General features: G+C 64.6%; 211 protein-coding genes and 1 pseudogene (2 of these 212 running past the window's edge). 76 read left to right on the forward strand and 136 right to left on the reverse strand.

All coding sequences use genetic code 11. From position 1 onward, the window contains the following. From CAG31_RS02720 to CAG31_RS02730, 3 genes are all read left to right on the forward strand, one after another. A protein-coding gene (locus CAG31_RS02720; RefSeq protein WP_085577940.1) for a hypothetical protein crosses the window boundary here: on the forward strand, positions 1-234 show its final stretch. It extends 249 nt beyond the left edge of the window; 234 of the gene's 483 nt are visible here — the last part of the coding sequence; its start codon lies beyond the left edge, outside the window; its stop codon occupies positions 232-234. Positions 235-711: 477 nt separating this feature from the next. Continuing rightward, the gene (locus CAG31_RS02725) at positions 712-1,605 is read left to right on the forward strand and encodes a sensor histidine kinase (RefSeq protein WP_085577941.1); all 894 of its coding nucleotides are present in this window, start codon (positions 712-714) and stop codon (positions 1,603-1,605) included. Continuing rightward, positions 1,602-2,261: a response regulator transcription factor gene (locus CAG31_RS02730; RefSeq protein ID WP_085577942.1), complete on the forward strand. Its 660-nt coding sequence runs from the start codon at positions 1,602-1,604 to the stop codon at positions 2,259-2,261. The genes CAG31_RS02725 and CAG31_RS02730 overlap by 4 nt, the downstream gene beginning before the upstream one ends. Here the strand turns inward: CAG31_RS02730 and yegS are convergent. Then, positions 2,245-3,159, reverse strand: coding sequence for a lipid kinase YegS (gene yegS / locus CAG31_RS02735; RefSeq protein WP_085577943.1), 915 nt, complete (start codon positions 3,157-3,159; stop codon positions 2,245-2,247). The genes CAG31_RS02730 and yegS overlap by 17 nt on opposite strands. A gap of 317 nt (positions 3,160-3,476) precedes the next feature. Here yegS and CAG31_RS28385 point away from each other — a divergent pair, with 317 nt between their 5' ends. Beyond that, positions 3,477-3,797, forward strand: coding sequence for a hypothetical protein (locus CAG31_RS28385; protein ID WP_170930300.1), 321 nt, complete (start codon positions 3,477-3,479; stop codon positions 3,795-3,797). 41 nt (positions 3,798-3,838) lie between these two features. Here the strand turns inward: CAG31_RS28385 and glp are convergent, their stop codons facing one another. Further along, positions 3,839-5,065: a gephyrin-like molybdotransferase Glp gene (gene glp, locus CAG31_RS02745; RefSeq protein ID WP_085577944.1), complete on the reverse strand. Its 1,227-nt coding sequence runs from the start codon at positions 5,063-5,065 to the stop codon at positions 3,839-3,841. Next, positions 5,049-5,588 carry a molybdenum cofactor biosynthesis protein B gene (gene moaB / locus CAG31_RS02750; protein ID WP_085577945.1) on the reverse strand — a complete coding sequence of 180 codons (540 nt, stop codon included), beginning with the start codon at positions 5,586-5,588 and terminating at the stop codon, positions 5,049-5,051. The genes glp and moaB overlap by 17 nt, the downstream gene beginning before the upstream one ends. A gap of 78 nt (positions 5,589-5,666) precedes the next feature. Between moaB and mobA the strand changes: the two genes are divergently transcribed. Further along, positions 5,667-6,269, forward strand: coding sequence for a molybdenum cofactor guanylyltransferase MobA (gene mobA / locus CAG31_RS02755; RefSeq protein ID WP_085577946.1), 603 nt, complete (start codon positions 5,667-5,669; stop codon positions 6,267-6,269). A gap of 78 nt (positions 6,270-6,347) precedes the next feature. Further along, positions 6,348-6,569: a YgdI/YgdR family lipoprotein gene (locus CAG31_RS02760; RefSeq protein ID WP_085577947.1), complete on the forward strand. Its 222-nt coding sequence runs from the start codon at positions 6,348-6,350 to the stop codon at positions 6,567-6,569. An 80-nt stretch (positions 6,570-6,649) separates the two neighbouring features. On the opposite strand, the gene CAG31_RS02765 is transcribed toward CAG31_RS02760, so the two are convergent. From CAG31_RS02765 to CAG31_RS02775, 3 genes are all read right to left on the reverse strand, one after another. Further along, positions 6,650-7,546, reverse strand: coding sequence for a pseudouridine synthase (locus CAG31_RS02765; protein WP_085577948.1), 897 nt, complete (start codon positions 7,544-7,546; stop codon positions 6,650-6,652). Between the two features lie 80 nt (positions 7,547-7,626). Next, on the reverse strand, positions 7,627-7,944 hold the full coding sequence (locus CAG31_RS02770) for a transcriptional regulator (protein ID WP_085577949.1): 318 nt from the start codon (positions 7,942-7,944) through the stop codon (positions 7,627-7,629). 169 nt (positions 7,945-8,113) lie between these two features. After that, positions 8,114-8,350 (reverse strand): glutaredoxin family protein, encoded by a 237-nt coding sequence (locus tag CAG31_RS02775; protein WP_085577950.1) that lies wholly within the window; start codon positions 8,348-8,350, stop codon positions 8,114-8,116. Between the two features lie 201 nt (positions 8,351-8,551). Here CAG31_RS02775 and CAG31_RS02780 point away from each other — a divergent pair, with 201 nt between their 5' ends. Continuing rightward, a complete protein-coding gene (locus CAG31_RS02780) occupies positions 8,552-10,264 on the forward strand; it encodes a monovalent cation:proton antiporter-2 (CPA2) family protein (protein ID WP_085577951.1) in 1,713 nt (570 codons plus the stop codon). Here the strand turns inward: CAG31_RS02780 and CAG31_RS02785 are convergent. Continuing rightward, positions 10,261-11,469 carry an ammonium transporter gene (locus CAG31_RS02785; protein ID WP_085577952.1) on the reverse strand — a complete coding sequence of 403 codons (1,209 nt, stop codon included), beginning with the start codon at positions 11,467-11,469 and terminating at the stop codon, positions 10,261-10,263. The two genes, CAG31_RS02780 and CAG31_RS02785, sit on opposite strands and share 4 nt — an antisense overlap. Before the next feature lie 304 nt (positions 11,470-11,773). On the opposite strand from CAG31_RS02785, the gene CAG31_RS02790 reads away from it, so the two are divergent. The 8 genes from CAG31_RS02790 to CAG31_RS02825 all read left to right on the forward strand — a co-directional run bounded on the left by CAG31_RS02790 (position 11,774) and on the right by CAG31_RS02825 (position 23,123). Continuing rightward, positions 11,774-12,088 (forward strand): YqjD family protein, encoded by a 315-nt coding sequence (locus tag CAG31_RS02790; protein ID WP_085577953.1) that lies wholly within the window; start codon positions 11,774-11,776, stop codon positions 12,086-12,088. Positions 12,089-12,090: 2 nt separating this feature from the next. Next, positions 12,091-12,480 carry a phage holin family protein gene (locus CAG31_RS02795; protein WP_085577954.1) on the forward strand — a complete coding sequence of 130 codons (390 nt, stop codon included), beginning with the start codon at positions 12,091-12,093 and terminating at the stop codon, positions 12,478-12,480. Continuing rightward, positions 12,477-12,815 carry a hypothetical protein gene (locus tag CAG31_RS02800; protein WP_085577955.1) on the forward strand — a complete coding sequence of 113 codons (339 nt, stop codon included), beginning with the start codon at positions 12,477-12,479 and terminating at the stop codon, positions 12,813-12,815. The genes CAG31_RS02795 and CAG31_RS02800 overlap by 4 nt, the downstream gene beginning before the upstream one ends. Before the next feature lie 121 nt (positions 12,816-12,936). Then, positions 12,937-14,100: an EAL domain-containing protein gene (locus CAG31_RS02805; RefSeq protein ID WP_085577956.1), complete on the forward strand. Its 1,164-nt coding sequence runs from the start codon at positions 12,937-12,939 to the stop codon at positions 14,098-14,100. A gap of 68 nt (positions 14,101-14,168) precedes the next feature. Further along, a complete protein-coding gene (locus tag CAG31_RS02810; protein WP_085577957.1) occupies positions 14,169-15,497 on the forward strand; it encodes a deoxyguanosinetriphosphate triphosphohydrolase in 1,329 nt (442 codons plus the stop codon). Between the two features lie 343 nt (positions 15,498-15,840). Beyond that, positions 15,841-16,467, forward strand: coding sequence for a response regulator transcription factor (locus CAG31_RS02815; RefSeq protein ID WP_085577958.1), 627 nt, complete (start codon positions 15,841-15,843; stop codon positions 16,465-16,467). Between the two features lie 8 nt (positions 16,468-16,475). Next, positions 16,476-20,129, forward strand: coding sequence for a transporter substrate-binding domain-containing protein (locus tag CAG31_RS02820; protein WP_085577959.1), 3,654 nt, complete (start codon positions 16,476-16,478; stop codon positions 20,127-20,129). A 48-nt stretch (positions 20,130-20,177) separates the two neighbouring features. After that, positions 20,178-23,123, forward strand: a complete 2,946-nt coding sequence (locus CAG31_RS02825) for an HD domain-containing phosphohydrolase (protein ID WP_085577960.1) — start codon at positions 20,178-20,180, stop codon at positions 23,121-23,123. Here CAG31_RS02825 and CAG31_RS02830 read toward each other — a convergent pair whose 3' ends face one another. Both CAG31_RS02830 and CAG31_RS02835 read right to left on the reverse strand, forming a co-directional pair. Beyond that, the gene (locus CAG31_RS02830; RefSeq protein ID WP_085577961.1) at positions 23,124-23,606 is read right to left on the reverse strand and encodes a GAF domain-containing protein; all 483 of its coding nucleotides are present in this window, start codon (positions 23,604-23,606) and stop codon (positions 23,124-23,126) included. Further along, positions 23,603-24,493: an ATP-binding protein gene (locus CAG31_RS02835; RefSeq protein ID WP_085577962.1), complete on the reverse strand. Its 891-nt coding sequence runs from the start codon at positions 24,491-24,493 to the stop codon at positions 23,603-23,605. Before CAG31_RS02835 ends, CAG31_RS02830 begins: the two co-directional genes overlap by 4 nt. Before the next feature lie 170 nt (positions 24,494-24,663). Between CAG31_RS02835 and CAG31_RS02840 the strand changes: the two genes are divergently transcribed. Beyond that, positions 24,664-26,985, forward strand: a complete 2,322-nt coding sequence (locus tag CAG31_RS02840) for a response regulator (protein ID WP_085577963.1) — start codon at positions 24,664-24,666, stop codon at positions 26,983-26,985. Here CAG31_RS02840 and CAG31_RS02845 read toward each other — a convergent pair. From CAG31_RS02845 to msrB, 3 genes are all read right to left on the reverse strand, one after another. Beyond that, positions 26,969-27,430 carry a MarR family winged helix-turn-helix transcriptional regulator gene (locus CAG31_RS02845; RefSeq protein ID WP_085577964.1) on the reverse strand — a complete coding sequence of 154 codons (462 nt, stop codon included), beginning with the start codon at positions 27,428-27,430 and terminating at the stop codon, positions 26,969-26,971. The two genes, CAG31_RS02840 and CAG31_RS02845, sit on opposite strands and share 17 nt — an antisense overlap. Then, complete coding sequence (locus CAG31_RS02850; RefSeq protein ID WP_085577965.1) at positions 27,427-27,912, reverse strand: glutathione peroxidase; 486 nt, start codon at positions 27,910-27,912, stop codon at positions 27,427-27,429. The genes CAG31_RS02845 and CAG31_RS02850 overlap by 4 nt, the downstream gene beginning before the upstream one ends. A gap of 101 nt (positions 27,913-28,013) precedes the next feature. Continuing rightward, entirely contained in the window at positions 28,014-28,409 is a 396-nt protein-coding gene (msrB, locus tag CAG31_RS02855) for a peptide-methionine (R)-S-oxide reductase MsrB (RefSeq protein WP_085578271.1), read from the reverse strand. Positions 28,410-28,633: 224 nt separating this feature from the next. Between msrB and CAG31_RS02860 the strand changes: the two genes are divergently transcribed. Further along, positions 28,634-29,845 (forward strand): pyridoxal phosphate-dependent aminotransferase, encoded by a 1,212-nt coding sequence (locus CAG31_RS02860; RefSeq protein WP_007955711.1) that lies wholly within the window; start codon positions 28,634-28,636, stop codon positions 29,843-29,845. Positions 29,846-30,150: 305 nt separating this feature from the next. Beyond that, positions 30,151-31,038, forward strand: coding sequence for a protease HtpX (htpX, locus tag CAG31_RS02865; protein ID WP_085577966.1), 888 nt, complete (start codon positions 30,151-30,153; stop codon positions 31,036-31,038). 221 nt (positions 31,039-31,259) lie between these two features. Here the strand turns inward: htpX and CAG31_RS02870 are convergent, their stop codons facing one another. Beyond that, entirely contained in the window at positions 31,260-31,925 is a 666-nt protein-coding gene (locus CAG31_RS02870; protein WP_085577967.1) for a thiopurine S-methyltransferase, read from the reverse strand. A gap of 104 nt (positions 31,926-32,029) precedes the next feature. Here CAG31_RS02870 and CAG31_RS02875 point away from each other — a divergent pair, with 104 nt between their 5' ends. Beyond that, a complete protein-coding gene (locus CAG31_RS02875) occupies positions 32,030-32,797 on the forward strand; it encodes a class III extradiol ring-cleavage dioxygenase (protein WP_085577968.1) in 768 nt (255 codons plus the stop codon). A gap of 127 nt (positions 32,798-32,924) precedes the next feature. On the opposite strand, the pseudogene CAG31_RS02880 reads toward CAG31_RS02875, so the two are convergent. Then, positions 32,925-34,629 (reverse strand): annotated as a pseudogene (locus tag CAG31_RS02880) (DEAD/DEAH box helicase). 387 nt (positions 34,630-35,016) lie between these two features. Here CAG31_RS02880 and CAG31_RS02890 point away from each other — a divergent pair. After that, entirely contained in the window at positions 35,017-35,808 is a 792-nt protein-coding gene (locus CAG31_RS02890) for a crotonase/enoyl-CoA hydratase family protein (RefSeq protein WP_085577970.1), read from the forward strand. A 110-nt stretch (positions 35,809-35,918) separates the two neighbouring features. Here the strand turns inward: CAG31_RS02890 and CAG31_RS02895 are convergent, their stop codons facing one another. Further along, on the reverse strand, positions 35,919-36,674 hold the full coding sequence (locus CAG31_RS02895; RefSeq protein WP_085577971.1) for a spermidine synthase: 756 nt from the start codon (positions 36,672-36,674) through the stop codon (positions 35,919-35,921). Positions 36,675-36,824: 150 nt separating this feature from the next. On the opposite strand from CAG31_RS02895, the gene CAG31_RS02900 reads away from it, so the two are divergent. Then, a complete protein-coding gene (locus tag CAG31_RS02900; RefSeq protein WP_085577972.1) occupies positions 36,825-38,171 on the forward strand; it encodes a class II 3-deoxy-7-phosphoheptulonate synthase in 1,347 nt (448 codons plus the stop codon). A 99-nt stretch (positions 38,172-38,270) separates the two neighbouring features. Here CAG31_RS02900 and CAG31_RS02905 read toward each other — a convergent pair whose 3' ends face one another. Together CAG31_RS02905 and CAG31_RS02910 are read right to left on the reverse strand one after the other, a co-directional pair. After that, entirely contained in the window at positions 38,271-39,497 is a 1,227-nt protein-coding gene (locus CAG31_RS02905; RefSeq protein ID WP_085577973.1) for a winged helix-turn-helix domain-containing protein, read from the reverse strand. Positions 39,498-39,570: 73 nt separating this feature from the next. After that, positions 39,571-39,786, reverse strand: coding sequence for a DUF1127 domain-containing protein (locus CAG31_RS02910; protein WP_085577974.1), 216 nt, complete (start codon positions 39,784-39,786; stop codon positions 39,571-39,573). 96 nt (positions 39,787-39,882) lie between these two features. On the opposite strand from CAG31_RS02910, the gene CAG31_RS02915 reads away from it, so the two are divergent. Beyond that, positions 39,883-40,737, forward strand: coding sequence for a LysR substrate-binding domain-containing protein (locus tag CAG31_RS02915; protein WP_085577975.1), 855 nt, complete (start codon positions 39,883-39,885; stop codon positions 40,735-40,737). On the opposite strand, the gene CAG31_RS02920 is transcribed toward CAG31_RS02915, so the two are convergent. Next, complete coding sequence (locus CAG31_RS02920; RefSeq protein WP_085577976.1) at positions 40,727-41,476, reverse strand: sulfite exporter TauE/SafE family protein; 750 nt, start codon at positions 41,474-41,476, stop codon at positions 40,727-40,729. The two genes, CAG31_RS02915 and CAG31_RS02920, sit on opposite strands and share 11 nt — an antisense overlap. Before the next feature lie 110 nt (positions 41,477-41,586). Here CAG31_RS02920 and CAG31_RS02925 point away from each other — a divergent pair, with 110 nt between their 5' ends. The 4 genes from CAG31_RS02925 (at position 41,587) to CAG31_RS02940 (ending at position 44,886) form a co-directional block, all read left to right on the forward strand. Continuing rightward, positions 41,587-42,543, forward strand: a complete 957-nt coding sequence (locus CAG31_RS02925) for a LysR family transcriptional regulator (protein WP_085577977.1) — start codon at positions 41,587-41,589, stop codon at positions 42,541-42,543. An 83-nt stretch (positions 42,544-42,626) separates the two neighbouring features. Beyond that, positions 42,627-43,088 (forward strand): MarR family winged helix-turn-helix transcriptional regulator, encoded by a 462-nt coding sequence (locus CAG31_RS02930; RefSeq protein ID WP_085577978.1) that lies wholly within the window; start codon positions 42,627-42,629, stop codon positions 43,086-43,088. A 331-nt stretch (positions 43,089-43,419) separates the two neighbouring features. After that, positions 43,420-43,839 carry an organic hydroperoxide resistance protein gene (locus CAG31_RS02935; RefSeq protein WP_085577979.1) on the forward strand — a complete coding sequence of 140 codons (420 nt, stop codon included), beginning with the start codon at positions 43,420-43,422 and terminating at the stop codon, positions 43,837-43,839. Positions 43,840-43,875: 36 nt separating this feature from the next. Beyond that, complete coding sequence (locus tag CAG31_RS02940; protein WP_085577980.1) at positions 43,876-44,886, forward strand: alpha/beta hydrolase; 1,011 nt, start codon at positions 43,876-43,878, stop codon at positions 44,884-44,886. A gap of 84 nt (positions 44,887-44,970) precedes the next feature. Here the strand turns inward: CAG31_RS02940 and efp are convergent, their stop codons facing one another. Next, the gene (efp, locus tag CAG31_RS02945) at positions 44,971-45,540 is read right to left on the reverse strand and encodes an elongation factor P (protein ID WP_085577981.1); all 570 of its coding nucleotides are present in this window, start codon (positions 45,538-45,540) and stop codon (positions 44,971-44,973) included. A 48-nt stretch (positions 45,541-45,588) separates the two neighbouring features. Further along, the gene (earP, locus tag CAG31_RS02950; RefSeq protein ID WP_085577982.1) at positions 45,589-46,731 is read right to left on the reverse strand and encodes an elongation factor P maturation arginine rhamnosyltransferase EarP; all 1,143 of its coding nucleotides are present in this window, start codon (positions 46,729-46,731) and stop codon (positions 45,589-45,591) included. A gap of 124 nt (positions 46,732-46,855) precedes the next feature. Here earP and CAG31_RS02955 point away from each other — a divergent pair, with 124 nt between their 5' ends. Together CAG31_RS02955 and CAG31_RS02960 are read left to right on the forward strand one after the other, a co-directional pair. Next, positions 46,856-47,263, forward strand: a complete 408-nt coding sequence (locus tag CAG31_RS02955; protein WP_085577983.1) for a hypothetical protein — start codon at positions 46,856-46,858, stop codon at positions 47,261-47,263. Positions 47,264-47,265: 2 nt separating this feature from the next. Further along, a complete protein-coding gene (locus CAG31_RS02960; RefSeq protein WP_085577984.1) occupies positions 47,266-47,748 on the forward strand; it encodes a GreA/GreB family elongation factor in 483 nt (160 codons plus the stop codon). A 15-nt stretch (positions 47,749-47,763) separates the two neighbouring features. Here the strand turns inward: CAG31_RS02960 and cysB are convergent, their stop codons facing one another. The 5 genes from cysB to CAG31_RS02985 all read right to left on the reverse strand — a co-directional run bounded on the left by cysB (position 47,764) and on the right by CAG31_RS02985 (position 51,731). Then, positions 47,764-48,738, reverse strand: coding sequence for an HTH-type transcriptional regulator CysB (gene cysB / locus CAG31_RS02965; RefSeq protein ID WP_085577985.1), 975 nt, complete (start codon positions 48,736-48,738; stop codon positions 47,764-47,766). Positions 48,739-48,850: 112 nt separating this feature from the next. After that, complete coding sequence (locus tag CAG31_RS02970; protein ID WP_085577986.1) at positions 48,851-49,354, reverse strand: universal stress protein; 504 nt, start codon at positions 49,352-49,354, stop codon at positions 48,851-48,853. A gap of 98 nt (positions 49,355-49,452) precedes the next feature. Further along, positions 49,453-50,358, reverse strand: coding sequence for a 5'-nucleotidase (locus tag CAG31_RS02975; RefSeq protein ID WP_085577987.1), 906 nt, complete (start codon positions 50,356-50,358; stop codon positions 49,453-49,455). 30 nt (positions 50,359-50,388) lie between these two features. Further along, entirely contained in the window at positions 50,389-51,348 is a 960-nt protein-coding gene (locus CAG31_RS02980) for a putative 2-dehydropantoate 2-reductase (protein ID WP_085577988.1), read from the reverse strand. Next, the gene (locus CAG31_RS02985) at positions 51,345-51,731 is read right to left on the reverse strand and encodes a co-chaperone YbbN (protein ID WP_085577989.1); all 387 of its coding nucleotides are present in this window, start codon (positions 51,729-51,731) and stop codon (positions 51,345-51,347) included. Before CAG31_RS02985 ends, CAG31_RS02980 begins: the two co-directional genes overlap by 4 nt. Here CAG31_RS02985 and CAG31_RS02990 point away from each other — a divergent pair. Beyond that, positions 51,730-52,173 carry a PilZ domain-containing protein gene (locus tag CAG31_RS02990; RefSeq protein WP_085577990.1) on the forward strand — a complete coding sequence of 148 codons (444 nt, stop codon included), beginning with the start codon at positions 51,730-51,732 and terminating at the stop codon, positions 52,171-52,173. The genes CAG31_RS02985 and CAG31_RS02990 overlap by 2 nt on opposite strands. Before the next feature lie 174 nt (positions 52,174-52,347). Then, positions 52,348-53,424, forward strand: coding sequence for a 3-deoxy-7-phosphoheptulonate synthase (locus CAG31_RS02995; RefSeq protein WP_085577991.1), 1,077 nt, complete (start codon positions 52,348-52,350; stop codon positions 53,422-53,424). A 63-nt stretch (positions 53,425-53,487) separates the two neighbouring features. On the opposite strand, the gene CAG31_RS03000 is transcribed toward CAG31_RS02995, so the two are convergent. Further along, on the reverse strand, positions 53,488-53,769 hold the full coding sequence (locus tag CAG31_RS03000; RefSeq protein ID WP_085577992.1) for a GNAT family N-acetyltransferase: 282 nt from the start codon (positions 53,767-53,769) through the stop codon (positions 53,488-53,490). Positions 53,770-54,408: 639 nt separating this feature from the next. On the opposite strand from CAG31_RS03000, the gene oprI reads away from it, so the two are divergent. Continuing rightward, complete coding sequence (oprI, locus tag CAG31_RS03005) at positions 54,409-54,660, forward strand: outer membrane lipoprotei OprI (protein WP_011335311.1); 252 nt, start codon at positions 54,409-54,411, stop codon at positions 54,658-54,660. A gap of 123 nt (positions 54,661-54,783) precedes the next feature. On the opposite strand, the gene CAG31_RS03010 is transcribed toward oprI, so the two are convergent. The 3 genes from CAG31_RS03010 to CAG31_RS03020 all read right to left on the reverse strand — a co-directional run bounded on the left by CAG31_RS03010 (position 54,784) and on the right by CAG31_RS03020 (position 56,887). Next, positions 54,784-55,755: a L,D-transpeptidase family protein gene (locus CAG31_RS03010; protein WP_085577993.1), complete on the reverse strand. Its 972-nt coding sequence runs from the start codon at positions 55,753-55,755 to the stop codon at positions 54,784-54,786. 175 nt (positions 55,756-55,930) lie between these two features. Beyond that, entirely contained in the window at positions 55,931-56,224 is a 294-nt protein-coding gene (locus CAG31_RS03015; protein ID WP_085577994.1) for a hypothetical protein, read from the reverse strand. A 57-nt stretch (positions 56,225-56,281) separates the two neighbouring features. Continuing rightward, positions 56,282-56,887 (reverse strand): arylesterase, encoded by a 606-nt coding sequence (locus CAG31_RS03020; RefSeq protein ID WP_085577995.1) that lies wholly within the window; start codon positions 56,885-56,887, stop codon positions 56,282-56,284. A gap of 10 nt (positions 56,888-56,897) precedes the next feature. Here CAG31_RS03020 and CAG31_RS03025 point away from each other — a divergent pair, with 10 nt between their 5' ends. The 3 genes from CAG31_RS03025 to greB are packed head-to-tail and all read left to right on the forward strand — an operon-like array spanning position 56,898 to position 60,617. Beyond that, entirely contained in the window at positions 56,898-57,581 is a 684-nt protein-coding gene (locus CAG31_RS03025; protein ID WP_085577996.1) for an ABC transporter ATP-binding protein, read from the forward strand. Beyond that, complete coding sequence (locus tag CAG31_RS03030) at positions 57,581-60,085, forward strand: ABC transporter permease (RefSeq protein ID WP_085577997.1); 2,505 nt, start codon at positions 57,581-57,583, stop codon at positions 60,083-60,085. The genes CAG31_RS03025 and CAG31_RS03030 overlap by 1 nt, the downstream gene beginning before the upstream one ends. A gap of 34 nt (positions 60,086-60,119) precedes the next feature. Beyond that, positions 60,120-60,617, forward strand: a complete 498-nt coding sequence (gene greB / locus CAG31_RS03035) for a transcription elongation factor GreB (protein ID WP_085577998.1) — start codon at positions 60,120-60,122, stop codon at positions 60,615-60,617. A 7-nt stretch (positions 60,618-60,624) separates the two neighbouring features. Here greB and CAG31_RS03040 read toward each other — a convergent pair whose 3' ends face one another. From CAG31_RS03040 to CAG31_RS03050, 3 genes are all read right to left on the reverse strand, one after another. After that, complete coding sequence (locus CAG31_RS03040) at positions 60,625-60,933, reverse strand: hypothetical protein (RefSeq protein ID WP_085577999.1); 309 nt, start codon at positions 60,931-60,933, stop codon at positions 60,625-60,627. A 246-nt stretch (positions 60,934-61,179) separates the two neighbouring features. After that, on the reverse strand, positions 61,180-61,614 hold the full coding sequence (locus CAG31_RS03045) for a DoxX family protein (protein ID WP_085578000.1): 435 nt from the start codon (positions 61,612-61,614) through the stop codon (positions 61,180-61,182). Between the two features lie 111 nt (positions 61,615-61,725). Continuing rightward, positions 61,726-63,147, reverse strand: coding sequence for a transglycosylase SLT domain-containing protein (locus CAG31_RS03050; RefSeq protein ID WP_085578001.1), 1,422 nt, complete (start codon positions 63,145-63,147; stop codon positions 61,726-61,728). Positions 63,148-63,381: 234 nt separating this feature from the next. Here CAG31_RS03050 and CAG31_RS03055 point away from each other — a divergent pair, with 234 nt between their 5' ends. The 3 genes from CAG31_RS03055 (at position 63,382) to CAG31_RS03065 (ending at position 66,370) form a co-directional block, all read left to right on the forward strand. Beyond that, the gene (locus tag CAG31_RS03055; RefSeq protein ID WP_085578002.1) at positions 63,382-64,188 is read left to right on the forward strand and encodes a TatD family hydrolase; all 807 of its coding nucleotides are present in this window, start codon (positions 63,382-63,384) and stop codon (positions 64,186-64,188) included. A 188-nt stretch (positions 64,189-64,376) separates the two neighbouring features. After that, on the forward strand, positions 64,377-65,858 hold the full coding sequence (locus CAG31_RS03060) for a methyl-accepting chemotaxis protein (protein WP_085578003.1): 1,482 nt from the start codon (positions 64,377-64,379) through the stop codon (positions 65,856-65,858). A 146-nt stretch (positions 65,859-66,004) separates the two neighbouring features. Next, positions 66,005-66,370: a terminase gene (locus tag CAG31_RS03065; protein WP_085578004.1), complete on the forward strand. Its 366-nt coding sequence runs from the start codon at positions 66,005-66,007 to the stop codon at positions 66,368-66,370. A 1-nt stretch (position 66,371) separates the two neighbouring features. On the opposite strand, the gene CAG31_RS03070 is transcribed toward CAG31_RS03065, so the two are convergent. The 3 genes from CAG31_RS03070 to CAG31_RS03080 all read right to left on the reverse strand — a co-directional run bounded on the left by CAG31_RS03070 (position 66,372) and on the right by CAG31_RS03080 (position 68,429). Beyond that, a complete protein-coding gene (locus CAG31_RS03070; RefSeq protein WP_085578005.1) occupies positions 66,372-67,166 on the reverse strand; it encodes an acyl-CoA thioesterase II in 795 nt (264 codons plus the stop codon). 134 nt (positions 67,167-67,300) lie between these two features. Then, a complete protein-coding gene (locus tag CAG31_RS03075) occupies positions 67,301-68,059 on the reverse strand; it encodes a CHAD domain-containing protein (RefSeq protein ID WP_085578006.1) in 759 nt (252 codons plus the stop codon). A gap of 91 nt (positions 68,060-68,150) precedes the next feature. Further along, entirely contained in the window at positions 68,151-68,429 is a 279-nt protein-coding gene (locus CAG31_RS03080) for a hypothetical protein (protein ID WP_007950948.1), read from the reverse strand. A gap of 216 nt (positions 68,430-68,645) precedes the next feature. Between CAG31_RS03080 and CAG31_RS03085 the strand changes: the two genes are divergently transcribed. Further along, positions 68,646-69,683, forward strand: a complete 1,038-nt coding sequence (locus CAG31_RS03085; RefSeq protein WP_085578007.1) for a patatin-like phospholipase family protein — start codon at positions 68,646-68,648, stop codon at positions 69,681-69,683. Between the two features lie 224 nt (positions 69,684-69,907). On the opposite strand, the gene CAG31_RS03090 is transcribed toward CAG31_RS03085, so the two are convergent. The 6 genes from CAG31_RS03090 to kdpF all read right to left on the reverse strand — a co-directional run bounded on the left by CAG31_RS03090 (position 69,908) and on the right by kdpF (position 77,976). Then, entirely contained in the window at positions 69,908-70,606 is a 699-nt protein-coding gene (locus CAG31_RS03090; RefSeq protein WP_085578008.1) for a response regulator, read from the reverse strand. Positions 70,607-70,654: 48 nt separating this feature from the next. Beyond that, entirely contained in the window at positions 70,655-73,306 is a 2,652-nt protein-coding gene (locus CAG31_RS03095) for a sensor histidine kinase KdpD (RefSeq protein ID WP_085578009.1), read from the reverse strand. Positions 73,307-73,432: 126 nt separating this feature from the next. Then, complete coding sequence (gene kdpC, locus CAG31_RS03100) at positions 73,433-73,978, reverse strand: potassium-transporting ATPase subunit KdpC (RefSeq protein ID WP_085578010.1); 546 nt, start codon at positions 73,976-73,978, stop codon at positions 73,433-73,435. Between the two features lie 137 nt (positions 73,979-74,115). After that, on the reverse strand, positions 74,116-76,173 hold the full coding sequence (gene kdpB / locus CAG31_RS03105; protein WP_085578011.1) for a potassium-transporting ATPase subunit KdpB: 2,058 nt from the start codon (positions 76,171-76,173) through the stop codon (positions 74,116-74,118). Between the two features lie 10 nt (positions 76,174-76,183). Further along, complete coding sequence (kdpA, locus tag CAG31_RS03110) at positions 76,184-77,878, reverse strand: potassium-transporting ATPase subunit KdpA (RefSeq protein WP_085578012.1); 1,695 nt, start codon at positions 77,876-77,878, stop codon at positions 76,184-76,186. Between the two features lie 8 nt (positions 77,879-77,886). Continuing rightward, a complete protein-coding gene (gene kdpF / locus CAG31_RS03115) occupies positions 77,887-77,976 on the reverse strand; it encodes a K(+)-transporting ATPase subunit F (protein WP_007963673.1) in 90 nt (29 codons plus the stop codon). A 266-nt stretch (positions 77,977-78,242) separates the two neighbouring features. Here kdpF and CAG31_RS03120 point away from each other — a divergent pair, with 266 nt between their 5' ends. Together CAG31_RS03120 and CAG31_RS03125 are read left to right on the forward strand one after the other, a co-directional pair. Beyond that, a complete protein-coding gene (locus tag CAG31_RS03120) occupies positions 78,243-78,410 on the forward strand; it encodes a DUF2897 family protein (protein ID WP_085578013.1) in 168 nt (55 codons plus the stop codon). 171 nt (positions 78,411-78,581) lie between these two features. Next, positions 78,582-79,139 (forward strand): TetR/AcrR family transcriptional regulator, encoded by a 558-nt coding sequence (locus CAG31_RS03125; protein WP_085578014.1) that lies wholly within the window; start codon positions 78,582-78,584, stop codon positions 79,137-79,139. On the opposite strand, the gene fabF (CAG31_RS03130) is transcribed toward CAG31_RS03125, so the two are convergent. The 6 genes from fabF (CAG31_RS03130) to CAG31_RS03155 all read right to left on the reverse strand — a co-directional run bounded on the left by fabF (CAG31_RS03130) (position 79,136) and on the right by CAG31_RS03155 (position 85,984). Further along, complete coding sequence (gene fabF / locus CAG31_RS03130; RefSeq protein WP_085578015.1) at positions 79,136-80,410, reverse strand: beta-ketoacyl-ACP synthase II; 1,275 nt, start codon at positions 80,408-80,410, stop codon at positions 79,136-79,138. The two genes, CAG31_RS03125 and fabF (CAG31_RS03130), sit on opposite strands and share 4 nt — an antisense overlap. A gap of 32 nt (positions 80,411-80,442) precedes the next feature. Beyond that, positions 80,443-81,237 carry an SDR family oxidoreductase gene (locus CAG31_RS03135; protein WP_085578016.1) on the reverse strand — a complete coding sequence of 265 codons (795 nt, stop codon included), beginning with the start codon at positions 81,235-81,237 and terminating at the stop codon, positions 80,443-80,445. A gap of 207 nt (positions 81,238-81,444) precedes the next feature. After that, complete coding sequence (locus CAG31_RS03140) at positions 81,445-81,783, reverse strand: helix-hairpin-helix domain-containing protein (RefSeq protein WP_085578017.1); 339 nt, start codon at positions 81,781-81,783, stop codon at positions 81,445-81,447. 111 nt (positions 81,784-81,894) lie between these two features. Then, a complete protein-coding gene (locus CAG31_RS03145) occupies positions 81,895-83,889 on the reverse strand; it encodes a nucleoside-diphosphate sugar epimerase/dehydratase (RefSeq protein ID WP_085578273.1) in 1,995 nt (664 codons plus the stop codon). A 101-nt stretch (positions 83,890-83,990) separates the two neighbouring features. Further along, complete coding sequence (locus tag CAG31_RS03150; protein WP_085578018.1) at positions 83,991-85,019, reverse strand: glycosyltransferase family 4 protein; 1,029 nt, start codon at positions 85,017-85,019, stop codon at positions 83,991-83,993. Further along, positions 85,016-85,984, reverse strand: coding sequence for an SDR family oxidoreductase (locus tag CAG31_RS03155; RefSeq protein ID WP_085578019.1), 969 nt, complete (start codon positions 85,982-85,984; stop codon positions 85,016-85,018). Before CAG31_RS03155 ends, CAG31_RS03150 begins: the two co-directional genes overlap by 4 nt. Before the next feature lie 424 nt (positions 85,985-86,408). Between CAG31_RS03155 and CAG31_RS03160 the strand changes: the two genes are divergently transcribed. The 6 genes from CAG31_RS03160 (at position 86,409) to CAG31_RS03185 (ending at position 94,337) form a co-directional block, all read left to right on the forward strand. Further along, positions 86,409-87,506 (forward strand): DegT/DnrJ/EryC1/StrS aminotransferase family protein, encoded by a 1,098-nt coding sequence (locus tag CAG31_RS03160; protein ID WP_085578020.1) that lies wholly within the window; start codon positions 86,409-86,411, stop codon positions 87,504-87,506. Then, positions 87,503-88,444 carry a glycosyltransferase family 2 protein gene (locus CAG31_RS03165; RefSeq protein WP_085578021.1) on the forward strand — a complete coding sequence of 314 codons (942 nt, stop codon included), beginning with the start codon at positions 87,503-87,505 and terminating at the stop codon, positions 88,442-88,444. Before CAG31_RS03160 ends, CAG31_RS03165 begins: the two co-directional genes overlap by 4 nt. Then, positions 88,441-89,397, forward strand: a complete 957-nt coding sequence (locus tag CAG31_RS28840; protein WP_085578022.1) for a WxcM-like domain-containing protein — start codon at positions 88,441-88,443, stop codon at positions 89,395-89,397. Before CAG31_RS03165 ends, CAG31_RS28840 begins: the two co-directional genes overlap by 4 nt. Beyond that, positions 89,394-89,804 carry a GtrA family protein gene (locus tag CAG31_RS03175; RefSeq protein WP_256575487.1) on the forward strand — a complete coding sequence of 137 codons (411 nt, stop codon included), beginning with the start codon at positions 89,394-89,396 and terminating at the stop codon, positions 89,802-89,804. The genes CAG31_RS28840 and CAG31_RS03175 overlap by 4 nt, the downstream gene beginning before the upstream one ends. Before the next feature lie 5 nt (positions 89,805-89,809). Next, positions 89,810-92,005: a hypothetical protein gene (locus CAG31_RS03180; RefSeq protein WP_085578023.1), complete on the forward strand. Its 2,196-nt coding sequence runs from the start codon at positions 89,810-89,812 to the stop codon at positions 92,003-92,005. Between the two features lie 136 nt (positions 92,006-92,141). Beyond that, the gene (locus tag CAG31_RS03185; protein WP_139831347.1) at positions 92,142-94,337 is read left to right on the forward strand and encodes a hypothetical protein; all 2,196 of its coding nucleotides are present in this window, start codon (positions 92,142-92,144) and stop codon (positions 94,335-94,337) included. Positions 94,338-94,714: 377 nt separating this feature from the next. Here CAG31_RS03185 and CAG31_RS03190 read toward each other — a convergent pair whose 3' ends face one another. Genes CAG31_RS03190 through gmd form a run of 4 tightly spaced genes read right to left on the reverse strand, consistent with a single transcriptional unit; the run spans position 94,715 to position 98,900 of the window. Then, entirely contained in the window at positions 94,715-95,830 is a 1,116-nt protein-coding gene (locus CAG31_RS03190) for a glycosyltransferase family 4 protein (protein WP_085578025.1), read from the reverse strand. Next, positions 95,827-96,972 (reverse strand): glycosyltransferase family 1 protein, encoded by a 1,146-nt coding sequence (locus tag CAG31_RS03195; RefSeq protein WP_085578026.1) that lies wholly within the window; start codon positions 96,970-96,972, stop codon positions 95,827-95,829. The genes CAG31_RS03190 and CAG31_RS03195 overlap by 4 nt, the downstream gene beginning before the upstream one ends. Further along, positions 96,973-97,869: a GDP-mannose 4,6-dehydratase gene (locus CAG31_RS03200; RefSeq protein WP_085578027.1), complete on the reverse strand. Its 897-nt coding sequence runs from the start codon at positions 97,867-97,869 to the stop codon at positions 96,973-96,975. Beyond that, the gene (gmd, locus tag CAG31_RS03205; RefSeq protein ID WP_085578028.1) at positions 97,869-98,900 is read right to left on the reverse strand and encodes a GDP-mannose 4,6-dehydratase; all 1,032 of its coding nucleotides are present in this window, start codon (positions 98,898-98,900) and stop codon (positions 97,869-97,871) included. The genes CAG31_RS03200 and gmd overlap by 1 nt, the downstream gene beginning before the upstream one ends. Before the next feature lie 384 nt (positions 98,901-99,284). Between gmd and CAG31_RS03210 the strand changes: the two genes are divergently transcribed. Genes CAG31_RS03210 through CAG31_RS03245 form a run of 8 tightly spaced genes read left to right on the forward strand, consistent with a single transcriptional unit; the run spans position 99,285 to position 107,257 of the window. Next, positions 99,285-100,085 (forward strand): ABC transporter permease, encoded by an 801-nt coding sequence (locus CAG31_RS03210; RefSeq protein WP_085578029.1) that lies wholly within the window; start codon positions 99,285-99,287, stop codon positions 100,083-100,085. Between the two features lie 12 nt (positions 100,086-100,097). After that, positions 100,098-100,841, forward strand: a complete 744-nt coding sequence (locus tag CAG31_RS03215) for an ABC transporter ATP-binding protein (protein WP_085578030.1) — start codon at positions 100,098-100,100, stop codon at positions 100,839-100,841. Positions 100,842-100,846: 5 nt separating this feature from the next. Continuing rightward, positions 100,847-102,151, forward strand: coding sequence for an FkbM family methyltransferase (locus CAG31_RS03220; protein WP_085578031.1), 1,305 nt, complete (start codon positions 100,847-100,849; stop codon positions 102,149-102,151). Beyond that, positions 102,148-102,777 carry an acetyltransferase gene (locus CAG31_RS03225; protein ID WP_085578032.1) on the forward strand — a complete coding sequence of 210 codons (630 nt, stop codon included), beginning with the start codon at positions 102,148-102,150 and terminating at the stop codon, positions 102,775-102,777. Before CAG31_RS03220 ends, CAG31_RS03225 begins: the two co-directional genes overlap by 4 nt. Before the next feature lie 10 nt (positions 102,778-102,787). Further along, on the forward strand, positions 102,788-103,891 hold the full coding sequence (locus tag CAG31_RS03230) for a DegT/DnrJ/EryC1/StrS aminotransferase family protein (protein ID WP_085578033.1): 1,104 nt from the start codon (positions 102,788-102,790) through the stop codon (positions 103,889-103,891). Beyond that, on the forward strand, positions 103,891-104,928 hold the full coding sequence (locus tag CAG31_RS03235) for a glycosyltransferase family 4 protein (RefSeq protein ID WP_085578034.1): 1,038 nt from the start codon (positions 103,891-103,893) through the stop codon (positions 104,926-104,928). Before CAG31_RS03230 ends, CAG31_RS03235 begins: the two co-directional genes overlap by 1 nt. Beyond that, the gene (locus tag CAG31_RS03240) at positions 104,925-105,962 is read left to right on the forward strand and encodes a glycosyltransferase family 4 protein (protein ID WP_085578035.1); all 1,038 of its coding nucleotides are present in this window, start codon (positions 104,925-104,927) and stop codon (positions 105,960-105,962) included. The genes CAG31_RS03235 and CAG31_RS03240 overlap by 4 nt, the downstream gene beginning before the upstream one ends. An 8-nt stretch (positions 105,963-105,970) precedes the next feature. Beyond that, the gene (locus CAG31_RS03245; protein ID WP_176243856.1) at positions 105,971-107,257 is read left to right on the forward strand and encodes a glycosyltransferase; all 1,287 of its coding nucleotides are present in this window, start codon (positions 105,971-105,973) and stop codon (positions 107,255-107,257) included. Positions 107,258-107,306: 49 nt separating this feature from the next. On the opposite strand, the gene CAG31_RS03250 is transcribed toward CAG31_RS03245, so the two are convergent. The 18 genes from CAG31_RS03250 to mtnA form a co-directional block, all read right to left on the reverse strand. After that, positions 107,307-108,692 carry a glycosyltransferase family 1 protein gene (locus CAG31_RS03250; protein WP_085578037.1) on the reverse strand — a complete coding sequence of 462 codons (1,386 nt, stop codon included), beginning with the start codon at positions 108,690-108,692 and terminating at the stop codon, positions 107,307-107,309. Beyond that, positions 108,689-109,915, reverse strand: a complete 1,227-nt coding sequence (locus CAG31_RS03255) for a glycosyltransferase family 4 protein (protein ID WP_139831346.1) — start codon at positions 109,913-109,915, stop codon at positions 108,689-108,691. Before CAG31_RS03255 ends, CAG31_RS03250 begins: the two co-directional genes overlap by 4 nt. A gap of 101 nt (positions 109,916-110,016) precedes the next feature. Further along, entirely contained in the window at positions 110,017-111,381 is a 1,365-nt protein-coding gene (locus tag CAG31_RS03260) for a phosphomannomutase (protein WP_085578277.1), read from the reverse strand. A gap of 149 nt (positions 111,382-111,530) precedes the next feature. Next, on the reverse strand, positions 111,531-112,973 hold the full coding sequence (locus CAG31_RS03265) for a mannose-1-phosphate guanylyltransferase/mannose-6-phosphate isomerase (protein WP_085578039.1): 1,443 nt from the start codon (positions 112,971-112,973) through the stop codon (positions 111,531-111,533). A gap of 187 nt (positions 112,974-113,160) precedes the next feature. Next, the gene (rfbA, locus tag CAG31_RS03270) at positions 113,161-114,051 is read right to left on the reverse strand and encodes a glucose-1-phosphate thymidylyltransferase RfbA (RefSeq protein WP_085578040.1); all 891 of its coding nucleotides are present in this window, start codon (positions 114,049-114,051) and stop codon (positions 113,161-113,163) included. Then, on the reverse strand, positions 114,048-114,941 hold the full coding sequence (rfbD, locus tag CAG31_RS03275) for a dTDP-4-dehydrorhamnose reductase (protein ID WP_085578041.1): 894 nt from the start codon (positions 114,939-114,941) through the stop codon (positions 114,048-114,050). Before rfbD ends, rfbA begins: the two co-directional genes overlap by 4 nt. Next, entirely contained in the window at positions 114,938-116,014 is a 1,077-nt protein-coding gene (gene rfbB / locus CAG31_RS03280) for a dTDP-glucose 4,6-dehydratase (protein ID WP_085578042.1), read from the reverse strand. Before rfbB ends, rfbD begins: the two co-directional genes overlap by 4 nt. A gap of 236 nt (positions 116,015-116,250) precedes the next feature. Further along, entirely contained in the window at positions 116,251-116,490 is a 240-nt protein-coding gene (locus CAG31_RS03285) for a LapA family protein (RefSeq protein WP_085578043.1), read from the reverse strand. Between the two features lie 28 nt (positions 116,491-116,518). After that, entirely contained in the window at positions 116,519-116,812 is a 294-nt protein-coding gene (ihfB, locus tag CAG31_RS03290) for an integration host factor subunit beta (protein ID WP_077047287.1), read from the reverse strand. Between the two features lie 139 nt (positions 116,813-116,951). Further along, entirely contained in the window at positions 116,952-117,230 is a 279-nt protein-coding gene (locus CAG31_RS03295; protein WP_085578044.1) for a hypothetical protein, read from the reverse strand. A 215-nt stretch (positions 117,231-117,445) separates the two neighbouring features. After that, positions 117,446-119,131: a 30S ribosomal protein S1 gene (gene rpsA / locus CAG31_RS03300; protein ID WP_085578045.1), complete on the reverse strand. Its 1,686-nt coding sequence runs from the start codon at positions 119,129-119,131 to the stop codon at positions 117,446-117,448. A gap of 118 nt (positions 119,132-119,249) precedes the next feature. Next, positions 119,250-119,939, reverse strand: coding sequence for a (d)CMP kinase (gene cmk / locus CAG31_RS03305; protein ID WP_085578046.1), 690 nt, complete (start codon positions 119,937-119,939; stop codon positions 119,250-119,252). Then, on the reverse strand, positions 119,936-122,143 hold the full coding sequence (locus tag CAG31_RS03310) for a bifunctional prephenate dehydrogenase/3-phosphoshikimate 1-carboxyvinyltransferase (protein ID WP_256575495.1): 2,208 nt from the start codon (positions 122,141-122,143) through the stop codon (positions 119,936-119,938). The genes cmk and CAG31_RS03310 overlap by 4 nt, the downstream gene beginning before the upstream one ends. Positions 122,144-122,171: 28 nt before the next feature. Continuing rightward, positions 122,172-123,284 carry a histidinol-phosphate transaminase gene (gene hisC, locus CAG31_RS03315; RefSeq protein WP_085578048.1) on the reverse strand — a complete coding sequence of 371 codons (1,113 nt, stop codon included), beginning with the start codon at positions 123,282-123,284 and terminating at the stop codon, positions 122,172-122,174. Positions 123,285-123,298: 14 nt separating this feature from the next. Beyond that, positions 123,299-124,393 (reverse strand): prephenate dehydratase, encoded by a 1,095-nt coding sequence (gene pheA / locus CAG31_RS03320; RefSeq protein WP_085578049.1) that lies wholly within the window; start codon positions 124,391-124,393, stop codon positions 123,299-123,301. Beyond that, on the reverse strand, positions 124,393-125,478 hold the full coding sequence (gene serC / locus CAG31_RS03325; protein ID WP_085578279.1) for a 3-phosphoserine/phosphohydroxythreonine transaminase: 1,086 nt from the start codon (positions 125,476-125,478) through the stop codon (positions 124,393-124,395). Before serC ends, pheA begins: the two co-directional genes overlap by 1 nt. Before the next feature lie 64 nt (positions 125,479-125,542). Continuing rightward, positions 125,543-128,206 carry a DNA gyrase subunit A gene (gyrA, locus tag CAG31_RS03330; RefSeq protein WP_085578050.1) on the reverse strand — a complete coding sequence of 888 codons (2,664 nt, stop codon included), beginning with the start codon at positions 128,204-128,206 and terminating at the stop codon, positions 125,543-125,545. 426 nt (positions 128,207-128,632) lie between these two features. Continuing rightward, positions 128,633-129,709: an S-methyl-5-thioribose-1-phosphate isomerase gene (mtnA, locus tag CAG31_RS03335; RefSeq protein ID WP_085578051.1), complete on the reverse strand. Its 1,077-nt coding sequence runs from the start codon at positions 129,707-129,709 to the stop codon at positions 128,633-128,635. 108 nt (positions 129,710-129,817) lie between these two features. Here mtnA and CAG31_RS03340 point away from each other — a divergent pair, with 108 nt between their 5' ends. The 5 genes from CAG31_RS03340 (at position 129,818) to CAG31_RS03360 (ending at position 134,749) form a co-directional block, all read left to right on the forward strand. Next, on the forward strand, positions 129,818-131,152 hold the full coding sequence (locus CAG31_RS03340; protein ID WP_085578052.1) for a TRZ/ATZ family hydrolase: 1,335 nt from the start codon (positions 129,818-129,820) through the stop codon (positions 131,150-131,152). A gap of 57 nt (positions 131,153-131,209) precedes the next feature. Beyond that, positions 131,210-131,908, forward strand: coding sequence for a bifunctional 2-polyprenyl-6-hydroxyphenol methylase/3-demethylubiquinol 3-O-methyltransferase UbiG (gene ubiG, locus CAG31_RS03345; RefSeq protein ID WP_085578053.1), 699 nt, complete (start codon positions 131,210-131,212; stop codon positions 131,906-131,908). Between the two features lie 4 nt (positions 131,909-131,912). Continuing rightward, positions 131,913-132,584, forward strand: coding sequence for an N-acetylmuramic acid 6-phosphate phosphatase MupP (gene mupP, locus CAG31_RS03350; protein WP_085578054.1), 672 nt, complete (start codon positions 131,913-131,915; stop codon positions 132,582-132,584). A gap of 138 nt (positions 132,585-132,722) precedes the next feature. Further along, positions 132,723-133,463, forward strand: coding sequence for a YciK family oxidoreductase (locus CAG31_RS03355; protein ID WP_085578055.1), 741 nt, complete (start codon positions 132,723-132,725; stop codon positions 133,461-133,463). 359 nt (positions 133,464-133,822) lie between these two features. Further along, complete coding sequence (locus tag CAG31_RS03360) at positions 133,823-134,749, forward strand: GGDEF domain-containing protein (protein ID WP_085578056.1); 927 nt, start codon at positions 133,823-133,825, stop codon at positions 134,747-134,749. A gap of 107 nt (positions 134,750-134,856) precedes the next feature. Here CAG31_RS03360 and CAG31_RS03365 read toward each other — a convergent pair whose 3' ends face one another. After that, entirely contained in the window at positions 134,857-135,618 is a 762-nt protein-coding gene (locus tag CAG31_RS03365) for a TenA family transcriptional regulator (RefSeq protein WP_371856086.1), read from the reverse strand. A 79-nt stretch (positions 135,619-135,697) separates the two neighbouring features. After that, entirely contained in the window at positions 135,698-138,157 is a 2,460-nt protein-coding gene (locus tag CAG31_RS03370) for an EAL domain-containing protein (protein WP_085578058.1), read from the reverse strand. A 217-nt stretch (positions 138,158-138,374) separates the two neighbouring features. On the opposite strand from CAG31_RS03370, the gene CAG31_RS03375 reads away from it, so the two are divergent. After that, complete coding sequence (locus tag CAG31_RS03375) at positions 138,375-142,532, forward strand: deaminase domain-containing protein (protein ID WP_085578281.1); 4,158 nt, start codon at positions 138,375-138,377, stop codon at positions 142,530-142,532. Position 142,533: 1 nt separating this feature from the next. Here CAG31_RS03375 and CAG31_RS03380 read toward each other — a convergent pair whose 3' ends face one another. The 5 genes from CAG31_RS03380 to CAG31_RS03400 all read right to left on the reverse strand — a co-directional run bounded on the left by CAG31_RS03380 (position 142,534) and on the right by CAG31_RS03400 (position 146,860). Next, the gene (locus tag CAG31_RS03380) at positions 142,534-144,351 is read right to left on the reverse strand and encodes an ABC transporter ATP-binding protein (protein WP_085578059.1); all 1,818 of its coding nucleotides are present in this window, start codon (positions 144,349-144,351) and stop codon (positions 142,534-142,536) included. Beyond that, positions 144,344-144,946, reverse strand: a complete 603-nt coding sequence (locus tag CAG31_RS03385; protein ID WP_170930268.1) for a DsbA family protein — start codon at positions 144,944-144,946, stop codon at positions 144,344-144,346. The genes CAG31_RS03380 and CAG31_RS03385 overlap by 8 nt, the downstream gene beginning before the upstream one ends. Positions 144,947-144,982: 36 nt before the next feature. Continuing rightward, positions 144,983-145,924 (reverse strand): rhodanese-related sulfurtransferase, encoded by a 942-nt coding sequence (locus CAG31_RS03390; RefSeq protein ID WP_085578061.1) that lies wholly within the window; start codon positions 145,922-145,924, stop codon positions 144,983-144,985. A gap of 102 nt (positions 145,925-146,026) precedes the next feature. Next, positions 146,027-146,326, reverse strand: coding sequence for a BolA family transcriptional regulator (locus CAG31_RS03395; RefSeq protein WP_085578062.1), 300 nt, complete (start codon positions 146,324-146,326; stop codon positions 146,027-146,029). A 12-nt stretch (positions 146,327-146,338) separates the two neighbouring features. Beyond that, on the reverse strand, positions 146,339-146,860 hold the full coding sequence (locus CAG31_RS03400) for a DUF2059 domain-containing protein (RefSeq protein ID WP_085578063.1): 522 nt from the start codon (positions 146,858-146,860) through the stop codon (positions 146,339-146,341). A gap of 193 nt (positions 146,861-147,053) precedes the next feature. Here CAG31_RS03400 and CAG31_RS03405 point away from each other — a divergent pair, with 193 nt between their 5' ends. Then, a complete protein-coding gene (locus CAG31_RS03405) occupies positions 147,054-148,448 on the forward strand; it encodes a class II fumarate hydratase (protein WP_085578064.1) in 1,395 nt (464 codons plus the stop codon). A gap of 186 nt (positions 148,449-148,634) precedes the next feature. On the opposite strand, the gene CAG31_RS03410 is transcribed toward CAG31_RS03405, so the two are convergent. Beyond that, positions 148,635-149,594 (reverse strand): DMT family transporter, encoded by a 960-nt coding sequence (locus CAG31_RS03410; protein ID WP_085578065.1) that lies wholly within the window; start codon positions 149,592-149,594, stop codon positions 148,635-148,637. Between the two features lie 208 nt (positions 149,595-149,802). Here CAG31_RS03410 and CAG31_RS03415 point away from each other — a divergent pair, with 208 nt between their 5' ends. After that, positions 149,803-149,997: a DUF6316 family protein gene (locus CAG31_RS03415; protein WP_085578066.1), complete on the forward strand. Its 195-nt coding sequence runs from the start codon at positions 149,803-149,805 to the stop codon at positions 149,995-149,997. A gap of 61 nt (positions 149,998-150,058) precedes the next feature. On the opposite strand, the gene CAG31_RS03420 is transcribed toward CAG31_RS03415, so the two are convergent. After that, on the reverse strand, positions 150,059-151,243 hold the full coding sequence (locus CAG31_RS03420; protein ID WP_085578067.1) for a thiolase family protein: 1,185 nt from the start codon (positions 151,241-151,243) through the stop codon (positions 150,059-150,061). A 103-nt stretch (positions 151,244-151,346) separates the two neighbouring features. Next, entirely contained in the window at positions 151,347-152,861 is a 1,515-nt protein-coding gene (gene pap, locus CAG31_RS03425) for a polyphosphate:AMP phosphotransferase (RefSeq protein ID WP_085578068.1), read from the reverse strand. Positions 152,862-153,033: 172 nt separating this feature from the next. On the opposite strand from pap, the gene mnmC reads away from it, so the two are divergent. Then, the gene (mnmC, locus tag CAG31_RS03430) at positions 153,034-155,013 is read left to right on the forward strand and encodes a bifunctional tRNA (5-methylaminomethyl-2-thiouridine)(34)-methyltransferase MnmD/FAD-dependent 5-carboxymethylaminomethyl-2-thiouridine(34) oxidoreductase MnmC (protein WP_085578069.1); all 1,980 of its coding nucleotides are present in this window, start codon (positions 153,034-153,036) and stop codon (positions 155,011-155,013) included. 18 nt (positions 155,014-155,031) lie between these two features. Here the strand turns inward: mnmC and CAG31_RS03435 are convergent, their stop codons facing one another. Continuing rightward, positions 155,032-159,804, reverse strand: coding sequence for an NEL-type E3 ubiquitin ligase domain-containing protein (locus CAG31_RS03435; protein WP_085578070.1), 4,773 nt, complete (start codon positions 159,802-159,804; stop codon positions 155,032-155,034). Positions 159,805-160,099: 295 nt separating this feature from the next. Here CAG31_RS03435 and CAG31_RS03440 point away from each other — a divergent pair, with 295 nt between their 5' ends. The 4 genes from CAG31_RS03440 (at position 160,100) to CAG31_RS03455 (ending at position 165,318) form a co-directional block, all read left to right on the forward strand. Further along, positions 160,100-161,872, forward strand: a complete 1,773-nt coding sequence (locus CAG31_RS03440) for an N-acetylglutaminylglutamine amidotransferase (protein ID WP_085578071.1) — start codon at positions 160,100-160,102, stop codon at positions 161,870-161,872. A gap of 3 nt (positions 161,873-161,875) precedes the next feature. Next, positions 161,876-163,621, forward strand: coding sequence for an N-acetylglutaminylglutamine synthetase (gene ngg / locus CAG31_RS03445; RefSeq protein WP_085578072.1), 1,746 nt, complete (start codon positions 161,876-161,878; stop codon positions 163,619-163,621). 121 nt (positions 163,622-163,742) lie between these two features. Further along, positions 163,743-164,933 carry an osmoprotectant NAGGN system M42 family peptidase gene (locus tag CAG31_RS03450; RefSeq protein ID WP_085578073.1) on the forward strand — a complete coding sequence of 397 codons (1,191 nt, stop codon included), beginning with the start codon at positions 163,743-163,745 and terminating at the stop codon, positions 164,931-164,933. 157 nt (positions 164,934-165,090) lie between these two features. Beyond that, on the forward strand, positions 165,091-165,318 hold the full coding sequence (locus CAG31_RS03455; RefSeq protein ID WP_085578074.1) for a YheU family protein: 228 nt from the start codon (positions 165,091-165,093) through the stop codon (positions 165,316-165,318). A gap of 3 nt (positions 165,319-165,321) precedes the next feature. Here the strand turns inward: CAG31_RS03455 and csrA are convergent, their stop codons facing one another. The 3 genes from csrA to CAG31_RS03470 form a co-directional block, all read right to left on the reverse strand. Next, positions 165,322-165,507, reverse strand: a complete 186-nt coding sequence (csrA, locus tag CAG31_RS03460; RefSeq protein ID WP_085578075.1) for a carbon storage regulator CsrA — start codon at positions 165,505-165,507, stop codon at positions 165,322-165,324. A 150-nt stretch (positions 165,508-165,657) separates the two neighbouring features. Continuing rightward, positions 165,658-165,990, reverse strand: a complete 333-nt coding sequence (locus CAG31_RS03465) for a YnfA family protein (RefSeq protein WP_085578076.1) — start codon at positions 165,988-165,990, stop codon at positions 165,658-165,660. Positions 165,991-166,054: 64 nt separating this feature from the next. Continuing rightward, positions 166,055-166,870: an SDR family oxidoreductase gene (locus CAG31_RS03470; protein WP_085578077.1), complete on the reverse strand. Its 816-nt coding sequence runs from the start codon at positions 166,868-166,870 to the stop codon at positions 166,055-166,057. 273 nt (positions 166,871-167,143) lie between these two features. On the opposite strand from CAG31_RS03470, the gene CAG31_RS03475 reads away from it, so the two are divergent. Beyond that, entirely contained in the window at positions 167,144-167,296 is a 153-nt protein-coding gene (locus tag CAG31_RS03475) for a DUF3309 family protein (RefSeq protein ID WP_003226960.1), read from the forward strand. Between the two features lie 73 nt (positions 167,297-167,369). Here CAG31_RS03475 and CAG31_RS03480 read toward each other — a convergent pair whose 3' ends face one another. The 10 genes from CAG31_RS03480 to CAG31_RS03525 all read right to left on the reverse strand — a co-directional run bounded on the left by CAG31_RS03480 (position 167,370) and on the right by CAG31_RS03525 (position 176,817). Beyond that, positions 167,370-169,469, reverse strand: coding sequence for an LTA synthase family protein (locus CAG31_RS03480; RefSeq protein WP_085578078.1), 2,100 nt, complete (start codon positions 169,467-169,469; stop codon positions 167,370-167,372). Between the two features lie 314 nt (positions 169,470-169,783). Next, positions 169,784-170,389 carry an START domain-containing protein gene (locus CAG31_RS03485; RefSeq protein ID WP_085578079.1) on the reverse strand — a complete coding sequence of 202 codons (606 nt, stop codon included), beginning with the start codon at positions 170,387-170,389 and terminating at the stop codon, positions 169,784-169,786. Between the two features lie 41 nt (positions 170,390-170,430). Beyond that, positions 170,431-170,685 (reverse strand): YkgJ family cysteine cluster protein, encoded by a 255-nt coding sequence (locus CAG31_RS03490; RefSeq protein WP_085578080.1) that lies wholly within the window; start codon positions 170,683-170,685, stop codon positions 170,431-170,433. Between the two features lie 166 nt (positions 170,686-170,851). Then, positions 170,852-171,331, reverse strand: a complete 480-nt coding sequence (locus CAG31_RS03495) for a translation initiation factor 2 (RefSeq protein ID WP_085578081.1) — start codon at positions 171,329-171,331, stop codon at positions 170,852-170,854. 74 nt (positions 171,332-171,405) lie between these two features. Further along, positions 171,406-172,845 carry a PLP-dependent aminotransferase family protein gene (locus tag CAG31_RS03500; RefSeq protein ID WP_085578082.1) on the reverse strand — a complete coding sequence of 480 codons (1,440 nt, stop codon included), beginning with the start codon at positions 172,843-172,845 and terminating at the stop codon, positions 171,406-171,408. Positions 172,846-173,047: 202 nt separating this feature from the next. Beyond that, positions 173,048-173,860, reverse strand: coding sequence for an OmpA family protein (locus CAG31_RS03505; RefSeq protein ID WP_085578083.1), 813 nt, complete (start codon positions 173,858-173,860; stop codon positions 173,048-173,050). Then, positions 173,857-174,213: a DUF4398 domain-containing protein gene (locus tag CAG31_RS03510; protein WP_085578084.1), complete on the reverse strand. Its 357-nt coding sequence runs from the start codon at positions 174,211-174,213 to the stop codon at positions 173,857-173,859. Before CAG31_RS03510 ends, CAG31_RS03505 begins: the two co-directional genes overlap by 4 nt. A gap of 9 nt (positions 174,214-174,222) precedes the next feature. After that, complete coding sequence (locus tag CAG31_RS03515; RefSeq protein ID WP_085578085.1) at positions 174,223-175,056, reverse strand: ABC transporter substrate-binding protein; 834 nt, start codon at positions 175,054-175,056, stop codon at positions 174,223-174,225. 81 nt (positions 175,057-175,137) lie between these two features. Beyond that, entirely contained in the window at positions 175,138-176,067 is a 930-nt protein-coding gene (locus CAG31_RS03520) for an electron transfer flavoprotein subunit alpha/FixB family protein (protein ID WP_085578086.1), read from the reverse strand. After that, positions 176,068-176,817 (reverse strand): electron transfer flavoprotein subunit beta/FixA family protein, encoded by a 750-nt coding sequence (locus CAG31_RS03525; protein ID WP_085578087.1) that lies wholly within the window; start codon positions 176,815-176,817, stop codon positions 176,068-176,070. A gap of 537 nt (positions 176,818-177,354) precedes the next feature. On the opposite strand from CAG31_RS03525, the gene CAG31_RS03530 reads away from it, so the two are divergent. Then, the gene (locus CAG31_RS03530; RefSeq protein ID WP_085578088.1) at positions 177,355-179,019 is read left to right on the forward strand and encodes an electron transfer flavoprotein-ubiquinone oxidoreductase; all 1,665 of its coding nucleotides are present in this window, start codon (positions 177,355-177,357) and stop codon (positions 179,017-179,019) included. Between the two features lie 232 nt (positions 179,020-179,251). Here CAG31_RS03530 and CAG31_RS03535 read toward each other — a convergent pair whose 3' ends face one another. Continuing rightward, complete coding sequence (locus CAG31_RS03535; protein WP_085578283.1) at positions 179,252-180,142, reverse strand: AraC family transcriptional regulator; 891 nt, start codon at positions 180,140-180,142, stop codon at positions 179,252-179,254. Between the two features lie 191 nt (positions 180,143-180,333). Here CAG31_RS03535 and CAG31_RS03540 point away from each other — a divergent pair, with 191 nt between their 5' ends. After that, entirely contained in the window at positions 180,334-181,386 is a 1,053-nt protein-coding gene (locus CAG31_RS03540; protein WP_085578089.1) for an NAD(P)-dependent alcohol dehydrogenase, read from the forward strand. 3 nt (positions 181,387-181,389) lie between these two features. Here CAG31_RS03540 and CAG31_RS03545 read toward each other — a convergent pair whose 3' ends face one another. The 11 genes from CAG31_RS03545 to CAG31_RS03595 all read right to left on the reverse strand — a co-directional run bounded on the left by CAG31_RS03545 (position 181,390) and on the right by CAG31_RS03595 (position 190,622). After that, positions 181,390-182,193, reverse strand: coding sequence for an IclR family transcriptional regulator (locus CAG31_RS03545; protein ID WP_085578090.1), 804 nt, complete (start codon positions 182,191-182,193; stop codon positions 181,390-181,392). 60 nt (positions 182,194-182,253) lie between these two features. Then, a complete protein-coding gene (locus CAG31_RS03550; protein ID WP_085578091.1) occupies positions 182,254-183,564 on the reverse strand; it encodes an MFS transporter in 1,311 nt (436 codons plus the stop codon). 125 nt (positions 183,565-183,689) lie between these two features. After that, positions 183,690-184,838, reverse strand: a complete 1,149-nt coding sequence (gene dgoD, locus CAG31_RS03555) for a galactonate dehydratase (RefSeq protein WP_085578092.1) — start codon at positions 184,836-184,838, stop codon at positions 183,690-183,692. A gap of 32 nt (positions 184,839-184,870) precedes the next feature. Next, entirely contained in the window at positions 184,871-185,491 is a 621-nt protein-coding gene (locus CAG31_RS03560; protein WP_085578093.1) for a 2-dehydro-3-deoxy-6-phosphogalactonate aldolase, read from the reverse strand. Positions 185,492-185,511: 20 nt separating this feature from the next. After that, positions 185,512-186,501 carry a 2-dehydro-3-deoxygalactonokinase gene (locus CAG31_RS03565; RefSeq protein ID WP_085578094.1) on the reverse strand — a complete coding sequence of 330 codons (990 nt, stop codon included), beginning with the start codon at positions 186,499-186,501 and terminating at the stop codon, positions 185,512-185,514. Positions 186,502-186,873: 372 nt separating this feature from the next. Beyond that, complete coding sequence (locus CAG31_RS03570) at positions 186,874-187,302, reverse strand: hypothetical protein (RefSeq protein ID WP_176243857.1); 429 nt, start codon at positions 187,300-187,302, stop codon at positions 186,874-186,876. 283 nt (positions 187,303-187,585) lie between these two features. Next, complete coding sequence (locus tag CAG31_RS03575; RefSeq protein ID WP_085578095.1) at positions 187,586-188,086, reverse strand: hypothetical protein; 501 nt, start codon at positions 188,084-188,086, stop codon at positions 187,586-187,588. Beyond that, on the reverse strand, positions 188,087-188,824 hold the full coding sequence (locus tag CAG31_RS03580) for an alpha/beta hydrolase (RefSeq protein ID WP_085578096.1): 738 nt from the start codon (positions 188,822-188,824) through the stop codon (positions 188,087-188,089). A gap of 5 nt (positions 188,825-188,829) precedes the next feature. Then, positions 188,830-189,324, reverse strand: coding sequence for a PAAR domain-containing protein (locus CAG31_RS03585; RefSeq protein WP_085578097.1), 495 nt, complete (start codon positions 189,322-189,324; stop codon positions 188,830-188,832). After that, entirely contained in the window at positions 189,321-189,983 is a 663-nt protein-coding gene (locus CAG31_RS03590) for a hypothetical protein (RefSeq protein ID WP_085578098.1), read from the reverse strand. Before CAG31_RS03590 ends, CAG31_RS03585 begins: the two co-directional genes overlap by 4 nt. A 159-nt stretch (positions 189,984-190,142) precedes the next feature. Then, positions 190,143-190,622 carry a GNAT family N-acetyltransferase gene (locus CAG31_RS03595; protein ID WP_041475599.1) on the reverse strand — a complete coding sequence of 160 codons (480 nt, stop codon included), beginning with the start codon at positions 190,620-190,622 and terminating at the stop codon, positions 190,143-190,145. Between the two features lie 168 nt (positions 190,623-190,790). Here CAG31_RS03595 and CAG31_RS03600 point away from each other — a divergent pair, with 168 nt between their 5' ends. The 4 genes from CAG31_RS03600 (at position 190,791) to CAG31_RS03615 (ending at position 193,586) form a co-directional block, all read left to right on the forward strand. Continuing rightward, positions 190,791-191,444: an HD domain-containing protein gene (locus CAG31_RS03600; RefSeq protein ID WP_085578099.1), complete on the forward strand. Its 654-nt coding sequence runs from the start codon at positions 190,791-190,793 to the stop codon at positions 191,442-191,444. A gap of 110 nt (positions 191,445-191,554) precedes the next feature. Beyond that, positions 191,555-192,751 (forward strand): MFS transporter, encoded by a 1,197-nt coding sequence (locus CAG31_RS03605; protein WP_085578100.1) that lies wholly within the window; start codon positions 191,555-191,557, stop codon positions 192,749-192,751. 82 nt (positions 192,752-192,833) lie between these two features. After that, positions 192,834-193,166, forward strand: coding sequence for a hypothetical protein (locus tag CAG31_RS03610; RefSeq protein ID WP_085578101.1), 333 nt, complete (start codon positions 192,834-192,836; stop codon positions 193,164-193,166). A gap of 12 nt (positions 193,167-193,178) precedes the next feature. Next, positions 193,179-193,586, forward strand: a complete 408-nt coding sequence (locus CAG31_RS03615; RefSeq protein WP_085578102.1) for a Rho termination factor N-terminal domain-containing protein — start codon at positions 193,179-193,181, stop codon at positions 193,584-193,586. 208 nt (positions 193,587-193,794) lie between these two features. Here the strand turns inward: CAG31_RS03615 and araH are convergent, their stop codons facing one another. The 23 genes from araH to CAG31_RS03730 form a co-directional block, all read right to left on the reverse strand. Then, entirely contained in the window at positions 193,795-194,763 is a 969-nt protein-coding gene (araH, locus tag CAG31_RS03620) for an L-arabinose ABC transporter permease AraH (RefSeq protein ID WP_085578286.1), read from the reverse strand. Between the two features lie 12 nt (positions 194,764-194,775). Beyond that, the gene (gene araG / locus CAG31_RS03625; protein ID WP_085578103.1) at positions 194,776-196,326 is read right to left on the reverse strand and encodes an L-arabinose ABC transporter ATP-binding protein AraG; all 1,551 of its coding nucleotides are present in this window, start codon (positions 196,324-196,326) and stop codon (positions 194,776-194,778) included. A gap of 32 nt (positions 196,327-196,358) precedes the next feature. Then, positions 196,359-197,363 carry a substrate-binding domain-containing protein gene (locus CAG31_RS03630; RefSeq protein WP_085578104.1) on the reverse strand — a complete coding sequence of 335 codons (1,005 nt, stop codon included), beginning with the start codon at positions 197,361-197,363 and terminating at the stop codon, positions 196,359-196,361. Positions 197,364-197,534: 171 nt separating this feature from the next. Next, positions 197,535-198,353: an SDR family oxidoreductase gene (locus tag CAG31_RS03635; protein WP_085578105.1), complete on the reverse strand. Its 819-nt coding sequence runs from the start codon at positions 198,351-198,353 to the stop codon at positions 197,535-197,537. 270 nt (positions 198,354-198,623) lie between these two features. Beyond that, positions 198,624-199,511 (reverse strand): SMP-30/gluconolactonase/LRE family protein, encoded by an 888-nt coding sequence (locus tag CAG31_RS03640; RefSeq protein ID WP_085578106.1) that lies wholly within the window; start codon positions 199,509-199,511, stop codon positions 198,624-198,626. Between the two features lie 115 nt (positions 199,512-199,626). Next, on the reverse strand, positions 199,627-200,343 hold the full coding sequence (locus CAG31_RS03645; protein ID WP_085578107.1) for a FadR/GntR family transcriptional regulator: 717 nt from the start codon (positions 200,341-200,343) through the stop codon (positions 199,627-199,629). 134 nt (positions 200,344-200,477) lie between these two features. Beyond that, positions 200,478-201,038 carry a DUF1285 domain-containing protein gene (locus CAG31_RS03650; protein ID WP_085578108.1) on the reverse strand — a complete coding sequence of 187 codons (561 nt, stop codon included), beginning with the start codon at positions 201,036-201,038 and terminating at the stop codon, positions 200,478-200,480. Between the two features lie 15 nt (positions 201,039-201,053). Further along, a complete protein-coding gene (locus tag CAG31_RS03655) occupies positions 201,054-201,659 on the reverse strand; it encodes a DUF4823 domain-containing protein (protein WP_085578109.1) in 606 nt (201 codons plus the stop codon). A 108-nt stretch (positions 201,660-201,767) separates the two neighbouring features. Then, on the reverse strand, positions 201,768-202,736 hold the full coding sequence (locus tag CAG31_RS03660; RefSeq protein WP_085578110.1) for a GTP 3',8-cyclase MoaA: 969 nt from the start codon (positions 202,734-202,736) through the stop codon (positions 201,768-201,770). Between the two features lie 138 nt (positions 202,737-202,874). Beyond that, positions 202,875-203,513, reverse strand: coding sequence for a TetR/AcrR family transcriptional regulator (locus tag CAG31_RS03665; RefSeq protein ID WP_085578111.1), 639 nt, complete (start codon positions 203,511-203,513; stop codon positions 202,875-202,877). 341 nt (positions 203,514-203,854) lie between these two features. Next, positions 203,855-204,640, reverse strand: coding sequence for a TatD family hydrolase (locus CAG31_RS03670; RefSeq protein ID WP_085578112.1), 786 nt, complete (start codon positions 204,638-204,640; stop codon positions 203,855-203,857). 14 nt (positions 204,641-204,654) lie between these two features. Beyond that, positions 204,655-205,011, reverse strand: coding sequence for a PilZ domain-containing protein (locus CAG31_RS03675; protein ID WP_085578113.1), 357 nt, complete (start codon positions 205,009-205,011; stop codon positions 204,655-204,657). Positions 205,012-205,079: 68 nt separating this feature from the next. After that, complete coding sequence (locus tag CAG31_RS03680) at positions 205,080-206,063, reverse strand: DNA polymerase III subunit delta' (protein ID WP_085578114.1); 984 nt, start codon at positions 206,061-206,063, stop codon at positions 205,080-205,082. Then, positions 206,056-206,688, reverse strand: a complete 633-nt coding sequence (gene tmk, locus CAG31_RS03685) for a dTMP kinase (protein ID WP_085578115.1) — start codon at positions 206,686-206,688, stop codon at positions 206,056-206,058. Before tmk ends, CAG31_RS03680 begins: the two co-directional genes overlap by 8 nt. Before the next feature lie 19 nt (positions 206,689-206,707). After that, entirely contained in the window at positions 206,708-207,892 is a 1,185-nt protein-coding gene (mltG, locus tag CAG31_RS03690; protein WP_085578116.1) for an endolytic transglycosylase MltG, read from the reverse strand. Between the two features lie 3 nt (positions 207,893-207,895). After that, complete coding sequence (gene pabC, locus CAG31_RS03695; protein ID WP_085578117.1) at positions 207,896-208,711, reverse strand: aminodeoxychorismate lyase; 816 nt, start codon at positions 208,709-208,711, stop codon at positions 207,896-207,898. After that, positions 208,711-209,955 (reverse strand): beta-ketoacyl-ACP synthase II, encoded by a 1,245-nt coding sequence (gene fabF, locus CAG31_RS03700; protein WP_085578118.1) that lies wholly within the window; start codon positions 209,953-209,955, stop codon positions 208,711-208,713. The genes pabC and fabF (CAG31_RS03700) overlap by 1 nt, the downstream gene beginning before the upstream one ends. Before the next feature lie 107 nt (positions 209,956-210,062). Further along, on the reverse strand, positions 210,063-210,299 hold the full coding sequence (acpP, locus tag CAG31_RS03705; protein ID WP_085578119.1) for an acyl carrier protein: 237 nt from the start codon (positions 210,297-210,299) through the stop codon (positions 210,063-210,065). A 197-nt stretch (positions 210,300-210,496) separates the two neighbouring features. After that, positions 210,497-211,237, reverse strand: coding sequence for a 3-oxoacyl-ACP reductase FabG (gene fabG, locus CAG31_RS03710; RefSeq protein ID WP_085578120.1), 741 nt, complete (start codon positions 211,235-211,237; stop codon positions 210,497-210,499). A 16-nt stretch (positions 211,238-211,253) separates the two neighbouring features. Then, positions 211,254-212,192 carry an ACP S-malonyltransferase gene (fabD, locus tag CAG31_RS03715; RefSeq protein WP_085578121.1) on the reverse strand — a complete coding sequence of 313 codons (939 nt, stop codon included), beginning with the start codon at positions 212,190-212,192 and terminating at the stop codon, positions 211,254-211,256. A gap of 124 nt (positions 212,193-212,316) precedes the next feature. Continuing rightward, positions 212,317-213,327: a phosphate acyltransferase PlsX gene (gene plsX / locus CAG31_RS03720; RefSeq protein ID WP_085578122.1), complete on the reverse strand. Its 1,011-nt coding sequence runs from the start codon at positions 213,325-213,327 to the stop codon at positions 212,317-212,319. Positions 213,328-213,331: 4 nt separating this feature from the next. After that, positions 213,332-213,514 (reverse strand): 50S ribosomal protein L32, encoded by a 183-nt coding sequence (gene rpmF / locus CAG31_RS03725; RefSeq protein ID WP_009406838.1) that lies wholly within the window; start codon positions 213,512-213,514, stop codon positions 213,332-213,334. Between the two features lie 13 nt (positions 213,515-213,527). Then, positions 213,528-214,055: a YceD family protein gene (locus CAG31_RS03730; protein WP_085578123.1), complete on the reverse strand. Its 528-nt coding sequence runs from the start codon at positions 214,053-214,055 to the stop codon at positions 213,528-213,530. Between the two features lie 106 nt (positions 214,056-214,161). Between CAG31_RS03730 and CAG31_RS03735 the strand changes: the two genes are divergently transcribed. Beyond that, positions 214,162-214,740, forward strand: coding sequence for a nucleoside triphosphate pyrophosphatase (locus tag CAG31_RS03735; protein WP_085578124.1), 579 nt, complete (start codon positions 214,162-214,164; stop codon positions 214,738-214,740). A 47-nt stretch (positions 214,741-214,787) separates the two neighbouring features. Here the strand turns inward: CAG31_RS03735 and CAG31_RS03740 are convergent, their stop codons facing one another. The 3 genes from CAG31_RS03740 to rluC are packed head-to-tail and all read right to left on the reverse strand — an operon-like array spanning position 214,788 to position 217,410. After that, entirely contained in the window at positions 214,788-215,777 is a 990-nt protein-coding gene (locus CAG31_RS03740) for a S49 family peptidase (RefSeq protein ID WP_085578125.1), read from the reverse strand. A 24-nt stretch (positions 215,778-215,801) separates the two neighbouring features. Next, entirely contained in the window at positions 215,802-216,464 is a 663-nt protein-coding gene (locus tag CAG31_RS03745; protein ID WP_085578126.1) for an HAD-IA family hydrolase, read from the reverse strand. Next, positions 216,451-217,410 (reverse strand): 23S rRNA pseudouridine(955/2504/2580) synthase RluC, encoded by a 960-nt coding sequence (gene rluC, locus CAG31_RS03750; protein ID WP_085578127.1) that lies wholly within the window; start codon positions 217,408-217,410, stop codon positions 216,451-216,453. Before rluC ends, CAG31_RS03745 begins: the two co-directional genes overlap by 14 nt. Before the next feature lie 698 nt (positions 217,411-218,108). Here rluC and rne point away from each other — a divergent pair. Then, a complete protein-coding gene (gene rne / locus CAG31_RS03760) occupies positions 218,109-221,345 on the forward strand; it encodes a ribonuclease E (RefSeq protein ID WP_085578128.1) in 3,237 nt (1,078 codons plus the stop codon). 97 nt (positions 221,346-221,442) lie between these two features. Here the strand turns inward: rne and CAG31_RS03765 are convergent, their stop codons facing one another. The 5 genes from CAG31_RS03765 to murB all read right to left on the reverse strand — a co-directional run. Next, a complete protein-coding gene (locus tag CAG31_RS03765; protein ID WP_085578129.1) occupies positions 221,443-222,042 on the reverse strand; it encodes a nucleotidyltransferase family protein in 600 nt (199 codons plus the stop codon). Beyond that, positions 222,039-223,019: an XdhC family protein gene (locus CAG31_RS03770; protein ID WP_085578130.1), complete on the reverse strand. Its 981-nt coding sequence runs from the start codon at positions 223,017-223,019 to the stop codon at positions 222,039-222,041. Before CAG31_RS03770 ends, CAG31_RS03765 begins: the two co-directional genes overlap by 4 nt. Continuing rightward, a complete protein-coding gene (locus CAG31_RS03775; RefSeq protein ID WP_085578131.1) occupies positions 223,019-225,340 on the reverse strand; it encodes a xanthine dehydrogenase family protein molybdopterin-binding subunit in 2,322 nt (773 codons plus the stop codon). The genes CAG31_RS03770 and CAG31_RS03775 overlap by 1 nt, the downstream gene beginning before the upstream one ends. Further along, a complete protein-coding gene (locus CAG31_RS03780) occupies positions 225,337-225,807 on the reverse strand; it encodes a (2Fe-2S)-binding protein (protein ID WP_085578132.1) in 471 nt (156 codons plus the stop codon). Before CAG31_RS03780 ends, CAG31_RS03775 begins: the two co-directional genes overlap by 4 nt. A 246-nt stretch (positions 225,808-226,053) precedes the next feature. Further along, positions 226,054-226,337, reverse strand: the end of a protein-coding gene (gene murB / locus CAG31_RS03785) for a UDP-N-acetylmuramate dehydrogenase (RefSeq protein WP_085578133.1). The gene runs 736 nt beyond the window's last position; 284 of the gene's 1,020 nt are visible here — the last part of the coding sequence; its start codon lies off the right edge, out of view; its stop codon occupies positions 226,054-226,056.

Here is a 226,337-nt window from a genome sequence, read left to right on the forward strand (position 1 = left end):
AACCTGCACGCCGAGGCGCTGGGCGCCCTGCAGGACTGCTTCACCCTGATGGCCTGGCAACTGGAGTTGGTCGATCAGCACACCGGCCAACTGGGCCTCGATGAAAGCGAGCAGACGTCGCTGATCGAAGCCTTTGCGTTTCAAGTCGGTCAGCCGTGCTTTCCGTCGTCCCTCGGCGCCAAGCCGATGACCCGGGTCGGTTACCCGGAGCGACAGGCCCAAATCGGCCGCTGACCCTGACGCGCAGGCGCATGCCACCCGCCTGATGTGCCCATGCGCAGGTCGCATTCAGACCGTTCGCATATCTACCAGCGACAAATCCACAAAAACAATAATCGCCGTCCGACAAAACTTTCCTTGTCGACATCGGGGATTGCCTGTACATGAAACTTCGGAAAAAGCCGATATCTATCGAGTCTTGAATATCAACTTTTCCATTATGGAACAGGCGTCCAACAAAGCATGTTTCCTGACTTGCTGGACATATATCGCAAACGCGACCAACGGTATCCGAAGTGGTATTATGCCGCCCGCTAGTTGCTTTCAATTAATGGCACGGTGACGCCCACCGCAACATAGACCGAAGTTAACGATCACTTTCGCCCGGTCGCCACGTTGAAGCATTGAACCGAACGACAATATTTAAGACAGAGATCCGCCAGCCCCCATGGCCGGTCTGCCCGCAGCGATCATCCATTGGCTCCATCCGCTATGCACGCCAGCCTCAAGTCAATCACCACATGGCCGCCCTCCCGGGAAAACGCACGCCGGTTCACCCTGACGCTGTGCATTTGCTCTGCGGCAGGCTGCGCGCTGACCTATGGCCTGTCGGCGCCGATGTCGCTCGGCCTGCTGCTGGTCAATGTCGTGGCCGCCGGTTGCGTCGCGGTGCAGTACCGGCTTTCGCGCAAGTCGATCAAGTTTCAGCCCCAGGAACTGGCCGACCGCTTGCTGGAAGTCCAGGAAAACGAGCGCCATCGCCTCAGTCGCGAACTGCACGACGACATCGGCCAATTGCTGACCGCCGCCAAACTGCAGAGCGAATGGCTCAAGCGGCGCCTGCCGGACGACCTGCAGACCTCCTGCTCGGCGCTGTGCGACACCCTCGAAGAGACCCTGAACAAAGTGCGGGACGTGTCGGCCATCCTCAACCCGCGGCAATTGACCAGCCTGGGCCTGGAAGCCAGTTTGCGCGCCCACCTGCTCAAGACCCTGGGCAGCACGGCCATTCACTGGAGCCTGGACTGCCAGCAGCGCCTGAACGGCATTCCCGAGGAAATGGCGGTGGCCGCGTTCCGCATCACCCAGGAAGCCGTGACCAACATCCTGCGCCATGCGAACGCCCGCAACCTGCTGATCCGCATCCAGCGCTTGCCCCAGGGCCTCACCCTGATGATCAGCGATGACGGCCAAGGGTTTTCGCCGGCGCAGAACCCCGGCCGCGAAGGGCAGCGTGGCATGGCAGGCATGTCCGAACGGATCGAACAGCTGGGCGGCAAACTGACCGTCACCAGCGAGCCAGGCAAAGGCACTCAAATCGAAGCACTTTTCCCCTGGGCGCCCCGCGCGCTTGAGCGGGCCAGCACCCATAAGGTTTTGCGTTGACTTGTAACTTACTCCTGGTGGATGACCACTCGCTGATCAGGGCCGGCGTGCGCGCTCTGGTGCTCGACATTCCCGGCTACGCCGTCATCGGCGAGGCCAGCGACGGCTCGCAGTTGCTCGAACTCGTCGAACGGCTGATTCCGGATATCGTGCTGCTGGACATCTCGATGAAGGAGACCGGCGGCCTGGAAGCCTTGCAGCAGCTCAAGCGGGTGCGCCCGCAAAGCAAGGTGCTGATCCTGTCGATGCACACCGATCCTGCGCTGATCATGCAGGCGCTGGAGTCCGGCGCCCACGGCTACCTGCTCAAGGACACCACGGCCACCGAACTGGAACACGCCCTGGAGGCCCTGCGCAACAACGAGCGCTACCTGAGCCCGGCCATCGCCCACACGGTGATCAACCAGGCGCTTATCCGCACCCAGAAGAGCCAGCCCGAGACGACCGACACCCACAACCTGACGGCCCGTCAGCTGGAGATCCTGCGGCTGATCGTCCGGGGCAAGTCCACCCGGGAAATCGCCAACGGCCTGGGGCTGAGCATCAAGACCGTGGAGACCCACCGCTCACAGATCATGAAACGCCTGCAGATCTACGACGTGGCCGGCCTCGTGCTGTTCGCGGTGCGCGAGCAGATCATCAGCCTGGACGATTGACCGCCGCACCGCCCAGCAAGGGCGAGTCCGGCGGCAGGTGCACCCGCAACGCACCGGGGCGTGCCTCGAACCGCAGGTTGTCGCCCTCCAGCGGCTCGCCGTCGAGGTTGATGCACAGCCCCTCGGCGACCTTGATCTCGACCCAGGGCAGGCGGGTCCTGACGAACAGGTTGTCCAGGCCGAAACCATCGCTGAGCAATGTCTTCAGCGTGCCCACCACCTCCTGCGGCGCCGGCAGGATGCCGATGTCCAGCATCCCGTCGTCGACCACCGCCTGCGGGCACAGCACATGCCCGCCGCCGGCCTGCCGGCCGTTGCCGATGCCCAGCGCCAGCAGCTCGCCGCTCCAGTAGAAATCCGGCCCCTGCAGTTCGCCGTAGGCGGCGTGCAGCTCACTGAACCGCGACAATCCGGTGAACAGGTAAGCGGCGCCGCCGAGCACCTTCTTCAGGTCTTCGGACGTATTGGCGGTCACCTGGCTGCCGAAGCCGCCGGTGGCCATGTTGAGGAACACCTGCCCCCCCACTTCGCCCAGGTCGATGTCGCACGCCGGCACATCCAGCAAAGCCAATGCATCCGCCACCTCCAGCGGAATGCCGGCGGCACGGGAAAAGTCATTGGCGGTGCCCAACGGAAGCAGGACCAGACTTGCCTTGCGCCCATGGCCCGCCAACGCCTGGGCCACATCGCGCAACGTGCCGTCCCCTCCGCCGGCGATGATCTGCGTGTAGCCGGCCTCCAGCGCCTCCTCCACGATCCGCTGCGCATCTCCGGCTTCCCAGGTCAGGCGCACCGCCAGCGTCCAGCCGTCCTTGCGCCTGTTTTCTACAGCGGCACGCACCTGCTCGTTGAGTGCCTGTTTGCCATGCAATATCAAAAGCGCCTTGCGTTCACTCATGCCAGTCTCCCTCCGGACAAAGACGGTACAGGCCATGTTGACCATCGTTGAAGGCAAAAATCCCGAACGCGTTCGGCAGGCCGGGAAGCTCAACGGCCCCGTCCTACAGAACAAAGATCTTTCTTACAAAACCTGAGGAATCGGCTCAATTGACCTGATTCCGGCAATGGGAGACCGTGTGCGGGCTGTATCAATCACAATCTGACCACAACACAAGGATGTGCATGAAATGAGCGTAGACACCTCATGGGCGCTTGAAGGGTTGGGCGACCTCAACGGTTGCCCAGGCGACAACCAGGCAGAAGGCGGGCGCTGTCATGTTGAGCCATGAAGCCAGAATGCCGTTGAGCCCTGTGCCCTCCCTCACCGAGAACCGCCCCGGTCAAAAGAGCGAACACAAGAACAACGACAGGAAAACCGGAGAGGCCGAAATGGAACCACGTGTCGTCGAACTGGAAACCCACCTCAAGTACATCCGCCGGGATATGGACGAGATCCGTGAGGACGTCAAATCCATCAAGTACCGATTGGCCTATTCGGCGGGAGCGACAGCGGTTGTGCTGGGGATGCTGGGATGGGTGGCCAACAGCCGGTTCGACCAGCTCGTATCGCTGCTGAGCCCTTTAATGTCCGGGTGAGTGCCAAGCCTTGCCGACGGCTTCGCACCCACCCGGAAAGATCAGGCCAACAGCTCGCTCAGGGGGATGAAGGACACTTCGTCTCCCGCAGACAGGGTGCGTCCCTCCATGACTTCCACCAGCCCATCGGCCCACGCCGCACTGCGCAGGACGCCTGAGCTTTGGTTGCGGTAAATGATTGCGCCGCCCTGATCGAGGCGGCCACGCAGATACTCGCGGCGGTTACCGGCCTGAGGCCAGTCAAACCGTGCAGGCACCCGGAACTTCAAGGGCGTGACATCCTGAACGCCTTGTCGCCGCAAGATGTAGGGTCGCGCCAGCAAGGCAAACGTCACCAGCGTCGAGGCCGGGTTTCCGGGCAGGCCAATCACCGGCACGCCCCGGAAATGGCCGAACGTCAGCGGTTTTCCAGGTTTGATCGCCAGTTTCCATAGCGCCAGCTCACCCTCTTCCCTCAAGGCGACCCCAAGGAAATCGGCCTCCCCCACCGAGACTCCGCCCGTGGACAGAATCAGGTCGACGTCCTGCAACTGCCCCAGACGTACACGGGTGGCATCGAGGTCGTCCGGAAGAATGCCGGCATCGATCACCTCGCAGCCCATGCGCTGCAGCCAACCGCACAGCAGCACCCGATTGCTGTTGTAAATCTGCCCCGCCCCCAGAGGCTGGCCAGGTTCGATCAACTCGTCCCCCGTCGACAGCACGGCGACACGCACCTTGCGCACCACATCCAGCCCGGCGCATCCCAAGGACGCCGCGAGGCCCTGCTCAATCGGCCCGAGGCGGGTTCCCGCCGTGAGGATCAACTCGCCGGCAGTGGTTTCCTGACCTTGGGGCCGGATGTTCTGCCCGGCCACCAGGGGTTCGAGGAAACGCACGCGCCCGTCGGCCTGAACCTCGCTGTTTTCCTGCATCTCCACGCAATCGGCACCGGCCGGCACGGGAGCCCCGGTGAAGATCCGCGCACAGGTGCCGGGCTGCAAGGGTGCCGGCGCCTGCCCCGCGAACACCTTCTGACTGACCGGCAGGGGCTGCCCTGTCCAGTCGCTCAGGTTCAGGGCATAACCGTCCATGGCGCTGTTGGGCCAGGGCGGCAGATCCAGCGTCGACAGCAGGTCGGCGGCCAGCACCCGCCCCTCCACCTGCGCCAACGGCAAATGCTCGCGCTCAACGATCGGTGCGGCTTCGGCCATGTCCAGCAATCGCGCCAACGCCGTTTCCACGGGCATCAGGCTGCCGGTCTTGCCCGGCTTACCCGCGGGATTCACAAGGCACCGCCTGTTTCAGGTGAGGCACGAAGTTGCACGGGCGGTGCCGTGCATCCAGCTGCTCCGCGAGAATGCCGTCCCAACCGGTGCGCACCGCGTTGGTCGACCCCGGCAGGCAGCAGACCAGCGTGCCGTTGGCCAGGCCCGCCAGCGCCCGAGACTGCACAGTGGACGTGCCGATGTCCGCCACCGAGATCTGACGGAACAGCTCGCCGAACCCGTCGACCTGCTTGTCGAGCAGACACGCGACGGCCTCCGGGGTGCTGTCGCGACCGGTGAAGCCGGTGCCCCCGGTGATCAGCACCACCTGCACGACATCGTCGGCGATCCACCCGGCCACTTGCGCGCGGATTTTGTACAGGTCATCTTTGAGCAGCACCCGCTCGGCCAGACGATGGCCGGCCGCCGTCAGCCGATCGACGAAGACCTGGCCTGACGTGTCGGTTTCCAGGGTGCGGGTATCGCTGACAGTCAGCACCGCGATGTTGAGCGGTGCGAAAGGTACATCGGCCTTGGCTTTCATAGGCTCGTCCAGTTGTGGGAGAAACAGCCCGGTGTTATATCACAGCGCCCCCTTTTTCTGCCCCACCGGAGAGCCGCCATGAACACCAACCCGCCGTTGCCGCCCTGCTCCATCCTGTTGCTGGCCGGTGGTCGCGGCCAACGCATGGGCGGCCAGGACAAGGGGCTGGTGGAGTGGCAGGGCGCGCCCCTGATCGCTCACCTGCACCGCAAGGTGCGCCCGCTGACGGACGACCTGATCATCTCCTGCAACCGCAACCGGGAACGCTATGCGCCATTCGCCGACCAATTGGTGACGGACGACGAAACCGACTTTCCCGGCCCGTTGGCCGGGATCCGCGCGGGCCTGATGGCCGCGCGCCACCCGCACCTGTTGGTGCTGCCCTGCGATGTGCCGGGCATCGATGCGGCGTTGCTGCACAGCATGCGCGAAGCCGCCGCCCTGGATTCTGACAAACCTTTAATGTTGCGCCATGACGGGCACTGGGAACCCCTGCTGTGCGTGATTCCCACCCGCCTCTCGCCAGCCTTCGAGGCCGCCTGGGACGCGGGTGAGCGCAGCCCCGGCCGGGTGATGCGCGACCTGGGCGCCGTTGCCCTGCAATGCCCGGACAACGATCCCCGGCTGGCCAATCTCAACACGCCCGAACTGTTAAGCGCACATAACACTGTGTCAGACTGACACCCAGCAAGGAACTTGCACGCCGTGCATACGTCTCAAGCTCAGTAACCAAAAGAATTTCCCTTCGGAGACAAACACATGACTCAACGGACCCTCGCCACTCTCATGCTCGCTCTGGGCCTGGCCACGCTCGCCGGCTGCGCTTCGCCGACCGTGATCACCCTGAATGACGGTCGTGAGATCCAGGCCGTCGACTCGCCGAAATTCGACAAGGATTCGGGCTTCTACGAGTTCGAACAGCTGGATGGCAAGCAGACCCGCATCAACAAGGATCAAGTGCGCACCGTCAAAGAGCTGTAAACCTTCAGCACGCGCCGGATACGAAAAAGCCCGCATCATGCGGGCTTTTTCATGCCTGCCGGAAACATCCCCGGCAACGGTCACCACTGCAGCGTGATGCGGCTTTCGAACTCGCGCTCCTGCCCCGTGACCGGATCGATGAACCGCAGCCCCTGGGCCAGCAGCTTGAGCGGCTTATCGTAGTCGTCCTCGGCGTCAGCGTCGGCCGATACCTGCGGATAGAACGGATCGTTGCAGATGCTCGCGCCCAGCGCCGTCATGTGCACGCGCAACTGATGCTTCTTGCCGGTCACCGGGAAGAGGCTGTAGCGCCACAGGTCGCCGTTCTTTTCCCGCACCTGCACGAGGGTTTCCGAATTGCAGGTGCCCTCGATCTCCTGGGTGCGGAAGAAAGGCACGCCATCGACCAGACGGCTCTTGTGCACCAGCGGAAAGCTCAACTGGGGCAAGGCCGGCGCAATCGCTTCATAGCGCTTTTCGATCTGCCGGGTCGGGAACAGCGATTGGTACGCCGAACGGCTCTGCGGGTCGGCGGAAAAGATCACCAGCCCCGCCGTATGGCGGTCGATGCGGTGCAGCGGCACCAGATGCGGATTGTCCAGGCGCCGGATCAAGCGGCGCAGCAACGTCTGCTCGACATAACCGCCAGACGGGATCACCGGCAGGAAATGCGGCTTGTCGACCACCACCAGATGGTCGTCGGCGTAAAGAATCGACTCCTCCACCGGAATCGGCTTCTCATCCGGCACCTCGCGGAAGTAGTGGATCCGCAGCCCTTCCTTGTAAGGCAAGTCCACCGAAATCGGTCGGCCCTCGCCGTCGAGCACCCGACCACGGGCGATCCGATCCAGCCATTGCTCGCGGCTGATGGCGCCGAAGCGTTCGCACAGGCAGTCGAGCACCGTCAGCCAGGCGCCGGGCGGCAGGTGAAGGGTGCTGGCCTGATGCCGGGCCGCGGAAAATGTTGATGTGGACATACGGAACTCGAACCCTCAATGCAGGCGCGCATTATCCAACAGGGAACGAAACGAACCTAGCGCCGATTCCGGAATCCGCCTCAGGCCGGTGCAGGTTCGGCGGCCGCCGCTTCGGTGAACTCCTTGAGCCAGCGCAACACGTCGACAGCCTCCCAGCGACCCGGGTCGTACAGGGCGTACAGCAACCCCTGATAACCGACGACGTCCAGTTGCCTGTGGTAGCCGGCCCGCTGGAACAGGGCCTCGATCTCGGCGAAGCACGTATTGAAATGCAGTTTGCTGAACGGCGTCTTGCCTTCCGTGACCAGTCCGTCCAGGCGCAGTTCGAGGACGGCCTCGCGCACCACGTCAACCGACATCCGGTTCACGCTGTTCTTCAACTGTTCGACATTGACCACGGCTCATCCCTCTGACGTCCGGTGCGCCTGCCGTCTGCCCGAAAGGGACATGGCATGGCGAACCCGCTCATTTACTGTATGCGCATACAGTATAGAAGCAAACGGAAATTGCCAAGGGACGCGTCGGCGAGCGCGACAAGCGGAAGTGACGGCAGGCAGGAATCAAAGGCTAACGCAGGAACGCCACCACCTGATCGGCGCTGAACGGCCACCCCAGTTCGGCCCCGGTGTCCGTGCGGCGCAGGACAGGAATCCGCAGGCTGTAGGCCTCGAACCAGGACTCGTCGTCTGCGATGTCCACCAGTTCGACCAACAGCCCGTTCTCGACGAAGGGCATCAGCAGGGACTCGGCGACCTCGCACAGATGGCACCCCAGGGTGCCGAACAGCTGACATTCCGGAAGCATGTGCGCTCTTCCCAAAAATTGAACGGACATTCTAGGCCCGCCCCGAAAACCCGTCGAGCCACCCCGATGGCAGCGCCCGCACATCGCCCCCTTCCGCCGATGCCCTGACACAGATCACGGCGCCGAAACGCGTTTCAGCCGATGCTCCGATGTTTTTTGCCTCTACGCTTCCATGGCCTGCCCATCCGACCGGAGTGTTTCGTGTTCGCCAACCTGCTGATCATTCTTGCCTCATCCTTGCTGGTGATTGCCCTGTTCCGCCGCCTGCGCCTGCCACCGGTGCTGGGCTACCTGTGCGTGGGGCTGATGGTGGGCCCGACGGCGTTCGACTGGGTCAACGAAAGCGAACACCTGCCGGACTTGGCCGAGCTGGGCGTGGTGTTCCTGCTGTTTTCCCTGGGCCTTGAGTTTTCCCTGTCGAAGATGATCGCCCTGCGCAACGTGGTGTTTCGCCTGGGCAGCCAGCAAGTGCTGTTCAGCACGGCGCTGCTGGGCGGTGTCCTGATGTTGCTGGGCATGCACGCGCTGCCGGCCTTGCTGCTGGGCGCCGGACTGTCGCTGTCGTCCACGGCGATCGTCACCAAGGAGCTGGGCAGCCTGGGGGAAGTGTTCAGCAGCCACGGCCAGAATGCGGTGGGCGTGCTGCTGTTCCAGGACGTGGTGGCGGTGTTGCTGCTGACGCTGGTGCCGGCGTTCGCCGGAAGCGGCGGGCAAGCCTGGTACTGGGCCTTGCCGCTCACGCTGCTCAAGACCGTTGTGCTGTTCTTCGGGTTGCTGCTGGCCAGCCGCTGGCTGCTGCCGCGGCTGTTCCACGAGGTGGCCGCCTCACGCTCGGCCGAACTGTTCGTGTTGCTGGCGCTGGTGATCGTGCTGTTGACGGCATGGCTGACTCACTTGCTCGGCCTGTCCCCCGCCCTGGGCGCGTTCCTGGCCGGCATGCTGCTGGGCGAAAGCCACTACCGGCACCAGATCGAGGCCGACATCCGGCCGTTCCGCGACATCCTGCTGGGCCTGTTTTTCGTCAGCATCGGCATGCTCATCGATCTGCGACTGTTCGCCAGCCACAGCCTGGCGATCGTCGGCCTGACGTTGGGTTTGCTGCTGATCAAGGGGGCAGTGGTGGCGGCGCTGGTGAAATGGCGCGGCAGCGACAGCGAAACCGCCTGGCGCAGCGGCCTGGCGCTGGCCCAGGGCGGCGAGTTCTGCTTTGCGCTGATGGCCCAGATGCAACAGCACAGCCTGCTGCCCGAAGGGCTCGGCGCCCTGCTGCTCGCCGCGACCTTCTGCTCGATGCTGCTCACACCGCTGCTGCTGCGCGCCGCCCCGCGCATCGCCGCGCGCCTGCACCGCAAACCCAACCAGACCGCGCAGATCGAGGAAATCAGCGCCCTCAACGCCGGGCTCGATCGGCATGTGGTGATTTGCGGCTACGGGCGAGTCGGCCAATCCATCGGCCGTTTCATGCGCAACGCCGGGCAAGCCTACGTCGCGCTGGACAACGACCCGGTGCGCGTTCAAGAGGCCGCCGCCACCGAACGGGACGTGCATTACGGCGACTCCGCCCGCGGCGACCTGCTGACCGCCGTCGGGCTGCTGCGCGCCCGGCTGCTGGTGATCGCCGTAGACCAGAGTGATGTCGCGCTGCGGGTGCTCAAGGAAGCCCGGCGCCTCAACGCCAAGGTACCGATCCTGGTGCGCACCCGCGACGACAGCCAATGGGCGGAACTGAAGGCCGCCGGCGCCAGCGAAGTGGTGCCGGAGCTGCTGGAGTCGAGCCTGATGCTCGCCTCGCACGCGTTGATCCTGCTGGGCCTGCCTGCGCATAAGGTGCAGGAGAAGGTCGATCAGGTGCGCATCGACCGCTATCGCCTGCTGCACGGGTTCTACCCCGGCAGCGAAGACGAAGAGACCTAGTCCTGACTGACCGCACCGATCTTGTGCAGCGACAGGTCCGCGCCGTAATACTCCTGCTCTTGGGTCAGGCGCAGGCCGTGCAGCGCGCGGATCGCCCCATAGACGGCGAACCCGCCGGCCAGCGCCACGACCACGCCCAGCGCCGTGCCGATCAACTGGCTGGCGAGGCTGACGCCGCCGAGCCCGCCCAAGGCGGTCTGGCCGAAAATCCCGCAGGCCACCCCGCCCCACACGCCGCACAGTCCGTGCAGGGGCCAGACGCCGAGCACGTCATCGATCCGCCATTTGACCTGGGCGGCGGTGAAGCACCACACGAACAAGGCGCCGGCGATCGCCCCGGTCGCCAGGGCGCCGACCGGGTGCATCAGATCGGAACCGGCGCACACCGCCACCAGCCCGGCCAAGGGGCCGTTGTGCAGGAAGCCCGGGTCGTTGCGTCCGACGATCAGCGCCGCCACCGTGCCGCCGACCATCGCCATCAGCGAGTTGACCGCCACCAGCCCGCTGACGCCTTGCAGGGTCTGCGCGCTCATCACGTTGAAGCCGAACCAGCCGACGATCAGGATCCACGACCCCAACGCCAGGAACGGAATGCTCGAAGGCGCGAACGCCACCAGACGGCCGTCGCGGTAGCGGCCGTTGCGCGGGCCCAGCAACAGCACCGCCGCCAGCGCCAGCCAGCCGCCCACGGCATGCACCACCACGGAGCCGGCGAAGTCATGGAAGCCTGCGCCGAACGTCGCGGCCAGCCAGGCCTGCAGGCCATAGTTGCCGTTCCAGACCATGCCCTCGAAGAACGGGTAGATGAACGCCGTGATCAGCGCCGTCGCGCACAGTTGCGGCACGAACCGCGCCCGCTCGGCGATGCCGCCGGATATGATCGCCGGAATGGCCGCCGCGAACGTCAGCAGGAAGAAGAACTTGACCAGCCCGTAGCCGTGGTCGGCGCTGAGCACCGCCGCCGGCTGCAGAAACGTCACGCCGTAGGAAATCCAATAGCCTATAAAGAAATAGGCCAGGGTCGAGACCGCGAAGTCGCTGAGAATCTTCGACAATGCGTTGACCTGGTTCTTCTGGCGGACCGTACCGACCTCCAGAAACGCGAACCCTGCGTGCATGGCCAGCACCATGACCGCGCCGATCAGAATGAACAACGTGTTGGAGCTGTGAACCAGCGTGTCCACAGCGCTTTGCAGATTTTCCATGAGGAGGCAGACCCAAGGCTGAAAATGGCACCAAAGCGGTTCACGCGGGCATTTCTTGCACCAAGTTGCGCCCGGCGGATCCGCGAACCCAAGGTTCGTGAACCGCATTGGCGCACCCGGCCGATGTCCTGACACAAACCGTTATCATCCGGGCCGGGATTTTCCCGGCTCCGCGCCCGGCAACAGCGCACAGCGGCCGGATCGCGCACCACGACACAGCAAGAGTTGTACCAGCCGATTGCGCTGAACCTTCGCGCAAGGCCCATACTCGAACGCTTCAGAACGCCACTAACGGAGATTCCCCATGGCCGGCACCAAGGCAAAGACTGCTCAAGAGATCCTGATGGACGATTTCCAGACCCTGGTCAGCGACACCGAACGCTTGCTCGAACACACCGCGACCCTCGCCGGCGACCAGGCCGACGAGCTGCGCGCCCAGATCCACGAAAGCCTGCTGCGTGCCCGGGAGACCCTCAAACTCACCGAAGACAGCCTGCGCGAACGCGGTCAGGCAGCGGTCGCCGCCACCGAGGAATACGTGTCGGCCAACCCTTGGCAATCGGTGGGCATCGCCGCCGGCGTCGGCTTCCTGCTTGGCCTGCTGGCCACTCGGCGCTGATCATGTCGATCGGTGAATCGGGCCCGTCCTCAACGGGAACAAGCTCTTCCACGCGGCGCCTGGGCGCCGCCTTCCTTGGCCTGCTGCACAGTCACGTCGAACTGTTCGGCATCGAACTGCAAGAGCAGAAGGCGCGCACCGTCAGCCTGCTGCTGTTCGCCGGCCTGGCTCTGGTGTTCGCGCTGCTGCTGTTGGTCGGCCTGTCGGCGCTGGTGCTGATCGTGCTCTGGGACACGTATCGCCTGGCCGCGATCATCGGCCTGTGCGTGTTCTATGCCCTGGCGGCGATCTTCTGCGCGTTGCGCCTGAAGGCGGCCGTCTTCGATGAATCCTCGCCCTTCCACGGCACCCTGGAAGAGCTGGCCAACGATCGGGAGCGCCTGCTGCCATGAGCCTGCCTGAACTTCCGCGCAACAGCTCGCGCCAGGAAATGCGCAAGGCCCTGATCCGCCTGCGCATGGAAATGCATCGCCAGGAGATCCGCCACGAAGCCGGCCAGGTGCTGCAGCCGCTGCAGCGCATGCGCGGGATGACGCAAAACCTGCAGGACGGTTTCGGCATCAAGCATGCGCCGCTTTGGGGCATCGCCGCGGTCACGCTGCTCGGCTTCCTCACCGGCAAAGGCGCCAAGGGCGGCGGCGTCGGTGGATTGAGCCGCCTGATCCGCCTGGGCAGCGCGCTCGGGCCGCTGATCCGGCTGGTGATGCAGAACGCCAACAAGCGCTGAGCCGCTGTCTGGCTGCATTCTTGCAACGGCGCCGGGACCGGACTCCGCAGCCTGGAGTTCCGGCCCTGCCCGCCTGCCCGGCGGGCATCCGAACCCGAACAAGAATAACTAAGGAGGCCTCGTGATCGACGGGCAACCGCTCGCCTGCTTTCAGCCTTTCATCGATACCGCCACCGGACGCATCGCAGGCGTCGAGGCACTGGGGCGCCTGCGTCAGGCCGATGGCCGGTTGACCTCGGTCGGGCCGCTGTTCTCCGACCCGCGCACCCCCGCCATCGCCCTGCGGCGCCTCGACCGGCAGATCCGCGACAACGCCTTGAGCCGCCTGCACGAAGCGCCGGCGGACTGGTTCCTGAGCCTGAACATGTCGCCGCGCTGGATCAGTCGCCTGCGCCCTGAGCAAGCCTTGCCCAGCCTCAAGCAGCTGGCCCGGCACGGCGTCGATGCGCAGCGGATCGTCTTCGAGATCACGGAACTGGGCGGCAACAGCCAGCGCCTGGCGCAAGTCGTCGCACGCTACCGCGACGCCGGGGCTCGCATCGCCATCGACGATTTCGGCGCCGGCCACTCGCAGCTCGACCGGGTGCTGGCCCTGCAGCCGGACATCCTCAAGCTCGACATGCGCCTGTTCCAGGCCGCCGCGCTCGGCGGGCCCAGCAGCGATGTGGTCAAGGCCCTGGCCCAGATGGCCGAGAAGACCGGTTGCCGGATCATCGCCGAAGGGGTGGAGACCGAGGCCCAGCTCAACTACGCGCTGGAGTGCGGCTCGCGCTATGTGCAGGGCTACCTGTTCGCCAGGGCGCAGGAAGCGTTTTTCGAGACGGATGCCTTCGTCGAGCGCTTCGCGGCGCTGCGTCAGCGTTATGTGCGCCAGAAGCTGGACGAACGCAGCCGGCTGATGGAGCTGCGTCGGCAACTGGCCGAATGGATGGCGGCCCTGCAAGCCTGGGCCGGGGCCGGCGCACCGGTCAGCGCCCTGCCGCAGCCGCAGGCCTTTGCCTGGCTGCTGCGGTTCTACCTGTGCGATCGCCAAGGCACGCAACTGACGCCGAACCTGGAATGGCGCCACGGCGCCTGGACCGCCGACGACCGCTACATGGGCCATAACTGGTCGTGGCGACCGTACTTCCATCATTTGCTGGCCGAGGGCCGGGAGGAGCGGCGCCTGATCCTGTCCGACACCTACCGCGACGCCACCAGCAACCAGTACTGCCTCACCGCCGGACAGTTCTTCGACGACGGCGAACGCCTGCTGCTGATCGACATAGACGCTGCCGGACTCTAGCCGGGCTTGCGCAGGCCAGCCCGAACCGGGAAGCTAGGCCATCACTCATCCGATGGAGAGCCCCCGCCTTGGATTGGCACACCCTGCTCAACCGCGAACGCCTCGGCAAACCGCTGCACAGCCCGCAGGAACTGGGCCGCAGCCCGTTCCACAAGGATCACGACCGGATCATCTTCTCCGGCGCCTTCCGCCGCCTGGGGCGCAAGACGCAGGTGCACCCGGTGTCGAGCAACGACCACATCCACACGCGCCTGACCCATTCGCTGGAAGTCAGCTGCGTCGGGCGCTCGCTGGGCATGCGCGTGGGCGAAACCCTGCGCGGCGTCCTGCCCGAATGGTGCGAACCGAGCGACCTGGGCATGGTGGTGCAGTCGGCTTGCCTGGCCCATGACATCGGCAACCCGCCGTTCGGCCACTCCGGCGAAGACGCCATCCGCCACTGGTTCCAGCAGGCCGCCGGACGCGGCTGGCTGGATGCGATGAGCGAGGCCGAACGGGGTGACTTCCTCAACTTCGAAGGCAACGCCCAGGGTTTCCGCGTGTTGACGCAGTTGGAATATCACCAGTTCGACGGCGGCACCCGACTGACCTACGCCACCCTCGGCACTTACCTGAAGTACCCGTGGACCGCCCGGCACGCGGACTCCCTGGGCTACAAGAAGCACAAGTTCGGCTGCTACCAGAGCGAACTGCCCCTGCTGGAGCAGATCGCCCACAAGCTCGGCCTGCCGCAGCTCGAGGAACAGCGCTGGGCCCGCCACCCGCTGGTGTACCTGATGGAGGCGGCGGACGACATCTGCTATGCGCTGATCGATCTGGAAGACGGCCTGGAGATGGACTTGCTGGACTACGCCGAAGTCGAGTCCCTGCTGCTGGGCCTGGTGGGCGACGACCTGCCGGAAACCTATCGCCTGCTCGGCCCCCAGGATTCGCGGCGGCGCAAGCTGGCGATCCTGCGCGGCAAGGCCATCGAACACCTGACCAACGCCGCGGCCCGGGCCTTCGTCGAACAGCAGGACGCCCTGCTCGCCGGCACCCTGCACGGCGATCTGGTGGAGCACATGCACGGCCCGGCCAAACGCTGCGTGCTGAACGCCAAGGACATCGCCCGCAAGAAGATCTTTCAGGACAAGCGCAAGACCCTGCACGAGATCGGCGCCTACACGACGCTGGAGATTCTGCTCAACGCGTTCTGCGGGGCCGCGCTGGAACAGCACAACGGCCGCACCCCGTCCTTCAAGAGCCGGCGCATCCTCGACCTGCTGGGCAACAACGCGCCGGATCCGCGCGGCCCGCTGCACACCTCGTTCCTGCGCATGATCGACTTCATCGCCGGCATGACCGACAGCTACGCCAGCGACATGGCGCTGGAGATGACCGGTCGCTCCAGCCATTGACCGGACGCCTGAACGGTCGCCCCGCCGACCGTTCAGGCGCCCGGCACCCTGGCCGGTTTGCCGGGAGGTGAAGGACATTAAACAACCGCCCCCACCGCCGCCCCGGCCCGATCCGTGCCCTCTGGATCGGGGAAAACAAATGGACGCAGACCGTTAACACTTAGAGTAAACAGTGAAGGGCGATTTACTCTTCCTTACTCCACACCCAGCCCAACAGTAGTCGCATTCCCTTTTAAATGTAGGAACATTCCTATATTGCCGTTAGAGCCAAGTCAGTCCCTGCGGGCGCTTATTCATCTGAGCTAATGTGCGCGCTTTATTCGTGCTTGCATGGGACTTGAATATGAACTCCGTTTTTATTGTCGACGATCACCCGGTCATCCGTCTTGCCGTTCGCATGTTGCTGGAACATGAAGGCTACAAAGTCGTCGGTGAAACCGATAACGGGGTCGACGCCATGCAGATGGTGCGGGAGTGCATGCCCGACCTGATCATTCTCGACATCAGCATTCCCAAGCTGGACGGGCTGGAAGTCCTCGCACGCTTCAACGCCATGGGGTCGCCCCTCAAGACACTGGTGCTGACGGCCCAATGCCCGACCCTCTTCGGCATCCGTTGCATGCAGTCGGGGGCCTCGGGCTATGTCTGCAAACAGGAAGACCTGAGCGAACTGGTGAGTGCGATCAAAGCGGTGCTGTCCGGTTACAACTACTTTCCCAGCCAAGCATTGAATCCCGTGCGCAATGACGATGTCCGTTATGCCGAACTGGAACTGTTCAAGTCCGTCAACGACCGCGAACTGATGGTATTGCAGTTGTTTGCCCAAGGCCGGACAAACAAGGAAATCGCCAAGGGCATGTTTCTGAGCAACAAGACCGTCAGCACCTATAAAAAGCGCCTGATGCAAAAACTGAAGGCCCGGTCTCTGGTGGAACTTATCGAAATGGCCAAACGCAACGCATTAGTGTGAGAGCCCGCATGCCCAGCCGACTCCTGCTCACACTGACGACCTGGTGCGCAGGCCTGTGCCTGGCCGTGCTCGCGTTCGTCGCGTTTGCCTCCCCGCCGCACTACGTCCTGCTCAGCCGCGCGACGCACATGGCGCCGCCGATCACCCTGGACGCCATGCAACGGCAGTGGCTGCAGACCCGCAAGGCCCTGGTTCTGGGCACTTCCGCCCCGGACTACCCGCCGTTCGACATGACCTCCAGCGGCCGCGACTACGAAGGGCTCACCGCCGACTACGCAGGTCTGCTGGGCCAGGCGACCGGCCTGCCGGTGCGCATCCGTCATTACGCCTCGCGGGATGAGGCGGTGCAGGCCCTGGTCGACGGCGAGGTCGACCTGCTGGGCACCGCCAACGGCTTCGAAGCCGCCAACCCCGACGTGGTGCTCTCCACACCCTACGCCATCGACCAGCCGGTGCTGGTCACCCGCGAGGGCGAAACCCGATCGCTGACCGAAGGCCTCGCCGGGCTGCGGCTGAGCATGGTCTATCACTACCTGCCGCTCGACGAAGTCAAGGCGCTCTACCCCAAGGCCGTCCTCACGGTCTACCCGTCGTACCAGAACGCTCTCAACGCCGTGGCGTTCGATCAGGCCGACGTGTTCCTCGGCGACACGGTCTCCACCCATTACATGATCAACAAGGGCTACCTGAACAACATCCGCATGGCCAACTTCGGCAAGCACGAAGCCCATGGGTTCAGCTTTGCCGTCCACCGTGACAACCCACAGTTGCTGAGCATCGTCGATACGGTGCTCAAGGGCGTGCCCGGCAGCGAACGGACGAACATCGCCAAACGCTGGAGCGCCGGCAGCGACATCCTGCTGACCGACCGCAAACTGCAACTGACCCGCCGCGAAGAGGACTGGCTCAAGCGCCACCCGGTGGTGCGCGTGGTGGTCAACGAAGCCTTTGCCCCGCTGACGTTCTTCGACAGCGACGGCAACCTGCGCGGGATCTCCGCCGACCTGCTCGAACTCATCCGCCTGCGCACCGGCCTGCGCTTCGACATCCGCCGCGGCCGCAGCGACAGCGACATGATCGGGCAGCTCGAAAACGATCAGGCCGACCTGATCGCCGCGCTGCTGCCCAGCGCCAAACGCGAACGGCACCTGAGCTTCAGCCGCCCGTACCTGGAGAACTCCCACGTCCTGCTGACCCGCAAGGCCGCCGACAGCCCCACCCACCCGGGGCAACTGAAAGGCCGGTCGGTGGCGATCGCCCAGGGCAACCCGATGATCGACTACCTGCGCCGCGAGTTTCCGCGCATCGACCTGGTCGAGACGCCGGACACCTTCAGCGCCGTGGCGATGCTGGCCGGCGGGCAGGTCGACGGCGCGGTGACCTCGCTGGTGATCGCCAACTACTTCATCTCGTCGCGGATCTTCGAGCACCGGCTGCAGATCACCACGACCCTCGGTACGCGCCAGGCCGCGTTCTCCCTGGCCACCACCCACGCCAACCCGGAACTGGTGGCGATCCTCGACAAGGCGCTGCTGAGCATCTCGCCCGAGGAACTCGGCATCATCAACAGCCGCTGGCGCGGCTATTCGGAAGCCTCCCAGGGCGCATGGCGCGACTACCGGCGCCTGTTCTACCAGGTGGCGACCGGCGCCTGCCTGCTCCTGCTGCTGTCGCTGGCCTGGAATGCCTACATGCGACGCCAGATCAAACAGCGCCAGGCCGCCGAACGGGCCCTCAACGACCAATACGAGTTCATGCGCTCGCTGGTCGACGGCACTCCCCATCCGATCTATGTGCGCGACCGCAACGGGTTGCTGCAAAGCTGCAACGACAGCTACCTCAAGGCCTTCAACGCCCGGCGCGAAGACGTGATCGGCAAAAGCGTCATGCACAGCGCCCAGGGCAACGCCTTCGAGGCCCAGGCCTATCAGGCGGACTACCGCCGGGTGCTGGCGCAAGGCAAGCCGCTGATCCAGGACCGTCCGCTGCACATCGGCGGGCTGCGCCTGACCATCTACCACTGGATCCTGCCCTACCGCGACTCCAGCGGCGACGTCCAGGGCATCATCGGCGGCTGGATCGACATCAGCGAGCGCCGGCGCCTGCTGGACGAACTGCGCACGGCCAAGGAACAGGCCGACAACGCCAACCGGGCCAAAAGCACCTTTCTGGCGACCATGAGCCACGAGATCCGCACCCCGATGAACGCGGTGATCGGCATGCTCGAACTGACGCTCGAACGCCTGGACGCGCATCACCCTGACCGCTCGTCCATCGAGACGGCCTACCGCTCGGCCCGGGATCTGCTGGGCCTGATCGGCGACATCCTCGACATCGCCCGGATCGAGTCCGGGCGCTTGAGCCTGAGCCCCGAATGGGTCGGCCTGGTGGAGACGGTCAGCTCGGTGACAAGGATCTTCGACGGCCTGGCCCGCCAGAAGAAGCTCTCCCTGCAACTGACGGTCAATCCGCCTGGACTCGCGGCGGATGTGTACCTGGACCCGCTGCGCTTCAAGCAGATTCTGTCCAACCTGATCAGCAACGCCATCAAGTTCACCGACGCCGGGCAGATCCAGGTCACCCTCGACCTGCCGGATGCCGACGGGTCCGAGCGGCCGATCATGCGATTGACCGTTCAGGACAGCGGCGTCGGCATCAGCGCCGAAGACCAACAGCGGCTGTTCACGCCGTTCGCCCAGGCCGACCACGGCCTGCAGAGCCACGGCGGTGCCGGGCTGGGGCTGGTGATCAGCCGCAGCCTGTGCGAAATGATGGAAGGCCGGCTGCAGTTGAACAGCCAGCCCGGCGTCGGCACGCAGGTCAGCGTCTCCCTGCCGCTGGAAGCCCGCCCCGCCAGCCCCGTCGTCGAGCGCCGCGATGAACCGGTGCGGCGCGCCGGCGCGCCCCTGAACGTGCTGGTGGTGGATGACCATCCCGCCAACCGCCTGCTGATGTGCCAGCAACTGGAGTTCCTCGGCCATGCCTACAGCGTCGCGGAGGAAGGCCGCAGCGCCCTGGAGGTCTGGAAGGCCGGCCGCTTCGATCTGGTGATCGCCGACTGCAACATGCCGATCATGAACGGCTACGAGCTGACGCAGGCCATCCGTCGGCTTGAGCGCCAGACCCGGCGCCCGCCCTGCAAGGTGCTGGGGTTCACCGCCAACGCCCAGCCCGAAGAGCTGCAACGCTGCCGGCAGGCGGGCATGGACGATTGCCTGTTCAAGCCCTTGAGCCTGAGCGTCCTCAGCCAATGGGTGGACGGCATCGCGCCCGCCGCGCCTGCTGCGGTCGCGGCGCCGGCGCTCAGCCTTCAAGGGCTCAAGCCGTTGACGGGCGGCAATCCGTCCCAGACGCGACGCTTGCTCGCCGAACTGCTCAACAGCAACCGTCGGGATCGCGAGCAGATGCAGGCGTTGGCCGAAGCCGCCGACCGCGAAGCGCTGGCCGTGCTCGCCCACAAGATCAAGGGCGCCGCACGCATCGTCCAGGCCGGCTGCGTGATCGACTGCTGCGAGGCGTTGGAGCAAGCCTGCGCGCAAGCATTGCCGGCCACCGAGATCCGCCTTCGCTGCCGACGCAGCGATCTTGCCCTGCTCGAACTGGATCGGGCGCTGCAGCAGCAGTTGGACCGGCTCGCGTACGGCAGAACGGTCGAGCCTTAACTATGCTTGAGCGCTGAGCAGTGTGTTTCCCATCACGGAGTGACCGCAATGCCCAGCCCACTGCGCCCGGAACGACGCCGGTTCCCCCTGCACGTGCACATCAGCGTGATGTTCACCTTTTTGCTGTTGCTCACGGGCGTGGTGCTCGGTCTCTTCAACTATCGCCAGACCACCCAGATCATCTTCGCCAGCAGCGAGAAACTGTTCGACCGCATCGAGCAGGATGTGCGCCTGGACCTGCAGAACACCTATGAGCAGATCCGCCACCTCTTGAGCCTGTTGGCGGACAGCCCCGCAACCCGCACCACCAGCCTCGAAGCCCGCATGGCGCTGCTCAAGCCGTTCAGCCAGGCGCTCACGGACAACCCTGACCTGGCCTCGCTGTACCTGGGTTACGGCAACGGCGATTTCTTCATGGTGCGGCCCCTGCGCACCGACGGGCTTAAGGCCTTGCTCAAGGCGCCGGAGGCGGCCGCCTACCAGGTCTGGAGCATCGAGCGCGACAGCGGCGGCAAGGTCCGCTCGCAATCGCTGTTCGTCGACCGGGCCCTGAACCCGGTCGGCCGCCAGGACAACCCCGACGATCCCTACGACCCCCGCGAACGGGCCTGGTACGTCAGCGCCACGCAGCAGGCCGGGCAGATCACCACCGAGCCCTACGTGTTTTTCTCCACCCGCCACGTCGGCACCACCCTGGCGCGGCGCAGCGGCGGGGACGCCGTGATCGCCGCCGACCTCACGCTGGCGGCGCTCTCGGCGACCTTGAGCAAGCACGTCGTGACGCCTTCCACCCAGGTCGCCCTGTTCGACGCCGCCGGCAACGCCGTGGCCTACCCGGACAGCGCCCGCCTGATCGTCGACGACCGCAGCGCGCGCCTGGCGAAGGCCGCCGACCTGAGCCCGGGCCTGCACGCGCTGCTGAACGGCGGGCAACGGGGCAACCGTCTGGAGGCCGACGGCCGGCAATGGATCGTCGCCCGCAGCCACCTGGCCGAAGGCGGCCCCAATGGCCTGCAACTGGCGTTGCTGGTGCCGGAGGACGAACTGCTGGCCGATGCCTACCGCCTGCGCTGGCAAGGTGCACTGATCACCCTCGCCACGCTTCTGCTGTGCCTGCCGCTGGGCTGGCTGACGTCGCGGATTCTGGTCAAGCCCCTGCATGCGCTGGTCAGGGAGGCCGATGCGATCCGCAGCTTCGATTTCGGCTTCCCCCTGACCCGCCGCTCTCCGGTGCTGGAGGTCGACCAGTTGAGCCTGTCGATGGCGCGCATGAAAGACACGCTGGCCAGCTTCTTCCGCATCACCGACAGCCTGACCGCCGAAACCCGCTTCGCGCCGTTGCTGCAACGGGTGCTGTTCGAGACGGTGCAGATCGCCCAGGCCCAGGGCGGCCTGATTTATCTGCGCGAAAACGACGGCAACCGGATGGAGCCTTCCGGGCTGGTGCTTGACGGGGTCACCCAGCCGCTGGCCAGGTTCGGCATCCTCGGCCGCCAGCTGGACTCGGCCCACAACCCGGCCTGGTTCGCGCAACTGGCCCAAGCCGACAACGTGGTGAGCGACCTGGGGTTCGAGCAGGCCGAAGACCTGCAGAAAGTGCTGCTGGCCATGGCGGCACCGCGGGTGCACCTGATCGGCATCCGCCTGCGCAACCGGCACAACGAGACGGTCGGCCTGCTGGTCCTGCTGGTGAACGATAGCGGCACCGCCGCCGACCGGGAAAAACTGCGGCCCGACCGCATCGCCTTTCTGCAGGCGGTGTCTGGCGCGGCGGCCGTGAGCATCGAAAGCCAGCGTCTGCAGGCGCGCCAGAAACAACTGCTCGACGCCTTCATCCAGTTGCTCGCCAGCGCGATCGACGCCAAGAGCCCCTACACCGGCGGGCACTGCCAGCGCGTGCCGGAGCTGACCCTGATGCTCGCCCACGCCGCCGCGGCGAGCCAAGCGCCGGCGTTCAGCGGGTACCGGCCGAACGAAGACGAGTGGGAAGCGCTGCACATCGCCGCCTGGCTGCACGATTGCGGCAAGGTCACCACGCCCGAATACGTGGTGGACAAGGCCACCAAACTTGAGACCCTGAACGATCGCATCCACGAAATCCGCACCCGCTTCGAGGTGCTCAAGCGCGATGCCTGGATCGCCTATTGGCAGGCCTTGGCCCAGGGCGGCGACGAAGCGCAGCTGGCCGGCCTGCGCGATGCCGCGCTGGCCGGGCTGGATGACGAGTTTGCGTTCGTCGCCCGCTGCAACCTCGGCGCCGAGGCCATGGCCGAAGAAGACCTGGTGCGCCTGGCAAGCATCGCCCGGCGCACCTGGACGCGCACGCTGGATGACCGCCTGGGGGTGTCGTGGGAAGAGAACCGGCGCCAGGAGCGCACGCCGGCGCCGACGCTGCCGGTCAGCGAGCCGCTGCTGGCCGACAAGCCCGAGCACCTGCTCGAACGGTCCGACAGCGAGCTCATCGCCGAAGACAATCCCTGGGGGTTCAAGATGGAAGTGCCGCGCTACAAGTACAACCGCGGCGAACTCTACAACCTGAGCATCCCTCGGGGCACCCTGACCCGCGAAGAACGCTACGTGATCAATCACCACATGGTGCAGACCATCCTGATGCTCAGCCACCTGCCCTTCCCCGGGCACCTGAGCAACATCGCGGAGATCGCCGGCGGCCACCACGAGAAGATGGACGGCACCGGCTACCCGAAACGCCTCAAGCGCGAGGAAATGAGCCTGCCGGCCCGGATGATGGCGATCGCCGACATCTTCGAGGCGCTCACCGCCGCCGACCGGCCCTACAAGAAGGCCAAGAGCCTCAGCGAAGCGCTGGGCATCATGGCCACCATGTGCCGGGAGGCGCACATCGACGCCGACCTGTTCGGGCTGTTCATCGGCGAAGGCATCTACCTGCAATACGCCCGGCGCTTCCTCGATCCCCGGCAGATCGACGCGGTGGATTCCGCCGGCCTGTTGCGCAAGGCCGGCCTGGCGGCCTGATCAGCAGTCGGTCAGGCGCAGGAAAATGTCGGCCAGACGCTCGATGCCGGCCTGATCCGCGACGCCGAAACGCGACAGCTTCGGGCTGTCCAGATCCAGTACGCCGATCAGGCGCCCGTCCTTGACCAGCGGCACCACCAATTCGCTGTTCGACGCGCTGTCGCAGGCGATGTGGCCGGGGAACGCATGGACGTCCTCGACGCGCTGCGTCTGCCGGCTGGCCGCCGCCGTGCCGCACACGCCCCGGCCGAACGGGATCCGCACGCAGGCGATCTGGCCCTGGAACGGGCCGAGCACCAGCTCTTCGTTGCGGTTGAGGTAGAAGCCGGCCCAGTTCAGGTCATCGAGCTGGGTGAACAGGAACGCCGAGAACTGCGCGGCGTTGGCGATGAAATCGCGCTCGTCCGCCAGCAGCGATTCCAGTTGCGCGGCCAACAGGCCGTAGCCTTCAAGACCCTGGCCGCTCTGCTTCAAATCAATCATGCCTTGTGCTCCAACAATTTCAGTCCCACCCAGTAACGGGCGAATTGGTACGCGCAACGTCCGTTGCGGTTGCCGCGGCCGGTGGCCCAGCGCACGGCGAGGATGTCCAGCGCTTCGTCGCGCTGCCAGGCCAGCCCGGCCTTGGCGGCCAGCTGGCCGATCCAGTGCTCGACGACGTTGAGGAAATGTTCCTGGGTGAACGGGTAGAACGACAGCCACAGGCCGAAACGGTCCGACAGGGCGATCTTGTCCTCAACCGCTTCGCTGGGGTGCAGTTCGCCTTCGACGCGTTTCCAGTTTTCGTTGTCGCTTTCCTTTTCCGGCACCAGATGGCGACGGTTGGAGGTGGCGTACAGCAGCACGTTGTCCGGCGCCTGCTCCAGGGAGCCGTCCAGCACACTCTTGAGCACCCGGTAGTCGCCTTCGCCGGCCTCGAACGACAGGTCATCGCAGAACAGCACGAAGCGCTGCGGCAGTTTGGCGATCTGCTCCACCACCCGCGGCAGGTCCGCCAGGTGATCGCGCTCGATCTCGATCAGCCGCAGCCCGGCGCCGGCATGCTCGGCCAACAGCGCCCGCACCAGGGACGACTTGCCGGTGCCGCGCGAACCCCACAGCAGCGCATGGTTGGCGGGCATGCCGTCGAGGAACTGGCGGGTGTTCTGCCCCAGTTGCTCCAGTTGCCGCTCGACCCCGATCAGGTCGGACAGGCGCATGTCGAGGCTGACCTCCAGCGGCAGCAGAAAGCCGCTGCGGCCGTCGCGTTGCCAGCGTGCCGCCAGGCAGGCGCTCCAGTCGATGACGGGGCGCGGCGCCGGCAACAGCGGCTCGATCCGCGCCAGAACCGACTCGGCACGCTCAAGAAAGGCATTCAATCGGGAATCCACGTCTTTTCCTCGGGCTCGTTCACAGAGATGATGACGATGCAGCGATGCGCGTCCTACCACGTTCGACCCCCGCTCCTGACCTTGTCACAAGGCGATTCGGGAACCCCGGTATCCATACATGATCGACTATGCTTGAGCAGCGAAGGGAAACGGAAGTGATTCAACACCCCATGGATATCAAATTCACCCACCGGCTGTCATACAAGCAAGCCAGGCTCACCGTGCTGGTCGGGTTCATTCTGGGCACGCTGCTCAGCCTGCTGCAGATCGGCATCGATTATGCCAGCGAAGACGCCTCCATCAACCGGGAAATCCTGTCGCTGCTGGAAATCAGCCACAACCCGGCGTCGCGCATCGCCTACAACATCGACGCCGAACTGGCCCAGGAGCTCACCCTCGGCCTGCTGCGCTCGCCGGCCATCATCTCCGCGCAGTTGACCGACAACAACGCCAACGTGCTGGCCAGCGTCAAGCGCCCGGAGTTCCAGAGCGGCTACCGGATGGTCAGCGACTTCCTGTTCGGCGCCAAGCGCCGCTTCGAGGACCGTCTCTACCTCGACCACTTGCCCAACGAGTCCCTCGGCACCCTGAGCCTGGAAGTGGACACCTACGCGTTCGGCAGCCGCTTCCTACGCCGGGCCGAAGTCACCCTGCTCAACGGCTTCGCCCGCAGCCTGATCCTGACCGGTATCCTCTTGGCGCTGTTCTACGTGATGCTGACCAAACCGCTGGTGCGGGTGATCCGCGAGCTCAGCGGCCGCGATCCGCGCAGCGCCCAACCCAAGCCGCTCGAATGCCCGAACGGGCACGGCAACGACGAGATCGGCGTGCTGGTCGAGGTCGCCAACCAGCAGTTCGAGAACATCGCCACGGAGATCCAGCAGCGACGCAACGCGGAGAACCGCCTGACCGACTACCTCGCCCAGTTGGAAGACATCGTCTCGGCCCGCACCGCCGAGCTCAAGGCGATCAACAGCCGGCTCAGCCAGTCCAACCAGGAGCTGGAAGTGGCCCGCAGCACGGCGCTGGACATGGCCGAAGCGCGCTCGGCGTTCCTCGCCAACATGAGCCATGAGATCCGCACGCCGCTCAACGGCCTGCTGGGCATGATCGCCCTGTCCCTCGACGGCCCCCTGAGCGCCGAACAGCAACAACAGCTGTCGATCGCCCACGACTCGGGCAAGGTGCTGGTGGAACTGCTCAACGATATCCTCGACCTGTCGAAGTTCGACGCCGGCCAACTGGAGCTGGAGAACATCCCGTTCGACCTCGGCTCGCTGATCGAGGACACCGCCAACCTGCTGTCGCAGAACGCGGCGCCGAGCGTCGAGCTGACCTGCCTGATCGACCCGCACTTCCCCGCGCTGGTGCTGGGCGACCCGACCCGGGTACGGCAGATCGTCAGCAACCTGCTGTCCAACGCCCTCAAGTTCACCCGCTTCGGCCGGGTCGATGTGCGCCTGACCACCCACAAGGACGGCGTGCGTATCGAAGTCTGCGACACCGGCATCGGCATCGCCCGGGAAGCCCAGGTGAAGATCTTCCAGCCGTTCACCCAGGCCGGCGCCGGCATCACCCGGCAGTTCGGCGGCACCGGTCTGGGCCTGGCGCTCACGCACAACCTGTGCGAAGCCATGCAGGGCCGCCTGACGATCAGTTCCGAAGTCGGTTTCGGCAGCCAGTTCTGCGCCGAACTGCCGCTGCCCTGCCACACCCGCGCCGTGGCGCCGGCGCCGCTGCACGGCAAGGTGCTCGCCATCACGGCCGCCAGCAGCGGTCTGGCGGAGCTGCTGAACAACCTGCTGCCGACCTGGGGCCTGGCGTACGAGCGGCGCTCGATCGAGGATTCGCTGCTGGGCCTGTCGCCGGACGTGCTGATCACGGACTGTCCGGAATGCCTGTTCGGCCTGCGCCCTACTCTCAAAGCCCCGATCCTGCTGGTGACCGCCTACGGCAGCTTCATGCCTTCGGAAGAGGCCGCCGCCCTTGCGCCGCTGCAGCAGCAGGGCCGTCCGTTGGCCCGCAATGCGCTGTACCAGACCCTGCGGCGGATCCTGCAGCCGAACGTCGCCACCCTCGACGAGGCCCGCCTGGAGACCCTGCCGACCCAGCGACGCGGCCGCGTGCTGCTGGTGGAGGACAATCCGGTCAACCAATTGGTGGCCAAAGGCATGCTCGGCAAGCTCGGCTGCGATGTCGTGGTGGCCGCCCATGGCGCCGAGGCGCTGGATCAACTGGAGAACGACGCGTTCGACCTGGTGCTGATGGACTGCAACATGCCAGTGATGGACGGCTACGAGGCGAGCCGGCAGATCCGCCGCAGCGGTCGCTGGCCCCATCTGCCGATCGTGGCCCTGACCGCCAACGCCATGTCCGAGGAGCGCGAGCGCTGCCGGGCGGCGGGGATGAGCGACTATCTGGCCAAACCGTTCCGCCGCGAGGAGCTGGCGGCGCTGCTGGACCAGTGGATACCGACTATGACGCCGCTTTGATCAGGCCCAGCAGTCGGTCGAGGCCGTCGCGCAGTTCGCCGAGCCGGTCCAGGTCGACCCCGCTGTCGCACAGCAACCGCGCCTTGAGCGGCCCGACCTGCTCGCGCAGCGCCTGTCCGGACGGCGTCAGGCTCAGGTGCACCTCGCGCTCGTCCCGTGCCGAACGCCGGCGCTGCACCCACTCCAATTGCTCCAGACGCTTGAGCAGCGGGGTCAGCGTGCCGGAGTCCAGCGCCAGGCGCTCGCCCAGCGCCTTGACGGTCGGCTGTTCGGGCGCCTCGTCCTGCCACTCCCACAGCACCAGCATCACCAGGTACTGCGGGTAGGTCAGGCCGAGCTCATCGAGCATCGGCCGGTAGGCGCGGATCACCGCCCGGGAGGCGGCGTACAGCTTGAAGCACAACTGGGTGTCGAGCTTCAGCGCGTCGGCGGGCAAGTCGGTCATTTGAGCAGGTCTTCGATCTCGCGGCGCAGGTCCTGCGGCTTGGTGGCCGGGGCGAAGCGCTTGACCAGGCTGCCGTCCTTGCCGATCAGGAACTTGGTGAAGTTCCATTTGATGCCTTGGGAGCCCAGCACCCCCGGCGCACGCTTCTTGAGCTGCACGAACAACGGGTGCGCAGCGGCGCCGTTGACGTCGATCTTCTTGAACAGCGGGAAACTGACGCCGTAGTTCAGCTCGCAGAACTCGCTGATCGCGCCTTCGTTGCCCGGTTCCTGCTTGCCGAACTGGTTGCACGGGAACCCCAGCACCACCAGGCCGCGATCCCTGTAGCTCTGCCAGAGTTCCTCCAGCCCTTTGTACTGCGGGGTGAACCCGCACTTGCTGGCGGTGTTCACCACCAGCACCGCCTTGCCGGCGAAATCGGCGAGGGTCTTCTGCTCGCCCTTGATGGTGGTGCACGGGATGTTCAGCAGGCTGTCGCTCATGGTGCGCACTCTTGGAAGTTAAGGAGCCATAAAAATAGCGACCAATTAAATTGCGTGCAATTTAATTTACCGAACGGCGACCCGTGGATCGCCGGCGACACCTACCCGCGCGGCACCAGATCCAGGCACACCGAGTTGATGCAGTAACGCAGCCCGGTGGGCGGCGGACCGTCGGGGAACACATGGCCCAGATGCGCGTCGCAGCGGGCGCACTTCACTTCGGTGCGGATCATGCCGTGGCTCAGGTCGCGGATCTCGATCATGGCGCTTTCGCCGATCGGCGCGTAGAAACTCGGCCAGCCGCAACCGGAGTCGAACTTGGTCTGCGAATCGAACAGCGGCTCGTTGCAGCACACGCAATGGTAGACGCCATCGGTCTTGGTGGCGTTGTACTTGCCGGAGAACGGGCGCTCGGTGGCGCTCAGCCGGCACACGTTGAACTGCTCGGGATCGAGCATCGCACGCCATTCCTCCAGGTTTTTTTCGATCTTTTCCATCATCACACCTCAGCGGCTGAAAAAGCCCGATCTGTACCTTTTCCACGGATCGGGCGGCACGTATGATTGCGCCTCGTCACACGCCAGTCTGGCAGCGGGTTCCTGCGCATTCAAACGAATTCCGGAAACCGCCGCCCAGAATGCCTTCCTGTGCGAAGACGCAGGAATCCCAGCCCGGTTGTCCACCCGCCGCCTGGATCGTTCATTTTCGGGATCACATCGCCATGCAGTTCAGCAAATCGAACAAGCTCGCCAACGTCTGCTACGACATTCGCGGCCCGGTGCTCAAGCACGCCAAACGCCTGGAAGAGGAAGGCCACCGCATCCTCAAGCTGAACATCGGCAACCCGGCGCCCTTTGGTTTCGAAGCGCCGGACGAAATCCTCCAGGATGTGATCCGCAACCTGCCGACCGCCCAGGGCTACAGCGACTCCAAAGGCCTGTTCAGCGCGCGCAAGGCCGTCATGCAGTACTACCAGCAGAAGCAGGTCGAAGGCGTCGGCATCGAAGACATCTACCTGGGCAACGGCGTGTCCGAGCTCATCGTGATGTCGCTGCAGGCGCTGCTCAACAACGGCGACGAAGTGCTGGTGCCGGCGCCGGACTACCCGCTGTGGACCGCCGCCGTGAGCCTGGCCGGCGGCAACGCGGTGCATTACCTGTGCGACGAGGGCGCCGACTGGTTCCCGGACCTGGCCGACATCAAGGCCAAGATCACCCCGAACACCAAGGCGATGGTGATCATCAACCCGAACAACCCCACCGGCGCGGTGTATTCGAAGGAAGTGCTGCTGGGCATGCTCGAACTGGCCCGCCAGCACAACCTGGTGGTGTTCTCCGACGAGATCTACGACAAGATCCTCTACGACGACGCCGTGCACATCTGCACCGCTTCGCTGGCGCCGGACCTTTTGTGCCTGACCTTCAACGGTCTGTCCAAGTCGTACCGCGTGGCCGGTTTCCGCTCCGGCTGGATCGCCATTTCCGGGCCGAAACACAACGCTCACAGCTACATCGAAGGCATCGACATGCTGGCCAACATGCGCCTGTGCGCCAACGTGCCGAGCCAGCACGCCATCCAGACCGCCCTGGGCGGCTACCAGAGCATCAACGACCTGGTGCTGCCGCAAGGCCGCCTGCTGGAACAGCGCAACCGCACCTGGGAGCTGCTCAACGACATTCCGGGCGTCAGCTGCGTCAAGCCGATGGGCGCGCTCTACGCGTTCCCCAAGATCGACCCGAAGGTCTGCCCGATCCACAACGACGAGAAGTTCGTCCTCGACCTGCTGCTGTCCGAAAAGCTGCTGGTGGTGCAAGGCACGGCGTTCAACTGGCCGTGGCCTGACCACTTCCGCGTCGTCACCTTGCCGCGGGTCGATGACCTGGACATGGCCATCGGCCGGATCGGCAACTTCCTCAAATCCTACCGCCAGTGACCGGCGGTCCGCTGCGCAACGCGCCGAACGTTGCGCACTGACGGATTCAGCAACACTTCTGCGTCACCCGCCCCGAAACAGCTTCTAGACTTGCGATGCGCACCGGCCATACACGGCCGGTGCCGCGTCGGCGGGTGGCCGTCGTCCGACGCCCCGGTGCCGACGGATGACGGAAAACGCGGCGAACGTCACGGAATCCGCTGTAGGACACAGTTTGAAATAGTCACCCGGTTGAATCGCCAGGTGCCGCACCTTATATACCCCGCAGTACGCTACATCTTTAGCTTGAGGAGATTTCTACAACCATGATGCGCATCCTGCTGTTCTTGGCCACTAACCTGGCGGTCGTGCTGATAGCCAGCATCACCCTGAGCCTGTTCGGCTTCAACGGGTTCATGGCGGCCAACGGGGTTGACCTCAACCTCAATCAGCTGCTGGTCTTCTGTGCCGTCTTTGGTTTCGCCGGCTCCCTGTTCTCGCTGTTCATCTCCAAGTGGATGGCGAAGATGAGCACCGGCACCCAGATCATCAGCCAGCCGCGCACCCGGCACGAGCAATGGCTGCTGCAAACCGTCGAGCAACTGTCCCGGGAAGCCGGGATCAAGATGCCCGAAGTCGGGATCTTCCCGGCCTACGAGGCCAACGCCTTCGCCACCGGCTGGAACAAGAACGACGCACTGGTGGCCGTCAGCCAGGGCCTGCTGGAGCGCTTTTCGCCCGATGAAGTGAAGGCCGTGCTGGCCCACGAGATCGGCCACGTCGCCAACGGCGACATGGTCACCCTGGCGCTGATCCAGGGCGTGGTGAACACCTTCGTGATGTTCTTCGCCCGGATCATCGGCAACTTCGTCGACAAGGTCATCTTCAAGAACGAAGAGGGCCAGGGCATCGCCTACTACGTGGCGACCATCTTCGCCGAACTGGTGCTGGGCATCCTGGCCAGCGCGATCGTGATGTGGTTCTCGCGCAAGCGCGAATACCGTGCCGACGAAGCCGGCGCACGCCTGGCCGGCACCAGCGCGATGATCGGCGCCCTGCAACGCCTGCGCGCCGAACAGGGCCTGCCGGTGCACATGCCCGACACCCTGAACGCGTTCGGCATCAACGGCGGCATCAAGCAGGGCCTGGCCCGCATGTTCATGAGCCACCCGCCGCTGGAAGAACGCATCGACGCCCTGCGCCGTCGCGGTTGATTTCCACGCAACAACAGAAAGGCCCGCAGCGATGCGGGCCTTTTTTTGATACGGTTCATTGGCGTGACCGAACCGGTTTCCTCGTCGAGCCGCGGCCCTGGGCCTGTCCGCTTTCACATGCTTTCTGGTCGACAGATAAAGGCTCGCAGGCTGTAAGGCCGCCATCGCCAGCAGGCTGGCTCCCACAGAGGCGCAAGCACAGACCGGATCCCCCGATTCCCTCAAGAAATCGAAAGACCGGAAACCCGATACACCCGCTCCTCAAGCCGCGTCACCCCGGCCTGCACAAACTTCCAGCTGTCCCCCAGCACGTCCTGCTCCTCCAGCATCCGCACCTGCCACGCGGCACCCAAAAGGCGCTGCACTTCAGCGTCCGCCACCGCAAACGGCGGCCCGGGCATCTGCGCCTGGTCGTAATCCAGCGTGATCAGCAACCCATGCAGGTCCGTAGGCAGAATGACCTGCAGATGCGCCGCATAGCGTTCACGCATCGGCGCAGGCAAGGCAATCAGCGCCGCCCGGTCATACAGCGCGGCGCAGTCCGCCACGTCCTCCGCCGTCAAGGCAAAGAAGTCCCCGCACATCAACTCAATCGCACCGGCCCGGTAGACCTTGAAGGCGCCCTCCTCGCTGACCTGGGGCTGCAACCGCTGCTCGCCGAAAAAGTCCTCGACGGCCTTCTGCGACAACTCCACGCCCAAGACCCGGTGACCGCGCCCGGCCAGCCACAGCAAGTCGAGGCTCTTGCCGCACAAGGGCACCAGCACACGCGCCTGCTGCGGCACGGGCAAACCCGGCCAATGCCGCTGCAGATACGGGTTCACCTGCGACAGATGAAAACCGATCTGATTGGATTCCCACTTCTTGTGCCAAAACTCGGGCTGCATGGATCACTCCCAAAAAATCGATAAGAACGCGTTAAAACTTATATTAGATTTAGATCAATGATCTGAATGAAGATGAGCCCATCTTAACGCTCAGGAACCCCTTCATGTTTCCAAGCCTGTTCATTTCGCACGGCTCGCCCATGCTCGCGCTCGAGCCCGGTGCCAGCGGCCCCGCCCTCGCGCGACTGGCCGCCGATATGCCTCGGCCCAAGGCCATCGTCATCGTTTCCGCCCATTGGGAAAGCCATGAACTGCTGGTCGGCAGCCACCCGCAGCCAGAGACCTGGCATGACTTCGGCGGCTTCCCCCGTGCCCTGTTCGAGGTGCAGTACCCGGCACCGGGCCATCCGCAACTGGCCGGCGAAGTCGCCGAACGGCTGACCGCCAACGGCCTGCCCGCCCGCCTCGACCCGCAACGTCCGTTCGACCATGGCGTGTGGGTGCCGCTGTCGCTGATGTATCCGCAGGCCGACATACCGATCGTGCAGGTGTCGTTGCCCACCCGCGGCGGCCCGGCGCTGCAGACCCGGGTCGGCCAGGCGCTGGCCGGCCTGCGCGCAGAAGGCATCCTGCTGATCGGCTCCGGCAGCATTACCCACAACCTGCGCGAACTGGACTGGCATGCCGGCCCGGACAGCGTCGAACCCTGGGCCCGTGACTTCCGCGACTGGATGATCGACCGACTGGTGGCGGACGACGAGACCGCGCTGCACGACTACCGCCGGCAAGCACCGAATGCGGTGCGCAGCCACCCCAGCGACGAACACCTGCTGCCGCTGTACTTCGCCCGTGGCGCCGCAGGCAAGTTCAGCGTTGCCCATCAGGGCTTCACCATGGGCGCACTGGGCATGGACATCTACCGCTTCGACTGACCGCCCTTCGCGAGCAGGCTCGCGCCTACAGAGGTTCGGGGTGCACGCAGACCCGAACCGCAGGCAAAAAAAAATCCCCGAACCGGTCGGGGATTTTTTTCGCTCGATCAATCAGCCCGCAGGCCGATCAATCTTCGCGGTAGCGACGCAGTTTCAGCTGCTTGCCTGCAACGCGAGTGTCCTTCAGCTTGGCCAGGAGACGATCCAGGCCTTCTTCCGGCAGCTCGACGAGGCTGAAGCTGTCACGCACCTGGATGCGACCGATGGCGTCACGTGCCAGGCCACCTTCGTTGAGGATGGCACCCAGCAGGTTCTTGGCCGCGATACCGTCACGCGCGCCCAGCGCGGTACGGCAACGGGCACGGCCTTCGCCCAGCGGCATCGGCGCACGGCGCTCGCGGTCACCGCGATCCGGACGCTCGCCACGGTCAGGGCGCTCGCCGCGCGGTGCGCTGTTCGGCACCAGCGGACGCTCCTTCTCGATGGCCGCCAGGTTCAGCGCCTGACCGTTGGTGGCCTTGCGCAGCAGGGCGGCAGCGAGGGCACGCGGGCTGCAACCGATGTCGGCGGTCAGACGATCCAGCAGATCGCCGTGAGTCGCTTCGGCATCGGCCACCAGCGGCGCCAGGCTGTTGGTCAGCTTCTTGATGCGGGCATCGAGAATCGCCGGGGCGTCCGGCAGGCGCACTTCGGCCACTTTCTGGCCGGTCACACGCTCGATCACCTGCAGCATGCGGCGCTCGCGCGGCGTCACCAGCAGCAGCGCCCGGCCTTCGCGACCGGCACGGCCGGTACGGCCGATACGGTGCACGTAGGATTCCGGATCGTACGGCATGTCCACGTTGAACACGTGGGTGATGCGCGGCACGTCCAGGCCACGGGCGGCGACGTCGGTGGCGACGACGATGTCCAGGCGGCCGTCCTTGAGCGAGTCGATCACGCGCTCACGTTGGTTCTGGGCGATGTCGCCGTTCAGCGCCGCGGCCTTGTAGCCTTTGGCGTCGAGGGCGCTGGCCAGATCCAGGGTCGCTTGCTTGGTGCGCACGAACATGATCAGGGCGTCGAAGTCTTCCACTTCCAGCAGGCTGAGAACGGCGGAAGTCTTCTGGTCGGCGTGAACCAGCAGGTGGGCCTGCTCGATCGCGGTGACGGTCTGGGTCTTGCTCTGGATCTTGACGTGCTTCGGATCCTTGAGGTGACGCTCGGCGATCGCACGGATCGACTGCGGCAAGGTGGCCGAGAACAGTACGGTCTGGCGGGATTCAGGCATGGCCTTGAAGATGACTTCGAGGTCGTCCATGAAGCCCAGTTTGAGCATTTCGTCCGCTTCGTCGAGAACCAGGTGGTTCACGGTGGCGAGGACTTTTTCGTCGCGACGCAGGTGGTCGCACAGACGGCCCGGGGTGGCGACAACGATTTGTGCGCCGTTCCGGATGGCTTTCAGTTGCGGGCCCATCGGCGCACCGCCGTAGACGGCCACAACAGTCACGCCCGGCATTTGCTTGGCGTAGGTTTCGAAAGCGGTTGCTACTTGCAGCGCCAACTCGCGGGTTGGGGCCAGGATCAGAGCTTGCGGCTCGCGCTTGGACGGATCGATGCGGTGCAGGATAGGCAGGGCAAAGGCAGCGGTCTTGCCGGTGCCGGTTTGCGCCTGGCCAATCATATCGTGACCGGCGAGGATGATCGGGATCGACTGCTGCTGAATGGCCGAAGGCTCTTCATAGCCGGTGGCGACTACTGCAGCGACAATATTGGGATGAAGTTCAAGAGCGGCGAAGCCGCCGATTTCCTGGGTCATGGGTCTGCCTCAAAGTGCATCCGCAAAGACCCATGCTCCAAAGCTGCACATGCCGTGTTGAGACTCAAGAGTCGCCCTGGCAGCTTTGTCGGCGGGGATTTGCGAAAACGAATGGATGGAAAAAAGAGTCGTCAGGAAGAGCCCGCAATGCGGACGAGCAACCGAATCTGACTTCGGGAATGCGCTACCTGGACGAGGCCCTGTTAAAGGCCGGCGCGCACTATACCGGAATTTGCCCAAAAGTGGAGCTTTTTTTGTCGGCCCGACAGGTTTGTCACCGCGATGTAACGGGGTTTTGCGGATAATCCGGCGAAGGTCTATTTTTCCAAAGGCCCGGCCCTGCGGGCGATGACGCTTAAACGATTCATCTACCTGCGGCACGTGGTCGCTGCCCCTCATTTTCCCGTCCGAGGAAATCCCCATGAATCAGCCCGCCGCCGGTCGCGTCAGCCGTGAACGACTCGGACATGTGTACCTGATCGGCCTGGACCGCGCCGCCAAGCGCAATGCCTTCGACCTGAACCTGCTCAATGACCTGAGCCTGGCCTATGGCGAATTCGAGGCCGACAGCGACGCCAGGGTCGCAGTGGTGTTCGGTCACGGCGAGCATTTCACCGCCGGGCTCGACCTGGTCAACGCCAGTGCCACCCTCGCCCAAGGGTGGCAGGTGCCCAGCGGCGGTTGCGATCCGTGGGGCGTGTTCGCCGGCCCCAGGGTCAGCAAACCGGTGATCGTCGCGGCCCAAGGCTACTGCCTGACCATCGGCATCGAGTTGATGCTCGCCGCCGACATCAATCTGTGCGCGAGCAACACCCGGTTCGCCCAGATGGAAGTCCAGCGCGGGATCTTTCCGTTCGGCGGTGCGACGTTGCGCTTTCATCAGGTGGCCGGCTGGGGCAACGCGATGCGCTGGCTGCTGACCGGCGACGAGTTCGATGCCCATGAGGCGTTGCGCCTGGGGCTGGTGCAGGAAGTCATGGCCAGCGAAGACTTGTTGCCCCGGGCCGTCGAACTGGCCGAGCGGATTGCCCGCCAGGCGCCTTTAGGGGTGCAGGCGACGCTGATGTCGGCGCGCCAGGCCCGTTATGAAGGCGAGACGGCGGCGGCCCAAGGATTGCCGCCGCTGGTGAAGAAACTGCTGGCCAGCGAGGATGCACGGGAAGGCGTGCGGTCTTTGGTGGAGCGGCGGGCCGGGGTCTTCAAAGGGGTCTGATAACGCGGCGCCTGTAGATCCGTCATCGCCAGCAGGCTGGCTCCCACAGGGGATCGCGTTTCACGGCCGGGGCCAGCCTGCCCGTGAAGGAACCGCGGCATCCCGCAGGGCTAGGTCGCCGGACGAATCGCGTTGATCAACGACTGCAGCGAATAACCCAGCCTCGGCAACAGCGCTTCGGCCCGTGCGGTCAGCGCCGGCAAGTCCAGTTCCTGGTCAAGGTCCGCCGGGACGATCAGGATCACGTTGCCCTCCTTCACCGGCAGTTCCCAGTAATGCCGGTGATAGAGGCCGCGCAGCAACGCCGCGCCCAACGGCTTGCCGTCATCGGTGGCCCACTGGTTGATCACCAGCCAGCCGCCGGGATTCAGGCGCTTCTGGCAGTCGCCGAGGAAATTCCAGGCCAGGTGCCCGGCGCCGGGGCCCACGTCGGTGTACAGGTCGACGAAGATCAGATCCGCCGGCTCTGCGGTCGGCAACAGTTCAAGGGCATCGCCCACGCGGATGTACAGGCGCGGATCGTCGTCCAGCCCCAGGTATTCGATGGCCAGGCGCGGCACGTCCGGGCGCAACTCGATGGCCTCGACGTCTTCCAGCGGCAAGAACTTCAGGCAGGCCTGGGTCAGCGTCCCCGCGCCCAGCCCCAGAAACAGCGCACTCTCCGGCTGCTCGTGGCACAAGGCGCCGATCAGCATCGCCCGGGTGTAGTCGTACTCCAGCCAGCTCGGGTCGGCGGTGAACACGCAGCTCTGCTCGATGGCGTCGCCGAACTCCAGAAAGCGGTAATCGGCCACTTCCAGCACGCGGATCACGCCAAACTCGTCCTGCACTTCGGCGAGCAACCGCTCGACGCGCTCCTCAGTCATTTCATCTCCTGACGGTCACCGGGCGCGGTGACGCGATGGCACCCGTGCGGCGCCGTGGCAAAGCGGCGATTGTCGGCCAATCGGCAGGAGCAGGTCACGCACTAATTGCTGCTACCATGGGGGTCCGTGCGTAGACCCCTAGAGACCGTGATGAGCCAACACTGGAGCCCTGACAGCTGGCGCGCCCTGCCGATCCAGCAACAACCCCGCTACCCCGACGCCGCGCACCTGCGCCAGGTCGAACAGACCCTGGCCAGCTATCCGCCGCTGGTGTTCGCCGGCGAGGCCCGCGAATTGCGCCGCCAGTTCGCCGAAGTCACCCAGGGCCGGGCGTTCCTGCTCCAGGGCGGCGACTGCGCCGAAAGCTTCGCCGAGTTCTCGGCGGCGAAGATCCGCGACACCTTCAAGGTGCTGCTGCAGATGGCGGTGGTCATGACCTTCGCCGCCGGCTGCCCGGTGGTGAAGGTCGGGCGCATGGCCGGCCAGTTCGCCAAGCCCCGCTCGGCCAACGACGAGACTATCGACGGCGTGACCCTGCCGGCCTACCGCGGCGACATCGTCAATGGCATCGGCTTCGACGCCGCCAGCCGTGTGCCGGATCCCGAGCGCCTGCTGCAGTCCTATCACCAGTCCACCGCGACCCTCAACCTGCTGCGCGCGTTCGCCCAGGGCGGCTTCGCCGACCTGCACCAGGTGCACAAGTGGAACCTGGACTTCATCGCCAATTCGGCGCTGACCGAAAAGTACAGCCACCTGGCCGACCGCATCGACGAGACCCTGGCCTTCATGCGCGCCTGCGGCATGGACAGTTCGCCGCAACTGCGCGAAACCAGTTTCTTCACCGCCCACGAGGCGCTGCTGCTGAACTACGAAGAAGCCTTCGTGCGCCGCGACAGCCTGACCAACGACTATTACGACTGCTCGGCGCACATGCTGTGGATCGGCGACCGCACCCGTCAGCTCGACGGTGCCCACGTCGAGTTCCTGCGCGGGGTGAACAACCCGATCGGGGTCAAGGTCGGCCCGAGCATGGATCCCGACGACCTGATCCGCCTGATCGACGTGCTCAACCCGGACAACGATCCGGGCCGCCTGAACCTGATCGCCCGCATGGGCGCGAACAAGGTCGGCGACCACCTGCCGGCGCTGATCCGCGCCGTGCAGCGTGAGGGCAAGCAGGTGCTGTGGAGCTCCGACCCGATGCACGGCAACACGATCAAGGCCAGCAGCGGCTACAAGACCCGCGACTTCGCGCAGATCCTCGGCGAGGTGAAACAGTTCTTCCAGGTGCACCAGGCCGAAGGCAGCTACGCCGGCGGCATCCACATCGAGATGACCGGGCAGAACGTGACCGAGTGCATCGGCGGTGCACGGCCGATCACCGAGGACGGGCTGTCGGACCGCTACCACACGCATTGCGATCCGCGGATGAATGCCGACCAGTCGCTGGAGCTGGCGTTCCTGATCGCCGAGACGCTGAAGCAGGTGCGCCGGTAAGGGCGAATCGCTCCGATCGCCAACAAGCTGGCCCCTACAGGGGTTCTGTGTCGCGCGCACACCTCATGTGGGAGCCGGTCTGCTGGCGATGGCGTCGGCTCAAGCACCTTCAACCTGTGCCAATGCCTGCCGCAACCTGCCGGCACTCTCCCGCCGGCAATTGAGCTGCACCCGCTCAAGCCCCAGCCAACCCGCCAGCGCCTTCAGGTTCAGCGCCAAGGCCTGCATCCCCGCCTCATCCAGACCGCTTTCCTCTTCGTGCACCGCATGCACCGCCAACTGCCCCTGCGCCCGCTCCGCCCGCAGGTCCACACGCGCCGCGATCCGCTCATCGTGCAGGAACGGCAACACGTAGTAGCCATAGACCCGCTTGTGCGGCGGCGTGTAGATCTCCAGCCGATAGCGGAAACCGAACAGGCGCTCGGTGCGGCTGCGTTCCCAGATCAACGAATCGAACGGCGACAGCAGCGCGGCGGCGGCGACCTTGCGCGGGATCCTGGGCTCGGGTAGGCAATAGGCGGTTTGCCGCCAGCCCTCGACTGCGCAGGTGAGCAGTTGTCCGGCCTCGACCAGTTCCGCCAGGCGCGGTCGGGCGTCCCCCGGATTCAGACGGAAGTAATCGCGCAAGTCCTTCTCCGTCGCGACCCCCAGCGCCTGGGCGGCGTGCAGCAGCAAGCCCCGTTGCGCCTCGGCTTCATCGGGCAGCGGCTGCTGCAGCACCGACCCCGGAATCACCCGCTCCGGCAAGTCATACAGGCGCTCGAAGCCACGCCGGCCGGCGACGGTGACTTCACCCGCCGCGAACAGCCACTCCAGCGCGTGCTTTTCGGCGCTCCAGTCCCACCAAGGGCCGGCCTTTTCCTGGCGGGTCGACAGGCTGCCCGCCCCCAGGGCGCCCTGCTCTTGAACCGAGGCCAACACCCGTCGGATCGTGTCCTGCTGTTCACGCCCGAAGCGCGCCAACTGCTGATAGATGTCCTCGCCGCGCCGGGCCCGCTGCATGCGCCAGCCCATCAACGGGTACATCGACAGCGGCAGCAACGAGGCTTCATGCCCCCAGTATTCGAACAGCGTACGGCGACGCCCCGAACTCCAGGCGGCCTGGTCGAGCAAATCGGCGGAATAGGAACCCAGGCGGGAAAACAGCGGCAAGTAGTGCGAACGCACCACCGCGTTGACGGAATCGATCTGCAGCAGGCCCAGCCGTTCGATCAGCCGGTTGAGGTGCTGCGCCTTGACGGCCGGCGGCTGGCGCCCGTGGAATCCTTGGGCGGCCAGCGCCAGGCGCCGGGCCTGTTTGAGGGAAAAGGACAGTGTCGCGGGCATGAACGTCTCCTTGTCTGCTCGCAACCTACCTCACCTGAAAGTGGTTTGTGTAGCGTCCCCCGAGTCACCGTCATCATTTGTGCATCGGGTCGTCCCAGAACGGCCGCACCGCTTCATGCTCGACATCGGCACGGCTGACGCCGATGTCCTTCAGCGCTTCGTCGCTCAGGCCGGCGAGCAGCTCGCGCTCGCGGTGCAGCTCGTACCAGCGGCTGAACTTGTGCAGCAGATCGGAAACGAGATGGCCGGACACTTTTTCGTCAGTTACATATTCGCTTTGACCTTTCATCGTGTTGCCCTCCTTTAGGGATGGCTTCAGTCTCGCCCCGGGTCTACGATCAATCCAACGAATGTTTCTGATGGCATGCATCTCGGAGATTGATGAATGTCCGCCTACCCCAGTATCGATACCGATGTCCTGCGCACCTTCGTCGCGATTGCCGATCAGGGTGGCTTCACCCGCGCCGGCGAAATGGTCAACCGCACCCAGTCGGCGGTAAGCATGCAGATGAAGCGCCTGGAGGAAGACGTGCTGCAGCGCCAGCTGTTCGAGCGCGACGGCCGCCAAGTGCGCCTGACCGCCGAGGGCCAGGTGCTGCTGGGCTACGCCCGGCGCATCCTCAAGCTGCACAGCGAAGTGTTCAACACCCTGCGCGAGCCGCACATGGTCGGCACCGTGCGCATCGGCACTCCGGATGACTACGTGATGCGTTTCCTGCCGGGGATCCTGTCGCGCTTCGCCCAGTTCTATCCGCTGATCCAGATCGAGGTGCACTGCGAATCGACCAAGCAGTTGCTGCAGCGCACCGACCTCGACCTGTCGATCGTCACCCGCGAGCCGGGCAGCGAGATCGGCCAGTTGCTGCGCAAGGAACGCTTCGTCTGGGCCGAAGCGCAGAACTTCAGCGCCCACGAACAGACACCCCTGCCGCTGGCGATGTTCAACAGCGACTGTTTCTGCCGCCTCTGGGCCTGCAACGCGCTGGACGCCATGGGCCGCGAATACCGCATCGCCTACAACAGCACCAGCCTGTCGGCGCTGATGGCGGTGGTGAGCGCGGGGCTGGCCATCACCGCGCAGTTGGAAAGCCTGATCACCCCGGACATGCGCATCCTCGGCGCCGACGAAGACCTGCCGCTGCTGCCGGAGGCCAGCATCATGCTGATCCGCAACCTCAACAACCCGTCGCCGATCACCGAGTGCCTGGCCGAGCATATCGTCGAAGGCTTCAAACTTTAAGGGCGAGCATCACCGCGCTCAGTACCAGGAAACCGCAGAACAGCCCGCGCAGCAGCTTTTCCGGCATCGCGTGGGCGATGCGCACGCCCCAGCTGATGCTCAACAACCCGCCCGCCGCCAGCGGCAGGCCGATCATCCAGTCCACTTCCCGGTGCACCGCGTAGGTCACCAGCGTGACCCCGGTGCTGGGCAGCGCCAACGCCAGCGACAGGCCCTGGGCGACCACCTGGGTGGTGCCGAACAGGCTGGTCAGCACCGGCGTCGCCACCACCGCCCCGCCCACGCCGAACAGGCCGCCCATGGTGCCGGAGGCCGCGCCGAGCACGCCCAGCCATGGCCATGAATAACGCATCTCAGATGTCGTCGCCGCCTTGCCGCCGAACATACGCAGCACGTTGTAGGCCGACAGCGCCACCAGGAACGCCACAAAACCGATGCGCATGGTCTGCGCGTCGATCCGCACCGCCCAGACCGATCCGATCCAGGCAAAGCAGAATCCCATCACCGCCAGCGGCAGCGCGTGATGCAGTTCGATGCGGTTGCGCTGGTGATAGCGCCACAGCGCCAGCATCACGTTGGGCACCACCATCACCAGGGCCGTGCCTTGGGCCAATTGCTGATCGAGCCCGAACCAGGCGCCGAGCAAAGGAATGGCGATCAGGCCGCCACCGATCCCGAACACGCCGCCCAGTGTGCCGAGGGCGGCGCCAAACAGCAGGTACAGCAGAAACTCGATCACAGCAGTACTCCTCTTACGTCATGGGGGTCATCCTACGCAGTCGGTGCTGGCTCGGAAACGCACAGCAACGCACAATGGCTGTGCCAAATTCGCAAAGGCAACGACCTTTCATGAACCCCAATCAATTGACCGAACAGCTCGGCCTGTTCCTCGACGTGCTGGAAAGCGGCAGCTTTTCGGCAGCGTCCCGGCGTCATCCGCTGACACCTTCGGCCGTGGCGCGGCGCATCGACAGCCTGGAATCGGCGGTGGGCAGCCAACTGTTCATCCGTAGCACCCACGCCGTGCGCGCCACGCCGGCCGGGCTGGCGTTCGCCGAGCGGGCGCGGCGGATCGTCGCCGAACTGCGCCTGGCCCGGGCCGAGGCCGTGTCCCTGAGCAGCGCGCCGGAAGGCCTGATCCGGGTCGATGCCTCGGCGGCGTTCGGCCGCCGGCACCTGGCGCCGGTGATCGCCGATTTCCTGGTGCTGTACCCGGGCCTGGACGTTCAGTTGCACCTGATCGACAGTTTCGTCGACATGCACGGCTCGAACCTGGGCAAGGTCGATCTGGTGCTGCGCGCCGGGCAACTGGCCGACACCCGGCTGGTCGCCACGCCTCTGGCGAGCATGATGCGCATCGCCTGCGCCAGCCCCGACTACCTGAAACGCCGGGGCATGCCGGCCGACCCCGCGCAACTGAGCGACCATGACGGCCTGGACTGGGACGGCCTCGCCCCGCCCTTCGCCTGGCGCTTCGAACACGAGGGGAAAATGCAGCTGCACCGGCCGGGCCGGATCCGCATGAGCGCCAACAACGCCGAGGCACTGGTGTGCGGCGCCCTGGCCGGCCTCGGCATCGCCCACCTGCCGACCTGGCTGGCCAGCGAATACCTGCTGCGCGGCGAGCTGCTGCCGCTGTTCTGCGAACACGGTCTGCCCAAACCGGAACCCGCCGTCATCTATGCCTTGCGTCTGGCACAGCAGGCCAGCTCACGCAGCCGCCTGTTGCTGGAGTACCTCAAGACCCGCTTCAGCCCGGTGCCGCCCTGGGATCTGGCGCTGCAACGGGAGCTGGGCCGGCACTGACCGATGCCGCGCCCGGCCAGAATTGTGTGGCGCATTAAAGGTTCGGGCGCTAGATTCATCCGATTACCGATCAAGGCTTTGACATGAACACCGACCGCAACACCGACCTCTGCGAAGACCTGCTGCTGGACAACCAGGCCTGCTTCGCCCTGCATTCCACTTCGCTGATGATGACCAAGGTCTACAAGCCTTTGCTGCAAGCGCTCGGCCTGACCTACCCGCAATACCTGGCGATGATGGTGCTGTGGGAAAAGGACGGCTTGACCGTCGGGGAAATCAGCGCACGCCTGCTGACCGATCCGGGCTCGCTGACCCCGCTGCTCAAGCGCCTGGAAGGCGAAGGCCTGCTCAGCCGCACCCGCAGCCGGGAAGACGAACGGGTGGTGATCGTCGAACTGACCGAGCAGGGCCGCGCCCTCCACGAGCAGGCCCGCACCATTCCGCAGTGCATCCTCGGCGCCAGCGGCTTTTCGCTGGAGCGCCTGCAGCACCTGCAGGCCGAACTGCAGGCGCTGCGCAGCCACCTGCAAGACAGCCTGAGCTGAATCCCCCCTTCCCCCTGTAGGAGCGAGCCTGCTCGCGATAGCGGTCGGACATTCAGCCTTTGCGTGACTGAACCACCGCCATCGCGAGCAGGCTCGCTCCTACAAGGCTGCGTTTCGCCCGTCTGCGCAAAATTTTTCTGCCTCCTGCTTTTCTATAAAAAACCTTTCATATCAAAAGCTTCCGACCCATCAGCGGGGTCGTTCCGTTGGTTGAGCCGGCCTTTTCGAAAAATTTATATTGCGCGCTAAATATTTGAGCGATACATTCACCTCGCACTTACTTAACGCGCAAACAATTAGCGCGGAAAACACACCTCAAGAGGCTCACACCATGCAAACTCTCTACACCGCAATCGCAACCTCCACCGGCGGCCGTGACGGTCGTGCGATCTCCAGCGACAACATCCTCGACGTCAAGCTGGCCACCCCGAAAGAACTCGGCGGTGCCGGCGGCGCGGCCACCAACCCTGAGCAACTGTTCGCCGCCGGCTACTCGGCGTGCTTCATCGGCGCCCTGAAATTCGTCGCCGGCCAGACCAAACGCAAGATCCCGGACAACGCCTCGATCACAGCCCATGTCGGCATCGGCCAGATCCCAGGCGGGTTCGGTCTGGACATCGACCTGCACATCAGCCTGCCGGGCCTGGAACAGGCCGACGCGCAAAGCCTGGTCGACGCGGCCCACCAGGTCTGCCCGTACTCCAACGCCACCCGCGGCAACGTCGACGTACGCCTGCACGTCACCGTGTAACCCTCGACACCCAAGGCCCGAACACAGGAAATGAACATGAACGCTTTGAGCAAAGTCTTGACCGGCACCCTTCTCGCCCTGTCCGTCCACAGCGCGTTCGCCGGTGATGTCGAACACAACACCCAGGCGTTCCTCGATGCGCTGAACGCCGGCAACGGCAAGCCGATGGAACAGATGACGCCGAAAGAGGCCCGCGCCGTGCTGGTGGGCGCCCAGGCCGGCGTCAAGCTGACGCTGCCGGCGGCCGATGTCAGCCAGAAGACCATCCAGGTCGACGGCCAGCCGCTGAGCCTGACCATCGTCCGCCCGGCCGGGGTCAAGGGTGAGCTGCCGGTGTTCATGTTCTTCCACGGCGGCGGCTGGGTATTGGGGGACTTCCCGACCCACGAACGCCTGGTGCGCGACCTGGTGGCCGGTTCGGGTGCGGCGGCGGTGTTCGTCAACTACACCCCTTCGCCGGAAGCGCATTACCCGGTGGCGATCAACCAGGCCTACGCCGCCACGAAATGGGTGGCCGAGCACGGGAAAGAGATCAACGTCGACGGCAAGCGCCTGGCCGTGGCCGGCAACAGCGTCGGCGGCAACATGGCGGCCGTGGTCGCGCTGATGGCCAAGGACAAGGGCACTCCGGCCATCCGCTTCCAGGCGCTGCTGTGGCCGGTGACCGACGCCAACTTCGACACCGGTTCCTACAACCAGTACGCCGAGGGGCACTTCCTCACCCGCAACATGATGAAGTGGTTCTGGGACAACTACACCACCGACGCCAAGCAGCGCAACGAGATCTACGCCTCGCCGCTGCGGGCCACTACCGCGCAACTCAAAGGCCTGCCGCCTGCGTTGGTGCAGACCGCCAGCGCCGACGTGCTGCGTGACGAAGGCGAGGCCTACGCCCGCAAACTGGACGAGGCCGGTGTGCCGGTGACGGCCGTGCGCTACAACGGTCTGATCCACGACTACGGTTTGCTCAACGTGGTCAGCCAGGTGCCGGCGGTGCGTTCGGCGATGCTTCAGGCTTCGCAGGAACTCAAGCAACACTTGAAGTGAAGCTGTAGGAACAGTCCCGCTCCCGCAGGGCACAAAAAAACCCGACTCGATGGTCGGGTTTTTTTGTGCGACACGACAGCAGAATTACTTCTTGCTGCGACCCTTGAAGGAGTTGTCGCGGGTGTCGATATCGATCCACTCGTCGATTTCGATGAAGTCAGCAACCTGGATCTCGGTGCCGTTCTTCAGTTTGGCAGGCTTCATCACCTTGCCCGAGGTGTCGCCGCGAGCGGCGTTCTCGGTGTAGACGACCTGACGGCTGATGGTGGTCGGCAGTTCTACCGATACCAGACGGCCTTCGAAGAACACGGCTTCGCAGACGTCTTCCATGCCTTCTTCGATGTACGGCAGCACGCTTTCGATGTCTTCGGCGTTCAGCTCGTACATGGTGTAGTCGGTGGTGTCCATGAACGTGTAGGAGTCACCGCTGATGAAGGACAGGGTGGCTTCTTTGCGGTCCAGGATCACGTCGTCCAGTTTGTCGTCCGCACCGTAAACGGTTTCGGTCTTGTAACCGGTCAGCAGGTTCTTCAGCTTGGTCTTCATGATCGCGCTGTTACGGCCCGACTTGGTGAATTCAGTTTTCTGAACCAGCCAAGGATCGTTGTCGATACGGAGCACGGTACCGGGTTTGAGTTCTTTACCAGTTTTCATTGCGAATATCCGAATTTGGATGGGATGTACAAAAATCTAGGCCGCGTATCATAGCCAATTTCGGTAAAACTGTACCAGCGCCGTGGCAAGATCGGCCTGCAAGGCCTGTTCCAGAGACCAGGATTGGGCGTGCCGCTGCAGTTCCGTCCAGTGTTTGCGGGCCGCGAGCCAGTGCTGTCCGATGGGGAGTCCGGCGCTCCATGCCCGCCATAGACCGCTTGTCGCCTCGGCCGCAGCCGACGAAAGGCCTTGGGTGTAGAGCGCCAGGAACGCGTCGAGCTTGTCCAGGTGGATGTCTTCTTCCTGCTGGTAAATGTGCCACAGCATCGGCCGCCCCGCCCACTGCGCCCGGACGAACGAGTCCTCCCCGCGCACCGCATTGAAATCGCAGCACCAGAGCAAGCGGTCGTATTGGTCCTGACGCACGAACGGGATGACCTGCACGGTCAGCGACCCACGCACCTGCAAGGCGCCCGCCGTCAGCGCGTCCACCCCGAGCCAGCGGGCGACGTCGCCCAGGATCCGGCCCTCCGGCACCAGCAAGTGGGTCGGCCGGGCATCGGCGGCCAGCACATCGAGCCAACTGGCCAGGCCGGCGTTCTCATAGGCGAACAGTGAAATGAGCTCTGAGCCGGGCGCCGGATCAATCCCCAGTTCCTGCAGGAATGTTCGCTGGGCTGCGGGATCTTGCTGAAACGCCTCACGCCGTTCGATCAGCCCCTGCTCACGCAACAGCCCACCGGTGCCTGGCTGGAACCCCGGAAAGAAAAAGAACTTCTGCACCGACCGGTACTTCACCGACGGCAGTCCGTGGCACCCGACCACCCAGTCTTCGGCGCTGAGGTAGTCGAGGTTCATCCACAGCGGCGGTTGTTCCCGTTCGGCCATGGCATCCATGTACGGGCCAGGCAACTGACAGGCGAACGCGGCGATGACCACATCGGCCGCCTCCGCCCCGACCCACGCCTGCGGCCAGTGCAGCACCTCGACCCCCTGCTGCCGCTGCTGCGCGAGGCTTGGGTCGATTTCCGGGCAGAGACGCTCGAACGCCCGCAGGTCATCGACCCACAGGCGCACCGCCACGCCGTGCTCGGCCACCAGTTGCCGGGCCAGGCGCCAGGTCACGCCGATGTCGCCGTAGTTGTCGACCACGGTGCAAAAGATGTCCCAGCGGGTGTTCGTTGCCGCCATCAGAAGCTCCCGTTGGCAAAAGCGCCGATTGTCCGCGCAAACGCGCCCTCGGAGAAGAGCCGACGCCGACGAATCTTCGTGCGACAATCGGTGCTCGCCCGCTCTCGTCCGCCAGGAGGCTGTCATGCCCTACCGTCCCGCCCCGCGTCGCCCTTTGCCCGTTCAGCTTAGTGCGCTGCAATTGACCGGCAGCATCGCCCTCGGCCTGTGGCTGGGTTTTCTTGCCATCGCCCTGACCTGGTGGCTCGCCTCCCGGCTCTTCAGCCATCAGCTGGCCCCGGTGACCGAGGCGGTTCAGCAAATGGGCAAGCCGCCGGCCGTCGCCCAGCCGCAGCCGCAACCGGAGCCGCAGAACCGGATGTTCGAGCAGTACGAAGAGAACCTGCGCAAGAACGAACAGCAAGTGCGCCTGGATCAGGCCCGCAACAGCACCCGCAACCTGTCCAATCCCAAATGCCAGTTCTGGCTGCAGCAGGATCAGACGGCCCCGAGCGAAAAGAGCCGCGCCAACGTGCTGCAGTTCTGCGATTGACCATGAACAAACACACCGTCCACCAACTGATCCTCGACAAGCTGCGCAGCGACCTCGACATCGCCGAGCGCGCGGCGCAAACCGCTTACGAGGCCGCGACCCACGAAGAGAACATCGCCGAGAACAAGTACGACACCCTTGGGCTGGAGGCGTCGTACCTGGCCGCCGGGCAGGCCAGGCGCGTCGAGGAAATCCGCCAGTCGCTGGCGCTGTGCCAGAACCTGATCCTGCGCGCCTACGACGACAGCCGGGGCATCGAGGTGGGTGCGCTGCTCGGCCTTGAGGACGAACGCGGGCGCGAGCAATGGCTGTTCCTGGCGCCGGATGCGGCAGGCCTGAAGGTCGATGTGGTGGGTCAGCCAGTCACCGTCATCAGCCCGCGCTCGCCGCTGGGCAAAGGTCTGCTGGGCAGGTTCGAAGGCGATGAGGTGGAGGTGCTGGTGGCGGGCACCCGGCAACAGTTCGCTGTCACCGAGGTGCTCTAGAAGGGAGACGCTTACTTAATGGACGGGCAGTTCGACGCCGTCGAACAGCTCTTCCAGTTCCTGCTTGTTGTGGCACTGGATGGCCTTGGCCATCACTTCGCGGGTCAGGTGCGGCGCGAATTTTTCGATGAAGTCGCACATGAAGCCGCGCAGGAAGGTGCCGCGGCGGAAACCGATCTTGGTCACGCTGGACTCGAACAGTTCGCTGGCGTCGAGCACCACCAGGTCTTTGTCGAGCGTGGTGTCGACGGCCATTTTCGCCACGATGCCCACGCCCAAACCCAGGCGCACGTAGGTCTTGATCACGTCGGCGTCGGCGGCGGTGAACACCACTTTCGGCGTCAGGCCGCGGTGGCTGAAGGCTTCGTCGAGCTTGGAGCGGCCGGTGAAACCGAACACGTAGGTCACGATCGGGTATTCGGCCAGCGCCTCGAGGGTCAGCTTCGGCAGCTTGGTCAGCGGGTGGCCCTGGGGCACGACCACGCAACGGTTCCAGCGGTAGCACGGCATCATCACCAGATCGCCGAACAGCTCCAGCGCTTCGGTGGCGATGGCGAAGTCCACGGTGCCGTCGGCGGCCATTTCGGCGATCTGCATCGGCGAACCCTGGTGCATGTGCAGCGCCACGTCCGGGTATTGCTTGATGAAATTGCTGATCACCGGCGGCAGCGCATAACGGGCCTGGGTGTGGGTGGTGGCGATCGACAGGGTGCCTTTCTTCTCGTTGGAGAATTCCTGGGCGATCTGCTTGATGCTCTCGACCTTGCGCAGGATCTCGCCGGCGGTGGTGATGATGCGTTCGCCGGCCGGGGTGACGCGGGTCAGGTGCTTGCCGCTGCGGGCGAACACTTCGACGCCGAGTTCGTCTTCCAGCAGTCGGATCTGTTTACTGATGCCCGGTTGCGAGGTGTAGAGGCTTTGGGCGGTAGCGGAAACGTTGAGGTCGTGGTGCGCCACTTCCCAGATGTAGCGCAATTGTTGAAGCTTCATATGAATCCCTCAAAGCAGGTAGACGCCACGGGCATCAGCGACGATATATAACTATATGAATGGTTTGAAGAATAAATCTAGAACTATTTCATCAAAACGCCATTATTCCGCTTCAGCGATCCTCCCGACGCCGACGCTCCACCAGCGGCACCAGATAAACCGGCACCTTGGACAATTGCAGCACCCGGGCCGCCGTGCGCCCCAACGGCGTTTCCGCCCCCACCCCGTGGCTGTGACTTCCTACGATCAGCAAATCGACCGAGAGTTTCTGCACCTGTTCGAGAATCACCTGGGACGGATCCCCTTGCAGCACCCGCACGGCCCGGATCCGCTGCAGGTCTTGCTCCCCTTCGTCCCCAAGCTCTTCGCGGAAACTGTCGAGCACCCGCTGCTCGATGTTGGCGATGACCGTCTTCAGCCCCTGGCTGTGGAATTCGTTCAGCGCCTGCTCGTCGAGATAGCTCTGCAGCACCGATTCGGCGAACAGCCCCATGGGTTCCACCGCGTGCACCACATACAGGTCGGCGTCGAACGTCCGCGCCAGCGCCAAGGCGTGCTGCATCACTAACGGTGCGTACAGACCGAGGTCAGTGGCATACAGCATCGCACGAATCATGTGACCTCCCAGCGTGCCGACATGGCGGAGATTTGATTCAGCTTAGCAGTGCCTTGGCGACAGCGGCGGGCGGTGCAACGTCTTGTGCCACGCGGGCTTCAGAGCGAAGGTTCGTTGCTCACGCCATGGGGCACGTGACCGGTGGCGACCACTTCCCGCGCCAGTTCGCAGTGCCCGGCCTGGTCGTCGAAGAACACGTCGGCGGCAAACGCTTCGAGGAACGCCGCCTTGGTCAGACCGCCGAGGAACAGCGACTCGTCCAGGCGGATGTCCCACTCGCGCAGGGTGCGGATCACCCGCTCGTGGGCCGGCGCCGAACGGGCCGTCACCAGCGCGGTGCGGATCGGGCAATCGTCCTCCGGGAACTCACGCTGCAGCACGTTGAGCGCCGCCAGAAACCCCTTGAACGGCCCTCCGCGCAGCGGCTCGCGCGCCGACTCGCGCTCCTTGGCCTGAAACGCCTCCAGCCCGCCGGACTGATAGATGCGCTCCGACTCGTCGGAAAACAGCACCGCGTCACCGTCGAAGGCGATGCGCAGTTCGTCGCTGGCCGCACGGCCGGCGCCGCCGGACAGGATGGTCGCCGCGGCGAACCCTGCGTCCAGCGCAGCCCGCACGTCCTCGGCGTGGGTGGAGAGAAACAGGTCGCAGCCGAACGCCTTCAGGTACGGATAAGGGCTGCGCCCGCCGACGAACGCGGCCCGGGAAATCGCCAGGCCGTAATGGCCGATCGAGTTGAACACCCGAAGGCCGGTGTCGGCGCTGTTGCGCGACACCAGGATCACCTCGACCCGCGCCCGCCCGAGACGGGCGTTGAGGCTCAGCAGCTTTTCGACCAGCGGGAAGGCATCGCCCGGCGCGAGGATCTCGTCCTCATGCTCGATCTGGTATTGCCGGTAGGCTTCGACGCCGCTCGACTCATAGACCTTGTGGCTTTCGCTCAGGTCGAACAGGGCGCGGGACGAAATCGCCAGCACCAGTTTGTCATCGATGTTCTTTGCCATGCCTTCCCTCGCCGTGCATGAAAAACGCTCTCACCTGTTGCGTCGGTCGATGAACCCCAAGGTTCGGTGCAACGCCTCGATCCGCGGCAGCTCGCACCCCGCCGCCTTGGCCGCCGCCAATGGCCGGGCGTAGATCGCCTCCAGTTCCAGCGGCCGCTTGTGCAGGAAATCATGATGCATGCTCGGCCAATAGTCCGGCATTTTCTCGGTCATCATGAACAGATAGTCGGCGTAGCCCGGCGGCATGTCATGGCCGCAGGCCTTGGCGCCCTGCACCACTTCGGCCATCAGCGCCTGGATCAGCACGCGGCTGTCGGCGTCGGCCATCAATGGGGTGGTGCTCGCCCCCAGCAGCACGGACAGACCGTTGTAGGGAATGTTCCAGACCAGCTTCTGCCAGCGTGCCTGCTGCAGGTCGGGCATCGCCTGGGAGTCGATGCCGGCGGCGCGGAACAGCCCGGCGCCCTCCTCGACGATCGCCATCCGCGCCGCGCCGTCCGGCGCCGGGCCGCTGTGGTAGCCGACGTTCACCGCCCCCAGCGCCTGATGGGTGATCTGCCCCGGCCCCTCGCGGTGGACGCAGATCAGGCACAGGCCGCCGAGCAGGTGCAGCGAATCGGGCAGCAACGCCCGCAGGCTGTCCTCGACGTCCAGGCCGTTCTGCAGCAACAGCACCTTGGCGCCGGGCTTCGCCGCCCGCACGATCGCCGGCGCCAGGTCGGCGGTGCCGGTGGTCTTGGCCCCGACCAGCAGCCAGTCGCACGGCGGCATGTCGTCGGCTTTTGCGTAGGCCTGCACCGGGTCGAGCGTCAGCGCGCCGTGCACCGCACTTTCCACCCGCAAGCCGCGCTCGGCCACGGCGCTGAACTCGCTGCGCAACAGAAAGTGCACATCGAACCCGGCCCTCGCCAGCATCAATCCGTAGAACCCGCCGATCGCGCCGGTACCGATGATCCCCACCGCCGGCCTGTTGTTCACTGTCCCCGTCATGGCAACTCCTCTGCAATTCGCTCCAGCGCCCCGGCCACGGCGGCATTCAGCTCGCCGGCGCTCAGGCGCGTGTGCACAGCACCAAAGAACTCGCCGTCGCGCACCACAAACAGCGCCGGCAAATGAAAGACCTGATAACGCTCGACGAGCCCGCCGTTGTCGCCGGCGTCGATCCAGCACAAGCGATCGACCGCAAGCTTCAGCGTCGGCAGCGTCTGGCGGGCATACCGGCACGAGGCACAGCCCGCGCTGGTGAAGATCACCAGGGAAACGCCGCTCATCGCCAGCAGCCGTTGGTCGGCGTCGAAATCGGTCAGTTGCGATTCGACCACTATACTGGGGGAAACAATGTCAAATGGCCGACACAGGGAGTCTGTGCTCATGGGACGTTTCATTCCTCATCCGGACGATGTGCCCGTTGAACTGACGTTGCTCACACCTGAATGCATTTCGCGGCAACGGCTGAACACTATCAGCCTCGGCGGCATCGCTTGCAATTACCATCGTGCATGGCGCCACGGCACGGCGCTGCAGGTGCGCATGCCGACCCTCAACGCCGACATCTGCTATCCGGGCTACGTCGCCTGGTGCCTGCGGCGCAAGAAGGGCTATCTGGTGGGCATCGCCTTCACGGACGAACAGACGCTGTTCAGCGCGCGGATGGGCGAGCAAGTGTGCCAGATCGAACGCTACTGCCGCCTCAACGAGGCCCACGACGACCTGCAGGACATCCAGGCGCTGGCGCTGCAATGGGTCGCGCAGCACGCCGACGAGTTCTCCCACGACACCGTCCGCAAGGCCTTTGCCCACCCCGTTCTGGATTGAACGGCTTCCGGGGCCCCGTCGCCCCGGCGCGAAAGCCCCCCTGAACAGTTACTTTCCCATTGTCGAGCAGGCGCCTAACGCGCTAAGGTTCCGCTCCCCGACGCGCTCAATTCCGCTGTGCTCCGCCGCGCGGGGATCGCTGGCGGACGGCACCCGTGACCTGACGAGTAAACGATGGCTGATTTACCGATCAACGACCTTAACGTCGCCTCCAACGAGACCCTGATCACTCCCGATCAGCTCAAGCGCGATATCCCCCTGAGCGACGCTGCCCTGCGCACCGTCACCAAGGGTCGCGAAGTCATCCGCAACATCCTGGACGGCACCGACCACCGCCTGTTCGTCGTGATCGGCCCGTGCTCGATCCATGACGTCAAGGCCGCCCACGAATACGCCGAGCGCCTGAAGGTGCTGGCGGCGGAAGTCTCCGACACGCTGTACCTGGTCATGCGCGTGTACTTCGAGAAGCCACGCACCACCGTCGGCTGGAAAGGCCTGATCAACGACCCTTACCTGGACGACTCGTTCAAGATCCAGGACGGCCTGCACATCGGTCGCCAACTGCTGCTGGACCTGGCCGAGAAAGGCCTGCCGACCGCCACCGAAGCCCTCGACCCGATCTCCCCGCAGTACCTGCAGGACCTGATCAGCTGGTCGGCCATCGGCGCGCGCACCACCGAATCCCAGACCCACCGCGAAATGGCTTCCGGCCTGTCCTCGGCCGTCGGCTTCAAGAACGGCACCGACGGCGGCCTGACCGTGGCGATCAACGCCTTGCAGTCGGTCTCCAGCCCGCACCGTTTCCTGGGCATCAACCAGGAAGGCGGCGTGTCGATCGTCACCACCAAGGGCAACGCCTACGGTCACGTGGTGCTGCGCGGCGGCAACGGCAAGCCGAACTACGATTCGGTCAGCGTCGCCCTGTGCGAACAGGCGCTGACCAAGGCGAAGATCAAGCCGAACATCATGGTCGACTGCAGCCACGCCAACTCCAACAAGGATCCGGCGCTGCAACCGCTGGTGATGGAGAACGTCGCCAACCAGATCCTGGAAGGCAACCAGTCGATCATCGGCCTGATGGTCGAAAGCCACCTGAACTGGGGTTGCCAGGCGATCCCGAAAGACCTCGCCGACCTGCAGTACGGCGTGTCGATCACCGACGCCTGCATCGACTGGACCGCCACCGAAAACACCCTGCGCAGCATGCACGCCAAACTCAAGGACGTGCTGCCCAAGCGTCAGCGCACCTGACAGCTTTATCGCGGGCATAAAAAAACGCCGGGCTGAGCCCGGCGTTTTTTTTATGGATGACGTTCAGATCTTGGCGGTGCGCTTCTGATGGCGCTCCATGTAGCGCTCGACGTAGGAGCACGAAGGAATCACCGTGTAGCCCATTTCGTCGGCGTACTGCAGCGCCCGTTCGGTCAGTGCCGCCGCGATGCCTCGGCCACGCAAGGCGTTGGGCACGAAGGTGCGGTAGATGTCCAGGGTCTGTTTCCCCAGATCCATATAGGTCAGGTAGGCACGATGACCGTCCACATTGGTCTCGAACTGATGACCAGCCTGGTCATGGTGGATGGACAACGCCTCGCTCATCACTACTCCTCGCGGGTCTTTGAATATGACCCCTACCTTACCGATGTTTTCCCGGCGAAGGAACATCTACGCCACCCCGTGCCTGATGGACACCGAGAAGAGCCGCACCGATCTCGCGCAACCTGGCACGTGACGAATAGTAGGCACCAATGGGCCAAATGCTCAAGGCACACTCGTCAACATGCACGCCGGCGACGGCGGCTCCGGTGGACGCCGGGCGCGGTGCGGGCGACGCTTGCCCCCGCTCCGCACGCCTGAACATTGCCGGATGTTGAGACGTAAGACGAGCCCCGTCTTTTTAAGTCACCTCTACACGGCCAAAGATAGGCGAAGCACCGCACAAAATCGCAATGAAAGTGTGGACGAATCCATATAGACGGACATTGGCCAACGACGGCAAAACAGCATTGCCTAACGGGAACTTTTTCTCATTGACTCGCTCATCACGGGGCTTACAGCTGGACATTTTTTATACAGGCCAGTTAAAAGTTGCTCGAAAAAGAATCAGCGCCTACAATTTTTTTTGCTTCTTGCACTACGTCAGTTTACTTACTACAAGTAACGGGTAGTATGTACGCCGGCTATTTCCTCAATCGGAGGAGACAGCCACTTAATTGAAAGTCCTTGAAGGGGAACACGATGAACAACGTTCTGAAATTCTCTGCTCTGGCTCTGGCCGCAGTTCTGGCTACCGGTTGCAGCAGCGCATCGAAAGAAACCGAAGCACGTCTGACCGCTACTGAAGACGCAGCTGCTCGCGCCCAAGCTCGTGCAGACGAAGCTTACCGCAAAGCTGATGAAGCTCTGGCTGCTGCTCAAAAAGCACAACAGACTGCTGACGAAGCTAACGAGCGTGCTCTGCGCATGCTGGAAAAAGCTAGCCGCAAGTAATAGTCCTTCGGGATTGTTATCAAGCCGACCCATTTTTGGGTCGGCTTTTTTGTGCCCGCCGCTTTCTGCAGGCAACAAAAAACCCGCCGGCGCGTCACGCGCCGGCGGGTTTCGTCATCAGGCCTACTGCTGAAGGTCGATCGGGGCGCTGGAGACCATCGGCGCCGAGGTGTTCGGCACGGCAATCTCGACTGGCAGGCCGTCTTCGGCCGCCACCACGTCACGCACCACGTCCCAGTTCATGCGCAGGTTGTTGGTGATGTCCTCACGCTTGAGCATCGCGTTGATCACCGCCGTGTGCTTGTCGACCACCGACGGGTTGCCCTTGTCGTCCAGCGGCGTGTGCGCCTCGAGGTAGACCTTGCCGCCGCTGCGGCCGAACTTGTACGGGTCGTTGATGATCCGCACGGACGTGCCGACCGGCACCATGCCGGCCATTTCGAGCACGTTGTTGTTGAACATGCGGAAGCAGCCGTGGCTGGTGCGCATGCCGATGCCGAACTTCTTGTTCGAACCGTGGATCAGGTAGCCCGGTGTGCCGAGGGTGAACTTGAACGGGCCCAACGGGTTGTCGGGGCCTGCCGGCACCACGTTCGGCAGCGGATCGCCGTCGGCGGCGTGTTCGGCCTTGATCGAGGCCGGCGGCGTCCAGGTCGGGTTCGGCGTCTTGGCGGTGATGGTGGTATGGGCGATCGGCGATCCCCAGCCCTCGCGGCCGATGCCCAACGGGAAGGTGTACACCACGTTGCGGCCTTTCGGGTAGTAGTAGAGGCGGTACTCGGCCAGGTTGATGACGATGCCTTCGCGCGGGCCCGGCGGCAGGATGAAGCGGGTCGGCAGGATCACCTCGGTGCCGGCGCCCGGCAGCCAGGCGTCGATGCCCGGGTTGGCCGCGACCATTTCCGAGTAGCCCAGGTCGTAGGTGGTGCCCAGGTCGGCGAAGGTGTCCTCGTACTTGGCCTTGATCACCTGCACCTGGCCGATGATGTCCTCACCGGGCGGTGGCAGGGGAAATTCCAGTGCGGCAACGGGGCCAGCCGCGCACAGGGCGGCAAGAGACAGGCAGCGGGTGACGGCAGGAAGACGCGGCAACATCCGGAGAATCCTTCGCATGATCGACAAGGGTACAAGAGCGCGATTGTACACCGCGCCCGCGGAATACGGGGAGATGCTAGACCTGCGGCGGCCGGCGCGACCATGAAATCGCGTTCACGTGGACTTGCGCAGGTTTCGTCGCCGAGCGGGAGCCAGCGTCCTCGCCGCAGGCGACCTAGAGTTCGAAGCGCAGTTCGGGCCAGATCGGCGAGGTGCCGCGCTTCTGAGACTCCAGGATCGCCCGGCACAGGGAACACAGGCGCTGGTCCTGAAACACCCGGCGATCCACGCTCGACCAGCGCGGCTGCGCCGGCAACAGGCCGCCGCAGAGCGTCCGGTCCACCGAGCCGCCGAGTTCCAGCTGACGGGCCACCAGATGCACCCGCACTTCCTGGCAGGCGAACAGATCCAGCTGTTCGTCAGGCTCGATCAGTTGGTAGGCAAACAGGGACCAGGCAGGGCGCGGCATCGGGGGCTCCAATTAGGGGGGCGCCACATTAGCCGAAAGCCTGCCGCTAGAAAAGCCTCACAACAGCGGTTTCAGCGCCGGCCACACATTTTCCAGCAACCGCCCCTGGGCCCCGGCGGCCGGGTGCAGACCGTCGGCCTGCATCAGGTCAGGATGCCCGCCCACCCCGTCGAGGAAGAACGGCACCAGCGGGATGCTTTTTTCCGCGGCCAGGTTGCCGTACACCTTTGCGAAGGCATCGGTGTAGCGCTTGCCGTAATTGGGCGGCAGTTGCATGCCGAGCAACAGCACCTTCGCACCGCTCCGGCGGGCGCTGTCGATCATCGAAGCAAGATTTTGTTGCAATTGCGCCGGAGGCATTCCGCGCAGGCCGTCGTTGCCCCCGAGCTCAAGGATCACCAGATCCGGCTTGTGCTCCGAAAGCAGCGCCGGCAGGCGCGCCTGGCCACCTGCGCTGGTGTCGCCGCTGATGGAGGCGTTGATCACTTTATCGTCAAAACCCTCGTGCCTGAGGCGCTGCTCAAGCAACGACACCCACCCCGACCGGGTATCCAGCCCGAAAGCGGCGCTGATACTATCGCCGACGATCAGGACGGTGCCCGCCACGGCGTTCTGGGCCATGCACATCACGGCCAGGCCGGCACTCAAAAACCAAACACGCATCGGATTCTCCATGGGCGCAAGCATTCTCACCGCGAAGAACCTTAGCAAAGTGGTTTCCGGGGCGGAAGGCGAACTGACCATCCTGCACCCGCTCAGCCTGGAACTGGCCAAGGGCGACAGCCTGGCCATCGTCGGCGCGTCCGGCTCCGGCAAGTCCACCCTGCTCGGCCTGCTCGCCGGGCTCGACCTGCCCAGCAGCGGCGAAGTCACCCTCGCCGGCCAGGGCCTGAGCAACCTGGACGAAGACCAGCGCGCGCGCATCCGCGCCGAGCACGTGGGGTTCGTCTTTCAGTCGTTCCAACTGCTCGACAGCCTCAACGCCGTGGAGAACGTCATGCTGCCGCTGGAGCTCGACGGCCGCAAGGACGCCCGCAGCCGGGCCACCGAACTGCTGCAGCGGGTCGGCCTCGGCCAGCGCCTGACCCACTCGCCGCGCCAGCTCTCCGGCGGCGAACAACAGCGTGTGGCGATCGCCCGGGCCTTCGCCGCCGAGCCGGATGTGCTGTTCGCCGACGAACCCACCGGTAACCTCGACAGCCACACCGGCCAACGCATCAGCGACCTGCTGTTCGAACTGAACCAGGAGCGCGGCACCACCCTGGTGCTGGTGACCCACGACGAACGCCTGGCCCATCGCTGCCGGCGCCTGATCCGCCTTGAAGCCGGCGAACTGGTCGCCCCCCTGGAGCCTTGATGGCACACCTGCCGCTGCTGCGCCTGTTCAGCCTTGCCCTGCGTCAATTGCTGCGCGATGCCCGCGCAGGCGAACTGCGGGTACTGTTCTTCGCCTTGCTGGTGGCGGTGGCGGCCAGCACCGCCATCGGCTATTTCGGTGCGCGCCTCAACGGCGCGATGATGCTGCGCGCCACCGAGTTCCTCGGCGCGGATCTCGTGCTCGAAGGCAGCTCGCCGGCTCGCCCGGAACAGATCCGCAGCGGCGCCGAACTGCACCTGGACCACGCGCAAGCGGTGGAGTTCTCCAGCGTCATCGCCACCGACAACGGCATTCAACTGTCGAGCATCAAGGCCGTCGACCGCGCCTACCCCCTGCGGGGCGAACTGAAGAGCGCAGCCGCCCCTTTCGCTGCCGAAGAAGCGGGCGGCGAGCCGCAGCCCGGCGAGGCCTGGGTCGAGGCGCGCCTGCTGACGGCACTTGACCTGAAGATCGGCGACAGCATCGATGTCGGCCAAAAGACCCTGAAGCTGACCCGGGTGCTGACCTACGAGCCCGACCGCGCCGGCAATTTCTACAGCCTGACGCCGCGGGTGCTGATCAACCTCGAGGACCTGGCCGCCACCGGCGTGGTGCAGCCCGGCAGCCGGGTGAGCTACCGCGAACTGTGGCGCGGCAAGCCCCAAGCGCTGGAGACTTACCGGCAACTGATCAAACCCGGACTGGCCGCCAACCAGCGCATCCAGGACGCCCGCGACGGCAACCGGCAGATCGGCGGCGCGCTGGGCAAGGCCGAGCGCTACCTGAACATGGCCAGCCTGGTGGCGGTGCTGCTGGCGGGCGTCGCGGTGGCGCTGTCGGCGAACCGCTTCGCCAGCCGCCGCTTCGACGCCAGCGCCCTGCTGCGCTGCCTCGGCCTGTCGCGCCGGGAAACCCTGGTGCTGTTCAGCCTGCAGCTGCTGGTGCTTGGCCTGCTCGCCAGCCTCGGCGGCGCGTTGCTCGGCTGGCTGGCGCAGTTGGGCCTGTTCGCGTTGCTGCACGACCTGCTGCCGGCCGACGTGCCGGCGGGCACCTTGCTGCCGGCCCTGGCCGGGATCGGCACCGGGCTGGTGGCGCTGGCCGGTTTCGCCTTGCCGCCGCTCGCCGCGCTGGGCCGCGTGCCGCCGCTGCGGGTGCTGCGCCGGGACATGCTGCCGATCCCGTCGAGCGCCTGGATGGTCTACGGTGCGGCGCTGGGTGCGCTCGGCCTGATCATGTGGCGCCTGAGCCTGGATCTGCTCCTGACCTTCGCCCTGCTGGGCGGGGGCGTGGTCGCCTCCTTGGTGCTGGGCGGCCTGCTGCTGTCGCTGCTGCAGAGCCTGCGTCGCCTGCTGGCCCGCGCACCGCTGCCGTGGCGCCTGGGGCTGGGCCAGTTGCTGCGCCATCCGCTGGCGGCCGCCGGCCAGGCGCTGGCCTTCGGCCTGATCCTGCTGTCCATGGCGCTGATTGCCTTGCTGCGCGGCGAACTGCTCGACACCTGGCAGAACCAGTTGCCGAAAAACGCACCCAACTACTTCGCCCTGAACATCCTGCCGGCGGACAAGCAAGCCTTCGCCGATCACCTGATCAACGTATCGGCCCAAGCGGCGCCCCTGTATCCGGTGGTGCCGGGGCGGCTGATCAGCATCAACGGCGAACCGGTGCAGCAGATCGTCAGCAAGGACTCGGCCGGCGACCGCGCCGTCCAGCGCGACCTGAGCCTGACCTGGGCCGCCGACCTACCGGCGGGCAACCGGATCACCGCCGGCGCCTGGTGGAGCGGGCAGCCTGCGGACGGCGTCCCGGGTGTCTCGGTGGAAGGCAAGGTCGCCGAAAGCCTGAAGCTCAAGCTCGGCGACCTCATGGCGTTCAGCGTCGGCGGGGTCAACCGCGAGGCCAGGGTCACCAGCCTGCGGGAGATCAACTGGGACAACTTCCAGCCGAACTTCTTCATGATCTTCCAGCCCGGCACCTTGAAGGACCTGCCGGCGACCTACCTGACCAGCTTCTATCTGGCGCCCGGCCACGACCTGCAGATCGTCGAACTGTCGCGGGCCTTCCCGGCGGTGACCATCCTGCAGGTCGAAGCCCTGCTCGAACAGCTGCGCAGCATCCTCGCCCAGGTCACCCTGGCGGTGGAGTATGTGCTGTTGTTTGTGCTGGCCGCCGGGATGGCGGTGCTGTTTTCCGGGTTGCAGGCCACCCTGGACGAGCGCATCCGCCAGGGCGCGCTGCTGCGTGCGCTCGGTGCGCAGCGGCAGGTGCTGGTCAAGGCGCGGCGGATCGAGTTCGGCCTGCTCGGCGCGGTCAGCGGCCTGTTGGCGGCCATCGGTTCGGAGGTGGTGAGCCTGGTGCTGTACCGCTACGCCTTCGACCTGCCGTGGCACCCGCACCCCTGGCTGCTGGTGCTGCCGCTGATCGGCGCGGCGTTGATCGGCGCCGCCGGTGTGTTCGGCACGCGCAGGGCCCTCAACTCAAGCCCGCTGACAGTGCTGCGCGAGGGTTGATAGACTCCAGCCCTCTTCACCACAAGACATCGACATGAGCCGTTACCGCCCTCCCCGCACCGCCGGCACCGCCCTGATCACCCCCGAAGGCGAAGCGCGGATGCGCGCCGAATTCCATGAGCTGTGGCACGTGCGCCGCCCGCAGGTGACGCAGGCGGTGAGCGAAGCGGCAGCCCAGGGCGACCGCTCGGAAAACGCCGAGTACACCTACGGCAAAAAGATGCTGCGCGAAATCGACAGCCGGGTGCGGTTCCTGACAAAGCGCCTGGAGGCGCTGAAGGTCGTCAGCGAAAAGCCCAGCGACCCGAGCAAGGTCTACTTCGGCGCCTGGGTCACCATCGAGGACGAAGACGGCAAGCAGTCGCGCTACCGCATCGTCGGGCCCGATGAACTGGACCTGAAGCTGGGCCTGATCAGCATCGACTCGCCCCTGGCCCGAGCCCTCGTCGGCAAGGCGCTGGACGCGGAAGTGCGGGTGCAGACGCCGACCGGCGAGCAGTTCGTGTACATCGTCGCCATCGAGTATCCCTGAAGGGGGCTCAGCTTCGGGCGATCAGCCCTTGCCGTGCCACGCGGGTCAGGTGCCGGATCATCTCCGGCGCTTCGTCGCGGCCCGGCGCCTGAATCACCGCCAGATCGAAACTGTCGTCGGCAAAACGCGCCAGCGACTCGCCGTCTTCGACAAACTGGATGAGGAACGCGGCAGGGCCGCCGCTGCGGCGTGGCCAGCCATCGAGGTAGCGCAGCAGCGTCGGCTGATGCTTGCCGCCAAGCAGGATCTTTGGATTGCGCTGGGTGATGTGTGCCGTGATCGGCGCGGGACGAGCTGGAGGGCGAAGTGCATTCATGTGTCGTGTCTCTGCCTCAAAAGTCTGCATGGCAGGTGAGAGGCAACACCGAACCAGCGCTTTAGCGGTATTTCGAAGCCGAACCGGCTTCTGACGGCGACTGGATGAGTCACCTGGCGCCCCGCAAGTAGCTGTTTAAATCGGCGCATGAGCGGCATCCTAGAGAACGCGGCTGTCGAGTGTCAAGAATCGGCCGCAACAAAAAAGGCCCGCGCAATGCGGGCCTTTTGCCGTGTTCCAGAGCGGTCAGCCGGCGATGGCGCGATCCACCGACAGTTTTCCGGCCCCTTCGATCAGGACCGCGATGCTGCCGCCGAGCAGAGCCAGGGCGAACTCGTAGCCGTTGTTGGCCATGAACAGGCCGTTGCCGATGTGCACGGTGAAGATCGCCACCAGCGACAGGAAGGTCAGGCCCAGCGCCGCCGGACGCACCAGCAGGCCGATGATCAGGGCCAGGCCGGCGAAGAACTCGGTGCCGCCGGCCAGCGTTGCCATCAGGTAGCCCGGCGTCAGGCCGATGCTTTCCATGTACTGTGCGGTGCCGGCCAGGCCGTAGCCGCCGAACAGGCCGAAGAGTTTCTGTGCGCCGTGGGCGGCGAAGATCACGCCGACGGCGATGCGCAGAACGGTCAGGCCGTAGCCGGCGCGGGTGAACAGTACTTTGTTGATCAGAGAGCTCATGTTTGCGTTCCTTAACTTCTTGGGGAAAGTGTGTGTGGTTGGCCGCTATATTAATCAGAAAAATTTATGTTAAAAGCGCAAAAATTCCGCCATAACAATCAATTTATTAGATCATTTGCGTGAGACGACTTTCTGTCCCCGGGGCTCCAGCGACTCGCGCTCCCGGTCGAACGCCAAGTAGTACTTGTTCACGCTATTAACATAGCTGACGGCCCCCATTCCCACCTGCTCCATGGCGATGCGCTCGACCTGGAAGAACCACTGGTTGGGGTTCAGGCCCCGTCGCCGCGCCTCGGCCCGCATGCCCTGCACGCGCTCGGGGCCGATGTTGTAGGCGGCCAGGGTGAACGCCATGCGCTCGCGCTCGTTGAGCTTGGGGCTGTTGAAGAACTTGCGGCGGATCATCGCCAGGTACTTGGCCCCGGCCTGCACATTCCCATCGAGATTCTGGATATTGCCCACGCCGACCCGCTGCGCGGCCGACGGTGTGATCTGCATCAGACCGGTGGGCCCGCCGCCGCCCCGCGCGCCGGGTTGCAGCGCCGACTCCTTGAACGCCAGCGCCGCCAGGTTCAGCCAGTCCATGTTCTGCGCTTCGGCGTGCTTCTGCAGGGTCGGGCGCAGGCTTTCCAGGCGCTGGCGATCGGCCTTGGCCAAGGGATAGTGGACTTGATAGAGACGGCGGTAGATGCGCAGGAACGCTGCGTCTTCGTTGGCCGGCTTCTTGTAGCCGGTCAGGAATCGGTCGATGCTCGCCCGCAGCATCGACGCGTCGCGGCGCACGAACCAGTATTCCTCACCCGGTTCGCTGATCATCAACTGCTTGTCGAAACGCAGCTTGGGCAGGATCTTGCCCCAGCGCTCGGCGATGGGCTGCTCGACGATGGTCAGGTGGAAGATGCCGCCCTGCACCATTTCCAGCACATCCTCGACCGCCAGGGTCGGGTCGACCCATTCGATCTTGATCGGCGCCAGCTTGTGCAGCGCCAGTTTCTGGTTGAGCCGGTCGACCGCCTCCCCCGCCGCGCTGCCGGTGGGCAGGGCCAGGGTCTTGCCGGCCAGTTGCTCGACCTTGGTGTAGCGCCGCTCGCCCTTGATGCCCACCAGCACCAGCGGCACGTTGCTGGCGATCGGCTCGCTGCTGGCGACCGCGTGGCCGGGCTGCAGGTCCAGCAGTTCCCCCGGCGCCACCAGGTCGCCCTCGCCCCGCTGCAACGCGCCGAGCAATTGATCCTTGGCCTTGGGAATGATCTTGAGGCTGATCTCCTGACCGTCACGGGCGTGGCCGTTGAGGTACTGCTCGAAGGCGCGCAGGCGGTGATACTCGACGCCGATGGCCTGACCCTGCACTTCGCCGGAGCTGTTGCGGCTCTGGTTGACCAGCACCCGCAGCACGCGGCTGCCGCGGATCTCGGCCAGGTCGCGCACCTTGGCGGCCGGCACGGCCTGCAACGGGCCGGGCAGGCGCGCGGCGGCCGTCATCGGCAGCAGCAACGATCCGCACAGCAGGAGCAACACCGAGGGACGAACCATCCACTCTCCGGAAAGAACAGGGCGCCTTCACCCGGAAACGAGCAAAGAACACCGACGAAAACAGAGCGCCTGAAGCGCTGGCAAAGTGCGAAAGACTGGCACAGCGATGGCATTGCTGCCAGCCCAACCTGTCCCGCGGCCTCAACAGACAGCCATAACGTGTTGTAGTTCTTGGCTTTTCTTATAAATCTACGGCTCTGATATGCTTTCCGGCCTTCGGCCCGAGGAAGCACCATGCAACTCATCGACATCGGCGTCAACCTGACCAACCCCAGTTTCGCCGACAAACACCAGGCCGTGCTCGACCGCGCCTACGCCGCCGGCGTCTGCCAACTGGTGCTGACCGGCACCAGCGTCGAGGGCAGCGAACAGGCGCTGGAACTGTGCCGGCAACTGGACGAGAGCGGACAACGGCTGTTCGCCACCGCCGGCATCCACCCGCACTCGGCGAGCGACTGGAACGCCGACAGCGCCAGACGCCTGCAAGCCCTGCTGAAGGAGCCGAGCGTAGTGGCCGTGGGCGAATGCGGGCTGGACTTCAACCGCGACTTTTCCCCGCGCCCGCAGCAGGAAAAGGTGCTCGAAGAGCATCTGGCCCTGGCCGCCGAGCTGCAATTGCCGGTGTTCCTCCACGAGCGGGACGCCAGCCAACGCCTGCTGGACATCCTGCGCGACTTCCGCGACCGCTTGCCCGCCGCCGTGGTGCATTGCTTCACCGGGGAGCAGAAGGCGCTGTTTGGCTACCTCGACCTGGATCTGCACATCGGCATCACCGGCTGGATCTGCGACGAACGCCGCGGCACCCACCTGCACCCGCTGGTGAAGGAGATCAAGCGCGGTCGCCTGATGCTCGAAAGCGATGCGCCGTACCTGTTGCCGCGCAGCCTGCGGCCCAAGCCCAAGAACGGGCGCAACGAACCGGCCTACCTCACCGAAGTGCTGCGCGAAGTCGCCCTGCACCGCGGCGAAACCGAGGCTGACCTGGCGGCCCACACCACCGCCTGCGCCCGGGCGTTCTACGGCCTGCCCACCCTGCCCTGACACCCCTGTAGGCGCCAGCCTGCCCCGGCGATCGCCCTTGACCCTGCCCCGCCGCCATCGCCAGCAGGCGGGTGCCTACAGCGCTCGAACAGCATCAGGCCTTGATGCACATCAAGATTCCGCGCCCACGATACCGGCACAATGCTGGCACCTTGCCAAAACTGTTTCCGCTATCAGAGAAGACCTCCATGGGTGCCTGGCTTAGCAATATCTCGCTGAAATACAAATTCTGGGCGGTCAACGCGGTCGCCTTCGTCACCACCCTGCTGCTGGTGCTGTACGCCGTGCAGTTGGAACAGCAGTCCCGCAGCCATGCTGCCCAGGCCTCCGCCCAGGCGCAGGCGCAATTGCTCAAGGCCTGGCCGGCCGGGCAAGCGCTGCCCAAGACCGATCAGGTGCTGACGTTCAAACGCGGCGAAGCCCCTCGCCTCAACGATCAACCGTTACTGGAGATCAGCGACGGCAACGGCTGGGTCGAGATCAACCATCTGCCGCTGTTCGGCGAAAACCCGCTGATGGGCGCCGAAGTGTTCGGCCGCCCCGATGGCCAGCAGGTCGCGGTCATCGCCTACGGCCCGAGCATGAGCCAGGTGTTCAGCGAGCGGTTCGCCAACTATGCGGTGGCGGTGTTCATCCTGATGCTGGCGATGCTCGGCGCTTCGCAACTGCTGATCCGCTTCCTGCTGAGCCAACTCAACACGCTGAAGGACGTGATGCTGCACGTCGAAAAGACCGGCGACTTGAGCGCCCGGGTGCCGCTGGCGTGCAAGGATGAGGTCGGCCAAATGGCCAACGCCTTCAACGCCATGCAGGCCGGCTACCAGCGGGTGGTGACCACGGTCGCCAACACCGCGCGGCAACTGGACGTCGGCGCGGCGCGCCTGGCGTCGAGCATGAACGAGGTGCGCCACGGCATGCTCGGCCAGCAGAGCGAAACCGACCAGGCCGCCACGGCCATCAATGAGATGACCGCCACCGTCCACCACATCGCCCAGCACGCCGGCGCCACCCGCGATCTGTCGCAGACCGCCGACGGCCTGGCCGGCAGCGGCCAGCAGGTGGTGAGCCGGGTGCAGCAGTCGATCGCCGGGCTGTCCAGCGGCGTGCAGCAGACCGCGGAAATGATCCAGCGCCTGGCCGAGGACAGCCAGAAGATCAACGGCGTGGTCAGCGTGATCCACAGCATCGCCGAACAGACCAACCTGCTGGCCCTCAACGCCGCCATCGAAGCGGCCCGGGCCGGCGAGATGGGGCGCGGGTTCGCGGTGGTCGCCGACGAGGTGCGCAACCTGGCCAAGCGCGTGCAGACCTCCACCGACGAGATCACCACCATGGTCTCGGCGCTGCAGGCCGGCACCCGCGATGCGGTGGACTTCATGCAGGAGAGTTCGTACAAGGCCGACGACTGCGTGCAGCAGGCCCAGGAAGCCGGCGAAGCGCTGGCGGAAATCACCGGCGCCGTGGCGCAGATGCGCGAGAGCAACACGCAGATCGCAGTGGCGGCGGAACAGCAGAGCCAGGTGGCCGAAGAGATGAACCGTGCGGTGGTGAGCATCCGCGACGTGACCGAAGACACCGTGCAGCAGACCGTGGATTCGGCGACCACCAGCAACGAGCTGGCGACCCTGGCCGGCGAACTCAGCAAGGCCATCGGGCAACTGAAGCTGTAGGGGAATCATCGCGAAGGCGTCAGTCCGGGCGACATCGAATCCGGCCATGACGCCTATCGCTTCAATAGCCAACCTTGATTCGCCGCCCTCCCGGCCCGGGCCTATCCTTCAGCCATGCACCGAACATGGCACAAGGAGCCGCAGACATGGGCAAACGTCACCCCAACCTTCCCGCCTGGCAATGGCGCGCGTACCCGCACAACCATCAGCACCCGACCAACCTGGTGCTGCACCTGATCGCCGTGCCGCTGTTCATCGTCGCGTTTCTGCTCATCGTGTCGGGGGTGTTCAGCCTGAGCCTGGCGAGCGTCGCCATCGGCGTGATCGGCATCGTGGCGGCGCTGGCCCTGCAGCGCCACGGCCACAGCCTGGAGGCGCAAGCGTCCGAGCCGTTCAGTGACCGCAAGGATGCCGTATCGCGCCTGTTGGTCGAGCAGTTCCTGACCTTCCCGCGCTTCTTCCTCAGCGGCGGCTGGTGGCGCGCCTGGCGTGAGCGCCACCGCCGGCATTGAGTCAGGCGAAGATCGTCACCGTCTGGCGGCTCATCGCAATCAATTCCCCTTCGGCGCTCCACAGCTTGGCCGCCACATGGCCGTAACCGTCGGCGGCGTACTCGATCTGGGCCAGGTACTTGCACCAGTCCAGCGTGGTCAAATCCCGCAGCGGCTGCACGAACTCCACCGTCCAGGTCAGGGTGCTGCCCGGCGCCGGCTTGCTCAGGAACGGCAGCAGCGCAGGCGGCCAGGCATCGACCAGCGCCAGCAGGTGCGATTCGTTGACCGGCTCTTCAGGGACATCGCCGCGCAAGCGCACCCAGCCGCCCATGTCGCGGGACTTGTTGCCGGTGAACGGCATGCCGCCCACGCTCCAGCGCATCGCCAGATGGCGCATGAACTCCGGCGTGACGCCTTTGATGTAGGGCAGTTCCTGGCAGTCGTCCCAGTGCTTCATCTGCGGCGCCGGCTGAGCGTCGACCGCCACTTCCGACGTGCGCGAGCCGCCGAAGCTGCCCTGCATCAGGGTCACCACCTGGCCGTTCTGCGTCGCGCGGCCCAGCACTTGGCTGACCGCCTTGCCCTCGCGCAGCACCTCGACCTCGAAGCTCACCGGCACTTCAGGCTCCACCGGACCGACAAAGGTGATCGCCAACGAGCGCACGGGACGCTCCACCGGCACCTCGGCGCGCATCACTTCATATTGCAGCGCCGCCACCAGGCCGCCGAAGCTGGCCCGGCCCTGCCCCCATTCGGCCGGAACCGACAGCTCCGGTTGACGGCGGACAGCATCGAGCAGATCGCAAAAGCGCATGGGAACCTCAGGTACGAAAGAGTCAAAGCCGGGATCTTAACCAGCCAAGCAGAGCGCCGCAGCGTCTATTCCGGTCAAATCGACTGACAGAAAGGCCGTACGGGGCTGCAGGGCTGGCTCCTGCAGGGGAACGTTCAGGGCTTGAAGCAGGCTTCGCTGAGCTTGTCGAGGACACGGTCGGCCTTAACCTCGGCCTCGGCCATGGTCGCCTGCCAGGTCGGGACGCAGGGCAGCAGATCCGCTTCCTGCTCGGCCCTGGCCAGCCATTGCCAGCAATCGTGCCAGTCGCCCAAAGCGCCCTGCGCGGATTTCAGATGCTTCATCGCCGATGCGGGCAGGCGATCCAGCCCGGGGTAGGCCTCGATGCCGTAGCGCACGCGCTTGATCAACAGGCGCAGGCGATGGCGGTCGTGGGCCGGGTCGTGCAGCGCCTCGTCAAGGTTCTTCCACTGCTTGCGCAGGCGCTTGCCGATGCGCGTGTCCAGGCCCTTGAGCAAGCCTTGACGCTGGGAGGCGCGCAGGAAACGGGGAAAGGCGTCGAGGATCATCAGCAGCGACGCCAGCTCCGCACTCGCCGCCAGCGCCGGATACGCTTCGGCCATCTGCGCCAGGCGCCGATGGGCCGCCTCCGGCCGGCCATGCTTGAGCAAATAGGCCGCCAACACCTCGCGGTCACGCCATGGCGTGGTCAACTGCCCGACGGCGGCGGCCGCCCCTTCCAGTTGCTCGACACCCGGCAGCCCGCGCAACGGCCTCAACAGGCTGCGCAAGCGGCGCACGGTGGTGCGCAGGTCGTGCAGCGCCTCCGGGTCGGTACGCGCCGCCAGGCGTGCCTGACAAGCCAGCAGCCGCACTTCCAGACCCAGGACATGGGCCACCAACCGGTCAATCATGGGGATCACTCCGTAAACAGCGCCAAGTGGGAAGCCTCAAGCGACAAGCCGTACAAGCTTGCCGCTTGAAGCTTAGCGCTGATGGCCGCTTCTATCGCCCCGCACGGGACTCGCGAATGTAGAAACGCGCCTTCTCGGCTTTCTTCGTGCAGCCCTCGAACCCTTCGAACTGCTGCTGGGTCTTGGCGGCGGTCAGCAGCGACAGGGCCTTGGAATAGCTCACCGTCCCGGCGAACCCTTCGGCCTTGGCCAGGTCCAGCTCGTGCCACGCCGCGTCGAGCTGGCTGCCGCAGCTGTCGCGGTAGGCCGTCTTGCCCGCGCAGCCGGCCAACGCCAGCGCCATCAGGGGTACACAGATCCAGGCTTTCATCACTCACACCTCAGAGATAGGTCAACAGTCGTGCAGGTAAGACGGTTCGACGGCGCAAAAGTGCCTTGGGCCACCGGTGAAGGGCAATACTTTAAAGATAGCCGCGAAGGGTCATCCGGCATCGAAAAAACGACACCCCCGCGCCCCGCGCGACCCGACCGATTGAAGCCCGCCCCCGGATGGGTGCATTGTGCAGGCGTGAGGGGAGGAAGTCCGATGAAAAAGCGTGTCGCACTGGTGCTGGGCTCCGGGGGCGCCCGGGGGTATGCCCATATCGGCGTCATCGAGGAAATCGAACGGCGCGGCTACGAGATCGCCTGCGTCGCCGGGTGTTCGATGGGGGCGGTGGTCGGCGGGATCTACGCGTCCGGCAAGCTGGACGAGTACCGCAACTGGATCGAGAGCCTGGACTACCTGGACGTGCTGCGGCTGGTGGACGTCAGTTTCCGCCTCGGCGCGATCCGCGGCGAAAAGGTCTTCGGCCAGATCCGCAAGATCGTCGGCGAAATCAACATCGAAGACCTGCGCATCCCCTACACGGCGGTGGCCGCCGACCTCACCAACCAGCAGGAGATCTGGTTCCAGGAAGGCTGCCTGCATCAGGCGATGCGCGCCTCGGCGGCGATCCCGAGCCTGTTCACCCCGGTGATGCAGGGCAACCGGATGCTGGTGGACGGCGGCATCCTCAACCCGTTGCCGATTGTGCCGGTGGTGTCCAGCCACTGCGACCTGATCATCGCCGTCAACCTCAACGCCACCAACCAACGCCACTACAAGCTGCCGGTGATCCAGCGCCCCGCCGCGTTCCGCACCCGCTTCGACAGCCTGATCAGCTCGCTGGGCTCGAAGATGCCGTTCCGGCGCAAGCAGGCCGAACAGCTGTTGCTGTTGGAGCAGGAAGCGCTGCGGGCCGAGGCGGCGGAGATCAACCCGTGGGTCGAAGGCGCCGAACCCGAGACCCAGCAACCGGCCGCCGCCCCCGAGCGCGACGGCGCGCCGAAGTCGGCCACCGGCTCGTTCATCATCGATAACGTGGGGCCGGCGTCGTTGCTGGATCTGATCAACCAGAGCTTCGAAGTGATGCAGACCTCGTTGGCCCAGTACAAGATCGCCGGGTATCCGCCGGACGTGCTGATCAACGTGCCGAAGCGGGTGTGCCGGTTCTTCGAGTTCTACAAGGCGCCGGAACTGATCGCGCTGGGGCAGGAGATCGCGCGGGATACGCTGGACCGGTACGAAAGCGAGCTGCCTTGAGGGACACATGGCCTGACAGGGCCTCACCGCGGGCAAGCCTGCTCCCACAGGGGCTGCGGTCGCTCACCACCACTGCGCTTCGGTCGAAGCCTGTGAGAACAACAGTACTTGCCCTGGCTCTGGCGCCCGGGTTGACGCCATCGCCAGCAGGCTGGCTCCCACAAGGGACTGGCGCCACAAACGAATCCTCTGTGGGAGCCAGAGCCGGCCCGTTCGGCACAGGCCTACAGGCTGGTCTCGCCCAACAACCGATACCCCACCCCCGCCTCGGTGACGATGAACCGCGGCCGGGTCGGGTCGTCCGCCAGTTTCTGGCGCAGGTGCCCGACCACGATGCGCAGGTAGTGGCTGTCTTCGGTGTGGGTCGGGCCCCAGATGTCCTTGAGCAACTGCTGCTGGGTGATCACCCGTCCCGGATGCCGCGCCAGTTGCGCCAGCACCGCGTACTCCTTGCGGGTCAGGGCCACTTCGGCGCCGTCGAGCGTGACCCGGCGGTACGCCAGGTCCACGGTCAGCGGGCCGAAGTTCAGCGCGGCCTGCTGCGCCTCCCCCGCCGGCGCCTGACGCAGCAGCGCCCGCACCCGGGCGAGGAACTCCTGGATGCCGAACGGCTTGGTCACGTAATCGTTGGCGCCGCCGTCCAGGGCCTGCACCTTCTGCCCTTCGCTGGCGCGCACCGACAGCACCAGCACCGGCGCCGTGGCCCATTCGCGGAACTCGCGCAGCACTTGCTGGCCGTCCATGTCCGGCAGGCCGAGGTCGAGCACCAAGAGGTCGGGCTTGTTCAGCGCCGCCTGCGCGAGGCCTTCGGTGCCGGTGCCGGCCTCCAGCACCTTGTAGCCCTGTGAAGCGAGGCTGATGCGCAGGAACTTGCGGATCTGCGGTTCGTCGTCGATGACCAAAATGGTCGCGGTCTGGCTCATGGATTCACGTCAACACAAAAGTTGGGCAAGAGAGTAGCGCAGCGGGGATCAGCCTTCACCGTCCATCCCCGGCTGCGTCTGCAACGGCAGGTGCAGCGTGATGCAGGTGCCGCGGCCGTCGATGCCGTCGCCCACGCTGATCCGGCCGCCGTGGGCGCCGACCATGCCCTGACAGATCGCCAGCCCCAGGCCCGTGCCCTGCCCGCCCCGGTCACCGCGCGCAGCGGTGTAGAACATGTCGAAAATCTTAGCCCGCTCCTCGACGGGAATGCCCGGCCCTTCGTCGCTGACCGAGAAGAACAGTTCGTCGCCGTCCGCTCCGGCACGCAGTTGCAGGCGGCCATGGGACGGCGAGAACCGTGCGGCGTTCTCCAGCACGTTCACCAGCGCCTGCTCGATCAGCGCCGCGTGCACGAACAGCAGCGGCAGTTCGGCCGGCACCTCGGTGCTCACCTGCAACGACGACAGCACCGCCCGCAAGCGATTGAGCGCGCTGCCGACAATGTCCGCCGGCGCCACCCAGTCCCGCGCCAGCTTCAGTGCGCCGTGGCCGAGACGGGTCATGTCCAGCAGGTTCTGGATGTAGCGGTCCAGGCGCTCGGCCTCGTCGCGGGTGCCCTCCAGCAGTTCCCGGCGGTCCTCCAGCGGGATCGCCTCGCCCAGGGCCAGCAGGCTGTCGATGCTGCCGCGCATTGAGGTCAACGGCGTGCGCAGGTCGTGGGACACCGAGGCGAGCAAGGCGCTGCGCAGCTGTTCGGTCTCGCCGTGCAGCCGCGCCGCCTCCAGGTCGTCGGCCAGTTGCGCCCGCGCCAACGCCTGGGCCAGCGGCTGGCTCAACGCGGTGAGCAAACGGCGGCGCTGGCCGCTCAAGGTCTGGCCCTCTTTGGCGCACACGCCCAGCAACGCCAGCGGCCCCTCTTCCGCCGACAGCGGCCACCACCACCAGCGTCCGAACGGCAGCGTGCCGGTGCCCATGCCCGCCGGTTGGTCGTGCTGCCAGGCCCAATCGGCAGCGGCGCGTTCGGCCTCGGAGAACTGCAGCGGCCCGCCGGTCTCGACCTTCCAGCCGCCCTGGCCGTCGCGGTTGAGCAGGCACACCTGCAGGTCGCTCCAGCCGTTGAGGTGCTGGGCGGCGGCGCTGACCACGGCCTGGCGGTCGGTGGCGGCGGTGAGCCGGCGCGACAGGTCGAGCAGTTCGGTGGTCTCTTCCTGGGTGTCGCGCAGGGCCTGCAACTGCCGGCGCTGACGGGCCGCGAGATTGCCGGTGAGCGCCGCCATCAGCAGGAAGAACAGCAAGGTCAGCACGTCTTCCTCCCGCTGGATGGCGAAGGAGAAGTTCGGCGGAATGAACAGAAAGTCATAGGTCAGGAACGACAGCGCCGCACAGGCCAGCGCCGGTCCCAGGCTGCTGCGCACCGCCACCAGCAGCACCGCCGCCAGGAACACCAGGGAGATGTTCGGCAACGGCAACACGCTGGACACCGCCCATGCCAGCGCACTGGCCGACACCGTCGCCACCAGGGCCAGCGCGTAGTCGAACCACACCAGCGCCGGGGCGCTCCGGAGGCGCGGTTGATGCGGCTGGTGCTCGCTGTCCAGCACGTTGATCTCCAGGCCCTGGGCCTGACGCAGCAGACGCGTCGCCAGACCGCCGCCGAACAGGCGACGGCGCAGGCGCGGCCGGGACTGGCCGACCAGCACCAGGCTCGCCCGACGTTCGGCGGCGTGCTGGATCAGGGTCTTGGCCACCTCGCCGGCCCGCAGCAGCACCACTTCGCCGCCCAGGCGCTCGGCCAGTTGCTGGGCGCTTTGCAGGCGCAGGCGCGATTGCTCGTCGCGCACCCGGCCGTTGTCGACATGCACCAGGCTCCACGGCAGATGCCGGCGTTGAGCGACACGGCTGGCGTGGCGCACCAGCCGTTCGGCCTGGGCATCGCCGTCCACGCCCACCAGCAGGCGCCCGCGCACCGCCGGCGCCGACTGGCCGAGCTGGCGGTAACCCTGGGCCAGGTCGTTGTCCACCTGCGCGGCGGCGGTCTGCATCGCCAGTTCGCGCAGCGCGGTGAGGTTGGTCTGGGTGAAGAACGCATCGATGGCCGCCCGGGCCTGCTCCGGCACGTAGACCTTGCCTTCGCGCAGGCGCTCCAGCAATTCCCGCGGCGGCAGGTCGATCAGCAGCAGTTCGTAGGCTTCCTGCAGCACCCAGTCGGGCAAGGTTTCGCGCACCTGCACGCCGGTGATGCCGCGCACTTGGTCGTTGAGGCTTTCCAGGTGCTGGACGTTGACCGTGGTGAACACGTCGATGCCGGCGGCGAGCAGTTCCTGGATGTCCTGCCAGCGCTTGGCGTGACGGCTGCCGGGGGCGTTGGTGTGGGCCAGTTCGTCCACCAGCACCAGCTTGGGCTTGGCCGCGAGCAGGCCGTCCAAGTCCATTTCTTCGAGGGTGACGCCGCGGTACTCCGAACGCACCAGCGGCTGCTGCGGCAGGCCGCCGAGCAGCGCTTCGGTCTCCGCCCGGCCGTGGGTCTCGACGACGCCGGCGATGACCTTCACGCCTTGGCGCAATTGGGTGTGGGCGGCCTGGAGCATGGCGTAGGTCTTGCCCACGCCCGGCGCGGCGCCGAGGAACACCTTCAGCCGGCCGCGGCCGTCCCGGGGCAGATTGGCTAACAGCGCATCGGCGCGGCCGGAATCACTCATGCTTGATGTTCTCTTCCTGATGTTTGTGTATCGCAGCGACTGCCGTCATCGCCAGCAGGCTGGCTCCCACAGGGAAATCCGCGTTCCTGTGGGGGCCCGCCTGCTGGCGATTGGCGGTGCAACGGCTCAGAGCTTTTCCAGCGCCAGGTTCAGCTCCAGCACGTTGACCACCGGCGGCCCCACCAGCGGCTGTTCGATGTGCGCGTCGAGCAGTTGCTGCAGGGTCGCCACCGGCAGGTTGCGCGCCTGTGCGACACGCGCCAGTTGATAGGCAATCGCCGCCGGTGGCAAGTGCGGATCGAGGCCGCTGCCGGAGGTGGTGAGCAGCGCCAGGGGCACCGGCCCCTGACCTGGCACCTGCAACTTGCCGGCATCGTCGATCACACGGGTGGCCAGGGCGGGGTTGCTCGGCGCCAGGTTGCTCGCGCTGCTCGACACGGTGGCGAACGCACCGGCCGAGGGGCGTGGGTGGAACCAGGCATCGCCGACGAAATCCTGGGCGATCAGGGACGAGCCGCGCACCTTGCCTTCGGCATCGCGCACCAGGCTGCCGTTGGCCTGTTCCGGGAAGGCGACCTGGGCGATGCCGGTGACCGCCAAGGGATAGGCGACGCCGGTGACCAGGGTCATCAGCACCAGCAGGCTCAGGGCGGGACGTATCAGTGTGGACATTTCAGAATCCTCGAATTCAAGCAGCGGATGCCGCGTTAGGTCAGGTGCGTCCAGGCGAGTCCATCGCCAGCAGGCTGGCTCCCACAAGGCAATGCCTTTCAAGGGCGGGAGCCGGGTGCCTGGCGCACCTTGCAGAATCAAACCAGGTGCAACGCCGTCAGCAGCATGTCGATGGCCTTGATCCCCACGAACGGCACCAGGATTCCGCCCAGGCCGTAGATCAGCAGGTTGCGCCGCAGCAGCGCCGCCGCGCTCGCTGCCTGCACCCGCACGCCGCGCAGGGCCAGCGGGATCAGCACGACGATGATCAGGGCGTTGAACACGATGGCCGACAGGATCGCGCTCTGCGGGCTGCTCAGGTGCATGATGTTCAGCACGCCCAGTTGCGGGTAGATCGCGGCGAACAGCGCCGGCAGGATCGCGAAATACTTGGCCACGTCGTTGGCGATGGAAAAGGTCGTCAGCGCGCCGCGGGTCACCAGCAGTTCCTTGCCGATCTGCACCACGTCCAGGAGCTTGGTCGGGTCGCTGTCGAGGTCGACCATGTTGGCCGCCTCGCGCGCGGCCTGGGTGCCGTCGTTCATCGCCATGCCGACGTCGGCCTGGGCCAGCGCCGGGGCGTCGTTGGCGCCGTCGCCGCACATCGCGACCAGGCGGCCGTCGTTCTGCTCGTGGCGGATGCGCGCCAGTTTCTTCTCCGGCGTGGCTTCGGCCAGCACGTCATCGACGCCCGCTTCGGCGGCGATCGCGGCGGCGGTCAGCGGGTTGTCGCCGGTCACCATCACCGTGCGGATCCCCAGCTTGCGCAGTTCGGCGAAACGCTCGCGGATCCCCGGCTTGACCACGTCCTTGAGGTGGATCACACCCAGCAGCTTGCCGTCGGCGCAGACCAGCAACGGCGTGCCGCCGCTCTGGGCGATCTTGTCGATCTCCCGGGACAGGGCCGGGGCCAGGTCGCCGCGCTGCTGGCCGAGGAAGGCGAGCAGCGAATCCACCGCGCCCTTGCGGTAGGCGCGGCCCTGATAGTCCACGCCGGAGAGCCGGGTCTCGGCGCTGAACGGCACGGCGGTCAGGGTGTCCATCGACGGCTCCGGCTGCGGGTTGGCGCCGCGCAGGTACTCGACGATGGATTTGCCTTCGGCGGTGTCGTCGGCCAGCGAGGCGAACAGCGCGCCCTCGGCCAGTTCACGGGCGTTCACGCCCGGCGCGGCATGCACCGCGCTGCAGCGGCGGTTGCCGAAGGTGATGGTGCCGGTCTTGTCCAGCATCAGCACGTGCACGTCGCCCGCCGCCTCCACCGCACGCCCAGACTTGGCGATCACGTTCAGGCGCACCAGACGATCCATCCCGGCGATGCCGATGGCCGACAGCAGGCCGCCGATGGTGGTCGGGATCAGCGTCACCAGAAGCGCCACCAGAAACACCAGCGGCAGGCTGCCGTTGGCGAAGTGAGCGAACGGCTGCAGAGTCACCACCACCAGCAGGAAGATCAGGGTCAGACCGATCAGCAGGATGTCCAGCGCCACTTCGTTCGGGGTCTTCTGGCGCTTGGCGCCTTCGACCAGCGCGATCATGCGGTCGAGGGTCGACTCGCCAGGGTTGGCGGTGATCTTCACCAGCAGCCAGTCGGACACCAGGCGAGTGTTGCCGGTGACGGCGGAACGGTCGCCGCCGGACTCGCGGATCACCGGTGCCGATTCACCGGTGATGGCCGCTTCGTTCACCGCCGCGATGCCTTCGATGACTTCGCCGTCGCCGGGGATCATTTCCCCGGCCTCGACGCGCACCACATCACCTTTGCGCAGGCTCGCGGCCGGCACCACCTGGAAGCTGCCGTTGGCCAGCTTGCGCCGGGCGCTCAGCCCTTCGCTGCCGGCCTTGAGGCTGTCGGCCCGGGCCTTGCCGCGCCCTTCGGCCAGGGCTTCGGCGAAGTTGGCGAACAGCACGGTGAACCACAGCCACAGGGCGATCTGCGCGGCGACGAAGGTCGGCACGACGCTGTCCGGGATGAAGCACAGCACGGTGGTCAGGACGGCGGTCAGTTCCACCACCAACATCACCGGCGAGCGCTGCAGCTGGCGCGGGTCGAGCTTGACGAAGGCTTGCACCAGCGCCGGACGCCACAAGGCGCTGATCGCGGTTTTCGCATGTTCCGGCGCCTTGGCGGCGACGGGTTTGATTGCAGGCATATTCATGATGGATTCCTTAGAAGCCCATGCTCAGGTGTTCAGCGATAGGGCCCAGCGCCAGGGTCGGCAGGAAGGTCAGGCCGCCCACCAGCAAAATGGTCACGGTCAGCAGGGTCACGAACAGCGGGCCGTGGGTCGGGAAGCTGTTCTGGCCGATCGGCGCGGTCTTCTTCATCGCCAGGCTGCCGGCCAGGGCCATGACCGGGAGGATGTAGCCGAAGCGGCCGATCAGCATGCCCAGGCCCAGCATCAGGTTGTGGAACGGGGTGTTGGCGCTCAGGCCGCCGAACGCCGAGCCGTTGTTGGCGCTGGCCGAGGTGTAGGCGTACAGCAACTGGCTGAAACCGTGGGGGCCGGGGTTGCTGATGGTCGCGGCAGGGCCTGGCAGGCTCGCGGCGATCGCGCCGAGCACCAGCACGCCCACCGGCATCACCAGCAGCGTGACCACCAGCAGTTGCACCTCCCGCGCCTGCAGTTTCTTGCCCAGGTATTCCGGCGTGCGCCCGATCATCAGGCCGGCGAGGAACACCGCGATCAGCACGTTGAGCAGCATGCCGTAGAGCCCGGCGCCGACGCCGCCGAAGATCACTTCGCCGACCATCATGTTGACCAGCGCCACCATGCCGCTGAGCGGGTTGAGGCTGTCGTGCATGCCGTTCACCGAACCGTTCGAGGCGGCGGTGGTGGTCACCGACCACAGCACGGTGGCGGTGGTGCCGAAGCGCGCTTCCTTGCCTTCCAGCGGTGCGGTCTGCTCGACGGCCGGGCTGCTCAGCGCCGGGTTCGGCTGGTACTCGGCCCACAGCGACGTGGCGCCGCCGATGATGAACAGCGCCAGCATGCAGCCGATGATCGCGCGGCTCTGACGCAGGTCCTTCACGTAATGGCCGAAGGTGAACACCAGCGCCACCGGGATCAGGATGATCGACGCCACTTCGAACAGGTTGCTCCACGCCGTCGGGTTCTCGAACGGATGCGCCGAGTTGACGCCAAAGAAGCCGCCGCCGTTGGTGCCCAGTTGCTTGATCGCGATCTGGCTGGCCGCAGGGCCGAGCGAGATCACCTGATCGACGCCCTGCACCGTCACGGCGTTCACGTATTGGGCGAAGGTCTGCGGCACGCCCTGCCACACCAGGTACAGCGCCAGCAGCAGGCACAGCGGCAGCAGGCCGTAGAGAGTGGCGCGGGTCATGTCGGCCCAGAAGTTGCCCAGGGTCTTGGCGGATTTGCGACCGATGCCGCGGCACAGCGCAACCAGCACGGCCAGGCCGGTGGCGGCGCTGACGAAATTCTGCACGGTGAGGCCGGCCATCTGGCTCAGGTAGCTGAGGGTCGCCTCACCGCTGTAGGACTGCCAGTTGGTGTTGGTCATGAAACTGACCGCGGTGTTGAACGCCTGGGTCCATTCCTGGCCCGGCAGGTTCTGCGGGTTGAGCGGCAGGTGATCCTGGAACACCAGGATCGCGAACAGCAGCAGGAACCCGGCGAGGTTGAACGCCAGCAACGCCAGCGTGTACTTCTGCCAGCTCTGCTCGCTCTGCGGATCGACCCCGGCGAGGCGGTAGCAGCCGCGCTCCAGCGGGCCGAGCACCGGCGTCAGCCAGGTGCGTTGGCCTTCCATCACCTTGTAGTAGAAGCGCCCCAGCAACGGCGCCGGCAGCAGGACCACCGCGAAGAACGCGAGGATCAGCCCATAGTCATAACTGTGCATAGCCGCTCCTAGTTCCGATCCGCGCGCAGCAGCGCAACCAACAGATAAATGAACAGCCCTGCCGCCAGCAGCAGGGACACCCCGTCCAGAACGCTCATGGAAGATCTCCGTTTTACGGCGTATTGCCGCGTGTGGAGGCATTGTCGGAAAGGCGGCCGTAAAGGAACGAGACCGAGGGGCTCGCGAGGGCATAAAGAAAGCGTAAAGAGTGGGTTTACGCGGCGATTACGGCGCAGGTCCCTGAACCGCTGAGGGCGTAACCGGCCTAGAATGGAACCAGTGCGAAATCCCTTCGCTCAAACAGGGTATGCAGCGGCGTACGGCGAAACCCTCGCCCGCCGGCCTGCCCTTGAGGAGTGCCGTTATGCCTTGGTATGCCTGGTTGATCCTGGTCGTGGCCATCGGCTCGATCGTTGGCGGCTTGATGATGCTGCGCGACACCGCCAACAAGGTCGAGCTGACCGAAGAGCAACGCAGACGCGTCGCTGAACGCAATGCGGAAATGGACGCCAAGGAGGCACAAGACCGCTGAATGGGAAACCCGCCGATGCCGGCGGGTTTTTCTTTGCGTCGCTGGCCGGCCGGCCGGCAGGGGCACGGCTGAGATCACGCCGGACTCAACCGCACGCTTTTTAGAAGTAGAAGTACAGTCACCATGCAATTTTCATTGGTTAAGATGGGGACCTAGTTGCGGAGAGTTTAAATGCGTTATTCGCAGGATCACAAAGCCCAGACCCACCAGCGCATCATCAAGGAAGCCTCCGAACGGTTCCGCAAGGACGGCATCGGCGCGACCGGCCTGCAGCCCTTGATGAAAGCCCTGGGCCTGACCCACGGCGGCTTCTATTCGCACTTCAAGTCCAAGGATGAACTGGTGGAAAAGGCCTTGCGGGCGGCCGGCGACCAAGTGGCCGGCCTGTGCGCCGACATCTTCGCCCAGGCCAATCCGCTGGACCTGTTCATCGACACCTACCTCTCCGAATGGCACCAGACCAGCCCGCACGAAGGCTGCCCGTTGCTGACCATCTCCTCGGAACTGGGGCTGCGCGGCCAGCCCAGCCCCACCAGCGACGAGGTGCTCAAGGCCCGCCTCGACCAGATCGAAGGCACCCTCGACGGCGACGACGCGGCCGAGCGCAGCATCGTCATCATGGCGACCCTGGCGGGCGCGCTGCTGCTGTCGCGCAGCGTCGCGGACGGCGATTTCGCCCAGCGCATCCTTGACGTCACCCGCGACCACCTCAAGCGTTCGAAAGACTAGCCCGCCCAGCGCTTGAACAGCACGCTGGCGTTCACCCCCCCGAACCCGAAACCGTTGGACAGCGCATATTCGATCGGCATCGACCGCGCCTGGCCGTGGACGATGTCCACGCCTTCGCTGGCCGGGTCGGGATCGTCGAAGTTGAGGGTGGGCGGGACGACCTGGTCGCGGATCGCCAGCACCGTGCAGATCGCTTCGAGCCCGCCGGCCGCGCCCAACAGATGCCCGGTGGCGGATTTGGTCGAGGTCACGGCGATGCTGCGTCCGGCACCGAACAACGACTTGATGGCCGCCAACTCACCCAGATCCCCGACCGGCGTGGAGGTTGCGTGGGCATTGAGGTGCTGCACCTGGTCCGGCGTCACGCCCGCCTGGGCCAATGCCAACCCCATCGCGCGCTGCGCCCCGTTGCCGTCCTCGGGACCGGCGGTCAGGTGGTAGGCATCGGCGCTGGTGCCGTATCCGACCAGTTCGGCCAAGGGCCGGGCGCCCCGCGCCAGCGCATGCTCCAGGGACTCGATCACCAACAGGCCCGCCCCCTCGCCCATGACGAAGCCGTCCCGTCCGCTGTCGAACGGGCGCGAGGCGCGTTCGGGCGTGTCGTTGTAGGCGCTGGACAAAGCGCGGGCCGCCGCGAAGCCGGCCAGGCTGACCCGGTCGATGGCCGCCTCGGCGCCGCCGCACACCGCGATGTCGGCTTCGCCCGCACGGATCATCCGCGCCGCGTCGCCGATCGCCTGCACCCCGGCCGCGCATGCCGTCACCGGCGCGCCCAGCGGCCCCTTGAGGCCGTGGGCGATCGAGACATGGCCGGCGGCAAGGTTGACCAGGAACGAAGGGATGGTGAACGGCGACAGACGGCGCGGGCCACGGCTGTCGGTGGTGCGCACGGCATCGGCGATGGCGCCGAAGCCGCCCACGCCGGAACCGATGACGGTCGCCGTGCGTTCCTTGGCCCGGGCTTCGGCAGGTTGCCAGCCCGCCTGCTCCAACGCCTGGCGGGCCGCCTCCATGGCGAACAGGATGAAGCGGTCCATCTTCTTCTGTTCCTTGGGCGGCGTCGCACGGTCAGGGTCGAAGCCGGCTTCGGCATCCTCCTCCACCGTCGGCACCACCCCGCCGACACGGGTCGGCAGATCCGCGACCACCGCTTCCGGCAACGGACGCAACCCCGAGCGGCCAGCCAACAGACGCTGCCAGGCCGCTTCGACGCCGCTGCCCAGCGGAGACACCAGGCCCATTCCCGTGACCACTATCCGACGCTGATCCATATCAGGTTTCCTCTTGCCGATTCAGAAAGGTCTTACTTGTAGCGCCCGGCCGCCGAACGGTGGGAAAGGTTGGGCGCCATCACCAGACGCGCGGCGACGAAGGCCTGCCACTCACCGGCGTCCGGCAGGGACGGAATGGTCACCAGTTCACCTTGCTCCAGCCCCGCCAGAGACGCATCCACCATCTCGCCGGCCTCCATGATCATTTCATCCGGAATGCCGCTGGCGTCGATCCCGGAGCGCTCCCAGATTTCGGTGCGGGTGACGCCGGGCAGCACCGCCTGCACCTTGACGCCGGTGCCGTCGAGCTCCGCGTTCAGCGATTGGGTCAGGCTCAGCACGTAAGCCTTGCTGGCGCTGTAGGTGGCGTTGAAACGCTCGGGAAACAGCGCCACCACGGAGGCGATGTTGACGATCGTGCCACGGCCGGCGTTGAGGAACGCCGCAGCGGCGGCGCAGGCCAGCCGGGTGACGGCGGTGATGTTCAGCTGGATCAGCCGTTCCAACTGCTCGGGATCGGCGTCGGCCAGCGAACCGTTGGCGCCGACGCCCGCGTTGTTGACCAGCAGGCTGATGCCGGCGTCGCTGCGCAGACGCTGCTCGACCTTCTGCACATCGGCCTTCTGCGTCAGGTCGGCCTTCAGCACTTCGACCTGGACGCCATGGGCGCCGCGCAACCTGACGGCGGCGCTTTCCAGCCGCTCCTGGTCACGGGCCACCAGCAACAGATCGAACCCCCGCGCCGCCAACCGCTCGGCGTATACCGCACCGATGCCGGAAGACGCGCCAGTGACGAGGGCCGTACCTTGAGACTTTGGAGAATTCATGACCGTACTCCTGCTGAACCTTGGGGGAATGAACGCCTCCGGAGACCGGACGGCTTCGGATGGCGAAAATATTATAGGCATAATCAGAGAGCAATATGATAGCCGTAATTTCAATCCGCCCGACGAACACCCGCCCGGGTCATCCGCCCGGTGCCGGAATGCAAAAAGGCCGGTCAATGACCGGCCTCTTGGCGATGAGCGTTCAGCTTAGTTCACTTCCAGCCTGTCGCGGTTGCGATCCAGGATCGCCTTGCCGATGCCCTTCACTTCCAGCAGTTCATCCACTGACGCGAACGGCCCGTTTGTTTCCCTGTACGCAACAATGGCCTTGGCCTTCGCTTCGCCCACTCCTGCCAGTTCCTTTTGCAGGGTGGCGGCATCGGCGTCGTTGAGGTCGACCTTGGCGGAGGTGGCAGGCGCCTGTGCCGCCAGGGCCGCCGAAGGTGGCTTCTGTGCTTCGGGCCCCGCCGAAGGCGCAGCGATCGCGGCGATCGAGGCGCTGGTGAGCAGGGCAAAAACCAGGGAAGAGAAAAAACCGGTACGCATAAGTGACGCTCCATCATCGTTTGGGAAAGCAGCTTCTCCGAAGCTGCTCACCAAAACTTAGACAATGGAGCGGGCCTGTCAAAAACCCGTGCGTTACAGGATATGAAACAATCAGGGCTCGAGCCGGCGCTGCTGATAGATCCAGTCGACGATCTCACCGTCCGGCGAATACCCGCTGACCGTTTCGCGCAGCAGTTGCCGCACCCGCGAGTAGTCGTCCTGCTCGACCGCCGCCAGCAGGTCGCTCAGGCGGTTCTTCAGCACATCCCAGGCAAGGTGGTCCTCGTTGGCCGTCATGATCATCGGGTGCGGCGTGGCCGCGACGTTGTCCCCGATCAGCAGCTCCTCGTACAGCTTCTCGCCAGGGCGCAGCCCGGTGAACTCGATGGAGATGTCGCCCTGGGGATTGCGCTCGGAGCGGATGCTCAAGCCGGACAGGTGGATCATCTTTTCCGCCAGCTCGACGATGCGGACCGGCTCGCCCATGTCCAGCACGAACACATCGCCGCCCTGCCCCATGGAACCCGCCTGGATGACCAGCTGGGCCGCCTCGGGAATGGTCATGAAGTAGCGGGTGATCTTCGGATGGGTCACGGTCAGCGGCCCGCCGGACTTGATCTGGCTGTGGAACAGCGGGATCACCGAGCCGGACGAGCCCAGGACATTGCCGAAACGCACCATGGTGAAGCGGGTCTTGTTGACCCGCGAGACGTTCGCCTTGTCGCCGAACAGCACCGGCGCCACTTCCTGGCTCAGGGCCTGGAGGGTCAGTTCGGCCAGGCGCTTGGTGCTGCCCATCACATTCGTGGGGCGCACGGCCTTGTCGGTGGAGATCAGCACGAAATTGGCCACCCCCGACTGCAGTGCGGCCTGGGCCGTGTTCAACGTGCCGATGACGTTGTTGAGCACGCCCTCGGCGATGTTGTGCTCGACCATCGGCACATGCTTGTAGGCGGCGGCGTGGTACACGGTCTCCACTTTCCAGGTCTTCATCACATCCAGCAGTTTGTGCGGATGGCGGATGGAGCCGAGGATCGGCAGCAGGTGCACCGGCACCGACTCCCGGGCGCCGCGCTTCTCCAGCTCCGACAGGATGCTGTAGAGGTTGAACTCGCTGTGGTCGAACAGGATCAGCGCGGTCGGGCCGAGCGCGAAGATCTGCCGGCACAGTTCCGAACCGATGGAGCCGCCGGCCCCGGTCACCATGACGGTCTTGCCCTTGATGCAGCGTTCGAGCAGGTCGGGCTGGGCCGGCACCGAATCCCGCCCGAGCAGGTCGGCGATGTCCACTTCCTGGATGTCTTCGACCTTGACGCGGCCGCTGGCCAGGTCCGAGAAGTTGGGCACGCTGCGCACGTGCAGCGGGAAGCCTTCCAGCAGGTTGAGGATCTCCCGGCGACGGGAACGGGTGGAGGACGGCAGCGCCAGCAGGATCTCCTGCGCGCCGGTCACGTCGATCATCTGCTGGATGTGCTTGGGCTTGTAGACCACCAGGCCGGAAATGGAGCGGTCGGCGATGCTCGGGTCATCGTCGATGAACGCCACGGGACGCATCACCTTGCCCATGCGCAAGGCGGCCACCAGTTGGTTGCCGGCGACGCCTGCGCCATACACCGCGACCTTGGTCAGCCCGTTGTCGCGGCTGGTGAACGGGACGTGCTGGGCGGCGGTGAACCAGTCGCCCATGAAGTATTGGCGCATGCACAGGCGCAGGCCGCCGATGATGACCAGGCTCAGCCACCAGTAGTTGAAGATGACCGAACGGGGCACGACCGCTTCGTGGTTGCTGTACCAGTACACCACCACCGCCAGGATCAGCGAGGACAGGCTCACGGCCTTGATGATTGCGATCAGCGCATCGTTGCCGAAATAGCGCATGACCGCCCGGTACATGCCGAAGCGGATGAAGAGCGGGATGGCGACCACCGGGGCGCAGACAAACAGCCAGAAGTGCACCCTGAAGGGGTTGTACATGTCATCGATCCCCAGGCGGACGATGAAGGCCAGCCACAGGGCGACCCAGACCAGGACGATGTCCGTGCTGACCTGGATCAGACGCTTGCGACGCCGGGGAAGCCCCAGAAGGCGCGCTCTGACGTTTTCCATCATCTCCTCAAACACCTCAGCCCTCCTTTGATCGGTTGCGTTGGCGCGGCGGCCCGGATCCGAGTCTCTCGCACTTTAATCCCTTATGACAGAACTGTTGCTCAGTCCTTCGCCGGCGCCTTTTCAAGTTCTCCGGCTCGAAACCTGATCGCCAGCACCAGCAAGGGAGCATAGGCCAAGATCAAGCCCAGGCTGCCGTCCAGCCCGAAACGGACGACGCCCACCGCAATAGGCAACAGCCAGAGCAGATTGATCGCCCCGACGGTCGCCGTGACCGCCAAATGGCTGCCGAACCGACGAGAGGCAAACTGATAGGCATGGCTGCGGTGCGCCTCATACACCTTGTCGCCCCGCAACAGCCGGCGAAACAGGGTGAACGTCGCATCGACGATGAAGACGCCCAGCAGTATCAGCCAACTCCACAGCAAGTTGGCGTCGAACGTTGCGGCCATAAGCGACAAACCGCCCAGCACAATGCCCAGGAACCCGCTTCCGGCATCGCCCATGAAGATCCGCGCGGGCGGAAAATTCCAGAACAAGAACCCAGCCACGCTGGCCACCAGCAAGGCCGACACCCAGGCCAGCTGCGGCAGGCCGCTCCACCAGCCCAGCAGGCCGGCGCCGATGCAGACGCAGATGGCCTCGACGCTGGCGATCCCGTCGATGCCGTCCATGAAGTTATAGAGATTGAGCAGCCAGACCAGATAGAACGCCGCCAGCACGTGACCGACCACCCCCAGGTCGACGGTGACGCCCGCCAACTGCACCGGCGGCAGGCCGCCGATCCACCACAGCAGCCAGGCGGCCGCCAGGAAATGCCCCAGCAGACGCCAGCGGGCGGCGATGTGGCCGTGGTCGTCCATGAAACCGATGACCGCCACCAGGGCCCCTGCCCCCGCGATCGCCGCGAACTGCGCCGCACTGATCAGCCCGCCCCACAGCAGCAGGCCCAGCGCCAGCAGGAACGCCAGCACGATCGCCACGCCGCCGCCCCGGGGGGTCGGCACCGAGTGGGAACTGCGGGCATTGGGAATGTCGATCAGGCTGCGGGCCAGCGCGTAACGGCGCAGCGCCCAGGTCAGCAGGAATGAAACCAGCGCGACGGCAGGAATGAACCATCCGTAATTCATGATTGGCGAGCGTCCAGAAAGTGTTGCGCCGTAGCGCCCAAGGCGTGATCAAGGCTGACCGGAGGCGTCCAGCCCAGCAGTCGCCGGTTTTTGCCGATGTCGACCTGCAGGGAACCGAAAACCCTTTGCGACAGGTCGCGCCGCCCCAACGCGGTGGCCGCTGCGCGCATGAGGGCGACCGGCACCGGCAGCAACCGCGCGCGCACCCGGAGCGCGGCGGCCAGCCTGCGCAGCAACTGCGTGGTCGAGAGGTCCTCGCCATCGCTGACCAGGAACACTTGACCGGCCGCCGCCGGGTGCTCCAGGCACACGGCGATGAAGTCCACCAGGTTTTCGATGGCCACCAGGCTGCGCCGGTTGTCCACGGCGCCGAACGGCAACGGCACGCCCCGCGCGAGCCAGCGCATCATGCTGAGGAAATTGGCCTTCACGCCCGGCCCGTAAACAAGCACCGGGCGGACGATGACGACCTCCATGCCCGTGGCGTGCGCCAGGGCCAGCAATGCCGTTTCGGCTTCGAGCTTGGAAATGCCGTAAGGATCGACCGGGGCCGGCGCATCATCGGCGGTGTAGGCCTTGCCCGGCGGCGTGCCCTCGCCGTTGACCTTGACCGAACTGACGAAGACGAAGCGCTTGACCCCGGCCGCAGCCGCCTGGCGCGCCAGGTTGACCGTGCCCTCGACATTGACCTGGCGGAAGGCGGCCAGGGGATCGGCGTCCGTGTCGTGCATGACATGCACCCGCGCGGCCGCATGGACGATGCAGTCGACCCCCTCTAAAGACGCGGCCCAGTCCTGCCCGGGGCCCAGGTCGCCGGCCTGAACCTTGCGCACGCCGGCCGGGAAGACCGTAGCCATGTCCCGCACCGGCGCGATGACCGAACACGGCAGGGCCGCCAGCCGCGCGATCAGCGCACGCCCCACGAAGCCGCTGCCGCCGGTGACCAGGAATGTTTTGGATCGCATGGACGCCCCTTGGGAAACATGGAAATCAGTGAAGAGACGGCGGCGAACGCATTGACTGAACGGCGATCATCCCGCCGCCATCACCGAAACCCGAAGCATTGAACCGGAAACGGCCGAAGGGCGGCAGTTTATTGAATCGATGCACGGTTAGCCACTTTGTCGCAGGGCAGAGGCTCGCCGCCCCGCCGATGCGGTCATTTTCGCCCTTGCGTCGGCGGATTCACCGATGCGGCTCAACCGCCCGTCGATCCAAATTGCGGTTTGCCGGTTGGAGCCGGCTCAGGGTACGGATAGAATCCGTGCGGAAATAGGGATCGTACGCCCGCCGCTGGATGGCCGACGCGCTCCTGCACAACATAATTTCGGCCAACGCCGTCAAAAAACCAGATATCGCACGCTTTTTGCTTCGAAATGGAGAGCACCCATGCAGCAAATCAACAACCTCGCAGCGAAGATTGAAAAGTTTCAATCGCAAATCAATTCTTCGGTGCAGCGGGTGGTCGCCAGCGGCTGGGTGGTTCTGGGGCCGGAAGTGAAACGTTTCGAAGCGTCGTTCGCCCAGTACCTGAACGCAGCGCATTGCATCACCGTCGCCAACGGCACCGACGCCATCGAGCTGGCCCTCAAGGCGCTCGGCGTGGTCAAGGGCGACAAAGTGGCGACGGTCGCCAACGCCGGCATGTACACCACCACCTCGGTCCTGGCCGTCGGCGCGACGCCAGTCTTCATGGACGTCGACCCGGACACCCACGTCGTCACCCTGGACAGCGTCAAGCAAGCCGTCGAGGCCGGCGCCAAGGCCGTGGTCGTCACCCACCTGTACGGCCTGGCCATCCCTGAGATCAAGGCCATCGCCCAATACTGCGCCGCACAGCGGATCCCGCTGCTGGAAGACTGCGCCCAGGCCCACGGCGCCGAACGCGACGACCAGCGCGTAGGCACCTTCGGCGATGCATCGAGCTTCAGCTTCTACCCGACCAAGAACCTCGGCGCCCTGGGCGACGGCGGCGCGGTCGTGACCAATTCCGACAGCATCGCCCAACGTGTGGCCCAACTGCGTCAGTACGGCTGGTCCTCGAAGTACTGCGTCGAGCTGGAAGGCGCCCGCAACAGCCGCCTCGACGAGATGCAGGCAGCGATCCTGTCGGAACTCCTGCCCCATCTCGATGAAGGCAACGCCCGCCGCCGCGACATCGCCGCCCGCTACCGCAGCGAAATCCGCCACAGCGACGTGACCCACGGCGCCGACGCAGGCAAGGCCTCGGTCGCCCACCTGTACGTCATCAAATCGTCCAAGCGCACCGCGCTGCAGACGCACCTGCGCGAGGCGCAGATCGCCTCCGACGTCCACTACCCGATCCCGGACTACCGCCAGCCAGTGTTCGGCCAGCAGTTCGCCGGTGTATCGCTGGAGAACACCGAGTGGCTGGCCTCGCAGATCCTCACGCTGCCGTGCTACCCGGAAATGACCGATGACGAAGTCAGCAAGGTCATCGCCGCCGTCAACGGATGGGCGGCATGAAGTATTCGGTAATCGTCCCGGTCTACAAGAACGAAGAATCGATCCCTCGGCTGATCCAGGCCCTGGAGGACATGAACGACTCGCTCGAGAAGCAGCTTGAAGTCGTGTTCGTGGTCGACGGCAGCCCGGACCAATCGTTCGCGATGCTGAAGAACGCACTGGGCGACATGAAGTTCTCCGCCCAGTTGCTCGCCCATTCGCGCAACTTCGGCTCGTTCCCGGCGATCCGCACCGGCCTGATGGCCGCCAAGGGCGACTATTTCGGCGTGATGGCGGCGGACCTGCAGGAGCCGCCGGAGCTTTTGATCAGCTTCTTCAAGGCGCTGTCCAACGACGAGTGCGACGTGGCCATCGGCACCCGCAACGCGCGGCAGGATCCGTTCTCCAGCCGCATGGCCTCCTCGATCTTCTGGGGCCTGTACCGGCGCCTGGTGGTGCACGACATGCCCAAGGGCGGGGTCGACATCTTCGGCTGCAACAAGGCGTTCCGTGAACAGCTCCTGCAGTTGAACGAGTCGCGCTCGTCGCTGATCGCCCTGATCTTCTGGCTGGGCTTTCGCCGCAAGTTCGTCGAGTACGAGCGCCAGACCCGCCTCGAAGGCAAGTCGGCCTGGACGTTCAAGAAAAAGCTCGACTACATGATGGACAGCATCTTCGCCTTCACCGACTACCCGATCCGGCTGCTGACCCGGATGGGCGCGGTGGGCTCGATGATTTCGCTGGTCATCGGCCTGATGGTCATCGTCGCCCGCCTGTCCGGCGCCATCGAAGTGCCGGGCTACGCCGCGACCATGCTGGTCGTGCTGCTGCTGGGAACCTTGAACCTGCTGGGGGTCGGCCTGGTCGGCACCTATGCGTGGCGCGCCTATGAAAACAGCAAACAACGGCCGCTGGCGATCGTTTGCATGCAACTCGACAACAAGGAACCCCTGAAGTGACTGAGCCCTTCATCCACGCCAGCGCCGACGTCAAAAGCAAGAAGATCGGCAAGAACACGCGCATCTGGCAATACGTGGTGGTCTTCGAGAACGCGGTCATCGGCGACGACGTGAACGTCTGCTCGCATTCCTTGATCGAGAACGACGTGATCATCGGCGACCGCACCACCATCAAGTCCGGCGTGTACGTCTGGGACGGCCTGCGGATCGGCTCCGACGTCTTCATCGGGCCCAACGCCACGTTCACCAACGACAAGTTCCCGCGCTCGAAGGTCTATCCGGAGTCGTTTTCGCAGACCGTGATCCAGGACGGCGCGTCCATCGGCGGCGGCGCAGTGATCCTGCCGGGCATCACCATCGGCACCGGCGCGATGGTCGGCGCAGGCGCGGTGGTCACCAAATCCGTTCCGCCGTACGCCATCGTCACCGGCTCGCCGGCGCGCATCACCGGCTACGTCGAGAACTCCGCCTCCAGCGACGCCGCCAAGAGCCCCGCCGCCAAGGCCCAGGAACAAGACGATGCGGTGGTGCGGATCGGCGTGGGCGACGTCACCACCCACCGTTTCAAGTACATCACCGACATGCGCGGCGATCTCTCGGTCGGCGAGTTCCACAAGGAAATCCCGTTCCTGCCCAAGCGCTACTTCCTAGTCTTCAACGTCCCGAGCCAGAAGACCCGCGGCGAACATGCCCACCACAAATGCCACCAGTTCCTGATCTGCGTCAAAGGCAGCTGCGCGGTGGTGGTCGACGACGGCACCAACCGGGCCGAAGTCCTGCTCGATGCGCCCAACAAGGGCATCTACCTGCCGCCGATGACTTGGGGCATCCAGTACAAGTACTCGGATGACGCCGTGCTGCTGGTGTTCACATCCGACTACTACGAAGCGGACGACTACATCCGGGACTACTCGGAGTTCACTCGGCTCACCGCGAAAAAAACCGTCTCGTGATCGCGCTGAAAGACAACCCGCAGGTTCGCCGCTGGATCAGCTTCCTGATCGGCGGCGGCCTGAACACCGGGCTCACCTATGGCCTGTACCTGCTGCTGAGCGTCTGGATCGACTACCAGATCGCCTATGCGATCGCTTACGCGGCAGGGATAGTCTTCGCCTACTTCTTCAATGCGAAGGTCGTGTTCAAGGTGCAGCAGTCGTGGAGCGGCATGCTCGTCTACCCGACCATCTACCTTGTGCAGTACCTTCTCGGCGCGCTGCTGCTCAACCTCTTGGTTGAACACCTGCACCTGCACAAGGCGATCGCTCCGATACTGGTGATCGCGCTGCTGCTTCCCTGCAGCTACCTGTTGAACAAGTTCGTCCTCAAGGCCACCCACAAAACAACACCCTCGAAGGACTGACACCCATGACCGCCTCCCTCCCGCAGTCGTCGATGCTGACGCCGGCATCGCTGCACGGCAAAAAAGCCGCCTGGCTCGCCCATGCCGGCCCGGCATTGCTGACGGTCCTTTTCATATGGCTGCCGTTCGGCTTCAGCCTGACCGGCCTGCTGGAGGAATGGGGCGTCATCGGGCTGTTCAGCCGGATCGGGGTGTTTTTCCTGACCGACGCCACGAGCGCCATGCCGGCCCACGCGCTGCGCCCGCTCACCATTTTGCCTCACGCCATCGCGTACGCCCTGGATCCGGACACCTTCAACTATTGGCACGTTCTGCTGATCATCGCCCTGGTGATCAAGGGCTGCTGCATGAGCCTGATCACCACCCGGATCACCGGCTCCCTGAAGTGGGGCATGCTGGCCAGTGTGCTGGTGATCCTGTTTCCGGCCGACACCATGCAACTGTCGTTCAGATCGATCCACATCAACTGGGCCCTCAGCCTGACATTGATGGCCTGTGTCCTGCTGCTCCAGGCATTGGAGCAAAGAGGCAAGGCCCGCGCCTTCGCGCTCAGCGCGCTCGCCAGCCTCCTGCTGGCGGCGGGATGCGCCATGTACGAGGTCGCGTTGCTGCTGGCGGCCATCCCGGCGTTCGCGGTCTTCATCCAGGTCGGCTTCAAAGGCCTCGTTCCGCACATCAAACGGCATTACCCGCAGCACCTGATCTGGGCTGTCGGCCCGGTCGCCTACATCGCCTATGTGATCCATACCCTGCCCCTGGTGCACAGCTACCAAAGCGCCGTGGTGGGCGACAGTGCCTTCGCCTCCCTGAAACAGTACTTTCCCAAGCTCTGGCGCCTGGGAATCGGACGAAGCCTGTTCGGCGGCTGGATCGACGCCCTGCAGATCACCGTCCTCGAAATCGGCAGCCATTGGTACATCGCCCTCGCCTCGGCGGCGATCCTCGGGTTCATTGCGCTGCTGTCGGCAACGTCGGCGCAGACGGCCGGCGCAGGACTGCGGCAACCGGCAAAGCCCATGCTGGCGGGCAGGATGATCCTGGCCGGATGCCTTCTCATTTGCCTGGGGTACTTGCCGTTCATCTTCAACCCCGCGCACATGGGCGTCAGCCAGAGAACATTCCTGTACGCGGCACCGGGCGCGGTGCTGGTGTTCATCGCCGCGCTGCTGATCGTCCGTCGCCATTCCCGGGCCGTCACCGCTGCGCTCGCGGCACTGATGGTCTTCACCGGGCTCGGCGCGCAACTCTTTCAGTTCCAGCACTACATCGACATCTCAAAACGGCAGCAATCGGTACTGAGCGACATCGTCCACAACTTTGACGGCAATGCGCTCAACAAGACCCTGATCATTCTCGACCACTCCAACGAACTCAATCACGACTGGATGTTCTTGAATGCCGACTTGAGCGCGGTGCTGTTCCACCTCTACGGCAAGCCGGTGGACGCCATCGAAGTCTGCTACATGCCTGGCCATGAATGGCAGCAGTCCGACCCGCTGCAACGCAAGGGCCGCTGCGAAGAGACCGAAGAAGGCTGGACCCTGCATTATCCGGTACCGCTCGACGCCGACGGGCAATCCGCCGCGCAAGTCCGCAAACTGCCGCGGTCGCAGGTCGTCACGGTCGACGTCGGCAACGGGGCGACGGCGTCCGCCTCCCCTGAACTTCAGGCCTGGCGCCAGACGCTGGAATCCGGCTCGTCGCCGACCGCCACCCGTCTGCAAGGCATCGCCGAAACCGGCGCCGCCCCTCGGTTCGGCCTCATCACATTCCGCCACCGCGCCCATGACGAGTACCACTGGGACTTCGGCAAATGGTGGAGCCTGGCGCCACCGATGGCGGGTTCCGGCTGGCGGGAGACCGAGTGGGAGACCCGGCGTTTTCGCCATAACGCTTCGGCATGGATAAACGCGCCGCGCGCATCGCTTGTCTTTGACCTGACCCCCGCCTCAACCCCCTACGTGATCAGCGGAGCGTTCAACAGCTTCGCCAACGACCAGATCCGCACGCAGATGCAGATACGGGTCAACGGCCACCCGGTGGCGGTCCGCTGGGGCGCCAACGGTGAATTCAGCGGTGATTTGCCGCCGCAGACACTGGAAGCCGGGCACAACACCCTCGAATTTATCTCAAGCGTGGATGCCGCCCTCGGCGGAATCTCCGCCCGGCTGGACTGGGTGAAAATCGCGAAAGCACAGTAAAGGCAAGACAAAGACCGCAGTCGTTCCGCCACCGGCCCCAGCCAGCGGGATGATGGAAACCACCAAGACTTTTCCGGGAGACCCCCTGTTCAGGCTCCCGGAACCTCAAATCTGCAAGAACGCCATGGAACCATCAATGAGCATCAGGCCGTCAATGAACCCCACCCACCCCCCTGCCCCTCTCACCGCGTCGGATCCCCAGCCCGCCTCAAGGCGCTGGCTTGCGCACATCGTCCCTGCGGCGCTGGTGGTGTTGATCCTGTGGCTGCCGTTCGGCTTCGCGCTGACCGGACTGATCGAAGAGTGGGACGTCCTGGGCCTGTTCATCAAACATGGCGTCTTCTTTTTCGCCGACACCTCCAGCCCGCTCGCGCCGCACGCCTTGAGGCCGCTGACGATCTTTCCCCACGCCCTGGCCTTTTGGCTGGACAGCAACTCCTTCTTCTACTGGCATGTCCTGCTGATGCTCGCGCTGGTGATCAAGGGCGCCTCCGTCAGCTACCTGATGGAGAAGCTGACGGGCAGCCTGAAGCTGGGCGTCATTGCCTGTGTGCTGGTCATCATCTACCCGGCCGACACGATGCAGCTCTCCTTCAGGGGCGTGCACATCAACTGGGCACTCAGCCTGGCCTTGCTGGGCAGCGCCATTTTCCTGCATGCACTGTCGCTCAAGCACAAGTTCCGCGCCTGCCTGTTCAGCGCCCTGGCCAGCGCCTTGTTCGCCTCCGCGTGCTTCATGTACGAGGCCTCGCTGCTGCTCGCCTGCATCCCGGCCCTGATGCTCTTTGCCCGGGACGGCCTGGTGACGACGCTGCGCCAGATCAGGCCGAAGCTGGCGGAGCACGCGATCTGGGTCGCCGGCCCCGCCGCCTATGTGATCTACGCCCTGCGCACATCCGCCGCGGTCAAGAGCTATCAGGCCGGCGTCGTCGGCACCGACCTGCTCTCGACGCTCAAGCTCACCTATCCGAAACTGTTCAGCGTCGGTCTGCTGCGCAGCACGCTGGGCGGGTGGTTCGACGCCCTGAGGATCACTGCCGAAGAGTTCGCCAACTACGGGTACGTCGTCGCGGCGAGCGCTGTCTTGTCCGTGGCCATCATGGCGCTCCTGCGAAAGGACAAGGCAAACCCGGCCGGCACCCGGAACACGTCCGCCCTGGCCTTCAACATCAGACTCGGCCTCACCGGCCTGACACTGATCCTGCTCGGCTACTTCCCTTTCCTGACCTCCTATTCCCACCTTGCGATCAGCCAGAGGACTTTTCTGTTCGCGACACCAGGCGCGGCCTTGCTGCTGGCGGCGATACTGAACGGCGGGTTCAGCCTCTCCAAAGCGCTGACCCGTGCGGCCATCGGCTTTTTCTTCATCACGGGCATTTCGTTTCAGCTCTATCAGTTCCATCACTACATCGAGATATCCCGGACGCAGACGGCCGTACTGAGCGACATCACCCGTCAGTTTGACGGGAACTCCGAAAACAAGACGTTGCTGATCCTCGATCACGGCAATCGGCTGAACCACAATTGGATGTTCATCAATGCAAGCCTGACGGGGGCGTTGTCGTTCCTGTACGACAAACCGATTTCGAACGTCCAGGTCTGCCACCTGCCGAGCAAGTATTGGCAGCGTTCGGACGAACTGGGCCGCAAAGGGCGATGCGTTGAAGGCGCACAGGACTGGACATTCGAGTATCCGACCCCGGTCAGCGGACCGGGCTTCCCCACCAGCCTCCAGCCTGCAAGCCTGGTGATACCGAAAGCATCGATCGTCACTGTGGAGATCGGCAGGACCGACGAGACGCCCCAGGACATCCGGACCGCCCCCAAAGGCGTAGCCGAAAAGCGCTACGAAAGCCTTATCGACTCAATGAATGCGAAGACACGCTTCATCCGCTTCAAGGACACCGTCACGACCGACCGGTACGACTGGACGTTCGGCAAATGGTGGAGCATGGAGATACCGACCCACGGCGCTGGCTGGCGCCAAGGGGAATGGGAAGTCAACAGCTTTCATCACCAAGCATTGGCCTGGAAAAGCGAGCGCTACTCAAGCCTCATCTTCCCGTTCAAGCCCAAAGACCAGCGCACCTACGAACTCAAGGGCCGATTCACGATCTTCGCCGGAAAAACCGACCGGAGCAGCATGAAGATTACGCTCAACGGTCAGCCGCTGGCGCTGCAGTGGAGTGCGGACGGCACGTTCTCGGCCACGATCGCACAGGGAGCGCTCAAAGACGGCGACAACCTCCTGGAGTTCGACTCACCGACCGACGACAGCTACTACGGCCTTGCCGCAAGGCTCGAAGGCATCCATATCGCCCGGCAGCCCTGATACCCCCACGGAACCTGCCCGCCGGCCGCTGAAACGCGCGCCGGCCGGCCAACGCCGGATCCTGTCGACCGAAGCCCGCCAGCGCGCTTCAGTCGGCAATCCCCGCAGCGCAGCTAGCGCTCCTCGACACCCAATTCCCGCGCAATGGATCTCACGACGAAGTCCGACCCCCGAGGGGTCAGATGAACGATGTCGAGATAGAAGGCATCACCGCTCGATGCCGACTCCCGCATGAGGCAACCTTCGTCATTGCACATTTTCTGTATGACCGAGATGTAGACGGCCCCGTCTGTCGGGCGTGGGTCGGGAGGTACTGTTCCGCCGCAGCGGTGTGGCTGTCCTGGCCGCCTTCGGTTCAACCGGCGGCCGGGCCGGCGCTATCGTTCGCAAACCTTGCGATAGAGCGCCGCGTAGGCGGCGACCATCGTGTCGGCCGAAAAGACGGACTCGTAGCGGTGCATTGCGCGCCTGCCCATGCCTTCGGCCAACTCGGTGTCCTGCCACAGGGTGTTCATCGCCGCCGCCAGCGACTGAGCGTCGCGTGGAGGCACCACCAGCCCCGTTTCGCCGGCGATGTTGATGAATGTGGTGCCGGAACCCATTTCGCACGAAATGAGCGGCTTGCCGTACATGGCAGCCTCCAGCAGGGAAATGCCGAAGGACTCCGAACGCAGGTGCGAAGGGAAGACGAACGCGTGGCAAAGCGTGAGCAGCGCCGCCTTGTCCTCGTCGCCCAGCCCTCCCAGGAAGCGCACATTGGAAAGCCCGAGGCGCTGCGCCTGCGCCTTCAGCTCGGCCTCCTCATGGCCGCCGCCGAGGATCACCACCGGCAAGCCGGTGATCCTGGCCGCCTCCAGCAAGTAGTCCAGGCCTTTGTAGTAGCGCAACGCCCCCACAAAGAGAAAGAACTTCTCGCCGACCATTCGCCGCCACTCGGCGAGCTTCGCCTCGGGAACGGCCGGATAGGTGGCCCGGTCCAGCCCGTAGGGAATGATTTCGACCTTGTCACGGAAGCGGGACAGCACCGGGCTGCTCTGCGCATAGTTCGGCGAAGAGGCGACGATGCTGTCGACGCTGGACAGGAAGCGGTTCATCAGCGGCTGGTAGAGCTTGAGCAGGGTCTTCTGCTTGACGATGTCGGAGTGGTAGCTGACCACCGCCGGCTTGCCGTGGCGGGTCGCGAAATGCACCAGGTCCATGAAGGGCCACGGAAAGTGGTAGTGCACCACGTCGGCCTTTTTCGCCAGCTGCGAAAAGTCCTTGAAGGCCGACAGCGAGAACCCGGTGGACGCGACGTGCAGGTCCAGTTTCGAACGGTGGGTGATGTGATTGCCCACCGTTTCGCCACGGGCGGCCCCCCGCTCGCTCAGGTAAAGCACCTCGGAGGAAAAGCCGTGGCCGGCGCCGCCCTGGGCGATCTGGAAAATGACCTGTTCGATCCCGCCCATCGTTTCCGGGTAGTAGGTCTTGAAGAAGTGCAGAACCTTGATCATTTTCCGTCGACGACCCTTCGATAGACCTGTTGGGTTTCCCGGGCGCAGCGCTCCCAGGAAAACCCTTGCGCATGCTGCATGCCTTTGACCACCGCGATGTCTCGCCAGGCTTCGTCGACCAGGCCCCGCTCCAGCAGCCGGGTCAACTCGTCGATGTCCATCGGTGCGCACATCAACGCCGCGTCGCCGGCCACTTCCGGCAGCGAAGAACTGTTGGAGCACACCACCGGCACGCCGGAACTCATGGCCTCGAGCACCGGCAAGCCGAACCCTTCATAGTGCGACGGGAAAGCGAACAGACGCGCGCCGGCGAACAGCAGGGGAAGATCCTCGCTCGGCACAAACCCGAGGTAATGCGCCCAGCCTTCACGCCGGGCGGTTTCCAGCTTCTGGTGAATCACATCGCTGCGCCAGCCGTGGTAGCCCGTGAGGATCAGCGGCCAACGCGTGCGCACGTCCACCGGCAGACGGCTGTAGGCGTCCAGCAGCGTTTCGATGTTCTTGCGCGGTTCGATGGTGCCGACGAACAGCGAGTAGCCGTTCGCCTTGAGGCCGTAACGGGCCAGTGCCGGCTCAAGTTCGGCCAGCGGCCTCGGGTAGAACTCAGGGGAACTGGCCAGCGGCACGGTGTGGATCCGCTCGATGGGCCAGTTGAAATATTCGGCCAGCTCCCGGCGGGTGAATTCCGAATCGGTGATCAGCGCATCGGCCCTGGTCAACGTGGCCTTCAGCTCTTTCTGCAGGTAGCGCACCAGTTGCGGGGCGTGGCAATGGGCCCAGGTGAAGGGCGACAGGTCGTGGAACGTCGCCACGCTGCGCCCGGCGAAGGGCGGCAGATAGTAATTGGGGCTGTGGTACAGGAAATCGCCGTGACCCTTGAGCGCCGCCTTGCGCAGCATCGGCATCAGCAGCCGGTAGGCCTCGACGGCGAGGAAGTTTTTCTGCACCGCACGCTTCAGGCCATAACCGCTGCCGGACTCGTCGGCGGCCGTGGGCAGTTCTGGCAAAAAGCGTCGACCCGCAAAGAACTGCAGGTCTGAAATGTCTGAACTCTGCTGAAGCCTCAGCGCAAGTTCGTAGGTATAGCGACCGATGCCGGTCAGCGGGAAGCGGATCGGCTCAACAGACAGGATTAGCTTCATTTAGTCCGCCGAAAGCATCCAGCTCAACGTTTCATCCAGCGCCGGCGTCTCCCACCCCTTCACCAGTTCACGGAGCCGGGTGTTGTCGCCGCACAGGATCTTCACCTCATTGGCCCGGACGAAGGCCGGGTTCACTTCGACTTCGATGCTGTGGCCGGTGAAGGCCGAACACATATCGATGACTTCGCGAAGGGAATGGCTCTTGCCCGAACTGACGTTGACGGTCTGCCCCAACGGCCTGGCTTCGATCAAGCCGCGGTAGGCCTTGACCACCGCGCGGACATCGCTGAAGTCCCGGGAGACGTCGAGGTTGCCCAGTTCGATCTTGTCGGCGCGCCGACGGAAATGCGCGACGATCTTGGGCAACAGGAAACTGTCGGCCTGACCGACGCCCGTGTAGTTGAACGGCCTGGCGATCACGATCGGAAGACGGTCGAACCAGAGGCGGGCCATGTACTCCATCGCCAGCTTGCTGACCGCGTAATCGTTGGCCGGCGCCGGAAGCGTCGCTTCACTGAGCAAGCCGGTGGAGGCATTGCCGTAGACGTTCGCGCTGCTGGCCAGCAGCACGCAGTCAGGCACCTTGCCGCAGGCCGCGATCGCTTCCAGCAGGTGACGGGTTCCGATCAGGTTGACCCGATAGAACGTGTCGGCGGCGCCATGCCCGACGAAGGCCAGCGCCGCCAGATGGATCACGACATCCGGTTGAATGGTTGCCAGCAACTCGCGCAGTGCGGAGCCATCCGCCAGATCGGCTTGAAAGTACCCGGGCTCGTCGGAGGGCTGGGTACCCAGCCCGAACACTTCATAGCCGCCAGCCTTGAGCTCGGCGGCCATGTAACGCCCGGTGAAACCTTGAACTCCTGTAATCAGCGCTCGTTTACCGGCAATACTCATCAGAAGGAAAATCCTTTCTCATTTCGACGCAGGTCAGCCTCGACCATCATGCGGCACAGCTCTTCCAGGGTGGTCTTCGGTTCCCAGCCCAGGGTGGCCTTGGCCTTGGCCGGGTTGCCGATCAGCAGCTCGACTTCCGCCGGACGGTAGTACTTAGGATTGATGCTCACCAGCACCTTGCCGGTCGCGGCGTCGGTGCCCTGCTCGTCTTCGGCCGAACCGCTCCAGGCCAGGTCGATGCCGACGGCCTTGAACGCCATGGTGACGAAGTCGCGCACGGTTTCAGTGCGGTTGGTGGCCAGCACGAAGGTGTCCGGCTCGTCGGCCTGCAGCATGCGCCACATGCCTTCCACGTATTCCTTGGCGAAGCCCCAGTCGCGCTTGGCGTCGAGGTTGCCCAGCTCCAGCTTGTCCAGCAGGCCCAGCTTGATCTTGGCCACGGAGTCGGTGATCTTGCGGGTCACGAACTCACGGCCGCGCAGCGGCGACTCGTGGTTGAACAGGATGCCGCTGGTGGCGAAGATGCCGTAGGACTCGCGGTAGTTGATGGTCATCCAGTGGGCGTACAGCTTGGCCACACCGTACGGGCTGCGCGGATAGAAAGGCGTGCTTTCGATCTGCGGGATCGCCTGGACCTTGCCGAACATCTCGGAGGTCGACGCCTGGTAGAAGCGCACTTTCGGGTTGACGATCCGGATGGCTTCCAGGAGGTTCACGCAGCCCATGCCGGTGATGTCGCCGGTGGTCAGGGGCTGGTCAAAGGACACGCCTACGAAACTCTGGGCCGCGAGGTTGTAGACCTCGGTCGCGCCGGTGGTCTGGAGCAGACGGATGCTGGCCGACAGGTCGGTCAGGTCGTACTCGACCAGATGCAGCTCAGGGTGCTTGTCGATGCCAAGCTCCTCGATGCGCCAGAAGTTGACAGAACTGGTCCGGCGGTAGGTGCCATACACCGTGTAGCCCTTTTCCAGCAGCAGTTCCGCCAGGTAGGCGCCGTCTTGCCCAGTAATGCCGGTAACGATAGCTTTCATGCGAATCCTCTAAACTCCATTTGAGCGCCTAGTCAGCAGGCTCTGTTGTGTCGTGTGCGCCATTGGGCTCCGGTCGGCAGAGCCGCAAATTCTTGCAGATCATACAGAATGCGGCCCGGAACGACGATACCCAACCGACCGACAATACGTGTCAGGTCCTTTCCCGTCGCCGCCGGAGAAACCATTGCCCGATGCTGCACAAGGCGTCCGTTCGGTTTTCTCGCCTGCCGGGCGTTACCTTGAAAATTCAATCACTTGAGGGTTTCCGACCGAAGGCCCCGATCTTGCCCCGCCGACTGTAAAGAAAAGATGTAGAAAAGGTGACACTCCCCGCCCCCCAGCCTAAAATGGCGTGTTTTTTTGATCAATAATCTGGTGCTCTTAATGCGCAATGGTTCAGTAAGTATCGCCGTGTCGGACATCATCGCCGCGACAAGGCGGTACGCTTTGGTAGGGACGCTAGGCTGGCAAGACGTGCGACAGCGCTACAGGAGGTCCGCGCTCGGCCCCTTCTGGCTGACCATCAGCATGGGCGTGATGATCGGCACCATCGGCGTGGTGTTCGGCCAGATCTTCAATTCCCCGATGCAGGAGTTCCTTCCGTTCCTGGCCATCGGCATGATCCTCTGGAGCTTCATGTCGACCGTGGTCACCGAAGGCTGCACCGGCTTCATCGCCGCCGAGGGCATCATCAAGCAACTGCCCATTCCCCTGTTCACCCACATCCTGCGCATGATCTGGCGCAACATCCTGATCCTGGGGCACAACATCGTCATTTTCCCGCTCGTGCTGCTGGCCGTCGGCAAGCCGTTGACCTGGCTCGCCCTGATCAGCATTCCGGGCTTCATCCTCGCATTGGTCAACCTGACCTGGATCGCCTTGCTGCTGGGCATCCTCTGCGCCCGCTACCGCGACCTGCCGCAGATCGTCGGCAGCCTGCTGCAAGTGGTGTTCTACCTCACCCCGATCATGTGGATGCCGAGCCTGCTGCCGCAGCGCGCCGGGCTTTACCTGCTCGACCTCAACCCGGTCTACCACGTCATCTCCGTGGTCCGCTCCCCGCTGATCGGACAGATGCCGACCGCCACCAACTGGTGGTTCTCCGTGAGCATGGCCGTGATCGGCTGGATCGTCGCCCTCATGGTGTATGGCCGCTACAAGCGCCGCATCGCTTACTGGCTCTGAGAAGAACTCCCAATGTCCTTGATCGAATTCAATAACGTCAGCGTGGATTTCCCGATCTACAACGCCAACGGCCGTTCCCTGAAGAAACGCCTGATCCAGGTGGCCACCGGCGGGCAACTCGGCGCCGACCAGCAGGGCCGCGTCATCGTCCGGGCCCTCGAAGGCCTCACGTTCACCTTGCGCGACGGCGACCGGGTCGGCCTGCTCGGCCACAACGGCGCCGGCAAGAGTACCCTGCTGCGCCTGCTCAGCAGCGTCTACGAACCGTCCTCCGGCACCGCCCGGATCGACGGCGAGATCGGCTCCCTGATCGACATTTCCCTGGGCACCGACCCGGAAGCCACCGGCCGGGAAAACATCTACCTGCGCGGCGCCATCCTCGGCATGACCAAGGCGCAGATCACCGAAAAGCTCGACGAGATCATCGAGTTCTCCGAGCTGGGCGACTTCGTCGACATGCCGATCCGCACCTATTCTTCGGGCATGCACCTGCGGCTGGCGTTCGCGGTGTCGACCACGATCAAGCCGGAAATCCTGCTGATGGACGAATGGCTGTCGGTCGGCGACGAAGGCTTCAAGCACAAGGCCGAAATCCGCATGAACGAACTGGTGAAGTCGACCAACATCCTGGTGATCGCCAGCCACTCGCGCGAACTGGTCATGCACACCTGCAACCGGGTGCTGTGGCTGGAGCACGGCAAGATCAAGATGGACGGCGACCCGGCGACCGTCACCGCTGCGTACTTCGGAGGCTGAAGCCAGTGAACAGCATCAAGCGCAACGGCGTTGACATCGCAATGGCATTCACTTCGGCGTCCAGGCGCATGCGGATCGCTGCAGTCGTCCAGCCTGTCGCAGCCGCACCGGCCGACATCGCCGAGGCAGCCGTCCACAGCGTGGGCGATGTCGCCGGCGGCGCCCGAACGAGGATCAGCACGATGTTACGACACCAGATCAAACGAGTGCTTCGACGACTGGCCCGCAGCGCCTATCGCGCGACCAAGCCTTTCGCGCGTCCGGTGCTCTTTCGTGTACGCAGCTATTTCACCAGCGCCCTGCGCGAGGAAATGCAGCAGCAGTTCGCCAGGCTGCAGGAACATCAGCAAGAGCAAACCCGGCAAATCATGCAGGAGCTCCAACGCCTGGCGAATGCGGCCAATGTTCAGACCTCGCTCTCTCGCAAACTCATTGCCGAGCAGCTCCCCCTGGAGAAGGCCGGACCGCAGCTGGACCGCATCGAGCACTACTCGCTCATCGACGTCAACCGCGTCGCCATCAACTCCGGATCCGACGAGACCCTGGTGAAATCGGCTGTCGGCTATGTCCTGTGCGGCGCCAAGGACCATGCCCTTCTGGCCAACCTGATGGAAGCCGGGGAGCTGGAGCCCGGAACCCGAAAGCTCATTGAACGGCTCGTCCGCCCGGGCGACACCTACATCGATGTCGGCGCCAATATCGGCATGCATTCGATCGCGGCGGCCCGGGCGATGGCGGGACGCGGCAAGGTCATCGCCTTCGAGCCGTTCGAACCCACCCGCAAAATGCTCGAAAGGAACCTGTGGCTCAACGGCTTCTCCGAGATCAGCGAAGTTTCCCACTACGCCCTGTCGGACACCACGGGCACCCACAAGCTGCACCTGGGTGCCACCAGCGGCCACCACTCGCTCTACGAACTCGAGACCCCGTCGTTCTCGTCTGCGGCATCGGTCGACATCTCAACGACCACCCTGGATGAGTTCCTGCCCGAATCCCAGACCGCGCGGCTGCTGAAGCTCGATGCGGAAGGGGCCGAGATCGATATCGTCAAAGGCGCAAAACGTCTGCTTTCGACCAACCCGCACATGTTCATCATCGTCGAGCTTGGCCTGTCCCACCTGAAACGGAACTCGATCGCGCTCGAAGACTGGCTGCGACATTTCACCGCCCTGGGGCTTGCCTTCAACGTCGTCAACGACCAAACCGGCGATCTCGAAGACTGGTCGGCCGAACGGCTGTCCCAGGCCGAGTCCGTCAACCTGCTTTTCACCTCCCCCGAATCAATGCAAGCCGCAAGGACGCAAGCATGAAGACCGAAGTCATCGTCATAGGCGCCGGCGGGCATGCCAAGGTCTGCATCGAACTGCTGCAGGCCCAGGGCGACACCGTCGCCTGCTGCGTCGGCAATCCGGACAGCCCGGACACCTGCGTGGGCATCCCCGTGCTGAAAAGTGACGACCACCTGTCCGCGCTCTTCAATGAAGGCTATCGGCGGGTGTTCGTCGCCATCGGCGCAAACGCCGTCCGAAACAAGCTCGCCGCCAAGGCCACCGCCCTGGGCTTCACGCTGGTCAACGCCGTCAGCCCGGCCGCCACCGTTTCGCCCTCGGCCCGGCTTGGCGCAGGGGTCGCCGTGATGGCGGGCGCCGTGATCAATGCCGAGGCGACGATAGCCGACCTCTGCATCGTCAACACCGGCGCCACCATCGACCATGACTGCGTCCTGGGCCAGGCCGTCCACATCGCCCCCCAGTGCGCACTGGCGGGCAACGTCCAGGTCGGCGACCTCAGTTTCGTCGGCGTAGGCAGCAAGATCATTCCGGAGATTCGCATCGGCGAGTCTTCCATGGTAGGCGCCGGCAGCGTCGTCATTTCCAATGTCGGTTCGGCAGTCACGGTTGTGGGCGTGCCGGCCAAAGCTTTAAACAAATTTTGAAGGAAGAGACATGAAACGTATTTCCGTTGCACAACCGAAGCTTGCCGGAAACGAGCGCAAGTACGTACTCGATTGCCTGGACACCAACTGGATTTCCTCCAACGGCAAGTACATCACCGCCTTCGAAGAAAGCTTTGCGGCCTTCTGCGGGGTCAAGCACGCGATCGCGACCAACAACGGCACCACCGCCCTGCACCTGGCGCTGGTCGTGCTCGACCTGCAGCCCGGCGACGAAGTCATCATTCCGACCGTGACATACATCGCGACCGCGAACGCCGTCCGCTACTGCGGCGCCACACCGGTGCTGGTGGATGTGTGCGCCGATACGATGAACATCGATCCACAGACCATCGAAAGCAAGATCACCTCCAAGACCAAGGGCATCATCCCGGTGCACCTCTACGGCCATCCGGCGCAGATGGACGTGATCAACGACATCGCCCGCAAACACAACCTGTGGGTCGTCGAAGACGCCGCCGAAGCCCACGGCGCCGAGGTCAAGGGCAGCAAGGTCGGCAGTCTCGGCACGTGCGCGACCTTCAGCTTCTTCGGCAACAAGATCGTGACCACCGGCGAAGGCGGCATGGTCACCACCAACGACGATGCGCTGGCCGCCAAGCTGCGCCTGTTCCGCGGCCAGGGCATGGATCCGAACCGTCGCTACTGGTTCCCGGTGATCGGCTACAACTACCGCATGACCAACATCCAGGCCGCCATCGGCCTGGCCCAGATGGAAGGCATCGCCACCTCGCTGGCAGACCGCGAACAGATCGCCAACTGGTACGACGAGGCGCTGGCCGACCTCAAGGACAAGATCGTCCTGCCTACCGAGGCGGCCTGGGCCAAGCAGGTGTTCTGGATGTACAACATCTTCCTGGCTGACGGCGACGAGCACAAACGCGACGCCGTCATGCAGAAGCTGGACGCGATGGGCATCGAGACCCGGCCGGTGTTCTACCCGATGCACGTCCTGCCGCCCTACAAGGAAGACGGCATCTATCCGGTGGCGGATCTGTGGTCCGGCCGCGGCATCAACCTGCCGACCCACCAGGACCTGACCCGCGAAGACATCATCAGGATCGCGGCCAGCTTGCGTGAGGTCTTGGCGGCCTGATGAAAATCGCCCTTTGCTCTTCATTCGTCCCTTTCATCAAGGGCGGCGGAAGAAACATCGTCGACTGGCTGGCTTCGACCCTGATCGAAGCCGGACATCAGGTGGAGGTCGTGTACCTTCCGGAGTACGACGCTCCGCCCGACATCCTGTTCCAGCAGATGATGGCGTTGCGCTGGGTGGACCTGCAGGCGGCGGACCGGGTCATCTGCTTCCGCCCTCAGGCGCACCTGATACCGCACCCGCACAAGATTCTGTGGTTCATTCACCACATCCGCACCTTCTACGACCTGTGGGACACCCCGTACCGGGACTTTCCCGACAACGCCGAGAACCGGGCGATCCGCCAATCCCTGATGGAGGTGGACACCCTGGCGATGGGTGAAGCGAAGACCGTGTTCAGCAACTCGAAAGTCGTCTCCCAACGCCTCAAGACCTACAACGGCATCGACAGCGAAGTCCTGTATCCGCCGGTCTTTCAGCCGGAGCGCTTTTTCTGCGCCGGGTACAACGACGAGATCGTCTACATCTGCCGCCTGGAGCACTACAAGCGCCAGCACCTGCTCATCGAGGCGTTGAGCTACACCACCACGCCGGTTCGCCTGCGCATCCTGGGAACGGGCGCGAGCCCGGACTACGGCAACGCCCTCCGGCAGGCGATCGAGACCTGCAACGTCGCGGACCGGGTCACGCTGGAAGACCGCTGGATCAGCGAGGAGGAGAAGGTGGAGCATCTGTCGCAGTGCCTGGCCGCCGCCTATCTGCCGCTGGACGAAGACTCCTACGGATACCCCAGCCTGGAAGCCAGCCACGCGCAGAAGCCGATCCTCACGACCTCGGACTCCGGCGGCGTGCTGGAGCTGGTCCAGGACGGGCACAACGGCTACGTCGCCGAACCGACCCCCGAATCCCTGGCCGACGCCATGGACAAACTCTACCGGGACAAGAACGTGACCCAAACCATGGGCAGGAATGCCAGTCAGCGGCTGGTCGACCTGAAGATCTCCTGGACACAGGTTCTGGAGCGTCTTCTGGCATGAAAGTATTGATCGTGAACAACATGGCGCCCTTCATCTGGGGGGGCGCGGAAGAGCTGGCCGTCAATCTGCAGAAGAACCTGACCGTCGCCGGGCATGACGCGGAAATCCTGCGGATCCCCTTCCAATGGGAGCCGGCCACCCGCATCCCGTCGCAGATGCTGTTGGCGCGGACGCTGGAGATCGCCAATACCGATCATGTCATCGCCCTGAAGTTTCCGGCGTACCTGGTGCGCCACCACCGCAAATCGCTGTGGCTGCTGCACCAGTACCGGCAAGCCTATGACCTGTACGATGCGGGCCAGACCAACCTGCCCCCGGGCGAAACCGGAGCGGACATCCGCAAAGCCATCGCCCATGCCGACAACGAGACCTTCGCGCAGAGCCGGCACATCTACACCAACTCGGAAGTCACCCGACAGCGCCTGCTCAAGTACAACGGCTTCGACTCCAAAGTGCTGCTTCCGCCCGTCAACGACCCGGAAGCCTTCACCGGCGGCGAAGACGACGGCTACATTTTTGCGGGCGGCCGGGTCAACGGCATGAAACGCCAGTACCTGCTGCTGCAAGCCCTGGCCAAAGCCGACCGGCGCGTGAAAATGATCATTGCCGGCCCGCCCGAAACGCCTGCCGACACACAGCAACTGCATGCGATCATCGAGCAGTTCGGGCTGCAGGACCGCGTCAGGCTCGACCTGCGCTTCCTGCCTCGCGCGACCTACGTGGACTACGTCAACCGTGCGCTGGCCGTTGCCTACATTCCGTTCGACGAAGACTCGTTGGGTTACGTCAGCATGGAAGCGGCGACCGCCCGCAAGGCATTGATCACGACCACCGACAGCGGCGGGATCCTCGGCCTGGTGGTGCCCGGCGAAACCGGATGGCGGGCAGAGCCGTCGGCGGAGAGCCTGGCGCAAGCGATGAACGCCGCTTACGAGAACAGGGCCAGGACCCGACAGTACGGGGAAGGGGCACAGACGCTGTGGAACAGCCTGGGCATCAATTGGCCGGAGACTGTCGAGGCACTGATCAAATGAAACTTGTCATGTTCACGCCGGCCGTCAAGACGTCGGCCATCGGCCGGATGACCCGGCTCGTCGTCCGCCAGCTCCTGGCCCAGCAACACCAGGTCGTGGTGGTCCGCACCGAAAGCCAGCACGTCACGGCCGACGAGCTGCACGACTTCGGCTGCACCGTGCTGCCATGGACCGACGAAGCCCAAGTCGCCCGGGAAATCGAAGCGGCCGACGAATGCGTCTATCAGATCGGCAACAGCTACGAGTTCCATGAAGGCGGCATCGCCTGGCTGACCAAGACCCCCGGCGTCGTCTGCCTGCACGACTTCTTTCTCGGGCATCTGTTTTTCGGCTGGTCGCAGAACCGGCGCGAAGAGGCGGTCAGGATCCTGGAGCAGTGGTATGGAAACGCCGTTGCGCAGGGGTACTTCCAGATCCATGACGGTTCGGTCTTCATCAGCCAGACCCTCAACGAAGCCCCGCTCACCGAGTGGATCAGCTCGATGGCCAGCACCGTGATCACCCACAGCAATTGGGGTTGCGAGCGCGTGCTGGCGGCCTGTGCCGGCCCGGTCTACGTGACGCCGCTGGCCTACGACGCCCCCGGCGCCACAGGCAACGACGGGCACACCGGCGGTGACCGTCTGAATGTCCTGACCATCGGCCACGTCAACCCCAACAAGCGGGTCGAACGCTGCATCCAGGCCATCGCCCAAAGCCCTTCACTGCGGGCGAACGTCCGTTACCGGCTGGTCGGCGCCATCCTTCCGGAAACGGAAAAACGACTGTCCGAGCTGGCGCTCGACAGCGGCGTCGAGCTGATCATCTCCAACGAGGTCGATGACGCGGCGCTGTCCGAAGCCATCCGCGAAGCGGATGTCATCAGTTGCCTGCGCTGGCCCAGCCTGGAGGCCGCCTCCGCCTCGGCCATCGAAGCGATGCTCTACGGCAAGGCCACGATCGTCACGGACACCGGCTTCTACAGTGAGCTGCCCGACGCGTGCGTCCTGAAGATATCGGCGGACAATGAAGTGGAGGATCTGAAACGGATCTTCCTTTCGCTCCACGAGGACCGGACATCGGCCAATGCCATCGGGCAGCGGGCACAAGCGTGGGCACGGGAAACGTTCACGGCCGAAAACTACGCACAGAAGCTGGAGCTGGCGGTCGGCGCTTCGCTTCGCGCGAAGGTGCTGCTCAAGGCCGTCGATCACTTTTCAGGCATCATCGAACAATGGTCGGCCAACCCTGCCCTGCTGGCGACGGCGGACATTCAGGCGCCGCTGAGCGTGTTCAACACCAACACCATCGTCTAGGTCTCGCGGCGCAGGCCCGGATCGCCGGGCCTGCGCCACCGACGCCTGACTATCTCGAACTGTCGAAAACGACCTGAGCGGTCTCTTTCCAGGCCACCGGCAGGTAGCGCTGGCGGATCGCCTCTTCCTTGGCGGCCAACGCCGCCGGGTCGAAGGCGTACTTTTCCAGCTCCGCCGCCCACACCGTGACGTCCCACGGCTCCAGGTAATCCAGCAGATCCCCACCGACCTCCGGAATCGAAGCCGCACTGGAGGCCAGGCAGTACTTGCCCGCCGCCAGGCTTTCCGCCACCGGCAGGCCCCAGCCTTCGTACAGCGACGGGAAGGCCGTCATCATGCAATGGCGATACAGGTGCATCAGATCCGAGTCGGAGACATTGTTGAGGATGCGGATGTGGTCTTTCGTGCGCGGATCAAGGTTGATGTCCATCAGCAGATCCCCCACGCCCCAGCCCGGCATGCCGACGAACACCAGCTTGGGCAGGTCCTGCACGCCTTTGTCGACCAGGCGCGTGTAGGCCCGGTACAGCACCTCATGGTTCTTGCGACGCTCGATGGTCGACACGAACAGCACGAAACGCTCCTTCAGCAGGGCCTTCACGTCCGCGCTGATGTCGTCGCTCAACTCATGGGACAACTGGCAACCCAGCTTGACCACTGCCGTCTCAGGAACAGGCGCACCCAACTCGCTCAGCAGCGAAATCAGGTCTTTGCGGGTGCATTCCGAAATGCACAGGATCTTGTCCGCGCACCAGGCGACATCGGTGAAGTAGTTGGCGAACTTGGCCGCCACGTCACCCACGCACAGGTGCGGCAAGCGCACAGGGATCACGTCGTAGCAGCAAAGGACGACCCGCAGGCCGACCTTCTTCTTGAGCTCGTACAGGTACGGCAGATCCTTGTTGTCCCAATCCAGGCCGACGGAAATGTAGCTGTCGCCCTTGGAGAAGGGATGCCCGGCAATGCCGGCCTTGCGGGCAACCGGCGCGAACACGTAACCGCGGTTGGCCGGCTTCAGGAAGGCCTTGGCCGCCGAACGCAAATGCCGCACGCCGATCACCGCCTCGACGATCGAGACCCGACGCTGCTGGAAGAACTGATAGATCCGCCCGCTCAGGCGCGTCGGCAGCCGGTTCAGCACCTTGATGGCCTTATCCTTGAGCCGGGCTTCGATCGAGCTTTTGTTCGCGGCGCCGCTGGCGACCTTGCCTGGCGCCACGGCGTGGGCGCCGGAAATGCGCTTCAGCGTGGCCGCGACGTCACCGGCCGAGACCGCCGCGTAGCCGGCGGCATGGTCGTAGGCGCAGAACTTCACGTCTTCGCCGGCAGCGATCAGCTCAAGCGCATGGGCGGCCGCTTCCGCTTCGGTGCGGATAATGCCTACCGCTGGCCGGCGCCAGCCCAGAATGGTCGTCACATCAAACCAGGTGGTCATGCCTCTTGCGCCTTCTTCTCAATGACTTGTGCCGCTGCTTGCGGAATCGGTTCCAGGCTCCGGGCCCAGGTCAACGGCTCACGGGACGCTCTGTCCGGTCCCTTGCCCTCTGTCGACGCCGGCCCGGTCAAACGGCCACGGATCGCAGCGTGAAACTCGGCAGGCGAACGCGCGACGCTGATTTCCGGCTGGCTCAGATGCTGCTCGAACCCGCGGAACGCCGACTCGGTGCCGACCACATACTTGCCCGAATAGATGGCTTCCGCCGTCTTGATGTTCGAGCCGCCGCCATGGGGGATCGGCAACAGGAACGCATGGGCGAGGGTCTTCACGGCATCCAGGTCTTCGTCGGGCAGCATGTACAGCAACTGCAGGCGCGACAGGTTCAACTGACCCCAACGGCTGTCGCGCAGCGTCGCCTCCAGGTGCTCGCACACGCTGCCGACCACCACCAGCTTGCTGTCCGGCGGGATGCACGCCAGGGAACTGCCCAGGCACTCGTTGAACCCCTTGAAGTTCGGCGGGTGGGCGCTGGCGACGTAGAGGATCCACGGCGATTCCGGCAGGCGCGCCTTCCAGGTCTCGAGGACCTCGGCCTTGGCGGTCCACGGCGCGATGCCGTTGGGTGCGAGCAGCGGCATCGCCGCGCCCCAGGCCTTGAGGATGTCATAGTCCGCCTGCGTGACGGCCACGGCGATGTCCGCCTCCAGCGCCGCCTTGCGCTCCAGCGCCTCGATGTCGGCGATCACCGGCGCTGCGCCCTTGATGCCGTAGCTGTCGAGGATCTCCTGCTTCAGCGGCGCTTCGATGTTCTGCGAACCGTAGATCAGGCAGGCGTTGCGGTACTGGGGCATCTGCTTGATCTTCAGCACCAGCGGCCACAGCCACGGCTGCTCGACATGGATGACGTCGATGGCCGGCGGCAGCTTCTTGAGGATCTCCGGGAACCCGCCCTGCTCCGAGGCCGCGAACTCCCCCGAAAGCAGGTCATTGATCAAGGGCACGTAAGCACCCTTGTACTTCCTGAAGTCGCTGCCGGCCGGGAACTTGACGTCGTTCGGCCCCAGCGTCGACGGCGGATAACCTTCCGGCTCATAGACCGCCAGGTGAGTCACGCTCCAGCCGCTTTGCTCGAAGGTCGAGGCGATGTTGGCCACCCGCACCTGCCCGCCGTGCCGGGGGCTGGCGATCGGATAGGTACTCAGCAATAAAACCGTTTTCAAATTATGAACCTTCAGAATTGATGCTTCGCGACCGGCGACCGCGCCTGACCGCTTCGCTCACAGAAGCGCGGTCGCCGTTGGCTGCCAAAAGACCCGGAGCCTCAGGCGCCCGTGATCAGCGCCTCGACGTCCTTGAACCGCGCCTGCATCAGCGCCTCGTCGCCCTTCGCTTCGACATTGAGCCGCAACAGCGGTTCGGTGTTGGAACCGCGCAGGTTGAAACGCCAGTCACCGAAGGACAGGCTGATGCCGTCGGTCTTGTCGAGCTCCGGGCCGTGCGGCAGGTAATGCGCCAGCACCTTCTCCAGCACCGCCGGCACGTCCGCCACCCGGTAGTTGACCTCGCCGCTGCAGGGGTAAGCGGCAATCCGCTCGTCGACCAGCTGGGCCAGCGTCTTGCCGGTGGCGGACATCAAGGCCGCCACGAGCAGCCACGGAATCATCCCGCTGTCGCAGTAGGCAAAGTCGCGGAAGTAGTGGTGGGCGCTCATTTCGCCGCCGTAGATCGCATCTTCCAGGCGCATGCGCTCCTTGATGAACGCGTGCCCGGTCTTGCACAGCACAGGGACGCCGCCGGCCTGCTCGACCTGGTCGATGGTGTTCCAGGTCAGTCGCGGGTCGTGGATGATCTTGCTGCCCGGGTGCTGCTTGAGCAGCATCTCGGCCAGCAGGCCCACGATGTAGTAACCCTCGATGAACCGCCCGTTGCCGTCGAAGAAGAAGCAACGGTCGAAATCGCCGTCCCAGGCCAGGCCGATGTCGCAGCCGTTGTCCAGCAAGGCCTGGCGGGTCAGGTCACGGTTTTCCGGCAGCAGCGGGTTGGGCACGCCGTTGGGGAAATGGCCGTCCGGCTCGGCGTTGATGACCACCCATTCAAACGGCAGCCGATCGATCAGCGCCTGCAGCGCCGGGCCTGCGGCACCGTTGCCCGGGTCGGCCAGCACCTTCAGGGGCTTGAGCGTGGCGACGTCGATGTAGGTCAGCAGGTGCTCGATGTAGCGCCCCTTGTCCGCTTCGACGCGGACGCTGCCCGGCGTGGCGGCCAACGGGCCCAGGTCACCGCTGTCGACGCGGTCGCGGATGGCGTTGAGCCCGGTGTCGCCGCTGATCGGCCGCGACTGCGACTTGACCAGCTTCATGCCGTTGTAGCCCTTGGGGTTGTGGCTGGCCGTGATCATCACGCCGCCGTCGGCGCCGAACGCGCTGGTGGCGAAATACACCTCTTCGGTGCCGCACAGGCCGATGTCGATCACATCGGCGCCGGCTTCGAGCAGGCCCCGCGTCATCGCCTCGGCCAGCATCGGGCTCTCGAGCCGCATGTCCCGACCCAGCACAATGCTTTTGCCTTGAAGCTCAGTGACCATCGCTCGGCCGATCCGGTAGGCGACCTCTTCATTGAGGTCCGAAGGCACCTGGCCGCGAATGTCGTAAGCCTTGAAGCACTGGGTCTTGATAGGGGTATGCATGCTGGTCTCTTGCTCGGGATTCAGGTGACGGCACGCCGGGAACATCCGCTGCGCGCCGTCGGGATGGATGGGTGTCGAAGATCGACACATGCAAATAAGCCTGACCGGCAGAACATGCACCGGTCAGGCTTATGGCGTCCGGCCCGCAGTTACTTGTCGACGCGGCCGTAGTTGTCTTCGAAGCGGACGATATCGTCCTCGCCCAGGTAATCGCCGCTCTGCACTTCGATCAGCACCAGCGGAATCACGCCCGGGTTCTCCAGACGGTGCTGGTGGCCGGCGCGGATGAAGGTCGATTCGTTGGTGTTCAGCATCAGCTTCTGCTGATCGTTGACCACCACCGCCATGCCCTCGACGACGATCCAGTGCTCGCTGCGGTGGTGATGCATCTGCAGCGACAGCGAGGCCTTCGGCTTGACGACGATGCGCTTGATCTTGAAGCGCTTGCCCTCTTCCAGGGTGGTGTAGGTGCCCCACGGGCGATGGACCGTGCGGTGCAGCAGGTGCACCGTGTGGCTGCAGGCCTTGAGCTGGCTGACGATGTGCTTCACGTCCTGGGCGTGATCCTTGTGGGCGATCATCACGGCGTCAGGGGTGTCGATGACCAGCAGGTCCTCCACGCCGACCAGGGCGGTCAGGCGCTCTTCGCTGTTCACGTAGTTGTTGCGCGAGTCGTGGGCCAGCACCTCGCCTTCGAACCGGTTGCCGTTCTCGTCCGCCGGGGTCAGTTCGCTCACCGCGTTCCAGGAACCGATGTCGCTCCAGCCGATGTCGCAAGGGATGGTCGCGACCTTCTGGGAACGCTCCATCAGCGCGTAGTCGATGGAGATGTCCGGCACCTGGGCGAACAGCCCGCTGTCCAGGGCCAGGCAACGGTAGTTGTCGGACGACGTCAGGCGCGACGCCTCGATGGTCTTGGCGACCGCGGCGACGACGTCGGGAGCGTGCTGGCGCAGCTCCTCCAGCACCGTGCCGACGCGGAAGCAGAACATGCCGGAGTTCCAGAAGTAGTTGCCGGCGCTGAGGTAGCCTTGGGCGGTTTCCAGGTTCGGCTTCTCGACGAAACGCGCCACCTTCAGGCCGCCCTTGAGCGGAGCGGACTTTTGCGCCTCGATGTAGCCGAAGCCGGTTTCAGGATAGGTCGGCTGGATGCCGAAGGTGACCAGCCAGCCCTCGGAAGCCAGGGTGACGGCGTTCGCCACGGCCGCCGCAAACGCTTTCTCGTCCTTGATCAGGTGGTCGGCCGCCAGCACCAGCATGTGGGCGTCGGCGCCGTGGCTGGCCTCCAGCGAAAGCGCCGCCGCAGCGACGGCGGCTGCGGTGTTGCGGCCGAACGGCTCGAGGATGAAGCCCTGGGCGTGCCCGGCCTTGTTGACCAGGCCGTACTCGTCCTCGGTCTTGAACAGCAGCTCACGGTTGGTGACCGTCAGGACTTCGACAACCCCTTCCAGGCGCGAAGCGCGCAGGAACGTCTTCTGGATCAGATTCTGGCCATCCGGCAGCTCCATGAACGGCTTTGGATGGGCCTCACGGGAAACCGGCCACAACCGGCTGCCCACTCCGCCAGACAAAATTACGGGAATCAGTTCCATGCTCTAAATCCTTAAGCCCCTTCCCGCGGATGACCGGCGGGCAAGCGGGTTCAGTTATGTTTCTGGTCGTTCGTGCACCGGATTCAGTGCAAAACCCTCGCCGCTGGCGGCCATTCTACAGCGCCAGCCCCCCATAGATCACTCGGCACGTGCATACGGGCCACAGCAACCGACAGAACGGCCGGCCTCACATCGTCGGGTGATCCAGCAGCTTCTGAAGATACTGACCGTAACCGGTCTTCTTCAGACGCTCGGCCTGAACCTTCAGTTGCTCTGCGTCGATCCAGCCGTTGTTGTAGGCGATCTCTTCCAGGCACGCGACCTTCAGCCCCTGACGGTGCTCGATGGTGTGGACGAAGTGCCCGGCCTCCAGCAGCGAATCGTGCGTACCGGTGTCCAGCCAGGCGAACCCGCGGCCCAGCATTTCGACGTTGAGGGTCTTCTGCTCCAGGTACGCGCGGTTGATGTCGGTGATTTCCAGCTCGCCGCGCGCCGATGGCTTGATGCCTTTCGCGATCTCGACCACTTTGTTGTCGTAGAAGTACAGCCCGGTGACCGCATAGTTGGATTTGGGCTTCAGCGGTTTCTCTTCGATGCTCAGGGCGCTGCCCGATGCGTCGAATTCGACCACGCCGAAGCGCTCCGGGTCACTGACGTGATAGCCGAACACCGTCGCCCCGGAAGGCTGGGCATTGGCCGAACGCAGGTTTTCGGTGAAGTACTGCCCGTAGAAGATGTTGTCGCCCAGGATCAGGCAGCACGGATCGTCGCCGATGAACGACTCGCCGATGATGAACGCCTGCGCCAGGCCGTCGGGGCTTGGCTGCTCGGCGTAGCTCAGCTCGATGCCGTAGAGGCTGCCGTCGCCCAGCAGCTTGCGGAAATTGGGCAAGTCTTCAGGGGTGGAAATGATCAGGATTTCACGCATGCCGGCCAGCATGAGCACCGACAGCGGATAGAAAATCATCGGCTTGTCGTAGATCGGCAGCAACTGCTTGGACACACCGAGCGTGACCGGATGCAGACGGGTGCCCGAGCCGCCGGCCAGGATGATGCCTTTACGGTTTGTCTTGATCATTTGTTGAGAATTTCCCTAAGCATTCGTGTGACGCCACTTTGCCAATCCGGCAAGTGCAAAGAAAAGTTGTCGCGCAGTTTCTGGTTGCTCAGCCGCGAGTTCAGGGGGCGGCGGGCCGGGGTCGGATAGGCGGCGGAATCGATCGGATTGATCTGCGTGACCGCCAGCTCCTCGCCGAGGTCCCGGGCAAGGCCGATGACGAAAGCGGCGTAGCCGTGCCAGGACACCTCACCGCCGGCCACGAGGTGATACACGCCTGCCAGTTCGGGACGCTGTTGGACCTGCTGGATGGCGTGGGCCGTGACGTCTGCGATCAGGTCCGCACCGGTCGGCGCGCCGACCTGGTCGGCGACGACGTCGAGGCTTGCGCGCTCACGGGCCAGCCTCAGCATGGTCTTGGCGAAATTGCCGCCGCGGGAGCCATAGCACCAACTGGTGCGGAAAATCAGGTGCTTGCAGCCGCTGGCGATGATCGCCTGCTCACCCGCCGCCTTGCTGGCGCCGTAGTGGTTCAGCGGGGCCACCGCATCGGTCTCCAGCCAAGGCGCGGCCCCCTCGCCGCTGAAGACGTAATCGGTGGAATAGTGGATCAGCCACACCCCCAGGCGCGCCGCTTCCTCGGCCATGACCCGGCTCGCCTGGGCATTCACCCGTTCGGCCAACTCCCGCTCGGCCTCTGCCTTGTCGACGGCGGTGTAGGCCGCGGCATTGACGATGACGTCCGGCCGCACCGTTTGCAGGGTCGCGCGCAGACCGTCCAGGTCGGCAAGATCTCCGCACAGCCCCGGCGCCCCATGACGATCCAAGCAGATCAGCTCGCCGAGGGGCGCGAGCGAGCGTTGCAGCTCCCAGCCCACCTGCCCGCTTTTGCCCAGCAGTAGAATCTTCATGGCTTGCCCGAACGGCCCGCGTAGTTCTGCTCGATCCACTGCTGGTAGCTGCCGCTCTTGACGTGGGCCACCCACTCCGCGTTGTTCAGGTACCACTCGACGGTCTTGCGGATGCCGGTCTCGAAGGTTTCCTCGGGCGCCCAGCCCAGCTCACGCTGGATCTTGCTGGCATCGATGGCATACCGCTGGTCGTGGCCGGGGCGGTCCTGGACATACGTGATCAGGTCCGCATGCGGGCGATGGGCGGATTCCGGACGCAGCTCATCGAGCAAGGCGCAAAGCGCATGCACCACTTCGATGTTCTGCTTTTCGTTGTGTCCGCCGATGTTGTAGGTCTCGCCGACAACGCCCTCGGTCACGACCTTGTAGAGCGCCCGCGCGTGATCTTCGACATACAGCCAGTCGCGCACTTGGTTGCCTTTGCCGTACACAGGCAACGGCTTGCCTTCCAGCGCGTTGAGAATGATCAGCGGGATCAGCTTCTCGGGGAAATGGCAGGGGCCGTAGTTGTTGGAGCAATTGGTGACCAGGGTCGGCAGGCCATAGGTACGGGCCCAGGCGCGAACCAGATGGTCCGAACTGGCCTTGCTCGCCGAATACGGGGAGCTCGGCTGGTAGGGCGTGGTCTCGGTGAAGAGGTCTTCCGGCCCTTCCAGGTCGCCGTACACCTCGTCGGTCGAGATGTGATGGAAGCGGAAGCGCGCCTTGTGCGCCTCGTCCATCGCGCCCCAGTACTGGCGCGCGGCCTCAAGCAGGGTGTACGTGCCGATGATGTTGGTCTGGATGAATTCGGACGGCCCGGAGATCGAGCGGTCGACGTGGGACTCCGCGGCCAGGTGCATGATCGCATCCGGCTGATGCTCATTGAGGACGCGGTCGATCTGCCCGCGGTCGCAGATGTCGACCCGCTCGAAAACGTAACGCTCGTCCTGGCTCACTTGCGCCAACGATTCGAGATTACCGGCGTAGGTCAGCTTATCGACGTTCACCACGGAATCGGGCGTGTTGGAAATGATGTGACGGATAACGGCCGAGCCGATGAATCCGGCACCGCCGGTTACGAGAATTTTCACGCGAAGTCATACCCTTGAGCTGCTGACGGATCGCCGACCGGGCGATGTCAAATCCACGAATACAAAAGCCCCTGAACGAAGAGGCCTCTATCGAAATCGGTCCTGACGGAAGCGCAAAGATGCCTCCAGTCGGTCAGGGCGGCATTTTACAGCTTAATGAACGATTTACTAATGGATCTGGATAGGCTGCGAACCAAACGGAACAGCACCGACATTCGGCTTTGTCGCCGCATGTGTCAGGCGAGACGTTTGCGGGACGCCCTGGACGACCGCCCGAAAAGCCAACCGATCAGCGGGCCGATCAACATGCCGAACAGCAACGCCAGCACCATGATCAACGACACAGGCAGCTCGGGGCCGACCCAACCCATGAAGCGCAGCGAAAGCGGTTGCTGGTTTTCCAGCATGAACGCAAGGGTGGCCAGCACCGGCACCAGCAGGAAGACGCCTGCCACGATACGTTTGAGAGGGCTCATGCCGACTCCCCGGAAAGCAGCATGACGATCAAAGCCCCTCCTCCTCTTCGTTCACACGGTCACGCAATTCCTTGCCTGGCTTGAAGTGCGGAACGAACTTCCCGTCGAGGCTGACGGATTGGCCGGTCTTTGGGTTGCGGCCGACGCGCGGCGCACGGTAGTGCAGGGAAAAGCTGCCGAAGCCACGGATCTCGATGCGATCCCCGGTCGCCAGGCATTGGGACATTTGCTCAAGCATGGTCTTGATGGCCAACTCCACATCCTTGGATGAGAGCAGCCCTTGATGGGTGACAATTCGTTCGATCAACTCCGACTTCGTCATGTTTTTCCCTTCTTTTTCAAGCAGCTAGATCAGCGCTTCAAAGGTTTTAGCACGCCCTGAAGAATTTGAACAGCCCAGGGATTGACATATCTTCAACGCCCCGGAAACACCCGCTTTCAGCCCTGCGACGGCTGCGGAGTCACCGACAGATCACCAGCATGGTGCGCGTCACGTAGCCTGCCGGGTTGAACCCGAAAGGAAAGACATCCTCCTCCTTCGCGTCGTCGGATCTCGCCAACACCTTGTAGCCAGCCCCCTTGCACTCCTTGGCGGCCCGCTTGAGACACCTGTCCCATCCGGACCCCAACCCCGAACAGTCAACCTCTATGCCGCTGACGCCGTGCACCGCATGCGTCTTTGCGCCAGTCGTGCACCCCGCCAACGCCAACATTGCAAACAAAACAATCAGCTTGCTCATTCCGATCCTTATGCCAGGCAAACAGCCCGACCACTGCACTCTTCAATTCAAGCCTAGCTGCGATTGGGCAATTGATCCGCCCAGAGAAACAGACCGCAAAAAAAACGATCCGGTTTCATTCAGTTGCCGAAACCGCTTCATCAAGACCGCGAACGTCAAATCGCAGGCACAAAAAAGGGCGACCGAAGTCGCCCTTTTTCATGACCGATCAGAACTTAGTTCTGTTTGGCCATTGCTTGCTTCAGCAGTGCCGCCATGGTGGTGTCGACTGCTTCGCCTTCCGGAGCTGCTTTCAGGCTCTGGATGGCTTCTTTCTCTTCAGCGTCGTCTTTCGACTTGATCGAGAGCTGGATTACGCGGCTCTTACGGTCAACGCTGATGATCTTGGCTTCGACTTCCTGGCCTTCTTTCAGGACGTTACGCGCGTCTTCAACGCGGTCACGGCTGATTTCGGAGGCTTTCAGGGTCGCTTCGATGTCGTCGGCCAGAACGATGATGGCGCCTTTGGCGTCAACTTCTTTCACGGTGCCCTTGACGATAGCGCCCTTGTCGTTCTCTTGAACGTACTCGGAGAACGGATCGCTTTCCAGTTGCTTGATGCCCAGGGAGATGCGCTCGCGCTCTGGGTCAACCGACAGGATAACGGTGTCCAGCTCGTCGCCCTTCTTGTAACGACGCACGGCTTCTTCGCCGGTTTCGTTCCAGGAGATGTCGGACAGGTGAACCAGACCGTCGATGCCGCCGTCCAGGCCGATGAAGATACCGAAGTCGGTGATCGACTTGATGGTGCCGGAGATCTTGTCGCCCTTGTTGAACTGGCCAGAGAAGTCTTCCCATGGGTTCGACTTGCACTGCTTGATGCCCAGGGAGATACGACGACGCTCTTCGTCGATGTCCAGAACCATGACTTCCACTTCGTCGCCGACTTGTACGACTTTCGAAGGGTGGATGTTCTTGTTGGTCCAGTCCATTTCGGAAACGTGCACCAGACCTTCAACGCCTTCTTCCAGCTCAGCGAAGCAGCCGTAGTCGGTCAGGTTGGTCACGCGCGCCATGACGCGGGTGCTTTCCGGGTAACGGGCTTTGATGGCAACCCACGGGTCTTCACCCAGTTGCTTCAGGCCCAGGGAAACACGGTTACGCTCGCGATCGTACTTCAGAACCTTGACGTCGATCTCGTCGCCGACATTGACGATCTCGGAAGGATGCTTGATGCGCTTCCAGGCCATGTCGGTGATGTGCAGCAGGCCGTCCACGCCACCCAGATCGACGAATGCGCCGTAATCGGTGAGGTTCTTGACGATACCTTTGACTTGCTGGCCTTCCTGCAGGGATTCCAGCAGAGCTTCACGCTCGGCGGAGTTCTCGGCTTCCAGGACGCTGCGACGGGAAACGACAACGTTGTTGCGCTTCTGGTCCAGCTTGATGACCTTGAATTCCAGCTCTTTGCCTTCCAGGTGCGTGGTGTCGCGCACTGGACGGACGTCAACCAGGGAACCTGGCAGGAACGCACGGATGCCGTTAACGTCGACAGTGAAGCCGCCCTTAACCTTACCGTTGATAACGCCCTTGACCACTTCCTCGGCTGCGAAGGCTGCTTCCAGAACGATCCAGCATTCAGCGCGCTTGGCTTTTTCACGGGACAGTTTGGTTTCACCGAAACCGTCTTCAACCGAGTCCAGAGCAACGTGAACTTCGTCACCGATGTTGATGTTCAGGTCACCCGAATCGCTCTTGAATTGCTCCAGAGGGATGAGTGCTTCCGACTTCAGGCCAGCGTGGACGGTTACCCAGCCCATCTGGTAGTCGATATCAACGATAACGCCGGTGATGATGGAGCCTGCCTGAAGGTTCAGGGACTTTAGGCTTTCTTCAAAGAGTTCCGCAAAGCTTTCGCTCATTTTAATTCCTGTAGATTAGGGCGAAGGATACGCCCATAGCCACACCCCAGACGGTATGGATCAGTTTCATTTAAAAGAAGCGCCGCAGGACTATGACTGGTCCCCTGCCGCCTTCTGGTCACCCGGCGATATCGCGGAGGGCGATCTCGCTCATGATGCGTTCAAGCACCTGGTCGATGGACAACTCCGTGGAATCCAGCTGTATCGCGTCGGCCGCCGGCTTGAGCGGGGCTACGCTTCGCTGGGTGTCACGCTCGTCGCGCGCACGGATCTCATCTAGCAGACTCGACAGACTAACACCCTCGACTTTGCCCTTCAACTGCAAATATCGGCGGCGCGCCCGCTCCTCGGCACTGGCCGTCAGGAAAATCTTCAGGGGGGCGCCGGGAAAGACCACCGTGCCCATGTCGCGGCCGTCGGCCACCAGGCCCGGCATTTCCTGGAAATCGCGCTGGCGCTGCAGCAGCGCCTCGCGCACCGCCGGCAACGCCGCCACCTGGGAGGCGCCGGCGCCGACGCTCTCGGTGCGGATGACATCGCTGACTTCGTCGCCTTCCAGGATGATGCGCTGCAGCTGACCGTTCGTCGCCGGGATGAACTGAACATCCAGATGAGCGGCGAGTTTCTTCAGCAGCTCTTCATTGGTCAGGTCGACACCATGGTTGCGCGCCGCGAACGCCAACAGGCGATACAGCGCGCCGGAGTCCAGCAGGTTCCAGCCCAGGCGCTCGGCCAGAATGCCGGCTACCGTGCCCTTGCCCGAGCCGCTTGGCCCATCGATGGTGATGACCGGTGCGATGCTGTTCACGACTGTGCCTCTTTTGCCACACGGATGCCCACCTGCGCGCACAGCGCCAGGAAGTTCGGGAACGAGGTCGCGACGTTGGCGCAGTCATGGATGCGGATCGGCGCATCGGCGCGCAGCGAGGCCACGCTGAAGGCCATCGCGATGCGATGGTCGCCGTGACCGTGCACTTCGCCGCCGCCGATGCGGCCGCCGTCGATGATGATGCCGTCCGGGGTCGGTTCGCACTTGACGCCCAGCGCCAGCAACCCGTCCGCCATCACCTGGATCCGATCCGATTCCTTGACCCGCAGCTCTTCGGCGCCGGTCAGGACCGTGCGGCCCTCGGCGCAGGCAGCGGCCACGAACAGCACCGGGAACTCGTCGATGGCCAGCGGAACCAGCGCCTCGGGAATCTCGATACCTTTGAGTTTAGCTGCCCGCACCCGCAGGTCGGCCACCGGCTCGCCGCCGACTTCACGCTGGTTCTCCAGGGTGATGTCCGCGCCCATCAGGCGCAGGATGTCGATCACGCCGGTGCGGGTCGGGTTGATGCCGACGTGCTCGAGCACAAGCTCGGAGCCCTCGGCGATCGAGGCCGCCACCAGGAAGAACGCCGACGAGGAAATGTCGCCCGGCACTTCGATGTGGGTTGCGGTCAGCTTGCCGCCCGACTCGACCGAGGCGGTCGCGCCGTCGACGTCCACCGAATAGCCGAAGCCGCGCAGCATGCGCTCGGTATGGTCGCGGGTCGGCGCAGGTTCGGTGACGGTGGTCTTGCCGTCGGCGTACAGGCCGGCCAGCAGCAGGCAGGACTTCACCTGGGCACTGGCCATCGGCATGGTGTAGGTCAGGCCCTTGAGCTTGTTGCCGCCGCGGATGGTCATCGGCGGACGACCCTCGGCGGCGGTTTCGATCACGGCGCCCATCTCGCGCAGCGGATTGGCCACGCGGTTCATCGGACGCTTGGACAGCGAGGCGTCGCCGGTCAGGGTGCTGTCGAAGTCCTGCGCCGCCAGCAGGCCGGACAGCAGGCGCATCGAGGTGCCGGAGTTGCCCAGGTAGATCGGGCCCGGCGCCGGCTTGAGGCCGTGCAGGCCGACGCCGTGAATGGTCACACGACCGTGGTGCGGGCCTTCGATGACCACGCCCATGTCGCGGAACGCCTGCAAGGTCGCCAGAGCGTCTTCGCCCTCAAGGAAACCTTCGACTTCGGTGACACCTTCAGCCAGGGAGCCGAGCATGATCGAACGGTGGGAAATCGATTTGTCGCCCGGTACGCGAATCCGACCGGACAGGCGGCCACCAGGTTGAGCCAGGAAGATCAGATCGTTGGAATTCATAGCGTCCACATAGGCCCTGCGGGCCAGGATTTTACTGAAATGCTCGCGGGCAACCCGGGCGCGCGTGAAGACGCCCAACAGTTGGTGCCCATCCCCTGCATCGACCGCGTCGCGCAAGGCGTCGAGATCGCTGCGAAATGTATCGAGTGTGCGCAGGACCGCCTCGCGGTTGGCGAGGAAGATGTCGTGCCACATGACCGGGTCGCTTCCGGCGATTCTTGTGAAATCGCGGAAACCGCCCGCAGCGTAACGGAAGATCTCCAGGTTTTCATTGCGCTTGGCCAGCGAATCGACGAGACCGAAGGCCAGCAGGTGCGGAAGGTGGCTGGTCGCGGCCAGCACCTCGTCGTGACGGTCGACCTGCATGTGCTCGACGTCGGCACCCAGTTCGCGCCACAAGCGGTCGACGACCGCCAGCGCTTGCGGATCGGTCTGCTCCAGCGGCGTCAGGATCACTTTGTGACGGCGGAACAGCTCGGCATTGGAGGCTTCCACGCCGCTTTGCTCGGAACCGGCGATCGGATGCCCCGGCACGAAACGCGGCGGCATGCCGCCGAACGCTTGCGTGGCGGCGCGTACCACATTGCCCTTGGCGCTGCCGACGTCGGTCAGGATCGCCTGCCCCAGCTCCATGCCGGCCAGACGGCCCAGCACTTTTTCCATGGCCAGGATCGGCACGGCCAGCTGGATCACGTCAGCGCCCTGACAGGCGGCGAGCAGATCCTCCTCGCAGCGATCCACCACGCCCAGCTCGACCGCAAGCTTGCGCGACTGCGGGTCGAGATCCACCCCGACCACTTCGCGGCACAGGCCGCTTTCCCGCAAGCCCTTGGCAAAAGAACCACCGATCAACCCCAGACCGACCACCACCAAGCGACCGATCATAGGTGCAGCAGGTTGCAGCGCAGTGACATCAACCACGGGCCAAAACCTTGCTCAACGCTTCGAGGAAGCGACGGTTTTCCGCCGGCAGACCGATGGTCACCCGCAGATGGTTCGGCATGCCGTAGTTGGCCACCGGACGCACGATCACGCCCTCGCGCAGCAGCCCCTGGAACACCGGCGCCGCCTCCCGGCCGAGGTCGACGCAGATGAAGTTGCCCTTGGACGGGATCCAGCTCAGCCCCAGATCGCGGAAACCCGCCTCGAGCTGCTGCATGCCGGACTCGTTGAGCTGACGGCTCTGCGCCAGGTAGTCCTCATCCTTCAGCGCAGCGCAAGCCGCCGCCAAGGCCAGGCTATTGACGTTGAACGGCTGCCGTACGCGGTTCAGCACGTCCGCCACCACCGGCGTGGAGAGACCGTAGCCCACGCGCAGGGCCGCCAGGCCATAGGCCTTGGAGAAGGTGCGCGACACCAGCAGGTTCGGGTAGGCCGCCAGGAAGTCCAGGCCGTCCGGCAGGTCGGAGCCTTCGGCGTACTCGATGTACGCCTCGTCCAGCACCACCAGCACATGCTCCGGCACGTCCTGCAGGAATTCGTCCAGCGCTTCGGCACCGAACCAGGTGCCGGTCGGGTTGTTCGGGTTGGCGATGAACACGACACGGGTGTTGGCGTCGATGGCCGCCAGCATGGCCGGCAGGTCATGCCCCCAGTCCTTGGCCGGCACGACCTTGGCCTGCGCGCCGACGGCCTGGGTCGCGATCGGGTACACCGCGAAGGCGTGCTCGCTGAACACGGCATTCAGGCCCGGGGCCAGGTAGGCCCGCGCCACCAGTTCCAGAATGTCGTTGGAGCCGTTGCCCAGGGTCACCTGGTTCAGCTCGACGCGGCATTGCTCGGCAAGCAACGACTTGAGCGCAAAACCGTTGCCGTCCGGATAGCGGGTCAGTTCGGCCAGCTCGTCGCGGATGGCCGCCAGGGCCTTCGGACTTGCGCCCAACGGGTTCTCGTTGCTGGCCAGTTTGACGATGCTGGCCGGATCCAGGTCCAGCTCGCGGGCCAGTTCGTCCACAGGCTTGCCCGGAACGTAGGGCGAAAGTTGCTGCACGCCCGGCTGCGCCAGGTCGAGGAAGTTACCGCTCATTAGGCTGATACCCCTTAGAGAACTGCTTTCGGGTAGGAACCCAGCACCTTGAGTGCCACCGCTTCCTGACTGATCTTCTCCAGCACACCCTTGACCAGCGGGTCGCGGTGATGGCCGACGAAGTCGATGAAGAACACGTAGGTCCACTTGCCGCTGCGCGACGGACGGGTCTCGATGCGGGTCAGGTCGATGCCGTTGTCATGGAACGGCACCAGCAGCTCGTGGAGCGCGCCGGGCTTGTTGCTCATGGACACGATGATCGAGGTCTTGTCGTCCCCGGTCGGCGGCACTTCCTGGTTGCCGATCATCAGGAACCGCGTGGAGTTGTCCGGACGGTCTTCGATCTTCTCGGCCAGACGGGTCAGGCCGTACAGCCCGGCCGCCATGTCGCCGGCGATCGCCGCCGAGTTCCACTCGCCCTTGACCCGCTTGGCCGCCTCGGCGTTGCTCGGCACCGCCACGCGCTCGACGTTCGGGTAATGGGCGTCCAGCCACTTGCGGCACTGGGCCAGCGACTGGGCGTGGGAATAGATGCGGGTGATGCTGTCGGTCTTGGTGTTCTCGCCCACCAGCAAGTGATGGTGAATGCGCAGCTCGACTTCGCCGCAGATCACCATGTCGTGCTCGAGGAAGCTGTCGAGGGTGTGGTTGACCGCACCTTCGGTGGAGTTCTCCACCGGCACCACGCCGAAGTTCACCGCACCGGCGGCCACTTCGCGGAACACCTCGTCGATGGCCGCCATCGGCTTGCTGATCACGGCATGGCCGAAGTGCTTCATGGCCGCCGCCTGGGTGAAGGTGCCTTCCGGGCCGAGGTAGGCCACTTTCAGCGGCTGCTCCAGCGCCAGGCACGAGGACATGATCTCGCGGAACAGCCGCGCCATCTCTTCGTTGCCCAGCGGCCCCTGGTTGCGCTCCATCACCCGCTTGAGCACCTGGGCCTCTCGCTCGGGCCGGTAGAACACCGGCACCTCGCCTTCGGCCAGCGACGCCATCTTCACCCGGGCGACTTCCTGGGCGCAGCGCGCACGCTCGCTGATCAGGTCCAGGACCTTTTCGTCCAGGGCATCGATGCGCAGGCGCAGCGCCTTGAGTTCTTGTTCGGACATCAGCCGTGTTCCTTCTCGAACTCCGCCATGTACGCCACCAGCGCGTTGACCGCGTTGATGTCGACAGCGTTGTAGATGGAGGCGCGCATGCCGCCCACGGAGCGGTGCCCCTTGAGGTTCAGCAGGCCATGTTCTTCGGCGCCGGCCAGGAACGGCTTGTCCAGACGGTCGTCGGCCAGGCGGAACGGCACGTTCATCCAGGAACGGTCCGATTTCTTGATCGGGTTGTTGTAGAGGCCGCTGGCGTCGATGAAGTCATACAGCGTGCGCTGCTTGGCGTCATTGAGCTTGGCGATGGCCTCTACGCCGCCCTGCTCCTTCAGCCACTGGAACACCAGGCCGGACAGGTACCAGGCCAGGGTCGGCGGGGTGTTGTACATCGAGCCGTTGTCGGCCGCGACCTTGTAGTCGAGCATGGTCGGGCACAGTGCGCGGGCCTTGCCCAGCAGGTCTTCGCGGACGATGTTGACGACGATGCCGCTCGGGCCGATGTTCTTCTGGGCGCCGGCGTAGATCATGCCGAAGCGAGAGATGTCCACCGGGCGCGAGAGGATGTCGGACGACATGTCGGCCACCAGCGGGACGTCGCCGGTTTCCGGGATCCACTGGAACTCCAGGCCGCCGATGGTTTCGTTCGGCGCGTAGTGAACGTAGGCCGCGTCTTTCGACAGCGTCCACTCGTCCTGGCCGGGAATGGCGAAGTAGTCATAGGGCTTGGCGCTGGCGGCGACGTTGACGCGGCCGTAGCGGGACGCCTCTTCGATGGCCTTGTGCGACCAGATGCCGGTGTCGATGTAGTCGGCGCTGCCGCCTTCGGGCAGCAGGTTCAGCGGGATCTGCGCGAACTGTTGGCTCGCGCCGCCCTGCAGGAACAGCACTTTATAGTTCGAGGGGATATTCAGCAGGTCACGCAGATCCTGCTCGGCCTGGGTGGCGATGGAGACGAACTCATCGCTGCGATGGCTCATCTCCATGACCGAAAGACCCTTGCCGTGCCAGTCGAGCAGCTCGGACTGGGCACGCAACAGGACAGCTTCAGGCAGCGCAGCGGGACCTGCGCAGAAGTTATAGGCTCGTTTGCTCACATCCACTCTCGCTATGCAATCACGGTAGCGGACAGAGCAAACACTCTGCCCTGCTACGATTGGGTTAGTCTTGCGACTCTTCTTCGTCTGCGGCGTCCGCCTGCAGGTTGTCGCCTGCGTCGTCCGGCTCGGCGCCGATCACGCCGTCGTCCAGTTCGACACCCTCTTCACCTTCAAGCTCGTCACCCTCGATTTCCGACGGTTCCTGCACCCGCTCAAGGCCCACCAGGGTCTCGTCCTTGGCCAGCTTGATCAGGGTCACGCCCTGGGTGTTACGGCCCAGGCTGGAGACTTCGTCGACACGGGTACGCACCAGCGTGCCCTGGTCGGAGATCAGCATGATCTCCTCGCCGTCGAGCACCTGCACCGCCCCGACCAGACGGCCGTTGCGCTCGTTGCTGACCATGGCGATCACGCCCTGGCCGCCACGCTTGTACTCAGGGAACTCGGAGATCGCGGTGCGCTTGCCGTAGCCGCGCTCGGAAGCGGTGAGGATCTGGCTGCCCTCTTCCGGGATCAGCATGGAAATCAGCTTCTGGCCTTCCGGCAGGCGCATGCCGCGCACGCCGCGGGCGGTACGGCCCATGGCACGAACGTCGGATTCCTTGAAGCGGGTGACCTTGCCGCCGTCGGAGAACAGCATCACTTCGCGTTCGCCGTCGGTGATGGCCGCGGAGATCAGCACGTCGCCTTCGTCCAGCTCCAGCGCGATCAGGCCGACGCTGCGCTGACGGCTGAAGGATTCCAGCGGGGTCTTCTTCACGGTGCCGTTGGCGGTGGCCATGAAGATGTAGTGGCCTTCGGTGTATTCCTCGACCGGCAGCATGGTGGTGATGTACTCACCGTCATCCAGCGGCAGCAGGTTGACCAGCGGACGGCCGCGGGCGGCGCGGGACGCCTCCGGGATCTCGTAGGTCTTGAGCCAGTACACCTTGCCCTTGCTGGAGAACAGCAGCAGCGTGGTGTGGCTGTTGGCGACCAGCAGGTGAGCGATGTAGTCCTCGTCCTTGACGCCGGTGGCCGACTTGCCTTTGCCGCCGCGACGCTGGGCCTGGTAAGCGGCCAGCGGCTGGGTCTTGGCGTAGCCGCCGTGGGAAATGGTCACGACGCGATCCTCTTCCGGGATCATGTCGCCCAAGGTCAGGTCCAGGCGCGCATCGAGGATTTCAGTGCGGCGCACGTCGCCGTATTCGGCGCGGATCACTTCCAGCTCTTCGCGGATCACTTCCATCAGGCGCGCGGAGCTGTTGAGGATGCGGATCAGCTCGCCGATCTGGTTGAGGATCTCCTGGTACTCGGCCAGCAGCTTCTCGTGCTCCAGGCCGGTCAGGCGGTGCAGGCGCAGTTCGAGGATCGCCTGGGCCTGCTCCGGCGACAGGAAGTACTTGCCTTCGCGCAGGCCGTACTGCGGATCGAGGTTCTCCGGACGGCACGAATCGGCGCCGGCGCGCTCGACCATCGCCATCACGGCGGTGGATTCCCACGGGGTGCTGACCAGCGCTTCCTTGGCCTCGGACGGCGTCGGCGACGCCTTGATCAGGGCGATCACCGGGTCGATGTTCGACAGGGCGACGGCCTGGCCTTCGAGGATATGGCCGCGCTCGCGGGCCTTGCGCAGTTCGAACACGGTGCGGCGGGTGACGACTTCGCGACGGTGGCGCACGAAGGCTTCCAGCAGGTCCTTGAGGTTGAGGATCCGCGGACGGCCGTCGATCAGGGCCACGATGTTGATGCCGAACACGCTCTGCAGCTGGGTCTGGGCGTAGAGGTTGTTGAGCACCACCTCCGGCACTTCGCCGCGGCGCAGCTCGATCACGATGCGCATGCCGTCCTTGTCGGATTCGTCGCGCAGCTCGGTGATGCCTTCGAGTTTCTTCTCTTTGACCAGCTCGGCGATCTTCTCGATCAGACGCGCCTTGTTCAGCTGGTACGGTAGCTCGGTGACAACGATCTGCTGACGGCCGCCGACCTTGTCGATGTCTTCGATGATCGAGCGGGCGCGCATGTAGATGCGGCCGCGGCCGGTGCGGTAGGCCTCGATGATGCCGGCACGGCCGTTGATCACGGCGGCGGTCGGGAAGTCGGGGCCGGGGATGTGCTGCATCAGCTCATCGACGGTCAGCTCGGGGTTGTCGATGAGGGCCAGGCAACCGTCGATGACCTCGCCGAGGTTGTGCGGCGGGATGTTGGTCGCCATGCCCACGGCGATGCCGCTGGAGCCGTTGACCAGCAGGTTGGGGATCTTGGTCGGCATGACCGCCGGGATCAGTTCGGTGCCGTCGTAGTTCGGCACCCAGTCCACGGTTTCCTTGTGCAGGTCGGCCAGCAGCTCATGCGCCAGCTTGGTCATGCGCACTTCGGTGTATCGCATGGCCGCGGCGTTGTCGCCGTCCACCGAACCGAAGTTGCCCTGGCCGTCGACCAGCAGGTAGCGCAGGGAGAAAGGCTGGGCCATGCGCACGATGGTGTCGTACACCGCGGTGTCACCGTGCGGGTGGTACTTACCGATCACGTCACCGACCACACGGGCGGATTTCTTGTACGGCTTGTTGTAGTCGTTGCCTAGTTCGCTCATCGCGAACAGCACGCGACGGTGCACGGGCTTCAAGCCATCGCGCGCATCCGGCAGTGCACGGCCGACGATCACGCTCATCGCGTAGTCGAGATAGGACTGTTTCAGCTCGTCTTCGATATTGACCGGGAGGATTTCTTTGGCCAGTTCGCCCATGAGAAGCCTGATTCCTTTTTTCTGGTGAAACTTCGTCATATCCATATGGGACCAACGAAGCTCGTCGCTGCAGGCCGGATGCCATGCCACGACTTACGACAAATCGGCGCGCTGCGGCGCGGATTTGCGCAGTGAAGACAACTCCGCGGAGCTGTCTCGGAAAACGCCGGATGTTATCACAACAGCCGCCACGCACCTATCCCCCAGATGCGCATGGAGCATAGTTAGATGACCGATGACAGCCTTAAAGGGGACGTGAGGGGCTCAGAGGCTCATCGGGCGCAAAAATCGGGCCCGAATTGCAGATATTTGTTGACCTTAAGGCCCCGATCGCCAGCCGGTTGGATCCCACAGGTGGGGCGGCCGGCGCCATTCATGCGAAAGCAAGCCTGCGCGCGATGGCAATGCACAGGCCGCCCACCGGTCTCAATGCAGGCGTTTGCGGCACATCAGCTGGGCCATTTTCGCGGCGTCCGGACGCTCGACCACGCCCTTCTCGGTCACGATCGCATCGATCAGATCCGCCGGCGTCACGTCGAACACCGGATTGAAGGCCTGGACATCCGCCCCGACGCGCTTGCCGCCGACCTCCAGCAGTTCGGCGCCGTCACGCTCCTCGATCGGGATGTCGTCGCCGCTGGCCAGGTTCATGTCGATGGTCGAGCTCGGCGCTACCACCATGAAGCGCACGCCGTGGTGCATGGCGTTGACCGCCAGCTGATAGGTGCCGATCTTGTTCGCCACGTCGCCGTTGGCGGTGATCCGGTCGGCGCCGACGATCACCCAGGTGACGCCCTTGGTCTTCATGATGTGCGCCGCCGCCGAGTCGGCATTGAGCGTGACAGGAACGCCTTCGTTGGCCAGCTCCCACGCCGTCAGGCGCGAGCCCTGCAGCCAGGGCCGGGTTTCGTCGGCGTACACATGCTCGACCATGCCCTCGATGAACGCGGCGCGGATCACGCCCAGCGCAGTGCCGAAGCCGCCGGTGGCCAGGGCGCCGGTGTTGCAGTGGGTGAGCAGCGCCTGGGCGTTGCCCTGGTGCTTGCGGATCAGGTCGACGCCCAGCTGGGCCATGGTCAGGTTGGCTTCGCGGTCGCTTTCATGGATGGCGACGGCTTCGGCCTCCAGCGCCGCCAGCGGATCGGCGTGCTCCTTGAGGCGCTCCAGGCGTTCGCGCATGCGGCCCAGCGCCCAGAACAGGTTGACGGCCGTCGGGCGGGATTGCGCCAGCAGCGCGAAGTCTTCCTCCAGCGCCGCCTGCCAGTCGCCGCCGGCCGCGAACCGGGCACGGGCGGCCAGCACCACGCCATACGCCGCCGCGATGCCGATGGCCGGCGCACCGCGCACCACCATCGAGCGTATCGCTTCGGCCACGCCGGCGGCGCCGGTGTAGGCGATCCAGGTTTCCTCGAACGGCAAAATACGCTGATCCAGCAGGTAAAGCGCGCCATCACGCCAATCGATGGCCTTCACTTTCTCTGCAGCCAACAGACGATCGCGCATCCCTCACCCCGCACTCATGAACAAAAGCGGCCGATTATAGCGATCCCCCCGCGAAGACGCTCGGGTATACTTCGCCATCCTTCACAAAAGCCCTGGAACCGATCCTCGATGCCGAAACCTGCCATTGCGCTCGACTTACTCTTGCTGCCGACCTGGCTGGTACCCGTCGAACCCGCAGGCGTGGTGCTCAAAGACCACGGCCTGGGCATCCGCGACGGTCGCATCGCGTTCATCGGCCCGCGCGCCGAAGCGCTCAAGTGCGACGCCGCTCAGGTTCGCGAGTTGCCGGACACGCTGCTCAGCCCAGGCCTGATCAACGCCCACGGCCACGCCGCGATGACCCTGTTCCGTGGCCTGGCCGACGACCTGCCGCTGATGACCTGGCTTGAGAACCACATCTGGCCCGCCGAAGCCAAGTGGGTCGACGAGGCGTTCGTGCGCGACGGCACGGACCTGGCCATCGCCGAGCAGATAAAAGGCGGCATCACCTGTTTCTCGGACATGTATTTCTTCCCGAAGGTTGCCTGCGAGCGCGTGCACAACAGCGGAATCCGCGCGCAGATCGCCATCCCGATCCTGGATTTCCCGATTCCGGGCGCCGCCGACGCCGACGAAGCCATCCGTCAGGGCGTCGAGCTGTTCGGCGACCTCAAGCACCACGAGCGCATCAAGGTCACCTTCGGCCCCCACGCACCCTACACCGTGGGCGACGAGAACCTGGAAAAGATCCGGGTGATCGCCGAAGAGCTCGACGCCTCCATCCACATGCACGTCCATGAGACCGCGTTCGAGGTGCAGCAGGCCACCGAACAGCGCGGCGAGCGCCCGCTGGCCCGCCTCGGCCGCCTCGGCCTGCTCGGCCCGCGCTTCCAGGCCGTGCACATGACCCAGATCAGCGATGACGACCTGGCGTTGCTGGTAGAAAGCAACACCAGCGTGATCCACTGTCCGGAATCGAACCTGAAGCTGGCCAGCGGCTTCTGCCCGGTGGAGCGGCTGTGGCAGGCCGGCGTCAACGTGGCGGTCGGCACCGACGGCGCGGCCAGCAACAATGACCTGGACCTGCTGGGCGAGACCCGCACCGCCGCGCTGCTGGCCAAGGCCGTCGCCGGCTCGGCCACCGCGCTGGACGCCCACCGGGCGCTGCGCATGGCCACCCTCAACGGCGCCCGGGCGCTGGGCATCGACGCGCAGACCGGCTCGCTGGAGCTCGGCAAGGCGGCGGACATCGTCGCCTTCGACCTCTCGGGGCTTGCGCAGCAACCGGTCTACGACCCGGTTTCGCAACTGATTTATGCCACCGGACGCGACTGCGTGAAACACCTTTGGGTCGCCGGCAAGCCACTGCTCGACGACCGGCGCCTGACGCGCATGGACGAACAGCAGCTGGGCGAGACCGCCCGGGCCTGGGGCCTGCGCATCAGCGGCCGCACCGAATCGTAAACACCCCGGGGCAGGCTCCGGGGCTACAGACCTTTTCAGTTTTTCGAGGATTCAATGATGAGCAACGTCGACCACGCCGAAATCGCCAAGTTCGAGGCCCTGGCCCATCGCTGGTGGGACCGCGAAAGCGAGTTCAAACCGCTGCACGACATCAACCCGCTGCGGGTCAACTGGATCGACGAGCGGGCCAGCCTCGCCGGCAAGAAAGTCCTCGACGTCGGCTGCGGCGGCGGCATCCTCAGCGAGGCCATGGCCCAGCGCGGCGCCACGGTCATGGGCATCGACATGGGCGAAGCGCCGCTGGCGGTGGCGCAGCTGCATCAGCTGGAATCGGGCGTGAACGTCGAATACCGGCAGATCACCGCCGAGGCCCTGGCCGAGGAAATGCCCGAGCAGTTCGACGTGGTCACCTGCCTTGAGATGCTCGAGCACGTGCCGGACCCGTCTTCGGTGATCCGCGCCTGCATGCGCATGGTCAAGCCCGGCGGCCAGGTGTTCTTCTCCACCATCAACCGCAACCCCAAGGCTTACCTGTTCGCCATCATCGGCGCCGAATACATCATGAAGCTGCTGCCGCGCGGCACCCACGACTTCAAGAAGTTCATCCGCCCGTCCGAGCTGGGCGCCTGGAGCCGCGCCGCCGGCCTCACCGTCAAGGACATCATCGGCCTGACCTACAACCCGCTGACCAAGCACTACAAGCTGGCGGCGGACGTCGACGTCAACTACATGATCCAGACCCTGCGCGAGGAGTGAGCCGATGACCATCAGAGCAGTCCTTTTCGACATGGACGGCACCCTGCTCGACACCGCGCCGGACTTCATCGCCATCTGCCAGGCGATGCGCGCGGAGCGCGGCCTGGCGCCGATGAACGACAAGCACATCCGCGACGAGATCTCCGGCGGCGCCCGGGCCATGGTGGCGGTGACGTTCTCCATGGATCCGGAATCGCCGGGCTTCGAGGAACTGCGCCAGGAGTTCCTGGAGCGCTACATGGCCGGCTGCGCCGTGCACAGCAAGCTGTTCGACGGCATGGGCGAGCTGCTGGCGGACATCGAAAAGGCCAACCTGACCTGGGGCGTTGTCACCAACAAGCCGGTGCGCTTCGCCGAACCGATCATGCAGCAGCTGGGGCTGGCCGAGCGCTCGGCGCTGCTGATCTGCCCGGATCACGTGAAGAACAGCAAACCGGATCCGGAGCCGCTGATCCTGGCCTGCAAGATGCTCGACCTGGATCCGGCCAGCGTGCTGTTCGTCGGCGATGACCTGCGCGACATCGAGTCCGGGCGCGACGCCGGCACCAAGACCGCCGCCGTGACCTACGGCTACATTCACCCGGACGACAACCCGCGCCACTGGGGCGCGGACGTGGTGGTGGATCACCCGCTGGAGCTGCGCAAGGTCATCGACAGCGCGCTGTGCAGCTGCTGAATGCAGGAGCCGCTCACCTGACGCCTTCGCGGGCAGGCCCACTCCCCCAGGCCCTGCGAAATACCTGTGGGAGCGGGCTTGCCCGCGATGACCGCGCAGCGGTCGCTTGGAAGCACTTACCGTTTTGTTGAGGTTTTTATGTTTGACTACTCCGCCCGCCCCGAACTGCTCAAGGACCGCGTCATCCTGGTCACCGGCGCCGGCCGCGGCATCGGCGCCGCCGCCGCGAAAGCCTACGCCGCCCACGGCGCGACCGTGCTGCTGCTGGGCAAGACCGAAGCCAACCTGACCCAGGTCTACGACGAGATCGAAGCGGCCGGCCATCCGCAGCCGGCGGTGATCCCGTTCAACCTCGAGACCGCCCTGCCCCACCAGTACGATGAGCTGGCGGCGATGATCGAGACCGAATTCGGCCACCTCGACGGCTTGCTGCACAACGCCTCGATCATCGGCCCGCGCACCCCGATCGAACAGCTCTCGGGCGAAAACTTCATGCGTGTCATGCAGGTCAACGTCAACGCCATGTTCATGCTGACCAGCACCCTGCTGCCGCTGCTCAAGCTGTCGCAGGACGCCTCGGTGGTGTTCACCTCCAGCAGCGTCGGACGCAAGGGCCGCGCCTACTGGGGCGCCTACGGCGTCTCCAAGTTCGCCACCGAGGGCCTGATGCAGACCCTGGCCGACGAAGTCGACACCGTGGCTCCGGTGCGCGCCAACAGCATCAACCCGGGAGCGACCCGCACCAGCATGCGCGCGCAGGCGTACCCGGGGGAAAACCCGCTGAACAACCCGACGCCCGAGGAGATCATGCCGGTCTATCTGTACCTCATGGGCCCGGACAGCGCAGGCATCAACGGGCAGGCGTTCAACGCCCAGTGATGCCATACGTCGCTTTTGTTGCCGCGGCGGTTTCCCGTCGCGGCAGGTTTTTACCGCTCATCCGTGACCGCATCAGTCAATAAACCAGCGCCTCGCTCCTCCCTTCAGTCACAACCCATTGATTCGTAACGATTTAAAAGATTGCGAACTGAATGGCACGACTTTCGCTCTAAATTTCCTCAAAGCACGCCGTGTGAAGGCAGTCGGGCGGGGCTTGATTCGATAGCTGACTAATCGACATCAAGCAGACTAAACTTGCGCCAAATGTCCTACGGGACTGATGGATCAGTATGACGCGCAGCCCATAGCCGCTTCACCCAGCCTGTAAGACAGACTTACTGCTTAGGGGCTCACGCCATATGAAATCACCCTCCCAGACCACTGCAATTGATTTTGACAGCGCAAAATTGCAACGCCTGGGCTTCGGTCAACAGCCTCCGCTTCTGGAACGGCCGGTCACTGTCGCGCAATTGCGCCAGCAACTGGGCCTGCAGCTGCAAACCAGTCTTGAGCCGCAACGCATCCTCGGCCTGTTTTTTCGCGAAGTTCAGCGCCTGGTGCCCCTCGACGCCCTGAGCTATCAGCACCAGAGCAGCGACCTGCGCCTGGAATTCGGTACCCGCGGCCGTCACTCGGTCAGCTACAGCCTCAGCCATGAAGGCGAGCACATGGGCGAACTGGTGTTCCGCCGCAACGAGCGCTTCAGCGAACAGGACCAGGGCCATCTCGAATCGCTGCTGTCGGCGCTGCTGTATCCGATGCGCAACGCCCTGCTCTATCGGGCGGCGACCCAAAGCGCGCTGCGCGATCCACTGACCGGCACCGGCAACCGCATCGCCATGGAGCAGACCCTGCAGAGGGAAATCGAGATGGCGCGCCGGCACCAACAGCCGCTGTCGCTGCTGATGCTGGACATCGATCACTTCAAGCGGGTCAACGACATCCACGGGCACACCGCCGGCGACGATGTGCTGAAGGCCGTGGCGGCCTCGATCAAGAGCCAACTGCGCAACGTCGACATGGTGTTCCGCTACGGCGGGGAAGAGTTTCTGGTTCTGCTGTCGAACACCGGCCGCGAGGCGGCGGCGATGGTCGGAGAACGCCTGCGCCAGGCTACCCAGGCCCAGGACTATTACGCCAGCAACCAGTTGATCGAACTGACCGTGAGCCTGGGTTGCTCGACCCTGTTGCCGGGCGAATCGGTCGACAGCCTGCTGCGCCGGGCCGACAGCGCGCTGTACGTGGCCAAGCGCGAGGGACGCAACCGCCTCACCATGGCGGGCTGACGGCCCGTCTTCGTTCCGTCAGGCGGCGCGCCCGCTGGCGCCATCGCCAGCAGGCCGGCTCCCGCAGGTTCCGTGACGCAACCGAACTTCCTGCGGGAGCAACCTGATCAGCTTTCGACCAGTTCCCGCCGCTCGCGCCCGGCCATCACCCGCTCCGCCGGCTCCAGCTGCATGCACCGCTCAAGGAACAGGTACATGTAGTCGTAGCTCTTGCAGATGGCCTGACGCAGCTCGACCTGCAGCGCCTTGCTCGGGTTCAGGCCCGCCAGCGTGCAGATGATCTCCAGCGCTTCCCAGGGGTGCGCATCGTCGTACTGGGCGTGCATCTTCAGCCATTTCATGGCCCGCTTGCGGTCTTCCTCAGGGAAGGCGGCGGCATAGACGCCGGTGGAGCAGACCAGCGCCGACCACTCCCCGGTCGCGCCTTCGATGGCGTAGTTGGTGGCGGCGATGGCCACGATGAGCGAGTCCGCCGAGCTGGTGTGCCAGCACCAGTGGCTCAAGGCATGCAGCTCCGGCGGCACTTGCTGGGCCTGCAGGTCTTCCAGGCTCACCCCATGGGCCCGGCTCCAGTTCAGCCAATAGTCGGCGTGGTTGAGCTCGACGCGAATGTTGCGCATCAGCCAGCGCCGCGCCATGTCTTCGCCAGGATGGCGGGCGAACTTGGTCTTGGTGAGGTTCTGCGCCATGTACAACGCAAATTGCTCGACCACCGGCCAGCCCCCGATCAGGTACTGACGCATGGTCTTGGCACTCAGTTTGTTGTCCCGCATGCGCAGATACAGTTCATGTTCGACAACCCGGCGTTTGCTCTCGCTGCAATCCTGGATCAACTGTTGCGCCCAGGCTGGGTAACTAGCGGCTTCCATGAGTGGACCGGTTCGGTTGAATGTGTCGATCACTGTTCGGCTCCTTTTGATTTGTGATTGTAAGGATCGGCGAGAGTCTTCAACGGAACGTGCCAGGCGCTTTGAACAACAGCGGCTGCGGCCTGGCGGGCCGACTTTGCAAACTGTCACAGGTGAACAACTGCGGGCGGTCGATGACATAACCCTGAGCGTAATCCACGCCGATTTCAAGCAATGCCTGCTCGATCTGCGGCGTTTCGGCAAACTCGGCAATCGTCCGCTTGCCCATGACATGCCCGATGTGATTGATCACTTCGACCATTGCGCGGTTAATCGGGTCGTCCAGCATGTCCTTTACGAAACTCCCGTCGATCTTCAGGAAGTCTACAGGCAAATGTTTGAGATACGCGAACGAAGACATTCCGGCGCAAAAGTCATCGAGCGAAAAGAAACAACCTAAACCTTTGAGCTCATTGATAAATCGAATGGCGCTGCCGAGATTGGCGATTGCACTGGTTTCGGTGATTTCAAAACAAATCATTTCAGGCGGAACATTGTAATTAACAAACTGTTCACGCAAGAAGTGCAAGAACGCGTCATCTCCGATAGTTATGCCTGAAAGATTAATCGCACACATCGCCAACGGCCCAGGACACTCCTCTTCAATGCATTGGCCAATGACCTTGAATACGTTCTGCACCACCCAACGGTCCAGCGACGTCATCAGGCCGTAGCGCTCGGCCGCCGGAATGAAACTGTCCGGGAGGATCATGCGCCCGGCCTCGTCATGCAGGCGCAACAGGATCTCGATGTGCCCGCGCGCGCCGTCGGCGGGGCCCAGCGGCGCGATCTCCTGGGCGTACAGGCAAAAGCGGTTTTCCTCCAGCGCCATATGCAGGCGCTGCACCCAGGCCATTTCGCCGAAGCGCAGCGACAGCTCCGAATCGTCGGCGTGATAGACCTGCACCCGGTTGCGGCCCTTCTCCTTGGCCATGTAGCAGGCCATGTCAGCGGCGCGCAGGGACGCTTCAAGGGTGGTAGGGGTCTGGGCGATGTGCACCAAGCCGACGCTCACGGTGGTCAGGAAGGGCCTGCCCTTCCAGACGAAATGCAGGTTCTGCACGGTCTGGCGCAGGCCCTCGGCGATCTTTTCCGCGGCCTCCGGCGCGCAGTTCTCCAGCAAGACGCCGAACTCGTCACCGCCCAGCCGCGCCAACGTATCGCCCTCGCGCAGACCGGACTGCAGCAGCGCGCAGATGTGCCGCAGCAACTCGTCCCCCGCCGCGTGGCCGCAGGTGTCGTTGACCAGCTTGAACTGGTCCAGGTCGAGAAACATCAACGCATGCCGCCCGGCCTGGCGGGACAGGTTATGCAGGGCCTGCTCCAGGCGGTATTCGAACTCCCGGCGGTTGGCCAGCCCGGTCAGCGCATCGTGGGTGGCCTGCCACGACAGATTGGCGATGTATTGACGCTCCTGGGTCATGTCGTGCAGCACCAGCACCGAGCCGCTGACTTTGCCGGCGTTGCGGATCGGCGCCCCCACCAGGGTCACCGACACCGTGCTGCCGTCCAGGCGCTGGATGAGCCTTGAATGCTCGCTGCCGCCGGTGAGCTGGCCGCTCAGGATGCGTTCGATCAGCGTCGGGCCTTCGGCCTGGGCATTGTCGTCCAGCAGGTTGAACAGCGCCGCCAGCGGCAGGCCGGCGGCCTGCTCCGCCTTCCAGTGGCTCAGGGCTTCGGCGGCGGGGTTCATGTAGTCGATCGCACCGTTGACGTCGGTGGTGATCACGCCGTCGCCGATCGAGTGCAAGGTGATGTGGGCGCGGTCCTTTTCCAGTTGCAGCGCCTCGGCGAACGCGTGCCGCTGCTTGAGCAGCTTGCGGGTGCGCCACAGGGCCAGCACGATCAGGCCCAGCGCCGTGGCCAGGTTGGTGAACAGCAACAAGCGCAGGATCACCCGCGATCCTTCGCCCAACGCGTCGCTGAACGCCTTCGCCGCAGGCGTCACGCCATCGTTGATCGCAAAGATGCGCCCCTTCCAGCGTCGAATGTCTTCATCGCCGGCGGCGTTTGCGCTGATTTTCTCGTGCATCTCCCGGGCCACGCCGTCGAGCTCCACCAGATAGGCGTCGCCCAGGGTCCAGCGGTCGATGGCGGTCTCCAGATAGCTGAAGTGCCGGAAATTGAGGTACAGCCAGATCAGGCTGGAGACATCGTCGGGATGGTTGCCGCCCTTGAGGATGCCCTCCCGCGCCGCCTGCAGGTCGGGCGGACGCCGATCCAGGGCCAGGCGCAGCTGATGCCCGCCCTGAGGCACGGCGATCGCGTTCTGGTACTTGAGGTAGATCGCCTCGTCACGGCTGTCGGCGTAGAGGTTGAGGTAATAGATGGCGTCCTTCTGGCCTTTGGACCAGAGGCTTTCGCCGGCCACATAGCCACGTACCGCCGACAGGACGTAAAGGCTCACGCCCCCCAACAGAGCCTGAAACAGCACGACGGCGATGAATGGCCAGACGATGCCCAGCAACCGCGGCGTTCCGAGAGTACGCGTTCGAGTCATGTGGTTCCTTGCATGGTCACTGCCTGATCGTCCGTCTCTATCAGACCATCTCCCCAAGACTAGGAGGCCTTGCGGGTTACGGCAAGCGGCTGATCGGCCACCCTGCGGCAGAATCGTGCGCCCTGCATATGTACCGCCAACCGGGACGCGGACGCCGATTTACTGGGCACTCCGGATTCCCGACATGCCTGTCGGGGCCATCGCCAAGGACTGCGACATGACCCAGACAACCGAAACGGCAACCGACACGACCGTCACCGATGAACATCGCGCGCGGCAGGCGCTCGGTCTCGATGACGTCCCGAGCGTGGAACGGCTGATCCGTCAGCCCGGTGCCAAGGACCGAAAACTGTTCCGATGGCTACAGAGCCACCATCGCGCCACCCTGCAAGCGCTGACGCTCGAAGACTTCGCGGCAAAGCGTCGCGACGCGCTGATCGTCACCACGGTGAAGCACTTCATGGCCGGCCGGCCGTCGCTGATCAGGAGGCTGGGCGCCGATGTACTGCGCTCCGTCAGCGAAAAGGAATTGCGCGCAACACCTTGGGCACTCCTGTCAAAAGTGCTGGAATCGCCGCCGGCGCAGGAGCTGACCGGCCGCCTGCTCCAGACGCTGAGGTGGCATGGCGCCGCCCCCGGCGAGCAGACCCCGGACTCATTGCGCCATCAGTTGCTGTGCCGGGCCATCACCGTCTACTCGTCCGGGCCGACGTCGGACGATCCGCAAACCCTGGCCGGCTTCCGGTGGGGGGATCCTGCCCTCTGGGGCCATGGCTATCAGACCCTGCGCGAGCACTTCGAACAGCACCTGCGGCAGACGGGAGCGGCTCGAACCGCCAAGGAAGCGATTTTGCTGGCCCATGTGCTGCAGACCCGGCTGTCAAAGGACTTCGCCGTGCGCGACATCCCCTGCGACCTTCGCTACAAGAGCTCGGTGGTGTGGGTGAACTTCATGCACGGTGTGCTGCTGTCCGAGGAACTGGGCCTGGATGATGCACAGCCGCTGTCGTTCCAGCAGCTCGTCGACCTGCCTCTGGAGCGCAGCGTCGATGCCTCCGCGCAGGAACTGGCGATGATCACACGGTTGCGGCTGACGCCCGCACTGGAGTGGGCGGTGTGCAACGGGGTGATTCGCTCCCGTCCCGCCGGCGATTACGAAAAGGCCGATATCGAACAGGTGTTCAGAGCCCTGGAGGCTCACGAAACCAGCCTGACCAACGCTGTGCTGGCACTGGACTCGCCGCCTCCGGAAAGAATGAAGATGGCCAAGCAGATCAAGGACCGCCTGTTCGGCGCCGACGCGTTCGAGTCCGACGGCCGCACACTTCTGCCGAACAGCCCCTCGAACAAGTACGGACACGGGCGCGTACCGACCCACACGCATCGAGGCAATACGTTTGTCGATGTCTATGCCGACGGACAATTCGAAAACGCCAGGAAGTGGTTTGTCACCAAGACTGACGGCAGGACACACAACGGCCACTGGATCAGGATCGACGGCCAGAGGATCGTCCACCACGAGGCAGAGGAAGCCCGGGGCAATGGAACGCTGCCGGTCATCTTCCTGGGAAGACCCAATCCAAACGGCAAGACACTGCCTGACATCAATGCTTTGTTCGAGGACAGTTTCAGCCTTTACCTTTCGACCGCCAGGGCCGCCTACCGAACCCTGATCACCGGCCTGCTGGCCTCTTTGCCGCTCAGCGACCGCCGTTTGCTGGAAACGGGCGAGATCCGTGTGCTGTGCCTGCGCAAGGTGCTGGGCGCAGGCCGAGGGCTTGAGACGGTTCAGGCAAGAAAGGGATTTCTTCTGGAGGTGCTCATCGACGATGACGCCCATTACTACGAGCTCATTCCGAGCGCCGGGATCGTTCGCCGACACACCGCTCTGAAGTTCGTCCTCTCCAGCGCGGAGGGCACCGAATACCCCTTGCGCGCCCCGATCTCGGGGAAACCGTTTGACCCGGCGGCCCACCATGACCTGTTGCTCGACTGGAACGCACACTTGAACGGCACGCCGCCCAAGAATGCAGCCTATTGCATTGCCTACATTGACGAAGTCGCCCATTTGTCCGCCGCCACGTCAACCGCCCCGGCCAACCGCGACGAAGGCCCCACGAGCTGGCACTCCCCAAGACTCATGGCACTGGCGCAATGCGTCGCTTCCGAGTTTCTGTTTGTCGACGAACACCGCTTGCGCACCCAGGCCCGTGGCTTGACCGTCTTCGACGAGCAAAGGGCCAGGGAGGCAGAGCGCTGGGAAACGCTGCTGGCGATCATCAAGGGACTGGTGCCTTTCTGGGGCAGCACTGAAGACCTTCAGTCCGAGAAGACCACCGACAGGATCATGGGCGGCATTGCGCTCTTCCTGGATCTGGCGTCCTTTCTTTTTCCTGTCGGCAAGTTCATATCGGGCTCGGTGCGCCTCGCCAGGGTCGGCGCCAAAGCCTCACAAATGGCGGTAAAGGCCAGTCTGCCTACATTCTCCACGCTGTCGCGCAAACTTTTTGTCAGCTCACTGAACAACCTGAATCCGCTCGACGGCCTGCCGACGCTGTTAAAGTCCCTGGTCAGCGGCGTACGCCTGGCAGGTCAGACCGGCCTGCACGCGCTCAAGAACCTGAGCACGGGAAAAAAATCCTTTCCCCCCCTCCATGACGGTTCCTACGCAATCGACCCTGCGCGCTGGAAGCCCATGACCGAGCGCGACCGACTGGCAACGGTCAACGGAACGGATGACGTGTGGGTGCGCAACACCCGCCCATCGAATCCGGCGCGGCACCATCGGGTCGATCCGTCGACAGCGTTGCCCTACGGCCCCCGCCTGTCCCTTTACCCCAAGGATTTCGTGCAGGGACAGTCATCCTTCCCGATGCTGCCGCCGACCGACACCCATGCGCTGGCCTTGATTCCCGAAAAGGCGCATGTCCGGGAACTGCTCGAAGTCGACGGCCGCACCACGCTGCTGATCGATGACATTCCCTATCGGCTGGACGGCGATCAACTGCGCCGCGCCGACCTGATCGACGATCGGGTGATGCACAAACCCTTGCCTTGCCGGGCAAAGCGTTCGCCGGGAGATGAAGTCTGCCGCACGATCTATGTCACCCGGGAACCGGCCCCGACGCCCCCCATCGGCAGCCAGGACGAAAGCAAGGGCTGGGCGCCGTGGTTCGGCGATTTCCTCTACCAACCCGCCGTCGCAAGACAGCCGACAGCGTTGAAGGCCCTCAAAGGCATCAGAGGGCTCAAGGCCTACGTCAATTTCCAGAAAGGGATCTACGCACGGATCAAGGCAAGGATTCCCTATGGGCGACGCAATCTGTTCGACGAGTTCAAGGTCGGCGCCATCCTTGTCCCGTCGAAGGACGAATCAACGCGCTACCTGTTCACTCGGCTCTATGCAGGCGATTTCTATGTCGCCGAACTGGCGCCGGGCCAGAACATCTTTCCGCCGCTGCCCTTGCGCAAGGCAGATACCTTGCCCGCAGACCTGGCCGAAGAACTGAAGACGGTCTACACAGGCTCGCTCAACGCCAACAACATGGTCAGGATCCACGGAAAGGCGCTGGTGGAGCGCGCGCTGAAAACCATGGAGGAGATCGCCATTCCGATCGGCGGACATGCCAATCCTCCGCAAACGCTGAAGCGGCTCAAGGTCGACACCAGCCCGGGGGAAGCCCTGCTTTTTGACCACGCCACACGCATGATGGTCAGCCGCCTCCCGGCCGGAACCGCCTCATGGTCGCGCAGCAAGACCGCCGACGAATCCTTCCGCCGCCGGGCCGCCGAGATATTCGATACCTTGTTCGGGGAAAAGACCATTGCCGTCAAACCGAACAGCGACCTGAAAATCAACAAGGCGATGGACAAGTTTCAGAACCTGTTGCCTGAGCAACAGAGAACGACGAATGCGCGCAACATCGCGTATGCCGACGTCGAGACGGCAACCGGAGCTCGCGAAGTCTACGTAAGCGTTTCCGGCGGACAAGGATTGACGGGGGAACTGCCGCTGTTCAAGTCGGCGTCGGCCCAAGAGAAGGTTGTCGTCGACGGCACCACCTACATCAACGCTGACTTCGGTCAGGACGTTGCCAGAACGTCGTTGGGCGTCTCCGGCGAAGGAAAGGTGTACGCGATTCCCCTTACGATCCTCGACGTGGAAACCTACACGCCGGCAAGGACCGGCCGACCGACCTCGCTGGACAGCGAGGCCAAGCTGATCGCCCTCCTCAGGGAACGGTATCCGGACAAAAACAGGCTCCGATCGGTGGACGTGGCCACGACCATGCCGCCCTGCACCAGTTGTTCGGTCGTCATCAAGGAGTTCGGGTACGACGGTTCGGCAGAGGCGCTGAACATCCTGTGGGGCTGACCTACAGCCGCTGCAGGTGCCCGTAGAGCTTGGCGTACAGCCCGCCGTCGGCGATCAGTTGCTGGTGGTCGCCGTCTTCGGCCACCTGCCCGCCGTCGAACACCAGCACCCGGTCGGCCTGTTTCACCGCCGACAGGCGATGGGCGATGATCAGGGTGGTACGGCCGTCGAGGAACTGCGCCAGGGCCTGGTGCAGGTTGTACTCGGTGGCGGCGTCGAGGGCCGAGGTGGCTTCGTCGAGGATCACCACTTTCGGCTCGGCCAGGATCATCCGCGCGATCGCCAGGCGCTGGCGCTGCCCGCCGGACAGGCGTACGCCGGAGCGGCCGACGATGCTGTCCAGGCCATCGGGCAGCGCACGGATGGCGGGTTCGAGCTGAGCGATCTGCAACGCCTGCCAGCAGGCCTCGTCGCTGCGGGTGCGGCCCATGGTCAGGTTGGCCCGCACCGTGTCGTTGAACAGCGCCGGATGCTGCAGCACCACCGCCACGTTTTCCCGTACCGTCTCCAGGCCGATGTCCTGCTGGGTGCAGCCGCCGAAGCGGATGGTGCCGGCCAGCGGCGTGTACAGCCCCAGCAGCAGTTGCACCAGGGTGCTCTTGCCGCCGCCGCTGGCGCCGACGATGGCCACCTTCTCGCCGGGGGCGATGGACAGATCCATCCGGTCCAGCACCAGCTCGTCGCCGTAGCCGAAGCTCAGGCCCTGCACCTGGATGCCGACCGTCTCGCGGCCCTTGAACGGATCGATGCCGCCGGGGTACTGCGGCTCGTCGGCGCGGGCCAGCAGTTCGTTGATCCGCGACAGTGCGCCGCCCGCCGCGTAGTAGGCATATTGCAGGTTCAGCAACTGCTCGACCGGGCCGATCATGAACCACAGGTAGCTGAACACCGCGAGCATCTGGCCGATGGACAGATCCGAGAACAGCACCGTGAGCATCGCCGCCGCGCGGAAGATGTCGATGCCGAACTGGAACAGCAGGCCGCTGGCCCGGTTGGAGGCGTCGGTCTTCCACTGCGAGTTGACCGCGTAGTTACGCACCTCCTGAGCGCGCAGGCCGAGGCGACCGAGGAAGAAGCCCTGGCGGTTGCCGGCGCGCACTTCCTGGATCGCGTCGAGGGTTTCGCTCAGCGCCTGGGTGAAGCGCGACGTGCTGTCGTTCTCCAGTTTCTTCAGGTGCTTGACCCGTTTGCCCAACTGCACCGTGGCGTAGATCACCAGCGGGTTGAACAGCAGGATCAGCAGCGCGAGCTTCCAGTGCATCCACACCAGAATGCTCGCGGTGCCCACCAGGGTGAGCATCGCCACCAGGAAACGGCTGAGGGTTTCGCCGACGAACTTGTCCAGGGTGTCCAGGTCGGTGACCAGGTGCGTGGTCACCGTGCCGCTGCCCAGGCTTTCGTATTCGCCGAGGGAGATGCGCTTGAGGCGCTCGATCAGCCGGATCCGGATGCGGTAGACGATGTCCTTGGCCAGCCGGGCGAACAACCGCGCCTGCAGCACGCCGAAGCACAGGGCGCTGCAGCGCAGGGTCAAGGTCACCAGCAGCATGAGGCCGATGTAGCCGGCCGCCTGCTGCCACATCGACGGCAGCACGTGGTTCATGACTTTGAGCGCGGCGTCGCCGTGGCCCAGCAGGACTTCGTCCACCAACAGCGGCAACAGCAGCGGGATCGGCACGCTGCACAGCGTCGCCAGCACGGCCACGCCATTGGCGATCCACAGGGATTTCTTGTGATGCAGCGCCAGTCGCCGGACTTCAGCCCAGCTCAGCCGGTCGACACGCTTGACGGCTGGCGTGTCATCGGCCGGGTCAGACACAGGCGGCGCGCTCCAGCCATCGGCCGAGCAACGGCGAGAGCTCGCCCAACGGCTGATAGCCGTTGGTCAGCAGCGCCAACTGGCCGTTGCGCTCGGCCAGCAGGGTCGGGAACCCGGCGATGCCCAGGTCTTGCACCCAACTGAAATCGGCGGCGGTGGCCGCGTGCTGCTCGGCGCGGTCGAAGGCTTCGGCGAACTCGATGCGCGGCACGCCGGCCCGCTCCGCCAGCTCCACCAGTACGCTGGCGTGGGTGACGTCGCGGCCTTCGGCGTAGAACGCATGCTGGATCAGGCCCAGCAGTTTCCAGGCGCAGTCCGGCGCCAGGCTGCGTGCGGTGACGATGGCGCGGCAGGCAGGCTCGGTGTCGTAGACGAAACCGTCGGGCAACGCGCCTTCGAACCGGAACGGCTGGCCCGTGGCCTCGGCGACCGCGTGCCAGTGCTCAAGGATGTAGCGCCGGGTGGTCGGCTCCAGCGCCGCACCGCTGCCGGTGCGCAATCCGCCGACCACCAGGTGCAGTTCCACCCCCGCCGCCTGCGCCTGCTCGACCAGGGCCTTGGCCACCGGAGCGAACCCCCAGCACCAGGAACACATCGGATCCATCACATAGAGCAGGCGCGCAGACATGGTTCAGGCCTCGGTGGATGCTTGCTTATAGTTGTAGCCGATCGGGTGCGGCATGTTGCGCGCCTTGGCCAGTTCGATCTGCTTTTGCCGGTCGATGGCGCTGCGGCGGGTCTTCTCGCTGAGGGTGTCCCAGCAGTGCGGGCAACTGATCCCGGCCACGTAGTGTTCGGAGGCGCGATCCTCGACGCTCACGGGGTTGCGGCAGGCGTGGCATTGGTCGTAGTCGCCTTCGCTCAGGTCATGGCGCACGGTGACGCGGTTGTCGAACACGAAGCAGTCGCCCTGCCACTTGGTCTCTTCCTGCGGCACTTCTTCGAGGTACTTCAGGATCCCGCCCTTGAGGTGGTAGACCTCTTCGAAGCCTTCGCCCAGCATGTAGCTGGAGGCCTTCTCGCAGCGGATGCCGCCGGTGCAGAACATCGCGACCTTCTTGTGCACGGCCGGGTCGAAATGCGCCTTGATGTAGTCCGGGAACTCGCGAAAGGTCGTGGTCTTCGGATCGATGGCGCCTTCGAAGGTGCCGATCGACACTTCGTAGTCGTTGCGCGTATCGATCAGCAGCACCTCGGGATCGCTGATCAGCGCGTTCCAGTCCTGCGGTTCGACGTAGGTGCCGACCTTCTTGTTCGGGTCGACGCCCGGGACGCCCAGGGTCACGATCTCTTTCTTGAGCTTGACCTTGGTGCGGTAGAACGGCTGCTCGTCGCAGTACGATTCTTTGTGGTCGATGTCGACCATGCGCGGGTCGTCGCGCAGCCAGGCCAGCAGCCCGTCGATGCCTTCGCGGGTGCCGGACACGGTGCCGTTGATGCCTTCCTCGGCGATCAGCAGGGTGCCTTTGATGCCGTTGTCGAGCATGGCCTTGAGCAGCGGCTCGCGCAGGTCGATGTAATTTTCGAGGGTGACGAACTTATACAGTGCCGCCACGACAATCGGTTGTGTCATGGGTGTCTCTCCAGGTGGCTACCCTCGCAAAGGGTGAACCGGATGCGAAAAAAAACGCGCCGGGTCAGCGGCGCGTTGCGGATTCTAGCAAAAAACCAAGGGTCAATGCTTGCTGCCGCCAGCGCAGGTCGGCGACGCCGGGGCGGCCCCGACCTGCGCCCATTCCTGCGGGGTGTAGGTGTGCAGCGCCAACGCATGGAACTCGCCCATCAGCTCGCCGAGCGTGCCGTAGACCTTTTGGTGGCGCTTGACCCGGTTCAGGCCCTCGAACTGGGCGCTGACCACCACGGCCTTGAAGTGGGTCTGCAGGCCGCGGCTGTGCATGTGGCTTTCGTCCAGCACCTGCAGGTGTTCAGGCTGAAGCAGGGCCAGCGTCGATTCGATGCGTTGTTGCATGGTCATCACGGACTCCGCTTACGGCTTTTTCTTGGCCGGTGCCGCGCCTTTCGGGGCCAGCTCGTTGGTCATGTCGTCCAGCAGCTTGTTGACCACCGGCACGGCGCTTTCCAGCTTGGCCTGGGTCATCTGGGCCGATTGCTGGGTCAGCTGCGGCATTTTCTCCAGGACTTTCTTGCCCAGCGGCGACTGGTAGAACGCCACCAGGTCCTTGAGCTCCGATTCGCTGAAGTTGCTGGTGTAGAGCTTGACCATGTCCGGCTTCAGCTTGTTCCAGCCGATGGCCTGGTCCAGGGCGGCGTTGGCCTTGGCCTGGTAGGTCTCCAGCACGGCTTTCTTGGATTCGGGCGCCTTGGTCTGTTCAAAGCGTTGGGCGAACATCTGCTGAACCTGCATGTACACCGGAGTGCCCAGCTTGTCGGCGTGCGCCAGGGTCAGGAAAGCTTCGGCACTGGCGTTGTGGCTGGCGGTATCGGCAAGCACCTGGCCGCTGGCGCAGACCAGGGCAACCGCGGTGCAGATGGCACGAAGACGAGTCATCGAGTTTCCTTTTCTAGCAGGCGAGGTAAAACCCCAAGGGCGACCATTCTGCGCCTGATTAACATCGGGGCTCAACCCCCGGGCCTTGCCGCGCTTGCCTGGCGGGCGTGAGCGGTCAACAATCGGTTCGATGGAACCACCCTGGCCGAAGCCGGCCTAAACAGCGCAAATCAGACCGACAGGAGTGTGCACGATGAGCCGTATCGAAACCGACAGCCTGGGCCAGATCGAGGTCCCGGACGACGCTTACTGGGGCGCTCAGACGCAACGCTCGCTGATCAACTTCGCCATCGGCCAGGAGCGCATGCCGTTGCCGGTGCTGCACGCCCTGGCGTTGATCAAGAAGGCCGCCGCCCGGGTCAACGACCGCAACGGCGACCTGCCCGCCGACATCGCCCGCCTGATCGAACAGGCCGCCGACGAAGTGCTCGACGGCCAGCACGACGACCAGTTCCCGCTGGTGGTCTGGCAGACCGGCAGCGGCACCCAGAGCAACATGAACGTCAACGAAGTGATCGCCGGGCGCGCCAACGAACTGGCCGGCAACCCGCGCGGCGGCAAGCTGCCGGTGCACCCGAACGATCACGTCAACCGCTCCCAGAGCTCCAACGACTGCTTCCCCACCGCCATGCACATCGCCACGGCCCAGGCGGTGCAGAGCCAGCTCCTGCCGGCCATCGCCGAGCTGTCCGGCGGCCTGGCGGAGCTGTCGGCGCGGCACCTGAAGCTGGTCAAGACCGGCCGCACCCACATGATGGACGCCACGCCGATCACCTTCGGCCAGGAAGTCTCCGGCTTCATCGCCCAACTGGACTACGCCGAGCGGGCGATCCGCGCCGCCCTGCCGGCGGTGTGCGAACTGGCCCAGGGCGGCACGGCCGTCGGCACCGGCCTGAACTCGCCCCACGGCTTCGCCGAAGCCATCGCGGCTGAACTGGCGGCGCTGTCCGGGCTGCCGTTCGTCACCGCGCCGAACAAGTTCGCCGCCCTCGCCGGCCACGAGCCGCTGACCACCTTGTCCGGCGCCCTGAAGACCCTCGCCGTGGCCCTGATGAAGATCGCCAACGACCTGCGCCTGCTCGGCTCAGGTCCCCGCGCAGGCTTCGCCGAAGTGAAGCTGCCGGCCAACGAGCCGGGCAGCTCGATCATGCCCGGCAAGGTCAACCCGACCCAATGCGAAGCGCTGTCGATGCTGGCCTGCCAGGTGCTGGGCAACGACGTGGCGATCGGTTTCGCCGCCAGCCAAGGCCACCTGCAACTGAACGTGTTCAAGCCGGTGATCATCCACAACCTGCTGCAATCGATCCGTCTGCTGGGGGACGGCTGCAGCAACTTCCAGCAGCACTGCATCGCCGGGCTGGAGCCGGATGCGGAGAAAATGGCGGAACACCTGGAACGCGGCCTGATGCTGGTGACGGCGCTGAACCCGCACATCGGCTACGACAAATCGGCGGAAATCGCCAAGAAGGCCTACAGCGAAGGGCTGACCCTGCGGGAGGCGGCGTTGCAGCTGGGTTACCTGACCGATGAGCAGTTCGACGCCTGGGTGCGGCCGGAGAACATGCTGGAGGCCGGGGCCAAGGGCTGATCCTTGCGGCGCCTTCGCGGGCGCCATCGCCAGCAGGCTGGCTCCCACAAAAGGCTCGGGTGAATGCAGCCCCTGTGTTCACCGCAGAACCCTGTGGGAGCCAGCCTGCTGGCGATGGGGTCGGCAGAGCGCCGCCTAGATTGTGGGAGCTCGGTTTGCCCGCGATGGCGTCAGCGAGGGCCCCGCTCAGCCCGGCACGACCTTGGCCCGCCGCGCCTTGAGCCCGGCGATCAGCGAAGGCCCCAGGGCCACCAGCGCCGAACCCAGCACCACCAGCACCGCCCCGCCGTACGCCAGAAGGTTGATCTGCTCGGCGTGCACGTAGTCAGGCCAGCACCAGGCCGCCACCGCCACCGCCCCGAACGTCACCAGCGGCGTGATCGCCAACGTCGCGCTGACCCGCGACGCCTCCCAATGCGCCAGCGCCTCGGCGAACGCGCCGTAGGCGATCAGGGTGTTCATGCAGCACGCCAGCAGCAGCCAGCCCTGCAACGGGCTGAGGCTGAGCGCCTCCAGCGGATGCACCCACGGTGTGAGCAGCAAGGCGCAGAACAGATAGATCACCATCATCACCTGCAGCGAATTCCACACAGTCAGCAACTGCTTCTGGCCCAGCGCGTAGAACGTCCACACGGTCGAGGCCAGCAGCACCAGCAGGACGCCGGCGGTATAGTCGGACAACGACGTCAGCAGCTCCGCCAGGCGCTGGTTGAAAAACAGCGCGAAGCCGATCAGCAGCACCGCCAGGCCGATGCCCTGGCCGATGCTGAAGCGCTCCTTGAACACGAACAGGCTGGCGATCAAGAGCATGATCGGCCCCATCTGCACCACCAACTGCGCCGTGCCGGGACTGAGCAGGTTCAGGCCCATCAGGTACAGCACATAGTTGCCCACCAGCCCGAGCACCGCCATCAGCACCAGCAAGCCGCCCTTGGGCCCGAGCGCCTTGCGGCTGGGCAGGCGCCGGGTGGCCGCCAGATAGACGAACAGGCAACCGCCGGAGACCAGCAGGCGGAACCAGGTCACCGTGACCGGATCCATCGCCACCAGCACCTGCTTGAGCTTGATCGGCAGGATTCCCCACAGGAACGCCGTCAGCAAGGCCAGGAACATGCCGTACACCCAACGGCCCGATGAAATGTGCATGAGTCCCCCGAAAAACGACTGACGAGTGCGCTCATTCTAGGCGCGGCGGCCGGCGCGACACAGGGACAGTTGGGGTCAGGCCGCAAACGGAACGGTGCGGGTCGCAGCGGAATGTTGACGTACGCCCGTTGATCGGCTCGGCAGGCGCGCCAAGTGCTTCAGGCATAAGCTCATTGGATCCTTCCAGCGCCCCTCCAGGAGACCCACCATGTACGGCATGCGCGCCCAGGATCCGGAACCCGCCATGCACTTTCGCAGCGACCGGCTGTGCCGGGTCAACGGCGAACTGTTCTTCAGCACGCGGGAGAACACCCTCGAAGGGCCGTTCGACAGCCTGGAGAAAGCCGAGCAGGAGATCCGCGCCTACATTGCGCGGATGCAACTGCTGGATGCTGGCAGATAGAGCAAGAACCTGTTCCCTGCTCGCGATGGCGGTCAATCAGGCGACCTTGCTGTCTCAGGGCTCAACGCACCGCCTCGAACAACCCCGTCGCGCCCATCCCGCCCCCCACGCACATGGTGACGATCCCGTAACGCAGGTTGCGCCGCTGCAGTTCGCGCACCAGATGCCCGACCTGCCGCGATCCGGTCATGCCGAACGGGTGGCCGATGGAGATCGAACCGCCGTTGACGTTGTACCGTTCGTTGTCGATCTCCAGCCGGTCGCGGCTGTACAGGCACTGTGAGGCGAACGCCTCGTTGAGCTCCCACAGATCGATGTCCGCCACTTGCAGGCCCTTGGCCTTGAGCAGTTTCGGCACCGAGAACACCGGGCCGATGCCCATTTCGTCCGGTTCACAGCCGGCCACGGTGAAACCGCGGAAAAACGCCTTGGGCTTGAGCCCCAGCTGCAGCGCTTTCTTAAGACTCATCACCAGGGTCATCGACGCGCCGTCGGACAATTGCGACGAGTTGCCGGCGGTCACCGAACCGTCTTCGGCGAACACCGGCTTGAGCCCGGCCAGGCTTTCGTAGGTGGTGTCGGGGCGGTTGCAGTCGTCGCGGTCGACGATGGCGTCGAGGATCTGTTCGGCGCCGGTGGTCTTGTCCTCGACCCGGTACTTCACCGCCATCGGCACGATTTCGTCGTCGAACAGCCCCGCCGCCTGGGCCTGGGCAGTACGCAGCTGGCTTTGCAGCGCATAGCGGTCCTGCGCTTCGCGGGTGACGCCATAGCGCCGCGCCACCGTTTCGGCGGTCTGGCCCATGGTGTGGTAGATGCCCGGCACCCGTTGCTTGAGCAGCGGGTTGATCAGGTGGTCGGTGTTGACGCTCTTGAGGGTCAGGCTGATCGACTCGACGCCGCCGGCCACGATGATGTCGCTGCAGCCGGACGCGATCTGGTTGGCCGCGATCGCGATCGCCTGCAGGCCCGACGAGCAGAAGCGGTTGAGGGTCATGCCGGCGGTGCCGGTGCCCAGGTGCGACAGCACCGCCACGTTGCGGCCGATGTTGTAGCCCTGGGCGCCTTCGTTGGAGCCGGCGCCGACGATGCAGTCCTCGACGCTGGCCGGGTCGATGTCGTTGCGGGTGAGCAAGGCATTGACGCAATGGGCCGCCATGTCATCGGGACGGGTCATGTTGAACTTGCCGCGAAAGGATTTGGCCAGGCCGGTCCGGACGCTGTCGACGATCACCACTTCACGCATCGCACACCTCATTGCAGTAGTCGGTTGGGAGTGGCTCCGAGCATAAGTCCACCCCTGAACCTACCGCGACGATCATTCACCCGGCGTATGCGTGTCCATCGGTTCAGCTCTTGTGCTTTTTCTCCCGGCGGTCGGACTTTTCGAAGGCCTCCTCCAGCGCCCGGTTGATCGTGCGCAGCACCTTGACCCGGGCCCAGCGCTTGTCGTTGGCCTCGACCAGCGTCCACGGCGAGACCTCGGTGCTGGTGCGGTCGACCATGTCGCCCACCGCCGCGCGGTAGGCATCCCACTTGTCGCGGTTGCGCCAGTCGTCCTCGGTGATCTTGAAGCGCTTGAAGGGGATCTCTTCCCGGGCCTGGAAGCGTTCCATCTGGGTGTCCTTGTCGATGGCCAGCCAGAACTTGACCACGATCACCCCGGCGTCGGCGACCTGCTCCTCGAAGTCATTGATCTCGCCGTAGGCCCGCAGCCAGTCGGCCTTGCTGCAGAAGCCTTCGACCCGCTCCACCAGCACCCGGCCGTACCAGGAGCGGTCGAACACGGTGAACTTGCCCCGCGCCGGAATGTGTCGCCAGAAGCGCCACAGGTACGGTTGCGCACGTTCCTCTTCGGTCGGTGCGGCAATCGGCACGATGCTGTACTGACGCGGATCGAGCGCCGCCGCCACCCGGCGGATCGCCCCGCCCTTGCCGGCCGCGTCGTTGCCTTCGAACACCGCCACCAGCGCATGGCGGCGCATGCGCTTGTCGCGCATCAGCCCGGACAGCCTGGCCTGTTCGGTGATCAGTTGCTCTTCGTAGTCTTTCTTGTCCAGGGACTGGGTCAGGTCGAGGCTGTCGAGCAGGTTCATCTGATCGACCGGCGTGCCCAGCGGCGCGGCGTTGACCTCTTGCGCGTGCACGTCCTTGCGCTTGAGCGCGTTCTGCAGCCCCTCCAGCAGGATCTTGCCCACCGCCAGGCTGCGGTAATGGGCGTCCATCCCCTCGATCACATGCCAGGGCGCGTAGTCGCGGCTGGTGCGGCGCAGCACACGCTCGCCGTATTTGACGAACTTGTCGTAGGTCTGCGACTGCTGCCAATCCAGCGGGCTGATCCGCCAACTGTGCAGCGGGTCGTCGGCCAGGGCCTTGAGCCGCGCCTTCATCTGTTTCTTGGACAGGTGGAACCAGAACTTGAAGATCAACGCGCCTTCGTCGCAGAGCATCTTTTCCAGGCGCTCGGCGGCGTTGATCGCCTGATCCAGCCGCGGATCCTTGAACAGCCCGTGCACCCGCCCCTGCAGCATCTGGCTGTACCAGTTGCCGAAGAAGATACCCATCCGCCCCTTGGCCGGCAGCATCCGCCAGTAGCGCCAGGCCGGCGGCCGGGCCAGTTCTTCGTCGGTCTGCTGATCGAAGGTGCGCACCTCGATCAGGCGCGGATCCATCCATTCGTTGAGCAACTTGACCGTTTCGCCCTTGCCGGCCCCCTCGATCCCGTTGATCAGGACGATCACCGGAAAACGCCGTTGCTGCTGCAGCTCGAACTGGGCTTCGAGCAGCGCTTCGCGCAGGGCCGGCACCGCGGCTTCGTAAGTGTCTTTGTCGATGGCGTGACCGATTTCAGCGGATTCGAACATGGGGCGGCTCCTTCCAGGGTTCAGCAAGACTAGCGGATCAGGCACCGGCGCGGCACAGAAATTCCGGCGGGCGGCGGATTGTCCGTAAACCTGCGGCCGCAAGCTTTGCCATGGATCAAGCCGCCCCTGCGCAATCGGCTAGAATGGCGGCCTTGCCGTTGCCGAGCCTGCCATGAAACCTGAACTGCCCCACGCCCAGCTCGACTGGGACGACCTGGGACGCCCGCGTTCGCGGGCCTTTGACGATGTGTACTTTTCCGACCAGTCCGGGCTAGAAGAGACCCGCTACGTGTTCCTCGAACAGAACCGCCTGGCCGAGCGCTTCGCCGCTTTGCCGGCAAACGGCAGGTTTGTGATCGGCGAGACAGGCTTCGGCACCGGGCTGAACTTCCTCTGTGCCTGGCAACTGTTCGAACAGTCTGCCCCGGCCGGTGCACGGCTGCATTTCGTCAGTGTCGAAAAGTACCCGCTGAGCCCTGCGGACCTTGAGCGAGCGCTTTCGCTGTGGCCGGAACTGACCACGTTCGCCGATCAATTGCTCAAGCGCTATGTAGCGATCCATCAAGGGTTCCAGCGCATCGTGCTGGACAACGGCCGGGTCACCCTCACCCTGCTGATCGGCGATGCGCTGGAGCAACTGCCGCAGTTGGACGCCCGGATCGACGCCTGGTTTCTCGACGGTTTCGCGCCGGCGAAGAACCCGGACATGTGGACCGCCGAACTGTTCGCCGAACTGGCCCGGCTGGCGGCGCCCGGCGCGACCCTCAGCACCTTCACCAGCACCGGCTGGGTGCGGCGCCTGCTCAATGCGGCGGGCTTCAAGATGAAGCGCACACCGGGCATCGGCCACAAGTGGGAGATCCTGCGCGGCGAATTCCTCGGCTGGCCGGCGCAAGTGCCCGCCCCCGCGCCGGACAAGCCCTGGTTCGCCCGCCCGGCACCGTTGACCGGTGAGCGCCGAGCGCTGGTGATCGGCGCCGGGCTGGCCGGTTGCGCCAGCGCCGCCAGCCTCGCGGCCCGGGGCTGGCAGGTCAGCCTGCTGGAGCGCCACGGTGCAGTGGCGCAGGAAGCCTCGGGCAACCCCCAAGGCGTGCTGTACCTGAAACTGTCGGCCCACGGCACGGCCTTGTCGCAGTTGATCGTCAGCGGCTTCGGCTACACCCGCCGTCTGCTGGAAAGCCTGCAGCGCGGCACCGACTGGGACGGCTGCGGCGTGCTGCAACTGGCGTTCAACGACAAGGAAGCCGAGCGTCACGCGCAACTGGCCGCCGCGTTCCCGCCGGACCTGCTGCAATGGCTCGACCAACCCGAGGCGCAAGACCGTGCCGGGATCGGCCTGGCCCACGGCGGCCTGTTCTACCCTGAGGGCGGCTGGGTTCACCCGCCGGCGCTGTGCCAGGCGCAGGCCGCGCAACCGAACATCGAACTGCTGCGCCATCACGAAGTGCTGGAGCTGCGCAAAGTCGATGGCCAGTGGCAGGCCTTCGACGGTGATCGCTTGATCGCCAGCGCGCCGGTTGTCGTGCTCGCCGGCGCCGCCGATGTCCGACGCTTTGCGCAAAGCGCCGAACTGCCGCTCAAGCGCATTCGCGGGCAGATCACTCGCCTGGCGCAAACGCCACAGAGCCAGGCGCTGAAGACCGTGGTGTGCGCCGAAGGCTATGTCGCCCCTGCCCGCTTGGGCGAACACACGCTGGGCGCCAGCTTCGATTTCAACAGCGACGACCTGACGCCGACCGCCGCAGAACACCTGGGCAACCTGGCGATGCTCGACGAGATCTCCGCCGACCTGACGGCACGCCTGAACATCCCCGGGCAGGACGTGAGCCATCTGCAGGGCCGCGCGGCCTTTCGCTGCACCAGCCCCGACTACTTGCCCATCGTCGGCCCCCTCGCCGACCGCGAAGCCTTCGCCCACGCCTTTGCCGCACTGGCCAGGGATGCCCGGCAAGTGCCGCAGGTGCCCTGTCCGTGGCTCGATGGCCTGTACATCAACAGCGGGCACGGTTCGCGCGGCCTGATCACCGCACCGCTGTGCGGCGAGCTGCTGGCGGCATGGCTGGACGACGAGCCGCTGCCCTTGCCCAAAGCCGTTGCCCAAGCCTGCCATCCCAACCGCTTCGCCCTGCGCCGGCTGATCCGCGGCAAATGAGACCGGATCCGCAACCGTTCAGAAATCGGACAAGGCGCATACGCCCAGTTCGATGCGCTTGATGACGTCGTCGGTCAAACGCTTCATCAGGTTCGTTTCGGCGGTTTGCCTTTCAAGCGAAATCGCATTGACCTGTTCGAGATAGTCAGAATCCGTCAGGGTATCGGCCTTCTCGAACAGGGCTTGCAGCCTGGGTGGGTAGATTGCTTCCGTCGAGCTGAACTGACGGGGATGATGCTGCCTCATGAGGTCGCACCAGAACGGCTGCTGCACCAGATACTCGGGAAACCGTGTCGACAGCTCGGCATTCCTGACCTTGAGCAACGCGCCCTTGAGGTCATCATCGGTGACGCCGCTCAAGAACTCGAAACGCATGTGCCTGGGCTGGCCGGGCAGATCCAGGGCCTCGGCCAGGCCCGTGCGATAAGCCAGGCCAACCTCCAGCGCATCGACCCTCGGATGGCTGTCGATGTGGGCTTGGACGATCTGATCCACCTGCTCCAGACGAAACAGCCTCTGTCCCAGCCTCAGCAGGTCCGCGGCGCTCGCCTCGGCATTCGTCTGACGGTGGAGGATCTGATGCACCTCCACGGCCACTTCCAGATGACTGAAGTTCAGCGCGGCCGAGTCCGTGCAGTGGATCGGGTTGGCCGCCAGGTCCAGAACCTGTTCGCAAAGCACCGCATCGCCCTCGGCAGCCTGCAGCACACGCCAGACCCGGCGCGCCATGTCCTGATGAACGAATTCGGAGTCAGCGGTGTTCCCCAACTCCGAGAGCAGATGAAACAGACCGCCGGCCCGTGAATCTTCCTTGAAGGCCGTCCAGACCCTGTTTCGTTGCTCGAACATCTGCCCGGCCCGGTCCGTGAACCACAGTTCCTTGGCCTGTCGCTCGCTGAGACGGGTGATGTCGTCTTCGAAGAACCCCATCCCTACCCCGACACGGTCCCGGTATGCCAACAACAAACCGCGGCTGGGATCCTGCAGCGGATTGTGCCGCAGGTTGACCGTCTCGCTCATGCGCCTCGGCGCCTGGAACAACCAGTTCGGCAGTTGCCGGATATCGTTGTCGCGCAGATCGACCCGGTCGAGGTTCGGCAAACGGGACACGCCTTTGGGCAGCTCGGTCGCCCGGGTGTTTCGCAGGGACAGGAAGCGCAGATCGAACATCTTGCCGACATCCGGGGTCGCCCCCAGCGCGTTGCCGCTCAGGTTCAGCGAGTGCAACGAGCGCAGCCCGGACAGTTTCGCCAGTGTCTGCTCGGTCAGTTGCACGCGATTGTCCGAAAGGCTTAGGCGCGTGAGCGCAGGCATGTGCGAAATCACCTCCGGCAGCCGGGTCAGCTGATTGCCGTCCAGGTCAAGGGACTCGGCGTTCTGGAAAGCCTTGAGAAAATAGACCCCGTCATCCGTCAGTTGCATGTTCTTCAAGGACACGTGCCTCACATGATCGAACGAAGCATTCGCGGGCAGGTGCGGCAGTTTTCCGATGCGCATGTCGTCGAGCCTGAGGCTGCAATGCCCGTCGGCCATCCTGGTCTTGCGCCGCCAGGCCTCAATGATCAGCCGAGCCGCCTGTCGCCGGCTCTGGCGGGCCTCACGCAGTTCGCCGCCCATGGCTTGCAGCGCCTCACCGTCCTCGCTCCAGCGTTCAAGGCGGGTGGTCAGGTCCTTCAGCGCCTGTTCCAATTGCCTGACCGCCCGGGCGCGGGTCAGGCGATCCGGGCCCAGTCCGTCGAGAAGCGCGTTGGCCTGCGCATCGGAAAACAACGGATAGAGCCGCTTGACCTTGCGTCGCAGGGCATCGGCGTGTTTCGGCGAACCGACGGGACTGTCGCCCTGCACGCACGCCACCCCCTTGCGCACCGGCAACGGCAGATCGTTGATCAGCGCCCGTTCGGCATCGAATCGACCGTCCAGTGCGGTCTCCAACAGCCGAGCACGCAGGCGTGCGGCATCACCCGGCCGTTGTTCGGCAAACCCCGTGGCGGAGCGCCACGACGCCGGCATGCCTTTCAGTACAGCGGCATACAGGCTTTCTGGCCCTGGCAGCACCCGGCCCAGGGACCGGTTCCCCTTGAACACCTCAAACCCGGCCGACGATTTGACGATCGTGCAGGTCTCGGCAAGCGCGGCACCCGGATGGCCGATGGCTTCCAGCAACGGGCCGGGGAACGTCCGTTCGCGCAGTTCCAGCCGCCAGTCCGCCTGCCAGCCGTCCAGATGCGCCAGCAACCGAATGCCCAGCCTCTGGGTATCGTCATCGGCCAGTTCGGGCAGGTGGAATCCGGCCAGCGCCCTGTCCATCCGCACCGCGTCGCGGATCCGGCGCATCCTTTGCGCCAATCCCATCGGCAGCCGTCCGGTGGCCTGCAAGTGCTGGCGCTCGACGCTGGGGGCCAGATCGATGAGCTGCCGGGCACAGCGCTCAGGCAGGCCAGGAAACGCTTCACAGGCCTTTTTCACATCGCTAGCCCCGCCTGAGTCGTAGAGCCGGTAAAGCTGCTCGAACAGCGGCCGCCGCCCGGCCTTGAGCTCGGCGCCCAGTCGCTTCGCCAGTTGCGTGTCCTGCCCTGCGCCGATGGCGGGGGCGCCGATCAGCGTTTGCGCCTCTTCGGGGTAGAGCCCCCCGACAACCGTCTGCAGCAATTGCCCGGCAGCCAATTGAGTCTGGGTCACGTGGACGCAAAGGTCAGGGTCGCTCACCGCAGTGGGCGGGTATGTCGCCATGACGTTCGCCTCGTCATCCAGCACTTCGATGTAGCGCCCATGGGGCCAACCCTTGAGCATGGGCAACGCTTGCAACTGCTCCTGGGCATGCAGCGGGACGCCCGCATTGCCTTGCTCCATGTCGGCGATGAAACGGCGCAACTTGCCGTCGAGCTCGAAGCGCTTGGCCATGTCCTGCAGACGCAGCGGCAGGGGCGTACTGTCCTGCGCCAACCGATGCAGTTCATCGAGCGGTGTATCGGTCAGCCTGCAGATCATCCCCAACTGCCTGTCATCGATACCGGACAGACGCGGGTTCATGCGTTTGAGCACATAGGCAGAATCACGCCATCGCTCGACCTGCTCACCGGGACGCAGCCAGCCCCCTTCGCCATTGGGCAGGGGCTCGGGCGCAAAGGCCGTCTTGCGCGTCGGATGCAGGATCCGCCAGGTCTTCGAATCGGGATCGAGCGTCACGGCATAGTGCTTGTCCTCGATCTGCAGGAACGTCCGGTCGCGGGCCTGATACAACCCTGAATAATCGACCTGCGTCGGCGCCTCCGTTGCCGCAGGCTGCTCATACCCCTGCAACGACTGCATCCACAATCGCGATCTGCCCGCCCGATCGAACACCGCAGCGAAACGCCCGAAGAATTCCGGGTGCCGTGCAAGCGAGCGACTCACCACGCCCCCCAACGATTTGGCCACGCCTGCCGTCGCGGCCATGAGGGCAACGTTTTCCGCCACCCCGAGCATGTGCGCCAGGGCATCGTGGCGGTCGCCGCTGCCCCAGTCTTCGATGCCCTCGTAGACTTCCGCCAACAGTTGGCCGACCGCCACGCCCATCATCAGCTCGCCCACCACCGGCAAGAAAAACCCTGCCAGCCCGGCGATGGTCACGCCGGTGTCCAAATAGCCGAGCCAGCGTTCACGCGATGCCTCGGCGTCCACGTCGGCGGTGGGCACCGCAAGTACCCGCGCATCGATCTGAAGCTTGCCGACGTGGCTGTGCAGCATGAAATCGAACAACGACCGTGCAATCGGCCGGGCCTGGAGCGTCCCCAGCTGCCGTGTGCGGGCGAAGGTCTGGAAAAAGTCCGCCTTGCTGTCTTCATCCAGATAGCGGGCGAAAGGCGCCGCATAGCTGCGCAGACCCAGCTTCAGCGTCAGGTATAGCTTGAACGTGCTGAAGGCGGGGTATTCGAACAGCGGACGGTAGGGTTCGCCGGGCATGTAGACAAGACACCACTCATCCGGATGTTCCTCCACCGGGCGTCGCGAAAACACCACCACACCCCAGAAGCAGATGTCCTGCCCCCCGAGGCCCTGCATAAGCAAGGGACGCCCCGCGTAATGCAGTGCCTTCGCGTCGCCGGCACCCTCAGCATCGATCAGCCGCTGCAGCATCTGATGCCCCTCCTGGGTGATGTCCCCTTTCATAGAGGCCAGATGCATGTCGAACGCCAGCAAGCGCTTTTTCAAGCGGACGATGTCCGGGCCCAGGGCGCTCGTCACCTCCGTTCGCCCGGCCCGCTCCTGCAGGCCGAATATCTGCGCGAAGTGCTCCTGATAGCGCTGCCCCAGATTCAGGTCGCGGCACAGGCCGGCAAAGGCCGACGGCGTCAATCCGGCAACGCCTTGCGGGTGGTTCTTGAGCTGGATCTCGCTGCCCTTGGGCAAGCCGTCGGAGCCCGCCTCTTCCACGGTGAAGTTCTGCATGGCCGCGTCCAGCAAGGTGCGCGTGCCCTGGTGGTCGCCCTTGAGCACCAGGCCATCGTGTTCGACCTCGAACGTCACCGGCCAGCGCAGGCGCAACGCGTGGGTCAAGGCGGAGGCGCAAAAGGCCTCCAACGGCCGCAGGTGGCTCAGTCCGACTTCGACCTTTACCTGACTGGCCCGAAGCTCCGAGGCAGCCTGCATCAATGCGGTGATCCTTGCAGCGGAGGCCTTGAGCAGCCATGAAGGGATTCGTTCCTGCAGCACCTCGGCGGTGTCCAGGTCCCCGGTGGCGTCCAGCAGGATGGCGAGCACCTGTTCGTTCGTGAGCGTGACAGGTGTCAGGGGAGTATCCGGGCTCGGCATCGGCAATCGTCCTTAATTGCGGGGTTCAGGCCTTTAACTTATCGATCCCGCCGAGCGATTGATAACGCGAAATCCTGCGCGTTTGCCGTTGCGGATCAGCAAGAATTCCCATGTTTTGCATAACCCTGTACCGCACAGAATCGTGGCGAAGCTGTTATGGGTTCTGGCCGACGACGACGCTTTATAACCGATCGTTCTAAAACTACCGGTTCCTGCGCAGGTCAGTTTTTCAGTACCGGCCATTCCGGCGCGGTGCGTCTTGACCTCCCCAACGGAAAAAACCGGTAAGGAACTTATGTGCGGATTAGCTGGCGAGTTACGTTTTGACCAACGCCCTGCAGACCTTGCAGCCCTCGAACGAATCACCCATCACTTGGCCCCCCGCGGCCCCGACGCCTGGGGCTTCCACGCCCAGGGGCCGGTCGCCCTTGGCCATCGACGCCTGAAAGTCATGGATCTGTCGGACGGCTCGGCGCAGCCGATGATCGACAGCAGGCTGGGCCTGGCCCTGGCCTTCAACGGCGCCATCTACAACTTCCCGGAACTGCGCGCCGAGCTCGAAGGCCTCGGCCATGTCTTCCATTCCGGCGGCGATACCGAAGTGCTGCTTCGGGGCTATCACGCCTGGGGCGAAGCGCTGCTGCCCAAACTCAACGGCATGTTTGCCCTGGCCATCTGGGAACGTGACGCCCAGCGGCTGTTCATCGCCCGCGACCGGCTGGGCGTGAAGCCCCTGTACCTGTCGCGCACCGGCGAGCGCCTGCGCATTGCCTCAAGCCTGCCGGCACTGCTCAAGGGCGGCGACATCAGTCCGGTCCTGGATCCGGTGGCCCTCAACCATTACCTGAACTTTCATGCCGTCGTCCCGGCGCCGCGCACCTTGCTGGCCGGCATCGAGAAACTGCCCACGGCCACCTGGATGCGCATCGGCGCGGACGGGCACACCGAACGCAAGACCTGGTGGACGCTGCCCTACGGCCCGCACGAAGACGAGAAAGGCCTGACGCTTGAGGACTGGCGCGACCGCGTGCTCGACAGCACCCGCGAGGCGGTCGCCATCCGCCAGCGTGCGGCGGTGGATGTGGGCGTGCTGCTGTCCGGCGGCGTCGATTCGAGTCTGCTGGTCGGGCTCCTGCGCGAAGCCGGCGTGGACGACCTGTCGACCTTCTCCATCGGCTTCCAGGACGCCGGCGGCGAACGTGGCGACGAGTTCCAGTATTCGGACCTGATCGCCAGGCATTACGGCACCCGCCACCATCAACTGCGCATCGACGAAAAAGAGATCATCGAACAGTTGCCCGCCGCGTTCCGCGCCATGAGCGAGCCGATGGTCAGCCACGACTGCATCGCCTTCTACTTGCTCTCCCGCGAGGTGGCCAAGCACTGCAAGGTGGTGCAGAGCGGCCAGGGCGCCGACGAACTGTTCGCCGGTTATCACTGGTATCCCCAGGTGGACGGCGCGGCCGATCCGTATGCGGCCTACCGGCAGGCGTTCTTCGACTGCACCCACGACGGCTACAAGGCCACCGTGCAGCCGAAATGGCTGACGGCCCATGACGCGGCCGGCGACTTCGTGAAGGAACATTTCGCGCAGCCCGGCGCCGACGCGGCGGTGGACAAGGCCTTGCGCCTGGACAGCACGGTGATGCTGGTGGATGACCCGGTCAAACGGGTCGACAACATGACCATGGCCTGGGGCCTAGAGGCGCGGACACCGTTCCTGGACTATCGCCTGGTCGAACTGTCGGCGCGGATCCCCGCCCGCTTCAAGCTGCCCGACGGCGGCAAGCAAGTGCTCAAGGAAGCGGCGCGGCAGGTGATTCCTGCGCAAGTGATCGACCGCAAGAAGGGCTACTTCCCGGTGCCCGGCCTCAAGCACTTGCAGGGCGACACCCTCGACTGGGTCCGCGAACTGCTGCTCGACCCAAGCCAGGACCGCGGCCTGTTCGACCCGGCGATGCTCGACCGCCTGCTGACCGACCCGCAAAGCCACATCACCCCGCTGCGCGGCTCGCGCCTGTGGCAACTGGCGGCCCTGAACCTGTGGCTCAGCGAACAAGGAATCTGACCGATGAAACCTCATGCCACGGCCTTTGGCCAGCGCCTGCTGCGCGGTCAGTCGCCCTCCTACGAACGCTTGCAGGCGCGCCTGGCCGAAGACGGCAGCGCGCCGGCCGGCGCCCCGATCGCGGTGCATTGCGGCTGGGGCCGCCTGCTGATCGGCCATACGTTCCCGGATCCTTCGAGCCTGGCCGCAGAACTGCTCAAGGAGCAGCCGGGCGAACGTGACATCGCCCTGTACGTCGCCGCGCCGCAGCAGGTGCTCGGCCTCGAACCCGCGCAGCTGTTTCTCGACCCCTCCGACACCCTGCGCCTGTGGTTCAGCGACTACCGCCCGGCGACCCGGGTGTTTCGCGGCTTCCGCATCCGCCGCGCCCAAAGCGACGCGGACTGGCAAGCCATCAACCGGCTGTATCACGCCCGCGGCATGCTGCCGGTGGATCCCGCCCGGCTCACCCCGCACCACCGGGGCGGGCCTGTGTACTGGCTGGCCGAGGACGAGGACAGCGGCGCGGTGATCGGCAGCGTCATGGGCCTCAATCACCGCAAGGCGTACCACGATCCGGAAAACGGCAGCAGCCTGTGGTGCCTGGCGGTGGATCCGCAGTGCCCGCGCCCGGGGGTCGGCGAAGTACTCGTGCGCCACCTGATCGAACACTTCATGAGCCGCGGCCTGAACCACCTCGACCTGTCGGTGCTGCACGACAACCGGCAGGCGAAGACCCTCTACGCCAAACTGGGCATGCGCAGCCTCCCGACCTTCGCCGTCAAGCGCAAGAACGGCATCAATCAGTCGCTGTTCCTGGGGCCGGGGCCCGAAGCGCCGTTCAATCCCTATGCGCGGATCATCGTCGAAGAGGCGCACCGGCGCGGCATCGATGTGCAGGTGGACGACACCGAAGCCGGGCTGTTCACCCTCAGCCACGGCGGACGCCGGGTGCGTTGCCGCGAATCCCTGAGCGACCTGACCAGCGCCGTCAGCATGACCCTGTGCCAGGACAAGAGCCTGACGCACAAAGTGCTGAAGGGCGCCGGGCTGAACGTGCCGACGCAGCGCCTGGCGGGCAACGCGGATGACAATCTGGCGTTCCTCGACGAGCACCTGCGCGTCGTGGTCAAGCCGCTGGACGGCGAACAGGGCCAGGGCGTGGCGGTGGACCTGCAGAGCATCGAAGAGGTGCAGCAAGCCGTCGAAGCGGCGAAGGCGTTCGACAGCCGGGTGCTGCTGGAGAGTTTCCACGAAGGGCTCGACCTGCGGATCCTGGTGATCGGCTTCGAGGTCGTGGCGGCGGCGATCCGCCGACCGGCGCATGTGGTGGGCGACGGCCTCCACCCGCTCGACGCCTTGATCGACGCCCAGAGCCGGCGCCGGCAGGCGGCCACCGACGGTGAAAGCAAGATCCCCATGGATGAGGAGACCCGGCGCACCCTGCACATGGCCGGCTACGACTGGGACAGCGTCCTGCCGGCGGGCGAGCACCTGTCCGTGCGGCGCACCGCCAACCTGCACACCGGCGGCACCCTGGAAGACGTCACGGCCATCCTGCACCCGACGCTGGCCGATGCGGCCGTGCGCGCCGCGCGGGCGCTGGACATTCCGGTGGTCGGCCTCGACCTGATGGTGACCGCCGCCGACCGGCCGGAGCATGTGTTCATCGAAGCCAACGAACGGGCCGGCCTGGCCAACCACGAGCCGCAGCCGACGGCGGAACGGTTTGTGGATCTGTTGTTTCCCCACAGCCGGCCGGCGGTCTGACCCGGATGCGTTGAATGGGCCACCGCTTTCGCGAGCAGGCTCGCTCCCACAGGCGTGCAGCGAGCTGCCCGCGGAGGTGCCCTGACGATCAGCGCATGCCTCTCACCCAACAGGAGATTCCATGTCCCCTCAACTTCCCGAACCGGACCTGAACTACCTGCAGAAAGTCCTGCTGGAAATGCTCGCCATCCCCAGCCCCACCGGGTTCACCGACACCATCGTGCGCTATGTCGCCGAACGCCTGGAGGAACTCGGCATCCCTTTCGAGATGACGCGCCGCGGCACGATCCGCGCCACGCTCAAGGGCAAGAAGAACAGCCCCGACCGGGCGGTGTCGGCGCACCTGGACACCATCGGCGCCGCCGTGCGCGCGATCAAGGACAACGGCCGCCTGACGCTCGCGCCGGTCGGCTGCTGGTCGAGCCGCTTCGCCGAAGGCAGCCGCGTCAGCCTGTTCACCGACAACGGCGTGATCCGCGGTAGCGTCCTGCCGCTGATGGCTTCCGGGCATGCGTTCAACACGGCGGTGGATGAACTGCCGGTCAGCTGGGATCACGTCGAGCTGCGCCTGGACGCCTACTGCGCGACACGGGCCGACTGCGACTCGCTGGGCATCGGCATCGGCGATGTGGTGGCCTTCGACCCGTTGCCGGAGTTCACCGAAAGCGGCCACATCAGCGCCCGCCACCTCGACGACAAGGCCGGCGTGGCCGCCCTGCTGGCGGCGCTCAAGGCCATCGTCGACAGTGGCCGGGAACCGCTGATCGACTGCCACCCGCTGTTCACCATCACCGAGGAAACCGGCAGCGGCGCGGCGGCGGCCCTGCCGTGGGACGTCAGCGAGTTCGTCGGCATCGACATCGCGCCGGTCGCGCCCGGCCAGCACTCCAGCGAACACGCGGTCAGCGTCGCGATGCAGGACTCCGGCGGGCCGTACGACTATCACCTGTCGCGGCACCTGCTGCGCCTGGCCGACGAACATGAACTGCCGGTGCGCCGCGACCTGTTCCGCTACTACTTCAGCGACGCCCATTCGGCGGTGACCGCCGGCCACGACATCCGCACCGCCCTGCTCGCCTTCGGCTGCGACGCGACCCACGGCTACGAACGCACCCACCTCGACAGCCTGGCGGCGCTCAGTCGCCTGCTGGGGGCGTACATGCTCAGCGCGCCGGTGTTCGCCAGCGACGCGCAGCCGGCCGATGCGTCCCTGGAGCGCTTCAGCCACCAGATCGAACATGACACGCAGATGGAGAGCGACACGCGGGTGCCGTCGGTGGACAGCCTGGTGGGTCAGCGGTCCGACAGTTAGGTCGGCGGTGTCTGGGCCGGCGCCTTCGCCGGCAAGCCGGCCCCACAGGGATCGGGCTTGCCGGCGAAGGGGGGTGAGCAGGCCACTGGTTCCTCCCGCGCTGGCCGCCGACCGCCAATCGCCGTAGCATCACGGCATTGATCGAGCCGAGGCCCCCATGCTGATTCCCCACGACATGCTTGAAGTCGACACCCTCACCCGTCTGATCGAGGACTTCGTCACCCGCGACGGCACCGACAACGGCGACGACACCCCGCTGGAGACCCGCGTGCTGCGGGTTCGCCAGGCCCTGACCAAAGGCCAGGCGCTGATCGTGTTCGACCCGGAAAGCGAGCAATGCCAACTGATGCTCAAACACGACGTGCCCAAGCACCTGTTCGACTGACCCTCAGCGCCCCTTGCCTGCGGCCTGCTTGCGCTGGATGCGCTCGTAGACCTCGGCGCGGTGCACCTCGACCTGCTGCGGCGCCTCGACGCCGAACCGGACACTGGAGCCGTTGACCGACAGCACGCGCAGGGAAATGTTGTGGCCGATGGAAATCTGTTCTCCGACGACACGGCTGAGTACAAGCATGGGGTTGATCCTTCAAGGTAAACGGGCCTTGAAGATGCGCGGCTTGCCCGCGCCCCACAATGCATGCCGGACAAATCAGTCATGCCCTACACGCGGTGGGTACATCGCCCTTCGGACGTTTCCCGCAAAGCGGCGATGGCCTACACCGTTTCAGGCAGCGGAAAAGCGCGGGCCGAACAGGATCACCGTGGCGCCGATCACGCACAGCGCGACGCCGATCCAGTCCGAACCCAAGGGCCGGATGCGCTCGACCACCGCCAGCCAGCCGATCGACGCGACGATGTAGATGCCGCCGTACGCGGCGTAGGCGCGGCCGGCGTAGGTCGCCTCGATGCGCGTCAGCAGCAGCGCGAACAGGGTCAGGCTCAGCAGTGCCGGGATCACCCACACGGCGCTCTTGCCCTGGCGCAGCCACATCCAGAAGGCGAAGCAGCCGGCGATTTCGAACAGCGCGGCCAGAAGGAACCACAGGTAATTGAGCATGCAAGACGTCTCGTCAGGGTGACAGTTGCGGCCACCCTAGCGATGAGGCCCTGCGGGAGCAAGTTCAGCCGTTGTTCTGCCGTGCCTTGGCGCGCATTTTGTCGGCCATGGCGGTCATTTCGTCGTACAGCAATTGCGGATTCTTCTGCTTGAGCGCCCAGGCCATGCGCCCTTGCTCGTGGGGCAGGATCATGAACTCGCCGGCGGCGACCCGGTTGAAGATGTAGTCGGCGATATCGGCGGCGGTGATCGGCGAACTCTCCAGCAACTTGCCGACCTGGGCCTTCATGGCCGGCGTCGGGCCACGGAACGAGTCCAGCAGGTTGGTCTGGAAGAATGATGGGCACACCACGTGGACACCGACCTCCTGCTGGGCCAGTTCCACCAGCAGGCTCTCCGACAGCGCCACCACGCCGGCCTTGGCCACGTTGTAGTTGCTCATGGCCGGGCCCTGCATCAGCGCCGCCATGGAGGCGATGTTGATGATCTTGCCCTTGCTCTGCTCCAGCAGCGGCAGGAACGCCTTGCAGCCCTTGACCACGCCCATCAGGTTGATCGCGATCTGCCAGTCCCAGTCTTCCAGCGACAGCTCGCTGAAGAAGCCGCCCGACGCCACCCCGGCGTTGTTGACGATGATGTCGATGCCGCCGAACTTCACCTCGCAGGCCTGGGCGAAGGCGGTGAGCTGGCTGTAGTCGCGCACGTCGCAACGCTGGACGAAGCCGTCGCCGCCGGCCTCGCGCACGAGTTTGAGGGTTTCCTGCAGGCCCGCCTCGCTGACGTCCGACAAGGCCAGCCGCCACCCCTCACGCGCCCAGCGCAACGCGATTTCGCGACCCAGGCCGGAGCCTGCACCAGTGATCATCATGCGATTTTGCATAGCAGACAGCCTTGTTGTTCTTTGGAAGATGCGCGGAGTGTAGCGAAGGAACCGCGGCCACCCACGCTCCATCAGAGTGCTGAATGGCGAGGGCAAACCGCCACGCGATGCGTGGCTCGGGCCTGGGCGGAGCGCGTTGCGGACAGCGCCAAAAAACATTGAATTTTCTGTCGGGCGCGCCGGTCGGAACTGGTAAGACGCCTGGATCCGCATGGTTTCCAGCCGGCCTTGGACTGCAAGACTTTCCGAAACCTTCTCGACAAGGAAACAGACATGGGCACAATCCTCATCATTATCCTGATCCTGTTGCTGATCGGTGGTCTGCCGGTCTTTCCGCACTCCAGAAGTTGGGGCTACGGCCCTTCCGGCATCATCGGCGTCGTGCTGGTCGTGCTGCTGGTGCTGTTGTTGCTCGGCCGGATATAGCGTTTTTCGCAGGCAAAAAAAGAGGCCCTTCAAGGGCCTCTTTTCATGGGGCGGAACCTGGCGTGCCTGACAGTCAGTCCGGCTTGCCGTTGACCACACCGGCGGTGTTGTCGATCAGGCTCTTGGTGGCCGTCTGCAGGAACGCTTCGAGCTTGTGCTTGAGCTCGGCGGTGCGCGGCGCATCGGGAATGACCTCGGCATGAGGATTGGCGCCCAACTCGTAGGCGTAGATCTTCGGCGCCATGTCCTTGTCCTTCGGCAGCACCAGGATCTGGTCGGCGGTCACGATGGCGGTGGTCTGCTCGCTGCCGGACGGCTTGATCACGCCGAAACCGGTGTCGCCCTGCGGCAGGTTGAGCAGGTCGCGGCCCCAGCACTGGTGACGCACTTCGCCGCCCAGGCGGCCCATGATGGTCGGCACGATGTCGATCTGGGTGCCCACGGTGTGGTCACGCTGGCCGAACTTCTCCTGGATGCCCGGCGCGATCATCAGCATCGGCACGTTGAAGCGGCCCAGATCCATTTCGGTGATCTGGCGTTCGTTGCCGAAGCCGTGGTCGCCGACGATGACGAACAGGGTCTCCTTGAAGTACGGCTCCTTGCGGGCCTTTTCGAAGAACTGGCCCAGCGCCCAGTCCGCGTAACGCATGGCGGTCAGGTGCTCGTTCAGGGTGCCGCGGTCGGTCACGCGCTCCACCGGCAACGGCGTCGGCAGCGCATACGGGGTGTGGTTGGACAGGGTCTGCAGCAAGGCATAGAACGGTTTCTTGTCCTTGCCGTCGCGGGCCTTCAGTTCTTCCAGGCCACGGTCGAACATGTCCTGGTCGGACACGCCCCACGTCGGGTCGGAGAACACCGGATTGACGAAGTCGTTGCGGCCGACGAAGTTGGTCATGCCCTGGTTGCTGAAGAAGCCCGACTGGTTGTCCCAGGCGAAATCGCCGTTGTAGACATAGACATCGTCAAAGGCGCGGGCACTGAGCAGTTGCGGCAGGCCGGACAGCTTGTGGCTGCCTTCCGGCGTCTGCATCAGGTATTCGAAGCCCGGCAGGTTCGGGAAGCACGCCATGGTGGCGAACATGCCCTGGTGGGTGTGGGTGCCGTTGGAGAAGAACCGGTCGAACAGCAAGCCTTCCTTCGACAGCTTGTCCAGGTACGGCGTGATGTTGCCCGGGCCGCCCAGCGCGCCCACCGAATGGCCGGCCATGCTTTCCATCAGGATCACGACGACGTTCTTGATCGGCAGAGTCTTGTCGGCCGGTGGCGTGTACTCGCGACGCACGGCGGCGATGTCGGCATCGACCAGCTTGTCGTCCGGCATCAGCAGCATCTCGCGCACCACCTTCTGCGCCTCAGGCTGCGGCAGCGTGGCCTTCCAGATGTTGTTGCGGTCTTCGCCCATCCGGTCCTTGGCCGCCGCGATCAGCGACAGCGTGCCGTTGAGGCCCAATTGGTTGGCGAAGTTCGACTCGGTGGTGTACACGTCGCCCCAACGCAGCGGCGGGCCTTGACGCAGGGTGCCGCGGGCGGCGACCACGCAGACCACCAGGCAGACCACGAACACCGCAAGGCGCGCATACCACGGCGCCACCTGACGGGTACCGACGTTACCGCCGCTGAACGGCCCGCGCGGGCGGGTGGCGCGGTCGGCGCCCTTGAACGCCAGGGTCAGGATCAGCGTGCCCACGGCCCAGGCCAGCAGGTAGCGCACCACCGGGAAACCGTACCAGAGCATGCTCATGACGGTTTTCGGGTCTTCCTTCACGTACTGGAACACCAGGCCGTTGAGGCGCTGGTGGAACTCGCGGTAGAAGTCCATCTCCATCAGGCCGAGGAACAGCGCGATGCTGGAGACCACGGTCAGCCACAGGCGGAAGAACCCGCGGGCGGCCATCGCCCGGACGCTGAACAGCGCCAGCAGCAGCGGAATGCACAGGTAGACCACCAGGCGCAGGTCGAAACGCAAGCCGTTGGCGAAAGCTTCGAGGAAGGTGGAAGCCGGGGTGTCGAGGATCATCTCGCGGTTGTAGACCAGCAGCGCGAGGCGCAGCACGGACAACATCACCATCATGACCAGCGCGCACAGCAGCGTGTAGGCCAGATGCGATTTGACGGTCGGTTGCAGCAGGCGACTGGAAGATCGCTGCCGGTTCAGGGCGTCCGGGTTTGCCATGTCGTTTTAGGACCCATTGGAAGTTGAAATTGCAAGAAACAGCTGCGCCCTGCCCTCTGTTGGCCATTCCCAGGCCCCGGGGCTCGCGCGGTGCGCAAATGTTGCACGATAGACGGCGGCATTGCCATTGATTACTGCCCCGGCGCCGGACACTTTCATGTCGGGCCGGCAGGGTGCAAGGATGCGGGCGAATTGTCGGGAAGCAATTGTGAAAATTTCGTTCAACGCATATCCGGAAACACAAAATAAGTACAAAACCACCACAAAACAAAACGCCCCGAGGGATCAGGGCGTTTCGTCCATTGCGCCGGCGCTTACTTCTCGGCGCGGGCCTTGAGGGCCTTGAGCGTGTTGAACGGCGCATCCACCACGAACTTGTTGGCGACCATCGCCGGCACGCTGCCGCCCGGCTCGGTGTGCACCTGGTAGGTCACTTCGACCTGGTCGCCCTTGGGCACGAACTTCCAGAAACCCTTGACCTGGGCAACCCGCACATAGCCTTTCTCTTCCGGAACGTACTTCGGCACGCCTTCCAGGTTGCGGGTCAGGCTGCCGTCGGCGCCTTCGACGGTGGTGATGTGCAGCACCGAGTCACGGGGGGTGACCGGCCATGGCGTGTTGAAGCGGGTGTAGGTCCAGCTCTGGTCGCCTTCGTGCTTGAGCAGCTTCTGGGACTCGCACTCGTGGATCCATTTGCAGGCGCCGGCAACGTCTTCCTGGAGGGCGCGCAGCTTGGCGACGGTGGTCTTCATCAGCGTCACGCCCTGATAGGACTTGTAGTCCGAACCGGGCACTTCGCTCAGGGACACCTTGATCCCGTCCTCGTTCTTGGCGACTTTCCAGTCTTCGGCCTGGGCGGCCGAGGTGGCCAGCACGGCGGTCAGACCGCACAACACAGCGATACGGTGCAGCGAACCCATAGTCTTGTTCCTTATTGTTGAAGTTCCGTTCGTTTGACGCATCACGCCGCCGTCATCTGCTCCCACCAGCCGATCAGCCTGACCGCCTCTTCGCGGCTGTCGCCGCAGACTTCAGGATCGGCCTTGAACCCCGAACAGACCGCCGGACGCTCCGGACGGCCGAAAATGCTGCACAGGTTTTCGACCGAGAGCTGCACGCAGCGTTCCCCAGCGGGCTTGCCGTCTGGCATGCCGGGAATCGGTGAACTGATGGATGGGGCAATGCAGCAGGCGCCACAACCTTCACGGCAGTTCATGGCAACAGATTCCTCGCGGCGGGCAATGCATGAAAAGGACAGGGAACAGAGTAACGGCTAAAACGCCTGTTTTAAATTCCCTGAAACGGAGTTTTTGTGCGTAAACGGAAATGACCGACCAGTCTCCGACAAAGTGTCTGGCCGGCGGGTCACCGATGAGCGGGTTTCACTGCTTGAATTCGAAATCCAGCGCGGCCCCTTCGACATCCCGCCGCTCCTCGTTGCGCAGCTGCAACTGCATTTCGTTGCTCAGCAGACGGCCGTTGAGCTGGAAACCGCTGTTCTTCTCGCCGAACATCTGCGGCAGGATCGCCTCATGCTTGGGCAGCGGCACGGCGCCGGCCGGCTTCAGTTGCTGCACCATCTCCTTGGGCAGGCTCAGGTCGAGCCTGGCGGGCGGCAACGGCGTCTTGGCCACTTCACTGGCCGACTTCGACTTGGAAGCGACCGGCGCACGCTTCTTGACCGGCGCGGCCTTCTTTTGCAGCGCCTTCTTTGCCGGCGTCGCCTTGGCGGCAGCGGCCGGCTTTTTCGCGGCGGCGGCAGCGGGTGCCTTGTCCTGGGCAGCAGCCGCCAGGACGCCAGGCACCTGTGCGAACGCAAACAGGCAAAGCAAAACCCGGACGGCAGGAAGAATCGCTTTCATGAATCCAACGGGGCTAACGGCAGAGGGCCATATGCTCGCCTGTCGCAGAGCCTGTGACAAGCTCTGCCATCGACTCAGAAGCCGCCGGCAGTCTCTTGGCAGAGTTGGGTCGCCAGCAGGCCGAGGGTCATCAGCGTCCGCTCCGCCTCGCGGTTCCAGGAAATGCCGCAGTTGAGCCGGATGCAGTGGTTGAACTGCTCGGTGTTGCTGAAGATCAGGCCCGGCGCAATGCTGATGCCCTGTTGCAGGGCCCGCACGTGCAGCTCCTGGGTGTTGACCCGTCCCGGCAGGCTCACCCACAGAATGAAGCCGCCAGTGGGCCGGGTCATCTGGGTGCCTTCAGGGAAATACTGCTGGACCGCCAACTGGAAGGCGCTGAGGTTTTTCCGGTATTCCTGACGGATGTACCGTAAATGCCGGTCATAGCCGCCGTTCTCCAGGTACGCGGCGATCGCCATTTGCGTGACGCTGCACGCCGAATGGGTGCTGAAGGTCTGCAGCCGCTGGATCTCCTGCTGATACTTGCCGGCGATCATCCAGCCGATGCGCACGCCGGGCGACAAGGTCTTGGAAAAGCTCGAACAGTAGATCACCCGGTCGAGCCGGTCGTAGGCCTTGAGCGCCTTGGTGCGGCCCTGCTCGAACATCAGCTCGCCATAGATGTCGTCCTCGACGATCTGGATGTCGAAATCCGAAGCCAGGCGCAGCAGCTGTTTCTGCCGCTCTTCGGGCATGGTGCCGCCCAAGGGGTTGCTCAGGCGCGTGGTCAGCACCAGGGCTTTGATCGACCATTGGTTGGCCGCCAGCTGCAGGGCCTCCAGGCTCATGCCGGTGGCCGGGTCGCTGGGGATCTCGATGACTTTCAGGCCCAGCAAGTCGGCCAGCTGCAGCAGGCCATAGTAGGTCGGGGATTCGGCGGCGATCAGGTCGCCGGGCCGGGTCAGCACCCGCAGCGACATCTGCAGGGCATCGACGCAGCCGTGGGTGATCACCACTTCGGACGGGTCGACCACCACGCCCGCGTCGCGCATGCGGATCGCCACTTGCCGGCGCAGCGGTTCGAAACCGGGGCTGAACATATAGCTGAACGCCCGCGGGCTGTGGAACCGCGTGACCTTGGCCAACTGCTGGTGCAGCGCCCGCACCGGCAGGTAATCGACGCTGGGCACCGCAGCGCCCAACGGGAACACGCCTTCGCGGCGGGACTCGACCAACACTTGCTGAATGATGCTGCTGCGGGTGACCAGGCCCGGCCGTTCGACCCGCGCGATGTCCGGCGTCGGCGCCGTCAGGGCGGGTGTCTGGTGCACGTAGTAGCCGGACTGCGGCCGCGCCCGGATCAGCCCCTGATCCTCAAGGTTGGCGTAGGCCTGCAGCACCGTGGCATGGCTGACGTTGAGCTGCGAACTCATCTTGCGCACCGACGGCACGCGTTCCCCCGGCTGATACACGCCGCGACGGATGTCTTCAGCCAGTTGTTGAGCAATACGCTGGTAGAGCAAGAGATTGGTCATGACGCAGCACTCGATTTCACGGGGCGTTTTATTCTTGTTCGAAACAATACCGGAACAGTTTAGAAGTGTACTGGGACAGTTGCCACATTACTCGACCGTACAGTGCAGTGTCAGCCGTCGGCCTGAATATTTGAGCGCTATTCGACAGACGTAAAAAAGCCCGGCGCTGCCTGACAGCCCGGGCTTTCCAGTGACGCCGGCCTCAGCGGGCGGCGCCGAGCTGGCCTTTTTCGTCGGAGAACACGATTTCCACCCGACGGTTCTGCGCACGCCCGCGCTCGGAAGCGTTGGCGTCCACCGGGTACTCGTCACCGTAGCCTTCGACCTGAATGCGCTTGTCGTCGATGCCCAGATCCATCAGCACATCGGCCACCGACTGGGCGCGGTCGCGGGACAGCTTGAGGTTTTCCTGCTTGCCGCCGGTGCTGTCGGTGTAGCCCTCGATGCGCACCACCCGCTTGGGGTTGAGCTGCAGGAACTGCACCAGCTTGAGCACCACGCGGTTCGCCGAGTTGTTGAGCTCCGCTTCGCCGGTGTCGAACAGCACGTCGCCGAGGGTCATCACCAGGCCGCGGTCGGTCTGGGTGGTGGCCAGGGCAACGATCTGCTCTTCCAGCCATTTGCCTTGCTGCTGCACGCTCGACAACTTGGATTCGCGCAGGGCCAGTTGCAGGCGCTGGCGCTCAAGCTCCAGTTTCGCGGCGTGCTCTTCGTTGAGCACCTGATTGGTGTGTTCGCGGGCGATCGCGCTGTAGCGCTGGCTCAGATAGGCGTAATGCTGCACGTCGCCGCCGCTGCCCCAGTACGTGGAGAGACGGTCGGCACGGGCCAGGGATTCGCCGGCGCGGATCACATCCTTCGGCGCGATGCGCAGCACGTTGGAGTCTTCCTTGACCTTCTGGAAGTCGGCACCCGCCTGCTGCAGCGCCGATTCGCTCTGCTGGCCGGCGCAGCCGTAGAGACCGACGCAGCCGGCCACGACCAGGCCGCCAAGGAGTCTGGACGTAAGGCTCATTGGGCATCCCCCAGTTGCTTGCGCAGACGGGCGATGCGGGTGTTGAGCGCATTCACCTGCTCTTCGCTCTTGTGGGTCAGCACCTTGGCCTCCGCCAGCCGCGCGTCCAGTTCGGCCTGCTCGGCCCGCATCCGCGCGTTCTTGTAGGACTCGCCGGCCATGCTGCCCTTGGCGCGGTTGTACTTGTCTTCGGCCAGTTTCATTTCCGGCACATCGTCGGCACTGGCGCCCACGGCCTTGGCCTGTTCCAAGGCCTGCCCGGTCAGGCGCATCTGCTCATTGGGCGCAGGATCGTTGGCGCAGCCGGCCAACGCCAGAACGGCCACCGCTGCGAAAAGAAGTCGATTGCTCACTAAGAATCCCTACTGTTTTGGGGCACTGACAGGTTGCTGCGGCTGTTGCTGCTGCGCCTTCCAGCGCTCGATGTTGCGCTGCAGCGCGGCTTCCGTCAGTCCGGACGCGGGCAATTCTGTCATCTTTTTGGCCAACTGTCCGCGCAACCACGGATCGTTGCAGGCCGAGTTGTGCGAAACCGCCAGGTACAGCCCCGGCCGGTCGACAGGCTGCTCGAAGGCCAGCAAGTCATCGGCCATCCCCAGCGCCTGCGCGGCCGCCATGCCCGAGTAGCGTCCGGCGAGTACATATTCCACTTCGCCCAGCAGCAATTTCTGCAAGGCCTGGGCGAGGTTTGCCGTACGGGTGAGGGTCAAATGCTGCTCGGCATAGAGGCTGAATGCCTGGGTCAAACGAGACTTTTCCGACAGAGCGCCCAAATGCCCGTTAAGGTCCTTCGCTTCGCCGTAGACCAACGCCGAGCCCTTCTTCGTCCATACCAGGTAATCGTTCTCCAGCAGCGGCGGGTGAATGTAGTCCAGATGCTCCAGCTCGTTGAAGGCCAGCGGCGCGTCGGCCAGCATGTCCATGCGCCCGCTGCGCACTTCGTCCAGCGCCTGGGAACGTTTGCCGGCGTACAGCAGCTCGACCTTGATGCCCAGCTCCTTGGCCGCCTGCTGAAGCAGGTCGGCACTGGCGCCGATCAGTTGCTTGGGGTTCTGCGGGTCCTGCCACAGGTACGGCGGCGCATCCGGACTGCCGGTGACCACCAGGCGCTCGCACTTGCCCGCGGCCATCGACAGGCCCGGCAACGACAAAAGACCCAGCAGCGACATAAGGCCCAACCGGCGACGCAGATCCATGGCGAAACGCTCCCACTCAAATCCGGAACAAAAAAAAAGCCCGACCAACAGGCCGGGCTCTTTATAAGTGAAGCCGCCGGATTAGACCAGCTTCTCCAGCTCAGGCACCGCTTCGAACAGATCCGCCACCAGGCCGTAGTCGGCCACCTGGAAGATCGGCGCTTCTTCGTCCTTGTTGATCGCGACGATCACCTTGGAGTCTTTCATGCCGGCCAGGTGCTGGATCGCGCCGGAGATGCCGACGGCGATGTACAGCTGCGGCGCGACGATCTTGCCGGTCTGGCCGACCTGCATGTCGTTCGGCACGAAGCCTGCGTCGACGGCAGCGCGGGAAGCGCCGACGGCGGCGCCCAGCTTGTCGGCCAGGGCGTACAGGTGCTTGAAGTTGTCGCCGTTCTGCATGCCGCGGCCGCCGGAAACGACGATCTTGGCAGCGGTCAGTTCCGGACGGTCGGACTTGGCCAGCTCTTCGCTGACGAAGCTGGAGATGGCCGGGTTGTGGGCAGCGGCAACCGATTCAACGGCAGCCGAACCACCTTCGGCGGCAACCGGATCGAAACCGGTGGCGCGCACGGTGATCACCTTGATCGCGGCGGTCGACTGCACGGTGGCGATGGCGTTGCCGGCGTAGATCGGACGCTTGAAGGTGTCGGCGCTCTCAACCGAGATGATCTCGGAGATCTGGTCGACGTCCAGCTGGGCGGCGACGCGCGGCAGGATGTTCTTGCCGTTGGAGGTGGCGGCGGCCAGGATGTGGCTGTAGCCCTTGCCCAGTTCGACCACCAGCGGCGCGACGTTTTCCGGCAGCTGGTGGGCGTAGGCGGCGTTGTCGGCGTTCAGGACCTTGCTCACGCCAGCGATCTTCGCGGCGGCCTCAGCCACGGCGCCAGCGCCCTGGCCTGCGACCAGGACGTGGATGTCGCCGCCGATCTTGGCAGCGGCAGCAACGGTGTTCAGCGTGGCCGGGGCCAGCACTTTGTTGTCGTGTTCAGCAATAACCAAGATAGTCATTTAGATTACCTTCGCTTCGTTTTTCAGTTTCTCGACCAGTTCAGCCACCGACTTGACCTTGATGCCCGCGCTGCGTGCAGCCGGCGCTTCGACCTTCAGGGTCTTGTTGGTGGAGGCGGTGGAAACGCCCAAGGCGTCCGGAGTCAGAGTCTCCAGAGGCTTCTTCTTGGCTTTCATGATGTTCGGCAGGGACGCGTAGCGCGGCTCGTTCAAACGCAGGTCGGTGGTGACGATGGCCGGCAGCTTCAGGGAAACGGTCTGCGCGCCGCCGTCGATTTCGCGGGTCACGGCAACGCTGTCGCCGGAGACTTCGACTTTCGAGGCGAACGTGCCCTGGCCGTAGCCGCTCAGCGCGGCGAGCATCTGGCCGGTCTGGTTGTTGTCGCTGTCGATGGCCTGTTTGCCCAGGATCACCAGCTGAGGCTGTTCCTTGTCGACCACGGCCTTGAGCAGCTTGGCCACGGCCAGGGAGGTCAGGTCTTCAGCGGATTCGACGAGGATGGCGCGGTCGGCACCCAGGGCCAGTGCGGTACGCAGTTGCTCCTGAGCGGTGGACGGGCCGATGGAGACGACGACGATTTCGCTCGCCACGCCCTTCTCTTTCAGGCGCACGGCTTCTTCCACTGCGATTTCGCAGAACGGGTTCATCGACATCTTGACGTTGGCGAGGTCTACGCCGGAATTGTCCGCCTTCACGCGAACCTTGACGTTGTAATCCACAACGCGTTTGACAGCTACAAGAACCTTCATGGATTCCTCGTTACTCTCCGGTGAAAAGGAAATCGCCTAGGCGAACCTGGCGGTTGGTGCTCATCGGGCACAAGGGCACCTCTAAAAACGCCGGCTTCAGTACGGCTGACTTCTCCAGCGAACGACTGACCGTTCGTCAGGAGCGACCCGCAGGTCATTCATCTTCCCGGTGTGCAGACTGCGCGCTGCGCCTCACCGCCGTACCGCCCACGCCCTGTCTTTAGAGGTGCTCTTGAAACCACCATTCAGCCTACGGCGAGCGCAAAACCGCCCGTATCTTGACCGGAACGCCTATTCCGGTCAATACGGCAAAATGGTCGTCCATAAGCCGCGCTTCTTTGATTTCTCTGGCCTGCGGCCGATTCAAACAAACGTTTGTATTGGACGCTGGGAGTGGTGTAGATATAATGCGCCCCCTAGAGAGACGGGTGGCTTATCCATTATTTCCTTTGACGTTAACGTAAAGGCAATAACGAATGCGACATCAAACCTCCAAATTAGAAAAAAAACTGTTGAGCCTTGAGTAGGAGATAGCCTGTGGAACGCGAATACATGGAATTCGACGTGGTCATCGTCGGTGCCGGCCCCGCTGGCCTTTCCGCCGCCTGCCGCCTGAAGCAGAAGGCCGCCGAAGCCGGTAAGGAAATCAGCGTCTGCGTGGTCGAAAAAGGCTCCGAGGTCGGCGCTCACATCCTGTCCGGCGCGGTATTCGAACCACGGGCCCTGAACGAGCTGTTCCCTGACTGGAAGGAACTCGGCGCTCCGCTGAACACCCCCGTCACCCGCGACGATATCTTCGTGCTGAAAAACGCCGAAAGCGCGCAGAAAATTCCTGACTTCTTTGTGCCCAAGACCATGCACAACGAAGGCAACTACATTATTTCCCTCGGCAACCTGTGCCGCTGGCTGGCCCAGCAGGCCGAGAACCTGGGCGTAGAGATCTACCCAGGCTTCGCCGCCCAGGAAGCGCTGTTCGACGAGAACGGCGTGGTGCGCGGGATCATCACCGGTGACCTGGGCGTCGACCGCGAAGGCCATCCGAAGGACGGCCTGTACACCCCCGGCATGGAACTGCGCGGCAAGTACACGCTGTTCGCCGAAGGCTGCCGCGGCCACATCGGCAAGCAGCTGATCAAGCGCTTCAACCTCGACAGCGACGCCGACGCCCAGCACTACGGCATCGGCCTGAAGGAAATCTGGGAAATCGACCCGGCCAAGCATCAGCCGGGCCTGGTGGTGCACACCGCCGGTTGGCCGATGGACATCATGGGCACCGAGAACACCGGCGGCTCCTTCCTCTATCACTTGGAGAACAACCAGGTGGTGGTCGGACTGATCGTCGACCTGTCCTACAGCAACACCTACCTGTCGCCTTTCGACGAGTTCCAGCGCCTCAAGCATCACCCGGTGCTCAAGCAGTACCTGGAAGGCGGCAAGCGCATCAGCTACGGCGCCCGCGCGATCTGCAAGGGCGGCCTGAACTCGCTGCCGAAGATGGTGTTCAAGGGAGGCGCGCTGATCGGCTGCGACCTCGGCACCCTGAACTTCGCCAAGATCAAGGGCAGCCACACCGCGATGAAGTCCGGCATGCTCGCGGCCGAGTCCGTGGCCGACGCGCTGTTCGCCGACAAGGACGGCACCGAAGAGCTGACCGCCTACGTCGACGCCTTCAAGAACAGCTGGCTGCACGAAGAGCTGTTCGCCAGCCGCAACTTCGGCCCGGCGATCCACAAGTTCGGCGCCATCGTCGGCGGCGGCTTCAACTGGCTCGACCAGAACATCTTCGGCGGCAAGCTGCCGTTCACCCTGCACGACACCAAGCCGGACTACGCCTGCCTCAAGCCAGCGGCCGAGTGCAAGAAGATCGACTACCCGAAACCCGACGGCAAGATCAGCTTCGACAAGCTCAGCTCGGTGTTCATCTCCGGCACCAACCATGAGGAAGAGCAGCCGTGCCACCTGCGGCTGACCGACCCGAGCATCCCGCTGACCAAGAACCTGCCGATCTACGACGAACCGGCCCAGCGCTACTGCCCGGCCGGCGTGTATGAAGTGATCACCAAGGAAGACGGCGAGAAGCGCTTCCAGATCAACGCCCAGAACTGCGTGCACTGCAAGACCTGCGACATCAAGGATCCTGCGCAGAACATCACCTGGGTGGCGCCGGAAGGCGCCGGCGGCCCGACTTACCCGAACATGTAAGCCACACCGCAGAACAACGAGGCTCCCGAATGGGGGCCTTTTTGTTGCCCGGCATCTACAGGGCAGCGGGAAAACGGCAAGGCCTTCATCGCCAGCAGGCTGGCTCCCACAGTGGGCCCGGGTGCCCACAGAATCGGCGATGACCGCAAACCTGTGGGAGCGGGCTTGCCCGCGAAAGCGCCCGTACTGGCAACATCAATGCAAGCTGCCCCACCCGCAAGGCAGCAACGGTTCAGGCCGCGCGCTCCTCGCCCGGGCTGCGTTCGAAGTAGCGCTTGTACTCGCGGCTGAACTGCGACGTGCTCTGGTAGCCCACCCGGTGCGCCGCCTGCGCCACGCCCAGCCCTTCGGCGATCAGCAGCGTCTGGGCCTTGAGCAGGCGCAGGCGCTTGAGGTACTGCACCGGCGACAGCAAGGTGCTGCGCTTGAAGTGCTCGTGGAAGGTCGACACGCTCATGTTGGCGCAACCGGCCAGGGTCTCGACGTTCAGCGGTTCGGTGTAGTGGGTGTGCAGATGGCTGATCGACGCGGCGATCCGGGCAAACTGCCCCTGCTGCTCCACCAGCGCCCGCAGCACATCGGCCTGGGGCCCGCGCAACGCAGTGAACAGCAGCTCGCGGATGCGCGCCGGGCCGAGTATCCGGCAGGCCAGCGGATCGTGCAGGCAGCCGAGCAAGCGTTCGACGCAGCCGCGCATGTCGTCGTCGAGCACCACCGAGGTCATCGACTCCGGCGTCTGCGCCGCAATGTGCCGCCCCGGCGCCAGCCCCATGGCCAGCACCAGCTCGCCGAGCAGCACCCGGTCGATCGACACCGACACCCCCAGCAGCGGCGCATCCGGCTCGGCATAGGTCTCGCACTCGAACGGCACCGGCAATGCCTGGATCAGGTAGTGCCCGGCGCCGTACTCCATTGTGCGCGGGCCCAGGTACGCCAGTTTGCTGCCCTGGGCGATGATCATCAGGCTCGGCTCATAGATGTGCGGGCCCCGGGCGACATCGCAACTGGCGCGCAGCACCTGCACGCCCGGCAACCCGGTCTGGCTGAAACCGTCGCGCCGGGCCAGCGGCTCGATCAGCGAAACCAGCGTGGCATTGGCATCGAGGTGGCGGGTCAACTGCATGGAAAACTCTTCACGGAAAAGTGACGGAAAAAGGCACGAAACCATCATCGCAGATCCTTTGGCCCATGCGGCGCGCCAGCCCCGCATGCCGGAGGAATAGGCATGATACCCGGAGGAATCGTCATGGCCGGACACCCGGCCTGCGCCCAGAATGCGCCGCCTCATTTGTCAGCGCTTTTGCGAGGTTCCCCATGTACACCGCCATCGGCTACGCCGCCCAGACGGCCACCACTCCCCTCGCCCCGATGACGTTCGAACGCCGCAGCCTGCGGGCCGACGACGTCGCCATCGAGATCCTGTTCTGTGGCGTCTGCCACTCCGACATCCATCAGGCCCGCAACGAATGGGGCATCGCGGTCTACCCGCTGATGCCGGGCCATGAGATCGTCGGAAAAGTCACCGCAACCGGTGCGAACGTCACCCAGCACAAGGTAGGCGACCTGGTCGGCGTCGGCTGCATGGTCGACTCCTGCCGCACCTGCGAAGCCTGCAAGGCCGACCTGGAGCAGTACTGCCTCGAAGGCCCGACCATGACCTACGCCACCCCGGACCGGGTCGACGGCAGCAACACCATGGGCGGCTACTCCGACAGCATCGTGGTCAGCGAGCATTTCGTGGTGCGCATCCCCGCGACGCTGGACCCGGCCAACGCCGCGCCGATCCTCTGCGCCGGCATCACCACCTACTCGCCGCTCAAGCACTACGGCGTGAAGGCCGGCGACAAGGTCGGGATCCTGGGCATGGGCGGCCTCGGCCACATGGGTATCAAGTTCGCCAAGGCCATGGGCGCCGAAGTGACGCTGTTCACCCGCTCCGCCAGCAAGGCCGAGGAAGGCCGCCGCCAGGGCGCCGACCATGTGATCGTGTCCACCGACGCCGAACAGATGGCCGCCGCGGCCGGCCGGTTCGACTTCCTGCTCGACACCATCCCGGTGCAGCACGACCTCAACCCCTACCTCGACACCCTGCGCTTCGACGGCGTGCACATCCTGGTGGGCCTGATCGAACCGATCGATCCGCCGGTGCACGCCGCCAAACTGGTGCTGGGCCGCCGGGTGCTGGCCGGTTCGCTGATCGGCGGCATCGCCGAAACCCAGGAAGTGCTGGATTTCTGCGCCGAGCACAACATCACCTGCGACATCGAAATGCTCGACATCCGCCAGATCAACGAAGCCTACGCGCGGATGATCGCCGGGGACGTGAAGTACCGTTTCGTGATCGACATGGCGACGCTCAAGCGCTGAGGTTCAGACCTTAAGGCCAAGCTCCGCCGACAGCCGGGCCGTGACCCCTTTGATCAGGGGAATCAGCTCGGCCATCTTCTCCAGCGGCATGTACGGCACGGTGCTGGCGATGCTGATGGCCGCGACGATGCGCTTGCTGGCATCGCGCACCGGCGCCGCCACGCAGCGGATCGACGGTTCGTTGTCTTCCAGGTCGAACGCGTAGCCGCCTGCCACATACTCGCTCATGCGCTGTTCGAGCTGTTCCCAGGACTGCTGCGGATGCTGCGGCCAGAACTGGCTTTTCCCACCCGCCGGCAGGCTGATGTCGTACAGCCGCTGCCACTCTTGCGGGGCGTCGTCGAGCATCAGCGCCTTGCCGATCCCGGTGCGCGCCAGCGGCATGCGGTGACCGACCCGCGAACGCATCTCCGGGCCGTTGCGCCCCGGATTCTTCAGCAGGTACAGCACTTCGTCGCCCTCGCGGATGCCCAGGTGGACGGTGTCGCCGGTCAGCGCCGACAACTCGTCCAGATAAGGCCCTGCCAACGTCACCAACGGCAGGTCTTCGCGGGCCTGGAAGCCCAGCTCGATCAGCTTCGGCCCCAACAGATAGCCGACCTGCGGCACCACCCGCAGGTAGCGCTCGTCCACCAGGCAACTGGCCAGACGGTGGGTGGTGCTGCGCGTGGTGCCGATCAGGCGGGCGATCTCCTTGAGGTCGCGGGCGCCGCTGGCGACGGCCTGCACCACACCCAACCCGCGAAGCAGGGTCTGGGTGCCGGTGGGCGCGGCGTCCTTGGCGGGTTTCGGGGCGTCTTCCTGCATATCCAGCCTTTACCGTTGAGCGAGGGAACGGGCGGCATTATGGTCGCCCGGCGCCGGCGACTACAACTCGATGCGCTCCACCTTGCCCACCAGCAGCACGTAGGACAGCGCACCGATCAACGCCAACAGCGCAATGTAGGTGATTGCCGGAGCGAACGAATCGCCGCTGGCCAGGAAACCGATGACGATCGGCGTGGCGATCGCCGACAGGTTGCCGATGAAGTTGAACACCCCGCCGGTCAGGCCCAGCAGCCGCGCCGGGGCCAGCGTCGAGACCAGCGACCAGGTGATCGAGGCCAGCCCGTTGCCGAAGAACGCCAGCGCCAGGAAGGCGATCACCAGCGGCGTCGACTCGACGAAGTTGGCGCCGATGATCGAGGTGGAGATCAGCAGCCCGCCGATGATCGGCAACTTGCGCGCGAAGCCCACCGTGCAGCCGCGCCGGATCAGGAAGTCGGAAAAGAACCCGGAACACAGCACGCCGACGAACGCCGCCAGAAACGGCAGCGAGGCCAGCAGGCCGGACTTGATGAAATCCATGCCGCGGTATTTCACCAGGTAGGTCGGGAACCAGGTCAGAAAGAACCACAGCGTCGAGTTCAGGCAGAACTGGCCCAGGTAAATCCCCCACAGCTTGCGCTTGCTCAGGACGATGCCCAGATCGCGCCAGTTGAACGCCGCCTTCACCTTCGCCGCATCGGCCTGGATGTCCACCAGCCCGCCGCCCTCGCGGATCAGGTCGATTTCCGCGTCGTTGGCCCCCTTGAAATCCCGGGGCTCGCGATACACCGCGTACCAGATCGCGGCCCAGACGATGCCCACCGCGCCGGTGGCGACGAACACCATGTGCCAACCGAACGCATGCTGGAGCCAGGCCAGCACCGGCGTCAGGAACGCCAGCCCGACGAACTGCCCGGACGTGTAGAAGCCGATGGCCGTGGCCCGTTCGCGCTCGGGAAACCAGGTGGTGACCACCCGGCTGTTGATCGGGTAGGCCGGCGCCTCCAGCGCGCCGACCGCCATGCGCAGCACGAACAGCGCGATGAAGCTGGCGGCGAAACCGAGCATCACCGTGGCCAGCGACCACAGCAGCAACGCGGCGCTGTAGAGGATGCGCGGCGGCACCCGGTCCACCAGCCAGCCGCCGGGGATCTGCATGGCGGCGTAGGTCCAGCCGAACGCGGAGAAAATCAGCCCGACATGGATCGGGTCGATGCCCAGGTCGCTGGTCAGCGCCGGAGCGGCGATCGACAAGTTGCTGCGGTCCAGGTAGTTGATGACCACGGTGATGAACAACAGCACCATGATGAAAAACCGCTTGCGGCTGGGCGTGACCAAGGACGCCTGCCCGGTGAGGGTTTGCGGTTGCATGGGGAGCCTCTTTCTTGTGTTTATTGAGGTCTGGGATGAAGGCCGATCCCCTGTCCCTGGAGATCACGCTGCGGGAGCCGGCAGGGCTGGCTCCCGCAGGGGATTGGCGGCGGGTCAGGCAGGACTCACCACTCGGCGAAGCTGCCGTCGGCATGGCGCCACACCGGGTTGCGCCAGCGGTGGCCGACGGCGGCGCGCTCGGTCACGTATTCTTCGTTGATCTCGATCCCCAGCCCCGGCCCGTTCGGGATCCTGACGAAGCCCTGGTCGTAGTCGAACACCCGCGCATCCTTCACGTAGTCGAGCAGGTCGTTGCTCTCGTTGTAGTGGATGCCCAGGCTTTGCTCCTGGATGAACGCGTTGTAGCAGGCCGCGTCCAGCTGCAGGCACGCCGCCAGCGCAATCGGCCCCAGCGGGCAGTGCAGGGCCAGCGCCACGTCGTAGGCTTCGGCCATGTTGGCGATCTTGCGGGTTTCGGTGATGCCGCCGGCGTGGGACGCATCCGGCTGGATGATGTCGACGTAGCCTTCGCTCAGCACGCGCTTGAAGTCCCAGCGGGAAAACAGCCGCTCGCCGAGGGCGATCGGGGTGCTGGTCAGCGGCGCCAGTTCCTTCAAGGCTTCATAGTTCTCGCTGAGCACCGGCTCTTCGATGAACATCAGCTTGAACGGATCGAGCTCCTTCATCAGCACCTTGGCCATGGGCTTGTGCACCCGGCCATGGAAGTCCACGCCGATGCCGACGTTGGGCCCCACCGCATCGCGCACGGCCGCCACGTTGGCCAGGGCCTGGTCGACCTTGTCGAAAGTGTCGAGAAACTGCAGCTCTTCGGTGCCGTTCATCTTCACCGCCGTGAAGCCACGGCCCACCGCCTCTTTCGCCGCCCGCGCGGTGTCCGCCGGACGGTCGCCGCCGATCCACGAGTACACGCGGATCTTGTCCCGCACCTGACCGCCGAGCAGGTCGCTCACCGACACCCCGAGGGCCTTGCCCTTGATGTCCCACAGCGCCTGGTCGATACCGGCCAGGGCGCTCATGTGCACGGCGCCGCCGCGGTAGAAGCCGCCGCGGTAGAGCACCGTCCAGATGTCCTCGATGTTGCGTGGGTCCTTGCCGATCAGGTAGTCGGACAATTCCTCGACGGCGGCGGCGACGGTGTGGGCGCGGCCTTCGACCACGGGCTCGCCCCAACCGGTGACGCCCTCGTCGGTCTCGACCTTGAGGAAGCACCAGCGCGGCGGGACGATGAAGGTGGTGAGTTTGGTGATTTTCATCTGTTTGTCTCTCTTGTAGATGAGCCGAATGCTTAGCGCAGGGCGTTCCAGGCAGCGACGTAGGCCTTGGCGCTGGCCGCCACCTGCTCCGGGGTCATGCCGGGCTTGAACAGGCCGGAACCGAGGCCGAAGCCTTTGGCGCCGGCCTCGAAGAACGCTTGCATGTTGTCCGGGGTGACGCCGCCGACCGGCGCCAGCACCGTCCCGACGGGCAGCACCGCCAGCCAGGCTTTCACCACCGCAGGTCCCATCTGTTCGGCCGGGAACAGCTTGAGAATGTCCGCGCCCGCCTCCAGCGCCGCGAAGGCTTCGGTCGGCGTGGCCACGCCCGGCGACAGGTACAGCCCTGCCGCCTTCGCCGCCCGCAGGACTTTGGCGTCGCTGTGGGGCATGACGATCACCTGGCCGCCGGCCTCCTTGACCTGCTCCACCTGCTCCGGGGTCAGCACCGTGCCGGCGCCGATCAGGCAGTCGGCGGGCAACGCCTGACGCAAGATGCGGATGCTTTCGTACGGCGCAGGGGAATTGAGCGGCACTTCGATGACGCGAAATCCGGCCGCATACAGGACGTGTCCGATCGCGGCCGCTTCCTGCGGATGCAGGCCGCGCAGGATCGCGATCAGACCGTTTTGCGCCAATGCTTGCTTGAGCATGTCTGGCCTCCAGTCGGGGGTTAACGGGATGGGGAAACGATCAGTCCGGCGGCCAGCGCCAGTTGCCACAAGCCGCGCTCGGTGGCCTGCTCGGCCAGCGTCACGCGGGCGAAGCCGCAGGCGTCGAGGGCTCGACCGTAGCGGGCGCACAAGGCGCCGTTGCCGATGAGGACGATCGCAGGAAGGTGCACGCTGTGGCGCCGCTGCCGCTGCACCTGGGCGAGGGCCGCCAGCTCATGGCCGATCAGCAGGCCGGACAGATAGTCAGGTTGCGCGGTGGCGCTGAGTTCGCCGGTGAGGCCCAGGCTGCGGGCACTGAACAGGGTGGACAACACGCCGATCTCACCCTCCGCCGACAACGCCACCTGCACGCCCCGGTCGAACGCCTGGCCGTCGAAGGCCGCGCCGAACTGCTGGGTCCGCCCGAGGATGCTGTGCTCGCTGAGCACGGCGAACACTTCGCCGGTCATGAAAGTGTCGAACCGGGTGATGCAGCCTTCGGCCACCTCCACCCATTTCGAATGGCTGCCCGGCAGGCCGATCAACAGATCGCCGCCCGCCCCCGGCGCCAGGTTCTGCAGCGCGCCGAGGACTTGGGTCTCCTCGCCGCGCATCACGTTCGGCAGGCGCGAACGCTGGATCACGCCCGGCACGATGTGCACATCGACACCGCGCTGGCTGCGCACCACCTGCAGGGAATGGCCGAGGTCGGCGACGTCGGCCGGCGTCTCGCGGTAGGCCGCCTCGCGCCAGCCCTGGGCGCTGCCGACCATGCCGCAGGCGATCACCGGCAGGCCGGGCTGCGCATCGAGCCAGTCGCCGCAGGCCTCGTCGAACGCCAGTTCAAAACCGTCGACGCATTCGCGGCCATGGATGACCCGCGCCGTCTTCGGCAACTGCATAATCCCGAACGACAGCGACCGCTGCTCCAGCACCTGGCCGTCCGGCCCGAGTTTGTAAGCACGTAGGGAGGTCGTCCCCCAATCGAGGGCGATCAATTGCGCCAGCATCGCTTCACCTGTTTTGTTTTTGGCAGTGAGTGGGCTGGACTATAAACCTGGGCGCTTCAAAATCTCAATATATAAATATCAATCCCATATTCTGGGACGAAGCAAATATGACGCGCAGGCCTGCGCCAACGCTCTAGAATGCGCGCCTGCGGCACGACTGCCCGACGGATCAAGGAAGAAAGAAATGGGACATCCGCTGAAAACGCTGCTGCTCTGCGCTGCCCTGGCTTCAGCAAGGGGAAGGCCGGGGCGGGGCGACAAGCGCTGGATGGGTGGGTGCAGGGTAGTTGGGAAGAATCAGGCGGGTTTCATCCTTAGGGTGAGTTCATGGCTGCACGTCACCCAAAAACAATCTCTTTACCGACCATTCCTTCACTCAATGGCGCGCACAACCTCAACTGCCGGAACATTCATTGAATTCGAGTAATAACCGCCATATGAGTAAGAGGAAGTAAAAACCCTGCAAGCCAATAAATCCTGCCCCCTCAATACTTCCAGCAGTTGAGCCTTGGGAATGAAAGTGCTCGATATTCCGCCATCCGGTGTTTGCATGGCAAAGAGGCGAGCGGAGTAAATATGCTTCCCATCCGGCCCTGGCCCAGTGCCACCGACCTCAACCATTTCACCCTCAAGGTAACGCGGCAAATCCTGCCTCCTCTCAAAGGGAACATTCTGATCCAAAGAGCAGATCAGCGCTTCTCCCAATTGATCCTCGCCGGTATTTGACTTAAAGAACATCAACAGGTCGGTCTTCGAACTGAAGTGAAGATCAAGAAAAGGACTGCCTTTAATCTCCGCCACGGAAATAAACTCTATGCGCGACTCAGGGAGCTTGATTTTTTTACACAAGATGCACAAAGCATCAAGACAAGTATTGAAAATATACTCTTCACATCAGGATGACCTATTCAATTTTCTCAATCTCTCTCAGAAGGTCGGCCACCGGCAATTACATTTCCTCTGACAAGCACACCTTATAGGAGTAGGCGTTTATCCCTACCCTACAAACAAGAAAATCTCGCCCAGCAAATGGCCAAGGCGCAATTGAGGCAATACCTACAAACTGCCTCAATCATCACGAACGCTATCTGCCATCAATTGCCCGTATCAGATCAGCGGTGGGGACATTCATAGCATTGGAAAAATACGTCGAGTAGGAACTGGCGTGAGCCCTGAAAGCGCAAACAATAAACGGTCTTTTGACCAGTATGTCACGCAGCGCCTCTCCGCTGAGAATCGCTTCCTCCCCTTGGGCTTCTCCACTTTCTCGAAACATGATCCTGGATTCGTAATGACCACCAGTAGAGTCATTGACAAACTCAACGCTGCCTCGACCAGAGCGTTTCAGATAGTGTCCGATTGAAAAATCAAGATCATCTTCCAATCCACATACCAGCCCCTCTCCGATTGAGGGGCCAACTAATGAAAAGAGGTCCGCATCGCTGGTAAATCGCATCAAAAAAGCAAATCCACTTGGTGTGATCTCAACATTTTGATAGTACAGCACAGCAGCAGGCCGCCCGTGATTATAGGTACACGAGGCAGTCAACAGGAAGGTGAGCAGAACAACAAAAACACGTGCCATTTATTTTTCCCTAAAGTAACTTAGAATTGACTCAGCAAGTATCTGGCGCGCGGATTTTCCACCTTCAAGTTGCTTCCCGAACATTTCATTGGCGAATGCATGATTGACATCTACCGTCCCATTCACATCTGGACCAGAAGTAACCTCCCACTGCTCTCCGAAGTCCGCAACTCGATCGGAAAAATTTCGGTCTTTAATTTTTTTAGCGCGAATATTAATCCAATACTCTGCCTTAGGCTTGGGAATCTGCCTATAAATTTTTGAAATACCGTAAACAATCTTCCCTTCCCCTACGGGATCCAAAGTAATCAACATCCTGATCTTATAACCTTTATCCGTTAGCACGCTTGAGAGATGAGCGCCGTTCCACCCTCCCAGGCTGTGTCCAACAATATAGACAGCAGTAGAGATATCAGGGATATGAGAAAGTATATTTTTCGCCAAATCCTCATCCGTAAGAAATTTATTGTAAGCCAACGGAAGCACGGGACATCTGTTAACGTAGCCCAGGATTTCAGCATCTCTCAACACCGAGTCCCGAACATAGTTAACATTCCAGTTTGGCCCACTTACATAGTAACGCTCCTGATCTCCAGCGCCTCCAACGAAAAAAATGAATATTTTCTTCACGGTAATCGCGACAGTTTTAACACTGGTGTCTTTCGGATCCGTAAGTGCGTGATCAGCCGCCTCTCTCTTCGGCAGACCTTCCGTTACCGCCGCACCTTGCTCAGCCACGTCACTCACTCCACAAACAACTTAATAGTTTCAGCCAAATGCGAGCTGACGGTATGCGTGAACCCAGCGGCATCCGTAACTCCATGCTCCTCACTGCCGTCCCCCCGCTGAATCGTGTAGGGGTGATATGGCACCGGCTCTCCGGTGGCTTCGCTCACCACCTGCAACCTGTCAGTAAAGTGCACCGGCATCGGCAACAACCCACTGAACGCCGCCCCTCCCCCGCTCTGCCCGATGATCACCGTCCCGGAACCGCCCACCACGACATTGCCGTGGCCTCCGGTGCTGTCGAGCGTCGCGGCGTTCAGGCCGTTGATGAATACGGTGGCGGAGACGCCGCCGGTGATCGGGCTGCCGCAAGCGGATTTGTCGGTCATGCGCGCGGCCGGGAGGCCGTCGAAGAACACGTTAGGGGAACCGGAGACGATCGGGTTGTTGCCATGGCCAGGCAAAGGGCACGCGGTCGGGTCTGAGACGCGGGCGGCGGGTTTTCCACTCAATTCAAAGCTCCTTGCTTCAAGGGTTCCGGGTGAGGCTGATGGATATCAATGTCGGTCGCGGCGAAGCGCCAGCGGTTGTCGGTGGGGTCGAACAAGCCGTGGCGATGCCCTCGGCCGTCGTGGGCGATGACGGTCTGCGCGCGCTGCCAGGCTTGGTCGGCCTGCCAGGCCAACTCCGCTGGCGTGGCGTCGTCGAGTTCGTTGAGCCAATCGTTGTAGTGGCGCAAACCGTGCGACCGGTAAGTGTCTTGCAGCAGTCCGGCCATTTGCGGGCCGAGCTCCAGGTAGTGCCCTTCCGTCCAGCGCCCGGCTTCGAGGTAGACATACCAGCCCATCGGCGACAGCGTGCCTTCATGCAGCATCGCTTGCCCGGCCGGGGCGGTGAAGCCGCAGCACACGTGAAGGATCAGCCAGCCGCAATGGGCGCCGATGAACGCATTCGGGTCGAAGGTGCGCAGCGGTATCACGCGGTAGCCCTCCAGCCCCGCGCTGCGCGCCATCAGTTCGGCGTCGAGGCGCGACACGAAGGCGCGGATGGCGTTGCCGCCCGTGCGGTTGACGGTGCAGAGAATGTCCACCGCCTGCCGACGGGGGTTGTCGGTAGAGCCGAGGTTTTTCACCAGGCCGTACAGACGCATGGACGCCCGTAGTCCGCTCATCGCCGGTCACTCATTGACGCAGCGAAGGCTCCACGGGCGTGGAGAAAGAGTGCCGAAGGCATTGCAGGTGTCGTCCGTGAGCGCGCAAAAAAAGGCGCACAGGATGCCGGACGGGAAGCGTGCGGACAATCAGGCGAACCCTGAATCGCCCGCCTTTTTTCAGCCCTCGGCAAACTCCCGCAGCACCTTGCCGTCCATGCGGTAGCGCACCCACTCTTCCTGCGGCTGGGCGCCGAGGGATTTGTAGAACTCGATGGCCGGGGTGTTCCAGTCCAGCACGCTCCACTCGAAGCGGCCGCAGTCGTTGGCGCAGGCGATCTTGGCGAGGTGGCGCAGCAGGGTCTTGCCGGCACCGCCGCCGCGCTGCTCCGGGGTGATGTAGAGGTCTTCGAGGTACAGGCAGTTGCTGCCGAGCCAGGTCGAATAGCTGAAGAAGAACACCGCGAACCCGATGGGCAGGCCGTCGCGCAGGCAGATCAGGCCGTGGGCGGTGGCGCCTTCGCTGAACAGGCTGCGCTCGATGTCGGCGACGCTGGCGATGACTTCGTGGCGGGCCTTTTCGAAATCGGCGAGTTCCGTGATGAACGCGAGGATTTGCGGTGCATCGCTGGGGGTCGCCGGGCGGATTTCGATCGTCATGGACGGGCCTTGTCGGAAATGGAAAAGCGCCATACTACGGCGGCGCGCAGCGCTCGTCACATGGCGATGCACGCACTACCCTATCCGGCCAGCCAGGCGCCGCCTGGACTGACGCCATCGCCAGCAGGCTGGCGCCCACAGGATCTTCGCATGCCGGACACAACGCCCATGAACAACCTCGCCTTTTCCCCATTGGCCCCGCTCGCCGCCCAACTGCTGCCCCACGCCCTGGAACCCTCGGAAGACGGCGCCCACGACCTGTCGCACCTGCAGCGGGTATGGCACAACGCGCGGGCCCTGCAGGCAGAGGAAGGCGGAGATCTGCCGGTGCTGCTGGCGGCGGTGCTGCTGCACGACTGCGTGGCGGTAGAGAAGAATTCGCCACTGCGCTCGCAGGCATCGCGGCTGGCGGCGGCGAAGGCCGCAACGGTCTTGACGACGCTGGAGTGGCCCCAAGCCGAGATCGACGCCGTGCGTCACGCCATCGAGGCCCACAGCTTTTCCGCCGGCATCGAGCCGCTGACGCTGGAGGCCAGGATCCTGCAGGACGCCGACCGGCTCGATTCGCTGGGCATGCTCGGCGTCGCCCGCACCTTCTACACCGCCGGGCGCATGGGCAGCGCGCTGTACGATCCGCTCGACCCCGAAGCCAAAGACCGGGAGTACGACGACCGCCGCTTCTGCCTCGACCACTTCCAGACCAAGCTGCTGCACCTGGCCGCCGGTTTCCGCACCGTGGCCGGCCAGCGCCACGCGCAACTGCGCCATCAGCGCCTGAAGCAATTCATGGAGCAGTTCAAGGAAGAGATCGGCATCGCCTGACGGTTACTCCGCCCGGCGCCGATCCTGACTCCACCAACCTTTGACCTAACCCGCCCGCCCGGCATGGTAGATAGGGGACGCTCATTTCTGTCGGCTGAAGGAAACGCGTCATGCCTCACGCAACACCCAAGGTTCCGGGCAGGCTGTTCGGCCTGTTTTGCCTGGCCAGCTATCTGCTGTCGCTGTCCTACGGCGCGACGTTTCTGCTGTCGCTGCTGATCGGTTCCCGCGGCGGCAACGAACACGACGCCGGAAGCGTGATCAGTGCGGCGATGCTCAGCACCTTTGCGGCGGTTCTGGTGTCCGGGCACCTGTCCGACTGGCTGGGCGCGGCGCGCTCCATTGCGCTGTTCGGCCTGCTGCTGGCGGCGGCGAGCCTGGGGTTTGCGCTGACGCCGGGGTTCGGTTCGCTGCTGCTGTTTTTCGGCCTGCTGCTGGGGCTGGGCTGGGGGGTGTTCTACACGCTGGGGCCGATCATCGTCGCCAGCCTGGTGAGCCCGACGCAACGGGCGAAGTATTTCGCCCTGCTGTCCGGCAGCATGATGACCGGGATCGGCAGCGGCCCGCTGCTCGGCCGTGCGGCCACCGCGCTGGATTGGCCAGTGACGTCGGCGTTCGTCCTCGCGGCGGCGGCGAGCCTGATCGGCGCAGGGCTGTTCTGGCGCCTCGGCGCACGGCTCAACGGCAGCCAGGCGACATCGGCCGCGCGCATTTCCTGGCGCGCGACGGCACAGGTGCTGGGTTCCCGGGCGGTGCTGCCGATCATCATGGTCGGGCTGGGCGGCGCGGTGTTCGGCGGCCTGTCGAGCTTCCAGACCAGCTACGCCGCCGGCCGCTCGCTGGATTACTCGCTGTTCTTCATCGGCTTCATGAGCGCGGCCATCAGCAGCCGCCTGCTGATCGCGGGGTGGGTGGTCAAGCGCGATCCGCTGCGGGCGTCGTGCCTGTTGTCGGGGCTGATGCTGGGCTCGATCGTGCTGTTCGCCTTCGGTGTGCACAGCGGCGCCGCTTACCTGCTGGCGGCGCTGATGCTGGGCGTCGGCTACGGCCTCACCTATTCGGTGATCAACGGCCTGGCGGCCAACGAAGCGCCGCCGGGCACCATGCCGCAGGCGTTGCTGCTGTTCAGCCTGGCGTACTTCATCGGCGTGTTCGGCTTTCCGCTGCTGGCGGGCAAGATTATCGTCGAGCGGGGCATGCCGGCCCTGCTGCTGACGGTTCTGGCGGTGGCGGCGCTGAACTGGCTGATCACCGTCGCCCGCCTGCTGTGGCGACGGTCACGGGCGCGCTGGGCACAAACGGCCTAGACCGTTCGTCATCGGCCGGGCACCTCGGCGCGGCAGCAGCAGACCAACGACAGGTAAGGACATCCATCACTGGAGACTCGCCATGATTGCGTCAAGGCTGACTGCCCTATTGCTCACCGCCGCGCTCTGCCCGGCGGCCTTCGCCGCCACGGTCACCGCCGCCGGCACCGGCCCCACCGATCCGGTCGAGCGGCCCAAGGCGCCCGCCATCCAAAGTGCCCCCGGCATGAACACCGATGGTTCGGGCGTGGAAAACGCCCTGCCGCCGGCCACCGGCATCGACCCCCGCACCCAGGGCAACGATCCGGGGCGCCAGGGTGGCACACCCGGCAATCCCGTCCCGCCTGCCGACCCCGCCCCTGGCAGCGGCAAGACGCCCGACGCCCTGCCGGGCTCCGGCAGCGGCAACCCGTAGGAGGAACACCCCATGCCCCGTGGAAGCAAAGCCAAATACACCGCCGAGCAAAAGCGCAAGGCGCAGCACATCGAAGAGAGCTACGAACACAAAGGCGTGCCGAAGGACGAAGCCGAAGCCCGCGCCTGGGCGACGGTGAACAAGCAGTCCGGCGGCGGCGAGAAGGCCGGCGGCTCGGGCCGCAAGAAACCGGCGCAGGCCAAGGCCAGGGACCGTGAGGAATCAGCGCGGCGGGCGGCCGCCAGCCGTGAAGGCCACCCGCGCGACAGCCGGGCTTCGCGCAACACCCAAACGGTCGAGAGCCTGAGGAAAGAAGCGCGGGCAAAGGCCATTCCGGGCCGCTCCACGATGCGCAAGCAGGAACTGATCGAGGCCTTGCGCAAGCAGGAACTGATCGAGGCCTTGCGCAAGGCGGGATGAGTTTCTTCTGCGGACCTTGAGGTGCCTGGGCCTACGCCATCGCCAGCAGGCTGGCTCCCACCCTTTGCGACTGCGCGGTGCCTGGGCTGACGCCATCGCGGGCAAGCCCGCTCCCACAGGGTTCTCGGCTGAATGCAGGGTTTGCGTTCACCGCAAAACGAGGTGGGAGCCAGCCTGCTGGCGATGGCGTCGGTTCAGGCGCTGCCGGTCAGCGCTGCTTGAGCCGGTCGATGACCACCGCCAATAGCAGGATCGAGCCGCGGATCACGTACTGGTAGAACGTGTCGATGTTCTTCAGGTTCATCGCGTTCTCGATGATCGCCAGGATCAGCACCCCGGCGATCACGTGCCGGATCATGCCGATCCCGCCGCTCAGCGAGACCCCGCCCAGCACGCAGGCGGAAATCACCGTCAGCTCGAAACCCTGGCCGATCATCGGCTGGCCGGAGGTCATGCGCGAGGCGAGGATGACCCCGGCCAGCGCGCCGATCACCCCGTGCACGGCGAAGATGATGATCTTGGTGCGGTCGACGTTCACCCCCGCCAGCAGCGCCGCTTCCTGGTTGCCGCCGATGGCCATGGTGTTGCGTCCGTAGGTGGTGCAGTTGAGCAGCCAGCCGAAGAACAGGAAGCACAACACGGTGATCACGATGGGCACCGGCACGCCGAACATCTGCCCGTTGCCGAACACGAAGAACGATTCCCGGGACACGCCCACCGCTTTGCCGTTGGCGAAGATGTAGGCCAGGCCCCGGACGATCTGCATGGTCGCCAGCGTGGTGATCAGCGCATTGACCCGAAGCTTGGCGATCACGATCCCGTTGATCAGCCCGACGATCAGCCCCATCGCCAGCGCCGCGCCGACGCCGAGCAGCACGCTGTCGGTGTCGCGCATCACCACCGCCGCCACCACGCCGGCACAGGCGATCACCGAGCCCACCGACAGGTCGAAGTGCCCCGACGCCAGGCAATACAGCATGGTGCAGGCGGCGATCCCGGTGGTGGAGATCGCCAGCCCCAGCCCGCGCATGTTCAGCGGCGACAGGAAGTTGTCGATCAGCAGCGTGCAGGCGACGAAAATGCCGACGGCCGCCAGCAGCATCACCCAGTCGTCGAGAAAGCGCCGCAGGTCCATGGGCTTGCGCGGCGTCGGCAAGGTTTCGTTTTGAGTCGTCATCATGTTCACCTCTCAGTTCGCCGCGCCGGCGCGTTGGCGCGGCAGAGCCAGTTGCAGCAGGTTGGATTCGTTGGCCTGGTCGCGGCTGACCTCGCCGCGCACGGCGCCTTCGCACAGCACCAGGATGCGGTCGGAAATGCCCATCACTTCCATCAGGTCGCTGGACACCACAATCACCGAAATGCCGCCGGCGGCCAGGTCGTGGATGATCTGGTAGATCTCGGCCTTGGCGCCGATGTCAATGCCGCGGGTGGGCTCGTCGAGCAGCAGCACCTTCATCGGCATCGACAGCCAGCGGCCGAGGATCGCCTTCTGCTGGTTGCCGCCGGAGAGGAACTTGATCGGCTGCCCGGCGTGGGGCGTCTTTACCTTCAGCGCCTTGATCTGCTGGTCGGCGTTGCCCCGCTCCCAGCCCCCGCGCAGCAGGCAGCCGAGGCCGGAGTGGGCGCCGCGGGCGCTGATGTTGATGTTCTCGGCGACGCTGGCCAGCGGGATGATGCCTTCCTTCTTGCGGTCCTCCGGGCACAGCAGGATCCCGGCGGCGATGGCGTCGCGGGGCGAGCGCAGCTTCAGTTCATGGCCGCGCAGCAGCAGGCGGCCGGCGCTGTTGCGCGACAGGCCGCTGAGCAGGCGCAGCAGCTCCGTGCGCCCCGCGCCGACCAGCCCGAACAGGCCGAGGACTTCGCCCTTGTGCGCCTCGAAGCTGACCGGTTCGCGCAGGCCCGGCCCGAGCAGGCCGTCGACCTTGAGCGCCACCGCACCCCGGGGCCGGCTGCGGTAGTCGTAGATGTCCTGGATGTCGCGCCCGACCATGCAGGTCACCAGCCGGTCATGGGTCAGTTGGCTCATGTCCTCGAACGTGCACACGTAGCGGCCGTCCTTGAACACCGTCACTGCGTCGCAGAGGCGGAACACCTCCTCCATGCGGTGGGAGACGTACAGCACCACTTTGCCTTCGTCGCGCAGGCGGCCGATGATCGCCATCAGACGCTCGATTTCCCGGGCCGAGAGGCTGCTGGTCGGTTCGTCGAAGGCAATCACGTGGGCGCCCCGGGACAGCGCCTTGGCGATCTCCACCAATTGCCGCTGGCCCAGGGACAGGCGTCCGACCTTGGTCTGCGGGTCGATCTCATCGGCCAGGCCCTTGAGGCAGGCCAAGGCCTGACGGCGCAACGCGCCGCGGTCCACCAGGCCGAAGCGCGCCGGCAGGTGACCGAGAAACAGGTTCTCGGCCACGGTCATCTCCGGCACCAGATGCAGCTCCTGGTGGATCACCGCCACGCCGCTGGCGATGCTGTCGGCGGTGGAGCGGAACGCCATCGTCCGCTCGCCGATCTGCAGCTCGCCGCTGCTGGGCAGGTAGGCGCCGCCGAGGATCTTCAGCAACGTCGATTTGCCGGCACCGTTCTCGCCCATCAGGGCGTGCACCTGCCCCGGCCGGGCGACGAAGCTGATGCCGTCCAGCGCCTTCACGCCGGGAAAGGTCTTGCCGATCCCGTTGAAGCGCAGGCTGCCGCCGGTAGAAGGCGGTTCGTGTTCGTGTGTCTGTTCTTGCGCGTGCATAAAGCCACCTCTTCACACCGTCCGGACAGTCTTCAGTTCCACAGGCCGATCTTTTCCAGCTCTTGCTTGAAGTTGTCGCGGGTGATCAGGGTGACGTCGTCCATCGCGGTGTACTTGGGCGGCTCTTTGCCGGTGGTGACCCACTCGTACATCATGCTCGCGGTGTTGTAGCCCTCGATGTGCGGGCTGGGCAGCATGGAACCGTGGAAGCCGCTGGCGGGCTTTTTCAGCTCACCGATGGCGTCGGTGCCGTTGATGCCGATGCCGATCACATTGCCGGCCGCGAACCCGGCCGCTTCGGTGGCGCGCACGCCGCCCAGCACGGTGTTGTCGTTCATGCCGCCGATGATCAGGTTCTTCGCCGCGCCCGGCAGCTTCACCAGAGCCGAGTTGGTGGCGTCCATGCTGCCCGGAACATCGAGGGTCTTGAGCGCCGAGAACAGAATGTTGGCCTTCGGCATGCCGGCATCCTCCAGCGCCTTGACCGAACCGTCGGTGCGCTTCTTGCCGGTGTCGAGCTCGTTGTAGGTGTTGATCACCGCGTAGGTGTCTTTCCAGTCCCAGTTGCGCTTCTTGGCTTCGGCGGCCATGGCGGCGCCCTGCTTCTGGCCCACCTCGAACGCGGCCATGCCCAGGTACGGCACGTCCTCCATGAACTTGCCGCTGGCGTCGACGAAGCGGTCGTCCACGGCGATCACCTTCAGGTCGTTGAGCTTGGCCTTGGCCATGATCGCCGGGCCCAGGGACACATCCGGCGGGCAGATCACAAAGCCTTGGGCGCCGTTGGCGGCCAGGCTGTCGATGGCCGAGAGGGTTTTCTCGCCGTCCGGCACAGCGATCTTGATGAGCTCGAAGCCTTTGTCCTTGGCGGCCTTTTCGGCGAAGGCCCATTCGGTCTGGAACCAGGGCTCTTCCGCCTGCTTGACCAGAAAGCCGATCTTCACCGGGTCGGCGGCCAGCAGCGAGCCGCTGAGGCTGAACGCAGCGGTCGCCAGCGCGGCACTGCACAAATTGCGGATTCCGTAACGACGTTTCATGAGCAGACTCCTTGTTGTTTTTCTTGAGCGTTGTTCGAAAGCGTTAAGTCTTGGCGGCGAGGGCGCTTGCGCCTGCCAAGCGGCGAAGCCGCCCTCCCTCCGTACCGACAATAGTCATATCGTATGATGATTGAATTTCAGACGGACTGATCCGCCCCAAACGCCATTGCGTCAGTCGTGGTACAGCACCGAACGGCCGCCATCGATGGTGATGCACGAGGCGTTGATGAACGGCGCTTCGTCGCTGGCCAGGAACACCGCCGTCATCGCCACCTCGATGGGCTGGCCGATGCGGCGCGGCGGGTGCAGGTCGAAGGCGCGCTGGCGTTCGGCATGGGGGTCGTCGAAGCCGTTCCAGTAGTCGACGTTGAGCTGGGTTTCGATGTAGCCCGGCGCGATGGCGTTGACCCGGATGCCCTTGGGCGCGTACTCGATGCCCAGGGCGCGGGTCAGTCCGAGCAGGCCGTGCTTGGCCACGGGGTACGGAAAGCAGCCGGGAATGATGTTCGTCGAATGGGTCGAGGCGATGTTGATGATGCTGCCGACGCCCTGCTCGATCATCTGCGGCAGCACAGCCTTGCAGCCGTACCAGGCGCCGTCCAGGTCGATGGCGAAGCAGCGTTTCCAGTCCTCTTCGGTCATCTGCAGCGGGTCGCGGAACACGTTGACGCCGGCGCAGTTGACCAATACGTCGATGCGCCCGTGCAGGCCCACGGCCAGTTCGGCCATGGCGTGCAGGTCCTGCTGGGAGGACACGTCAGCCCTGACCGCCTGAACGTCGGCGCCCTGCCCGCGCCAATGGGCGGCGACCTTCTCGACTTTCTCGGCCTGGATATCGCTGATCACGAGCCGGGCCTGCTGCGAAGCGAACGCGGCGACGATCGCCTCGCCGATGCCCTGGGCGGCACCGGTGAGCAGCACGACCTTGTTCTTCAGGCGCTCGCCTTTCGGCGGTTCAGGCACCGGCGGCAGGGAAAGGGGTTTAGCCATGGATCAGGACTCCTGTTTCAAAGCGCAAAAAAAACCGGACATCTGACGATGTCCGGTACGGAAGGCTTCTGGAACAAACAGGCGCATGGACGCGACGGCACCGAAACGGCCCGAAGCGCCGGCTCCACTGGGGAGTGCGAGGGAGATTGGCTGCATCACTTCACCTGTTTTGTTCTTTTTGAGTGTGAGTGCGTGTCACTGCTGGGGCCGACTATAAACCCGACCGCCAAATAATCTCAATATATAATTTTGCATCCCATATTGTGGGAGTCACCCAGCAAAGCGGGTGCAAGCCACGCCGGCGATATCCACCCCCATCGACAGCACCGCGCCGTCCAGCGGGTGGTTGCGCGGGCTCTTGGCACTGGTGATGTACAGGGTTTTCATGTCTTCGCCGCCGAACACGCAACTGGTCGGCCGGCTGACCGGCAGTTCGATCCGGCGGTCCACTTGGCCGTCCGGGGTCAGGCGCAGCAGGCAACCGCCGTCCCAGCGGGCGTTCCACACGTAGCCGTCGACGTCCATCGCCGAGCCGTCCGGCCCGCCGTGCTTGCCCTGGTGCTGGCCGGGGCCGTACCAGATGTAGGCGGTGTCGAGGTTGCCGTCGGTATGGACGAAGTAGCGGTACAGCGTGCCGTCGAGGCTGTCGCCGAACAGCAGCGTGGTGCCGCCGTCGCGCCACAGCAGCGTATTGGGGATCCCCAGGCCGCGCAGCAGAGGCGTGACGCGCCTGTCCGGATCGATGCGGAACAGCCCGCCGGAGCGCCGCACGATGGGCAAGTCCTCGCCCTGTTCGCCGATGTTGTTCTGCATGGTGCCCAGCCACAGCCGGCCCAAGGCATCGCAGCGGGCCTCGTTGGGCCGGTTGCCGGGCTGCGGGTCGGCGACGCAGAACAGCGTCAGCCTGGGCTCAAGGCCCGGCGAGTCGAGGTCCAGGCGGTACACGCCGCTGCTCAGGGTCACCAGCGCATCGCCGCTGGCGCAGGGAATGAACGCCGACACGTGCTCCGGCATCTGCCAGATCTGCACGTTGTGGCCGATCAGCCGCAAGGCCTGGCGGCCGGCGATGTCCACCCAATACAGCGCCTGGGTCGGCGCATCCCAGAACGGGCCTTCGCCCAGGTGCGCCCGGTGCTGGGTCACTGCGGTCCACGTCATGCAACCTCCTTCGATCGTCTGTGTTGGCTGGGGATGGCGGTGTGTCAGTCGCTTCTGTGTCGGCCGAGAATCCGCCGTCGCAAGCGGGCTCGCTTCCACAAGGGCTGCGCTGCGGTCAGCCCTGTTGTCTGTCGGCCATCACCTGCGGGTAATGACGCTTGATCGCCAGATCCGCGTCGTCGATCAACGTCATGCAGGCCCAGACGCCCCGCGCGGCGTCACGGGCGGCGATGGCGTCGGCCATGTCTTTGTGGATCGGCAACGTGCGGCGCAGCTCATTGGGGTCGGCGGCGGACACCTCGAAGGACACCGCCAGCAACGCGCCGAGGGCCGGCACCATCTGTTCGATGAACTGGTTGTGGCTCGCGGCGAGGATGCATTCGTGAAAGGCCTGGTCGGCGCGGTTGTAATCGAGGCCGCCGTCCACCGCCCGTTCCAGCGCGTTGTAGGCCAGTTGCACGGCGTGCAGCTGTTCGGCCGTGGCCCGCTCGCAGGCCCAGCGCACCGCCATCGGCTCGATGGTGCGGCGCAGGTCCAGAAGGTCGTCGACGAAATTCTCCGGCAGCCCGTTGCGCGACAGCCAGCCCACCACCTGCGGATCGAACAGGTTCCAGCGCCGCACCGGCAACACCCGGGTGCCGACTTTCGGCCCGACCTCAAGCATGCCTTTGGCGACCAGGGTCTTGATGGCTTCGCGGATGACGGTGCGGCTGACGCCGAGCTGCTCGCCCAGATCGGCCTCGACCTTGATGGCCTGCCCCGGCTGCACATGGCCGGCCGCGATCCATCCGCCGAGCCAATCGACCGTTGACGCATGAAAGCTGCTGGACATGGACACCTCAACGCCATTTGCGATGGGTGCCCACGCTAATCATCATACGATTGGGAGTCAAATCGGATTATTCGATCCCACGCAAAAAACCTGCAGGAGCCAGCCTACTGGCTCCTGCAGATGATGCATGAACATCAGGGTTCCAGGCCGATGGGGAAGAACTCGCCGCCGCTCCACACGCCGAGCCAGCGCAGGCCGTCGATTTCGCGGCTGACCGCCAGTTCCACCAGTTGGTAGAACACGTTGCGGTGGATCAGCGCTTCCAGGTTGCTGCGCACATGCACATACGGCGCAGGCTCTTGCGTGAGCGGATCGGTCTGCACACGGATCGGATGCTCCGCGCCGGCCTCGGCGGTCTCGTCGACGTTGGTGGTGAAACGCAGGACCTGCGCCTCGCCCACGCCTTGCGCCTCGACGGCAATCGCCACGAACGGCGCATCGTCGACCTTGATCCCGACCTTCTCGACCGGGGTGATCAGGAAATAGTCATCGCCGTCGCGGCGGATGATGGTGGAGAACAGTTTGATCATCGGCTTGCGCCCGATCGGCGTGCCCAGGTAGAACCAGGTGCCGTCCCGGGCGATGCGCATGTCGATATCGCCGCAGAAATCCGGATTCCACAAGTGCACCGGGGGCAAGCCTTGGGTCTTGGGGATCTGCCCCAGCAGGTCATTGGCCTTTTGCGGTCCGCTCATGGCGCATTCCTCTGGTTATTGGTCGGCCACGCCCAGCAGGCTGCGCGCATATTGGGCAAGCGGCGGGCCGATCAGGTCTTCCGGCTTGTTGTCGTGGAACGTCAGCAACCCGCCACGGCTCTTGATCCGTGCAGTATCGATCAGATACTGGGTGCTGGTCTCGATCAACATGATCTGAATCACACCGCTGTCGATGCCCAGGCGGTCCACCGCCTCCTCGTCGAGCCATTCATCGGAGTTGCCGATGCGGTTGTCGGCCTTGGCGAAACGGGTATACAGCAGGTAGTGGGCGCCGGCCTCGCGGGCCTCGCCCATCGCCTGGTCCAGGCCTTCCGGCGCACGGGCGCGGCGCACCATCGGGAAATACTCGACGAAGCCCTTGAAGGCTTCCTCGGCGACCACGTTCGGGCGCGGGTAAGAACCGCCCGGCGGCGCGAACGCCCCTTGGGCGATGTAGATGAACGAGTCCGGCTGAATGCGCAGGTTGTTCACGCGCCGGCTGTCACTGTGATCCAGCAGGCCCGCGTCGCTCATCTGATAGCGGGTGCCCTCCGCCATATCGCTGACAGTCATACAGCCACCAAGTGCCAGAACGGCCAGCAGCAAAACCAGGCTACGCATCCTCATCCTCCAGAAGCCGGTGACGGAAAACCGGCGAATGGCCGTAGGATGCAGCTTTTGCGCCAGCTCGGTCATCCGGTGCGTCTCACAGCTCGCAAAGAGGCCGGCTCAGCCACCGATGATCTTCATCACCGTCGCGCCGCCGGAGAACGCCACCTCCTGCTTGTCCCCCAGCGCCTTGACCAGCAACCGTTGCAACGCCGGCAACGCCTGATGGCGAGGCTTGTCGAGCAGGTCGCCGACATAGTGGCGGTTGCTCGACGACAGGCAGCCATGCAGCCAACCGGTGGAAGACAGGCGCAACCGCGAGCACGTCCGGCAGAACGGCACGCTTTCATTGGCGATCACGCCGAAATGACCGACGCCGGGAATCCCGTAGCGCACGGCGGTGGCATCGATGGGCGCATCGGCCTGGGCGAACTCGTAATGCTCGCCGATCAGGCTGAGCAACTGCTGCAGGCTGACGAACTGCTGCAGGAAGGCATTGGTGTCGTTGGCCAGGTGGCCCATGCGCATCAGCTCGATGAAGCGCAGCTCGTAACCCCGCGCCAGGCAGTAGTCGAGCAGCGGCATCACCTGATCGAGGTTCTGCCCGCGCAACGGCACCATGTTGACCTTGATCTTCAGGCCCGCCGCCGCGGCCTGCTCCATGCCGTCGAGCACCGTGGCCAGGTCGCCGCCACGGGCGATGCTGCGAAAGGCACCGGCGTCCAGGGTATCGAGGGAAACGTTGATCCGCCGCAGGCCGGCGTCGACCAGCAACGGCAGTTTTTTCGCCAGCAACTGACCGTTGGTGGTGAGGCTGATGTCCTCCAGCCCCATCTGGCCGACGGCGCCCATGAAGGATTCGAGCTTGGGGCTGACCAGCGGCTCGCCACCGGTGATGCGCAGACGCTCGATGCCCGCCGCCTCGATCAGATAGGCCACGCCGCGCGCCATGGCCTCGGCCGACAGCTCATCCTGCGCAGCCACCAGCCGCTTGCCGTTCGGCACGCAGTAGGTACAGGCGTAATTGCAGGCAGAGGTCAGGCTGATCCGCAGATTGCGAAAACGCCTGCCTTGACGGTCAACGATCATGATCACTCCGGCAACAGTAAATCGGGCGGCTAAAACTTGACTCACAAATCAAGTTTTAGCAACCCCTATGCCTGAGTATATTCCTGTGGTACTGCGCCATGCAGCGAAAACATGGCGCGATAAGGCAACTGAATGGCTTCAGTTGGTCGGCGCTTCAGGGTCACGCTTGCGCTTGTTGCCCATGCGCACGCCGATGTCCATCAGGAACTGGAAGAAACCTTCCTGGTCCTCCAGCACGTTGCTCCAGAACGGCGAGTGATACAGCGCCACGGCACCGTGCACCAGCGCCCAGGACGCGCAATAGTGGAAGTACGGCGGCACGTCCTCCAGCTTGCCTTCGCTGATGCGGCCTTTGATGAGCAGGGTCAGACGTTCGAAGTTCGAGGCGCGGATCTTGTGCAGCTCCTCGACCATTTCCGGCACCTGATTGCCCTTGACCACTTTTTCTTCCAGCCGGTCGAACAGGCGGTAACGCTGCGGATCGCGCATGCGGAATTCAAAGTAGGCACGGGACAGGGCTTCCTTGTCCTTGTCGACATCGGCCGAATGCAACAGCGCGTTCAGGTCCCGCTCGTAATCGAGCATCAGGCGCAGGTAGATCTCCGCCTTGGACTTGAAGTGCTTGTAGATCGTGCCTTTGCCGATACCCACGGCATCAGCAATCATCTCGACGGTGACACTGTCTTCACCTTGTTCGAGGAACAGCTTGAGCGCGGTATCGAGAATTTCTTGCTCGCGGCGACGAAACTCACGGACCTTACGAGGTTCTTTGTGCATAAGAAAAGGTCTGTAGGGGTCAAAATACGAAGCCGCGTATTATGCCTAACTTGCGCAAAAATGCACGGATCATCCGACCATATCTGTGTTTCCCGTTCGTTTCACGAACGTTTGCCCGGGAATGAGAACTCAACCGAAGCGATCGTATTCCAAATTTGTTTAAAAACCCCGGCCGACCCACTGGACTGAACGCCAGACTGATCAATACTTGAACTGTCGGGCGGCATCTCCCCCAAGTGCCGCGCCGGTAAAGGTACCAAAGGACCGCGTGCCTTTGTTTTACTCCTAATGGTCTTAACCCGGATTCACCCCCCAGAACCCGGGTTTTTTTTGCCCGCGATTCAGGCGCTTACGTGAGCCAGCGGGAACAGCCGCCTGAAGTTCGCGGTGGTCTGCGCGGCAAAGCTCTCGTAGCTTTCCCCACGCAGCATCGCCAGGAACTCTGCCACTTCCCGCACGTACTGCGGCAGGTTCGGCTTGCCCCGGTACGGGATCGGCGCGAGATACGGCGAGTCGGTCTCCACCAGCAGGCGGTCCGCCGGCACCCGGCTGGCCACATCGCGCAGCGCATCGGCGTTGCGGAACGTGACGATGCCCGACAGGGAAATGTAATAGCCCATGTCCAGGGCGGCCTTGGCCATGTCCCAATCCTCGGTGAAGCAATGCAGCACGCCGGCCTGGGGCAGCGCCGCCTCGCGCAGCAGCGCCAGGGTGTCCTCGCGCGCTCCGCGGGTATGGATGATCACCGGCTTGCCGGTCTGCTTCGCGGCCTGCAGGTGCAGGCGGAAGGATTCCTGCTGCAGTTCGGCGGCTTCCGGTTCGTAGTGGTAGTCCAGCCCGGTCTCGCCGATGGCCACCACCTTGGGGTGATCGACTTCACGCAACAGCCAATCCAGCGCCGGCGACGCGCCCGGCTGGACGTCCAGCGGATGCACGCCCACCGAACAGTCGACGTCGTCGTAGCGTTCGGCCAGCGCTTTCACGTCGGCGGCGTTGTCGGCACTGATGCCGATGCACAGGAAGTGCCGGACACCCCGCTGCCGGGCGGCGTCCAGTGCGGCATCCAGGGAGCCGTCGTGGGCGGCGAGGTCAAGGCGATCGAGGTGGCAATGGGAATCTACAAGCATAAAAGGACTGCAACTTACATCGTATGAGTGGGACGGTCGGACTTCAGGGCTCCGGCCAGATGGGTTTCGATGCGACTGCGGGCGGTGTTGTCGCCATCGTTGAACTGCACGCCGACGCCCGCCGCGCGGTTGCCTTGCGCCCCTTTGGGGGTGATCCAGGCCACTTTGCCGGCGACCGGTATCTTTTCCGCCTCGTCCATCAGGTGCAGCAGCATGAACACCTCATCGCCCAACCGATAGCTTTTGTTGGTCGGGATGAACAGGCCGCCGTTCTTGATGAACGGCATGTAGGCGGCATACAGCACCGACTTGTCCTTGATGGTCAGGGAAAGGATGCCGTTGCGCGGCCCGGGGCTGACAGGTTCATTCATGTTGACCTCCACTGCTGATCTTCAGAGTCTAGGCACACACCGCCGCTTTTGCGGCGCTCTCGCAAGCGTCAGCGCTGGGCAGGCAAGCCCGCCCACTGCACCAGCAGCGACTCCAGCAACAGCGCCGGATTGAGGTTGGCCTTGCTCAGCACCTTCTGGCGCTGGGCCAGGATCCAGTCCTGAATGTCGAGCACTTTGCCCTGGGCGCTTTTCTGCGCCAGGTACTGCACGACCTTCTGCATGTCGCTCAGACCCAGGCCGGTTTCATCCTGGGTCAACTGATAGCGCAGGATCAGGTTCGACCAATCGCAGAACCAGTCGAACAGGCGCAGCATCGGAATATTCTTCCATTCCTCGGCCAGCTGCATCGGCGATTGCTGTTGCTTGAGCAGCTTCTTCACCCCGTCGACCACCTGCGCCCGCTGCTCGCGCACGCCCTGATTGTGCAGGGTGACCGCCGCCAGCGGCGAACCGGCGGCCAGGGTCAACAGTTCGACACGCTCGTCTTCGGAACATTCCGGCAAGGCGCCGGCCAGCCAATTCAGGCTCATCGCCTCGCCCGGCAGCGGACAGGCCTGCTGCACGCAGCGGCTCTTGATCGTCGGCAGCAGGCGGCTCGGCTGATGGCTGACCAACAGCAGCACGGTATCGCCGGAAGGCTCTTCAAGGCTCTTGAGCAAGGCGTTGGCGGCGTTGATGTTCATCGATTCCACCGGTTCGATCAGCACCACCTTGCGCCCGCCCAGTTGCGCGGTCTGCACCACAAAGCTCACCAGATCGCGCACCTGGTCGACCTTGATCGCCTTGTCGGCCTCCTCCGGCTCCAGGATGTAGTTGTCCGGATGGCTGCCGGCCTTGAGCAGCAGGCAGGATTTGCATTCGCCGCAGGCGTCCGGTGTCGGGCGCTGGCACAACAGGCTGGCCATCAGCCGTTCGGCCAACGCCCGCTTGCCGATGCCGGCAGGCCCGTGCAGCAAGTAGGCGTGGGCGTGCTGGCTGCGTCCGGCCAGTTGCTGCCAAAGGCTGTCCTGCCAGGGGTAGGCTTCAGCCACGGCTGCGCTCCAGGAGACGCGGCAGCAAGGCGTCGAGGGATTGCTGAACCTGCGCCAAGGGCTGCGCGGCATCGATCAGCACATAGCGCTTTGGGTCAGCCTCGGCCCGCTTGAGGAACGCGCCGCGCACCGCTTCGAAAAACGCCTGACCTTCCAGCTCGAACCGATCCAACCGGCCACGGGCAGCGGCCCGGGCCAGACCGACGTCCACCGGCAAATCGAAAACCAACGTGAAGTCCGGACGCAGATCGCCCTGGACAAAGCTTTCCAGCGCGGCGATGCGCTCCAGCGACAAACCACGGCCGCCGCCCTGGTACGCATAGGTCGAATCGGTGAAGCGGTCGCACAGCACCACCGCTCCCCGGGCCAGCGCCGGACGGATCACTTCGGCCAGGTGCTGGGCACGGGCGGCGAACACCAGCAGCAGTTCGGCGTCGGAGTTCATGACTTCGTCGGCCGGGGCCAACAGCACCTCGCGGATGCGTTCGGCCAGCGGCGTACCGCCGGGCTCGCGGGTCAGCACCACTTCGATGCCGGCGGCGCGCAGCCGCTCGGCGAGGTATTCGCGGTTGGTGCTTTTGCCGGCGCCTTCCGGGCCTTCCAGGGTGATAAACAAGCCAGTCACGGACAGTCCTTCATCAAATTCATTGCGTCGTTTGCGGAGCGGTCGCCTCAGGGGCCGGCGCCGGCTCCTGCGGCGGAACCGGCGGCAACGACTCCGGCGCAGCATCGGGCGCGGCGGCGGGGATCACGTCATCGCCTGCCGGTGCGGTCTCCTGCGTCGGGGCCTGGCCGGCCGGCGCAGGGCTGGAGCGGTAATCGGCACGGCGCTTGAGCTGAAACTCGCGCACCGCGTTGTTGTGCGCCTCCAGGTCGTCGGAGAACACATGGCTGCCGTCGCCCCGGGCGACAAAATACAGGCTGTTGCCTTCCACCGGGTTGAGGGCGGCATGGATCGCCTCGCGTCCGACCATGGCGATCGGCGTCGGCGGCAATCCTGGAATCACATAGGTGTTGTACGGCGTGGCTTCCTTGAGATGGGCCCGGGTCAGTTTGCCGGTGTAGCGGTCGCCCAGCCCGTAGATCACGGTCGGGTCGGTCTGCAGCTGCATCCCGAGCGCCATGCGCCGCACGAACACGCCCGCGATCTGGCCGCGCTCCTGAGGCACGCCGGTTTCCTTCTCCACCAGCGAAGCCATGATCAGCGCCTGGTAAGGCTCGGTGTAAGGTGCATCGGCCGAGCGGTTCTCCCACTCCTTGGCCAACACTTCGTCCAGGCGGTCGAAGGCCTTCTTGAGCAGTTCGGTGTCGCTCATGCCACGCACGAAACGGTAGGTGTCCGGGAAGAAACGGCCTTCCGGGAACAAGCCGCGATGGCCGATCTTCTCCATCACCTGGCTGTCGCTGAGGCCGTTGAGGGTCTGTTCGAGCTTCTCGTCCTTGGCCAAGGCGGCGCGCACCTGATGGAAGTTCCAGCCTTCGACCAGGGTCAGGCTGTACTGAACCACATCGCCCCGCTTCCACAACTCGATCAGCCCGTTGACGGTCATGCCCGGCTGCATGCGGTATTCACCGCTGTGAATCGGGGTTCCGGCCAGGTTGAATCGCCAATAGACCCGCAGCCAGAAAGCGTCCTTGATGACGCCGTCCGCTTCGAGCCCGAGGAACGTGCGGGTGGGGGTCGACCCCTTGGGAACATTCAGCAGTTCTTCCTGCGTGATGTTCAGCGGCTGTTCCAGCGCCGAATGGATCTTCCAGGCGCTGGCGCCCATCAGCAGCCCTGCCAGAACCAGTCCGGTCTCCAGCAGCAGCAAAAGTTTACGTCTCACGAATCAGGCATCCAGTAGCGCGCGGGCAATGGTTTGCAGTTTACGGGTGAGCGGACCAACCGGCCAGCTCAGTGCAGCGCAGGCACGTACCGGCCAGACGCCATAGACGCTGTTGCAGACAAACACTTCATCGGCCCATTGCAGCTGTTCGAGGCCGATGTCGGTGATTTGGGTGGCAATTCCGAGGGCACAGGCCTGTGACAGCAGCTCGGCGCGCATCACGCCGGCCACCCCGCAGCGCTTCAGGTCCGCCGTGACCAGGACGCCGTCGCGCACCAGGAACAGGTTGCTGAACACACCCTCGATCACCCGGCCGGCCTGGTCGAGCATCAAGCCTTCGGCGTGCTCGCTGTCCTGCCATTCGCTGCGGGCGATGACCTGTTCGAGTCGGTTGAGGTGCTTGAGCCCGGCGAGGAGCGGCTGGTGGGAAAGGCGCGTGCTGCACGGAAACAGGCGGATGCCCTGCTCACCGTGGGCGGCGGGATAGGACGGCGCAGGGCTGGCCTGCAGAATGCGCCGCCCCGGCGCCGTCGTGTCGGGCGCGTAACCGCGCTGGCCGTCGCCCCGGGTGAGGATGAGCTTGAGCACACCCTCCCCCATCGCAAGCGCATAGCTCGACAGCTCATCGCGGATCCGCTCGGGATCGGCCGCGATGGCCAGGCGCGAACAGCCTTCGGCCAGACGCGCCAGATGCCGGTCCAGCAGCAACGGTTGCCCGCCCCGCACGGCGATGGTCTCGAAAAGACCGTCGCCGTAGGCCAGGCCGCGATCTTTCAGCGACAGTGCGTCAGCCGGTTGACCGTCGACCCAGCAGTCCATCAGCCGGCGAACCGACGGAACGCCAACGTGCCGTTGGTGCCGCCGAACCCGAAGGAGTTGGACAGCACGACGTCGATGTCCATGTTGCGCGCGGTGTGCGGCACGAAATCGAGGTCGCAGCCATCGTCCGGCTCATCGAGGTTGATCGTCGGCGGCGCCACCTGGCTGTTGATCGCCAGCACGCTGAAGATCGCCTCGACCGCGCCCGCCGCACCCAGCAGGTGGCCGGTCATGGACTTGGTCGAACTGACCGCCAGCCGGTAGGCATGGTCGCCGAACACGGTCTTGATCGCCTGGGCTTCGGCGAGGTCGCCGGCCGGGGTCGAGGTGCCGTGGGCGTTGATGTACTGCACCTGGTCGGCGTTGATCTTCGCGTCGCGCAGCGCATTGGTGATGCAGCGCGCGGCACCGGCGCCGTCGGCGGGCGGCGACGTCATGTGGTAGGCGTCGCCGCTGGTGCCGAAGCCGATCAGCTCGGCGTAGATGGTCGCGCCGCGGGCCTTGGCGTGCTCCAGCTCTTCAAGCACCAGGGCGCCGGCGCCGTCGGACAGCACGAAACCGTCACGGCCCTTGTCCCATGGACGGCTAGCGCGGGTCGGCTCGTCATTGCGGGTCGACAGCGCACGGGAGGCACCGAAGCCGCCCATGCCCAAGCCGCAGGCGGCCATTTCGGCACCGCCGGCGATCATCACGTCGGCTTCGCCGTACATGATGTTGCGGGCGGCCATGCCGATGCAGTGCGTGCCGGTGGTGCAGGCCGTCGCGATGGCGTAGTTGGGGCCCTGTGCACCCAGGTGGATCGACAGGAAACCGGAAATCATGTTGATGATCGAGCCCGGCACGAAGAACGGGGAAATCCGGCGTGGGCCGGTCTCATGCAACGTGCGGCTGGTCTCTTCGATGTTGGTCAGTCCGCCGATGCCCGAACCCATGGCCACGCCGATGCGTTCGCGGTTGGCGTCGGTGACTTCCAGGCCGGCGTTGCGCACGGCCTGAAAGCCCGCCGCGAGACCGTACTGAATGAACAGGTCGAGCTTGCGCGCTTCCTTGACCGACAGGTATTCCTCGACATTGAAGCCCTTTACCGAGCCGCCGAAACGGGTGGAATAGGCAGAAAGGTCGGTGTGTTCGATCAGACCAATGCCACTGCGGCCAGCCAGAATGCCCTGCCAACTGCTCGGCACGTCCGTGCCCAGTGGCGACAACATACCCATACCGGTGACTACGACGCGTCTACGCGACACAGCACTCTCCTTTTTCAAATGACGATTTGCATCAGACCTAAAGAAAAAACCGCACGCCATGATGGCAGTGCGGTTTTTCCATGACAGCGAACAACGATTACAAACTATTACGCCTGATGAGCGTTAACGTAATCGATTGCAGCTTGTACGGTAGTGATCTTCTCGGCTTCTTCGTCAGGGATTTCGGTCTCGAATTCCTCTTCCAGAGCCATCACCAGCTCAACGGTGTCAAGGGAGTCGGCACCCAGGTCGTCAACGAAGGAAGATTCGTTCTTCACTTCTTCTTCTTTAACACCCAGTTGCTCGGCAACGATTTTCTTGACGCGCTCTTCGATGGTGCTCATACCTTGTTTTCACTCCTAATGGACAAATTCAGGCAGCTGGCCAGTGGGTAAGTGTATAGAAAGGCTTTTCAGCTTTTCAACTGAAAGCTTCACTCCTCGAACCCTGCGGCCCCCTGCCTATAAAATAGATTGCAGCTTTATAACGGATTTTAGACAGCTCGTATGACATTTTTTTGAAGCAATCCGTCACATTTGTCTTACATGTACATCCCGCCGTTCACCGGGATTGTAGCCCCGGTCACGTATGCCGCGCCGTCGGAGGCAAGGAAAGCGACCACGGATGCGATCTCTTGAGCCTGCCCCAGACGACCCAGCGGAATTTGCGTCTGCAAGGCTTCACGCTGCGCTTCCGGCAGCTCGCGGGTCATATCGGTATCGATGAACCCTGGGGTCACCGAGTTGACCGTAATCGAACGCGAACCGACTTCACGAGCCATCGCACGGCTGAAACCTTCCAGACCGGCCTTGGCGGCCGCATAGTTTACTTGCCCGGCGTTGCCCATGGCACCCACCACCGAGCCGATACTGATGATCCGACCCCAACGCGCCTTGGTCATGCCGCGCAGAACGCCCTTGGACAGGCGATACAGACTGTTCAGGTTGGTATCGATCACGTCGTACCATTCGTCGTCTTTCATGCGCATCATCAGGTTGTCACGGGTGATGCCGGCATTGTTGACCAGGATCGCCGGCGCACCGAACTGCTCCTGGATGCTTGCCAGCACCGCGCTGACCGATTCGTCGCTGGTGACGTTGAGTTCCAGGCCGGTGCCCTGGATGCCGTGTTCCTTCAGGGTGGCGGCGATGCGCTCGGCGCCCGAGGCGGAGGTCGCGGTGCCGACGACGATGGCGCCTTGACGACCCAGTTCCAGGGCGATGGCCTGGCCGATGCCACGGCTGGCGCCGGTGACCAGTGCAACTTTACCTTGCAGACTCATGCAAGCTTCTCCTGATTCAGGCCAGCGCTGCGCGGGCGGCAGCGAAAGCGTCTGGGGTGTTGAGGTTGGAGGTCGATACGCCTTCGGCGCAGCGCTTGTTCAGACCGGCCAGGACTTTGCCCGGACCGCATTCGACCAGGCTGGTGGCGCCATGGGCGGCCAGGGTCTGCACGGACTCGACCCAACGCACCGGCTTGTACAGCTGCTCCAGCAGATCGCGCTTGAGGGTGTCCAGATCCGCCGGCACCTGCGCGCTGACGTTCTGCACCACCGGGATCTGCGGCGCCTGCCAATCGATGGCGGCGACGGCTTCGGCGAAGCGCTCGGCGGCCGGACGCATCAGCTCGCAGTGCGACGGCACGCTGACCGGCAGCGGCATGGCACGCTTGGCGCCCTTGGCCTTGCAGAGCTCGATGGCGCGGTCGACGGCTGCCTTGGCGCCGGCGATCACCACCTGGCCCGGCGAGTTGAAGTTGACTGCGCTGACCACTTCGCCCTGTGCCGCTTCGGCGCAGGCAGCCCGCACGTCAGCGTCTTCCAGGCCGAGGATGGCGGCCATGCCGCCCTGGCCGGCCGGAACCGCTTCCTGCATCAGTTGGCCGCGGCGCTCGACGAGCTTGACCGCATCGGCCAGGCTCAGGCTGCCGGCGGCGACCAGCGCGCTGTACTCGCCCAGGCTGTGGCCGGCGACGAACGCCGGACGCGCGCCGCCTTCAGCCAGCCACAGGCGCCACAGGGCGATGGAGGCGGTCAGGATGGCGGGTTGGGTTTTGTCGGTCTGGTTGAGCAGCTCTTCCGGGCCCTGCTGGGTCAATGCCCAGAGGTCGTAGCCCAAGGCGTCGGAGGCCTCTTTGAAGGTTTCGAGGATCAACGGATGTTCCGCGCCCAGCTCGGCCAGCATGCCGAGGGACTGCGAACCCTGTCCTGGAAAGACGAATGCGAGGGAAGCAGACATGTAACAAGCCCCTAATGATCTTGTCGTCGAAGAATTGGCGCCCCGCCGGGGGACGCAAGAAACTGACAGTTGGATGGCCCTTTGAACCGGGCGGTCACATTTAAGCATTGTCCGACGAAAACGCCTAAGACAACAAATCACCCAGACGACCGTGAAGACGCTCGGGCAGGTTCTCCTGAATTTCGATCAGGGCACGCTGAATGGCGCTCTGAAAGCCCTGCACCCCTGCCGAACCGTGACTTTTCACCACAATGCCCTGCAACCCGAGGAAACTCGCGCCGTTGTGCCGTGCCGGCGCCAGATCGGCCTGCAAACGCTTCATCAACGGCAACGCCAGCGCGCCGATCGCACGGGACGCCAGGTTTTTCCTGAACAGCGCCTCGATCCGCGCCGCGATCATCGCCGCCAGGCCTTCGCTGGACTTGAGCAGGATGTTGCCCACGAAGCCGTCGCACACCACGACATCCGCCTCGCCCCGGTACAGACCGTCCCCCTCGACGAACCCGATGTAATGGATGCCCCGGGCCGCCTGCAGCAGCGTGGCGGCCAGCTTGACCTGCTGGTTGCCCTTGATGTCTTCGGTGCCGATGTTCAGCAACGCCACCCGCGGACGGGCGATGCCCAGGGTCTGCGCCGCCACCGAGCCCATCACCGCGAACTGCAGCAGATGCTCGGCGCTGCAGTCGACGTTGGCGCCCAGGTCGAGCAGCTGGCAATAGCCTGTCTGGGTCGGGATGGCCGCGACCATCGCCGGACGGTCAATGCCGGGCAAGGTCTTGAGCACGAAGCGGGAGAGCGCCATCAGCGCGCCGGTGTTGCCGGCGCTGACGCAGGCCTGGGCCTTGCCGTCGCGCAGCAGCTCAAGGGCGACGCGCATCGACGAGTCCGGTTTGCCGCGCAGGGCCTGGGCGGGTTTTTCGTCCATGGTGACGACTTCGGACGCCGGCATGATCGTCAGGCGCGAGCGATCCGCAGCCGACTGGCCGCTGAGCAGTTCTTCAAGCAGGGAGGGTTGACCGACGAGGGTCAGGTGCAGCGAGGGTGTGGCGGAGAGGCAAGCGAGGCTGGCCTGAACAATGCTGCGGGGACCGAAGTCCCCGCCCATTGCGTCAATCGCGATGACTTGAGCGGACAAGTGATTACTCGTCGGCGCCCTTGTCGATCACTTTACGGCCACGGTATACGCCTTCTGGCGATACGTGGTGACGCAGGTGTACTTCACCGGTGGTTTTTTCCACGGACAGAGCGTTCGCCTCGAGAGCGTCGTGCGAACGGCGCATGTCACGGGCAGAGCGGGATTTTTTGTTCTGCTGAACAGCCATAATTGATTAACTCCTAAACGTTTGGGTCACGCTTTAACTGCGCCAATACACTGAACGGGTTGGACCGCGTTACCTCGTCCTCGCTCGGCTCGGGCTCATCTGCGCCCGCCGGCTGCTGGCATTCTTCCGGATGATGAGCAGGCACAATGGGCAAGGCGAGCAGAAGCTCTTCCTCGATCAGTGACTGCAGATCCAAAGGATCTTCGCCCAGTTCCAGCACGTCATAACCTTTCGGTAACGACTGGGTATTCGCACCCTCCTTCACCACCGCGTAACTGCATTCGCTGTGGATCGGCAGGGTGACCAGCTCAAGACAACGCTGGCAAACCATTTTGACTTCAGTGTCGATAACGCTGTGGATCACCACGGCATTACGTTCATCTCGTTCAAAAACGAATTTGGCCTGCACCGTACCGACATCGTCGGAAAGCGGGTCGCAGAGTCTCTCCAAATCGGCCAGCAGCAGCTCACCTTGAAGGGTGGCGCCACGATCAGCCAATTTGCGCGGGTCAACGTGAGGTGGAATCGGGTCATTCAACATAGGCGCAGCATTATAGGGATGCCCCCGCCCATGTCAAAGGAAATTCCGCCCTGTCCGTCAGTTGCCTGCCTCCGCTAGAATCCCGCCCCTGCCTCAGGAGACGCGAATGCTGCCTTTATTACTCGCTTCAAGCTCGACGTACCGCCGGGAATTGCTCAGCCGCCTGCGCCTGCCGTTCACCTGCCGCTCGCCGGACATCGACGAAAGCCACCGCCCGGGCGAGTCCGCCACCGAGCTGGTCAAACGCCTCGCCGAACAGAAGGCCCGCGCCCTTGCCGGCAGCCACCCCGACCACCTGATCATCGGTTCCGACCAAGTCGCCGTGCTCGGCGAGCGCATCATCGGCAAGCCGCACACCTTCGAAAAGGCCCGCGAACAACTGCTGGCCGCCAGCGGCGCCGGCGTCACCTTCCTCACCGGCCTGGCCCTGCTCAACAGCCGCACAGGCCACTGCCAGATCGACTGCATCCCTTTCACCGTGCACATGCGCATCCTGGACGAAGCCCGCATCGAACGCTACCTGCGCGCCGAACAGCCGTACGACTGCGCCGGCAGCTTCAAGGCCGAAGGCCTGGGCGTGAGCCTGCTCCAGCGCACCGAAGGCCCGGACGCCACCAGCCTGGTCGGCCTGCCGCTGATCCGCCTGACCGACATGCTGCTGGCCGAGGGCGTGCAAATCCCTTGACCACAAAAAACCGGCCCTCAAGGCCGGTTTCCGTTGTCAGCAAGCGCTCAGCGCAGCGACGGACCGTGAAAGCCCATCCACATCGCCAACTGCTCGGCCACGCTGGCGCCGAGCTTCTTGGAGAAACGGTCGAACGGCGATTCCTGCACCGTGAAGTCCACCAACTCCTTTTCGCCGATCACGTCACGGGCCACCGAACTGGCGTTGCCCAGCCCGTCGATCAACCCCAGCGGCAAGGCCTGCTCGCCGGACCAGACCAGGCCGGAAAAGAGCTCAGGGTGCTCCTTGTCCTTGAGCCGGTCGCCACGCCCCTTCTTGACGCTGTTGATGAACTGCTGATGCGTCGTGTCCAGCACACCTTGCCAGAACGCGGTCTCTTCAGGCTTCTGCGGCTGGAACGGATCCAGGAATGACTTGTGCTCACCAGAAGTGTAGGTGCGACGCTCGACCCCCAGCTTCTCCATGGTGCCGACGAAGCCGTAACCCGCCGCCGTCACGCCGATGGAGCCCACCAGACTGGCCTTGTCGGCATAGATCTGGTCCGCCGCACTGGCGATGTAGTAGGCACCGGACGCCCCGAGATCGGAAATCACCGCATACAGCTTGGTGTCCGGATTGAGGCCGCGCAGGCGCTTGATCTCGTCGTACACGTACCCGGACTGCACCGGACTGCCGCCAGGACTGTTGATCCGCAGGATCACGCCCTTGACCTTCTTGTCCTCGAACGCCGCCCTCAGGCTGCCGACGATGTTGTCGGCGCTGGCCGGCTCCTTGTCGGCGATCATGCCGTTGATGTCGATCAACGCCGTGTAGTTCGAGCCGCGGGTGGCGTTCTTTTCCATGTCCATCAGCGGCGTGAACAGGATCAACGCAACGAACAAGTACACGAACGTCAGCAGCTTGAAGAAGATCCCCCAGCGCCGCGAGCGGCGTTGTTCCTGCACGCTGGCCAGGAGGGTCTTCTCCAGCAGCTTCCAGCTCTTTGCGTCACCGTCGTCGGCACTTGCCTTGGCCGGTGCTTTCCATTCGTCGGTCATGCCATCCACCCCAGCGAAAACGTATTAGGCCTGCTGCCCCAGCCAGGCATGCAATTGGGAAAAGCGATCGATCGCCAGGCGCGGCTCGAACACCTGCAACGCCTCGATCGGCTGAGCGCCGTAACTGACCGCCACCGACCCCATGCCGGCGTTGCGCGCCATCTGCAGGTCGAAGGAAGAGTCCCCGACCATCAGCGCCTGCGCAGGCTCCACGCCGCAATGGGCGAGGATCTGCTCAAGCATCAGCGGGTGCGGCTTGCTCGCGGTCTCGTCGGCGGCGCGGGTGATATCGAAATAATCTTCCCAGCCGTGCGCCCTCAGCACCCGATCCAGACCGCGCCGGGCCTTGCCGGTCGCCACCGCCAGGCGGTAGCCGTCGGCGCGGAACGATTCCAGCGATTCCGCCACGCCCTCGAACAGCGGCGAAGGCACGGCTTCGGCAGCGATGTAGTGATCGGCGTAGTGCCCGCGGAAGGCGATCAGTTCATCATCGCCGATCTCCGGGTACAGCGTGCGGATCGCCTCGGGCAACCCCAGCCCGATGATGCCCTTGACGGCAGAATCATCGCGCAATTCAAAGCCGGAACGCTCGGAGGCGACGTGCATCGCCTCGACGATCCGACCGATGGAATCGGCCAGCGTGCCGTCCCAATCGAAGATCAGCAGCTCGTAGTCAGGGTGCCGCACTGAGTCGCTCCACGGTCTTGGCCCACATGTCGTCCACCGGGGCCTGCAATTTCAGTTCACCGCCGTCGGGCAGCGGCACCGTCAGCATGTACGCATGCAGAAACAGACGCTTGCCGCCCAGCTCGCGGATTTCCTTGGTGAAATCGTCATCGCCGTACTTGCTGTCACCGGCGATGCAATGCCCGGCATGCAGGGTGTGCACGCGGATCTGGTGGGTACGCCCGGTCACCGGCTTGGCCTCGACCATGGTCGCGAACTCGCCGAAGCGACGCAGCACCTTGAACACGGTCAACGCTTCCTTGCCCTCGTCGTTGACCTCGACCATGCGCTCACCGGAACGCAGGTTGCTCTTGAGCAACGGCGCCCGCACCTGCTTGATCGATGTGGCCCAATGGCCGCGTACCAGCGCCATGTACCGTTTGTCGACGCCGTCGCCGCGCAATTGCTCGTGCAAGTGGCGCAGCATGCTGCGCTTCTTGGCGATCATCAGCAGGCCGGAGGTGTCGCGGTCGAGGCGGTGCACCAGCTCCAGCTCCTTGGCATCCGGACGCAACTGACGAAAGGCCTCGATCACGCCGAAGTTCAGCCCGCTGCCGCCGTGGACCGCAATGCCGGCAGGCTTGTTGATCACGATCAGGCCCTTGTCTTCGTAGACGATCGACTCTTCCAGGCGCTGCAGCAGGCCCTGGGCGACCGGCACCGGCTCGTCGCGCTCAGGCACGCGAACCGGCGGCACGCGCACGACATCGCCGGCCTGCAGCTTGTACTCAGGCTTGATCCGACCCTTGTTCACGCGCACTTCGCCCTTGCGCAAAATGCGGTAAATCAATGTCTTGGGCACACCCTTGAGGCGGGCGAGAAGGAAATTGTCGATTCGTTGGCCGGCATATTCCGGCGAGACCTCAAGCATTTGAACGCCGGAAGTCGGAGGGGTCGTAGTCGTCATGGCGCGGATGATAACAATTTTTATGGAATTGAAGCACTTAATCATTGCTGCTATAGTCGCGAACGCCGCCAAAAGCGGCCTGGACAGCGGAACCACGGTCAAAGACCGGCCCTGACCAACGCAATTCACCAGGACGCAAGGCCGTCCTACGGGGCTTTCGCTACGTAACGGTGGAGTTTGCAGATGCAACGAGCGCAGGTGACATGAGGCCTGATTCACGCCGCCAGGCAGAGTTTCCACTCGCCAGGCGCGCCATATTCACGGCCAGTTCACAAAGTGCAGTCGTCTGCGGATGACCCCGAGCGAAGGCGTCGGAAACATCGCCTGAAAAGCCATGATGCGTGACCTCCCCAAACCGGAGCTCACGGTAAATGCCAACCCGCTGCGGATTCTGCGCGCGGCAGCACCCGAATTATCAGGGATACGTGTAGGGTGGAGATGCACAACCGCTGGACTGCGTAGCGACAGGCTTTATCAAGACGCTTCATCCCGTCCGCAGCCGCCGGTTGATTCCTCCTCCTGACTGAGTGCTTAAGTAGCCACAGCAAGCAGGACGCGTACGTCGCGATACCCGCGCCACAGGCCGGACATCGCTGGACACGGGAATGGCCAGCCACTCCCGACGCACCTGACACCGACCGTGAGAAGTCGTGTGTGCCGAACGCCGTTTCCGGCAGCCCGGAAACCGACGGTACTACATGAAAAGAATGCTGATTAACGCAACTCAACCCGAAGAGTTGCGTGTTGCCCTGGTAGACGGCCAGCGCCTCTACGACCTGGACATCGAGTCCGGTGCCCGCGAGCAGAAGAAGGCCAACATCTACAAGGGCCGCATCACTCGCATCGAACCTAGCCTCGAGGCCGCCTTCGTCGATTTCGGCTCCGAGCGCCACGGCTTCCTGCCCCTTAAGGAAATCTCCCGCGAATACTTCAAGAAAGCCCCCGAAGGCCGCGTCAACATCAAGGACGTCCTGAGCGAAGGCCAGGAAGTCATCGTCCAGGTCGAGAAAGAAGAGCGTGGCAACAAGGGCGCCGCCCTGACCACCTTCATCAGCCTGGCCGGCCGTTACCTCGTCCTGATGCCGAACAACCCGCGTGCCGGCGGCATCTCCCGCCGCATCGAAGGCGAAGAGCGCAACGAACTGCGCGAAGCGCTGAACGGCCTGGTGGCTCCGGCCGACATGGGCCTGATCGTGCGCACCGCAGGCCTTGGCCGCAGCAGCGAAGAGATGCAGTGGGACCTCGACTACCTGCTGCAGCTGTGGACCGCCATCAAGGAAGCCTCGCTGGACCGTTCCGCGCCGTTCCTGATCTACCAGGAAAGCAACGTCATCATCCGCGCCATCCGCGACTACCTGCGCCAGGACATCGGCGAAGTGCTGATCGACAGCGTCGAAGCCCAGGACGAAGCCCTGACCTTCATCCGCCAGGTGATGCCGCAGTACGCCAGCAAGATCAAGCTGTACGAAGACAGCGTGCCGCTGTTCAACCGTTTCCAGATCGAAAGCCAGATCGAGACCGCCTTCCAGCGCGTCGTCGAACTGCCGTCCGGCGGCTCCATCGTCATCGACCCGACCGAAGCCCTGGTGTCCATCGACATCAACTCGGCGCGCGCCACCAAAGGCAGCGACATCGAAGAGACCGCCCTGCAGACCAACCTTGAAGCCGCCGAAGAGATCGCCCGTCAGTTGCGCCTGCGCGACATCGGCGGCCTGATCGTCATCGACTTCATCGACATGACCCCGGCCAAGAACCAGCGCGCCGTGGAAGAGAAAGTCCGCGAATGCCTGGAAGCCGACCGCGCCCGCGTGCAGATCGGCCGCATCTCGCGCTTCGGCCTGCTGGAGATGTCCCGTCAGCGCCTGCGTCCGTCCCTGGGCGAAAGCAGCGGCATCGTCTGCCCGCGCTGCAGCGGCACCGGCATCATCCGTGACGTCGAGTCGCTGTCCCTGGCGATCCTGCGCCTGATCGAAGAAGAAGCCCTGAAAGACCGCACCGCCGAAGTCCGCGCCCAGGTGCCGATCCCGGTGGCCGCGTTCCTGCTCAACGAAAAACGCAACTCGATCACCAAGATCGAACTGCGCACCCGCGCCCGCATCGTCATCCTGCCGAACGACCACCTCGAAACCCCGCATTTCGAAGTTCAGCGCCTGCGCGACGACAACCCGGAAGCGGCGAACAACCAGTCCAGCTACGAGATCGCCGCTGCCGCCGCCGAAGCCGAAGAAGCCCAGCCGACCGCCGCGACCCGCACCCTGGTACGTCAGGAAGCGGCCGTCAAGACCGCTCCGGCCCGCGCCAACGCTCCGGTTCCGACCGAAGCCGTCGCCCCGGCCCCTGTGGCCCCGGCCCCTGTCGCTGCGCCTGAGCCAAGCCTGTTCAAGGGCCTGGTGAAATCCCTGGTCAGCCTGTTCGCCAGCAAGGAAGAGCCTGCCGCTCCGGTCGCGGTCGAAAAACCGGCCACCGAACGCCCGGCCCGCAACGAAGAACGCCGCAACGGCCGTCAACAGAGCCGCAACCGTAACGGTCGCCGCGACGAAGACCGCAAGCCGCGCGAAGAGCGTGCGCCGCGTGAAGAACGTGCACCGCGCGAGCCTCGTGAAGAGCGTCAGCCACGCGAAGCCCGTGAGCCACGTGAACTGCGTGAGCCTCGCGAAGCCCGTGACGATGCGCCGACTGCCCGCGAAGAGCGCGCACCGCGTGCCCCGCGTGAAGAACGTGCGCCACGCGCACCGCGCGAAGACCGCAAGCCACGCGGCGAGCGTGAAGAGCGCGTGCGCGAACTGCGCGAGCCTCTGGATGCCGCACCGGCCGCCGCCGCTGAAGAGCGTCCGGCGCGTCAGCCACGCGAAGAGCGTGCGCCGCGTCCTCCGCGTGAAGAGCGTCAACTGCGTGCCGAGCAGGCCGCTGCCGCCGTGGCGGAAGAGGAACTGAACGCACAACCGGTCGTCGGCGAAGAGCAACTGCCGGAAGACGGTTCGGAAAGCGCCGAAGGCGACCGCCCACGCCGCCGTTCCCGTGGCCAGCGCCGTCGCAGCAACCGTCGCGAGCGTCAGCGTGATGCCAACGGCAACGTGATCGAAGGTTCGGACGAGTCCGAATCCGGCGAAAACGTACCGACGCCAGCCGCTGCCGACCTGGCCGCCGGCCTGGCGGTCACCGCTGCCGTCGCCGGCACCGTGATCAGCGCACCGGCCGAAGCCGAGGCCAACGAACAGGCCGAACGCGCCACCGCCGCCGCTCAGGACGCTGCACCAGCGGAAGCGCCGGTCGTCGAAGCGACCTCGCCGGTGGAAGCGATTGCCGCACCGGAAGTCGAAGTGGCTCCGGCCCGCGAAGAACAGCCTCAGGCTGAAGCGGTCGCCGAACCAGCCGTCGCCGAGGCACCGGTCGTTGTCGAAGAGTCGGTTGTCGAAACCGTCGCTGAAACCGTGACCGAAACCGTGCGTGAAGTCCGCGAAGAGCAGACCGCATTCAACTGGGCCGCCGAGCCTGCTGCCGAACCTGCCGTCGCCGAAACGCCTGCGCCTGCCGTTGAGGCAGCGCCGGTTGAAGAAGCCAAGGTAGAGGAAGCGGCTGTCGAGCCGGCTCCAGCCGTCGAAGAAGCGCCAGCCGTCGCCGAAGCTGCACCAGCAGCAGAAGCGGCTCCGGCCAGCGCCCTGAGCCCGAGTGGCCGCGCCCCGAACGACCCACGTGAAGTGCGTCGCCGCAAGCGTGAAGCCGAAGCCGCTGCTGCAGCCGCCGCTGCCGCAACCGTTGCCGTCGTAGAGCCGGTCGCTGAAGCCGTGGTCGAGGCAGCCCCTGCCCAGGTCGCCGAAGAAGCCGCTGCGCCGGTTGAGTCCGTGATCGACGAAGCGCCGCGCTCCGTACAGGAAGCGGTCGAGCAGCACGAACGGTCCGAGGAAAAAGAACACGAGAGCAAACCGCTCGTCTGATTCCGACAGCCGTTAAAAAGCCCCGCCTGGTGATCCAGGCGGGGCTTTTTTTGCCTTCGCGAACTGTGAATCCCCTGCTCGCTCCTACAGGGGCACGTCAGGATGGCGTGAAAAGCAGCGCCTGCGGCACATCGATGTCCCATAACACCCCGGGATCATCCACCGCCACCTCCACCACCATCCGCCCTTGCTCAAACAGCCGCCTGGCGCCCCGATCGCCGGACAGCGCCTGCAACTTCGGCCCGAACGCGTGGCCAAATCCGACCGGATGCCCGAACTCGCCGTTGAACACCGGCACACTGACGCCATCGTCAGCGACGGCAGCCACCACCTGCTCAATGCTCGACGGCAGGATGAACGGCATGTCGCCCAGCACAATCAGCCAGCCGTCCAGATCAGGACATGCCGCAACCCCCGCCGCAATGCTGTCGCCCATTCCGGTGGACTCGATCGAGACGATGTCACAACCATACGCCTGCGCCATGCGCATGGCCTGCGGGCGCGCTTCGGTGGTCACCAGCACGCGCCTGTCGAGTTCCGCCGGCAGATTCACCAGCACCTGTTCGATCACCGAGCGCACCGCGCCGTCACGCCCGGTGCAATCGGCCAGCAGCTTGTCCTTGTCGGCCCCCGCCACTTCGCGAAACCGTCTGCCCTCGCCTGCCGCGAGCACAATCACGCCGATGGATCGACTCATACGCTCTCCATTGCCTCTTTCTGTTTCTGCCCGGCACCGTTTTTCAACGCCACGATTTCCGCCAGCAACGACAAGGCGATCTCCGCCGGGGAATGGCTGCCGATGGGCAGGCCGATCGGCCCGTGCAAGCGGGCGATGGCCTGTTCCGACAAGCCTAGCTCAGCCAGGTTGTCGCGCCGCTTGCGGCTGTTGACCCGCGAGCCGAGGGCGCCGACGTAAAACGCCCTGGAGTCGAGCGCCGTGAGCAACGCCATATCGTCGAGGCGCGGGTCGTGGGTCAGCGCCACAATCGCCGTGCGTTCGTCGGCCTGGATGCTCAGCACGGCGTCGTCCGGCATGCCGGGGACGAACCGCCCGTGCAGCGCTTCCCAATCCTGCACGAACTCCGTGCGTGGATCGCAGATCAGCACCTCGAAATCCAGCAGCCGTGCCATCTCGGCCACATAACGAGACAGTTGCCCGGCGCCGATCAACAACAGCCGCCAGCGCGGGCCGTAGATGGCGCGCAGAACCCGGCCGTCGAAGGTCAGCGAATCCTGCTTGCCGGCCGCCTGCAACGTCACCTCACCCGTCTCGACATTCAGCGTCCGGGCGACGATTTCGTGGTCATCGCAACGGGCGATCAGCTCGGCGACCCAGGCCGGATCACCGACCCGCTCCTCGGTCAGGCGCAAGGTGCCGCCGCAAGGCAGGCCGAAGCGCGCCGCCTCCTCCTGGGTCACGCCATAGGTGATCAACTGCACCGGCGGCCCGTCGGCAGGGATCCGGCCGTCGTGCAGACGGGCGATCAGATCGTCCTCGACACAACCGCCGGACACCGAACCGATCACCACGCCATCCTCACGCAGCGCCAGCATCGCGCCAGGCGCCCGGGGCGCGGTGCCCCAGGTCTGCACCACGCTGAACAGCACCACCCGCTGCCCGGCGCGGCGCCACTGGAGCACGCTGCGCAGGACGTTGAGATCGACGCTGTCCATCACGCCTGCGCCTTTTGCCAGCCCTGCAACTGGTAGCGCACCGGCAGGCTGCGGATCCGCTGGCCGGTGGCAGCGAAGATCGCGTTGCACAGCGCCGGCGCAATCGGCGGCACGCCCGGTTCGCCGACGCCGCCCAGCGGCACGTCGCCCGGCGGCGTGACCAGGTGCACCGCTACCTCCTTCGGCGCCAGGGACATGCGCGCCACTTCATACATATGGAAGTTGTCCTGCTGCACCTTGCCGTCCTTGAAGCTGATTTCGCCCCACACGGCATTGCCCAGCCCCATCACACAGGCGCCCTCGAACTGCGAACGGATGCGCTCGGGGTTGATCTGCGGCCCGCAGTCCACGGCGATGTCGGCCTTGTGCACGATCAGCGTGCCGTCGTCCTTTACCTCGACTTCGATCACCGCCGCCACGTAGGTGACGAAGCTGTAATGCACCGCCAACCCCAGCCCGCGCCCTTTCGGCAGCTTGCGGCCCCAGCCGGCGGCCTTGGCTGCTGTCTCCAGCACGGTGCGCATGCGCCCGGTGTCGATCGGATAGCGCTCCGGGGATTCGCCGTAGTTCCACTCTTCGCTCAGGGTGCGCGGGTCGATCTGCCGATCCGGGCCGAGCAGCCGGACCTGGTACTTGAGCGGATCCTCACCGGCCCTGTGCGCCAGCTCATCGACGAAGCTCTGGATCGCGAAGCCATGGGGAATGTTGGACACCGAGCGGTACCAGCCCACCCGGGTGTGCACGGCGGCTTCGGGGTTCTCCAGGCGAACGTTGGGGATCGCGTACGCCATGTTGGTGAAGCCCATGCCCAGCTCGAACGCCGCCTCGTGGTTCATGCCCGGCGCGAACAGCGCGCTGATGCTCGGCGCCACCGTGCGATGCAGCCAGGCGGACGGCAGGCCGTCCTTGCCCACGCCGGCCTTGAGGTACTCGGCGGAGACGGTGTGGAAATACGAATGGTGGATGTCGTCTTCCCGCGTCCACTGCACCCGCACCGCCTTGCCGGGGAATTCCTTGGCCAGGATCGCGGCTTCGATCACGAAGTCCGGTTTGGATTTGCGGCCGAAGCCGCCGCCCAGCAGGGTGACGTTGAAGGTGACGTTGTCGAACGGCAGGCCCAGACGCTCGGCGATCCGCTCGCGGGTGACCTGGGGTGCCTGGCTCGGCGCCCAGGCTTCGCAGGTGCCGTCCTTGTAGCGGGCGACGGCGACCATCGGCTCCATCGGCGCCTGCGCCAGGTGCGGCAGGTAATAGGAGGCGTCCAGGGTGCCGGCGGCTGCGGCGATGGCCTTGTCGACGTCGCCGGTGTTGCGCACCACTTTGCCCGGCTTCAGCGAAGCGGCTTCCAGCGTCTTGCGGTAGGCCACCGAGTCGTAGCTGGCGTTGGGCCCGTCGTCCCACTCGATCTTCAGGGCTTCGCGGCCCTTGAGCGCCGCCCACGTGTTGCTGGCCACCACCGCCACGCCGCCCAGCGGCTGGAACTCCGAAGGCAGCGGACGGCCGTCGATCCGGATGACTTTGAGCACCCCCGGCACTTTCAGTGCGGCGCTGTCGTCCACCGAGCGGACCGTGCCGCCATACACTGCCGGCCGGGCGATGACGGCGAACAGCATGCCGTCGAAATGCACGTCGGCCCCGTACACGGCACGTCCGTTGACGATGTCGGCGCCGTCGATGGCCTTGGTGCCTTCCTTGCCGATGTAGCGGAACTCCGACGGCTGCTTGAGCCGCAGGCCGTCACGGGCCGGCACCGCCAACGCACTGGCGGCGGCAGCGAGTTCGCCATAGCCCAGCTCGCGCCCGGACGGTTTGTGAATGACCTTGTGCAGTTGCGCATGGCATTCGCTCACAGGCACCTTCCACTGGGCGGCGGCCGCCTGTTCGAGCATGGTGCGGGCGGCGGCGCCGCAACGGCGCATCGGCTCGTACCAGTGGCGCATGCTGCGCGAACCGTCGGTGTCCTGGTTGCCGAAACGCACCTCGTCACCCGGCGCCTGCTGCACTTTCACATGGGCCCAGTCGGCTTCCAGTTCGTCGGCGACCACCAGGGACAGGCTGGTGCGCACGCCCTGGCCCATTTCCGAACGGTTGCACACCACCGTCACCGTGCCGTCGGCGGCGATGCTGACGTAGACCTTCGGGTCGTCCACCCAGCCGTTGGGCATGCCGTCGGCGCCGAACTGCTTGGGCTTGTCCTCGGCCAAAGCGTCCTGCCAGCCCCAGCTCGCCGCCAGCACCAGGGCGCCGGTCGCGCCGACGCCTTTGAGAAAGCCCCGGCGGCTGAGGTTGCTCAGAGCGAAATCGTTGGGTAGACGGCTCATGCCTTGGCCTCCTTCAGGTGGGTGGACGCCTGGCGGATGGCGGTCTTGATCCGGTTGTAGGTGCCGCAACGGCAAATGTTGCCGACCATCGCCTCTTCGATCTGCTCGTCGCTAGGGTTCGGGTTTACCTTGAGCAACGCGGTGGCGGACATGATCTGCCCGCCCTGGCAGTAACCGCACTGGGCCACGGCGGTGTCGAGCCAGGCCTGCTGGACGATCCGGCCCACCGGGTCGGCATGCAGGTTGTCGAGGGTGGTCACGTCCTGCCCGGCCACCGAACCGATCGGCGTGATGCAGCTGCGGGCTGGCGAACCGTCGATATGGATGGTGCATGCACCGCACAGGCCCATGCCGCAGCCGAACTTGGTGCCGTTGTAGCCGGCGACGTCACGGATCGCCCACAGCAGCGGCATGTCTTCGCCGACATCGAGTTGATGGTCTTGACCGTTGAGTTTCAGGGTAATCATGGGCACGCCCGCATATTCATGGAGGTTATGGGGTCGAGCAATCTGCCGCCGCAGGCACGGCGGTGGTTCGTGCAGATCGACTCAGGCTAATGCGGCTCTCTTGTGCCGACGGCATACGTCTGCACCGGGCCTTTGGTGAAGCAAATGACTCGTATCGTTAGCTCGCTAAGTTAACCCAGCATTAACAAAAAAGCCCTGCACCGGTGTCCGGTGCAGGGCTTTGGGCCGGGCCTTGGAAGCGTAGCCTCAATACCGGTTGGGCTCCATTTCCAGCTCGACATTGAAACGTTCCGCAATGTCTTTCTGGATGCGTTGCGCCAGGTCGAACAGTTGCAGCCCGGTGGCCGCGCCGTAGTTGACCAGCACCAGGGCCTGGAGCTTGTGCACCCCCGCGTCGCCCTCGCGGAACCCCTTCCACCCGGCCCGCTCGATCAGCCAACCGGCGGCCAGCTTCACCTGACCGTCCGCCTGCGGATAAGCCACCAGGTCCGGGTGCTGCGCCTTGATCTGCGCCGCCGTGTGCGCCGGCA

The organism is Pseudomonas sp. R25(2017) (assembly GCF_002112565.1).
In the GTDB taxonomy this organism is placed as follows: Bacteria; Pseudomonadota; Gammaproteobacteria; order Pseudomonadales; family Pseudomonadaceae; genus Aquipseudomonas; species Aquipseudomonas ekonensis.

What these genes read in the sequence shown, in the direction of transcription:
- CAG31_RS02725 (WP_085577941.1), top strand. Translation starts at nt 712, where the DNA reads ATGCACGCCAGCCTCAAGTCAATCACCACATGGCCGCCCTCCCGGGAA.
- yegS (WP_085577943.1), bottom strand. Translation starts at nt 3,159, where the DNA reads ATGAGTGAACGCAAGGCGCTTTTGATATTGCATGGCAAACAGGCACTC.
- CAG31_RS28385 (WP_170930300.1), top strand. Translation starts at nt 3,477, where the DNA reads ATGTTGAGCCATGAAGCCAGAATGCCGTTGAGCCCTGTGCCCTCCCTC.
- moaB (WP_085577945.1), bottom strand. Translation starts at nt 5,588, where the DNA reads ATGAAAGCCAAGGCCGATGTACCTTTCGCACCGCTCAACATCGCGGTG.
- mobA (WP_085577946.1), top strand. Translation starts at nt 5,667, where the DNA reads ATGAACACCAACCCGCCGTTGCCGCCCTGCTCCATCCTGTTGCTGGCC.
- CAG31_RS02760 (WP_085577947.1), top strand. Translation starts at nt 6,348, where the DNA reads ATGACTCAACGGACCCTCGCCACTCTCATGCTCGCTCTGGGCCTGGCC.
- CAG31_RS02765 (WP_085577948.1), bottom strand. Translation starts at nt 7,546, where the DNA reads ATGTCCACATCAACATTTTCCGCGGCCCGGCATCAGGCCAGCACCCTT.
- CAG31_RS02775 (WP_085577950.1), bottom strand. Translation starts at nt 8,350, where the DNA reads ATGCTTCCGGAATGTCAGCTGTTCGGCACCCTGGGGTGCCATCTGTGC.
- CAG31_RS02785 (WP_085577952.1), bottom strand. Translation starts at nt 11,469, where the DNA reads ATGGAAAATCTGCAAAGCGCTGTGGACACGCTGGTTCACAGCTCCAAC.
- CAG31_RS02790 (WP_085577953.1), top strand. Translation starts at nt 11,774, where the DNA reads ATGGCCGGCACCAAGGCAAAGACTGCTCAAGAGATCCTGATGGACGAT.
- CAG31_RS02795 (WP_085577954.1), top strand. Translation starts at nt 12,091, where the DNA reads ATGTCGATCGGTGAATCGGGCCCGTCCTCAACGGGAACAAGCTCTTCC.
- CAG31_RS02800 (WP_085577955.1), top strand. Translation starts at nt 12,477, where the DNA reads ATGAGCCTGCCTGAACTTCCGCGCAACAGCTCGCGCCAGGAAATGCGC.
- CAG31_RS02815 (WP_085577958.1), top strand. Translation starts at nt 15,841, where the DNA reads ATGAACTCCGTTTTTATTGTCGACGATCACCCGGTCATCCGTCTTGCC.
- CAG31_RS02820 (WP_085577959.1), top strand. Translation starts at nt 16,476, where the DNA reads ATGCCCAGCCGACTCCTGCTCACACTGACGACCTGGTGCGCAGGCCTG.
- CAG31_RS02825 (WP_085577960.1), top strand. Translation starts at nt 20,178, where the DNA reads ATGCCCAGCCCACTGCGCCCGGAACGACGCCGGTTCCCCCTGCACGTG.
- CAG31_RS02830 (WP_085577961.1), bottom strand. Translation starts at nt 23,606, where the DNA reads ATGATTGATTTGAAGCAGAGCGGCCAGGGTCTTGAAGGCTACGGCCTG.
- CAG31_RS02840 (WP_085577963.1), top strand. Translation starts at nt 24,664, where the DNA reads ATGGATATCAAATTCACCCACCGGCTGTCATACAAGCAAGCCAGGCTC.
- CAG31_RS02845 (WP_085577964.1), bottom strand. Translation starts at nt 27,430, where the DNA reads ATGACCGACTTGCCCGCCGACGCGCTGAAGCTCGACACCCAGTTGTGC.
- CAG31_RS02850 (WP_085577965.1), bottom strand. Translation starts at nt 27,912, where the DNA reads ATGAGCGACAGCCTGCTGAACATCCCGTGCACCACCATCAAGGGCGAG.
- msrB (WP_085578271.1), bottom strand. Translation starts at nt 28,409, where the DNA reads ATGGAAAAGATCGAAAAAAACCTGGAGGAATGGCGTGCGATGCTCGAT.
- CAG31_RS02860 (WP_007955711.1), top strand. Translation starts at nt 28,634, where the DNA reads ATGCAGTTCAGCAAATCGAACAAGCTCGCCAACGTCTGCTACGACATT.
- htpX (WP_085577966.1), top strand. Translation starts at nt 30,151, where the DNA reads ATGATGCGCATCCTGCTGTTCTTGGCCACTAACCTGGCGGTCGTGCTG.
- CAG31_RS02870 (WP_085577967.1), bottom strand. Translation starts at nt 31,925, where the DNA reads ATGCAGCCCGAGTTTTGGCACAAGAAGTGGGAATCCAATCAGATCGGT.
- CAG31_RS02875 (WP_085577968.1), top strand. Translation starts at nt 32,030, where the DNA reads ATGTTTCCAAGCCTGTTCATTTCGCACGGCTCGCCCATGCTCGCGCTC.
- CAG31_RS02890 (WP_085577970.1), top strand. Translation starts at nt 35,017, where the DNA reads ATGAATCAGCCCGCCGCCGGTCGCGTCAGCCGTGAACGACTCGGACAT.
- CAG31_RS02895 (WP_085577971.1), bottom strand. Translation starts at nt 36,674, where the DNA reads ATGACTGAGGAGCGCGTCGAGCGGTTGCTCGCCGAAGTGCAGGACGAG.
- CAG31_RS02900 (WP_085577972.1), top strand. Translation starts at nt 36,825, where the DNA reads ATGAGCCAACACTGGAGCCCTGACAGCTGGCGCGCCCTGCCGATCCAG.
- CAG31_RS02905 (WP_085577973.1), bottom strand. Translation starts at nt 39,497, where the DNA reads ATGCCCGCGACACTGTCCTTTTCCCTCAAACAGGCCCGGCGCCTGGCG.
- CAG31_RS02910 (WP_085577974.1), bottom strand. Translation starts at nt 39,786, where the DNA reads ATGAAAGGTCAAAGCGAATATGTAACTGACGAAAAAGTGTCCGGCCAT.
- CAG31_RS02915 (WP_085577975.1), top strand. Translation starts at nt 39,883, where the DNA reads ATGTCCGCCTACCCCAGTATCGATACCGATGTCCTGCGCACCTTCGTC.
- CAG31_RS02925 (WP_085577977.1), top strand. Translation starts at nt 41,587, where the DNA reads ATGAACCCCAATCAATTGACCGAACAGCTCGGCCTGTTCCTCGACGTG.
- CAG31_RS02930 (WP_085577978.1), top strand. Translation starts at nt 42,627, where the DNA reads ATGAACACCGACCGCAACACCGACCTCTGCGAAGACCTGCTGCTGGAC.
- CAG31_RS02935 (WP_085577979.1), top strand. Translation starts at nt 43,420, where the DNA reads ATGCAAACTCTCTACACCGCAATCGCAACCTCCACCGGCGGCCGTGAC.
- CAG31_RS02940 (WP_085577980.1), top strand. Translation starts at nt 43,876, where the DNA reads ATGAACGCTTTGAGCAAAGTCTTGACCGGCACCCTTCTCGCCCTGTCC.
- efp (WP_085577981.1), bottom strand. Translation starts at nt 45,540, where the DNA reads ATGAAAACTGGTAAAGAACTCAAACCCGGTACCGTGCTCCGTATCGAC.
- earP (WP_085577982.1), bottom strand. Translation starts at nt 46,731, where the DNA reads ATGGCGGCAACGAACACCCGCTGGGACATCTTTTGCACCGTGGTCGAC.
- CAG31_RS02955 (WP_085577983.1), top strand. Translation starts at nt 46,856, where the DNA reads ATGCCCTACCGTCCCGCCCCGCGTCGCCCTTTGCCCGTTCAGCTTAGT.
- CAG31_RS02960 (WP_085577984.1), top strand. Translation starts at nt 47,266, where the DNA reads ATGAACAAACACACCGTCCACCAACTGATCCTCGACAAGCTGCGCAGC.
- cysB (WP_085577985.1), bottom strand. Translation starts at nt 48,738, where the DNA reads ATGAAGCTTCAACAATTGCGCTACATCTGGGAAGTGGCGCACCACGAC.
- CAG31_RS02970 (WP_085577986.1), bottom strand. Translation starts at nt 49,354, where the DNA reads ATGATTCGTGCGATGCTGTATGCCACTGACCTCGGTCTGTACGCACCG.
- CAG31_RS02975 (WP_085577987.1), bottom strand. Translation starts at nt 50,358, where the DNA reads ATGGCAAAGAACATCGATGACAAACTGGTGCTGGCGATTTCGTCCCGC.
- CAG31_RS02980 (WP_085577988.1), bottom strand. Translation starts at nt 51,348, where the DNA reads ATGACGGGGACAGTGAACAACAGGCCGGCGGTGGGGATCATCGGTACC.
- CAG31_RS02990 (WP_085577990.1), top strand. Translation starts at nt 51,730, where the DNA reads ATGGGACGTTTCATTCCTCATCCGGACGATGTGCCCGTTGAACTGACG.
- CAG31_RS02985 (WP_085577989.1), bottom strand. Translation starts at nt 51,731, where the DNA reads ATGAGCACAGACTCCCTGTGTCGGCCATTTGACATTGTTTCCCCCAGT.
- CAG31_RS02995 (WP_085577991.1), top strand. Translation starts at nt 52,348, where the DNA reads ATGGCTGATTTACCGATCAACGACCTTAACGTCGCCTCCAACGAGACC.
- CAG31_RS03000 (WP_085577992.1), bottom strand. Translation starts at nt 53,769, where the DNA reads ATGAGCGAGGCGTTGTCCATCCACCATGACCAGGCTGGTCATCAGTTC.
- oprI (WP_011335311.1), top strand. Translation starts at nt 54,409, where the DNA reads ATGAACAACGTTCTGAAATTCTCTGCTCTGGCTCTGGCCGCAGTTCTG.
- CAG31_RS03010 (WP_085577993.1), bottom strand. Translation starts at nt 55,755, where the DNA reads ATGTTGCCGCGTCTTCCTGCCGTCACCCGCTGCCTGTCTCTTGCCGCC.
- CAG31_RS03015 (WP_085577994.1), bottom strand. Translation starts at nt 56,224, where the DNA reads ATGCCGCGCCCTGCCTGGTCCCTGTTTGCCTACCAACTGATCGAGCCT.
- CAG31_RS03020 (WP_085577995.1), bottom strand. Translation starts at nt 56,887, where the DNA reads ATGCGTGTTTGGTTTTTGAGTGCCGGCCTGGCCGTGATGTGCATGGCC.
- CAG31_RS03025 (WP_085577996.1), top strand. Translation starts at nt 56,898, where the DNA reads ATGGGCGCAAGCATTCTCACCGCGAAGAACCTTAGCAAAGTGGTTTCC.
- CAG31_RS03030 (WP_085577997.1), top strand. Translation starts at nt 57,581, where the DNA reads ATGGCACACCTGCCGCTGCTGCGCCTGTTCAGCCTTGCCCTGCGTCAA.
- greB (WP_085577998.1), top strand. Translation starts at nt 60,120, where the DNA reads ATGAGCCGTTACCGCCCTCCCCGCACCGCCGGCACCGCCCTGATCACC.
- CAG31_RS03040 (WP_085577999.1), bottom strand. Translation starts at nt 60,933, where the DNA reads ATGAATGCACTTCGCCCTCCAGCTCGTCCCGCGCCGATCACGGCACAC.
- CAG31_RS03045 (WP_085578000.1), bottom strand. Translation starts at nt 61,614, where the DNA reads ATGAGCTCTCTGATCAACAAAGTACTGTTCACCCGCGCCGGCTACGGC.
- CAG31_RS03050 (WP_085578001.1), bottom strand. Translation starts at nt 63,147, where the DNA reads ATGGTTCGTCCCTCGGTGTTGCTCCTGCTGTGCGGATCGTTGCTGCTG.
- CAG31_RS03055 (WP_085578002.1), top strand. Translation starts at nt 63,382, where the DNA reads ATGCAACTCATCGACATCGGCGTCAACCTGACCAACCCCAGTTTCGCC.
- CAG31_RS03060 (WP_085578003.1), top strand. Translation starts at nt 64,377, where the DNA reads ATGGGTGCCTGGCTTAGCAATATCTCGCTGAAATACAAATTCTGGGCG.
- CAG31_RS03065 (WP_085578004.1), top strand. Translation starts at nt 66,005, where the DNA reads ATGGGCAAACGTCACCCCAACCTTCCCGCCTGGCAATGGCGCGCGTAC.
- CAG31_RS03070 (WP_085578005.1), bottom strand. Translation starts at nt 67,166, where the DNA reads ATGCGCTTTTGCGATCTGCTCGATGCTGTCCGCCGTCAACCGGAGCTG.
- CAG31_RS03075 (WP_085578006.1), bottom strand. Translation starts at nt 68,059, where the DNA reads ATGATTGACCGGTTGGTGGCCCATGTCCTGGGTCTGGAAGTGCGGCTG.
- CAG31_RS03080 (WP_007950948.1), bottom strand. Translation starts at nt 68,429, where the DNA reads ATGAAAGCCTGGATCTGTGTACCCCTGATGGCGCTGGCGTTGGCCGGC.
- CAG31_RS03085 (WP_085578007.1), top strand. Translation starts at nt 68,646, where the DNA reads ATGAAAAAGCGTGTCGCACTGGTGCTGGGCTCCGGGGGCGCCCGGGGG.
- CAG31_RS03090 (WP_085578008.1), bottom strand. Translation starts at nt 70,606, where the DNA reads ATGAGCCAGACCGCGACCATTTTGGTCATCGACGACGAACCGCAGATC.
- CAG31_RS03095 (WP_085578009.1), bottom strand. Translation starts at nt 73,306, where the DNA reads ATGAGTGATTCCGGCCGCGCCGATGCGCTGTTAGCCAATCTGCCCCGG.
- kdpC (WP_085578010.1), bottom strand. Translation starts at nt 73,978, where the DNA reads ATGTCCACACTGATACGTCCCGCCCTGAGCCTGCTGGTGCTGATGACC.
- kdpB (WP_085578011.1), bottom strand. Translation starts at nt 76,173, where the DNA reads ATGAATATGCCTGCAATCAAACCCGTCGCCGCCAAGGCGCCGGAACAT.
- kdpA (WP_085578012.1), bottom strand. Translation starts at nt 77,878, where the DNA reads ATGCACAGTTATGACTATGGGCTGATCCTCGCGTTCTTCGCGGTGGTC.
- kdpF (WP_007963673.1), bottom strand. Translation starts at nt 77,976, where the DNA reads ATGAGCGTTCTGGACGGGGTGTCCCTGCTGCTGGCGGCAGGGCTGTTC.
- CAG31_RS03120 (WP_085578013.1), top strand. Translation starts at nt 78,243, where the DNA reads ATGCCTTGGTATGCCTGGTTGATCCTGGTCGTGGCCATCGGCTCGATC.
- CAG31_RS03125 (WP_085578014.1), top strand. Translation starts at nt 78,582, where the DNA reads ATGCGTTATTCGCAGGATCACAAAGCCCAGACCCACCAGCGCATCATC.
- fabF (WP_085578015.1), bottom strand. Translation starts at nt 80,410, where the DNA reads ATGGATCAGCGTCGGATAGTGGTCACGGGAATGGGCCTGGTGTCTCCG.
- CAG31_RS03135 (WP_085578016.1), bottom strand. Translation starts at nt 81,237, where the DNA reads ATGAATTCTCCAAAGTCTCAAGGTACGGCCCTCGTCACTGGCGCGTCT.
- CAG31_RS03140 (WP_085578017.1), bottom strand. Translation starts at nt 81,783, where the DNA reads ATGCGTACCGGTTTTTTCTCTTCCCTGGTTTTTGCCCTGCTCACCAGC.
- CAG31_RS03145 (WP_085578273.1), bottom strand. Translation starts at nt 83,889, where the DNA reads ATGGAAAACGTCAGAGCGCGCCTTCTGGGGCTTCCCCGGCGTCGCAAG.
- CAG31_RS03150 (WP_085578018.1), bottom strand. Translation starts at nt 85,019, where the DNA reads ATGAATTACGGATGGTTCATTCCTGCCGTCGCGCTGGTTTCATTCCTG.
- CAG31_RS03155 (WP_085578019.1), bottom strand. Translation starts at nt 85,984, where the DNA reads ATGCGATCCAAAACATTCCTGGTCACCGGCGGCAGCGGCTTCGTGGGG.
- CAG31_RS03160 (WP_085578020.1), top strand. Translation starts at nt 86,409, where the DNA reads ATGCAGCAAATCAACAACCTCGCAGCGAAGATTGAAAAGTTTCAATCG.
- CAG31_RS03165 (WP_085578021.1), top strand. Translation starts at nt 87,503, where the DNA reads ATGAAGTATTCGGTAATCGTCCCGGTCTACAAGAACGAAGAATCGATC.
- CAG31_RS03180 (WP_085578023.1), top strand. Translation starts at nt 89,810, where the DNA reads ATGACCGCCTCCCTCCCGCAGTCGTCGATGCTGACGCCGGCATCGCTG.
- CAG31_RS03185 (WP_139831347.1), top strand. Translation starts at nt 92,142, where the DNA reads ATGAGCATCAGGCCGTCAATGAACCCCACCCACCCCCCTGCCCCTCTC.
- CAG31_RS03190 (WP_085578025.1), bottom strand. Translation starts at nt 95,830, where the DNA reads ATGATCAAGGTTCTGCACTTCTTCAAGACCTACTACCCGGAAACGATG.
- CAG31_RS03195 (WP_085578026.1), bottom strand. Translation starts at nt 96,972, where the DNA reads ATGAAGCTAATCCTGTCTGTTGAGCCGATCCGCTTCCCGCTGACCGGC.
- CAG31_RS03200 (WP_085578027.1), bottom strand. Translation starts at nt 97,869, where the DNA reads ATGAGTATTGCCGGTAAACGAGCGCTGATTACAGGAGTTCAAGGTTTC.
- gmd (WP_085578028.1), bottom strand. Translation starts at nt 98,900, where the DNA reads ATGAAAGCTATCGTTACCGGCATTACTGGGCAAGACGGCGCCTACCTG.
- CAG31_RS03210 (WP_085578029.1), top strand. Translation starts at nt 99,285, where the DNA reads ATGCGCAATGGTTCAGTAAGTATCGCCGTGTCGGACATCATCGCCGCG.
- CAG31_RS03215 (WP_085578030.1), top strand. Translation starts at nt 100,098, where the DNA reads ATGTCCTTGATCGAATTCAATAACGTCAGCGTGGATTTCCCGATCTAC.
- CAG31_RS03225 (WP_085578032.1), top strand. Translation starts at nt 102,148, where the DNA reads ATGAAGACCGAAGTCATCGTCATAGGCGCCGGCGGGCATGCCAAGGTC.
- CAG31_RS03230 (WP_085578033.1), top strand. Translation starts at nt 102,788, where the DNA reads ATGAAACGTATTTCCGTTGCACAACCGAAGCTTGCCGGAAACGAGCGC.
- CAG31_RS03235 (WP_085578034.1), top strand. Translation starts at nt 103,891, where the DNA reads ATGAAAATCGCCCTTTGCTCTTCATTCGTCCCTTTCATCAAGGGCGGC.
- CAG31_RS03240 (WP_085578035.1), top strand. Translation starts at nt 104,925, where the DNA reads ATGAAAGTATTGATCGTGAACAACATGGCGCCCTTCATCTGGGGGGGC.
- CAG31_RS03245 (WP_176243856.1), top strand. Translation starts at nt 105,971, where the DNA reads ATGTTCACGCCGGCCGTCAAGACGTCGGCCATCGGCCGGATGACCCGG.
- CAG31_RS03250 (WP_085578037.1), bottom strand. Translation starts at nt 108,692, where the DNA reads ATGACCACCTGGTTTGATGTGACGACCATTCTGGGCTGGCGCCGGCCA.
- CAG31_RS03260 (WP_085578277.1), bottom strand. Translation starts at nt 111,381, where the DNA reads ATGCATACCCCTATCAAGACCCAGTGCTTCAAGGCTTACGACATTCGC.
- CAG31_RS03265 (WP_085578039.1), bottom strand. Translation starts at nt 112,973, where the DNA reads ATGGAACTGATTCCCGTAATTTTGTCTGGCGGAGTGGGCAGCCGGTTG.
- rfbA (WP_085578040.1), bottom strand. Translation starts at nt 114,051, where the DNA reads ATGATCAAGACAAACCGTAAAGGCATCATCCTGGCCGGCGGCTCGGGC.
- rfbD (WP_085578041.1), bottom strand. Translation starts at nt 114,941, where the DNA reads ATGAAGATTCTACTGCTGGGCAAAAGCGGGCAGGTGGGCTGGGAGCTG.
- CAG31_RS03285 (WP_085578043.1), bottom strand. Translation starts at nt 116,490, where the DNA reads ATGAGCCCTCTCAAACGTATCGTGGCAGGCGTCTTCCTGCTGGTGCCG.
- ihfB (WP_077047287.1), bottom strand. Translation starts at nt 116,812, where the DNA reads ATGACGAAGTCGGAGTTGATCGAACGAATTGTCACCCATCAAGGGCTG.
- CAG31_RS03295 (WP_085578044.1), bottom strand. Translation starts at nt 117,230, where the DNA reads ATGAGCAAGCTGATTGTTTTGTTTGCAATGTTGGCGTTGGCGGGGTGC.
- rpsA (WP_085578045.1), bottom strand. Translation starts at nt 119,131, where the DNA reads ATGAGCGAAAGCTTTGCGGAACTCTTTGAAGAAAGCCTAAAGTCCCTG.
- CAG31_RS03310 (WP_256575495.1), bottom strand. Translation starts at nt 122,143, where the DNA reads ATGATCGGTCGCTTGGTGGTGGTCGGTCTGGGGTTGATCGGTGGTTCT.
- hisC (WP_085578048.1), bottom strand. Translation starts at nt 123,284, where the DNA reads ATGAGCGGTAACTTCCTCGACCTGGCGCAGCCGGGCGTGCAGCAACTT.
- pheA (WP_085578049.1), bottom strand. Translation starts at nt 124,393, where the DNA reads ATGTCCGAACAAGAACTCAAGGCGCTGCGCCTGCGCATCGATGCCCTG.
- gyrA (WP_085578050.1), bottom strand. Translation starts at nt 128,206, where the DNA reads ATGGGCGAACTGGCCAAAGAAATCCTCCCGGTCAATATCGAAGACGAG.
- mtnA (WP_085578051.1), bottom strand. Translation starts at nt 129,709, where the DNA reads ATGCGCGATCGTCTGTTGGCTGCAGAGAAAGTGAAGGCCATCGATTGG.
- CAG31_RS03340 (WP_085578052.1), top strand. Translation starts at nt 129,818, where the DNA reads ATGCCGAAACCTGCCATTGCGCTCGACTTACTCTTGCTGCCGACCTGG.
- ubiG (WP_085578053.1), top strand. Translation starts at nt 131,210, where the DNA reads ATGAGCAACGTCGACCACGCCGAAATCGCCAAGTTCGAGGCCCTGGCC.
- mupP (WP_085578054.1), top strand. Translation starts at nt 131,913, where the DNA reads ATGACCATCAGAGCAGTCCTTTTCGACATGGACGGCACCCTGCTCGAC.
- CAG31_RS03355 (WP_085578055.1), top strand. Translation starts at nt 132,723, where the DNA reads ATGTTTGACTACTCCGCCCGCCCCGAACTGCTCAAGGACCGCGTCATC.
- CAG31_RS03360 (WP_085578056.1), top strand. Translation starts at nt 133,823, where the DNA reads ATGAAATCACCCTCCCAGACCACTGCAATTGATTTTGACAGCGCAAAA.
- CAG31_RS03365 (WP_371856086.1), bottom strand. Translation starts at nt 135,618, where the DNA reads ATGGAAGCCGCTAGTTACCCAGCCTGGGCGCAACAGTTGATCCAGGAT.
- CAG31_RS03370 (WP_085578058.1), bottom strand. Translation starts at nt 138,157, where the DNA reads ATGACTCGAACGCGTACTCTCGGAACGCCGCGGTTGCTGGGCATCGTC.
- CAG31_RS03375 (WP_085578281.1), top strand. Translation starts at nt 138,375, where the DNA reads ATGACCCAGACAACCGAAACGGCAACCGACACGACCGTCACCGATGAA.
- CAG31_RS03385 (WP_170930268.1), bottom strand. Translation starts at nt 144,946, where the DNA reads ATGTGTTCCTGGTGCTGGGGGTTCGCTCCGGTGGCCAAGGCCCTGGTC.
- CAG31_RS03390 (WP_085578061.1), bottom strand. Translation starts at nt 145,924, where the DNA reads ATGACACAACCGATTGTCGTGGCGGCACTGTATAAGTTCGTCACCCTC.
- CAG31_RS03395 (WP_085578062.1), bottom strand. Translation starts at nt 146,326, where the DNA reads ATGACCATGCAACAACGCATCGAATCGACGCTGGCCCTGCTTCAGCCT.
- CAG31_RS03400 (WP_085578063.1), bottom strand. Translation starts at nt 146,860, where the DNA reads ATGACTCGTCTTCGTGCCATCTGCACCGCGGTTGCCCTGGTCTGCGCC.
- CAG31_RS03405 (WP_085578064.1), top strand. Translation starts at nt 147,054, where the DNA reads ATGAGCCGTATCGAAACCGACAGCCTGGGCCAGATCGAGGTCCCGGAC.
- CAG31_RS03410 (WP_085578065.1), bottom strand. Translation starts at nt 149,594, where the DNA reads ATGCACATTTCATCGGGCCGTTGGGTGTACGGCATGTTCCTGGCCTTG.
- CAG31_RS03415 (WP_085578066.1), top strand. Translation starts at nt 149,803, where the DNA reads ATGTACGGCATGCGCGCCCAGGATCCGGAACCCGCCATGCACTTTCGC.
- CAG31_RS03420 (WP_085578067.1), bottom strand. Translation starts at nt 151,243, where the DNA reads ATGCGTGAAGTGGTGATCGTCGACAGCGTCCGGACCGGCCTGGCCAAA.
- pap (WP_085578068.1), bottom strand. Translation starts at nt 152,861, where the DNA reads ATGTTCGAATCCGCTGAAATCGGTCACGCCATCGACAAAGACACTTAC.
- mnmC (WP_085578069.1), top strand. Translation starts at nt 153,034, where the DNA reads ATGAAACCTGAACTGCCCCACGCCCAGCTCGACTGGGACGACCTGGGA.
- CAG31_RS03435 (WP_085578070.1), bottom strand. Translation starts at nt 159,804, where the DNA reads ATGCCGAGCCCGGATACTCCCCTGACACCTGTCACGCTCACGAACGAA.
- CAG31_RS03440 (WP_085578071.1), top strand. Translation starts at nt 160,100, where the DNA reads ATGTGCGGATTAGCTGGCGAGTTACGTTTTGACCAACGCCCTGCAGAC.
- ngg (WP_085578072.1), top strand. Translation starts at nt 161,876, where the DNA reads ATGAAACCTCATGCCACGGCCTTTGGCCAGCGCCTGCTGCGCGGTCAG.
- CAG31_RS03450 (WP_085578073.1), top strand. Translation starts at nt 163,743, where the DNA reads ATGTCCCCTCAACTTCCCGAACCGGACCTGAACTACCTGCAGAAAGTC.
- CAG31_RS03455 (WP_085578074.1), top strand. Translation starts at nt 165,091, where the DNA reads ATGCTGATTCCCCACGACATGCTTGAAGTCGACACCCTCACCCGTCTG.
- csrA (WP_085578075.1), bottom strand. Translation starts at nt 165,507, where the DNA reads ATGCTTGTACTCAGCCGTGTCGTCGGAGAACAGATTTCCATCGGCCAC.
- CAG31_RS03465 (WP_085578076.1), bottom strand. Translation starts at nt 165,990, where the DNA reads ATGCTCAATTACCTGTGGTTCCTTCTGGCCGCGCTGTTCGAAATCGCC.
- CAG31_RS03470 (WP_085578077.1), bottom strand. Translation starts at nt 166,870, where the DNA reads ATGCAAAATCGCATGATGATCACTGGTGCAGGCTCCGGCCTGGGTCGC.
- CAG31_RS03475 (WP_003226960.1), top strand. Translation starts at nt 167,144, where the DNA reads ATGGGCACAATCCTCATCATTATCCTGATCCTGTTGCTGATCGGTGGT.
- CAG31_RS03480 (WP_085578078.1), bottom strand. Translation starts at nt 169,469, where the DNA reads ATGGCAAACCCGGACGCCCTGAACCGGCAGCGATCTTCCAGTCGCCTG.
- CAG31_RS03485 (WP_085578079.1), bottom strand. Translation starts at nt 170,389, where the DNA reads ATGGGTTCGCTGCACCGTATCGCTGTGTTGTGCGGTCTGACCGCCGTG.
- CAG31_RS03490 (WP_085578080.1), bottom strand. Translation starts at nt 170,685, where the DNA reads ATGAACTGCCGTGAAGGTTGTGGCGCCTGCTGCATTGCCCCATCCATC.
- CAG31_RS03495 (WP_085578081.1), bottom strand. Translation starts at nt 171,331, where the DNA reads ATGAAAGCGATTCTTCCTGCCGTCCGGGTTTTGCTTTGCCTGTTTGCG.
- CAG31_RS03500 (WP_085578082.1), bottom strand. Translation starts at nt 172,845, where the DNA reads ATGACCAATCTCTTGCTCTACCAGCGTATTGCTCAACAACTGGCTGAA.
- CAG31_RS03505 (WP_085578083.1), bottom strand. Translation starts at nt 173,860, where the DNA reads ATGAGCCTTACGTCCAGACTCCTTGGCGGCCTGGTCGTGGCCGGCTGC.
- CAG31_RS03515 (WP_085578085.1), bottom strand. Translation starts at nt 175,056, where the DNA reads ATGGATCTGCGTCGCCGGTTGGGCCTTATGTCGCTGCTGGGTCTTTTG.
- CAG31_RS03520 (WP_085578086.1), bottom strand. Translation starts at nt 176,067, where the DNA reads ATGACTATCTTGGTTATTGCTGAACACGACAACAAAGTGCTGGCCCCG.
- CAG31_RS03525 (WP_085578087.1), bottom strand. Translation starts at nt 176,817, where the DNA reads ATGAAGGTTCTTGTAGCTGTCAAACGCGTTGTGGATTACAACGTCAAG.
- CAG31_RS03535 (WP_085578283.1), bottom strand. Translation starts at nt 180,142, where the DNA reads ATGCAGTTGACCCGCCACCTCGATGCCAATGCCACGCTGGTTTCGCTG.
- CAG31_RS03540 (WP_085578089.1), top strand. Translation starts at nt 180,334, where the DNA reads ATGTACACCGCCATCGGCTACGCCGCCCAGACGGCCACCACTCCCCTC.
- CAG31_RS03545 (WP_085578090.1), bottom strand. Translation starts at nt 182,193, where the DNA reads ATGCAGGAAGACGCCCCGAAACCCGCCAAGGACGCCGCGCCCACCGGC.
- CAG31_RS03550 (WP_085578091.1), bottom strand. Translation starts at nt 183,564, where the DNA reads ATGCAACCGCAAACCCTCACCGGGCAGGCGTCCTTGGTCACGCCCAGC.
- dgoD (WP_085578092.1), bottom strand. Translation starts at nt 184,838, where the DNA reads ATGAAAATCACCAAACTCACCACCTTCATCGTCCCGCCGCGCTGGTGC.
- CAG31_RS03560 (WP_085578093.1), bottom strand. Translation starts at nt 185,491, where the DNA reads ATGCTCAAGCAAGCATTGGCGCAAAACGGTCTGATCGCGATCCTGCGC.
- CAG31_RS03565 (WP_085578094.1), bottom strand. Translation starts at nt 186,501, where the DNA reads ATGCTGGCGCAATTGATCGCCCTCGATTGGGGGACGACCTCCCTACGT.
- CAG31_RS03575 (WP_085578095.1), bottom strand. Translation starts at nt 188,086, where the DNA reads ATGGCACGTGTTTTTGTTGTTCTGCTCACCTTCCTGTTGACTGCCTCG.
- CAG31_RS03590 (WP_085578098.1), bottom strand. Translation starts at nt 189,983, where the DNA reads ATGAGCGGACTACGGGCGTCCATGCGTCTGTACGGCCTGGTGAAAAAC.
- CAG31_RS03595 (WP_041475599.1), bottom strand. Translation starts at nt 190,622, where the DNA reads ATGACGATCGAAATCCGCCCGGCGACCCCCAGCGATGCACCGCAAATC.
- CAG31_RS03600 (WP_085578099.1), top strand. Translation starts at nt 190,791, where the DNA reads ATGAACAACCTCGCCTTTTCCCCATTGGCCCCGCTCGCCGCCCAACTG.
- CAG31_RS03605 (WP_085578100.1), top strand. Translation starts at nt 191,555, where the DNA reads ATGCCTCACGCAACACCCAAGGTTCCGGGCAGGCTGTTCGGCCTGTTT.
- CAG31_RS03610 (WP_085578101.1), top strand. Translation starts at nt 192,834, where the DNA reads ATGATTGCGTCAAGGCTGACTGCCCTATTGCTCACCGCCGCGCTCTGC.
- CAG31_RS03615 (WP_085578102.1), top strand. Translation starts at nt 193,179, where the DNA reads ATGCCCCGTGGAAGCAAAGCCAAATACACCGCCGAGCAAAAGCGCAAG.
- araH (WP_085578286.1), bottom strand. Translation starts at nt 194,763, where the DNA reads ATGACGACTCAAAACGAAACCTTGCCGACGCCGCGCAAGCCCATGGAC.
- araG (WP_085578103.1), bottom strand. Translation starts at nt 196,326, where the DNA reads ATGCACGCGCAAGAACAGACACACGAACACGAACCGCCTTCTACCGGC.
- CAG31_RS03630 (WP_085578104.1), bottom strand. Translation starts at nt 197,363, where the DNA reads ATGAAACGTCGTTACGGAATCCGCAATTTGTGCAGTGCCGCGCTGGCG.
- CAG31_RS03635 (WP_085578105.1), bottom strand. Translation starts at nt 198,353, where the DNA reads ATGGCTAAACCCCTTTCCCTGCCGCCGGTGCCTGAACCGCCGAAAGGC.
- CAG31_RS03640 (WP_085578106.1), bottom strand. Translation starts at nt 199,511, where the DNA reads ATGACGTGGACCGCAGTGACCCAGCACCGGGCGCACCTGGGCGAAGGC.
- CAG31_RS03645 (WP_085578107.1), bottom strand. Translation starts at nt 200,343, where the DNA reads ATGTCCAGCAGCTTTCATGCGTCAACGGTCGATTGGCTCGGCGGATGG.
- CAG31_RS03650 (WP_085578108.1), bottom strand. Translation starts at nt 201,038, where the DNA reads ATGAGCGGACCGCAAAAGGCCAATGACCTGCTGGGGCAGATCCCCAAG.
- CAG31_RS03655 (WP_085578109.1), bottom strand. Translation starts at nt 201,659, where the DNA reads ATGCGTAGCCTGGTTTTGCTGCTGGCCGTTCTGGCACTTGGTGGCTGT.
- CAG31_RS03660 (WP_085578110.1), bottom strand. Translation starts at nt 202,736, where the DNA reads ATGATCGTTGACCGTCAAGGCAGGCGTTTTCGCAATCTGCGGATCAGC.
- CAG31_RS03665 (WP_085578111.1), bottom strand. Translation starts at nt 203,513, where the DNA reads ATGCACAAAGAACCTCGTAAGGTCCGTGAGTTTCGTCGCCGCGAGCAA.
- CAG31_RS03670 (WP_085578112.1), bottom strand. Translation starts at nt 204,640, where the DNA reads ATGCTTGTAGATTCCCATTGCCACCTCGATCGCCTTGACCTCGCCGCC.
- CAG31_RS03675 (WP_085578113.1), bottom strand. Translation starts at nt 205,011, where the DNA reads ATGAATGAACCTGTCAGCCCCGGGCCGCGCAACGGCATCCTTTCCCTG.
- pabC (WP_085578117.1), bottom strand. Translation starts at nt 208,711, where the DNA reads ATGGACTGCTGGGTCGACGGTCAACCGGCTGACGCACTGTCGCTGAAA.
- acpP (WP_085578119.1), bottom strand. Translation starts at nt 210,299, where the DNA reads ATGAGCACCATCGAAGAGCGCGTCAAGAAAATCGTTGCCGAGCAACTG.
- fabG (WP_085578120.1), bottom strand. Translation starts at nt 211,237, where the DNA reads ATGAGTCTGCAAGGTAAAGTTGCACTGGTCACCGGCGCCAGCCGTGGC.
- fabD (WP_085578121.1), bottom strand. Translation starts at nt 212,192, where the DNA reads ATGTCTGCTTCCCTCGCATTCGTCTTTCCAGGACAGGGTTCGCAGTCC.
- rpmF (WP_009406838.1), bottom strand. Translation starts at nt 213,514, where the DNA reads ATGGCTGTTCAGCAGAACAAAAAATCCCGCTCTGCCCGTGACATGCGC.
- CAG31_RS03730 (WP_085578123.1), bottom strand. Translation starts at nt 214,055, where the DNA reads ATGTTGAATGACCCGATTCCACCTCACGTTGACCCGCGCAAATTGGCT.
- CAG31_RS03735 (WP_085578124.1), top strand. Translation starts at nt 214,162, where the DNA reads ATGCTGCCTTTATTACTCGCTTCAAGCTCGACGTACCGCCGGGAATTG.
- CAG31_RS03740 (WP_085578125.1), bottom strand. Translation starts at nt 215,777, where the DNA reads ATGACCGACGAATGGAAAGCACCGGCCAAGGCAAGTGCCGACGACGGT.
- rluC (WP_085578127.1), bottom strand. Translation starts at nt 217,410, where the DNA reads ATGACGACTACGACCCCTCCGACTTCCGGCGTTCAAATGCTTGAGGTC.
- rne (WP_085578128.1), top strand. Translation starts at nt 218,109, where the DNA reads ATGAAAAGAATGCTGATTAACGCAACTCAACCCGAAGAGTTGCGTGTT.
- CAG31_RS03765 (WP_085578129.1), bottom strand. Translation starts at nt 222,042, where the DNA reads ATGAGTCGATCCATCGGCGTGATTGTGCTCGCGGCAGGCGAGGGCAGA.
- CAG31_RS03770 (WP_085578130.1), bottom strand. Translation starts at nt 223,019, where the DNA reads ATGGACAGCGTCGATCTCAACGTCCTGCGCAGCGTGCTCCAGTGGCGC.
- CAG31_RS03775 (WP_085578131.1), bottom strand. Translation starts at nt 225,340, where the DNA reads ATGAGCCGTCTACCCAACGATTTCGCTCTGAGCAACCTCAGCCGCCGG.
- CAG31_RS03780 (WP_085578132.1), bottom strand. Translation starts at nt 225,807, where the DNA reads ATGATTACCCTGAAACTCAACGGTCAAGACCATCAACTCGATGTCGGC.